The sequence below is a fragment of the Companilactobacillus sp. HBUAS56275 genome (assembly GCF_036913655.1).
In the GTDB taxonomy this organism is placed as follows: domain Bacteria; phylum Bacillota; class Bacilli; order Lactobacillales; family Lactobacillaceae; genus Companilactobacillus; species Companilactobacillus pullicola.
On sequence record NZ_JAYKKK010000001.1, the window covers coordinates 115,343 to 346,028 of the forward strand.

Annotated in this window: 202 protein-coding genes, 1 other RNA gene, 1 pseudogene and 1 riboswitch (2 of these 205 cut by a window edge); of the genes and pseudogenes, 90 read left to right on the forward strand and 114 right to left on the reverse strand. The window is 35.4% G+C overall.

All coding sequences use genetic code 11. From position 1 onward, the window contains the following. The 6 genes from U8526_RS00550 to U8526_RS00575 all read left to right on the forward strand — a co-directional run. On the forward strand, nucleotides 1–360 hold the 3' portion of the coding sequence (locus U8526_RS00550) for an acyltransferase family protein (protein ID WP_334340013.1). It extends 1,566 nt beyond the left edge of the window; the window shows 360 of its 1,926 coding nt (coding positions 1,567–1,926); its start codon lies beyond the left edge, outside the window; it ends in the stop codon at nucleotides 358–360. 23 nt (nucleotides 361–383) lie between these two features. Continuing rightward, nucleotides 384–1,310: a ribonuclease Z gene (gene rnz / locus U8526_RS00555; RefSeq protein WP_334340014.1), complete on the forward strand. Its 927-nt coding sequence runs from the start codon at nucleotides 384–386 to the stop codon at nucleotides 1,308–1,310. 14 nt (nucleotides 1,311–1,324) lie between these two features. Beyond that, nucleotides 1,325–2,122 carry an SDR family NAD(P)-dependent oxidoreductase gene (locus U8526_RS00560; protein WP_334340015.1) on the forward strand — a complete coding sequence of 266 codons (798 nt, stop codon included), beginning with the start codon at nucleotides 1,325–1,327 and terminating at the stop codon, nucleotides 2,120–2,122. Nucleotides 2,123–2,133: 11 nt separating this feature from the next. Beyond that, the gene (locus U8526_RS00565) at nucleotides 2,134–2,457 is read left to right on the forward strand and encodes a lipopolysaccharide assembly protein LapA domain-containing protein (protein WP_334340016.1); all 324 of its coding nucleotides are present in this window, start codon (nucleotides 2,134–2,136) and stop codon (nucleotides 2,455–2,457) included. 87 nt (nucleotides 2,458–2,544) lie between these two features. After that, a complete protein-coding gene (gene rpmF / locus U8526_RS00570; RefSeq protein ID WP_025085314.1) occupies nucleotides 2,545–2,727 on the forward strand; it encodes a 50S ribosomal protein L32 in 183 nt (60 codons plus the stop codon). Between the two features lie 64 nt (nucleotides 2,728–2,791). Then, nucleotides 2,792–3,526: a hypothetical protein gene (locus tag U8526_RS00575; RefSeq protein ID WP_334340018.1), complete on the forward strand. Its 735-nt coding sequence runs from the start codon at nucleotides 2,792–2,794 to the stop codon at nucleotides 3,524–3,526. A gap of 90 nt (nucleotides 3,527–3,616) precedes the next feature. Here U8526_RS00575 and U8526_RS00580 read toward each other — a convergent pair whose 3' ends face one another. Beyond that, nucleotides 3,617–3,814, reverse strand: a complete 198-nt coding sequence (locus U8526_RS00580) for a YjzD family protein (RefSeq protein ID WP_334340019.1) — start codon at nucleotides 3,812–3,814, stop codon at nucleotides 3,617–3,619. A gap of 102 nt (nucleotides 3,815–3,916) precedes the next feature. Here U8526_RS00580 and dnaE point away from each other — a divergent pair, with 102 nt between their 5' ends. From dnaE to U8526_RS00600, 4 genes are all read left to right on the forward strand, one after another. Then, nucleotides 3,917–7,240, forward strand: a complete 3,324-nt coding sequence (dnaE, locus tag U8526_RS00585) for a DNA polymerase III subunit alpha (protein WP_334340020.1) — start codon at nucleotides 3,917–3,919, stop codon at nucleotides 7,238–7,240. Nucleotides 7,241–7,344: 104 nt separating this feature from the next. After that, on the forward strand, nucleotides 7,345–8,304 hold the full coding sequence (gene pfkA / locus U8526_RS00590) for a 6-phosphofructokinase (RefSeq protein ID WP_334340021.1): 960 nt from the start codon (nucleotides 7,345–7,347) through the stop codon (nucleotides 8,302–8,304). 64 nt (nucleotides 8,305–8,368) lie between these two features. Next, nucleotides 8,369–10,138 (forward strand): pyruvate kinase, encoded by a 1,770-nt coding sequence (gene pyk, locus U8526_RS00595; protein ID WP_334340022.1) that lies wholly within the window; start codon nucleotides 8,369–8,371, stop codon nucleotides 10,136–10,138. 395 nt (nucleotides 10,139–10,533) lie between these two features. Beyond that, nucleotides 10,534–11,340 carry a DUF4931 domain-containing protein gene (locus tag U8526_RS00600; protein ID WP_334340023.1) on the forward strand — a complete coding sequence of 269 codons (807 nt, stop codon included), beginning with the start codon at nucleotides 10,534–10,536 and terminating at the stop codon, nucleotides 11,338–11,340. Nucleotides 11,341–11,436: 96 nt separating this feature from the next. On the opposite strand, the gene U8526_RS00605 is transcribed toward U8526_RS00600, so the two are convergent. From U8526_RS00605 to U8526_RS00625, 5 genes are all read right to left on the reverse strand, one after another. Beyond that, a complete protein-coding gene (locus tag U8526_RS00605; protein WP_334340024.1) occupies nucleotides 11,437–12,045 on the reverse strand; it encodes a response regulator transcription factor in 609 nt (202 codons plus the stop codon). A 1-nt stretch (nucleotide 12,046) separates the two neighbouring features. Beyond that, on the reverse strand, nucleotides 12,047–13,165 hold the full coding sequence (locus tag U8526_RS00610) for a sensor histidine kinase (RefSeq protein WP_334340025.1): 1,119 nt from the start codon (nucleotides 13,163–13,165) through the stop codon (nucleotides 12,047–12,049). Continuing rightward, nucleotides 13,162–13,923: an ABC transporter permease gene (locus U8526_RS00615; protein WP_334340026.1), complete on the reverse strand. Its 762-nt coding sequence runs from the start codon at nucleotides 13,921–13,923 to the stop codon at nucleotides 13,162–13,164. The genes U8526_RS00610 and U8526_RS00615 overlap by 4 nt, the downstream gene beginning before the upstream one ends. Further along, entirely contained in the window at nucleotides 13,916–14,794 is an 879-nt protein-coding gene (locus tag U8526_RS00620) for an ABC transporter ATP-binding protein (protein ID WP_334340027.1), read from the reverse strand. The genes U8526_RS00615 and U8526_RS00620 overlap by 8 nt, the downstream gene beginning before the upstream one ends. A gap of 181 nt (nucleotides 14,795–14,975) precedes the next feature. Continuing rightward, nucleotides 14,976–16,097, reverse strand: a complete 1,122-nt coding sequence (locus U8526_RS00625) for an NAD(P)-dependent alcohol dehydrogenase (RefSeq protein ID WP_334340028.1) — start codon at nucleotides 16,095–16,097, stop codon at nucleotides 14,976–14,978. Between the two features lie 288 nt (nucleotides 16,098–16,385). Here U8526_RS00625 and U8526_RS00630 point away from each other — a divergent pair, with 288 nt between their 5' ends. The 18 genes from U8526_RS00630 (at nucleotide 16,386) to U8526_RS00715 (ending at nucleotide 32,659) form a co-directional block, all read left to right on the forward strand. After that, nucleotides 16,386–17,246, forward strand: coding sequence for a CvfB family protein (locus tag U8526_RS00630; RefSeq protein ID WP_334340029.1), 861 nt, complete (start codon nucleotides 16,386–16,388; stop codon nucleotides 17,244–17,246). A gap of 10 nt (nucleotides 17,247–17,256) precedes the next feature. After that, on the forward strand, nucleotides 17,257–18,177 hold the full coding sequence (gene xerD / locus U8526_RS00635; RefSeq protein ID WP_334340030.1) for a site-specific tyrosine recombinase XerD: 921 nt from the start codon (nucleotides 17,257–17,259) through the stop codon (nucleotides 18,175–18,177). A gap of 14 nt (nucleotides 18,178–18,191) precedes the next feature. Continuing rightward, nucleotides 18,192–18,584 carry a RibT protein gene (locus tag U8526_RS00640; RefSeq protein ID WP_334340031.1) on the forward strand — a complete coding sequence of 131 codons (393 nt, stop codon included), beginning with the start codon at nucleotides 18,192–18,194 and terminating at the stop codon, nucleotides 18,582–18,584. Continuing rightward, nucleotides 18,584–19,306 carry a segregation and condensation protein A gene (locus tag U8526_RS00645; RefSeq protein ID WP_334340032.1) on the forward strand — a complete coding sequence of 241 codons (723 nt, stop codon included), beginning with the start codon at nucleotides 18,584–18,586 and terminating at the stop codon, nucleotides 19,304–19,306. Before U8526_RS00640 ends, U8526_RS00645 begins: the two co-directional genes overlap by 1 nt. 19 nt (nucleotides 19,307–19,325) lie before the next feature. Next, nucleotides 19,326–19,853: an SMC-Scp complex subunit ScpB gene (scpB, locus tag U8526_RS00650; protein ID WP_442886186.1), complete on the forward strand. Its 528-nt coding sequence runs from the start codon at nucleotides 19,326–19,328 to the stop codon at nucleotides 19,851–19,853. Continuing rightward, on the forward strand, nucleotides 19,840–20,565 hold the full coding sequence (locus U8526_RS00655) for a pseudouridine synthase (protein WP_334340034.1): 726 nt from the start codon (nucleotides 19,840–19,842) through the stop codon (nucleotides 20,563–20,565). The genes scpB and U8526_RS00655 overlap by 14 nt, the downstream gene beginning before the upstream one ends. An 87-nt stretch (nucleotides 20,566–20,652) precedes the next feature. Next, nucleotides 20,653–20,772: riboswitch (FMN riboswitch) on the forward strand. Between the two features lie 78 nt (nucleotides 20,773–20,850). Continuing rightward, on the forward strand, nucleotides 20,851–21,402 hold the full coding sequence (locus U8526_RS00660; protein ID WP_334340035.1) for an ECF transporter S component: 552 nt from the start codon (nucleotides 20,851–20,853) through the stop codon (nucleotides 21,400–21,402). 90 nt (nucleotides 21,403–21,492) lie between these two features. Beyond that, complete coding sequence (locus U8526_RS00665; protein ID WP_334340036.1) at nucleotides 21,493–22,605, forward strand: LysM peptidoglycan-binding domain-containing protein; 1,113 nt, start codon at nucleotides 21,493–21,495, stop codon at nucleotides 22,603–22,605. A gap of 61 nt (nucleotides 22,606–22,666) precedes the next feature. Continuing rightward, the gene (gene cmk, locus U8526_RS00670; RefSeq protein ID WP_334340037.1) at nucleotides 22,667–23,326 is read left to right on the forward strand and encodes a (d)CMP kinase; all 660 of its coding nucleotides are present in this window, start codon (nucleotides 22,667–22,669) and stop codon (nucleotides 23,324–23,326) included. An 11-nt stretch (nucleotides 23,327–23,337) separates the two neighbouring features. Beyond that, entirely contained in the window at nucleotides 23,338–24,651 is a 1,314-nt protein-coding gene (der, locus tag U8526_RS00675) for a ribosome biogenesis GTPase Der (protein WP_334340038.1), read from the forward strand. A gap of 188 nt (nucleotides 24,652–24,839) precedes the next feature. Further along, the gene (locus U8526_RS00680; RefSeq protein ID WP_010019909.1) at nucleotides 24,840–25,115 is read left to right on the forward strand and encodes an HU family DNA-binding protein; all 276 of its coding nucleotides are present in this window, start codon (nucleotides 24,840–24,842) and stop codon (nucleotides 25,113–25,115) included. A gap of 65 nt (nucleotides 25,116–25,180) precedes the next feature. Then, nucleotides 25,181–26,425, forward strand: coding sequence for a tetratricopeptide repeat protein (locus U8526_RS00685; protein WP_334340039.1), 1,245 nt, complete (start codon nucleotides 25,181–25,183; stop codon nucleotides 26,423–26,425). A 198-nt stretch (nucleotides 26,426–26,623) separates the two neighbouring features. Further along, nucleotides 26,624–27,823 (forward strand): CCA tRNA nucleotidyltransferase, encoded by a 1,200-nt coding sequence (locus U8526_RS00690; RefSeq protein WP_334340040.1) that lies wholly within the window; start codon nucleotides 26,624–26,626, stop codon nucleotides 27,821–27,823. Nucleotides 27,824–27,875: 52 nt separating this feature from the next. Beyond that, entirely contained in the window at nucleotides 27,876–28,340 is a 465-nt protein-coding gene (locus tag U8526_RS00695) for a hypothetical protein (RefSeq protein WP_334340041.1), read from the forward strand. 67 nt (nucleotides 28,341–28,407) lie between these two features. Next, entirely contained in the window at nucleotides 28,408–28,578 is a 171-nt protein-coding gene (locus U8526_RS00700; protein WP_334340042.1) for a hypothetical protein, read from the forward strand. Between the two features lie 721 nt (nucleotides 28,579–29,299). Then, entirely contained in the window at nucleotides 29,300–31,198 is a 1,899-nt protein-coding gene (locus tag U8526_RS00705; RefSeq protein ID WP_334340043.1) for an ABC-F family ATP-binding cassette domain-containing protein, read from the forward strand. Between the two features lie 9 nt (nucleotides 31,199–31,207). Next, nucleotides 31,208–32,158 (forward strand): thymidylate synthase, encoded by a 951-nt coding sequence (locus U8526_RS00710; RefSeq protein ID WP_334340044.1) that lies wholly within the window; start codon nucleotides 31,208–31,210, stop codon nucleotides 32,156–32,158. Between the two features lie 12 nt (nucleotides 32,159–32,170). Beyond that, complete coding sequence (locus U8526_RS00715) at nucleotides 32,171–32,659, forward strand: dihydrofolate reductase (RefSeq protein ID WP_334340045.1); 489 nt, start codon at nucleotides 32,171–32,173, stop codon at nucleotides 32,657–32,659. Here U8526_RS00715 and trhA read toward each other — a convergent pair. After that, nucleotides 32,656–33,306: a PAQR family membrane homeostasis protein TrhA gene (gene trhA / locus U8526_RS00720; protein ID WP_334340046.1), complete on the reverse strand. Its 651-nt coding sequence runs from the start codon at nucleotides 33,304–33,306 to the stop codon at nucleotides 32,656–32,658. The two genes, U8526_RS00715 and trhA, sit on opposite strands and share 4 nt — an antisense overlap. Before the next feature lie 207 nt (nucleotides 33,307–33,513). On the opposite strand from trhA, the gene U8526_RS00725 reads away from it, so the two are divergent. The 12 genes from U8526_RS00725 to U8526_RS00780 all read left to right on the forward strand — a co-directional run bounded on the left by U8526_RS00725 (nucleotide 33,514) and on the right by U8526_RS00780 (nucleotide 44,567). Next, nucleotides 33,514–34,356: a DegV family protein gene (locus tag U8526_RS00725; RefSeq protein WP_334340047.1), complete on the forward strand. Its 843-nt coding sequence runs from the start codon at nucleotides 33,514–33,516 to the stop codon at nucleotides 34,354–34,356. Between the two features lie 49 nt (nucleotides 34,357–34,405). Then, on the forward strand, nucleotides 34,406–35,266 hold the full coding sequence (locus tag U8526_RS00730; protein WP_334340048.1) for a GDSL-type esterase/lipase family protein: 861 nt from the start codon (nucleotides 34,406–34,408) through the stop codon (nucleotides 35,264–35,266). Nucleotides 35,267–35,268: 2 nt separating this feature from the next. Next, nucleotides 35,269–35,862 carry a YpmS family protein gene (locus tag U8526_RS00735; RefSeq protein ID WP_334340049.1) on the forward strand — a complete coding sequence of 198 codons (594 nt, stop codon included), beginning with the start codon at nucleotides 35,269–35,271 and terminating at the stop codon, nucleotides 35,860–35,862. Between the two features lie 12 nt (nucleotides 35,863–35,874). Continuing rightward, nucleotides 35,875–36,099, forward strand: coding sequence for a YozE family protein (locus tag U8526_RS00740; RefSeq protein ID WP_334340050.1), 225 nt, complete (start codon nucleotides 35,875–35,877; stop codon nucleotides 36,097–36,099). A 9-nt stretch (nucleotides 36,100–36,108) separates the two neighbouring features. Next, on the forward strand, nucleotides 36,109–36,963 hold the full coding sequence (gene ylqF, locus U8526_RS00745; protein ID WP_334340051.1) for a ribosome biogenesis GTPase YlqF: 855 nt from the start codon (nucleotides 36,109–36,111) through the stop codon (nucleotides 36,961–36,963). Continuing rightward, nucleotides 36,953–37,726, forward strand: coding sequence for a ribonuclease HII (locus tag U8526_RS00750; RefSeq protein ID WP_334340052.1), 774 nt, complete (start codon nucleotides 36,953–36,955; stop codon nucleotides 37,724–37,726). The genes ylqF and U8526_RS00750 overlap by 11 nt, the downstream gene beginning before the upstream one ends. A gap of 50 nt (nucleotides 37,727–37,776) precedes the next feature. After that, nucleotides 37,777–38,595, forward strand: a complete 819-nt coding sequence (gene dprA / locus U8526_RS00755) for a DNA-processing protein DprA (protein WP_334340053.1) — start codon at nucleotides 37,777–37,779, stop codon at nucleotides 38,593–38,595. Nucleotides 38,596–38,699: 104 nt separating this feature from the next. Then, the gene (topA, locus tag U8526_RS00760) at nucleotides 38,700–40,784 is read left to right on the forward strand and encodes a type I DNA topoisomerase (protein ID WP_334340054.1); all 2,085 of its coding nucleotides are present in this window, start codon (nucleotides 38,700–38,702) and stop codon (nucleotides 40,782–40,784) included. Then, complete coding sequence (gene xerC, locus U8526_RS00765; protein WP_334340055.1) at nucleotides 40,785–41,684, forward strand: tyrosine recombinase XerC; 900 nt, start codon at nucleotides 40,785–40,787, stop codon at nucleotides 41,682–41,684. It begins immediately after the preceding gene. Between the two features lie 11 nt (nucleotides 41,685–41,695). Next, a complete protein-coding gene (gene hslV / locus U8526_RS00770) occupies nucleotides 41,696–42,220 on the forward strand; it encodes an HslVU peptidase proteolytic subunit (RefSeq protein ID WP_334340056.1) in 525 nt (174 codons plus the stop codon). A gap of 19 nt (nucleotides 42,221–42,239) precedes the next feature. Then, complete coding sequence (gene hslU / locus U8526_RS00775) at nucleotides 42,240–43,676, forward strand: ATP-dependent protease ATPase subunit HslU (RefSeq protein ID WP_334340057.1); 1,437 nt, start codon at nucleotides 42,240–42,242, stop codon at nucleotides 43,674–43,676. Nucleotides 43,677–43,685: 9 nt separating this feature from the next. Beyond that, nucleotides 43,686–44,567: an aldose 1-epimerase family protein gene (locus U8526_RS00780; RefSeq protein WP_334340058.1), complete on the forward strand. Its 882-nt coding sequence runs from the start codon at nucleotides 43,686–43,688 to the stop codon at nucleotides 44,565–44,567. Nucleotides 44,568–44,622: 55 nt separating this feature from the next. On the opposite strand, the gene U8526_RS00785 is transcribed toward U8526_RS00780, so the two are convergent. The 3 genes from U8526_RS00785 to plsY all read right to left on the reverse strand — a co-directional run bounded on the left by U8526_RS00785 (nucleotide 44,623) and on the right by plsY (nucleotide 46,633). Next, on the reverse strand, nucleotides 44,623–45,087 hold the full coding sequence (locus U8526_RS00785; RefSeq protein ID WP_334340059.1) for a hypothetical protein: 465 nt from the start codon (nucleotides 45,085–45,087) through the stop codon (nucleotides 44,623–44,625). Nucleotides 45,088–45,173: 86 nt separating this feature from the next. Beyond that, a complete protein-coding gene (locus U8526_RS00790) occupies nucleotides 45,174–45,881 on the reverse strand; it encodes a DUF3862 domain-containing protein (protein WP_334340060.1) in 708 nt (235 codons plus the stop codon). 131 nt (nucleotides 45,882–46,012) lie between these two features. Continuing rightward, nucleotides 46,013–46,633 carry a glycerol-3-phosphate 1-O-acyltransferase PlsY gene (gene plsY / locus U8526_RS00795; RefSeq protein WP_334340061.1) on the reverse strand — a complete coding sequence of 207 codons (621 nt, stop codon included), beginning with the start codon at nucleotides 46,631–46,633 and terminating at the stop codon, nucleotides 46,013–46,015. A gap of 210 nt (nucleotides 46,634–46,843) precedes the next feature. Between plsY and parE the strand changes: the two genes are divergently transcribed. The 11 genes from parE to rbsK all read left to right on the forward strand — a co-directional run bounded on the left by parE (nucleotide 46,844) and on the right by rbsK (nucleotide 60,522). Beyond that, on the forward strand, nucleotides 46,844–48,847 hold the full coding sequence (gene parE, locus U8526_RS00800) for a DNA topoisomerase IV subunit B (protein WP_334340062.1): 2,004 nt from the start codon (nucleotides 46,844–46,846) through the stop codon (nucleotides 48,845–48,847). 10 nt (nucleotides 48,848–48,857) lie between these two features. Beyond that, entirely contained in the window at nucleotides 48,858–51,302 is a 2,445-nt protein-coding gene (gene parC / locus U8526_RS00805; RefSeq protein WP_334340063.1) for a DNA topoisomerase IV subunit A, read from the forward strand. 88 nt (nucleotides 51,303–51,390) lie between these two features. Next, the gene (locus U8526_RS00810) at nucleotides 51,391–52,350 is read left to right on the forward strand and encodes a LysR family transcriptional regulator (RefSeq protein WP_334340064.1); all 960 of its coding nucleotides are present in this window, start codon (nucleotides 51,391–51,393) and stop codon (nucleotides 52,348–52,350) included. Between the two features lie 23 nt (nucleotides 52,351–52,373). After that, nucleotides 52,374–53,309 (forward strand): manganese-dependent inorganic pyrophosphatase, encoded by a 936-nt coding sequence (locus U8526_RS00815; RefSeq protein ID WP_334340065.1) that lies wholly within the window; start codon nucleotides 52,374–52,376, stop codon nucleotides 53,307–53,309. Between the two features lie 330 nt (nucleotides 53,310–53,639). Then, a complete protein-coding gene (gene rbsU / locus U8526_RS00820) occupies nucleotides 53,640–54,515 on the forward strand; it encodes a ribose/proton symporter RbsU (protein WP_334340066.1) in 876 nt (291 codons plus the stop codon). A 148-nt stretch (nucleotides 54,516–54,663) separates the two neighbouring features. Continuing rightward, nucleotides 54,664–55,695 carry a LacI family DNA-binding transcriptional regulator gene (locus U8526_RS00825; RefSeq protein ID WP_334340067.1) on the forward strand — a complete coding sequence of 344 codons (1,032 nt, stop codon included), beginning with the start codon at nucleotides 54,664–54,666 and terminating at the stop codon, nucleotides 55,693–55,695. After that, nucleotides 55,692–56,084 carry a D-ribose pyranase gene (gene rbsD, locus U8526_RS00830; RefSeq protein ID WP_334340068.1) on the forward strand — a complete coding sequence of 131 codons (393 nt, stop codon included), beginning with the start codon at nucleotides 55,692–55,694 and terminating at the stop codon, nucleotides 56,082–56,084. Before U8526_RS00825 ends, rbsD begins: the two co-directional genes overlap by 4 nt. 16 nt (nucleotides 56,085–56,100) lie before the next feature. Next, complete coding sequence (locus U8526_RS00835) at nucleotides 56,101–57,600, forward strand: sugar ABC transporter ATP-binding protein (protein WP_334340069.1); 1,500 nt, start codon at nucleotides 56,101–56,103, stop codon at nucleotides 57,598–57,600. Continuing rightward, a complete protein-coding gene (locus U8526_RS00840) occupies nucleotides 57,584–58,561 on the forward strand; it encodes an ABC transporter permease subunit (protein ID WP_334340071.1) in 978 nt (325 codons plus the stop codon). Before U8526_RS00835 ends, U8526_RS00840 begins: the two co-directional genes overlap by 17 nt. 24 nt (nucleotides 58,562–58,585) lie before the next feature. After that, nucleotides 58,586–59,545 (forward strand): D-ribose ABC transporter substrate-binding protein, encoded by a 960-nt coding sequence (locus U8526_RS00845; protein WP_334340072.1) that lies wholly within the window; start codon nucleotides 58,586–58,588, stop codon nucleotides 59,543–59,545. Between the two features lie 65 nt (nucleotides 59,546–59,610). Next, nucleotides 59,611–60,522: a ribokinase gene (gene rbsK / locus U8526_RS00850; protein WP_334340073.1), complete on the forward strand. Its 912-nt coding sequence runs from the start codon at nucleotides 59,611–59,613 to the stop codon at nucleotides 60,520–60,522. Nucleotides 60,523–60,762: 240 nt separating this feature from the next. Here rbsK and U8526_RS00855 read toward each other — a convergent pair whose 3' ends face one another. The 3 genes from U8526_RS00855 to U8526_RS00865 form a co-directional block, all read right to left on the reverse strand. After that, complete coding sequence (locus tag U8526_RS00855) at nucleotides 60,763–61,332, reverse strand: TIGR00730 family Rossman fold protein (RefSeq protein WP_334340074.1); 570 nt, start codon at nucleotides 61,330–61,332, stop codon at nucleotides 60,763–60,765. Nucleotides 61,333–61,343: 11 nt separating this feature from the next. Continuing rightward, a complete protein-coding gene (locus U8526_RS00860) occupies nucleotides 61,344–62,171 on the reverse strand; it encodes a site-specific integrase (protein ID WP_334340075.1) in 828 nt (275 codons plus the stop codon). A gap of 129 nt (nucleotides 62,172–62,300) precedes the next feature. Next, on the reverse strand, nucleotides 62,301–62,780 hold the full coding sequence (locus tag U8526_RS00865; protein WP_334340076.1) for a PTS sugar transporter subunit IIA: 480 nt from the start codon (nucleotides 62,778–62,780) through the stop codon (nucleotides 62,301–62,303). A 238-nt stretch (nucleotides 62,781–63,018) separates the two neighbouring features. Here U8526_RS00865 and U8526_RS00870 point away from each other — a divergent pair, with 238 nt between their 5' ends. The 6 genes from U8526_RS00870 (at nucleotide 63,019) to U8526_RS00895 (ending at nucleotide 69,139) form a co-directional block, all read left to right on the forward strand. Beyond that, complete coding sequence (locus U8526_RS00870) at nucleotides 63,019–63,516, forward strand: methylated-DNA--[protein]-cysteine S-methyltransferase (RefSeq protein ID WP_334340077.1); 498 nt, start codon at nucleotides 63,019–63,021, stop codon at nucleotides 63,514–63,516. Nucleotides 63,517–63,615: 99 nt separating this feature from the next. Next, nucleotides 63,616–64,335, forward strand: coding sequence for an ABC transporter ATP-binding protein (locus U8526_RS00875; RefSeq protein WP_334340608.1), 720 nt, complete (start codon nucleotides 63,616–63,618; stop codon nucleotides 64,333–64,335). Next, nucleotides 64,332–65,423 (forward strand): ABC transporter permease, encoded by a 1,092-nt coding sequence (locus U8526_RS00880; protein ID WP_334340078.1) that lies wholly within the window; start codon nucleotides 64,332–64,334, stop codon nucleotides 65,421–65,423. The genes U8526_RS00875 and U8526_RS00880 overlap by 4 nt, the downstream gene beginning before the upstream one ends. A 4-nt stretch (nucleotides 65,424–65,427) precedes the next feature. Continuing rightward, a complete protein-coding gene (locus tag U8526_RS00885; protein ID WP_334340079.1) occupies nucleotides 65,428–66,072 on the forward strand; it encodes a TetR/AcrR family transcriptional regulator in 645 nt (214 codons plus the stop codon). 65 nt (nucleotides 66,073–66,137) lie between these two features. Continuing rightward, entirely contained in the window at nucleotides 66,138–67,934 is a 1,797-nt protein-coding gene (gene recQ, locus U8526_RS00890) for a DNA helicase RecQ (RefSeq protein ID WP_334340080.1), read from the forward strand. 371 nt (nucleotides 67,935–68,305) lie between these two features. Then, nucleotides 68,306–69,139, forward strand: coding sequence for a metallophosphoesterase family protein (locus U8526_RS00895; protein ID WP_334340609.1), 834 nt, complete (start codon nucleotides 68,306–68,308; stop codon nucleotides 69,137–69,139). A gap of 750 nt (nucleotides 69,140–69,889) precedes the next feature. Here U8526_RS00895 and U8526_RS00900 read toward each other — a convergent pair. Both U8526_RS00900 and U8526_RS00905 read right to left on the reverse strand, forming a co-directional pair. Further along, nucleotides 69,890–70,471, reverse strand: coding sequence for a GNAT family N-acetyltransferase (locus tag U8526_RS00900; RefSeq protein WP_334340081.1), 582 nt, complete (start codon nucleotides 70,469–70,471; stop codon nucleotides 69,890–69,892). A gap of 20 nt (nucleotides 70,472–70,491) precedes the next feature. Next, nucleotides 70,492–70,662, reverse strand: a complete 171-nt coding sequence (locus tag U8526_RS00905) for a hypothetical protein (protein ID WP_334340082.1) — start codon at nucleotides 70,660–70,662, stop codon at nucleotides 70,492–70,494. A gap of 1,461 nt (nucleotides 70,663–72,123) precedes the next feature. Between U8526_RS00905 and U8526_RS00910 the strand changes: the two genes are divergently transcribed. Then, nucleotides 72,124–72,675, forward strand: a complete 552-nt coding sequence (locus U8526_RS00910; protein ID WP_334340083.1) for a hypothetical protein — start codon at nucleotides 72,124–72,126, stop codon at nucleotides 72,673–72,675. A gap of 665 nt (nucleotides 72,676–73,340) precedes the next feature. Here the strand turns inward: U8526_RS00910 and U8526_RS00915 are convergent. Continuing rightward, the gene (locus U8526_RS00915) at nucleotides 73,341–73,484 is read right to left on the reverse strand and encodes a hypothetical protein (RefSeq protein WP_334340084.1); all 144 of its coding nucleotides are present in this window, start codon (nucleotides 73,482–73,484) and stop codon (nucleotides 73,341–73,343) included. A 133-nt stretch (nucleotides 73,485–73,617) separates the two neighbouring features. Then, nucleotides 73,618–76,344, reverse strand: a complete 2,727-nt coding sequence (locus tag U8526_RS00920; protein ID WP_334340085.1) for an HAD-IC family P-type ATPase — start codon at nucleotides 76,342–76,344, stop codon at nucleotides 73,618–73,620. A 334-nt stretch (nucleotides 76,345–76,678) separates the two neighbouring features. On the opposite strand from U8526_RS00920, the gene U8526_RS00925 reads away from it, so the two are divergent. Then, entirely contained in the window at nucleotides 76,679–77,512 is an 834-nt protein-coding gene (locus U8526_RS00925) for an N-acyl homoserine lactonase family protein (RefSeq protein ID WP_334340086.1), read from the forward strand. On the opposite strand, the gene U8526_RS00930 is transcribed toward U8526_RS00925, so the two are convergent. From U8526_RS00930 to U8526_RS00945, 4 genes are all read right to left on the reverse strand, one after another. Then, nucleotides 77,501–78,034, reverse strand: a complete 534-nt coding sequence (locus U8526_RS00930) for a TetR/AcrR family transcriptional regulator (protein ID WP_334340087.1) — start codon at nucleotides 78,032–78,034, stop codon at nucleotides 77,501–77,503. The two genes, U8526_RS00925 and U8526_RS00930, sit on opposite strands and share 12 nt — an antisense overlap. Nucleotides 78,035–78,199: 165 nt before the next feature. After that, nucleotides 78,200–79,207 carry an alpha/beta hydrolase gene (locus U8526_RS00935; protein ID WP_334340088.1) on the reverse strand — a complete coding sequence of 336 codons (1,008 nt, stop codon included), beginning with the start codon at nucleotides 79,205–79,207 and terminating at the stop codon, nucleotides 78,200–78,202. Nucleotides 79,208–79,231: 24 nt separating this feature from the next. Continuing rightward, nucleotides 79,232–79,966: an SDR family oxidoreductase gene (locus U8526_RS00940; protein WP_334340089.1), complete on the reverse strand. Its 735-nt coding sequence runs from the start codon at nucleotides 79,964–79,966 to the stop codon at nucleotides 79,232–79,234. Next, nucleotides 79,963–80,469: a DapH/DapD/GlmU-related protein gene (locus U8526_RS00945; RefSeq protein ID WP_334340090.1), complete on the reverse strand. Its 507-nt coding sequence runs from the start codon at nucleotides 80,467–80,469 to the stop codon at nucleotides 79,963–79,965. The genes U8526_RS00940 and U8526_RS00945 overlap by 4 nt, the downstream gene beginning before the upstream one ends. Before the next feature lie 111 nt (nucleotides 80,470–80,580). Between U8526_RS00945 and U8526_RS00950 the strand changes: the two genes are divergently transcribed. Next, entirely contained in the window at nucleotides 80,581–81,462 is an 882-nt protein-coding gene (locus U8526_RS00950; RefSeq protein ID WP_334340091.1) for a LysR family transcriptional regulator, read from the forward strand. A gap of 1,206 nt (nucleotides 81,463–82,668) precedes the next feature. Beyond that, complete coding sequence (locus U8526_RS00955) at nucleotides 82,669–83,256, forward strand: site-specific integrase (protein ID WP_025085773.1); 588 nt, start codon at nucleotides 82,669–82,671, stop codon at nucleotides 83,254–83,256. A 126-nt stretch (nucleotides 83,257–83,382) separates the two neighbouring features. Here U8526_RS00955 and U8526_RS00960 read toward each other — a convergent pair whose 3' ends face one another. The 11 genes from U8526_RS00960 to U8526_RS01010 all read right to left on the reverse strand — a co-directional run bounded on the left by U8526_RS00960 (nucleotide 83,383) and on the right by U8526_RS01010 (nucleotide 91,941). Next, nucleotides 83,383–83,943: a TMEM175 family protein gene (locus U8526_RS00960; protein WP_334340092.1), complete on the reverse strand. Its 561-nt coding sequence runs from the start codon at nucleotides 83,941–83,943 to the stop codon at nucleotides 83,383–83,385. A 141-nt stretch (nucleotides 83,944–84,084) separates the two neighbouring features. After that, nucleotides 84,085–84,732: a flavodoxin family protein gene (locus tag U8526_RS00965; protein WP_334340093.1), complete on the reverse strand. Its 648-nt coding sequence runs from the start codon at nucleotides 84,730–84,732 to the stop codon at nucleotides 84,085–84,087. A 24-nt stretch (nucleotides 84,733–84,756) separates the two neighbouring features. Beyond that, complete coding sequence (locus tag U8526_RS00970; RefSeq protein ID WP_334340094.1) at nucleotides 84,757–85,542, reverse strand: glucose-1-dehydrogenase; 786 nt, start codon at nucleotides 85,540–85,542, stop codon at nucleotides 84,757–84,759. A 26-nt stretch (nucleotides 85,543–85,568) separates the two neighbouring features. Further along, nucleotides 85,569–86,420: a GRP family sugar transporter gene (locus tag U8526_RS00975; RefSeq protein ID WP_334340095.1), complete on the reverse strand. Its 852-nt coding sequence runs from the start codon at nucleotides 86,418–86,420 to the stop codon at nucleotides 85,569–85,571. 177 nt (nucleotides 86,421–86,597) lie between these two features. Next, the gene (locus U8526_RS00980) at nucleotides 86,598–87,341 is read right to left on the reverse strand and encodes an SDR family oxidoreductase (protein ID WP_334340096.1); all 744 of its coding nucleotides are present in this window, start codon (nucleotides 87,339–87,341) and stop codon (nucleotides 86,598–86,600) included. A gap of 23 nt (nucleotides 87,342–87,364) precedes the next feature. Further along, nucleotides 87,365–88,012 carry an NAD(P)H-binding protein gene (locus U8526_RS00985; RefSeq protein ID WP_334340098.1) on the reverse strand — a complete coding sequence of 216 codons (648 nt, stop codon included), beginning with the start codon at nucleotides 88,010–88,012 and terminating at the stop codon, nucleotides 87,365–87,367. Between the two features lie 30 nt (nucleotides 88,013–88,042). Beyond that, nucleotides 88,043–88,636 (reverse strand): aldo/keto reductase, encoded by a 594-nt coding sequence (locus U8526_RS00990; RefSeq protein ID WP_334340099.1) that lies wholly within the window; start codon nucleotides 88,634–88,636, stop codon nucleotides 88,043–88,045. A 4-nt stretch (nucleotides 88,637–88,640) separates the two neighbouring features. Then, nucleotides 88,641–88,898, reverse strand: a complete 258-nt coding sequence (locus tag U8526_RS00995) for an aldo/keto reductase (RefSeq protein ID WP_334340100.1) — start codon at nucleotides 88,896–88,898, stop codon at nucleotides 88,641–88,643. A 21-nt stretch (nucleotides 88,899–88,919) separates the two neighbouring features. Beyond that, nucleotides 88,920–89,777, reverse strand: a complete 858-nt coding sequence (locus tag U8526_RS01000) for an aldo/keto reductase (protein ID WP_334340101.1) — start codon at nucleotides 89,775–89,777, stop codon at nucleotides 88,920–88,922. A gap of 111 nt (nucleotides 89,778–89,888) precedes the next feature. Further along, nucleotides 89,889–91,223, reverse strand: coding sequence for an MFS transporter (locus U8526_RS01005; RefSeq protein ID WP_334340102.1), 1,335 nt, complete (start codon nucleotides 91,221–91,223; stop codon nucleotides 89,889–89,891). 97 nt (nucleotides 91,224–91,320) lie between these two features. Continuing rightward, nucleotides 91,321–91,941, reverse strand: coding sequence for an NAD(P)H-binding protein (locus U8526_RS01010; protein WP_334340103.1), 621 nt, complete (start codon nucleotides 91,939–91,941; stop codon nucleotides 91,321–91,323). 178 nt (nucleotides 91,942–92,119) lie between these two features. Here U8526_RS01010 and U8526_RS01015 point away from each other — a divergent pair, with 178 nt between their 5' ends. Continuing rightward, on the forward strand, nucleotides 92,120–93,007 hold the full coding sequence (locus U8526_RS01015) for a LysR family transcriptional regulator (RefSeq protein WP_334340104.1): 888 nt from the start codon (nucleotides 92,120–92,122) through the stop codon (nucleotides 93,005–93,007). A 390-nt stretch (nucleotides 93,008–93,397) separates the two neighbouring features. Here U8526_RS01015 and U8526_RS01020 read toward each other — a convergent pair whose 3' ends face one another. The 10 genes from U8526_RS01020 to U8526_RS01065 all read right to left on the reverse strand — a co-directional run bounded on the left by U8526_RS01020 (nucleotide 93,398) and on the right by U8526_RS01065 (nucleotide 100,656). Further along, the gene (locus tag U8526_RS01020; protein ID WP_334340105.1) at nucleotides 93,398–94,582 is read right to left on the reverse strand and encodes an MFS transporter; all 1,185 of its coding nucleotides are present in this window, start codon (nucleotides 94,580–94,582) and stop codon (nucleotides 93,398–93,400) included. A 101-nt stretch (nucleotides 94,583–94,683) separates the two neighbouring features. Further along, nucleotides 94,684–95,343: an NAD(P)H-binding protein gene (locus tag U8526_RS01025; RefSeq protein ID WP_334340106.1), complete on the reverse strand. Its 660-nt coding sequence runs from the start codon at nucleotides 95,341–95,343 to the stop codon at nucleotides 94,684–94,686. A gap of 15 nt (nucleotides 95,344–95,358) precedes the next feature. Further along, nucleotides 95,359–96,114, reverse strand: a complete 756-nt coding sequence (locus U8526_RS01030) for an SDR family NAD(P)-dependent oxidoreductase (protein ID WP_334340107.1) — start codon at nucleotides 96,112–96,114, stop codon at nucleotides 95,359–95,361. An 18-nt stretch (nucleotides 96,115–96,132) separates the two neighbouring features. Continuing rightward, nucleotides 96,133–96,477 (reverse strand): cyclophilin-like fold protein, encoded by a 345-nt coding sequence (locus tag U8526_RS01035; protein ID WP_334340108.1) that lies wholly within the window; start codon nucleotides 96,475–96,477, stop codon nucleotides 96,133–96,135. Further along, complete coding sequence (locus U8526_RS01040; RefSeq protein WP_334340109.1) at nucleotides 96,470–96,898, reverse strand: cupin domain-containing protein; 429 nt, start codon at nucleotides 96,896–96,898, stop codon at nucleotides 96,470–96,472. Before U8526_RS01040 ends, U8526_RS01035 begins: the two co-directional genes overlap by 8 nt. Nucleotides 96,899–96,910: 12 nt before the next feature. After that, nucleotides 96,911–97,405 carry a YbhB/YbcL family Raf kinase inhibitor-like protein gene (locus tag U8526_RS01045; RefSeq protein ID WP_334340110.1) on the reverse strand — a complete coding sequence of 165 codons (495 nt, stop codon included), beginning with the start codon at nucleotides 97,403–97,405 and terminating at the stop codon, nucleotides 96,911–96,913. A 13-nt stretch (nucleotides 97,406–97,418) separates the two neighbouring features. Beyond that, a complete protein-coding gene (locus U8526_RS01050) occupies nucleotides 97,419–98,057 on the reverse strand; it encodes an SDR family oxidoreductase (protein ID WP_334340111.1) in 639 nt (212 codons plus the stop codon). A 9-nt stretch (nucleotides 98,058–98,066) separates the two neighbouring features. Next, nucleotides 98,067–98,810, reverse strand: a complete 744-nt coding sequence (locus tag U8526_RS01055; RefSeq protein WP_334340112.1) for an SDR family oxidoreductase — start codon at nucleotides 98,808–98,810, stop codon at nucleotides 98,067–98,069. A 24-nt stretch (nucleotides 98,811–98,834) separates the two neighbouring features. Further along, complete coding sequence (locus tag U8526_RS01060) at nucleotides 98,835–100,241, reverse strand: hypothetical protein (RefSeq protein ID WP_334340113.1); 1,407 nt, start codon at nucleotides 100,239–100,241, stop codon at nucleotides 98,835–98,837. A 28-nt stretch (nucleotides 100,242–100,269) separates the two neighbouring features. Then, the gene (locus U8526_RS01065; protein ID WP_334340114.1) at nucleotides 100,270–100,656 is read right to left on the reverse strand and encodes a hypothetical protein; all 387 of its coding nucleotides are present in this window, start codon (nucleotides 100,654–100,656) and stop codon (nucleotides 100,270–100,272) included. Between the two features lie 140 nt (nucleotides 100,657–100,796). Between U8526_RS01065 and U8526_RS01070 the strand changes: the two genes are divergently transcribed. Beyond that, nucleotides 100,797–101,693: a LysR family transcriptional regulator gene (locus U8526_RS01070; RefSeq protein ID WP_334340115.1), complete on the forward strand. Its 897-nt coding sequence runs from the start codon at nucleotides 100,797–100,799 to the stop codon at nucleotides 101,691–101,693. A gap of 114 nt (nucleotides 101,694–101,807) precedes the next feature. Here U8526_RS01070 and U8526_RS01075 read toward each other — a convergent pair whose 3' ends face one another. Both U8526_RS01075 and U8526_RS01080 read right to left on the reverse strand, forming a co-directional pair. Next, nucleotides 101,808–102,659, reverse strand: a complete 852-nt coding sequence (locus U8526_RS01075) for a MurR/RpiR family transcriptional regulator (protein ID WP_334340116.1) — start codon at nucleotides 102,657–102,659, stop codon at nucleotides 101,808–101,810. A 27-nt stretch (nucleotides 102,660–102,686) separates the two neighbouring features. Then, nucleotides 102,687–104,171, reverse strand: a complete 1,485-nt coding sequence (locus U8526_RS01080; RefSeq protein ID WP_334340117.1) for a glycoside hydrolase family 1 protein — start codon at nucleotides 104,169–104,171, stop codon at nucleotides 102,687–102,689. Between the two features lie 202 nt (nucleotides 104,172–104,373). Between U8526_RS01080 and U8526_RS01085 the strand changes: the two genes are divergently transcribed. Then, entirely contained in the window at nucleotides 104,374–106,257 is a 1,884-nt protein-coding gene (locus U8526_RS01085; protein ID WP_334340118.1) for a beta-glucoside-specific PTS transporter subunit IIABC, read from the forward strand. 222 nt (nucleotides 106,258–106,479) lie between these two features. Here the strand turns inward: U8526_RS01085 and U8526_RS01090 are convergent, their stop codons facing one another. The 6 genes from U8526_RS01090 to U8526_RS01115 form a co-directional block, all read right to left on the reverse strand. Continuing rightward, entirely contained in the window at nucleotides 106,480–107,472 is a 993-nt protein-coding gene (locus U8526_RS01090) for a zinc-binding dehydrogenase (RefSeq protein ID WP_334340119.1), read from the reverse strand. A gap of 47 nt (nucleotides 107,473–107,519) precedes the next feature. Continuing rightward, on the reverse strand, nucleotides 107,520–108,326 hold the full coding sequence (locus U8526_RS01095; protein ID WP_334340120.1) for a hypothetical protein: 807 nt from the start codon (nucleotides 108,324–108,326) through the stop codon (nucleotides 107,520–107,522). Between the two features lie 76 nt (nucleotides 108,327–108,402). Continuing rightward, nucleotides 108,403–108,963, reverse strand: a complete 561-nt coding sequence (locus U8526_RS01100; protein ID WP_334340610.1) for a hypothetical protein — start codon at nucleotides 108,961–108,963, stop codon at nucleotides 108,403–108,405. 148 nt (nucleotides 108,964–109,111) lie between these two features. Then, the gene (locus tag U8526_RS01105) at nucleotides 109,112–109,831 is read right to left on the reverse strand and encodes an SDR family NAD(P)-dependent oxidoreductase (protein ID WP_334340121.1); all 720 of its coding nucleotides are present in this window, start codon (nucleotides 109,829–109,831) and stop codon (nucleotides 109,112–109,114) included. A gap of 11 nt (nucleotides 109,832–109,842) precedes the next feature. Beyond that, the gene (locus U8526_RS01110) at nucleotides 109,843–110,472 is read right to left on the reverse strand and encodes an NAD(P)-dependent oxidoreductase (RefSeq protein ID WP_334340122.1); all 630 of its coding nucleotides are present in this window, start codon (nucleotides 110,470–110,472) and stop codon (nucleotides 109,843–109,845) included. A 34-nt stretch (nucleotides 110,473–110,506) separates the two neighbouring features. Next, on the reverse strand, nucleotides 110,507–111,448 hold the full coding sequence (locus U8526_RS01115) for a DMT family transporter (protein ID WP_334340123.1): 942 nt from the start codon (nucleotides 111,446–111,448) through the stop codon (nucleotides 110,507–110,509). Nucleotides 111,449–111,575: 127 nt separating this feature from the next. Here U8526_RS01115 and U8526_RS01120 point away from each other — a divergent pair, with 127 nt between their 5' ends. Further along, nucleotides 111,576–112,460, forward strand: coding sequence for a LysR family transcriptional regulator (locus U8526_RS01120; protein WP_334340124.1), 885 nt, complete (start codon nucleotides 111,576–111,578; stop codon nucleotides 112,458–112,460). Nucleotides 112,461–112,546: 86 nt separating this feature from the next. On the opposite strand, the gene U8526_RS01125 is transcribed toward U8526_RS01120, so the two are convergent. From U8526_RS01125 to U8526_RS01160, 8 genes are all read right to left on the reverse strand, one after another. Next, nucleotides 112,547–113,401 (reverse strand): aldo/keto reductase, encoded by an 855-nt coding sequence (locus U8526_RS01125; RefSeq protein ID WP_334340125.1) that lies wholly within the window; start codon nucleotides 113,399–113,401, stop codon nucleotides 112,547–112,549. Nucleotides 113,402–113,410: 9 nt separating this feature from the next. Further along, nucleotides 113,411–114,010: an NAD(P)H-binding protein gene (locus U8526_RS01130; RefSeq protein ID WP_334340126.1), complete on the reverse strand. Its 600-nt coding sequence runs from the start codon at nucleotides 114,008–114,010 to the stop codon at nucleotides 113,411–113,413. 19 nt (nucleotides 114,011–114,029) lie between these two features. Continuing rightward, a complete protein-coding gene (locus U8526_RS01135) occupies nucleotides 114,030–114,470 on the reverse strand; it encodes a nuclear transport factor 2 family protein (protein WP_334340127.1) in 441 nt (146 codons plus the stop codon). Between the two features lie 138 nt (nucleotides 114,471–114,608). After that, nucleotides 114,609–116,063 carry an MFS transporter gene (locus tag U8526_RS01140; RefSeq protein ID WP_334340128.1) on the reverse strand — a complete coding sequence of 485 codons (1,455 nt, stop codon included), beginning with the start codon at nucleotides 116,061–116,063 and terminating at the stop codon, nucleotides 114,609–114,611. A gap of 14 nt (nucleotides 116,064–116,077) precedes the next feature. Beyond that, entirely contained in the window at nucleotides 116,078–116,458 is a 381-nt protein-coding gene (locus U8526_RS01145) for a nuclear transport factor 2 family protein (protein WP_334340129.1), read from the reverse strand. Between the two features lie 173 nt (nucleotides 116,459–116,631). Further along, entirely contained in the window at nucleotides 116,632–117,216 is a 585-nt protein-coding gene (locus tag U8526_RS01150) for a TetR/AcrR family transcriptional regulator (protein WP_334340130.1), read from the reverse strand. A gap of 118 nt (nucleotides 117,217–117,334) precedes the next feature. Continuing rightward, nucleotides 117,335–118,633: a CAP domain-containing protein gene (locus tag U8526_RS01155; RefSeq protein WP_334340131.1), complete on the reverse strand. Its 1,299-nt coding sequence runs from the start codon at nucleotides 118,631–118,633 to the stop codon at nucleotides 117,335–117,337. Nucleotides 118,634–118,763: 130 nt separating this feature from the next. After that, nucleotides 118,764–119,630 carry a DegV family protein gene (locus U8526_RS01160; protein ID WP_334340132.1) on the reverse strand — a complete coding sequence of 289 codons (867 nt, stop codon included), beginning with the start codon at nucleotides 119,628–119,630 and terminating at the stop codon, nucleotides 118,764–118,766. A 135-nt stretch (nucleotides 119,631–119,765) separates the two neighbouring features. Here U8526_RS01160 and U8526_RS01165 point away from each other — a divergent pair, with 135 nt between their 5' ends. Next, nucleotides 119,766–121,430 (forward strand): Rqc2 family fibronectin-binding protein, encoded by a 1,665-nt coding sequence (locus U8526_RS01165; protein WP_334340133.1) that lies wholly within the window; start codon nucleotides 119,766–119,768, stop codon nucleotides 121,428–121,430. A 49-nt stretch (nucleotides 121,431–121,479) separates the two neighbouring features. On the opposite strand, the gene U8526_RS01170 is transcribed toward U8526_RS01165, so the two are convergent. The 7 genes from U8526_RS01170 to U8526_RS01200 form a co-directional block, all read right to left on the reverse strand. Beyond that, on the reverse strand, nucleotides 121,480–123,870 hold the full coding sequence (locus U8526_RS01170) for an ATP-binding protein (RefSeq protein WP_334340134.1): 2,391 nt from the start codon (nucleotides 123,868–123,870) through the stop codon (nucleotides 121,480–121,482). Continuing rightward, entirely contained in the window at nucleotides 123,861–124,949 is a 1,089-nt protein-coding gene (locus tag U8526_RS01175) for a carbamoyl phosphate synthase small subunit (protein WP_334340135.1), read from the reverse strand. The genes U8526_RS01170 and U8526_RS01175 overlap by 10 nt, the downstream gene beginning before the upstream one ends. 26 nt (nucleotides 124,950–124,975) lie before the next feature. After that, complete coding sequence (pyrR, locus tag U8526_RS01180) at nucleotides 124,976–125,503, reverse strand: bifunctional pyr operon transcriptional regulator/uracil phosphoribosyltransferase PyrR (RefSeq protein ID WP_334340137.1); 528 nt, start codon at nucleotides 125,501–125,503, stop codon at nucleotides 124,976–124,978. Between the two features lie 93 nt (nucleotides 125,504–125,596). Then, the gene (locus U8526_RS01185) at nucleotides 125,597–126,505 is read right to left on the reverse strand and encodes an RluA family pseudouridine synthase (protein WP_334340611.1); all 909 of its coding nucleotides are present in this window, start codon (nucleotides 126,503–126,505) and stop codon (nucleotides 125,597–125,599) included. Further along, a complete protein-coding gene (gene lspA / locus U8526_RS01190; protein ID WP_334340138.1) occupies nucleotides 126,498–126,962 on the reverse strand; it encodes a signal peptidase II in 465 nt (154 codons plus the stop codon). The genes U8526_RS01185 and lspA overlap by 8 nt, the downstream gene beginning before the upstream one ends. Further along, nucleotides 126,962–128,644 carry a formate--tetrahydrofolate ligase gene (locus U8526_RS01195; protein WP_334340139.1) on the reverse strand — a complete coding sequence of 561 codons (1,683 nt, stop codon included), beginning with the start codon at nucleotides 128,642–128,644 and terminating at the stop codon, nucleotides 126,962–126,964. The genes lspA and U8526_RS01195 overlap by 1 nt, the downstream gene beginning before the upstream one ends. Next, complete coding sequence (locus tag U8526_RS01200; RefSeq protein ID WP_334340141.1) at nucleotides 128,628–129,026, reverse strand: EbsA family protein; 399 nt, start codon at nucleotides 129,024–129,026, stop codon at nucleotides 128,628–128,630. The genes U8526_RS01195 and U8526_RS01200 overlap by 17 nt, the downstream gene beginning before the upstream one ends. Nucleotides 129,027–129,053: 27 nt before the next feature. Here U8526_RS01200 and U8526_RS01205 point away from each other — a divergent pair, with 27 nt between their 5' ends. The 3 genes from U8526_RS01205 (at nucleotide 129,054) to U8526_RS01215 (ending at nucleotide 131,576) form a co-directional block, all read left to right on the forward strand. Beyond that, nucleotides 129,054–129,455: a reverse transcriptase-like protein gene (locus U8526_RS01205; protein WP_334340142.1), complete on the forward strand. Its 402-nt coding sequence runs from the start codon at nucleotides 129,054–129,056 to the stop codon at nucleotides 129,453–129,455. Between the two features lie 69 nt (nucleotides 129,456–129,524). After that, a complete protein-coding gene (locus U8526_RS01210) occupies nucleotides 129,525–130,538 on the forward strand; it encodes a lipoate--protein ligase (protein WP_334340143.1) in 1,014 nt (337 codons plus the stop codon). Between the two features lie 93 nt (nucleotides 130,539–130,631). Beyond that, nucleotides 130,632–131,576, forward strand: a complete 945-nt coding sequence (locus U8526_RS01215; RefSeq protein WP_334340144.1) for a magnesium transporter CorA family protein — start codon at nucleotides 130,632–130,634, stop codon at nucleotides 131,574–131,576. On the opposite strand, the gene U8526_RS01220 is transcribed toward U8526_RS01215, so the two are convergent. The 4 genes and pseudogenes from U8526_RS01220 to U8526_RS01235 form a co-directional block, all read right to left on the reverse strand. Then, entirely contained in the window at nucleotides 131,573–132,691 is a 1,119-nt protein-coding gene (locus tag U8526_RS01220) for a THUMP domain-containing class I SAM-dependent RNA methyltransferase (RefSeq protein ID WP_334340145.1), read from the reverse strand. The genes U8526_RS01215 and U8526_RS01220 overlap by 4 nt on opposite strands. 77 nt (nucleotides 132,692–132,768) lie before the next feature. Next, nucleotides 132,769–133,127, reverse strand: an RNA gene (rnpB, locus tag U8526_RS01225) — RNase P RNA component class B. A gap of 225 nt (nucleotides 133,128–133,352) precedes the next feature. Then, nucleotides 133,353–133,775: pseudogene (gene gpsB, locus U8526_RS01230) on the reverse strand (cell division regulator GpsB); the annotation flags it as partial. A 64-nt stretch (nucleotides 133,776–133,839) separates the two neighbouring features. Then, nucleotides 133,840–134,391, reverse strand: a complete 552-nt coding sequence (locus tag U8526_RS01235; RefSeq protein ID WP_334340148.1) for an SLOG family protein — start codon at nucleotides 134,389–134,391, stop codon at nucleotides 133,840–133,842. A 66-nt stretch (nucleotides 134,392–134,457) separates the two neighbouring features. Between U8526_RS01235 and recU the strand changes: the two genes are divergently transcribed. After that, the gene (recU, locus tag U8526_RS01240; protein WP_334340149.1) at nucleotides 134,458–135,087 is read left to right on the forward strand and encodes a Holliday junction resolvase RecU; all 630 of its coding nucleotides are present in this window, start codon (nucleotides 134,458–134,460) and stop codon (nucleotides 135,085–135,087) included. Next, nucleotides 135,084–137,555, forward strand: a complete 2,472-nt coding sequence (locus U8526_RS01245; protein WP_334340150.1) for a transglycosylase domain-containing protein — start codon at nucleotides 135,084–135,086, stop codon at nucleotides 137,553–137,555. Before recU ends, U8526_RS01245 begins: the two co-directional genes overlap by 4 nt. Before the next feature lie 46 nt (nucleotides 137,556–137,601). Here U8526_RS01245 and U8526_RS01250 read toward each other — a convergent pair whose 3' ends face one another. The 5 genes from U8526_RS01250 to U8526_RS01270 form a co-directional block, all read right to left on the reverse strand. Beyond that, nucleotides 137,602–138,501 (reverse strand): ROK family protein, encoded by a 900-nt coding sequence (locus U8526_RS01250; protein WP_334340151.1) that lies wholly within the window; start codon nucleotides 138,499–138,501, stop codon nucleotides 137,602–137,604. Then, complete coding sequence (locus U8526_RS01255; RefSeq protein ID WP_334340152.1) at nucleotides 138,498–141,293, reverse strand: family 78 glycoside hydrolase catalytic domain; 2,796 nt, start codon at nucleotides 141,291–141,293, stop codon at nucleotides 138,498–138,500. The genes U8526_RS01250 and U8526_RS01255 overlap by 4 nt, the downstream gene beginning before the upstream one ends. Nucleotides 141,294–141,442: 149 nt before the next feature. After that, on the reverse strand, nucleotides 141,443–142,297 hold the full coding sequence (locus U8526_RS01260; protein WP_334340153.1) for an MBL fold metallo-hydrolase: 855 nt from the start codon (nucleotides 142,295–142,297) through the stop codon (nucleotides 141,443–141,445). A gap of 16 nt (nucleotides 142,298–142,313) precedes the next feature. Next, complete coding sequence (locus U8526_RS01265) at nucleotides 142,314–143,594, reverse strand: apiosidase-like domain-containing protein (RefSeq protein WP_334340154.1); 1,281 nt, start codon at nucleotides 143,592–143,594, stop codon at nucleotides 142,314–142,316. A 67-nt stretch (nucleotides 143,595–143,661) separates the two neighbouring features. After that, a complete protein-coding gene (locus U8526_RS01270; RefSeq protein WP_334340155.1) occupies nucleotides 143,662–144,879 on the reverse strand; it encodes an MFS transporter in 1,218 nt (405 codons plus the stop codon). A gap of 180 nt (nucleotides 144,880–145,059) precedes the next feature. On the opposite strand from U8526_RS01270, the gene U8526_RS01275 reads away from it, so the two are divergent. Next, nucleotides 145,060–146,151, forward strand: a complete 1,092-nt coding sequence (locus U8526_RS01275) for a helix-turn-helix domain-containing protein (RefSeq protein WP_334340156.1) — start codon at nucleotides 145,060–145,062, stop codon at nucleotides 146,149–146,151. Nucleotides 146,152–146,226: 75 nt separating this feature from the next. Here the strand turns inward: U8526_RS01275 and U8526_RS01280 are convergent, their stop codons facing one another. Together U8526_RS01280 and U8526_RS01285 are read right to left on the reverse strand one after the other, a co-directional pair. Further along, entirely contained in the window at nucleotides 146,227–148,500 is a 2,274-nt protein-coding gene (locus U8526_RS01280; RefSeq protein WP_334340157.1) for a family 78 glycoside hydrolase catalytic domain, read from the reverse strand. After that, nucleotides 148,493–149,788 carry a PTS sugar transporter subunit IIC gene (locus U8526_RS01285; protein WP_334340158.1) on the reverse strand — a complete coding sequence of 432 codons (1,296 nt, stop codon included), beginning with the start codon at nucleotides 149,786–149,788 and terminating at the stop codon, nucleotides 148,493–148,495. Before U8526_RS01285 ends, U8526_RS01280 begins: the two co-directional genes overlap by 8 nt. A 123-nt stretch (nucleotides 149,789–149,911) precedes the next feature. Here U8526_RS01285 and U8526_RS01290 point away from each other — a divergent pair, with 123 nt between their 5' ends. Continuing rightward, the gene (locus tag U8526_RS01290) at nucleotides 149,912–150,898 is read left to right on the forward strand and encodes an AraC family transcriptional regulator (RefSeq protein WP_334340159.1); all 987 of its coding nucleotides are present in this window, start codon (nucleotides 149,912–149,914) and stop codon (nucleotides 150,896–150,898) included. Between the two features lie 38 nt (nucleotides 150,899–150,936). Here the strand turns inward: U8526_RS01290 and U8526_RS01295 are convergent, their stop codons facing one another. The 4 genes from U8526_RS01295 to U8526_RS01310 are packed head-to-tail and all read right to left on the reverse strand — an operon-like array spanning nucleotide 150,937 to nucleotide 157,264. After that, nucleotides 150,937–152,508: an alpha-L-rhamnosidase-related protein gene (locus U8526_RS01295; protein WP_334340160.1), complete on the reverse strand. Its 1,572-nt coding sequence runs from the start codon at nucleotides 152,506–152,508 to the stop codon at nucleotides 150,937–150,939. Between the two features lie 2 nt (nucleotides 152,509–152,510). Further along, the gene (locus U8526_RS01300) at nucleotides 152,511–153,707 is read right to left on the reverse strand and encodes an MFS transporter (protein ID WP_334340161.1); all 1,197 of its coding nucleotides are present in this window, start codon (nucleotides 153,705–153,707) and stop codon (nucleotides 152,511–152,513) included. Beyond that, nucleotides 153,694–155,973: a beta-glucosidase gene (locus U8526_RS01305; RefSeq protein ID WP_334340162.1), complete on the reverse strand. Its 2,280-nt coding sequence runs from the start codon at nucleotides 155,971–155,973 to the stop codon at nucleotides 153,694–153,696. Before U8526_RS01305 ends, U8526_RS01300 begins: the two co-directional genes overlap by 14 nt. A 4-nt stretch (nucleotides 155,974–155,977) precedes the next feature. After that, entirely contained in the window at nucleotides 155,978–157,264 is a 1,287-nt protein-coding gene (locus tag U8526_RS01310; protein WP_334340163.1) for a family 43 glycosylhydrolase, read from the reverse strand. 128 nt (nucleotides 157,265–157,392) lie between these two features. Here U8526_RS01310 and U8526_RS01315 point away from each other — a divergent pair, with 128 nt between their 5' ends. Then, the gene (locus tag U8526_RS01315; protein ID WP_334340164.1) at nucleotides 157,393–158,232 is read left to right on the forward strand and encodes an AraC family transcriptional regulator; all 840 of its coding nucleotides are present in this window, start codon (nucleotides 157,393–157,395) and stop codon (nucleotides 158,230–158,232) included. A gap of 56 nt (nucleotides 158,233–158,288) precedes the next feature. Here the strand turns inward: U8526_RS01315 and U8526_RS01320 are convergent, their stop codons facing one another. Then, nucleotides 158,289–159,482, reverse strand: coding sequence for an MFS transporter (locus U8526_RS01320; protein WP_334340165.1), 1,194 nt, complete (start codon nucleotides 159,480–159,482; stop codon nucleotides 158,289–158,291). A 168-nt stretch (nucleotides 159,483–159,650) separates the two neighbouring features. Next, nucleotides 159,651–160,682, reverse strand: coding sequence for an AraC family transcriptional regulator (locus U8526_RS01325; RefSeq protein ID WP_334340166.1), 1,032 nt, complete (start codon nucleotides 160,680–160,682; stop codon nucleotides 159,651–159,653). Nucleotides 160,683–160,825: 143 nt separating this feature from the next. Here U8526_RS01325 and U8526_RS01330 point away from each other — a divergent pair, with 143 nt between their 5' ends. From U8526_RS01330 to U8526_RS01340, 3 genes are read left to right on the forward strand one after another with little or no spacing between them, the layout of a single operon-like run. After that, nucleotides 160,826–162,529, forward strand: a complete 1,704-nt coding sequence (locus tag U8526_RS01330) for a glycoside hydrolase family 3 protein (protein ID WP_334340167.1) — start codon at nucleotides 160,826–160,828, stop codon at nucleotides 162,527–162,529. 10 nt (nucleotides 162,530–162,539) lie between these two features. Then, nucleotides 162,540–165,365 carry an alpha-L-rhamnosidase gene (locus tag U8526_RS01335; protein WP_334340168.1) on the forward strand — a complete coding sequence of 942 codons (2,826 nt, stop codon included), beginning with the start codon at nucleotides 162,540–162,542 and terminating at the stop codon, nucleotides 165,363–165,365. Then, on the forward strand, nucleotides 165,346–166,902 hold the full coding sequence (locus U8526_RS01340; protein ID WP_334340169.1) for a glycoside hydrolase family 43 protein: 1,557 nt from the start codon (nucleotides 165,346–165,348) through the stop codon (nucleotides 166,900–166,902). The genes U8526_RS01335 and U8526_RS01340 overlap by 20 nt, the downstream gene beginning before the upstream one ends. Nucleotides 166,903–166,973: 71 nt before the next feature. Here U8526_RS01340 and U8526_RS01345 read toward each other — a convergent pair whose 3' ends face one another. Together U8526_RS01345 and U8526_RS01350 are read right to left on the reverse strand one after the other, a co-directional pair. Then, nucleotides 166,974–169,559, reverse strand: coding sequence for a glycosyl hydrolase (locus tag U8526_RS01345; RefSeq protein ID WP_334340170.1), 2,586 nt, complete (start codon nucleotides 169,557–169,559; stop codon nucleotides 166,974–166,976). Nucleotides 169,560–169,571: 12 nt separating this feature from the next. Continuing rightward, a complete protein-coding gene (locus U8526_RS01350) occupies nucleotides 169,572–171,452 on the reverse strand; it encodes a beta-glucoside-specific PTS transporter subunit IIABC (protein WP_334340171.1) in 1,881 nt (626 codons plus the stop codon). Nucleotides 171,453–171,566: 114 nt separating this feature from the next. Between U8526_RS01350 and U8526_RS01355 the strand changes: the two genes are divergently transcribed. Further along, complete coding sequence (locus U8526_RS01355) at nucleotides 171,567–172,571, forward strand: AraC family transcriptional regulator (RefSeq protein WP_334340172.1); 1,005 nt, start codon at nucleotides 171,567–171,569, stop codon at nucleotides 172,569–172,571. Between the two features lie 39 nt (nucleotides 172,572–172,610). Here U8526_RS01355 and U8526_RS01360 read toward each other — a convergent pair whose 3' ends face one another. Beyond that, a complete protein-coding gene (locus U8526_RS01360; RefSeq protein ID WP_334340173.1) occupies nucleotides 172,611–175,244 on the reverse strand; it encodes an alpha-L-rhamnosidase in 2,634 nt (877 codons plus the stop codon). Nucleotides 175,245–175,315: 71 nt separating this feature from the next. On the opposite strand from U8526_RS01360, the gene U8526_RS01365 reads away from it, so the two are divergent. Then, a complete protein-coding gene (locus U8526_RS01365) occupies nucleotides 175,316–176,299 on the forward strand; it encodes an AraC family transcriptional regulator (RefSeq protein WP_334340174.1) in 984 nt (327 codons plus the stop codon). On the opposite strand, the gene U8526_RS01370 is transcribed toward U8526_RS01365, so the two are convergent. Together U8526_RS01370 and U8526_RS01375 are read right to left on the reverse strand one after the other, a co-directional pair. Further along, nucleotides 176,292–177,482: an MFS transporter gene (locus U8526_RS01370; RefSeq protein WP_334340175.1), complete on the reverse strand. Its 1,191-nt coding sequence runs from the start codon at nucleotides 177,480–177,482 to the stop codon at nucleotides 176,292–176,294. The two genes, U8526_RS01365 and U8526_RS01370, sit on opposite strands and share 8 nt — an antisense overlap. Nucleotides 177,483–177,647: 165 nt before the next feature. After that, nucleotides 177,648–180,032 carry a sugar-binding domain-containing protein gene (locus U8526_RS01375; RefSeq protein WP_334340176.1) on the reverse strand — a complete coding sequence of 795 codons (2,385 nt, stop codon included), beginning with the start codon at nucleotides 180,030–180,032 and terminating at the stop codon, nucleotides 177,648–177,650. A 117-nt stretch (nucleotides 180,033–180,149) separates the two neighbouring features. Between U8526_RS01375 and U8526_RS01380 the strand changes: the two genes are divergently transcribed. After that, a complete protein-coding gene (locus U8526_RS01380; protein ID WP_334340177.1) occupies nucleotides 180,150–181,118 on the forward strand; it encodes an AraC family transcriptional regulator in 969 nt (322 codons plus the stop codon). Between the two features lie 114 nt (nucleotides 181,119–181,232). Here U8526_RS01380 and rhaD read toward each other — a convergent pair whose 3' ends face one another. The 3 genes from rhaD to rhaB are packed head-to-tail and all read right to left on the reverse strand — an operon-like array spanning nucleotide 181,233 to nucleotide 184,855. Beyond that, entirely contained in the window at nucleotides 181,233–182,066 is an 834-nt protein-coding gene (gene rhaD, locus U8526_RS01385) for a rhamnulose-1-phosphate aldolase (RefSeq protein WP_334340178.1), read from the reverse strand. A 39-nt stretch (nucleotides 182,067–182,105) separates the two neighbouring features. Then, a complete protein-coding gene (locus U8526_RS01390; protein WP_334340179.1) occupies nucleotides 182,106–183,371 on the reverse strand; it encodes an L-rhamnose isomerase in 1,266 nt (421 codons plus the stop codon). Nucleotides 183,372–183,385: 14 nt separating this feature from the next. Further along, nucleotides 183,386–184,855, reverse strand: a complete 1,470-nt coding sequence (gene rhaB, locus U8526_RS01395) for a rhamnulokinase (protein WP_334340180.1) — start codon at nucleotides 184,853–184,855, stop codon at nucleotides 183,386–183,388. 198 nt (nucleotides 184,856–185,053) lie between these two features. Here rhaB and U8526_RS01400 point away from each other — a divergent pair, with 198 nt between their 5' ends. Next, the gene (locus U8526_RS01400; RefSeq protein WP_334340181.1) at nucleotides 185,054–186,016 is read left to right on the forward strand and encodes a helix-turn-helix domain-containing protein; all 963 of its coding nucleotides are present in this window, start codon (nucleotides 185,054–185,056) and stop codon (nucleotides 186,014–186,016) included. A 50-nt stretch (nucleotides 186,017–186,066) separates the two neighbouring features. Here U8526_RS01400 and U8526_RS01405 read toward each other — a convergent pair whose 3' ends face one another. From U8526_RS01405 to U8526_RS01435, 7 genes are all read right to left on the reverse strand, one after another. Next, nucleotides 186,067–186,924: an AraC family transcriptional regulator gene (locus U8526_RS01405; protein WP_334340182.1), complete on the reverse strand. Its 858-nt coding sequence runs from the start codon at nucleotides 186,922–186,924 to the stop codon at nucleotides 186,067–186,069. 16 nt (nucleotides 186,925–186,940) lie between these two features. Then, on the reverse strand, nucleotides 186,941–189,079 hold the full coding sequence (locus tag U8526_RS01410; RefSeq protein WP_334340183.1) for a glycoside hydrolase family 65 protein: 2,139 nt from the start codon (nucleotides 189,077–189,079) through the stop codon (nucleotides 186,941–186,943). 55 nt (nucleotides 189,080–189,134) lie between these two features. Further along, nucleotides 189,135–190,589 carry a PTS transporter subunit EIIC gene (locus U8526_RS01415; RefSeq protein ID WP_334340184.1) on the reverse strand — a complete coding sequence of 485 codons (1,455 nt, stop codon included), beginning with the start codon at nucleotides 190,587–190,589 and terminating at the stop codon, nucleotides 189,135–189,137. After that, nucleotides 190,558–192,018: a family 1 glycosylhydrolase gene (locus U8526_RS01420; protein WP_334340185.1), complete on the reverse strand. Its 1,461-nt coding sequence runs from the start codon at nucleotides 192,016–192,018 to the stop codon at nucleotides 190,558–190,560. The genes U8526_RS01415 and U8526_RS01420 overlap by 32 nt, the downstream gene beginning before the upstream one ends. A 276-nt stretch (nucleotides 192,019–192,294) precedes the next feature. After that, nucleotides 192,295–194,433 carry a glycoside hydrolase family 65 protein gene (locus tag U8526_RS01425; protein ID WP_334340186.1) on the reverse strand — a complete coding sequence of 713 codons (2,139 nt, stop codon included), beginning with the start codon at nucleotides 194,431–194,433 and terminating at the stop codon, nucleotides 192,295–192,297. Nucleotides 194,434–194,595: 162 nt separating this feature from the next. After that, a complete protein-coding gene (locus tag U8526_RS01430) occupies nucleotides 194,596–196,032 on the reverse strand; it encodes a 6-phospho-beta-glucosidase (protein WP_442886177.1) in 1,437 nt (478 codons plus the stop codon). A 19-nt stretch (nucleotides 196,033–196,051) separates the two neighbouring features. Beyond that, nucleotides 196,052–196,357: a PTS sugar transporter subunit IIB gene (locus tag U8526_RS01435; protein WP_442886178.1), complete on the reverse strand. Its 306-nt coding sequence runs from the start codon at nucleotides 196,355–196,357 to the stop codon at nucleotides 196,052–196,054. A gap of 158 nt (nucleotides 196,358–196,515) precedes the next feature. On the opposite strand from U8526_RS01435, the gene U8526_RS01440 reads away from it, so the two are divergent. From U8526_RS01440 to U8526_RS01450, 3 genes are all read left to right on the forward strand, one after another. Beyond that, nucleotides 196,516–197,820 (forward strand): PTS sugar transporter subunit IIC, encoded by a 1,305-nt coding sequence (locus U8526_RS01440; RefSeq protein WP_334340187.1) that lies wholly within the window; start codon nucleotides 196,516–196,518, stop codon nucleotides 197,818–197,820. A gap of 197 nt (nucleotides 197,821–198,017) precedes the next feature. Next, the gene (locus U8526_RS01445) at nucleotides 198,018–198,791 is read left to right on the forward strand and encodes a ParA family protein (protein ID WP_334340188.1); all 774 of its coding nucleotides are present in this window, start codon (nucleotides 198,018–198,020) and stop codon (nucleotides 198,789–198,791) included. 2 nt (nucleotides 198,792–198,793) lie between these two features. Next, nucleotides 198,794–199,006: a hypothetical protein gene (locus U8526_RS01450; RefSeq protein ID WP_334340189.1), complete on the forward strand. Its 213-nt coding sequence runs from the start codon at nucleotides 198,794–198,796 to the stop codon at nucleotides 199,004–199,006. Nucleotides 199,007–199,077: 71 nt separating this feature from the next. On the opposite strand, the gene U8526_RS01455 is transcribed toward U8526_RS01450, so the two are convergent. From U8526_RS01455 to U8526_RS01480, 6 genes are all read right to left on the reverse strand, one after another. Beyond that, nucleotides 199,078–199,728, reverse strand: coding sequence for an endonuclease III domain-containing protein (locus U8526_RS01455; protein WP_334340190.1), 651 nt, complete (start codon nucleotides 199,726–199,728; stop codon nucleotides 199,078–199,080). Then, complete coding sequence (locus U8526_RS01460; RefSeq protein WP_334340191.1) at nucleotides 199,728–200,351, reverse strand: DnaD domain protein; 624 nt, start codon at nucleotides 200,349–200,351, stop codon at nucleotides 199,728–199,730. Before U8526_RS01460 ends, U8526_RS01455 begins: the two co-directional genes overlap by 1 nt. Nucleotides 200,352–200,414: 63 nt before the next feature. Continuing rightward, nucleotides 200,415–200,894: a hypothetical protein gene (locus U8526_RS01465; protein WP_334340192.1), complete on the reverse strand. Its 480-nt coding sequence runs from the start codon at nucleotides 200,892–200,894 to the stop codon at nucleotides 200,415–200,417. Nucleotides 200,895–200,943: 49 nt separating this feature from the next. After that, nucleotides 200,944–203,754 carry a helicase C-terminal domain-containing protein gene (locus U8526_RS01470; RefSeq protein ID WP_334340193.1) on the reverse strand — a complete coding sequence of 937 codons (2,811 nt, stop codon included), beginning with the start codon at nucleotides 203,752–203,754 and terminating at the stop codon, nucleotides 200,944–200,946. Nucleotides 203,755–203,772: 18 nt separating this feature from the next. Then, nucleotides 203,773–207,393 (reverse strand): helicase-exonuclease AddAB subunit AddA, encoded by a 3,621-nt coding sequence (gene addA / locus U8526_RS01475; protein WP_334340194.1) that lies wholly within the window; start codon nucleotides 207,391–207,393, stop codon nucleotides 203,773–203,775. Then, on the reverse strand, nucleotides 207,386–210,925 hold the full coding sequence (locus U8526_RS01480; RefSeq protein WP_334340195.1) for a PD-(D/E)XK nuclease family protein: 3,540 nt from the start codon (nucleotides 210,923–210,925) through the stop codon (nucleotides 207,386–207,388). Before U8526_RS01480 ends, addA begins: the two co-directional genes overlap by 8 nt. Nucleotides 210,926–211,027: 102 nt before the next feature. On the opposite strand from U8526_RS01480, the gene mvk reads away from it, so the two are divergent. The 4 genes from mvk to fni are packed head-to-tail and all read left to right on the forward strand — an operon-like array spanning nucleotide 211,028 to nucleotide 215,082. Further along, entirely contained in the window at nucleotides 211,028–211,978 is a 951-nt protein-coding gene (gene mvk, locus U8526_RS01485) for a mevalonate kinase (RefSeq protein WP_334340196.1), read from the forward strand. Then, entirely contained in the window at nucleotides 211,971–212,936 is a 966-nt protein-coding gene (gene mvaD, locus U8526_RS01490; RefSeq protein ID WP_334340197.1) for a diphosphomevalonate decarboxylase, read from the forward strand. Before mvk ends, mvaD begins: the two co-directional genes overlap by 8 nt. A gap of 15 nt (nucleotides 212,937–212,951) precedes the next feature. Further along, nucleotides 212,952–214,040 (forward strand): phosphomevalonate kinase, encoded by a 1,089-nt coding sequence (locus tag U8526_RS01495; protein ID WP_442886180.1) that lies wholly within the window; start codon nucleotides 212,952–212,954, stop codon nucleotides 214,038–214,040. Further along, nucleotides 214,033–215,082, forward strand: coding sequence for a type 2 isopentenyl-diphosphate Delta-isomerase (gene fni, locus U8526_RS01500; RefSeq protein WP_334340199.1), 1,050 nt, complete (start codon nucleotides 214,033–214,035; stop codon nucleotides 215,080–215,082). Before U8526_RS01495 ends, fni begins: the two co-directional genes overlap by 8 nt. On the opposite strand, the gene U8526_RS01505 is transcribed toward fni, so the two are convergent. The 3 genes from U8526_RS01505 to U8526_RS01515 are packed head-to-tail and all read right to left on the reverse strand — an operon-like array spanning nucleotide 215,071 to nucleotide 218,208. Next, entirely contained in the window at nucleotides 215,071–216,423 is a 1,353-nt protein-coding gene (locus tag U8526_RS01505; protein WP_334340200.1) for an RsmF rRNA methyltransferase first C-terminal domain-containing protein, read from the reverse strand. The two genes, fni and U8526_RS01505, sit on opposite strands and share 12 nt — an antisense overlap. A gap of 4 nt (nucleotides 216,424–216,427) precedes the next feature. Continuing rightward, the gene (locus U8526_RS01510; protein ID WP_334340201.1) at nucleotides 216,428–217,405 is read right to left on the reverse strand and encodes a hypothetical protein; all 978 of its coding nucleotides are present in this window, start codon (nucleotides 217,403–217,405) and stop codon (nucleotides 216,428–216,430) included. A 41-nt stretch (nucleotides 217,406–217,446) separates the two neighbouring features. Further along, nucleotides 217,447–218,208 carry a hypothetical protein gene (locus U8526_RS01515; protein ID WP_334340202.1) on the reverse strand — a complete coding sequence of 254 codons (762 nt, stop codon included), beginning with the start codon at nucleotides 218,206–218,208 and terminating at the stop codon, nucleotides 217,447–217,449. Nucleotides 218,209–219,112: 904 nt separating this feature from the next. Between U8526_RS01515 and lepB the strand changes: the two genes are divergently transcribed. Both lepB and U8526_RS01525 read left to right on the forward strand, forming a co-directional pair. Beyond that, nucleotides 219,113–219,778 (forward strand): signal peptidase I, encoded by a 666-nt coding sequence (gene lepB, locus U8526_RS01520; protein ID WP_334340203.1) that lies wholly within the window; start codon nucleotides 219,113–219,115, stop codon nucleotides 219,776–219,778. Between the two features lie 36 nt (nucleotides 219,779–219,814). Next, nucleotides 219,815–220,000 carry an LBP_cg2779 family protein gene (locus tag U8526_RS01525; protein WP_054642159.1) on the forward strand — a complete coding sequence of 62 codons (186 nt, stop codon included), beginning with the start codon at nucleotides 219,815–219,817 and terminating at the stop codon, nucleotides 219,998–220,000. Between the two features lie 61 nt (nucleotides 220,001–220,061). Here U8526_RS01525 and U8526_RS01530 read toward each other — a convergent pair whose 3' ends face one another. The 8 genes from U8526_RS01530 to U8526_RS01565 form a co-directional block, all read right to left on the reverse strand. Then, nucleotides 220,062–221,249, reverse strand: a complete 1,188-nt coding sequence (locus U8526_RS01530; RefSeq protein WP_334340204.1) for a DUF2075 domain-containing protein — start codon at nucleotides 221,247–221,249, stop codon at nucleotides 220,062–220,064. A gap of 32 nt (nucleotides 221,250–221,281) precedes the next feature. Continuing rightward, entirely contained in the window at nucleotides 221,282–221,470 is a 189-nt protein-coding gene (locus U8526_RS01535; RefSeq protein ID WP_334340205.1) for a 2-hydroxymuconate tautomerase, read from the reverse strand. A gap of 282 nt (nucleotides 221,471–221,752) precedes the next feature. Next, entirely contained in the window at nucleotides 221,753–224,527 is a 2,775-nt protein-coding gene (locus U8526_RS01540) for a MucBP domain-containing protein (RefSeq protein WP_334340206.1), read from the reverse strand. 193 nt (nucleotides 224,528–224,720) lie between these two features. Further along, a complete protein-coding gene (locus tag U8526_RS01545) occupies nucleotides 224,721–225,722 on the reverse strand; it encodes a hypothetical protein (protein WP_334340207.1) in 1,002 nt (333 codons plus the stop codon). Between the two features lie 37 nt (nucleotides 225,723–225,759). Next, a complete protein-coding gene (locus U8526_RS01550; RefSeq protein WP_334340208.1) occupies nucleotides 225,760–226,509 on the reverse strand; it encodes a hypothetical protein in 750 nt (249 codons plus the stop codon). Between the two features lie 97 nt (nucleotides 226,510–226,606). Next, complete coding sequence (locus U8526_RS01555; protein ID WP_334340209.1) at nucleotides 226,607–228,808, reverse strand: MucBP domain-containing protein; 2,202 nt, start codon at nucleotides 228,806–228,808, stop codon at nucleotides 226,607–226,609. A gap of 29 nt (nucleotides 228,809–228,837) precedes the next feature. Next, nucleotides 228,838–230,331 carry a C40 family peptidase gene (locus U8526_RS01560; protein WP_334340210.1) on the reverse strand — a complete coding sequence of 498 codons (1,494 nt, stop codon included), beginning with the start codon at nucleotides 230,329–230,331 and terminating at the stop codon, nucleotides 228,838–228,840. Between the two features lie 33 nt (nucleotides 230,332–230,364). Further along, nucleotides 230,365–230,686, reverse strand: the final stretch of a protein-coding gene (locus U8526_RS01565) for a C39 family peptidase (protein ID WP_334340211.1). 923 nt of this gene lie beyond the right edge of the window; only the last 322 of its 1,245 coding nucleotides appear in the window; its start codon lies beyond the right edge, outside the window; its stop codon occupies nucleotides 230,365–230,367.

The following is a 230,686-nucleotide window of genomic DNA, read 5'->3' on the forward strand; positions in this document are numbered from 1 at the left end:
ATTTTACAAGACTATAAGAGCAAGGGAGTCTTGGCACCTAATATCTTGATTGGTTTAGGGACTAATGGACCATTCAACATGCAACAGCTTGGACAGATCATGTCATTAGCTGGTTCACAACGTCATGTTTATTGGATCAATGTTCACGTACCAACAAGACCATGGGAAAATACTGTTAATGGTGTTCTTAGCCAGGCTCAGAAGAAGTATAAGAATCTAACTGTTATAGATTGGAATGGATACTCAAATGGCCATACTGATTGGTTCTACGATGATAATGTCCATCCAAATCCAGACGGTTCAATGTATTACACGTCCTTTGTGGCTAAAGAGATTTTGAAGTCATTGGACAAAAAGTAGAAAAAGAATAGGAACTCTCTTTTATGGAATTAGAATTTTTAGGAACAGGCGCTGGCGTTCCATCGAAAGGTCGAAATGTTTCAAGTACAGCTCTAAAAATGCTGGATGAGCGAAACGAAGTTTGGCTATTCGATGTCGGCGAGGCTACACAGCATCAAATTTTAAAAACCGCAATTAAACCGAGAAAAATCACAAAAATTTTTATCAGTCATTTGCATGGGGACCATATTTTTGGTTTACCTGGTTTATTATCCAGTCGTTCTAATCAAGGTGGCAATTCGCCATTGGAGATTTACGGACCAGTTGGGATCAAACTCTTTGTTGAAACTTCTTTAAAGGTCACTGGCAGTAGATTAAGTTATCCAATCAAATATATTGAATTGAAAAATGGTGGGGAAATTTTTAACGATAAAACCTTTACTGTTTATGCAGGCGAATTGAAACACCGGATAACTTGTTTTGGATATCGTGTGGTTGAAAAACCAAGAACGGGTGAATTGTTAGTGGACGAGTTACAAAAGTACAATATCCCTAACGGTCCCATCTTCGGACAATTAAAAGCCGGACAAACAGTTACTTTGGAAGACGGTACCGTTATAAACGGTAAAGACTTTATTGGGCCAGATAAGCCAAGCAAGATCGTAACGGTTATTTCTGATACTCGTTATACTCCAGAAATCGATAAGTTATCACAGGATGCAGACGTACTTGTTCATGAATCGACTTTTTCTAATGATGAAAAGAAGCTAGCATACAACTATTACCATTCCACCGCCACTCAAGCAGCGGAAGTAGCTAAAAGATGTAATGTAAAAGGATTGATTTTGACACACATTTCTGCTAGATATACTGGTAGGGGCGCTTTAATTTTACAAAGAGAAGCTCAAAGAGTCTTTAAGCATACTAAAGTGGCCAGTGATTTTGATTTGTTTGAAGTTCCATTCAAATAGAAAAGAGGATGACTATGGTTAATTTATTGAATCAAACTGTTTTGGTTACAGGAGCGTCTTCAGGAATTGGTAAGAACGTAGCTATCAACGCTGCTAAATGTGGAGCCAATTTGATTTTAGTTGCTCGTAATGAAGATAAGTTGCTACAGGTAAAGAATGAATGTATTCGTGTAGGAGCAGAGGGTGCTCAACATGAATATTTAAGTATTGATATGAGTGATTCAGAACAAATCACTGCCGGCGTGGCTAAGGCCTTTGAAATCAATGATGATATTGATGTTTTGGTCAATGCAGCTGGGTTTGGCGATTTTTCTAATTATCTAGAAACAGACTTTGATAAAATTGAAAAAATGTTTCGTGTGAACGTTTTAGGCTTAATGTTGATGACTAGATTAGTTGCCAGCAAGATGATCGATAACGGTCGTGGACATATCTTTAATGTTGGTTCTATGGCTGGTAAGATCACAACACCTAAATCTGCAGCTTATGCAGCTACTAAAGCAGCTGTAATCGCATTTTCAGACGGTCTAAGGCTTGAATTGAAGCCACTAGGTGTATTTGTTACTACTATCAATCCAGGACCTGTAGAGACCAATTTCTTCTCTGTAGCAGATCATAACGGAAATTATCTTGACTCAGTAAAGAGTTTTGTTATTGATCCAAATAGATTGGCCTGGGAAATAGTTAATACGTTTAATAAAAATAAACGTGAAATCAATCGTCCTCGTTTTATGGAATTGGCAGCGGTACTTTATAAAATAGCACCAAGTTTAGGGGATTATTTTGCTTCAACACTTGGAAATCGTAAATAGAGGGTTAAAAAATGAATAGTAATAATGGTAAACAATCAAGATTTGTTATTGGATTAGTCATAGCTTTGATCGTGGTAATCTTTGCTGTTTTGAATGTAGATCCAGTCACTGTTAGTTTTGGTTTTACAAGAGTGAAGTTGCCATTAATTATTTTAATTATCGTTTCTTTACTTCTAGGGGCAGTGATCACATTGCTTTTGGCTAATACAGGTAACAAGAAAGAAAATAAACTTAATCGTCATGCTCAAAAGCAAATTTCTAATGTAAAAGTCTCACATGACAACCAAATTGCGGACGCTTTAAAGGAAAATAATGCAAAAAAGCAAACAAAATAGGATTTTTGCTTGCTCTAATGTTTTTATGATAGTATTATATTAAACGTTAGATTTGATTAAGTAATATAAATAAAGGAGTTTTTAAATATGGCAGTTCCAAAGAGAAAATCATCAAAACAAAGAAAACGTCAAAGACGTGCACATATTAAATTGAACACACCAAACATGCAATTCGACGTTGCTACTGGTGAATATCGTTTAAGTCATCACGTTTCACCATCAGGTATGTACAAGGGTGAAAAAGTTATCAGTGATAACAAAGAAGCTTAATTAAAAGTCAAGTCAATTGGTCTTGGCTTTTTTTTAATATTTTAATTTGGATGGGGAAACAACTATGAAAAAATTGAAGTATTTATTGTTGTTGGTTATTCCGCTATTCTTTTCAATGCTCTCAGGGTGTTCAAAATTAAGTTTATCAACGACTAAGAAGTCATATAGCGCGGATGGTTTAGTTGCTGTGGTCAAAGGTAAGGCTGATAATTATAAGAAGCTAACCTATACGGTTAATGGCGAAACCAAGAAAGTAGCTGTAGACGGTGGACATTTTGCTATCTCTGTACCTGTTTCAGAAAATGATCAGAATGTAAGGATCAAGGCTGTTAACGGTAATAAAACGGAGACTAAGCTAGTTAAAGTAAAAAAAGCTAAGGCACTTGAAGATTACCTGACTTTTGCGCAATCGTATAACTATACGTTGCTTTCATTAGGACAACAAAATGATCAATTACAATTAATTTCTAAAAATGGAATAATGACACATGAGAAGAATGATGGAACAAAGTGGTATTATAACGTTCAAAATAATCGGTTGATGGGAATTGCTACTAAGCTTTCCTACAAGGAGCTTAAATCCAAGACTGGTCAAAAGAACTTTGCCACTGACCTGATGATTATTTCCAAACTATTAGGAGCTGACGGTAAAAAGGTTTTAAAGGATTTTGCTAAGCAGACTAAGAATGCTGATAAAAATTCTACAAAGACCTCAATGGACCAGATTACTTCTAAGGGAGTTAATTATAATATTAATTTGACGACTAAAGATTTTTATATGTACATTACTAAGTATTAAAAAATAAAGAACCCAGTAACTCTTGAAGTTATCGGGTTCTTTATTTTTGTTGATTATTAATTTTTGCAATAAAAAAAGCGCCCAAATTAATTAGGCGTTCTTTTCGGTCTTCGTATCTTTAACAGAACTGTCTAGAATCAATGGAATTACACTGAAGATGACAGCGAATATTATACTAACAATGATAGAATAATTTGTATTGTAAGTTTGTTGGTTTAGGGCACCACCGATAAATCCGGCAACTTGTCCTAACATGATTGACCAGAAAATTATAGCAACATATCTCATTTCTTCCATCTCGCTTTCTCAAGTAGTTTAGCACAAAATGGGTTTTTACCCAATAAACTTCCGCTTGATTTTGATATAATTTTAAACAAAGGGGGCGGTAAATTGCAAGCCCAATTACAAGTGATCAGTAGTTATAGTCTATTACATAGTCCTGCAAAATTGACGGAGTTGGTCGATCAAGCAAAGAAACTAGGCTATAAGTCTATTGCTTTAACGGATATAAATAATTTATATGGTTCAATAGATTTTTATAAATATGCCCATAAAATCGGGATCAAGCCCATTATCGGCGTAACAATTGAAACTAAAGGTTTGATTGATAGTCAAAATGACTATCCGTTAATTTTGTTAGCTAGAAATAATAATGGTTATCAAAATTTAATTAAAATTTCTTCAGCGGTTATGTCATCCAAAGAGTCATTAGATTTAACCAGTTTAAAAGAATACCTGAATAATCTTTTTGTGATCACTCCTGCTAGTAAATCGGAGATCATTACAGTTGATGATAAAAGAGACTACACTCAAAAACTTTTAGCTTTGGTTGATCCCAACAGCCTTTATTTAGGTGTAGGACTTTATTCTGAACAAATTGATAATGTTAGAACAATTAAAGATGTAGCTAAATTAAATAATCTCAAGTTGATTGCTTTGGGCGATGTTCGCTATGTGAATGCTGACGATCATTTAGCCTATCAAGTAGTCAATTATTTAAGAACCGGTCAACACTTCGATAATTTGGAGCAAGTGGTTGAAACCGGTGATCATTATTTAAGATCTGCTAGTGATTTTGCAGCGGACTTTGCGGAAGTAGATATGTCAGATGCCGTTAAAAATACTGAATATATTTCCAATCAATGTAATGTTGAAATTGAATTCAAGGAGACTGAATTGCCTGAATTCCAGACGCCTGATGGTAAATCTGCTATTCAATTTTTAACGGAACTGAGCCAAAAAGGTTTGAATAAGCGTTTGGCTGGTCAAATCCCTCAAGATTATGTCGATCGATTGAATTACGAACTAAGCGTTATCGATAAAATGGGCTTCTCCGACTATTTCTTAATAGTTTGGGATGTTATCAAGCACGCTCACGAAGTGGGCATTAAAACAGGTCCTGGGCGTGGTTCAGCAGCTGGATCTTTAGTTTCGTATTGTTTAGGAATAACACAAGTTGATCCTATCAAATATGACTTGCTGTTCGAACGTTTTTTGAATCCTCAGCGTGTTAATATGCCTGATATTGATTTGGATCTGCCAGATAATCGGCGTGACGAAATGGTAATGTATATGCATGACAAATATGGTTCAAATCATATGGCTCAGATTATTACCTTTGGAACATTGGCAGCTAAAATGGCTTTACGTGATATTTCTAGAACTTTCAGTCAAACGCAATTCCAAATGTCTCAGTGGTCTAATGCGATTCCTAAAAAACTGAATATAACTTTACAAGAGTCTTTTGACGAGTCGAGTAATTTAAGGAATTTAGTTAATAATTCTCGTGAGAATGAATTGATCTATCAGGTCGCTAAGCGAATCGAAGGAATTCCACGTCATTATTCAAAACATGCTGCTGGTATCGTCTTGAGTAGAAAAAAGATGACAGATATTGTGGCTGTTCAATTAGAAGATGACGGTATCAATCTGACTCAACAAACAAAGAACAATGTTGAAAGTGTTGGATTATTAAAGATGGATTTTCTGGGGTTGAAGAATTTAACGATTCTAGATAATGCTATCCAAATCATTTCGCGTGATTACGGTCGTGAATTTATTCCCGAAAAAATTCCTTTAAATGATTCCAAGACCCTCCAACTCTTTCAGAGAGGAGCTACAGACGGAGTTTTCCAATTTGAGTCTGATGGTATTAGAAGCGTGTTAAGACAGCTTGTACCGACTAGTTTTGACGATATTGTGGCAACTAATGCGCTATATCGTCCTGGTCCTATGCAAAATATTGCTACTTTCATTGCCCGAAAACATGGACAAGAGCCTGTAACGTACCCTGACAGCTCGTTAGAGGACTTATTGCGTCCAACTTATGGAATCTTAGTCTATCAAGAGCAAGTTATGCAGGCGTCGTCACAGATGGCTAATTTCTCACTAGCAGATGCTGATATTTTACGTCGGGCTATTAGTAAGAAGAATGAACGCTTGATTGAAGAAAATCGACAGAAATTTGTTAACGGTGCTGTGTCTCAAGGACATAGTCAAGAATCAGCGGAGAAGGTATATCAGTATATAGAAAAGTTTGGTAATTATGGATTCAATAAGTCACATGCGGTTGCTTATTCGATGATTGCTTTTTGGTTAGCGTATATCAAAGTTCATTTTGCGGATGCCTTTTTTGCTTGTTTGCTAAATTCTAATCTAAATAATGAGAATAAAGTGTCGACTTACGTTCAAGATGCTAAAGATCAACAAATTAAGATCCTGAATGTCGACATTAATAAGAGTTCATATGAATTTAGTTCTAGTAACAAATCGATTCGTTTTGGTTTGTTGAGTATTAAAGGGATGCGTCGTGATTTAGCACAGTCAATTGTTGAGCAACGGGAAAAGAATGGGCCATTTACGAGTGCTTTGAACTTTTTGCAACGAATTGATCCCCGTTTTGTTAAAAATGATTACTTGGAACCGTTGATTTTAGCTGGAGCTTTTGATTCATTTAATCGAAATCGAAAAGAATTGTTATACGATTTTCGTGATTTGATCGAAAGTATTCAATTAGCGGGTAGTAATTTATCATTGTTCGATGTTTTAGATCCAAAGAAGCATGAGGTTGATGATTTTACTTTAACGGAGAGACTCAATCAGGAAAAAGAGTATTTAGGAACTTATGTATCGGGACATCCGGTTGAAAGATATCGCAGCAAATTGTTGAATACTTCCACAAAGAAGATCTCTGAATTGAAAATGGTACAGAATATTTCTGTAAAAATTATTGGCTTAGTAAAGAATTTACGAGTTATTCGGACTAAAAAGGGCCAAAGAATGTGCTTTATGACAATTGAAGACGAGTCTGGCAGCATTTCTGTAACTATTTTTCCTAAAGTTTTTCAAAGGATTGAAAATATGGAATTAGATGGTAAAATTTTCTTGTTCGATGGTCACAGTAATATTGGTCAAAGAGGCGACTTGGAATTTATCGCTGATCGATTGTCTGATCCTAAACAATATACAGTTCAATTGCCAAGTGAAAAATTGTATTTACGTGTTACAAAAGCGTTGGATACACCGGATAACATGGAAAGACTGTATCGTTTGATCGAACGTTTTCCTGGAAAAATGCCAGTTATTATTTATCGGGAAAAGAAGAAGCAAGCATTACTATTGAAATCCAATCGTTGGATAGGCTTTAATAGTAATGTGCAGAGTCAATTGAAAGATTTCTTAGGTGAAAAAAGTGTTTTCTTGAAAAAAGACTAACAAATTTGCTTAAAAAACGTTTTCAGCTCTACAAAGTAACCTATAAAAATGTTATATTTGATTAGGTTTTGTTTTAGAAACAAATAATTTTGGAGTGTGAACAAATGAAGCGTATTGGTATTTTAACCAGTGGTGGAGATGCCCCTGGTATGAACGCTGCTATTAGAGCAGTCACACGTAGAGCCATTGATAAAGGGCTTGAAGTGTTTGGTATCAATTATGGATATGCTGGTTTGGTTGCTGGTGATATTTTCCCACTAACAAGCGAAGACGTATCTGACCGTATTCAACGTGGTGGTACATTCTTGTATTCTGCAAGATATCCTGAATTTGCTAACGTAGAAGGTCAACTCAAGGGTATTGAGCAATTGAAGAAATTTGGAATTGATGCATTAGTTGTTATCGGTGGCGATGGTTCTTACCATGGTGCATTGCGTTTAACTGAACATGGTTACAACACAATCGGCCTACCAGGTACAATTGATAATGATATTCCATTTACTGACTTTACAATTGGTTTTGATACAGCCGTATCTACTGCTGTTGATGCCATTGATAAGTTGCATGATACTGCTAGCTCTCATGAAAGAACATTTATTGTTGAAGTAATGGGTAGAGGCGCTGGTGACGTGGCTCTTTGGGCTGGTGTTGCCGGTGGTGCTCAAAAGATCATCGTTCCAGAACGTGATTTTGACATCAAGGAAATTGCCGAAGAAGTCAAAAAAGGCCGTCAAAACGGTAACAAGAATATGATTATTGTTTTGGCCGAAGGTGTTATGCATGCCGATGACTTCAAGAAGGAATTAGATAAATATGGTGACTTTGATTCACGTGCTACTGTCTTAGGACATGTACAACGTGGTGGTTCACCAACAGTTCAAGACCGTGTCTTAGCAAGTAAGATGGGTGCTTATGCTGTTGATCTTCTTCTTGAAGGCAAAGGTGGCCTAGCTGTTGGTATTGAAAACAACAAGTTAACATCACATGATATTCTTGATCTTTTCGATAGCAAGCATAAGCCTGAATTATCACTATATGACTTAAATGAATCTTTAAGCAGATAAAGTTAAGCATATAACGTTCTAATTTGTTACAATAAACGATGAAAACAAGAAAAGGGGATTCTCAATGAAAAGAACTAAAATTGTAAGTACACTTGGACCTGCCAGTAACGATGTTGACACAATCGTTAAGTTGATTGAAGCCGGAGCTAACATCTTCCGTTTCAACTTCTCACATGGTGATCATCCAGAACATAAAGCTCGTATGGAAATGGTACACGAAGCTGAAAAGATTACTGGTAAGACTGTTGGTATCGTTCTAGATACTAAGGGTGCTGAAATTCGTACAACCGTTCAAGAAGGCGGCAAGTTCGAAGCTAAGATCGGCCAAACAATCCGTATTTCAATGGATGACTCATTAACAGGTACACCAGAAAAGATTGCTTCTACATATCCTGGTTTGTACGATGATACACATGTTGGTGGTCACGTATTGATCGATGATGGTCTTGTTGACTTGAAGATTACTGAAAAAGATGACAAGAACCGTGAATTGGTTACTGTTGTTCAAAATGACGGTATGATCGGTTCAAGAAAGAGTATCAATGCTCCTGGTGTTGAAGTTCGTCTACCAGGTATCACTGAAAAAGATTCAGACGATATTCGTTTCGGTCTAGAACAAGGAATCAACTTCATCTCAGCTTCATTCGTTCGTAAAGCTCAAGATGTTTTGGATATCCGTGCAATTCTTGAAGAAAAACACTGTGAATACGTACAAATCTTCCCTAAGATCGAATCACAAGAAGGTATCGACAACATCGATTCTATTCTTAAAGTTTCTGATGGTTTGATGATTGCTCGTGGTGACATGGGTGTTGAAATTCCATTTGAAAACGTACCATTCGTTCAAAAGGCTTTGATCAAGAAGTGTAACGCTCTTGGTAAACCAGTTATCACAGCTACACAAATGCTTGATTCAATGCAAGAAAACCCACGTCCTACACGTGCCGAAGTTACTGATGTTGCTAACTCTGTTCTTGATGGTACAGATGCTACAATGCTTTCAGGTGAAAGTGCTAACGGTGACTACCCTGTTGAAGCTGTTGCTGCTATGTCACGTATCGACCAACGTACAGAACAACAATTAGACAAGAGTAACTCACTTGCTATCCAACGTTTCGAAGACTACACAGGCTCAAACGTTACAGAATCAATCGGTGAATCAGTTGTTAGAACAGCTGAAGAACTAAACATTAACACAATCGTTGCTGCTACTAAGTCAGGTTACACTGCACGTATGATTTCTAAGTACCGTCCAAGTGCTGACATCTTAGCTCTAACATTTGATGAAACTACACAACGTGGTTTGACAGTTAACTGGGGTGTTGATCCAGTTGTTGTTGACAAGCCAGAAAACACTGATGAAATGTTCGACTTAGCTTCTAAGAAGGCTCAAGAACTTGGCTTCGCCAAGGAAGGTGACTTAATTCTTGTTGTTGCCGGTGTTCCTGTCGGTGAAAGTGGTACAACTAACCTAATGAAGGTTCAACTAATTGGATCAACATTGGTTAAAGGCCAAGGTGTTGGTGAAGAATCAGTTGTTGGTAGCGTTGTAGTTGCAAACTCAGCTGAAGAAGCTAACAAGAAGGTTAACGAAGGCGACATTCTTGTTACAAAGATGACTGACAAGGATTACCTACCAGCTCTTGAAAAAGCTAGTGCCGTTGTTGTTGAAAACGGTGGTTTGACATCACATGCAGCCGTTGTTGGTATTGCTATGGGTCTACCAGTTGTTGTTGGTGCTAAGAATGCTACAAATCTTGTTAAAGATGGTGACACTGTTACTGTTGATTCAAGACGTGGTGTTGTATACAAGGGTGCTTCACGTTCACTATAATTTTTAAATAAAATTTAAAAATGCTTTAAAACATAAATTGACTGAAAGAGACTGACGAGTTTCTTTCAGTTTTTTTGTGTTTGCGTTAATATCTTATTATTAAGGTCTTGCTTCCAATTTGGTAACTGATGTGTTATAAGTGTGCCGTTAGTAGTAGAAAGTCTTTGGACCACTAAAATGTGGAAGGATACGTCTAAAAGTTCACGGATTTTCTACTATTGATTATATCTTGGTTCTATTATTATTTTCTGAAATTGCGGCATTTAAATGGTTTTGGTTTAGATAATGAACCATGTTTATTAGACTGTGTTGTGTAGGACTGCAAGCAGAGCAAATCCACACATTAATAACCAAATTTGGATAAGTACCGTTATTAAACATACTGAGGTGAAAAGTTGTCAAATAAAGATGTATTAGTTTTTGAAATTGAACAGGCTAAAGGGAAGCCGCGAGATATCAAAAAGAAGAAAGATTATTGTCCTTTCTGTGATCGAGAAAATTTAACCAATATAATTGATCAAAAGGACGACATGATTTGGTTAGAAAATAAATTTAAGACATTGAAGGATACTAATCAAACGGTTTTAATTGAATCTAGTGACCATTATGGTGATATTTCCAATTATTCAGTTGAAAAGAACCGAAAAGTTTTTGAGTATGTCTATCATTGTTGGAACGAAATGATTCAAAGCAAGAAATACAAGAGTGTCTTGTTGTATAAGAATTTCGGACCTATGTCAGGAGGTTCTTTGCGTCATCCACATTTCCAAATAATTGGTTTGGATAAGGTTGATGGTTACAAACATATCGAAGCTGAGAATTTTACAGGTATGGATGTGTTTAATTCGAAGCATATCAATGTCAACGTTTCAGAGAAGCCAATCATGGGATTTGTTGAATTTAATGTGGTTATTAATAATCCTAAATACATTGCTGATCTAGCTGAATTTACACGGGTGACGGTCAAATATGCTTTGGATGACCTTTATGGTGGTAAATTTGATTCTTACAATTTATTCTTCTATAAAGTTGGTCGGAAAATTATTTGTAAAATTGAGGCCAGATATGTGGTTTCACCTTACTTCGTTGGTTATCGTTTATCACAGCGTGATGGTGACAAACAGGTGAGAGGAATTGCTGACGTTTTATTGCAAAGATTGCAAGAGAATGTTCACAGTTCAGAAATTGAAAATCCGGAATAAATTAAAAGATGGTTTTTATGAACCATCTTTTTTGTTTATTTCAGATTAGCTTCGGAGTAGAAATGTTATGTAACCTTAGACACAAAATAATTGAATCTATTCAATCCAACTATTCTTTTTAGCAATATTTAGAGCTTCGATTCGAGAGTGTGTACCAGTCTTACTCAAAATGGAAGAGATATAATTTCGAACTGTTCCATTGGAAAGAAAAACACTCTCAGCGATTTCTTGGGTTGATTTACCCAAGGCAAATTCGTTCATAATGTTTAATTCTTGGGGTGTAAGGGGATTTTTCACGGTTGTTAAAATGTTAGAAACTAAATTAGCGTCGTAAATTGTCTGACCGTCAAGAACCTTATGAATCGTGTCTACTAGCTTATCAGTGGGACTGTCTTTAAGTAGATAAGCATTAACCTCACTGGCCACTGCTGATTCAAAATACTTTTTACGAGCAAAAGTGGTCAGAATGATGATTTTTATTTTTTGCTGATTAAGACGTAACTCTTGAGCAACGTCTAGACCTGTTAAGTTAGGCATTTCAATATCTAAAATGGCGACATCCGGTTTTAAGGTGGTAATTTCTTGGAAAGCTGTCTGACCGTCAGTAGCATTTCCAGCGATTTCAAAATCATCTTCTAGATCTAAAATAGCGGAAAGGGCTGAATTTAGCATTTCTTGGTCTTCAGCAATGTAAATTGTAGTCATATTAATCCTTCTTTGGTATTGAGATTTGTAAATAAACACCATGATCGGAAGTTACTTTAAGAGTGCCGTTAATGCTTTTTAAACGGTTAGTCATACCACTTAGGCCATAGGAGATATGATCGGTAGCACCTTTAAAACCAATACCATCATCATGAATATCTAAGAAATAATTGGAAGCATCTTCTTCAAAGGTAAATTTCATTAAATTGGCGTGACTGTAACGGATAACATTAGTGGTCGTTTCTTTAATGATGGCAGCCAGAGTGTGTTGAATATCTTTGGGCCAAGTATTAGAAACATCTTCGTTGATGGAAATTTGTTGAATCTGGGCTAGATCAAGGTTTTTTCCCTCGGATACCATTGCACTGGCGATTGATTGAGCATTCAAATCCGCTACTATTTGGCGAACCAGATTGAGATCATCGCGAGAGGTTTGGGCAATGTCCTTTAATTGTTGCTGAGCTTTTTTTGGATCTTTGTCGATCAATTTAGTAGCTAACTCAGATTTTAAAGTAATTAAGGAGAATGACTGTCCTAAACTGTCATGTAGATCTTGAGCAATACGATCACGTTCGTTTTGCTTGATGATGGTCTCCAAACGGCGATTGGTCTGTTTAGTTCGATAGGAGCGACGATAACTGTTACCTAAGGAACGTGCCGCAATTGGTGACCCAATGGTAAAAGTAAGGGCGATAATGATTCCAAAGGGACCATACTCCTTTATTGTAGGAGTAAATAGGATAAAAGTAAGTACGCAACTTAACGATATGACTAAGTATAGAACGAGATAACGCAAGAAATCCCTTAATTTATATGGAAGAGAGCCAATTTCCCAAGCCGTATAGATAAAGAAAGTTCCACCACCATTAGGAAATTTTAAAGTGAAGTAGGCTGCAATGAGCAGTTGTATACCGATATCTAACCACAACCAACGATTGATAGAATAGCCGTCACGATAGAATTTTAAAAAAATTAAAACGAGTAATAAGTAAAACCAGTTGAAAGGATGCTGGGTAATTAAAATTTGTCCAGCCATTAAAAATAATGAAAAAACCCAAAAGTAGGGCATAAAGCCAAATCTTTTGGGAAAAAGGACATATTTATCTAAAAATTTATTCATTCGGAAACGATCCCCTTTTGTTTTTGAACTTTAGATAATATTAAGAATAACAGAGCTATCACCACTAACCAAATTGAAATATTAATAATTGCATACCAATTGATGAATCCTTTATGCAACAAAGTTTGTTCCAGGTTTGATAGTTGATATGTAGGTGTGGTCTTACCAATCTTTTGTAACCAATTAGGCATGACCTGAATGGGCCACCACAGGCCACTGATGATTGCTAGTGGAAAGACCACTAGATTATTGAGCAGGTTAACGGTATTAGGCTTTTTAACTAAAGCAATTAAGGCGCCAATTAAGATTAAAGGAATCGTTCCTAGAATGTTGATGCCAATAAGTGTTACCAGTAGGTGCATAGAAAGATTAACATGATTGACAAAGATACCAACTAGACAGATCAGAATTGAGGAAATTAGATTTAAGAAGATAAACACTAGTGCCATTGATGAATAATATTGAAATTTAGAAATTGGTTTGAGACTAACGAATAATTTAAAGTGGCTAGTTTGATCATCTAAAAGAGTATTAGAAGTCGTGATGACACCACCGAGCATACAACTATAAATCATCATACTGATCAGATAATCCTCATTCCAAGCTGCCAAAGCCTTTGTGGGGATGCCAGTAGTTAGTATTTTGGTGTAAAGCAGGTAAAAGATAATTGGTAAAAGCATATCAAAGAAGAAGAAAGCTTTATTCCTTAAAACAATTCTCTTGAAATTCATTTTGGTCTGGAATAGATAATTAGTCATGATCGTGTCCCTCCTGATAATTCAATAGCATGGTATCTAAGTTAGTTTGTTTGACTTGAAGATTGTTAATTGCGGCTAGATAGGGAGTAATAGAAGTGATTAATTTGTTAGGATCATTAGTCACGATTTGAAAATGTTGTCCTAGTCGATCAATCGAGATAATACTTTGAAAATTTGAAAAAGTATTGATATTTAATTTACTATCGAATTCGACCAGACTATTACCTTGAATGTTTCGTAATGATTGAATTGAACCGTCAAAAGCAATGACACCGTTCTGTAAAATAAGAAAACGGTCAGCAATATTTTCCAATTCTTCTAAGTAGTGACTAGTAACGAAAATAGTTTTACCACTTTCTCGTAATTTAGAAATTTCTTGCCAAAAGTCGTGCCGAGCATTGCTGTCCATGCCAACAGTTGGTTCATCGAGGAAGAGAATATCAGGATTGCCTGATAGTGAAAGAGCAAACGCTAAACGTCGTTTTTGACCACCGGAAAGTTGATTCATGTAATTATTTTCTAAAGTTTCCAATCCTGACAAACTCAATAGTTTTTGGAAGGGGAGAGGATGCTTAAAGTAACTACGTGAAAGGTTAATAATTTCTTTGACTTTGATACGGCCAAGAGACAGATTATCTTGCATCATGACACCTGTGATCTCACGCCAGTCATGATCACTGAAGGCTTTGACTTGTCCTGAATCAGAAGGGAGCAAGTTTAAAATAATGTTCATCAGAGTAGTTTTGCCGGCACCGTTAGCACCAACTAACGCAACTACGGAACCGGGCTGCAAGTTAAAACTGATATCATTTAAGATGATTCTGTGTTTAAACGATTTTTTGATATGAGAAATTTCTAAAATGGGGCTCATGATTATTTCCTCGATTTCGATTTGATAACCATAGTTTAATAATTTGAGAAAAATTGCGGTAGTAAGGAATGTCACATAATCGTATGACAAATGTCATATTCTATTAGTAAAAATATATGTGTTACGAAAACATAAACCACAAAAAAACTCCCAACTAACCAAAGTCGGGAGTTCAAAGATACTAATCTTCAGGTTTATAATCTTTATCAATAATCAAAACAGGCTTGATAGTCTTACCGCTAACTGAATCGGCATCAGCTTCATTGATTTGATCGAAGTCATAGAACTTTTCAGTTAAGTCGAATGGGAAAACACCCATCTTGTAGAATTCAATCAAACGAGGGATGTCGATTTGAGGAATAGAATCACCCATATTGACACCGACGATCTTCTTGTCGTCAACGCAAAGATCATTCCAAGTACTAATGGTGATATTGTGTGGTGTAACAGCAATTGTAGCAGTTGTACCACCTTGTGTTAAAGCAGCAATAGAATCGGTCATAACTTTTTCAACACCAGTTGTATCAACAGCCCAGTCAACACCTAAACCGTTAGTAAGCTTCTTGATAGCTTCGACAGCATCTTCATTCTTACTATTAACGACATCAGTAGCACCCATCTTTTTAGCTAATTCCAAACGAGAGTCAACAATATCAACAGCAATAACTTTGACACAGCCAGAAATCTTACCAGCCATCATGGCAGCTAGTCCAACAGCACCTGTACCAAAGACTGCAATAGTGTCACCGGGTTTTGGTTGAAGGGTATTGAAGACAGTACCACTACCAGTTACGTAGCCACAGCCAAGAGGTCCTAATTTTCTCAAGTCAAGATCATTAGGAACTTTAACGGCATTTCTTTGAGAAATAACTGTGTGAGTAGTGAATGATGATTGATTGAACATGTCGCTGACATGATGACCGTCTTCAGTGAAGTGATCACTACCATCAGGACGTGTTCCAGAAAGGTTAGATTTGGCATAGTTACGACATTGTGTTGGTTTGCCTTTCAAGCAATTGTCGCATTCGCCACATGAATAAAATGACATAATAATGTGATCGCCGGGTTTGAAGTTCTTAACGTTCTTACCGACTTTTTCAACAATACCAGAACCTTCATGTCCTAGAATTACTGGAAAACTAAAGGCAGCATCACCCTTACGCAATGCTTCATCAGAATGACAAATACCAGATGCGACAACTTTGACTTGTAGACCGTCATCCTCAAGATCGGCCAATTCAACGTCGTCTTTAATAACGAATGGATCATTTACTTTATCAACAACAGCAGCTTTAATTTTCATAACAAAGGAACCCTCTTCCAAAATAAAATGTTTTTGTAAACGTTTACTACACAAGAAATTATTTCACAATATTTGAAATAATTCAAACGTATTTTAATAATTATGCTGTTAAACAGCCATATTTTATAAAATTTTATCGTGAAAATGAGTTCAATCACCACATGGTATAGATTAATTTTTCAGGGTAAAAAATTAATTTACGAAAATATCAAATTCTTAAAAGTATTATGTAACGTAAACTGGTAAAATATAATAGCAAAGAAAATTAATATAAAGAGTATGGTGAATATGGATATAACAGAAATGTATGGTCAAGTATTGACGGGTACTGTGACCGATTTAAATAAAGATGAAGCTTTCGTTCAAATTGACGGTAAGACGTTTGCTTTAGATTTGAATGAATTAACAGAAATTCCTGAATTGGGTGATGAGATCAGTGGTTTTCTTTATGAAAATCAAGCTCATAAAAATAAAATGACAACCGTAATGCCTTTTGTTGTGCAAGGTGTTTGGGACTTCGCTGAAGTAACCGAAGTTAGAACTGACCTTGGCGTGTTCGTTAATATCGGTTTGGACGATAAGGATATCGTTGTTTCTTTAGATGACCTTCCTTTTGAACATTCTGAATGGCCTAAAAAGGGCGATAGTTTAATGGTCAAATTGGATATTGATCACAAGGGTAGACTTTGGGGTAAATTGGCCGATATCGAACTCTATACGCAAATTGCTCGTAGTCCCGGGGCTGATGTTAAGAACAAGGATGAAGAAGGAACAATTATTGCCATTAGAGAAAGTGGTGCTTTCGTCATGACTGAAAGTTACTACATTGGTTTCATTCACGTTGAAGAACAATCACAACCACTTCATATTGGACAACATGTTAAGGCTCGTGTCATTGGTACTAGTCACCGTCGTTTGAATTTATCAATGAGACCTCGTGCTTATGAAGAAATCACACCGGATGCTCAAATGATCGTAGCGGTTTTGGAGCATGCTCGTGATAATAAAATACCTTATACGGATAAGAGTGATCCTGATGATATTAAAGAGTACTTTGGTATCAGTAAGGGTAGTTTCAAGCGTGCTTTGGGTAATCTTATGAAGCAACATAAGATTGAGCAAAAAGACGGCTACACTTATCTCAAATAGAGGTAACCATATGAGTGAGAAATTATCGATTAAGAATCAAAAAATGATTGATACAATCGTTGACTATGCTCGTTACCTGCGCTTGGATCGAGGGTTGTCGCAGAATACAATTGTGTCGTATCAACAAGATCTATTAGAATTCAGTAGCTTTTTGGAACAGAAAAAAATTCCATTTTATCCCGAAGATCATTTTGTGGTGACACAATTTTTTGTCAGTCAGGATAAAGAAAATAAGTCTAAAACTTCACAGATGCGGATGTTTTCGTCATTGAGACGTTTTTATCAGTGGATGGAGATTATTGATAAGATCCACGCCAATCCGATGAATGAACTCGATGCACCTAAAAAGGGAACACATTTGCCAGTTGTCTTATCAATGGATGAAGTTAATTCTTTGATTGAATCACCTGATGTCTCTACACCTTTAGGAATCAGAGATCGGACAATTTTTGAAGTGATGTATGCGACGGGGTTGCGTGTCAGTGAGTTAGTTAACTTGAGTATGGATGATTTACATTTGGACTTAGGACTGATTAAAACTCTTGGTAAAGGGAATAAAGAACGACTTTTACCAATTGGCGATACAGCTGTAAAGTGGCTGAAAAAATATTTTGCGGAAACTCGAAAAGACTTAGTTGCCAAATATGGTCAACAAAAAGAAGTCTTTTTGAATTTTCGGGGCAAGAAATTAACACGTCAATCAATTTGGCGCATGATCAAAAAATATATTGCCCAGGTCGGTATCAAAAAAGATGTAACACCGCATACTTTACGACACTCGTTTGCAACTAACTTGCTAGAAAATGGGGCTGATCTTCGAGTTGTCCAAGAATTATTAGGCCACTCGGATATCTCAACGACCCAAATTTATACGCATGTCAACCAGACAAGAATGAAGCAAGTTTACAATAAGGCCTTTCCAAGAGCTTAGATAGGAGGATATGGATGCTTAGTAAGTATAGTGATGAGAATAAGAAAATTGCTATGGGCTTTTTATCTTATATCAACGACCTCAAGGATTTGAATAACCTCGAGCAAGAATTGCAACTATATTCCGAAGATGAAAACCGTCAGTTATATCTTTGGAAAAGCAATATGGAAGATTATTCAGGTATTGTCGCATTATCATTTTCGGACAATACAGTTTTTATTGAATATATTTCATTGAATCCTTCATATCGTTCTCAGAGTAACGTTTATAAGATTTTTGACGACGTGCAACAGAAGTTTCCTGATCTAGTTATTTTAGGTAACTTTAGTTTAAGTAAACAGATCCAACAGTGGCGTCAGAATAAACAAAAACTAGAAAAAGATATGAAAGAAAAAGAAAATAGCTAATGCAAAAATTAAATTTAGTTTTAACTGATTTCGAAGGTCCAATTGATTTATTATTGCATTTGATCAAAGAATCAAAAGTAGATATTTATGACATTCCCATTGCTCAAATTACTCAACAATATATTGATTATTTGAAGAGTATGAAGGTATTGCAATTGGACATTGCCGGTGATTATCTAGTGATGGCATCGACTTTGATGTCAATTAAGAGCAAGATGTTATTGCCTCAAGCTCCAGATGAAATTGAAGACGAAATTCAAGAAGATCCCCGTGATGAATTGGTTTCACAACTTTTGACATATCAAACTTATAAACGTGTAGCGGCTTACTTTGAACAAAAAGAGCAAGTCAGAAAGCAACAGTTTGATAAGGAGGTTAGTTTGCCTAAAGAGCAATTGGATCAATTTTTGAAACCCGGTTCGGTAGTTTTAGATGATTTGGCAGCCACTTATGCTGAATTATTGCGAGCTCAAAAGAATCATCAACCAGAGACTGAAACAATCGAAAATGAAACATTATCAATTGAGGATGCAACCAATAATATTATGGGCGAATTGAGATCAGTTAAGAAAATGACTTTTAAAGCCCTTTTGAAATTAAACAATAATATCGAAGAAATAGTTACCGACTTCATGGCTATTTTGGAATTGGCTAGTAAACAGTTAGTTTCAGTTAGTCAAGATGATTTTCAAAGTGAGCTATTTATTGAATTGAGGAATTAATGTGTATCAAGCAAAAATAATGGCATTATTATTCGTAGCCGGAGATCAAGGTATTAAAGAAAAGGATCTTGCTGGACTTTTGGAAATAGATAGTGCAGCTTTAAGGCAAAATATTGAAGAATTAAAAGTAAAATTAATGACTGATGTCGATTCTGGCGTCGAATTAGTTGAGTTTAATTCGAATTACAAATTAGTTACTAAAAATGAATTCAATGAACTTTTAACAAAGTACTTTAAAACAGGCTTGGCTACCAAATTAAGTCAGGCAGCGCTTGAAGTATTGTCGATCATTGCCTACCGTCAACCAATTACTAGAATTGAAATTGACGAGATTCGTGGTGTCCAGAGTTCTGGTAGTTTAAATACTTTGTTGATGAGAAAACTGATTAAGGAAAATGGGAAAAAAGATGTTCCCGGTCACCCTAATCTTTATGTAGTAACTGATGAATTTTTTGATTATTTTGGGATCAAAGATTTAAAAGAGTTACCAAAAATAGAAAATTTTGAGGATAGTTCCGAAATAGGAGATATAGATGGAGAAAGTTAGATTACAAAAATTCATGGCAGATGCCGGTGTTGCTTCTAGACGTAAATCAGAAGAATTGATTGCCAAGGGTCATGTTAAAGTAAATAACAAAGTAGTTACCGAAATGGGTATTAAAGTAGACCACAGCGATAAAGTTGAAGTCGACGGGATGCCTCTTGAAACAGAAAAAAAACGTTACATTTTGATGTACAAGCCTCGTGGGGTGATTTCTGCAGTTAAAGATGACAAAGGCAGAAAAGTAGTTACTGATTTATTGGAAGAAGACGTAAGAGAACGTGTTTATCCAATTGGTCGTTTAGATTACGATACTTCTGGTTTATTGTTGTTGACAAATGATGGTGAATTCGCCAATCATTTGATGCACCCACGTTATCACGTAGACAAGACTTACGTGGCTAAAATTGAAGGTATTCTAGAAACTGAAGAAATCAAGAAATTAGAATCTGGAATCAAGTTTAAGGATTACACAACATCTCGTGCGAAAGTCAAAGTTATGTCTAAGGATAAGAAAAAGAACTTTTCAATCGTTAGAATAACTATTCATGAAGGACATAATCATCAAGTTAAGAATATGTTCGATGCTGTTGGTCACAAGGTTGAAAAATTGGCTCGTGAGAACTATGGTTTCTTGACATTGAACGGTTTAGTATCCGGAAAGTATCGTGATTTAACTAGACAAGAAGTCGCTCAGTTGAAACAAGATAATCGCTAATTTATAGGTAATTGGTTCAAACATCAAAAAACTCTACAGTTGAACTGTAACAAGCGTTCTGCTATATTATGTGTATAAAATTAAATAATTGGTTTTCAGGGCAGGGTGTGATTCCCGACCGGCGGTATAGTCCGCGACCCAGCATTGCTGGTTGAATTGGTGTAATTCCAGTACCGATAGTTAAAGTCTAGATGAAAGAAAACAGAAGGTTAAGGTCTGTTTTGGTGTGCCCAAAATAGGCCTTTTTTCTTTGGAAATCAATTGGAATTGAAGAGGTTGATTTTAATGGGGAAAAGTTTAGATAAAATGCACGAGTTAATTGGAGTGGCGGTCTTTGCTGCTTTAGGAACAATTTTGATGTTCTTTGAATTTCCAATCTTATTCTGGTTACCTTTCTTAAAGGTTGATTTAAGTGATGTGGTAACTTTGATAGGAACCTTTGCTTTTGGTCCAGTTGGTGGTGTTCTGATAGCGTTATTGAAGTCTATGGTACATGTTATCGTGACTGGGAGTGGTGTAGCCGGTTTGATTGGTAATGGTGCTGCCTTTGTAGGTTCAGTTGCTCTATTATTACCGTTCAATTACTTTTGGAAGAAGAATCAAAAGGTTATGGCTGTAATCTCAGGAACAGTGGTAATGACAGTTATTATGTCACTGTTAAATTACTTTGTCGTGATGCCACTTTACATGGGCGTGATTGGAATGAAACTTAATATGAGTTTGGCCGAATATGTGGCAACAGGTGTGGTACCATTTAATATTGTTAAGGCACTGATTATTTCAGCCGCTACAATGATTGTTTATCCACGTATTAAGGGACATTTCTCAATAAAATGAGAAACTAACGGAATTTTATAAATCTTTAAAGAAAAATTTTAAACTTTTATGATATGCTTTAAGAGATAGAAATTAGGAGGTTGGTTTTTAATGGCCGATAAGGATAAAAACAATATGTCTGGCGATTCTCGCGTTCCTAAATCCACACAAGGACTTGAGGGATCGGTTAGTCTCGAAGATTTGAAGAAATATCATCTAATTAGTGATGGTACAGCGCCTACGAGTGCGGTTTCTGACGATCAAACTTCTAATGATGCACCCGTAGAAGATACTGATAATTCAGCGATGGATGAGAATCAGGATTCTATGGATCATCTTCAATCTGAAGAAAGCCAAGATCATTTAAGCGAAGCAAAACAAGATACTAATCCTGAACCAAACTATGACGATAATAATTATGAACAAGCACCTCAGGATGACCAGTCTGTTCCAGAAGAATCGGAACCTGAAGCTGATCAATCAGAACCAGTAGATGATGAAGAGGCAGATGATTCCAAGGATGCTAAACCTTGGGAAAAGAGTTTCGACACTGATACCGATGATGATGGACATGTCTCTCGTGCTGTAACCAAAGAGAAACAACGTGGCAATCATACTTTGGTTGTTACTTTGGTAATTGCTCTGATTATTATTATGTTCACACCAGTAGTTATTAACGCAGTCAAAGGTAGTGGCGGCGGTGACTTAGATAGTACTCAATCTGCTAAATCAGTTGAGAATAAAGATAAGTCAACTAAGAAGAAGAAAACTACCAAGAAAGCTACACCTAAGAAGAAGGCTACTAAGAAGACAACAACAAAGAAGTCAACAAGCAGCAACAATTCTTCAAGTAACGATACTGACAGTAATAGTAATTCTGGTACAACAGATAATAGTTCAGATTCAAATGCAACAAATAATGATAGTAATACTGCTTCAGATAGCAGCAATACTACAGCAAGTGATAACAGTACTTCTAACGCAACTACGTCAGATTCACAATCACAAGCTAACCAATCAAATAGTACTGATAGTTCCAACAGTTCCAATACTTCAAGCACTACTGATAGTAATGCCAACAGTGGAGCTTCATACTATACAGTAAAAGCCGGTGACAACTGGTTTAGAATTGCTTACAACAACAATTTAACTACTGCTCAATTAAAGAGTATGAATGGTAATGTTGGTACATTGACACCAGGTACAACATTAAGAGTAAAATAGATAAGTAATTAAGGGTCTCTGACATTTTTGTCTGGGCCCTTTTATTAAGGAGAGAAATTAGATGCAAATTGCAATCGATGGACCAGCCTCAGCTGGTAAAAGTACTATTGCTAAATTAATTGCCAAAAATTTAGATTTTGTTTATTGTGATACTGGTGCGATGTACCGTACAGTAACATTACTTGCAAAAAAGAATAATGTAGGGTATGGTGATACTTTCAATATTTTGAAGTTAATGTCTGAACACAAGATCCATTTTCTTAATAAAGAAGATGGTCAACACGTTTACTTAGATGATGAGGACGTTTCAGATGCTATTCGAACAGAAGAGATTACTAATAACGTTTCTCAAGTCTCAGCAATCAAGGAAGTTAGAACGGAATTGGTTCAAATGCAACGTGATATGGCAAACAATAATAATATTGTCATGGATGGTCGTGATATTGGAACGACTGTTTTGCCTAATGCGGAAGTAAAAATTTTCTTAATTGCGAGTGTAGAAGTACGTGCGCAAAGACGTTATAAGGAAAACCTTGAGCGTGGTATCAATACGCCACTGAAAGAATTGCAAGATGAAATTGCTGCCCGCGATTACAAGGATTCACATCGTGAAATTTCGCCATTGAAGAAGGCAGACGATGCTATCGAAGTTGATACTTCAGATATGACCATCGAAGAAGTTGTTAAAAAAGTTACAGAAATAGTTAATGAACATAAGTAGGGAGGTAGATTATGGCTGTTCCAGTAGTTGCGTTAGTAGGACGCCCCAATGTTGGTAAATCTACTATTTTCAATAGAATAATTAATGAAAGATTATCTATTGTTGAAGATACACCGGGTGTAACTAGAGATCGTATTTATTCACGTGCTAGTTGGCTTGGAAAAGAATTCCGTTTGATCGATACCGGTGGTATTGAAATGAGCGGAGAAAAGATGTCAGTCCAAATCAAGAACCAAGCTGAAATTGCGATTGATGAAGCTGACGTTATTGTCTTTATTGTTAATGGACAAAATGGTGTTACTAAAGAGGATGAGGATGTTGCTAAGATTCTCTACCGTACAAAGAAACCTGTTGTCCTAGCAGTTAATAAGGCTGATAACCCAGAACAACGTGAAAATATTTATGATTTCTATTCATTAGGATTTGGCGATCCTAATCCTATTTCCGGTTCACAAGGAACTGGTTTGGGTGATTTATTGGATGAGATCGTAAAAGTATTTCCTAATGAAGATAAGGATGAGGACGACGAGTCAATCAAATTTAGTTTTATTGGCCGTCCCAACGTTGGTAAATCATCATTAGTTAATGCTATTTTAGGCGATGAGCGTGTTATCGTTTCTGACATGCAAGGAACGACTCGTGATGCCGTCGATACTAAATACCATGATGAAAAACTCGACAAGGACTTCACGATGATCGATACTGCGGGTATTAGAAAACGTGGTAAGGTCTATGAAAATACGGAGAAGTACTCTGTATTGCGTGCCTTGAGTGCCATTGATAAGTCTGACGTTGTCTGTGTTGTATTGAATGCTGAAGAGGGTATTCGTGAACAAGACAAACGTGTTGCCGGTTACGCTCATAATGCTGGTAAAGGTGTTATTATCGTCGTCAACAAGTGGGATGCTTTAAAGAAAGATACGCATACCATGCAAGACTTTGAGAATCAAATTAGAGCTGAATTTCAATACTTGTCATACGCTCCAATTCTCTTTACTTCAGCAATTAAGGGTCAACGCTTAGACCAAATTCCAGAACTAGTAACACGTGTCTTCGATAACCGTCACCGTCGAATTCAATCAGCTGTTCTGAATGATCTATTGTTGCGTGCTACTTCAATTGCACCAACACCATTGGTTAACGGTAAGAGATTACGTATCTATTACATGACACAAGTGGCTATTCAACCACCAACATTCGTTGTTTTCGTTAATGATAATGAATTGTTGCACTTCTCTTATGAACGTTTCTTGAAGAATCAATTGCGAGATACTTTTGACTTCGAAGGAACACCAATTAAAATCTTGCCTAGAAAACGTAAATAGAACCTAAAACGGTGGTATTTCACACGCTTTTATGAATATATTTATATTTAAAAGAAATTATCGTAAAAAACGGCCTAAATGCTTGCCACATCGACATTCCTATGGTAGTTTTGTAAATAGAATAATGAACGCATTCAAATAGTTCATGTGTTCTAAATTTTTTACAAATTTCGGAGGTATTTTTACATATGGCAAATAAAGCTGAACTTATCGATAGTGTAGCAAGTAAAACTGGTTTGACAAAGAAGGATGCAACTTCAGCTGTTGATGCAGTCTTTGAAACAATCCAAGAAAACTTATCAGAAGGCAACAAAGTTCAATTGATCGGCTTTGGTAACTTCGAAGTACGTCAACGTGCAGCTCGTAAGGGTCGCAACCCACAAACAGGTGAAGAAATTAAGATTCCTGCAAGCAAGGTTCCTGCATTTAAACCAGGTAAGGCTTTGAAGGATTCAGTTAAATAATTCTTTTTTAATTAGGGGCGGTCATTAGACCGTCTTTTTTTACGCAAAAATACGGAGGTAACAATTTGAGTAAAGCAGATGAAGTTATAGAAACAATTGATGATGGTGACTTTTCAAAAGTTGATCCATTGATTCAAGAATCAATTGCCCAAGACGATGATCAGACACAATTTTCACTAGCAGAAACGTTAATGAGCCGTGGTCTATCTGTCCAAGCTAAGACGATTTACGATCATTTATTGGCCATGTATCCAACTGAAGGACAAATTTTATCTCGTTTGGCTGAAATTGCCGTGTCAGATGGAAATACCGATCAGGCCCTAAATTATATTTCTCAGATTACGCCCGACTCACCAGCCTATGCTGAGAATTTGTTGGTTTCAGCCGATATTTATCAATCCCAAGGTTTGTATGAAGTTAGTGAACAAAAATTATTGAACGGTATCAGAGAATTTCCCGATGAAGAAGTATTCAAGTTTGCTTTAGCTGAAGTATATTTCGATGAGAATAAGTTCAGTAAGGCTTTGACATATTACGATATGTTACTAGATATGGGTATCAAGAATTATTCTGGTATTTCAATTGTTTTACGGAAGGCTAGTTCTTTAGCGGGGGATGGCCAGTATGAAGAGGCAATTGTTGCATATGAAGATTTAAATGCCATCGAATTAAATGAAGATGCTCAATTCCAATTGGGCTTCTTATATAATCAAGTTAAAAATTATAATAAATCAATCAGTATTTTAGAAAAATTGTTGGAGACTAACCGTGATTACCCAACTGCCTATTCTATTTTGGCTGAAGATTATTTAAACATTAAGAAGAATTCCGATGCCTTTAAGTATGCTCAACTAGGTTTGAACTTAAATGAGTTGGATGACAAACTTTACCAAATTGCTTTTGATGCCGGAACTGCTGAAGACCCTACGGGTGCTATCAAGATTATCGAAAAAGGAATCAAGACAGTTGAAAATCCATTGCCACTAGTAATCAAATTGAGTGATTACTATGTAACTAAGGGTCAATTCAAGAGCAATCTTGACTTATTGAATGGTCGTGACATCAGTAATAATCCAAAACTAGTTTGGAATTTGGCTAAGTCAGAGTTTGAAACTGACGACGTTGATAAGGCTCAGGAGAATATTTTGCTAGTTCTCGACGATTTTAAGGATAATCTGGACTACTTATCAGATTTAATTGAAATCCTTCGTAGCACGGGTAATAATGATGTTCTCAAGCCTGTCATTCAGTTGTACTTAAAACAAGATCCAGATAATGAGGAAATGCATGATTTACTAGATCAGATTTAATATATCTTTCTAAAAAAGAATAGTGTCTATTTAGAATTCCATCACGTTTGGCAGAGGAATCCTGAATAGACGCTATTTTATTTTCATGATTTCTGAATAATTCTTTAAAACTAAATACTTAAAGTAGGTCGTTATTCAGTAACATACGCGATTGGTATATAATATATAAAGACTTTTATGATTAAGTGAGGTAAAAATATGCAAATCAAACAACTTCCTGAAGATTTTAAACAGGCGTTACCAGTATTAGAAAAGATTGAACAAGCCGGGTTTGAGGCTTATTTCGTTGGGGGAAGTGTGCGCGACCATATTTTAGGATTACCTATTCACGATGTTGATATTGCCACTAGTGCTTATCCAGAAGAAATTAAAAAGATTTTCAAGAGAACAATTGATACCGGGATTCAACATGGTACCGTCACTGTGCTTTTGAATGATGATTCCTATGAAATTACTACTTTTAGAACTGAATCTGGTTATCAGGACTATCGTCGGCCAGATAAAGTTACTTTTGTAAGATCATTAGCGGACGATTTGAAACGTCGTGATTTTACGATTAATGCTTTAGCAGTTGATTTAAATGGCAATGTGATCGATAAATTCGATGGTTTAAAGGATTTGGATAGAAAAGTTATTCGAGCTGTCGGTCAGGCAGAAGCTAGATTTCACGAAGATGCCCTGAGAATGATGCGGGCAGTTAGATTTCAAGCACAGTTGAATTTCCAAGTTGAGGATGAAACTGCACAAGCGATTGCTGATAATGCGCCATTACTTTCTAAAATTGCAATTGAACGTATTCGTGAAGAATTCGTCAAATTGCTGTTAAGTCAGTCATGGGAAACGGGCTTCGCTGATTTTCTCAAATTGAATTTAAGTGAATATTGTCCCGGTTTTAAAGACCAGCGAATGGAACTGGCAGAATTGTTGAATAGTAAAGGTACCTTTGTCGATGAAGATGCGGCTTGGACAGCTATTGGATATGTTTTAAACATGAACCATCCCGAGTTTAATAAGTTTTTACGTGATTGGAAGGTTTCTAATAAGACCCGCGAAACAAGTGTTAACAGTTTGGACATGTTGCATTTATTTGAAAACCAAGATTACGACCTGTGGAATATCTATAAATTTGGTTTGAATAATTTTGAACGGGTAGTCAAACTTTGCCAAATGCTAAAAATTGAATTCGACTATTCAGCTTTGGAACAAAGAGTGGCTCAAATTTCCATTAAAAGTAGTCACGATTTGGCAATTACGGGTAAGGATATCAGTGAGATCTTAGGTGTAAAACCAGGTCCAATTATTGGAAAGTCAATGTCGCAAATAGAGCGAGCTGTCGTGGAAGGAAACGTTTACAATAATTTTGATGAATTAAGACATTATTTGTTAAGTAATCAATAACCCTGTGTTATTATGAAATCAGTAAGTATTTTATGATTGAAAGGGTGGTAATATGACTAAGCACGTTTTTAAGGAATTGAAATTTTATTTTAGAAATGATGATACATGGACAGTTGACCATAGCGAAATGAGTGATGTTTGGATTTCTCGTGTAACAACAAGTTATGGACGTATTGCAGGAGGACGTATGCAAGAAATTCATCCTTGCAAGCGTTTTAGAATTGAAATTCTACCTGCAGCCGATTACATCAAAGATACTGATGTTTCAACAGCAGCCTTAGCAGATGGTATGTTTAACCGTATCATTAAGTATCAAGACATCGAAAAATGCGACATCGTTTTTGAAGATGATGAGGGTAAGGAACCAATGGAAATTTACTTCCCATTCAAGCAAAAAGATGCCGAAGGTTTGGATAATGCTTATCAAACTTCAGCAATTTCAAGTAAGAACGGCAATTTGTTTATTACAATTGATCAAGAAAATACAGTATATGACTTATACAAACAAGAGCTTTAATTAAAAGTACGGGACATTGGTTGATTTATTTGACTTGTGCCCCGTATTTTATTGGATAGGGGTAATTATGGGAAATTTAAAAATAGGATCTGTCGTGCAGATAGTTGATCAAGCAGATGCGATGAAGAACCAAGTGGGCTCAGTAGTTTATTTTGATAAAGAACGTGAGAAAATTTTGGTTAGATTTGGTGGTGTCCAACAGCTGTATTATGAATTAAATCAATTAAAAGAGTACTAGTATGATGCCGTCGGTAGTAGAAAATCTGTGGGCCGCTGGAACGTGGCGGACACGGCTTGAAGCTAATAATTTTTCACTTCGTGAAAAATCATGGATCTTCAAGTCCGGTCTTCTACTAACCTTGCTACGCAAGCTAAGTAGAATTTCGCCACTGAGGGCCCACAGATTTTCTACTACCGACTAGATTTTTGATTCTATTATTTGTAGTATCTGGATAGATTTTAATTTCATGTAATCGGAAGAAAATTAATATAAGATTATGCATGATATTTTTATCTTTCTGGCATTTAGAATTACCAATAATGATGAACGTTTCTTTTGGTTTAAAAGTAATATTCAAAACAGGGAAAGTATTGGATTAAATAGTTTATCTCAAACTAAATAATCGAAGTGCTCTTTAGTCCGGAGCAAAAATTGGAAATGCGTTCAGCTATGAAATCATTGTTAATGGCTTTGCCATTTACAATGAGGCCGACTTTGGAAATCCATTATTTTGCACGAAGTGTAAAATGATTAGTTCCGAATCGTGCCCATAGCGTTCCAACAGCATTTCCGATTTTTGCGGAGGACGGCAACCTTAAACCATAACCGAATTTGAACGAAATTTAAGTAAGAACCAGTTTTACAATCAGTGGCTGACATGTGATAATAAATACTGATCAGTTCGATACCTCTATCCACATTGGTAGAGGAATTTTTTATTTATAGTGGTGAAAATTAATTGAAAACCTTAAATATAACTAATGCATCAAAATCATTTGGAGAAAGAACACTTTTTAAAGACGTTACTTTCACAGTTAACGAAGGAGATCGAATCGGTCTTTTAGGACTTAACGGTACCGGTAAAACCACCCTTTTGGACGGTATTGTTAATAATAGCGATTTGAATACGATCAATGTCGATAGCCCTAAAGACTATAAGATCTCTTACCTAAAGCAGCAACCAGATTTGGATGAAAATTCATCAGTCATCGATGCTGTTTTTAATGGTAGTGGCGAAAAGTTCCAATTGATTCGTCAATATGAGAATTCTTTGGCTAAATTTAATGCCAATTCAACTGATACTAAAATTCAAAATGAGTTTTTTAAGTTACAGGAACGTATGAATGCTTCTGAAGCTTGGCAAATGGAATCTGATGTTAAATCAATTTTGAATAAGTTGGGTATTACAGAGCTAGATAAGAAGATCTCTGAATTGTCCGGTGGACAACAAAGACGTGTGGCTTTAGCTCAAACTCTAATTTCTGAAGCTGATCTTTTGATCTTGGATGAGCCAACTAATCATTTGGATTATGAAGCGATTGATTGGTTACAAGCCTATTTGAGTAAATATAAGGGTTCAGTTTTATTCGTGACCCATGATCGTTATTTTCTGAATGAAGTAGCGACAAGAATTTTCGAAATTGAAAATCGTAATGTGACTGAATACGATGGTAACTATGAGAAATACTTGCAACAAAAGGCTGATAATGAAGAGATCTATGCTTCAGAGCAGCATCATAAGACACAACTCTACAAGCAAGAATTGAAATGGATGCGTGCAGGTGTTAAGGCCCGTGGAACTAAGCAACAAGCCAGAAAAGATCGCTTTACTAATTTAAAAGAAGACCTACAAGATAAACCAGATGTTCAAAAAGAAATGTCGATCGATATTGCTCAACAACGTTTGGGTAATGATGTTTTCGATATTAAAGATGCCAGTTTGAAATTTGCACAACACATTATTTTAAAGGATTTCAGTTATTTAGTATCACGTGGTGATCGTATTGGGATAACTGGATCTAATGGTTCTGGTAAAACTACTTTTTTGAATGCCATTGCTAAGCAGATTCCACTTGATGCCGGTGAAATTAAGACTGGTCAGACTGTTAAAATCGGCTATTACACACAGCACACTAGAGATATGGATCCCGATAAACGTGTTATCAGATATTTGGAGAGTATTGGCCAAGGTGTTAGAAATTCTGATGGAGAACACATGTCAGCTTCGCAGATGTTAGATACCTTTAAGTTTGATCATCAAATGCAGGGTGCTTTCATTCGTGAGCTATCTGGTGGTGAAAAGCGCCGTTTGTACTTGCTAGCTATCTTGATGGATCAACCCAATGTGTTACTACTCGATGAGCCAACAAATAATCTAGATATTGAAACTTTGACGATCTTGGAAGATTATTTAGGTAGTTTCAAAGGAACTGTTTTGGCGGTTTCTCATGATCGCTATTTCCTAGATAAGATTGCTGATAAATTGTTGATATTTGAAGGCCAGGGTCAAATTGAGGAAAGCTACGATTCTTATTCAGCTTACTTACAACGAGCAACTGAAAAGAAGCAAGCTAAGCACCATGAAGTTAAAGAACAAAAACACGTTGAAGCTAAGCAAAAAGCTGAGCAGAAAACCGAGCCTAAAAAGAAGTTGACTTACGCAGAACAGAAAGAATACGAAAAACTAGAACCTCAGATCGATAAATTGGATTCTGAAATATCGGCTTTGCAAGATGAATTGAACAATCCGGACAATGGCTATGAAAAATTGATGGATTGTCAAAGAGAACTTGATGAGAAGAATCAAGAAGAAGAAAAACTGATGGAACGTTGGGAATATTTAAGTCAATTTGCTTAGGAGAAGAAAATGCACAACGAACAACAATATTTAGATCTTTTACAGTATGTTTTGAATCAAGGTCACAAAAAAAGTGATCGTACAGGAACCGGAACAATAAGTACCTTTGGTTATCAAATGCGTTTTAATTTGCAAGAGTCATTTCCACTTTTGACAACTAAAAAGATTCCTTTTGGTTTAATTAAAAGTGAATTGTTGTGGTTTTTGCATGGCGATACAAATATTAAATACTTATTGGAACATAAGAACCATATTTGGGACGAATGGGCGTTTAAGAACTATATTGAAAGCACAGATTATACCGGACCAGATATGAGTGATTTCGGCCGCCGCAGTTTAGTGGATCAAGATTTTGCCAAGGAATATAAAATTCAAAAAGACAAGTTTGATCAAGCAATCCTAACGGATGATGCCTTTTCACAAAAGTATGGTAATTTAGGCGATGTTTACGGAGCTCAGTGGCGTCATTGGCAAAAACGTGATGGTGGTTTCATTGATCAAATTGCTAATGTTATTGAACAAATCAAAACTACCCCGAATTCACGTCGTTTGATCGTTAGTGCCTGGAATCCAGAGGATGTGCCAACAATGGCTTTACCACCATGTCATACTTTATTCCAATTCTACGTAAATGACGGTAAATTGTCGTGTCAGCTTTATCAACGAAGTGGGGACCTCTTCTTAGGGGTACCATTTAATATTGCTAGTTACGCACTTTTGACGCATTTAATCGCACGTGAGACTGGACTAGAGGTAGGAGAATTCATTCATACCTTGGGTGATGCACATATTTATTTGAATCATCTAGATCAAGTAAAAGAACAACTTAGTCGTAAACCAGTGGCTGGTCCACAACTAGAGATTAAGAGTGATAAAAGCATTTTTGAAATCGAAGCTTCCGATATAATCGTAAAAGACTATAACCCACAGCCTGCTATTAAGGCACCTGTGGCCGTTTAGGAGGAATTAATAATGATAAGTTTTGTTTGGGCTGAAGATAAGAACCACATCATCGGTGAAAAAGGACACTTACCATGGTCACTGCCAAATGATTTGCACCATTTCAAAGAGGTGACGATCAATCATCCTGTTGTTATGGGAAGAAAGACTTTTGAAAGTTTTCCTAATGGTCCTTTGCCAAAGAGATTAAATATAGTTCTTTCTCAAAATCCTGATTACCAAGTACCAGAATCAGTTGTTTTGATTAATGACAAAGCCGACTTGAAGAAATATATTCAACCAGACGATGAAGTTATGGTTATCGGTGGTAGTGGCATCTTTAAGTTGTTTCAAAATGATGTCGACCGTTTGTATTTAACGAGAATTGATCATGAATTCACTGGCGATACGAAGATGTGTCCGATTGATTATAGCAAGTTCAAATTAGTCGAAAAAAAAGAAGGTAAGATAGATGATAAGAATATCTATCCATATACCTTCGAGACGTGGGATAAAATTTAGACCACGTAAAAATATACTGAAAAGTACATTAATGCAGTACCGATCATAACGAAAATGTGCCAAATGACGTGAATATACTTGATGTTTTTCATCAGATATAGACAAGCACCTAAGGTGAAAGCCACGCCACCAGCAACTAATAGCGCTATTCCAGCACCTCCGATAGCGTAATAAAGTGGCTTCATGGCGATAATAATAGCCCAGCCCATGAGAACGTAAAGTAGTGTTTCAAAGTATTTGAAGCGGCCGACATTGAAGATCTTATAAAGAATGCCACCAATTGCCAGAAGCCAGATAAATGCTAAAATGACGATTCCAAATGTGGAATGTAGAGCAATTAGGCAATAAGGCGTATAGGTCCCAGCAATCATTAAGAAGATGGAACTGTGATCAAAAATTTGAAACACACCTTTGGCTTTAGTGAAGTATAAACTATGAAATAAAGTTGAACTTAAATATAGAAAAAATAAGGTAAAAGCATAGATAAAATAGGCAGTGATGTTTAAGGGTTTTCCTTGCTGGAACCCCTTGATCAGTAGGAAAATGGCACCTATAATAGCGAGAATAATGCCAATGCCATGAGTAACAGCACTGAAGACTTGATCTGTAATTAAATAAGCTCTAGAAAACTTATGTTCTTTTGTCATATTAAAACCTCAATTATTTGGATTGATTACTTTATTTATTATAAACGTCTTACAAGGCTTTTCATATGGCTTCGGTATTGTATAATTAATTAAGATTGAGCATATTTATTTTAGAAAAATGCTCAGTTATTTATCATTAGACGCTATTAAGTTTGTTATAATAATTAAAAGTAAATAAGAAGTAAGACCCTATGAAAGAGGGATAAAATGAGCAAAGTAAAGATCCTTACCGATTCATCGGTACAATTAACTCCAGAGGAAATAGAAAAATATAATATTAGTGTTGTTCCTTTGACCATTAGTATTGACGAGAAGACTTATGTTGACGGCGTTGATATTACGAGGGAAAAATTCGTCGAAGAAATGGACTCTTCAAAAGACTTACCAAAAACATCACAACCATCAATTGGGACATTTATGGATATTATTGATAAAGTTCCTGATGATTATACTGATATTTTGGCTTTGATTATGACTCCAGCAATCAGTGGTACGATTAATGCTGCTAGACAAGTTGCTGATATGGTTGACCGCAACATGACTGTTATTGATACACAATTTACTGATCGTGCCCAAGGTTTTCAGGTAATTAGAGCAGCTCAAATGGCTCAAGAAGGTAAATCTGTTGAAGAAATCAAACAGGCTTTAGATGAGCTTCGTGCGCACACTTATCTCTACATGGGTGTTACAAGTATTGAAAACATTCTCCGTGGAGGGCGTTTGAGTAGATTTGCGGGAACTCTTTCAACCTTGTTAAATATCAATTTAGTTTTAACCTTAAAAAATAATAGCTTGGATATTGCCAAACGTGGACGTGGACGTAAGACGATTGAAAAGTATATGAATAATGTAATGGAAGAAATCAAAGGCTTGAAGAATATCAAAGCTGTGGGAATTTCATATGTTGATAAAATGGACTATGTTAATGAGCTAAAGGCTAAATTGGAAGAGATTATTCCTGACGTGCCGCTACTTATAAGAGTAACAAGTCCAGTGATTGCAACACATGCTGGTTCTGGCGCCTTTGCAATTGAATTTTATACAGAGTAAAAGCTGATGAATAATGCATCAGCTTTTTTTTGAAAGATGGATTAGATTAATGAAGAAAAAAAGTATTGGAATCATAGTAGTAATTTTAATAGTAGTGGCAGTTGGTGGTGGAGCTTATTACTTCATGAATCAAAAGTCGAATAATCAAACAACGACACAGGTAGCAAAAACTACAAAGAAAGTAGTTAAGCCGAAGAAAAAAGTTATTCCTAAGAAAAAACAGATCAGTATTGTTGCAGTGGGAGATTCATTGACGCAAGGGGTTGGCGATTCTTCTAAAGCTGGCGGTGGTTACGTAACTCGATTACAATCTAAAGTTCAAGAAAATTATAAAGTGCCAACACAATCGCATAATTATGGTGTTTCTGGTGATACAAGTAGCCAAATTATGGCCCGCATCAAATCCGATAAAAAAATGCATCAGGATCTGCCTAAGGCTGATATTATTACTGTAACAGTAGGTGGCAATGACTTCATGCATCTATTGCAACGTAAAGGAATTGATTTAACTGCTGGTGACATTGCCGATGAACAAGTTAAATTTGACAAGAGATTAAAACAATTATTAACTGATATCAGAAATTATAATGATTCAGCGCCAATTTATTTGATCGGAATTTATAATCCTTTTAGTATCTACTTATCGAATGTAAAAAATGCTAAAATAGCATTCATTAACTGGAATAAGGGTTCTGCCAAGATAGCTGGTGAATTCAATAAAACTTATTTCGTGGATATTAATAACTTGTATCAGAATAAGACTATCGATAAAAAAGTGAAGAAGACAGGTACTAATCCATACCTTTATAAGAAGGATCATTTCCATCCTAATGGGACTGGGTACGATATGATGACACAAAGAGTATTCGATGAAGTGAGTGTTACTAAAAAGGAGTGGCTTTTTAAATAATTATGAAGAATAAGAATTATTGGAAATATGCATTTATTGCTTTAGTAGCAATTTTAGTATTAGGATTTGGCTATTTGGGAACTAAAGTGTTGAGTTCACCGACTGAAAATTATCAGGTCAGTTCTAAAATCAATAGTGATGATAAAGTTTTTACTGTTAATATGAACAAAGCCGAAGCTAACAAGATGGCCCAGTATTACTTAAAGAACACTTTGAATAATGGTAAAACTGAATATCAATTAGTATTGAAAAAAGATGCTGAATTGTCGGGCGCTATTAAATTTTTGGGTGCCAAGATACATTTCACTATCCTAATGCAACCATATGCTAAAACTAACGGGGATGTACTCCTTAAGGCTAAAGAAATGAAGATTGGGGACTTATCATTGCCAATTTCGTTTGTAATGAATTATATTAAGAATAGCTTTAAGACCCCTGACTGGGTAAGTATTAATGGTAAAAATAAGACTATGTTGTTGAAGTTTACTAAATTTACTACCAAAGAAGGATACGGTATTCGTGCAAAGAAGATCGATTTAAAGAACGACAAGTTATCATTTGAGGTAATGAATACAAAGATCACCGACAATCAATAGAAGGGAGTAAAGATGCGTAGAAGCTTTTATGAATTTTTAATGACGTTGAGAAATGCTGATAGTGTCGAGCCTGAGGCAGAGTTTGCCAACAATGCATTCCACGATCAGTCTTTCCCAAAGCATGAGGAAAACTATCAAAAGATATCGGAATATTTAGAATTGAATGCGGGTTATTTACCTAGCATGTCAATTTTTGATGAAGCATATCAAAAGTATCAAGAAATAGATAGAAAATAGGTGAGGACAATGGCATTACAGTGGTATCCGGGACATATGAACAAGGCAAAGAATCAAGTACAAGATCGTCTTAAATTGGTAGACATCGTACTTGAAATCGTTGATGCAAGGTTGCCTTTTTCATCCAGAAATCCGGTTCTAGAACAAATTATTGATCAAAAGAAGCATATTATTATCCTCAATAAGTCAGATTTGGCTGATCCTAAAGTCACAGCTGACTGGAAACTTAATTTTGAACAAGAGGGTACTAAGTCAATTGAACTAGATGCTAAGCACAGTAAAGGCTTAGGACAAATTAAAAGTCTAATTCGTTCAGAATTATCCGATAAGATTGAACGTTATGAACGTAATGGCGTACAAAATTATCGTATTAAGGCAATGTGCATTGGGATTCCTAACGTTGGTAAATCAACTATTTTAAACCGCCTGGTAGGAAAGAACGTTGCCATTACGGGTAATAAACCAGGTGTTACTAAAAATCAAAATTGGTTGAAGACTAGTATTGGAATTGACTTGCTCGATACTCCTGGTATCTTGTGGCCTAAGATCGATGATCCTAAGGTGGGAATGAAACTTGCTTTGTCAGGGGCTATCAAAGATAAAATCTATGCACCTGATGATGTAGCTATTTATGCGCTCAATTTCTTAGAGACCCATTACATGGATCAACTATTAGAAAGTTATAAATTAGATAAGTCTGATATTTTCAATCATACGACACCAGAATTGTTAATGAATTTAACAAAGAAATTCGGTTATAGAGAAGATTATGATCGGGCTTCAAGAAGAATTATCGATGACGTTAGAAAGTTGAAATTGGGACGTCTCACGTTTGATATTCCTGGGGAGTTTTATGAAGAGTAAGTACACGATCACCGAAGCAAAAAAGCTTTTAAAAGAAACTGATTTAAGTGAAGACTTATTAAATGAGTTTTCACAAGACGAACGTAGTGGGATTAAAAAATTATTAGAGCAATATTATAAGAAGCGATTGAAACAAAAAGAATTGATCGAAAAATTTCACAAGAAGGAATTCTTAGAAAAACCCTTTTGGGATCAAAATTTAGCGGTAGCAGGAGTCGATGAAGTAGGTCGAGGTCCTTTGGCGGGTCCAGTTGTCACAGCGGCTGTAATTTTGCCTGCTAATAATACTTTATATGAAGTAGATGATTCTAAAAAATTATCAATTGCTAAACGTAATGAGCTTTATAAGTTGATTTGTGCCCAAGCATTGGATATTAGTGTGGCAGTGGGTAGTCCTCAGTTGATTGATCAAGAGAATATTTATCATGCGACTGAATTGACCATGAGAGATTCAATCAATAATCTCTACTTAAAACCCAGTCATATCTTGGTGGATGCAATGACTATTCCTGTTGATATTCCGCAGACCAAGTTGATCAAAGGCGATGCTAAGTCTTTGAGTATTGGAGCGGCCAGTATTGTGGCTAAGGTAGCCCGTGATAGATTAATGACGATGTACAGCAAAATCTATCCTGAGTTTGGTTTTGAGAACAATGATGGTTATGGAACGAAACAACATTTAGCAGCTTTAGATGAATTTGGTCGAACTAAAATTCATCGTTTGAGCTTTGCGCCAGTTAAAAATATTTCTAAATTGTACTAAAATTTAAACATCACTTTCGTAATTTGAGTTAAGGGAGTGATGTTTTTATTATGAGTGAATTAACTATTTTTTTGATTAAATGTCGTTTAACAGGAATGATTTCTAATCAAATAATGCTAAAAATTATAAAAAAATCTATAAATAGTGCTAATCTAATAACAGAATCGTTTGACTTATTAAGAGACGAATGGGGTTTTAACAAATTTCAAAAATTTCGTTTCCTATTTGATAAGCAAAAGATTGGTTCACAAAAAGCTATAAATTATTTGGATCCTGAGTATCCAGAATTGTTAAGAACAATTTATAATCCACCTGCACTCTTGTTTTTTGAGGGGAATATTGCTTTACTTAACACTGAGTGCGTCGCCATCGTTGGTGCCAGACAGGCGTCAGATTATAGTTTTCGTTGTATCGGTGGTCTTGTCCCCAGACTTGTAAATCGTTATACTATTGTGAGCGGTTTAGCTAAAGGAGTTGATTCCTGGGCTCATCAAGCCGCACTGAAGAACCAGGGACAGACGATTGCTGTAATTGGTAGTGGTTTGGACGTAGCCTATCCTAAGGAGAACTTTCACTTACAAGCGGAAGTTAAACATAAGGGGTTGGTTATTACCGAGTATCCACCGCAAACCAAGATTGAGCCTTGGCATTTTCCTCAACGGAACCGGATAATTGCGGGTCTAAGCAAAAAAGTAATTGTTACTGAAGCTAAGAAACGCAGTGGTTCATTAATTACCGCTGATATGGCACTAGAAAATAATCGGGATGTCTTAGCGATTCCTGGTAGAATTGATGTTAACCTTTCAGCTGGTTGTAATAAGTTGATTGAGGAAGGGGCTATCCCTTTGATCAATTTTAATGATTTATAGATTATATTTGAAAGATAAAATTATCTTTTGAATTGACAAAATAAAATTCTGTGATTAATATATTGAACAGTTTAATTGATTCATTTTGGAAAGGAGCACTTTGCGTGCCATCAACACAAAAGAATTTGGTGATTGTTGAATCACCATCAAAAGCAAAAACAATTGAAAAGTATTTGGGACGTAATTATCACGTAGTTGCTAGTTTAGGTCACGTTCGTGATTTACCTAAGAGTCAAATGGGTGTCGATATTGAACATGACTATGAACCAAAGTATATTTCCATTCGTGGTAAAGGTCCTGTTATTAAAGATTTAAAGAAAGAAGCTAAAAAAGCTAAACGAGTTTATTTAGCAGCCGATCCGGATCGTGAAGGTGAAGCTATTGCTTGGCATGTTTCTCACTTATTAGGATTGGAAGATGACGGCAAGAATCGTGTTGTCTTCAATGAAATTACTAAAGATAAGGTTAAACAAGCTTTTAAAACTCCTAGATCAATCGATATGAACTTAGTTGATGCTCAACAAGCTAGACGTGTTTTGGATCGATTGGTAGGTTATTCAATTTCCCCAATCCTTTGGGCTAAAGTTAAAAAAGGTTTGAGTGCTGGACGTGTTCAGTCAATTGCTTTAAAACTAGTGATTGAAAAAGAAAATGAAATTAAAAGTTTCGTTCCTCAAGAATATTGGACAATTGAGTCTGTCTTCAAACATGGCAAAGATAAGTTTAAGGCTAGTTTTTATGGTCTAGATGGAAAGAAAGCTGAATTAAAGAATAATGATCAAGTTCAAGAGGTTTTAGGTCGTGTCGACAAAAAGAACGATTTTGAAATTGATAAAGTTACTAAAAAGGAACGTAAAAGATTCCCAGCTGCTCCATTCACAACTAGTTCTTTGCAACAGGAAGCTAATAAACGTCTAAACTTCAAGACAAGAAAAACTATGATGATTGCTCAGCAATTATATGAAGGAATCAACTTAGGTCGTAAAGAAGGTACCGTTGGTTTAATTACGTATATGCGTACTGATTCTAAGCGTATTTCTAAAGTTGCTGAAGCAGAAGCTTCGAAGTTCATTCATGAAGAATATGGTGAACCATTTGCAGCTATTAAAGAACGTAAGGATAAGAACCAAGAAGGAGCCCAAGATGCCCATGAGGCAATTCGTCCTTCATCTACTATGAGAACACCTAAGTCACTAAAAGACGTTCTTAGCCGTGATCAATATCGCTTATACGACTTGATTTGGTCGAGATTCGTTGCTAGTCAAATGACACCAGCTGTTTTTGACACAATGACAGTCGATCTTTCTCAAAATGGAGTTATGTTTAGAGCTAATGGTTCTAAAATGAAGTTTGAAGGATATCGTAAGGTTTATCAAAGTACTTCTGAAAATAGTAAGAAAGACAACATCTTGCCAGAAATTGCTGAAGGCGATAGTGCTAAGTTACAATCAAATGATCCAGCTCAACACTTCACACAGCCACCTGCAAGATTTACTGAAGCCTCATTAGTTAAGGCTTTGGAAGAGAATGGTGTAGGTCGTCCTTCAACTTATGCGCCAACAATTGACACCATTCAAAGACGTTATTACGTTAAATTGAATGGTAAGAGCTTTGAACCAACTGAACTTGGTGAGATCGTTGACAATTTAATTCAAAATTACTTCCCTGATATCGTTAATATCGATTTCACTGCCAATTTGGAAGATGAATTGGATAACATCGAAGAGGGTAAGGAAAACTGGGTTAAAGTAGTTGATCGTTACTACAAACCTTTTGCTAAAGAACTTGAATCAGCCGAAGATAAGATTGAAAAAGTTCAAATTAAAGATGAACCTGCTGGAATGGATTGTGATATCTGTGGTGCACCAATGGTTATTAAGATGGGACGCTATGGTAAATTCTATGCTTGTTCAAGATTCCCAGATTGTCGCAACACTAAGCCAATCGTTAAGGAAATCGGTGTTATTTGTCCTAAATGTAAAAAGGGACAAGTTATTGAAAGAAAATCTAAGAAGAATCGTATTTTCTACGGTTGTTCTAGATATCCTGACTGTGACTTTGTTTCATGGGATAAACCAATTGGACGTGATTGTCCAAAAGATGGTCACTACCTAGTTGAAAAGAAAGTTAAGGGTGGTCGTCAAGTACTCTGTCCAAACGGAGATTATGAAGAGGACATTCAAAAATAAATGATAGAACAAGAATTAATCGATAAATTTGTTGATAATTTAATGGTTAATCATCATTACTCAAAAGAAACAAAAAAATCTTATTTGGAAGATATAGATAATTTTGTTTCTTTTTTGTCTAAAAATGGTGGTTTTAATGGTTTTACGAAAATTGGTCGAGTGGATGTTGAAACCTACTTGACATATTTAGATGAAGAAAATTATGCCACTGATACAGTTGCCCGAAGAATTTCAGCCTTACGGTCGTTTTATAACTTTATGGTTAGAAATAAGTTTATTAAGCAAAATCCGTTTGACTTAGTTCAGATAAGACATAAAGGCCGAAAATTGCCACGTTTCTTTTATGAAAAAGAGATGGGTGAACTGTTTGAAGCTGTCAAAGGGGATGATCCTTTGTCGCAAAGAAATTCAGCCCTTTTAGAATTGCTCTATGCCACTGGCATGCGTGTGAGTGAATGTGCTAATCTATTACTAGACCAGCTTGATTTCGATAATAATATCGTTTTGATTCATGGTAAAGGTGACAAGGATCGTTATGTTCCTTTTGGAAGCTATGCCAAAAGCGCGTTAGAGAAATATTTTAATGGCGGTCGAAAAGAGTTAATGCAAAAGAATCATCAAGAGCACCAATACGTTTTTGTAAATAATCGTGGTAAAGGTTTAACTAGTCGAGGAATTGAGTATATTTTGGATCAAGTTATCAAAAAAACAAGCTTAACGGCTGATATTCACCCTCATATGATCCGTCATACCTTTGCCACGCACATGCTGGAACATGGTGCCGATCTTAGAACTGTTCAAGAATTATTAGGACATTCCAGTTTGTCGACGACACAAATATATACACACGTGACGATGGAACATTTACAAAAAGATTATAAAAAATATTTTCCAAGATAGAAGGTAAATTAATGACTACAATAGTTGCTGTAAAACATGATGGACACACTGCAATTGCTGGTGATGGCCAAGTTACATTAGGTGAAAAATATATTATGAAGGGCTCAGCCCACAAAGTAAGACGCATTTTCGATGACCAAGTGGTTATTGGATTTGCCGGTGGGGTAGCAGATGCTATCACTCTTCAAGATTGGTTAGAAAAGAAATTAAAGGCCTATTCAGGCAATTTAAAGCGTGCAGCAGTTGAATTGGCACAAGACTGGCGTAAAGACCCAACTCTACAAAAACTAGAGGCTATGCTTATTGCCATGGATAAAGACAATTTGTTACTTATCTCTGGTAGTGGTGAAGTTATCGAACCAGATGAGGATGTTGTTGCAATTGGTTCAGGTGGTAATTTTGCTCAAGCAGCAGCAATCGCCATGCAACGTCACGCTAAAGATATGAATGCTGAAGAAATGGCCGTCGAAGCTATTAAGATTGCTTCATCTATTGATATTTTTACCAATGAAAATATTATTTCAGACAAATTTTAATTAGAGTGGAGATTAATAAATGACAGATACATTAACACCTAAACAAATTGTTGCTCAATTAGATAATTATATTATTGGTCAAACTGATGCTAAAAAGGCTGTGGCGATTGCTTTGTACAACCGTTACCGTCGTATGCAAGTACCTGAAAAACTTCAACAAGAAATCACACCCAAGAACTTAATGATGATCGGACCTACTGGTGTTGGTAAAACTGAGATTGCTAGAAGATTAGCTAAAATCGTTAATGCTCCTTTCGTTAAGGTCGAAGCTACAAAGTTTACCGAAGTCGGTTACGTTGGTCGTGATGTCGAATCAATGGTTCGTGATTTAGTTAGTGTTGCTGTTTCAATGGTTGAAAAAGAAAAGTTTGATGATATTAGACCAGAAGTCCGCCGTGACGTAGACAAGAAATTGGTTAAGTTACTCGCTCCTGGTGTCAAAAAAGAACAAAAGCAAAATAACAACGATTTTATGAGTATGTTGAATAATATGCAAAATGGTAGTCAACCATTAGGCAATATTTTTAACAATGCTGATACTGTCGATGAAGATCCTGACGCTAATTCTGAGGTTACAGATGATGTTCGTAATCAACGTCTATCAGTTAAGGAACAATTAGACAAAGGGTTGCTTGAAGATGAAGAAGTAACTATCAAGGTTGAAGAGTCTAAAAAAGTTGGTCCTATGGATGATCAAATGGGCCAAATGGGTCTTGATATGAGCGGTATGATGGATTCATTGATGCCTAAGAAGACTATCACTCGAACTTTACCTGTCAAGGAAGCACGTGAATTGTTGATTCAACAAGAATCAGCTAAACGGGTTGATCATGATGAGATTTATCAAAAGGCTATTGAAAGAACTCAAAATAAGGGCATTATCTTTATTGATGAGTTTGATAAGATTGCTGCAGGTGACAAAAAGACTTCTGGTGAAGTTTCTCGTGAAGGTGTACAACGTGATATCTTGCCTATTGTCGAAGGTTCACGAATCAATACTAAATACGGTCCCGTTGACACTGACCATATTCTCTTTATTGCCAGTGGTGCCTTTGCTGAAAGCAAACCAAGTGATTTGATTGCTGAATTGCAAGGACGTTTCCCAATCCGTGTTGAGTTACAAGACTTGACTGAAGATGATTTCATTCAAATCTTAACAAAACCAGATAATGCTTTAACAAAACAATATGTAGCGCTTACAAGAGCTGATGGAATTCATTTAACTTTTACTAAAGAATCCGTTGAAGAGATTGCAAAAATTGCTTTTGAGTTAAATAATAGTAATCAAAACATTGGTGCAAGAAGACTTTCAACAGTATTAGAGAAGATTTTAGCTGATATCCTTTATGAAGGTCCAGATATGCAAATGGGAGATATTACTATTACACGTGAATATGTTCGTGAACAAGTTGGTAAGATTGCCAGCGATCAAGATCTTTCACGTTACATTCTATAGGGGGCAATTATGACAGTCTATCAATTAAAAAATGATTTTTTAACCGTTAAAGTAGAGTCTCTAGGTGCTGAAATAATCAGTGTCAAGAATACCGAAGGGGTAGAATTCATTTGGCAAGCTAATCCTAATGTTTGGGGAAGACATGCACCAGTGCTGTTCCCAATCGTGGGTCGTTTAAAGGATAATCATTATTACATTGATGATAAGGAATATCACATGACACAACATGGATTTGCTAGAGATCAAGAGTTTACACTCGACTCTCAATCAGATTCTAAGTTGGTCTTGAGTTTAACAACAAGTGAAGCCAGTTTGGAGAAATATCCATATCACTTTAAGTTAAGAATCGTTTATCAACTAGTTAAAGGAACAGTTCAAATTTCTTACCTAGTTGACAGTTTAGAGGAATCAGAGGATATGTACTTCTCAATTGGAGCACATCCCGGATTCTCAGTACCTTTTGAAAAGGGCCTAAATTACGAAGATTTTACTGTCAAAGTTGACCCTAAAGAAACTAGAACATTGATTCCAATCAACGGGGAAACTGGAAATGTCGATCTCAATGATGAGAAAAAAGTTGACAATCAAGATTTTCCATTGAGTCACGAAGCCTTTGTCAATGATGCTATCGTTTATCGCTTGAATGAACCTACCCAAGTAACGATTTCTAGTGATAAGAGTGAACGTCAAGTAATCTTAGATACAGGTAACGCTAAGTTCTTCGGTATGTGGTCCTCATATCCCGCAGAAGGCAACTTTATGTGTATCGAACCCTGGTGGGGGATTGCCGATAAAAACGACAGCGACAGCCAATTTAAGACTAAATACGGTATCAACCGTTTAGCTCCTAAAGAACAATTTGAAGCTTACTTCAGTGTCTCGGTTAAATAGTTTAAAGATGAAAAAAGTCTATTATCAGATAATTTACTGATAATAGACTTTTTTGTCATTTACGATGATTTTGTCGATATTGAGCTCTGGTAGGTGTGTCATTGTTTCCGGAATTGTAATAATTATTATTTTGAGGATTGTTATTATTCCTTTGTTGTTTATGATTAGTTTTTTTAGCGACGATATGCCAGATTAGAAATCCAAATCCAATAATAAAACCTAAAATGATCCAAACTAGTAAATCTTGGTATACTTTGTCAGAATTAGCCAGACCTATAATTCCGAATAATCCTAGAACGATAGCGTTGGCTATATCGCCACCAAGACTGGTTAATTTTCTAGTAGCAATATAAACAATGCCCGCGGCAAGAAAACCAATTGCCATTATAACTCCGGCAGAACCACTAGTATTTCCTTTGTTTTCAATAGTATTGACAAATCCTGCTGCCATACTTTCGAAAAATATGAATAGAGATAAAATAATCATCAGTATTCCAACGACTAATTTTGTAACTTTCATAATCTGAACATCCCCCTATTTATCACTTTTTATAAGGATATTGTAAAACATAGTAATGACGATATAAAATGCTTGGAATTGTAGTATTATTTCAATCCAGATTGACTCTTGCCACTAACCTTGCCATTAGTGAAGTTGATCGTACAGTTAGCGCCATCTTCGCCATTTAGCCCCGATGTGTACTTGTAAATGGTTGTGGTAGTGCCATCAAGGTTTGTTTCGGAATAGTAGTTGGGATTGCCAAGTATTTGCATGACCTGATCGGTTGATTGATCATTGTCAACTTTGACGTAATCAGTTAAAGCAATTTTAGAACTTCTAGTTACTTTAAGATCAGAGATAGTTTTTTCAATAGCGTGGTCATTGTAAAATTGCACGACTAATTTAGAATTCTTAGTGCCGTTAGCAATTTTAGTCCATGTTTCCATATTGGTTTGTTTATCATTTACTTTGCTGACAGTACTTGATGCTGACTTGCCGAAATATTTCGTTAAAATATCTAGAGATAGACCATCTTTATCGCTAATATAGATACCATTATAATTCTTTAAAGTAATCTCTGAAGTAGTGATTGATTTTTTCTTCTTTTTTGGTTTGGACTTAGAACTAGCTGTTTTCTTTTCAACTTTTGAAGTATTTGAAGAACTTTGAGAAGAGTACAGGTAATAACCGCCGGCACCCCCACCAACAATCAAAATAACAATTATGATCCAGAACCACCATTTTTGATAAAAGGACTTTTTAAGACCATGTGAACGACGGTACTCAGATCTGCTGGGATATTTTTTATCCATTGCCATATTCCCCCTAAATGATTAAACTGCTTTAAACATATTTTATCAGTAACTAGGGGTTTTGACGTTGAATTTAAGGAAAATAAAAGAATAAAAAAGCGGCCATTTTGTATGGTCGCTTGAAGTAGTAATTATTTTTGATTTTCGCGTTGTTGCTTTTTATATCTCAGTCCAACTGGTACAAGATTTTCTTTGCCCTTAAGAAGTCGCTTAATGTTAGGAATATGGCGTACGTAAATAATGACAGTAATAATAGCAGCGACAGTGGTTAAAATCCAATCATGTAGGAACAATGTGGCAATTGTAAAGAATAAGATCGTAGTCAAACTAGCAACGCTGACCATGCTAGTCGTATAAACGATTATAGCGAGAAAAGCAAAGCAGATAGCAAATAGTAGTGGATTATATGCTAGAAGAATACCAGCACTGGTTGCGACAGCTTTTCCACCACGGAACTTAAGAAAGATTGAAAAACAGTGGCCGATAACAGCAAAAATACCGATAAACAAAATCCAGTGACGGTCAAGGCCGAAGAAGACTGGCATTAATGCACCCAGGGTTCCCTTTAGGATATCGATAACTAAAACAACGGTACCAGCAAATTTGCCAAAGACACGATAAGCATTAGTAGTACCTACATTTCCACTACCGTAATCAAAAATATTTTTATGAAAGAAAACTTTTCCAACGATATAGGCGGTCGGAAATGAGCCGATTAGATAGGCTAATATTGCACAAATGAGAAGTTTCATCAAAAAATCACTCTCTTAGCTTTATTTTTTTGGTATATTGTAACTCTATGGTGCTTTTATTAGAGAATTATAAATACCAACCTAGACATTATCCACTATTTTGCTAGAAATTAAAAGATTTCTTATGTACGAACATATATTCGTGTTAAGGTAATAGTGTTATAATATTGAAATATTGCACTACGTAGTAAATGAAAAGGAATGATATAAATGCCAAAATCATCTTATGATGATTCGTCAATTCAAATCCTTGAAGGATTAGAAGCTGTACGAAAAAGACCAGGTATGTACATTGGTTCCACTGACTCACGTGGATTACATCACTTGGTATATGAAATTGTCGATAATGCAGTCGATGAAGCTCTATCAGGATTTGGTAAAGAAATCAACGTTACTATCAATAAGGATAGCAGTATTACTGTTGTTGACCATGGACGTGGAATGCCTACAGGGATGCATGCTAGTGGTAAACCAACTATTGAAGTAATTTTGACTGTATTGCATGCCGGAGGTAAGTTCTCAGAAAATAGTTATAAGACTTCTGGTGGACTTCACGGTGTTGGTTCTTCAGTTGTGAATGCTTTATCAGAATGGATGACTGTTCGAGTTGTTCGTGACCATAAAGTGTATGAAGAACGATTTGAAAATGGTGGCCATCCAGTTGGAACTTTGAAGAAGACTGGTTCTACCAAGGAAGATAGTGGAACAACAATTAGTTTTAAGCCTGATGCTACTATTTTTCAGACAACTAAATTTAATTATGATACGTTAGCTGAAAGATTACGAGAGTCAGCCTTTTTGCTAAAAGGTGTTAAGTTCACTTTGACCGACAAACGTGGTGAAGAAGAGAAAAAAGATATTTTTCATTACGAAGACGGTATTCAATCATTCGTAAAATATTTGAACGAAGGCAAGGATGCTTTAGGTGGAATCTTCTATGTTGAAGGTACTAATTCAGATATCGAGATTGAATTCTCCGGTCAATACAATGATGGCTATTCAGAGAACATTATTTCATTCGTTAATAATGTTCGTACCGCTGATGGTGGGACTCATGAAGCCGGAATGAAATCAGGTTTAACTAAAGCTTTTAATGATTATGCTCGCAAAGTAGGATTGTTAAAAGAAAATAGTAAAAATCTGGAAGGTAGTGACGTTCGTGAGGGACTCTCAGCCATCATTTCAGTTCGAATTCCCGAAGAGATCCTTCAATTCGAAGGACAGACTAAGGGTAAATTGGGTACACCACAAGCTCGATCAGCTGTCGACCAATTAGTTTATGAACAAATGAGTTTTTATTTGCTAGAGAATGGTGAGCAGGCTCAAATGTTGGTCAAGAAGGCTTTGAAAGCCCGTGAAGCTCGTGATGCCGCTCGTAAAGCTCGTGAGAGTACTCGAAGTGGTAAGAAGAATAAGAAGACTGATGGCTTACTTTCTGGTAAGTTGACGCCAGCTCAATCGAAGAATCCTGATAAGAATGAATTATTCCTTGTCGAGGGTGATTCTGCCGGTGGTTCTGCTAAACAAGGTCGAGATCGTAAGTTCCAGGCTATCTTGCCATTACGTGGTAAAGTTTTAAATACTCAAAAAGCCAAGTTAGAAGATATCTACAAGAATGAAGAGATCAATACGATGATCTACACGATTGGTGCTGGTGTCGGTGCCGATTTCAAGTTAGAAGATCGTAATTACGACAAGATTATCATTATGACCGATGCCGATGATGATGGTTCTCATATTCAAATTCTATTGTTAACATTCTTCTATCGCTATATGCGTCCATTAGTTGAAGCAGGACATGTTTATATTGCTTTGTCACCGCTTTACAAGCTCCAAAAGGGTAAGGGTGCCAAGACAAAAATTGAATATGCTTGGACACCAGATGAGTTGCAAAAATCCATTGATAAAATGGGTAAAGGTTATGAGTTGCAACGATTCAAAGGTTTAGGTGAAATGAATGCTGACCAACTTTGGAAGACAACAATGGACCCAGAGAATCGTATTCTAATCAGAGTTAATATCGACGATGCGGCTTTGGCTGAACGTCGTGTAACAACTTTGATGGGTGATAAAGTTAAGCCTAGACGTGATTGGATCGAAGATAATGTTCGTTTCAATGGTACCGAAGAAGGCGACAATATCTTGGAAAAAGTCGATGACGATACTGATCCAATTGATAGTAAACTCGTTGACGATTTATTGAATAAGGAATAGGTGATACATAGTGACTGAAAATTCTCCTAAAATTCAAGATATCTCGCTCGAAAAAATCATGGGAGATCGATTTGCGAGATATTCAAAATCAATTATTCAAGAAAGAGCGTTACCAGATATTCGTGACGGTTTAAAGCCAGTTCAACGAAGAATCCTCTACTCAATGTTTTTAGATGGTAATACTTACGATAAAGGTTTCCGTAAGTCAGCTAAGGGCGTTGGTAACGTTATGGGTAATTTCCATCCCCATGGTGACTCTTCAATTTATGAGGCGATGGTGCGTTTGTCTCAAGATTGGAAACTACGTAATCCGTTAATTGAAATGCACGGTAATAATGGATCAATGGATGGTGATCCACCTGCTGCCATGCGTTATACTGAAGCACGTTTGAGTAAAATTTCTAGTGAAATGTTACGTGATATCAATAAAGATACCGTCGATGAAGAATGGAATTTCGATGATACTGAAAAAGAACCTAAAGTCTTGCCAGCCCGTTTCCCTAATCTATTAGTTAATGGTGCTACTGGTATTTCAGCAGGTTATGCGACTGAGATTCCACCTCACAATTTAGGTGAAGTCATTGATGCAACGATTAAAATGATTGATAATCCTGATATTACTTTGGACGAACTCATGAAGATCGTTAAGGGACCAGATTTCCCTACCGGCGGTATTTTGCAAGGTAAGCAAGGGATCAAGGAAGCTTATACAAATGGTCGTGGACGTGTCTACATTCGTTCTAAGACATCAATTCAAGAAATTCGTGGTCATAAATCTCAAATCGTCATCACAGAGATTCCTTACGAAGTTAATAAAGCCCAACTAGTTAAGAAGATGGATGAAATTCGTGTTCTTAAAAAAGTTGAAGGAATTGCTGAAGTACGTGATGAGAGTGACCGTCAAGGACTATCGATCGTTGTTGAATTAAAACGGGATGTTGACGCTAACGGTATCCTAAATTATTTATTCAAGAATACTGATTTACAAGTTTCATACAACTTTAACATGGTTGCCATTGCTGACATGCGTCCTCAGCAAGTCGGTTTGATTCAAATCCTGAAGGAATATATTAAACATCAAGAAGACGTCGTCTTACGCCGTAGTAAATATGATTTAAATAAGGCTAAGAAACGTCTGCACATTGTTGAAGGTTTAATTAAGGCTTTATCAATCTTAGACAAAGTTATTAAGACTATTCGTTCAAGTAAGAACAAGTCCGATGCTAAAAATAATTTGGTTAAGAGTTATAAATTTAGTGATGAACAAGCTGAAGCTATCGTTTCCTTGCAGTTATATCGTTTAACTAATACCGATGTCACTGAACTGGAAAAAGAAGACGCCGAGTTGCATCAACAAATTGATAGTCTAAATGAAATTATCAATAATCATAAGACTTTGATGACATTGATCAAAAAAGAATTGACTCAAGTCCGTGATACGTACGCTGACAAACGTCGTACTAAGATTGAGGCTAAAGTGGCTGAAATTGAAGTTGATACTAAAGTTATGGTTGCCAGTGAAGATGTCCGCTTGTTGGTTAGTCATGATGGTTACGTTAAACGTAGTAGTTTGCGTTCTTATCAAGCCTCAGACCCATCTGATAATGGCTTAAAGAATGAGGACTATCCAATCGTTGATGAAAACGTCAATACTTTAGATCATGTCTTTATCTTCACCGATAAAGGAAATCTGATTTACCGTCAAATCTTTGAAATTGAGGATAGTCGTTGGAAAGATACAGGCTCACATCTTTCCCAAGAAGTCGGTTTGGATACCGATGAATCAATTCTGAAAGCATTTGTCTTCAAGGATCTAAAAGAGACGGGTAACTTCTTGATTGGAACGGATGAGAATTACATTAAGCAGGTTGCCTTTAGTGATCTATTGCCAGGAAGAACATATAAATCACGTGCTTCGAAGTACTGTAAGTTAAAAGTCAGTGCCTCTTCGGTAATGGATGTTTATTATGTACCAAATGATTCAAAACAATTAGTTTATGTCTTTACTAAACACTCATATGCTTCAGCTTTCCCAATTGAAGAAGTTCCGGTTGTCAGTGGTAAGGCCATGGGTGTTAAATTTGTCAGTTTGAAAGATGATGATCAATTAGCTGGGTACTTCTTGGCTAGTGATGATAATGATAAGATTGCCGTCTTGACACAACGTGGTTCATATAAGCAAATGAAGTTATCAGAAATACCTGTAACAAGTCGTGCTCGTCGTGGTGTCTTGACATTAAGAGAACTAAAACGTCAACCACATCGTATTTGTTTAGTAACCAATATCAATAATGATATGCAACTATCGATTATTACCGATTCAAATAAAGAAATCGAAATTGACCCATCAATGCATCAAAATGCTGACCGTTACTCAAATGGTTCCTTTATCATGGATCCAGAGACCGATGGTAATCCAATTAGATTTGTGAAAAAAGTGTTAGAAAAAGAATAATATAAATGACAGATTTTTAGTTTATATAGTATTATTATCTTATTAATTACATTAATTTTTACTTCCACAAACTAGGAGGATCTTCTTATTGTTAGATGAGAAATCAAGACGTGTTTTTAGGTCTAAAGCATTAAATTATTTTGATGAATTAACTAAAAATATGAGTTATACAAAGACTGCGCAATTATTAGGTATCACTCAACCTGCATTGACGCAACAGATAAAAAAGATTGAAAGAGTTGTTGGTGCACCACTGTTTTATAGTATTGGTAAGAAGATTTATTTGACTGACGCTGGTACTTTGTTATTGAAGTCGACTCATCAGATGTTTGACTTGATCAATAACGTGACTGATCAAATTCAGCAAGAATCCTCAGAGAGATCTGGTACAATCAGTATTGGTCTCTTATCGACGGCTGAATCAGTGGTGGTAGAGGATTTTATCGTTGAATATAATCGAATCAATCCTAATGTGATCATTGATTTGAATTTATTAACTCGTAAAGAACTCTGGGATAATATTCAGAATAATAAAATTGATCTGGCTATTATGTATTTACCAGACAAAAGTATCAAGAGTTGGAAGATTTATCGTTCAAAGAAAATTATGAGTGATAATATTATGTTGATTCATGATGATGAAAAGATTAATAAGAAAAAGAGTGTTAGTTTTAAGGACGCAACAGCTAAACCTTGGGCTACGTACTTAAAGACTTATTACTTCTCCGAACTGATCAGTGAACGATATCGGGATGCTTTAGTGGACTTCCCAAAGGTCATTGCTCGATTCTCATCACCATATCAATTATTGAAATTTACACAGGAATCATCTGACGTTTATACAGTTTTGCCATTGAGTTTTTGTATAGCACATCAATCAATGTTTAAACTTTATCAAACACCACTTGAACCAGCTATCACAAGTGATTTATCATTTGTATATCGAGAAGATAAAGAAAAGATTCCTAGAATTGAAGATTTCCTCAATGAATGGGATAATTTTCTAGATAAGATGAGTTATGTTGATCGTCTTAAATCTTCAAGATAAATATTAAAAAGGGGCGCACATTCATGCCAAAAGAAAAAGAATTAGTTTTTGGACACAGAAATCCTGATACAGATGCAGTTTCAGCTGCTGTTGCTTATTCATATTTACAAAACCAACTAGGATTCGATACTGAGGCCGTTGCTTTAGGTGAACCTAACTTGGAAACAAAATTTGTTTATAACCATTTTGATGCTAAGTACCCACGTATTATTTCAGCTATCAATGGCGAAGTTAAAAAGGTCATGCTAGTTGATCATAATGAAAAACAACAAAGTGTTCCAGACATCGATGATGTTCAAATTACACACGTTGTTGATCATCACAGAATTGCTAACTTTGAAACAAAATTGCCTCTATACTATCGTGCAGAACCAGTTGGTTGTGTAAGTACAATCATTTGGAAGATGTATAACGAAAATGAAGTTAAAGTTCCAGCTAAGATTGCTGCTTTGATGGCTTCATCAATCATTTCCGATACTTTATTGTTGAAATCACCTACAACAACTGATGAAGATAGAGCTGCTTTGAAGAGCTTAGCTGCAACAGCCGGTATCGACTATGAATCATATGGTCTTGAAATGTTGAAAGCTGGTACAAATCTTGACAGTAAGACAACACAAGAACTTATCGATATGGATGCTAAGAGCTTCGATATGAACGGTAACAGCGTACGTATTGCTCAAGTTAACACTGTTGACATTGACGATACTCTTAAGCGTGAAGCTGATTTCGTTAAGGATATTAAATCCGAAAGTGCTGACAAAGGCTACAATTTGTTTGTCCTATTGATCACAAATATTTTGACAAGCGATACAACTGGTATCATCATCGGTGATGACAGTGCCGTTAAGACCTTTGAAGAAGCACTTAATACTAAGGTTTCCGATAACAAGGCTAGTTTACCTGGCGTTGTATCACGTAAGAAACAAGTTGTTCCTCCATTGGACGCTAAATTTTAATTCAATATTATATATTTCAAAAGATAAGAAATCCTTTTAGGGTTTCTTATTTTTTTTGTGGCTAGGATTTTGAGAAAACGCTATATTAGAGAAAAGCAAACTATCAGAAACTCAAATATACGTTTTCACAATTATTTTTATGAAGAAGCTTGAATCATTGACAATAAATACTATTATCAAAGTCTTACTTTACTTATTGAAATCAAAATAAAGATAATAAAATTAATGAAAATAGATATTTTTCTTGAAAACGCATTCTTAAGTCTGATATAATGACAACATTGCTGAAAATTTACTTTTTTATTTTAGAGTTAAAGGGAGTCTTTTTTAATGAATATTTTAATTGGTCTATTGCCAATGATCGGTTGGGGTGTCTTCCCAATCTTGACTGGAAAGTTCGGAGGGAAACCAGTCAATCAAATTATTGGTGCTACGTATGGTACTTTGCTATCAGCGATTGTTGTTGCCGTTGCCATGCAGACACCACTATTAACGGGAAAGAACTTCCTGTTTACATTTTTATCTGGTGCTTGTTGGTCGATTGCACAGAGTTTAGTGTTTTATGCATTCGCTGAAATGGGTGTTTCTAAAACAATGCCAGTTTCAACTGGTTTTCAGTTGATTGGTACATCACTTTGGGGGGTTATTGTTTTAGGTGAATGGCCCACAGCAACTGCTAAAATGATTGGATTCTTTTCAATTGTTTTAATCATCATTGGAGTTTATTTGACAACATATAGTGAGAAAAAAGTTTCTGAGAGTGAGTCTAGTGTAGTCAAAGGTATTTCATTAGTCTTGGTTGCTACGATCGGATATGTCGGTTATTCAGCATTTCCACAGGCAGTATCTGTTGACAGTTTCCAAGCCTTCTTACCACAAGCATTAGGTATGGCGGTCGCATCAACTGTTTTCGCCTTTATTACGAAGAGCAATCGTGAGGCTAAACCATATAAGTCTAAGAGTACTTATCTAAATATTATCAGTGGTATCTTTTTTGCCTTTGCAGCTTTGACATACTTGATTTCATCTCGTAAAGATGTCAACGGATTAGCTACTGGATTTACACTTTCACAAATGAATGTAATTATCGGAACACTTGGTGGTATTTACATCTTGCATGAAGGCAAGACGCATAAAGAAATGATCATGGTCGTTTCTGGTTTGATCCTAGTCGTTGCAGCAGGAATTATTACAGCTTTTATATAGAATAATTAACAAAAGTCTTAGTCCATAAGGATTGGGACTTTTTTTTACAAAACGTATACAAAATTATCGTTGACAGCGCTTACATAACAAGATATGATGTGACCGTAAGCTTGGTAAAACGGTTTACTTGTTTGAGAGGTGGTTCACTTTGAAAAGAAATTATAAGACGACAATCAGAGATGTCGCCAGTAAGGCTGGTATTTCAGTTACAACAGTTTCTTTAATTTTGAACGGTAAAGGTGGGCGCTTCAGTGAAGAAACAAGAGAGAAAGTCCATAAGGCTCAAGCAGAGTTAGATTATTACCCAGATTATTATGCTAGAGGGTTGGTTGGACAAAGGACCAACTCTATTGGTGTGGTGATTCCAGATATTATGAATCCGTTCTTTGCTAGTCTGGGTTTGAGCATCGAGCAAGCGGCCATACCTAAAGGATATTTCCCTCAAATTTTTAGTGTTAATGGTTTCAAGGAGAATATTGATTATTTTATTGAACAATTTGCCTCGGGAACGCAGAAAGGTTTGATTTTGGCAGCTCCAGGCGCTTCGAAAGAAATTGTCGATAAATTATCGCTGCATAATAACATCCCTATGGTTTTGACTGACCAGGCTGATTTGAACATTGATGACGACCGAGTTTTGATCAATGAAGAAAGATCAGGAGAAGCAATTGCAGAACATATCTTATCTTTGGGCCACAAACATGTTGCGTTTGTAATACCTAAGACGTTAACAATGAATCTAGTAAAACGTTTTACCGGCTACGAAGAAGCTTTTACCAAGCACAATTTAAAGATTGAAAAGGAGTTGATTTTTCAAGCAACCTTTGGACCAGAGGGTGGTGTTGAGGCAGCTAAAAAGATAGTTCAAACCAACGCAACAGCGATTATAGCTATCAATGATGATGTAGCTATGGGAGTTTATAAAGGGTTGAATTTATTAGGCAAAAGAATTCCTGAGGATTACTCAGTGGTTGGATTCGATGATATCAATCTGAATAAGTATCTGACGCCGAGTTTGACCACTATGGCTCAACCGATAAGTGAAATTGGTGAGCAATTGGTTGGATTATTGATCAATCGAATTAAAAATCCCAGTAGTGACAAAAAAACTATCATTTTGAACACCAAGCTAAAAATTGGCGATTCAACAAGAGAATTTAAAAGGGGGACGAACCTATGAAAAAAGGTGTAGTTTTAAATACTCAAATTTCAGCAGTAATAGCTGATATGGGCCATTTCGATACTCTATCAATTGGAGATGCTGGAATGCCAGTACCAAATGGAACTAAGAAGATTGATTTGGCAGTCCAAAAGGGTTTACCAAGTTTTATCGACGTTCTAAAGAATGTTCTATCCGAGTTGCAAATTCAAAAAGTATATTTGGCTGAAGAAATAAAGACTCAGAATCCTGAGCAATTAGCCAATATCAAGAAATTGATTGACGTACCAATCGAATTTATTCCACATGACGAGATGAAAAAGCGACTAAGCAACGATAAAGCCTTTATTCGTACAGGTGAAGCTAGTCCATTTTCAAACATCATATTGGAGAGCGGGGTCACATTTTAACCGGAGGTGATTTTTTATGAAGATTGAAATGAAAAACATTTCTAAGGCCTTTGGTACCAACAAAGTTTTGGAAGGTGTTAATTTCACGGTTCAATCTGGAGAAGTTCATGCTTTGATGGGTGAAAATGGTGCTGGTAAATCAACCCTGATGAATATCTTAACTGGTCTTTACGGAGATGACGGTGGTGAGATTCTCGTTGACGGCAAAGAAACACATTTCACTGGTCCACTGGATGCGGAACAACACGGAATCTCCTTCATTCACCAAGAGATGAACAATTTTCTGGAAATGTCAGTTGTTGACAATATGTTCCTTAATAAGGAAATTAAAAACAAATTTGGCATTATGAATGAAAACAAAATGCGTGAACAAGCTAGATTCTACTTGAATAAGTTGGGCACCAAAATTGATGTCGACAAACCAATTGGATCATTAAGTGTTGGACGTCAACAAATGATTGAAATTGCTAAGTCATTGATGACTGACGCCAAGATCATTATCATGGACGAACCTACGGCTGCTTTGACGGAAAATGAAATTGAACAATTATTCGAAGTAGTTCGTGAATTGAAGAAACAGGGCGTTGGCTTTATCTATATTTCACACCGTATGGAAGAGCTCTTTGAAATTGCGGATAAAGTAACTGTCATGCGTGATGGTATTTCAATTAACGAATACGCAACTAAAGATGTAGATATCAAACAGTTAGTTAAGGATATGGTTGGTCGTGAGATCGACGACTTCTATCCAGATCGTGATCCTCATTTTGGTAAAGTTGCATTAGAAGTTCAACATCTATCAGAAAAAGGTGTCTTCAATGATGTTAACTTCCAAGTTCAAGAGGGCGAGATCTTAGCTTTCTCCGGCTTGATGGGTGCGGGTAGAACTGAAATCATGCGTTCTATCTTCGGAATTGATCCACACAATGAAGGCAAAGTATTAATTAATGGCAAAGAGGTCCATATCCATTCGCCTCAGGAAGCTATTAAAAATCAAATCGGTTTCTTGACTGAGAATCGTAAAGATGAAGGTTTGATTTTGGATGATTCTTTAAGAGACAACATCGCCTTGCCATCTATCAATGGATTTGTTAAACATGGAATTATTGACGACAAATCGGTAAACGATTTCACAAATATGTTAATGAAACGTTTGACCGTTAAGGCTCAAAGTGCTGATGTCAGTGCCGGTAGTCTTAGTGGTGGTAATCAACAAAAAGTTGTTTTGGCTAAGTGGGTTGGTTCAGGTTCAAGGGTATTGATTCTAGATGAGCCTACACGTGGCGTCGATGTTGGTGCTAAACGTGAAATCTACGACTTGATGAATGAGTTAACGGATCGAAACGTAGCTATCATCATGATTTCCAGTGATTTACCAGAAGTTCTAGGAATGAGCGATAAAATCGCAGTCGTTTATGAAGGTAAAATCACTGGTATCGTCGATACGAAGACGGCAACACAAGAGTCAGTTATGACTTTAGCGACAGGGGGATCAAACGATGGAAGAAAAGACTAAAACTGCCGAAAAGAACAGTTTTAATTTCAAAAAGTTTATTAGTAAATTAGGACCGCTAGTGGCTTTAATTATTTTGATTATTTTGGTTACAGCACTAAGTCCGGGGTTCATTCAACCTAGCAACTTGTTAAATCTATTGAGACAAGTATCAATCAATGCCGTAATTGCCTTTGGGATGACCTTTGTTATCTTGACAGGTGGTATCGATTTGTCAGTTGGTTCTATTCTAGCTTTAACCGGTGCTGTTACTGCTTCGATGCTAGCAAGTGGAACTTCAGCTATTGTCGCCTTGTTAGTCGGTTTCTTGATGGGTGGACTTTTAGGTTTTCTAAACGGGGTTTTAATTGCCTATGGTAAAGCTGCACCATTCATCGCTACATTAGCTACAATGACTATTTTCCGTGGTGCAACATATGTCTTTACAAATGGTAATCCTATTACTGGGGCTAAAATGAATAACAGTTTCTTGTTCCAATTCATGGGCCGTGGTTACTTATTAGGGATTCCAGTTCCAATCTTTATTATGGCAATTGTTTATTTAATTTTATATGTCTTGTTACATAAGACAACTTTTGGACGTAAAACATATGCTTTGGGTGGCAATGAACAAGCTGCTTATATCGCTGGTGTTAAGACTAAGGTCGTAACAATGTGGATCTATACTATTTCTGGATTGATGGCATCATTAGCCGGAATTATTTTGACTTCACGTTTGAGTTCCGCTCAACCAGATGCCGGTACATCTTATGAAATGGATGCTATCGCTGCCGTTGTTTTAGGTGGAACATCATTAGCTGGTGGTAAAGGTAGAATCTTTGGAACATTGATTGGTGCCTTGATCATTGGAACTTTGAACAATGGTATGAATTTGTTAGGAATTTCCAGTTTCTATCAACAAATCGTTAAAGGTATTGTAATTTTGATCGCTGTACTACTAGATAGACGTTCATCAAATGATTAATCATATTAAGGGGGATTTTCTATTATGAAGAAATCTTTAAAGCGTGTAATTTTAGCAGTTAGTATCTCAGCCTTAGCTATGTTCACTCTAGCAGGGTGTGGCAAGTCAGGACTTGATTCAGGTGGGTCAGATAATTCGAAAGTAGAAACTAAGAAACCAAAGGATATTAAAGTCGGAGCTTCACTATCAACTTTATCAAATCCATTCTTCGTTTCTGTTAAGAAAGGTATCAATGATTTAGCTAAGAAAAATGGTACTAATGTACAAATTTCTGATGCTCAAAATGATACAGCTAAGCAAAACAATGATATTGAAGATCTAATTACAAAGAAAGTTGACGTTTTGATCATTAACCCAGTAGACTCATCAGCTATTACACCAGCTGTTAAGGATGCTAATGATGCTGGTATCCCAGTTATCACCGTTGACCGTTCTAGTGATGGCGGAAAAGTTTTGACATTGGTTGCATCCAACTCTACTAAGGGTGGACAAATGGCCGCTAAATTCTTGATCGATAAATTAGGAAACAATGCTAAAGTTGCTGAACTACAAGGAATCCCAGGAGCTTCAGCAACACGTGAACGTGGTAAAGGTTTTGATAATTATGCTAAGGGTAAACTAGATATTGTTGCAAAACAAACAGCTGGCTTCGATCGTGCTAAAGGTTTAACTACTACAGAAAATATTCTTCAAGGTAACTCAGATATCGTCGGAATCTTCTCACAAAATGACGAAATGGCTCTAGGTGCTGTTCAAGCTGTTAAGGCAGCTAACAAAGATATCGCTATCGTTGGTTTTGATGGTGAAGAAGATGGTGTTAAGGCTGTTAAGTCAGGTAAGATGGCCGCAACAGTTGCTCAACAACCAGAAGAAATGGGACGTTTAGCATTACAAGCTGCATATGATCACTTTAATGGTAAGAAAGTTAAGAAGAACATTGAATCACCATTGAAGTTAGTTACAACAGATAGTTTAAATAAGTAATAAATAACATGAATTAAAAGGGAATGTGAATTTACTTCATGTTCCCTTTTTTGGAGGAGAGCAAAATGGCAAACAAAGTAGTTGTAATTGGAAGTATTAACGTCGATAACATCATGCATATCGACAATCTGCCTCAACCAGGTGAGACTATCAAAATGAATTCATTCTCCAAAGCCGGTGGTGGTAAAGGTGCTAATCAGGCGGTCGCTGCCGCAAGGTCTCAAGCTGAAACTAGTTTTATCGGTCGTGTTGGGGATGACAGTAATGGCAAAATGATGTTGAAGCTGTTAAAAGAAGACAATATCGACACTAAGCACATTACAGTTGTACCTCAGGCCGATACCGGGCAAGCATATATCCTCTTACAAAAATCAGGACAGAACTCAATTATTTATCAAGCAGGGGCTAATTCTTTAGTAACTTCAGAAGATGTTGATCAAGCTCAAGAAACGATTCAAAAGAGTGATTTTGTCGTTACAGAATTTGAAACACCAATTCCTGCAGCCATCGCGGCTTTTGAAGTGGCTCGTGCAGCTAATAAAGTAACAATTTTAAATCCAGCTCCCGCCGTTAAAAAAATTCCAGAAGAACTATTGAAGTTGACTGACATCATTACTCCAAATGAAACGGAAAGTGAATTGATCTCTGGTATTAAAATTACAGATGAACAATCACTGAAGGAATCCGCTGCTTTCTATCATGGTCTAGGTATCAGTTGTGTCATCATCACTTTAGGTTCAAAAGGTTCATTTGTTTCGCACAATGGTCAATCAGAACAAATTTCAGCCTTTAAAGTTAAAGCAGTTGATACGACAGCGGCCGGAGATACCTTTATTGGTGCGTTGTCGTCTGAATTAGATCCAGATCTATCAAACATTCACGATGCTATTGTTTATGCAAGTCAAGCATCGTCTTTAACAGTTCAAAAACTAGGAGCCTTTCCATCCATTCCTAAGCGTGAAGCTGTTCTAGAATAATAACTAAAAACCCGCCGAAATCGATTCGACGGGTTTTGCTTATATTGGCTTTTACATCAGAGAGTTTATTATAATTTAATACAAATTGGGAGGATATTTATTGTAAGTAGTATTAATGAGAAAATCACATTTGTAATGTATATATCTAAGGAGAATATTTTATTGGTCAGATATCTTTATCTATCTGACGGCTACAATATACTTCCTTTTTTAAAAATAGTGAAATAAAAAGTCTTGGTTTTATCTCTGGTATTTACGCAATTTTGGTGGGATATAGCTTTGAATAAAGTCATTGATTTCTTCCAAAGAATCGCTAAACAATAGGGTTTCACGGGTCTTTGCAGCCATGAATCCTTGGTCGACCATCTCATCGAAGAAACTTTCCAATTTGTCATAATAGTGATTGACGTTATAAAAGATGCAGGGATGTGAACTGACACCAATGATAGTCCATGAGAAGGCCTCAGAAATTTCTTCAAGAGTTCCCGGACCACCAGGTAAAGCAATATTTGCGACAGAATCCTTTAACATAGCTTCTTTACGTTCAGACATGGTATCGACAATATCCAAACTTGATAGATTATCATGAGCTAGGTTGCGGTCGTAGAGTTGTTGCGTAATGATTCCATGAACAAACCCATTCTCTTCTAGTACGCTGTCAGCAACAACGTTCATCAGACCATTGTTACCGCCACCGTAGGTCAAACCGTAATTATTTTGGACGATCCATTTGCCCAATTTTTCAGCACCAGTAGTATAAATTTCTTGGTTACCAACAGAGGCACCACAATAAACAGCAATATTTTTCATTTTTAACCTCATTAAATATCAAAATTAGTTTCTCGCTTGAGTCGACGGTAGTAAAGAACTGAGGCCGTATCCAGAGCATCTAAAGCTCGTAACTGATCATCAGAGAGCTCTTTAGTACTGAGGGCGAGGAGAATAAAAGTAGTATAAAGTTTCTTAGGAGCTAGGTCTAAGCCGGTAGATTCACTGTCTCTTTTCAAATCACGATGCAAAGCAGGTACGGTCAACAGAGGTGTGTTAGCGGCCTTGTTGCGACTTAAAAAGAGATTCTGATCATCCCAAAAAGATCTGAAGGGGGCAATATAAGTTTTATAAGTGTCGAGAAACTGCTGTTCATCTTGATTGAAGTCCAACTGATTGAATTTACGATAGAAATCAGGTGCCAGGGCTTCTTTATAATTAAAGCCTTTAGAAATTATCAAAATCAGTAATCTCGTATAAACACTAAGATCAGCTTTCAAATATTCAGGAAGCTTCAAAAAGACGACAGTCGGGAAATCAGTCTGCTTAGGTACAGTGACACTATTAATATTTAAAGTCGGTATCTCTGGCGTTTTTTTGACACTGAAGAGATATTTGAAGTAGACATTTAAATTGCTGATGACTTTATTGATCGTACTGGGACTAAGTTGGAGCTTTTCTAACATAAAGTCCTTGAAGAGACGGACATCCATTTCGTGGACATCTTTGATATCTTCCGATATTTTATAGTCGTTATTGTGTTGAATCGTATAATTAAAAAAGTCATTCAGAGAATTCATATATTCAGTGTGTGCTTTATTAGAAATATGTCTAGTTTTTAAATGAGCTTCAAAACCAGATAAATAAGGGATTTTTACCATTTGAGACCCTCCTTTGTCAATATTATACCGTTAGTTAAAACGTCTAACAAAATTTAGTGGGGAAATAGGGGAAATAAATAGTGACAGCAATCAATGATCACTGTCACTAAGGGATGATTATTTAATTTGTTAGTTAATCGTTACATCTAAAGCCTGGTCACCAGCTAAGACATCTTTTTCTTCAAAGGTACCCATTTCTTTGACTGCATCAGAATTAGTGATAATAGTCATAATTGAAGAGTCCTTTTTAGCAGCTTTAACTTGATCAAGATCCATAGTTGCTAATTTTTGACCTACCTTAACTGTATCGCCTTCTTTGATAAACATTTCAAATGGTTTACCTTTTAATTCAACAGTATCAATGCCCAAATGCAACATGATCTCTAGTCCATGCTTAGAAGTGATCATTAGAGCATGCTTAGTAGGGAAGACAGTTCCAATAACGCCACCAATAGGCGCTACAATAACATTATCTGTTGGTGCAACAGCAAAGCCATCGCCCATAAGTTTTTGTGAAAAGACTGGATCACTAACTTTATCCAAATGTATTAATTTACCGTTTGCGGGTGCAACAAATTCATCAACTTTTTTTCTAGAGAACAACCCCATAATTAAATCTTCCTCCTTGATGTTTTAACAAGTAACAGCACAATAAAAGATACTTGCTAATGCGCTTAAATTGTCTATGATAAAAGTAACTTGAAGATTATCTGAAAGCGCTTAACCACTCATATATAGTATAACTCCTGAAACATAATTTCAATAAGAAAAGGGTATATACCACAATCCTTAATATAAAAACAATAAATTAAAATTAAATTTTAATAATTTGAAAGAGGTAAAAATAATGATTAGTAAGATTTATTATCATAAATATCAATTAAGTGAGCATACATATTTAATAGGAACCACTGAAAAAGGATTATCGTTCATAGGTTCCCGTGATCAAGGTATTCAAGAAATGGAACAATTTTATTACGGAGTACAGTTAGTGGATGACGAACAGATGACCAATAAATATGCGAACCAGCTTAAGGAATATCTTGAAGCAAAAAGGCAAGATTTTACTATGGAATTAGACATTCCTGGAACAAAATTTCAGGAATCTGTTTGGAATGAACTAAGAAAGATTCCATACGGCGAAACAAGGAGTTATACCGAAATAGCACAGGCTATTGGTAAGTCTAAGTCGGTTCGTGCCGTGGGTTCTGCAGTAGCCAAGAATCCAGTTTTGATCGTGGTTCCTTGTCATCGTGTTATTACGAAATCGCATAAATTGGGTAACTACCGTGGCGGTTTAACTATGAAGAGGGATCTCCTAACTTTAGAGGGTGCTATTGATTAATAATGTTTACTTTCGAGTAATCATGGGGTACACTTACCCTTGAAATTAGGTGAGTGAATACTTACTCACTATACTTTTCTCCAGGGGTGAGTACAGATGATAAAGACGGTTATTTCAATAAATGATGTATCAAAGAGTTTTGATAAACAAAAGGTTCTAAAAGATGTCAATTTACAGATACCAGAGGGCAAGATCATTGGTTTGATAGGGCCTTCTGGAGCTGGTAAATCAACAATTATTAAGATTATTCTAGGGATGGAAGTACCAGATTCGGGAATGACGTTAATTTTTGATAAAAAGATGCCTAATCGTAAGTTATTGGGACAAATCGGTTATATGGCACAGACAGATGCTTTGTATGAACAGTTAACTGGACGCGAGAATTTGAAGTTTTATGCGGATATGAAGGGCTTAAGTAAAGAAGAAGCACTAATACAAGTTAAACACGTGGCTCAAGTAGTTGATTTAGAGAATGATTTAGACAAGCGTGCCAGTGGTTATTCAGGCGGTATGAAGAGACGTTTATCTTTAGCAATTGCATTATTGGGCTTTAATCGTGTGTTGATTCTAGATGAACCGACGGTCGGCGTTGATCCAGCGTTACGTAAGCAGATTTGGTCAGAACTACAAAAACTGAGGGATGAAGGTAAGACGATTTTGGTAACAACACATGTGATGTCTGAAGCAGAATTGACTGATGAGGTGGCACTCTTATTAGGTGGAGAGATCATCGCTGACGATACGCCTAATAACCTTAAACAAGCTTACCAAGTAGATTCGGTTGAAGAGGTCTTTTTGAAAGCGGAGGCACAACAATGAGAACATTAATGATTGCTCAAAGAGTTATTAAGGAACTTTTACGTGATAAGAGGACTTTGGCGTTGATGTTTTTAGCACCGATTCTGATTTTATTTTTAATGAAACTAGTTTTCTCAGTTAATTCGCAAACGGATGTCAATATTGCTACTGTTAATGTGAACACTAGTCTGACTGATAGATTGGATAAGGCTAGTCACGTGTCAGTAATTAAGTATCAGGAAAACAAGGATGCTAAACGTGCATTAACTAATAAGAAGGTCGATGCAGTGGTTAACTATCGTGATAATAATTTTTACGTGACTTATAGTAACGTCGACGCTAGTAAAACTACAGCTACTAAATTAGCTTTAAACAACGCTTTATTAGTTAATTCAAATCAACAGATGAAACAACAATTACAAAAGTTACAGTCAGCTTTAGGGATGCCCAAAAGAGCCGTAACTAAGGCAAAAATTTATAATAATTATGTCTACGGAAATTCAAAAACGAACTTCTTTGATAAAATAGTTCCTATCTTAATGGGATTCTTCGTCTTCTTTTTTGTTTTCTTGATTTCAGGGATGGCTTTATTGAACGAAAGAACCTCAGGAACGTTGAGTCGTCTGTTAGCAACGCCAGTTAAAAGGTCGGAGATAGTCTTTGGTTATATGCTTAGCTACGGAGTGATTGCTATCTTACAAACTTTAGTGATCGTCTTATTTACGGTCTGGGCCTTAAATGTTGAAGTCGTTGGCAACATTTTTTACGTAATTTTAATTAACTTCGTTTTAGCACTGGTAGCGTTGGCCTTTGGCATCCTGATGTCGACCTTTGCTAAATCGGAATTCCAGATGATGCAATTTATTCCTTTAGTCGTTATTCCACAAATCTTTTTCTCAGGAATCATTCCGTTGGATACGATGGCTCAAGGTGTAAGAGTGATCTCTTATATATTACCGTTGAAGTATGCCGGTGATGCATTGACTGGAATCGTCATGTCAGGTGACGGTTTTGCACAGATCTTAACGCCGATAATAGTTTTATTAGGTTTCTTAGTTGTTTTGACAGTGTTAAATATCTTAGGGTTAAAGAAATATAGAAAGGTTTGATTAGATGGAGAAAGCATTTCAGAAGTTAGATGATTGGTTAGCAGTTGAGAAGATGCCAAATGGTAAGAAACGGGTCTTACGGGCTGCTATGACTCTTTTTTCTCAACAAGGGTATGATGGGACCTCAACCGCACAAATTGCGGAGTTATCGCAAATGAGTCAGGCCACGATCTTTAAGTATTTCAAATCAAAGGAAGATCTATTACTGTTCATCATTAAGCCAATGATTGAGCATATTTTACCGGCCTATGGAAAGTCATTTGCACAGCAGTTGCAGGGGAGTGGGGATGATTTAGCCAGTTTAGTTCACTTTATTGTTTTTGATCGTTATCAGTTTTTGGTGCAAAATAAAGATGTAGCGATTATTCTGATTTCGCAATTGCTGATCAATGATGAAATTAAGAATATGTTGTTTGAGGAAATTCAATCAATGAAAGATATCTTCATTGATAACGTTTGGCAACCGCTGGTCAAAACAAGAGAACTGAGGGATGATCTAGATCTATTGCAGTTTCTAAGAACTGTTATTGGCCAAATCTTATTATATTTCTTGCAGAGTCAACGTATTTTGCAAATAGATGATCAACAACAGATTGAATCTGATTTACTGAAGATTGAACGTTCAATAATTTTAGCAGTTAAAAAATAGTTTCATTTGCCAAGTATGATATGCTTGTTTTAATTGATTTTTATCAGTCTGAGGAGTAGTTTACCTTGAATTTAGAAGCCATTTTAAAAGAAGAATTTGGATATGATACATTTAGAATCGGCCAAAAAGAATTAATTGAAAAAGTTTTATCTGGTCAGAAGGCCATGGGGATAATGCCTACCGGTGGTGGGAAATCGATTTGTTATCAGCTACCAGCCACGGTTTTACCCGGTGTGACCTTGGTCGTTTCACCCTTGATCTCTTTGATGAAGGATCAAGTCGATAGTTTGAATGAGGTTGGAATTCCAGCCACTTTTTTGAACAGCACAGTTGAGTGGCATGATCGAGAAGAACGTATGCGCTATATCGAAACTGGGGCAGTCAAATTGTTATTTGTGGCGCCTGAGAAGATTGTTAATGATGAATTTTACAGTTGGTTGTCAAAGCTAGATATTTCGTTGATAGCAATTGACGAGGCTCATGTTTTGTCATCTTGGGGTCATGATTTTCGAAGTAGTTATTTAGAAATGATACCGTCTTTAAAAAAATTACCTGGTAATCCAGCTTGGTTAGCTTTAACTGCCACAGCAACGCAGCAAGTTCAAGATGACTTGGCGGGTATCTTAGATATACCTGAGCAAAACATCGTTAAAACCGGCTTTGAACGGACTAACCTAACTCTAAAAATTGAACGTGGTGTTGATAAACTGAAGTTCGTATCCAATTATGTCCTGAGTCATAAGAATGAATCAGGGATTATTTATGCTGGCCGTCGGGAAGATGTCGATAATTTATATGAATATTTTCAAAAGAAAGATATTAAAGTTGGCCGCTATCATGCTGGTCTAAGCGATAAAGAGCGTCATCAACAACAAGAGGACTTTTTGTATGATCGAACTAATGTTATTGTGGCGACGAATGCCTTTGGTATGGGGATCAATAAGACTAATGTACGTTATGTCCTGCACTATACGATTCCTGGGACCATTGAAAGTTATTATCAAGAGGTCGGTCGTGCAGGACGAGATGGCTTACCAGCTGAAGCAGTTTTATTATTTGCTCCGGCTGATTTGAATCTCCATCGCTTTTTTATCGATAAATCTTTAGGTGATGACGACTACAAGCTGAGTTTGAAAAATAAATTATTTAAGATGAGTCAGTATGCGGGAACAGAATCTTGTCTGATGAAATTCATTTTGGATTATTTTGGCGAGAAAAATACCAGTCCCTGCGGTAAATGTTCTAACTGTTTGGATAATCGCGAGGTGATCGATATTACTTCTGATGCTCAAAAAGCTCTAAGCTGCGTAGTAAGAATGGATCAGAAATACGGTAAAAAGATGATCACACGTGTGTTGGTCGGTAAGGACGACGTTGCTAATGACTGGCACCACTTTGAAAAACTTTCTACCTTTGGCATTTTTAAGGACAATACTTTAAAGCAAACGAGTCGGTTGTTAGATTTTCTAACGGCTAATGGCTTTTTAAAGAGTAGTGGTGGAAGATATCCAATTCTGTTGCTATCAGACAAAGGCTTAGATGTCCTAAAAGGGAAAGTATCAGTCTCCAGGAGAAAAGAGGAGACGGTGGCTACAGAATCTAAGTCGTTAGTGGCTGATGGTAGTTTTGATGTAGATCTATTTGAGAAGTTACGTAAATTACGCTTGAATCTAGCTCGTGAACAGGGAATAGCACCATTTATGATTTTCTCAGATAAGACTTTAAAGAATATGTGCGAGAGCATGCCTTCCAATAGTGATGAGTTCTTGGCTGTCAGTGGGGTAGGAAAAGTTAAATTGGAACAGTATGGTGAGCAGTTTATTGCAGAGATAAGTACATATCGTAGTGAGGTAGAGGCTTAAATAGACTAATAGTGGTATAGTTAAGCTGAAAGTTTTACGAAAACAGCCAAAAACAGAACAAACCACAAAAACACTGCTATAATAGGGTTTATCAAAAATAGGTAAGCATGGCAAAACATATAAATAGCCAATAATAGGGAATAAGAGTCAAAATACAAGCTATATATGAGCTTAAAACTGATTTTTTATGATGAGTTGTTGGCTAAAAAAGATGAACTTGATGTCTGAGAGCGTCTCTCAAACATCAAGATTTTTTGCCTTTATAATTAAATTTAAAAGTTTTACGAAAACATTAATAATAAAAAAACAAAAAAAAACATTAATAATAAAAAAACAAAAAGAGGGTAACAAAAACGAAAAAAATTGCAATAATCTCTGACATACATGGAAATTACACTGCATTTAAGAGGGTAGTTGAAGATGCAGAAAAAGAGGGCGTAGATGAATATTGGTTTTTAGGTGACCTTCTAATGCCCGGCCCAGGTACTAATTCTATTCTTGAACTATTAGATTCTTTAAATGCCCCTATCAAATTAAGGGGAAACTGGGACGACTTTCTTTTTGAAGATATTTTACCTATCAGCAAAGCTTATATTGATGAGCCTCAGACTACCTATATTGTTGAGTTGTATAAGTACATCTACAATCACCTAGACCCTAAGTATATAGAGGAGATGCGCCAATGGCCTATCTCAAGTCAAACTACTATTGGCAATTTCAAAATTGTCTTAGCCCACAATTACCCTAAAAAGAATTTTGGTCACGAACTGTTACCTTACTCCAAACAAGCTGACTTTGACAATTTGCTCTTTACTGATCCATTTGATATTGCAGTTTATGGTCACGTACACCATCAATTATTAAGAACTAGTAGCAAAGATCAATTGATCATCAATCCCGGTTCCATCGGTCAACCATACACGGCTTGGAGCAAATTCAGTGCTGACAGACGCGCTCAGTACGCTATTTTAACTTTTGATAAGACAAGCTATCGTGGAATTGACTTTAGAAAAGTTGCTTATTCAATTGATGACGAATTAGTCCTAGCTAAAGCCAGTGAATTGCCATTTTATGAGCTATATGAGCGCATTTTTACTGAAGGCAAAGCTTTTACCCATAATAATGATGCTTTGAATGAGATAATTGCTAAATATGACTATAAACCCGATGTTTTAGCATATTTGCAACATTTGGAAAATAAGTAGCAAATTTTGTATCTTAAAATCACCGCTATATTTATACTAGTTGTTTGCGGAATCTGTTGTTCAAATAGCTATTGCTAGCATTTTCTTTGCAATAAGCATATTGGATAATAAAAAAGCTAATCACTAGGATTAGCTAACCAAGTAAAATCTATTCAGACTCATGATTGAGATCAAAGATATCCGACATCTTTGATCTCTTTTCGATTACAGATACATTATAAAGGATGAATTCAGATATAGCGATTCAAATTATCTATTAAATTGGTGATATTTAGAATCAATATTTTACTTAAATATATAACTTCTTATAATACATATTATGTAACCTTAGGTATTTAAATTAACAAATACTTTGAATTTCTGCTCTTTTCCACTCTTCTATATTTTTAAATCCAGCAAATTTATATTATTCAAATTAATCCAAAAAAGCAGTTCTGAATACGAATTATTACAGAACTGCTTTTTTAGATTTTAATGATGCTTTTTCCTAGAATTTACTTTTGTGATTACATAATGAGAAGTGTTTTATATAAGTTACCAATGTTTTTGATTTAGTGTTAAGAAATAAGAAACACCACCCAAAATCATTTTATGACATCTTACCCAGATATTTTTCAAGTATGTTCTTGTTCACATATTCTAAATATATAAATAGAATTGTGTTTTAATATGGTTATTGTTTAAGCTTAAGATTTAATTGTAGACACAATAAGAATAATTCTGTTTTCAATTTTTTATTCTCGTATTATATTATTTTAAAATAATACGAAGTTCCTCTATTGTTATCGCCATGAATTGATCTCCTTTGGTGTTCCCAATTCCCTCACTAACATCTATAAATCCAAATTTTGTGAAATATGACTGTGAATCTTTTATTGCACAGACGGCAAATAGACTTACGCCAATAACATTTGATATATTTTCAACAATGAGGAAAATTTGCTCCATTAACTTTTGACCATATCCGTTATGTTGGTATTCCTTATCAATTCCCATCCAAACCATGTCTACGGTTGGTAGTTCAGTATTTCTATTAAGAGTGGGCACATCAAATTTTTGTTTTTTCTTTTTAAGTCTGAATTTTTTAAATATTCTTTGACTTCCGGCATTCAGAGAAAAAAAACCTATTACCCTTTTTTCCTTTTCGGAGATTAAGAGAAAGGTTTGCATAATATTTTTTTCAGAATAGGATAATGCTTTGGTTTTTAAAAAATCATTTATTAACTCATAATCAGAAACACTGTTTTTATATTTTTCAACATTTTTTGGTACACAATCAAAAGATGATAACTTAATATCATCTTTTTCTTTTAATATCGTAATCGGTCTCAATATAAGATTATCATCCATAATTAATTGTTAAATGAAATTCCTTTTCTGGTAATAACAATATTATTATTGGATTTATTTAATCTTTTTGAAATATCTTCTAATTCTTTTTTTCTTTCATCAGTTATTGGTTTAAATACTATTTTTCCCCAATTAGAAAGAAGTTTCTTTTTTGAATTATTGTATTCAATCATAATTATTTACCATCCTTATTTAAAATAGATTGCAATAACCCATTTATAGCTAGTTACAATAAGTTTTTCTAAAACTTATTGTAACTAGCTTATCAAGCTTTGTCAAAATTAATAAAAGTGTTCAAAAAATAAGTTAAATCATTTTTAAATACTGGTACTGTAAGGCTTATCTTTTATGTAGAATTTCTAATTCGATAGTTTCTTTCGATAAACCAAGGGACCGTGATTATAACCAGACTTAAAAGCTTGTGAAAATGATTCGGTACTAGCTATAGCCTAATAAATGAAATCTGTGGAATTACTGGAACGTGGTGGATCTCTAAGCTCAGTCTTCTGGTAACCTTGCTACGCAAGCTAAATAGAATTACACCACTGATGGCCATAGACTTTTTACTACCGACTGGACCTCTAATTTTAATATTATAGAGTGAAATTGCAATGTTTAGAGATTTTTTAGTGCTATATAATCAAATATAACTTTCAACCTTTAGATATTAACAAATTGTATTTTTGAATTGTAATTTAAACCCATACTCCCAAAACCGATCCCCAGTATGAGTAATGCTACAGAAAGCCAGGCAGAATTCGTTGTTCCATTCATTACAATCAAAATGTACGACAACAATATACTAATCATACTGACAAGAACTAATAATCTTGGTCCTAATTTTTAATAACTAGACTACCTAATCCCCCGAATGCGAATACGGTCAAAGAAATTGTGCTAGTAAAGCAACAATTGCAGATGCAGAGAAATCCTTAATTTTATTGAGATAAGACTACCTACCCAATCAATTCTTTCTTTCAACTTTATATCGTCTTGCAGTACGCAATTATATTTGTTATTTTATTTGGCCTGAAAAAGTAAGATAATATAGGTATTAATAAATGATTTAATGACATTTTTAAAATGTATCATTGAAGTTTTTTAAAACTTTAAAACATGGAGGATTCTATATGACTATACTCTTAGGCATAGGATTAATAGTCTTATCAATTTTTGCAATTGTTGGTAATATTAGTAACTCAAAACAATTTGGTAGAAAGATTATGTCAGATAAATTAATTTTTTACATATTAATGTTGGTTGGCGGTATAGTCTTAATTGTGTTCTGAATTAATAATTATTAGCAACGAATTAAAAGAGCATCAGATTGAATTCATTCAATCTGATGCTCTTTTTAGTCATTATTATATTGCTTAATAAATTGATTTAGTCCTTGAATATCTCTAATGGACAATCTAACAATTCTTCTTATTTTGCCAAGATATTTTTTATCGATTCTTGCTAAGCTATCTACGTCAATATATGAAGGCTCATTACATCTTAATTAACAATACAATATTGTCATCATGTTAGATTTAAGATAGTTGTTTAGAAAAGTCAGATTCGGGATATATTAATGTTCGATTGATTGTTATAATTATATCTATGAACATATTTCACTTGGAGCATAAACAATGCATACTAAAGAATTTAATAAGAATGCTGTAATAAATAAAATAGATAGTTTCTCGGGACTCGCTCATATCGGCAACGGTAATAATAAGGATATTGAGGCTTACTATCGTTCATTCATGGACTGGCTGGATCAAAACAACGTTTTAGCAATTATTGATCAATATGCTAATGTACAAATGAATTTAAACAATGTAACTCCTCATGACTTCTTGATATGGTTGCTACACTACGGAGACGTCTACGACAATCTCTTAAGATATTGTTTAAAGGTTAATTCTAATTTTGATTATAAAGACTATGCAATTGAATTCTACAATTTGCGTAAATTACATCCCAAATTTTCTTTTACAGTCGCCCTTTCTTCTCAAATGATGACGAACAGATTCTTGTCAGATAATGATATTACTAGTCTAACCAATCTATTAATTACAATTCCTGACAATAGCAACAAAAGCCAGCAGGTTTATCAAACTTCTAGTATTGGTAATGGATTATTTGATGCCTTACACAGGCTATCAAACTTTGCAACTGAGAGAGTAACTCATAGTTAGTTAATAGAATCGAAAAAATATTGATTTAACAGTCTTTGTAAGGGTATTCAAAGCGTATACCCATTATAGTTTACCCTATTTTTTAATCGTGATACTATAACAATGTGCTTAAGGCATAAGACCTCTTTTAACCATGTGTTTCTTCCCTAGATTCGGGTAGAAAATAATATCTGGTTGCAACCTTGTATAGGCTGCAAGTCCGTTAAAGTTTAAAATGAACATGTGTTGTTCAACTTTAAAGACTGTTTAGAAGCCAAGTGTGGCAGTATGGTTTAAAAATAGACCTCCTACTTGTTGAAGTAGTTGTCTTGACCCTATATGGGATCGTGTTACATGTAAATAATATGCTTAAAGCATAAAATCCTCTTTGCTGATAGGTTTCTTCTTTTCAATGTTAGGTAGAAAATATCTAGTATTTGATGATTAACCTAGGTTATGATTCGGTTTAAAGTTTTGAGCGGAACCTAGTGTTCTAGGGTTCGTAATTCTTTGAAGGAAACAAGATGAGGCATCCCAGTAAGTTGGGTTGGAGGCTATCCTTTAATATTTATTGGATAACCTCTTTTTTTGCACTTTTTTCGAAAAAAGGATACCAGACTGACTTTTATTCAATCTGATATCCTTTTGTTTTGTGTGATACGTGTACCAGCTTACGGTTAAACAAATTATAAGTTTTCCAGTCTCTTCATTAACTCAGAATTGTCATCATAGAGTTCATTAGCTGTCTCTAAAACGATTGGGCGTACTTTTTCTGTCCTTCTAGAAGCTATTTCTTTTCCGTCAGTGGTTAAAAAATCTCGATTAATCATAATCATCCCCTTGCGTGAATATTATAAAGTGATATACATACAGAGTTCAATAAATTTAAACAAATCCTATAATTGCCCGTTAACCAAACAAATACCCCTCAATCCACTATAGATTGAGGGGTATTTTTAACTATTAATGTGTTGCTTTTTTCAAAACTCTAAAGCGGATAAATTTACCTAATTCGGTGATGACCAGAACAATGATACCAGCCACGATAGGAATAAACCAACCGTAATAGAAGTTAATACTTGTTGTTTCAAAGATTGACTGCATAAATGGCAAGTAGATAATTGCTAATTGTAGAACAATTAAAATCCCAACGATCAAGAATGCCATCTTATTTTGGAAGAAGTATTTGGAAACGACCGGATGATCATTTCTTAAATTGAATAGGTAGAAAATCTTACCAAAGATAATGATATTCAACGCCATCGTACTACCGACAATGGTTGGTAGTCCTTTACTTGTTAGTAAGTCAAAGGCCCAAATACCTAATCCAGAGATCAATAAGGAAACATAGATTATTTCAAAGGTATCTAGCTTGTTCAACAACCCAGCTTTTACGTTTCTGGGACCACGAGCCATGATACCAGCTTCTGGTGGTTCAAAGATAAAGGCGAATTGAATTGTTAAAGCAGAAACCATGTTGATCCAAAGTAATTGTGCTGGATAAAGTGGTAACTCTTGTCCCATAAGGATACTGATAACCACAATTAACCCTTCAGCAAAACTGGTTGGTAATAGGAAACGAATTGTCTTACGGATATTATCGAAAACATGACGTCCTTCACGAACGGCCACGACGATATCAGAAAAGTCATCATCGGCTAGAACCATATTAGCTGATTCTTTAGCGACTTCAGTACCCTTGATGCCCATTGCCACACCAATATCGGCTTGTTTCAAGGCAGGCGCATCATTGACACCATCCCCTGTCATAGAAACAACGTGATCATTAGCTTGTTGAGCTCTAACGATACGTAATTTGTTAGCAGGAGTTGTTCTAGCAAAGACGTTATAATCATCAATCTTGTCTTTTAGTTCTTCATCTGACATAGCGTCGATTTCTGAACCCGTGATGGCTTTAACAACTGAATCCAAATCTAACTTTTTAGCGATTGCAGCAGCGGTATCAGGATGGTCACCAGTGATCATTTTAACCTTCACACCAGCCATTCTTAATTGATGAATAGATTTTCTAGCTTCTTCACGTGGAGGATCGATGATACCAACCATACCGGCCATTGTAAGATCATCAATATGATCTTGAGAAATACTGTCGACAGAAGCATCAACCACTTTATAGGCTAAGGCTACGACTCTAAGACCGTCAGATGACAATTCCGTGATTTTACTATTCCAATAATCTTCATCAGTACCCTTTTTAGAGGCATTGATGATCGTTGTTGGAGATCCTTTAACCATTAGAATCCTCTGACCATCAAAATCAACTAAACGCGCGGAATAACGAAAGGCCGAATCAAATGGTAATGAGTCAACTTCGTCAACTTCTGGATCTTTACCAGTTAGTTTACGGAAAAGTGTTGTTAAAGCACCATCAGTCGGTTCACCAGTTAATTCCCAACGATTGTTTTCAAAATGTAACTGAGCATCAGTCGTTTGACCAGCGATATTGACCAGCCACTTCATTCCCTCATCGTTTTGCCAGTCAAATTTTTTAGCATCTAATTCCAATTCGCCATCGAAATCAATACCGCCGTCAGCATCATAGCCAACACCGGTAATGCTAAATGTGTGTTCAGGAGTAACTGCCTCTTTAACGGTCATCTCATTTTTTGTTAGGGTACCAGTCTTATCGGTATTAACGATATCAACAGCTCCCAAGGTTTCAACAGCAGGTAGAGATTTAACAATAACCTTACGTTTGGTCATCTTACGTGTACCCATAGCTAAAACAACTGAGGTACTAGCTGGCAAGCCTTCAGGCATCGAACCAACGACCATAGTGATAACGGCAATTAATAAGGTTGGTAAACTGTATGTATCAAGGAAATAACCGATTATGAATAGTAGTACAGCCGTAACCACAATAGCAATTGATAAGCCAAAGCCTAATGAATTCAAGTTACGCATCAATGGTGTCGGCTTCTCTTTAACTGTTTCAACAGAATCTTGGATTTTACCAATTTCAGTATCCCCAGCTGTGGCAATGACGATTCCTAATCCGGAACCGCTAGTAACGGCAGTAGAGGCAAAGACCATATTTTGACGTTCAGCTAATGGTAAATTATCATCGGCCATCGGCTCTTCGATCTTATCAACGGGATTAGTCTCACCTGTTAAAACGGACTCCTGAATACTTAAGTTGTCAGCGGAAATAAGTCGCATATCGGCAGGAACGGCATCCCCAGCTTCCAAATTGACTAGATCACCGACTACTAAGTCACGAGCATCTAGTTCAAGTTTTTCACCATCTCTAAAGACAAAGTTCTTAGAAATCAACATTTCACGAATTTTTTCCAAGGCATTGCCAGCTTGTTGTTCCTGGATATAACCGATAATGGCATTCGCAATGATTACTAATCCAATAACAATCGAATCAGAATAGCGACGCATCAAGAAAGTCATGATAGCAGCAGCCGCTAAGATGTAAATAATACTGTTATTGAACTGTTTAATGAATTGAACGAATTTTGAAACTTTTTTTGATTTCAATTCATTTCGACCGTGTTCTTTTAGACGTTTTTCAGCTTCAGAACTTGTAAGTCCGTCTTCCAGATCAGTTCCATAAAGTTTCTTTAATTGTGCTTCATTTAATTGCCAAGTCTCTGAATTGTGACTCGGGGGAAGATCCGCTTGGGATTCTTCATCACTTTGGTAAGAATTATCATCTAGCATTTAATATTTTTCTCCTAATTATATCTATCTAATGTATTTTGGCTTCTAATCAAAACTAAAAAGACCAATTTTCTCACATCCCTTACAGTACATTGGAATTAACTAATTACTCTCTATACTATTAATATATAATATTTTATCTTAATAGTGTTAATAAGTAACTAATAAAATTTTAATTATCGAAAAGACAATTTGGAAAAATGACTTAAATTTATACGTTATGAAACATATATTTTTAGAATGTCTCTTATCTACCAGATTAGATTTATTTGATTCTGTTCACAGTACTAACAGGCTTGTATGATGATGACATTAACTAATCGAGGTATTTAAAATGACTAACAATCGATCTATCAAAATTCATATTCTACATACAGGACTAGTAAAAGTAGATAAAGCTCTACCCTTTCACGGACAATTTCGTAATCCATTAGCCTTCACAGGATTATTTCGTTCAGAGAAAAATCAAGTTGTACTGCCCGTTTCGAGTTATCTAATTGAACATCCCAAAGGGTTAATTTTAATCGATACCGGTTGGAATAAATTGGTTAGACAAAGTAACTGGAAAGAATTAGGACCACAGGTACAAATTAATACTGGTTATCTTCCCCAGGGTTGGTCCATTGATGAACGTCTGCAAGAACTTGGATATAAACCTTCTGACATAGATTATTTGTTGTTGAGTCACATGCACTGTGACCATGTTAGTGGATTAAAACAAGTTAAAGATGCTAAAAACATTCTTGTGTCGCAACCAGAATGGAAAATAGCTAATCGGTTACCAATGGTTTACTTACCTCACGAATGGAAAGGTGTCACCGTGCAAACTTATCAATATGATCATTCTAATATTGGCCCTTTTGATGAGAGTTTTGATCTCTTCGGTGATGGTAGTATCGTACAAATTCATACACCAGGACATGCCGCAGGTATGTCTGCCACAATAATCAAGGGTAGTGATGACAAGTATGTTCTTTTAGCAGCCGATACCGGTTATGCCGCTCGTTCCTGGGAGAAGATGATAACACCGGGTATCTGTACTAGTCGAAAAGATGCTATTACCTCTTTGGGTTGGATTCGAGAACAAGCACACAGTAAGGATTGTATAGCAGCAATTGCTAACCATGATCCAGAAGTCGATGCTCAAATAATAGAATTACCCTATTGATTTTTTAACGAGGCCATTCATAAAAGTAGCAATTTTTTCTTGCTGACCATGTTCGAGTGACCAAAGTATTGCTGTTAAGGCACTGTTAGCGTAAAAATCACTTAAAAAATCATTGGGAACATCAATCCTTATTTGTGATGCTACTTTGTCAAAATACTGCTTTAAAATTTTAAAATAAGCTGCCTTTAAATTATCCTTAACATCCGTTATGGTCATTAATGTAGTAATTATCTTTCTATCTGGAACAAGGCCATTATACAGGTCAAGTAACAGTTCATCCTGCTGTAATTGCTGGACTCTGTTGGAAAGAAGAGCTTTGAAATTATTAGCTTGAGTATGGTTCATCTGTTCCAATAAGTCGTATTTATCCTGGTAATGATGATAAAATGTGCTGCGTCCAACTAAACTAGCTGTGCATATATCATTTACCGTAATTTTTTCAAAGGACTTATCTTGTAATACTTGGATAAAACCTTCTTGAATATCTCGGATTGTTTTAATTACTCTTAAATCTGTAGTCATTTGCATTCCTTTCCTACTCTGATCTCTAAAACTACCTTACTGTCTTGGTAAAAACAAATCAATATAAAAAATTCTTGAAGTCGTTCTGGAAAACCATTGTTCTAGTGTAAAAGAATACCCATACCTCGATAGTTTCGAAGTATGGGTATTAATTATTTCTATTGTTTATAGATTTTCTTTAAAGAAGTCAGCAAACTTATCAAATGGGATCAGATTCATTTGGTCATATAAATCAGTATGTGTAGCACCTGGAACAATAACTAATTCTTTAGGGTCCTTCAAACGGTTATATGATTCCTCAGCCATATAACGTGAATGAGCTTTTTCCCCAGTTACAATAAGGACTGGACGTGGAGAAATTGTTTCAATATGTGCCTGCAAATGGAAATTATAGTAACTCAATGGAGTTGTGGCTGTCCAAGCTGAAGCTGAATTGACTGAACGGGGATGGAATGCGCGACCACGGTAATAATTGAAGAATTCCTTTGTCACTGAGTCAGCATTAGCTGGTAGATTTTCTGGGAATAAGGTATCTGATTGGATAGGCTTATCATTTTCGTCAAATGGTAGTTCATGTAAACCAGTGGCGGGTACACCCTTTTCTGCATCTTCCCAACGTTGTTGTGCTAAGGCTTGCTTTTCAATTTCACGTTGTTTTTCAGTTTTAGAATTATTTAATCCCATCCACATAGAATCGGACATATCATACATAACTGATGTGGCAACAGCTTTGATACGTACATCGATCGAAGCAGCTGTTAGTACGTGACTACCTAAACCACAGATACCGATAGCGCCAATTCTTTCGCGGTCGACAAATTTTTGCAAGCCAATGAAATCAACAGCAGCCGAGAAATCTTCAACGAAGATGTCTGGTGAAGCAACGTTTCTAACACTACCAGAACTCTCACCGGTAGTTGATTGATCAAAGGCAACAGTTACAAAGCCCTTTTCGGCCAATGTTTGAGCGTAAAGTCCACTTGATTGTTCCTTAACAGCACCAAATGGTCCTGAAATAACAATGGCTGGGTATTGTTTATTACTATCAAAGTTCAATGGTAGGTATAGATGTCCTGCCAGGATAAAGCCAAAGCGGTTTTTAAAACGAACGTTTTGGACGTCAATTTTGGGATTGATTTTGAAAACTCTTGTGTCATTTGCTAATTTACTCATTTATTATTATCTCTTTTCTTCTTATTATATGTCTTGTTTGATGGGACGAATGATAACTTCATTGACGTCCATGTTGTCTGGGGAATCAATCGCAAAGGCGACGGATTTAGCAATATTTTCTGCGGATAAACCAATTTGGTTCTCTATCTCTATTTCAGCTTTTTGATTATCAGGATTCTTAATTGATTTATACAATTCTGTTGAAACTGATCCTGGTGAAACAATCGTTGTCCGAATGTTATTGTTGTGCTGTTCCTGACGAAGGCCTTCCATAATTGCTCTAACTGCAAATTTTGAACCATTATAAACTGCTAAATTGGGAACGACCACATGTCCAGCTACAGAATCCGTAGCAATAATATGGCCAGATTGTTGCTTAACCATTGTTGGCAATACGGCTGCAATACCATTAAGAACGCCCATAATGTTGACGTTAAGAATTTGCTGCCATTCATCACGGGCACGATTGATCAAAGCGTTAACTGGCATTACACCAGCATTGTTGTACAAGACATCGATATGTCCGAATTCTTTATTAGCTGTGTCTATTAAAGACTGCACCTCTTCAAAATTAGTGACATCAACTTTTTGCGTAATAATTTGTTCGTTTGGAAATTCAGCTTTTAGCTCATCTAGACGGTCTAATCTTCTGGCACCAATGACCAATTTGGCGTGATGCTTGGCTAGTTCTCTAGTTGTAGCAGCTCCAATTCCACTAGATGCTCCGGTAATAATAATAACTTTATTTTCTATACTCATTTATTTCTCTCCTTTTTAACAACATGCGCTGGGTTACCTGACACAGTCGTGTTTTCTGCAACATCGTTTGTTACAACTGTTCCCGCAATAACGGTTGCCCCTGAACCAATCGTGACGCCAGGTAAAATTGTTACGTGACCACCGATATTGACATTTTTTCCAATTACAATTGGTCTTTTTTTCGAGGTAGAGTAATCGGTAGTCAACAAAGTTGTATCAGGGCCAATGACCACGTCATCCCCAATTTTGATAGTGCCAAGATCGACCATCGTGACATTACAATTAATAAAAATATTTTTTCCAAGCTTAATATTGCGACCATAATCAGTATGAAATGGCAATCTAATTTCATTAGTTGGATCTAACTGATAACCAAATATTTCGCTCAGCAACTGATTGGTTTCTTGTGAACAAGTGCGACCGGTATTTAAATGTTGCAATAAGCGTTGGTTTTGATCTACTAGACGAGAATCAAGCTTGAATAAATCTGTTTGACATGTCATCTTATGTGCCCCCTTTCAACTGAATGACTATAGTATAAAAGGATTTGCTATATATGTGAAATACTTCTAAAATATAGATAAACATAATTAAAAGTTATGGGAGAAGAAATAATGGAATTACGTGTGTTACGATACTTTCTAGCTGTTGTCCAAGAGAAAAATATTACTAAGACTGCCGAAAAAATGCTAATTTCTCAACCGGCGCTTTCCAAACAATTGTCGGATTTAGAAAATGAATTAGGTACAAAATTATTTATTCGTGGACATCGACAGATCACTTTGACCTCCGAAGGTGAATACCTTAGTTCCAAGGCTAGTGAAATCATTGATTTAGCAGATAAAACCACAGCTAATATTTTGACAGATCAAGTGATTGGTGGAGATTTGACGATTGGTGCTGGTGAGAGTGTCGGTATGAAACGGATCATTGATGTCATGGGGAATATCAATCAAGACTATCCTGATGTTAAAGTTCATTTAGTTAGTGGTGACGCTAATGAGATGGAAAGTAAATTAAACAGTGGTACTTTGGACTTTGCTGTCTTCATGGGGAAACGAGATTTAAGTGATTTCAATTATTTGCAAATTCCTGAAACTGATCAATGGGGCGTGATTATGAGACGAGATGCCCTACTTGCCTCTAAAGAAGTTATTACGCCAAAAGATTTGACGGGCTTACCTTTACTGATATCATCTCAAGCTCGGTCCAATAACCGCTTTGATAATTGGTGGGGAAATTTAGGACCACAAATGACTATCACTGGTACATTCACGTTAGCGTTTAATGCAGAATTATTGGTTGAAAGCAGTCATTCCTATATGATGACTTTCAATCACCTTTTGAATGAGAACAATAGTGAGAAATTAATTTTTCGACCATTAGAACCAAAATTGACGGAACCAATTACAGTAGTTTGGAAGAAGAATACTGTGCTTTCAAAGGTCAATCAATTGTTCATAAATAGATTACGGGCCTCTCTTGAAATGGACTAAGGCGTTGATAGATAAGGGTTCTAGGGGTATTCAAAGCGTCTACCCTTAAAAATTTACCCAAGGACCTCGAGGTGCTATTATAAAATTGTGCTTAAGGCATAAAGGACCTCTTTTATCAGTATGTTTCTTCCCTGTGTTAGGGGTAGAAAATAATATTTGGTTGTAATTCTTATATAAGATTACAGGTCTTTAAAGTTCAAGATGAACAATATATTTTGTTCAACTTTAAGGGCTAAATTGAAGCCGATGTGGCTGTGTGGTTTAAAATGGACCTCCTACTTATTGAAGTAGTTGTCTAACCCTAAATGGGATCGAGTTACACGTTAAATATGCTTAAAGCATAAGAAAACCTCTTTGTTGATATGTTTCTTCTTTTCAATGTTAGGTAGAAAACATCTAGTGTTTGATGATTAACCTTGGTTATGATTCGGTTTGAAGTTTTGAGCGAGCTTCGTGTTCGCGATTCTTTGAAGGAAACAAGATGAAGCAATCCAAAAGATGAAGGTTTGGAGACCACCCCTACTATTTACGGGATGGCCTCTTTTTTTACAAAAAAACGTGATATTAAGTACAATAATTCAAACAACAATTTGTATTTGTGAAAGAAAGAATATATTATGACAACTATTGTGACCAACGTCTCAGAAGCAATAAAAAATTTAAAAAGATTAACTGACGATGTAGTTGATTCTGGAAATCATGTATCTATTTAGCTCGGAGACAAATCACAAAAATCTGGATGAGCCTTTGAATCAGCTCAAAAAGAATAATATAAAAACTTTGTCTAAAGAGGAATGGTATAAATACTCTCACGAAAACTGACCACAAGTATTTTGCCATATTCAATATCATTACTAATTTTTGAGATTTCATGTCTAATGAGATCTCTTTTTTTGTTCATTTTTTGTGATGCTGAGAGACGCCTTCTGTGAAAGATAAACGTATAGTTGGTCACTTCAGAAGCGAACTGGTCCATAGAATTAAGATTTGTAAAAATAACCTTTTTATAGCAAAAGCAGGGGCTATTTGTAAGAAATAGCCCCTGTAAAACATTGACGTATCAAGCCAAAAAAATTACAATTAATACCTAGGGGTTATTTATTCAATATACTAAATAATAGTCCCCACGATGAAGAAGCCTATTAAACCGGCATTTTAAGTAATTGACCTCTAAAATTACTATCAGTCGTTCTGAATGGAGAAATAATGAAACAATTAGTTTTACCAATCAAAGACAGTAACATTTTAAGTGAAGTTCAAGATACGTTATTACGAAATTTTAAATACGGTCGCAGGAATTATACGATCTTTCAAACTGGGAAGGCTACTCTACTCCGAGTCTCTGATGTTTTGGCTTTGAAATACGACGATGTTTTTGACAAATACGATGAGTTAAAGAAAACAGCCTTTATTCATGATAAGAAAACTGGCAAGCCTAATACGTTATATTTGAAACCTATTACTCGTGATCTATTGATTTATCAAAAATGGTTGTTGGAGAACAAAGTGAATTCTGAATGGTTATTTCCATCAATGCAACGACCTGAGCGACATATAACTGAAAAACAGTTTTATAAAGTAATGGCTAAGACTGGTGATTTGCTGAACATTAATTACCTTGGTACACATACGATGAGAAAAACCGGTGCTTATCGTGTTTACGTTCAATCGAACTATAATATCGGTCTGGTAATGAGATTATTAAATCACAGTAGCCAACAGATGACTTTAGCATATTTAGGACTAGATCAAGAGTCGCGTGAAGCAATGCTAGATCAAATTGATTTTGGCTAATCATGTTTAATCAACATATATCTACCCATTTCAGTCAAACAAAAAAACCGTACTTACTTATACGGTTTTTTTTACAATACCTCGATTCACTGTATCAAACAGACCTGAGTATCTTTAAATTGTTAATTAACCTCGTGTTAGTATTAGTCCTAATCCAAAACTAGCTATAAAGATTGAAAAAATCATAGCGGCTGGATAGATAGTAATTGCTAATATTAATCCTATTACTTTTATAATTAGGTCCCATAGTACAACGCTATTAGGTGCTTTATACAATAGTCCGAAACCAGCTTTAGGATTGAGTCTACCAAGATTTTTAGATAGAGCCACGTTTAGTAAAGAAATGATAATTATAATCAAACCGTAAAAGGCTTGTGCAGTTGAATTATTGAAATTTTCTGATACTAAGCTTGTTGTATATGGGAACAGTGAGGCAAAGAACAGTAGAACCAAAGTTAACATAATCGTTCCCATATCAATTTTTTTAACTAAATGCCAATTATTATGATGTGATACCCACATCATTCCAATCCAGAAAAAAGAGATTGCGTAAGCAAAAAAGCTTATTTTCAAATCCCACAAACCAGCTAAAGAAACTGGATTTGGTTTTTTCAAGTCTAAAACTAAGATGGTCATTATAATTGCCAATATAGCATCTTCAAAAGCAGTTAATCGATCATTATTCATGTTATCCCTCACTATTATTTAATAAATAAAATATTTATTTTACGTTGAACATATTATAGAAGACTAATTTTAAACTTACTTTCAGATTCTAGACAATTAATTGTTTTTAAAGTCCATACGGTCACGTTTAAGAGTAATAAACTAACTCATAAATTTGTTTATTGTAACGGTTTTGACCCACTGATTTAGTGTTTTATCACACTTATCTGCTTTATTCCCGTCAATAATTAAAGGCGGTGTAATTCTATTACCAAATGCTCCTTGCTGTTTCAAAATTTTAGCAATCTTTTGAACACTGTCTCCATGTCCATATCCCCCTTCGGTCATAAAGGGAGCAATTATTTTATTCGATAATTCGCTACCATAGGTTTGGAGAAAGGATGTCATCGGGTGTGATAGAGTCATTGCCCAAATTGGGAATCCTAAATATATCATCTTATATTGTTTCAAATCAGGGACTTCCATATTCAATTCAGGATATATCATATTATCTCGTTCATAATTAGCTCTGTTCAAAGTTTGCCGATAGTTTGCGGCATATGTTTTTTTATTTACTATTTCCAAAATGTCAGACTTTGTTTCTTGTGCTATCTTAGTCGCTACTAATTCAGTGCTACCTGATCGTGAAAAATAAATAACAATACTTTTAGCAGATTCTGTAATTCTATAGGCTGGCTCGTTGTTGCTATTAGTGTCCATGCCATCTGATTGTGTACCATAACCATTTTGCCACTCTGAATTTGTTTTATTTAACTGAGTAGCGTTTATGTTTTGTCCAAAAATATTCATTAATATTCTCCAATCTATTTGAAATTAGCCTTGACCATTCATAAATGCTGGATAAAGTGTCATGCCACCATCAATAAATAGTGTCACACCAGTTACATAGCTTGATTCATCTGAAGCCAACCAAGCAGCACCGGCGGCAACTTCCTCTGGTTTACCGATCCGATCCATCGGAACCATGGATACAGTTTGATCATATTGTTCTTTATCGGCAAATTTCTTAGCATTTATTGGAGTATTAATGGCACCAGGTCCGATGGCATTAACTCGAATACCGTCTTTTGCATATTCCATGGCAATTGTCCTAGTGAACATCTTTACGCCACCTTTAGCAGCAGCGTAACCGGCAAAGGTTGGCCAAGGAATCTGTTCGTGAACAGAAGACATATTGATGATATTACCTTTTTTATTATTCTTCTTGAAATAGGCAAGAGCTGCTTTGGCACCTAGGAAAACACCTGTCTGATCAACAGAAATCATCTTATTCCAATCGTCCAAGGACAACTCATGAGTAGCTGATTTAATTTCCATACCAGCATTATTGACCCATACATCCAAGTCACCGAAGTTATCGAGAGCAGCCTTTAATAATGAAGCATTACCCTCTTCAGTGGCAACATTGGCTTGAACAATCACGGCCTTACCACCATTTTCAACTACTTTGTCAGCAGCTTCTTGAGCACCCTTTTTATCGCTGTTGTAGTTGATAACAACTGACATGTGTTCCTTACCGAAACGTTCGGAGATAGCTGTTCCAATTCCCTTTGAACCACCTGTAATTACCGCTACCTTGTTATTTAGATCTTCATACATAATAAAATTCCTCCAATAATTTGTTTTTAAAAAATAGTTGTTACTATTGCTCCACCGACAATTAGGATCAAACCAATAATTGTTAGTAGTAATTCATGTCTAGTTTTTGATTCATGTAGAAATACCATTCCACCAACGGTCGATAGAACAACCGATAATTGGGAAACAACGAAAGCTGAATTAACACCATTATCATGAACCGATAAAATATAAGTGATGGCTGCAATCGAGAAAATGAATCCCGCTAGCAAACTCTGCCAACTAGCTTTTTCCTTTAGGACTTGAGGTTGACGAGTAAAAATAATATAAAGTAACACTGCAATTACCATGCCGACTGATTCGGGTAAAAAGATTGCCAAACCAGATGAAGTCATTGCTCTAGGAATTGAGTTATAAACTAAGAAACCAATTGTTGTTAAAACCAACATGACCACGGTTCTTGTTTGATTATTACCAGGTGTTTTATTATCTTTTTTGGCTGTAAGTGAAACTCCAACAATCAATAATAAAATTCCGATAATACCAAAGATTTTGGCGTTTGCTGAGGCCCACTCCCCAAAAATCAAAACACCGATAAAGGCTGTTCCAATCAATTGCAATCCAGTTGAAATTGGCATCGTTTGTGAAACACCGATTGAACGATAGGCGTTATATTGACCTAACTGACCAATGATCCAAAAACCACCAGCTAAGGCGGCCAAGATAAAACTAGTAATTGAGATAGTTGGTCTCATGATCAAGAATACGACAATACTGACAATCAAAGTTCCAATGGCGGTACCAAGGATTTGATTGATTGGTTTTCCATTTACTCGAGCAACTGCTAATGGTAATATTCCCCAAGCAATAGCAGGCAATAACATTAATACAATATTCATACTTTTCCACTTCCAAAACTTTTTTATATCTCTCTCAAGTGATGAATAAAGTATAAATCCATCTAGCACATAAAAAAATTGCTAAATAAACATGCTACCATGCACTTAACGTATAGTGAAAATAGACTACATGGGACCAATCAAAAAACATCAACTTCAAGTTGATGTTTTTTGTTATTATCCTAATTGATTAGTTGGACGAATGATAACTTCATTCCAAGCTGCATCTTCTGGCAGATCAATAGCTTCTTTAATTGTTAAAGCAACTCGTTCCACGGGAATACCGAATGATTCATAGAACTTCTCCATACCGGCTTTAACTTCTGGATCAGTTACAGAAGACAGCAAATCCGTATTGATTGCTCCTGGTGAAATTACGGTTACGCGAACATTGTTTTTAGCATCAACCATCTCTTGACGAAGTGATTCACTTATTGCACGTACGGCGTACTTAGTCGCTGAATAAACAGCACTGCCTTGATGAGCAGTATGTCCCGCAACAGATGAGACGTTAATAATGTGACCAGATTTTTGCTTATCCATATAAGGTATAGCAGCACCAATACCATAAAGTGTCCCTTTAATATTGATATCGATCATATTGTTCCAATCATCAATCTTCTTTTCAGAAAGAATTGATTGTGGCATAATACCGGCGTTGTTCACCCAAACATCAATTCGACCAAATCTATCGATAGCTAATTTTGCCAAAGATTCGACTTGATCATCATCTGTAACGTCAGTCGATTGATAAGCTGCTTCTCCACCTAACTTTTCAATTTCTGTAGCAATTTCTTGTAATTTATTCTCACGACGGGCTCCTAAAACTACTTTGGCACCATCTTCTGCCAATAGTCTTGCAGTAGCTTTACCGATTCCACTTGATGCACCTGTAATTACAACAACTTTTGTTTTACTCATAAAATTCTCCTCAAAAATATTTTCTAATATACAGGTCTATTTTCACCCTGAGTGTCAGCATCGGCGATTCCAACAGAATCATTCTTTAAGTATTCTGGATCGGCAATGATTTTGACAATAACGTCGGCCATACTTTGGCGAGATCCTGATACTCCAATGCCTTCTTCATCTTTATGGGTGATCAAATATTTAACTTCATCTCGATCATTTAACCAAGGAAAACGTAATGTTGTATAAGGTAAACCAGATTCTGAAAGAATTTTGTCAGAATTAATTGCGGCAGGTAGCCCACTCTTAACTTGTTCATAGCTCCATTTTCCAAATTCACCAGGAATTTCATTATAAATACCCATTATATTAGTTTCAATAACACGTGAAACGTTATTTTCTTTAGCTGCATTGACAACGTTCTTGGTAATTACATTGTCACTTGTATGGTCGACTGTTGCAATATAAGCAATATCTTGTCCCTTCATGGCATTATTAACATCATCATATTTGGAAATATCGCCATCAATAATGGTTACATTTTTTTCATCTTTTAATGAATCGAGACGTCCACTGTTACGCAAGAATAATGTTAATTCAACGTCTTTTTGTTCATTTAATATTCTTTTCTCAACGATTCTTGCTACTTGACCATTTGCACCTAAAATTAATACTTTTGTCATAGTTGTTTCTCCTCATATTATATAAACTTTTTATTTTTCAGAGCTAAAATCTAAATTCATTGTGGCATATTTTTCTACTTTGACATCATCGGGAATATAGTAACGAATATTCTTTTTAATTTTAGCAATATCAGCCATTTCGGCATCAGTCAAAGTAAAGTCAAAGATATCATGATTATCTTTAATATGCTCTGGGTTAGTCGATCCTGGAATTACAACAAATCCCATTTGAGTGTGCCAACGTAAAATGATTTGAGCACTGGATTTGTCATACTTCTTACCTAATTCAGCAAAAATAGGCTCGTTAATCAAACTCTTATCACCATGACCAAGTGGATACCAGGCCATTAATCTTGTTCCAAAAGGCTTCAAGGTTGCTCTTACTTCATCTTCAGTAAAATATGGATGTGCTTCAGCTTGAATAACTTGAGGCTTGATTTCAGCATTGTCTAATAATTCTTGAAGCTTTTTACCTTGAAAATTAGAGATACCGATTGCCTTAATTTTGCCCTCTTTATAAGCTTTCTCTAATTGACGGTAACCAGCAAGAAAATCACCGGCTGGTTGGTGCAAAAACATCAAATCAACATAATCTGTACCTAAACGTTTAAGAGTATCGTCCACGGCGTTAGTATCTGTATGTATACAAGGTTGGCCAAAGTTTTGTGCTTAGAAAAATATCGGAACGATCTACTCCAGAACGTTTGATTCCGCGACCAACACCAGTTTCATTCATATAAGAATTAGCTGTATCAATTAAACGATAGTTTGCATTCAAAGCATCGACAACAGCTTGTTCTGCATCATCAATTGACATTCTAAATGTCCCAATACCCATTTCTGGAATTTCTACATCATTATTTAATTTAAAAGTTGCTTCTGTCATAATTATTTGCCTTCTTTATTGTTATTTTAGCTCTGCCAAATCTGATCCAAAGATCTGTTCAATGACTTTGGGATCACGGTGATCAAAGAATTGACTTTCACCTTTATCTAAGCCATTCATGATGTTCATTTCGTCATCTGTTAATTCAAAATCGAAAACATCGATATTCTCTGCCATACGATTCTTGTGAACAGACTTAGGAATAACCGTGATACCTCTTTGTAAGAGCCATCTAAGGATAACTTGTCCATTTGATTTACCATATTTATTAGCAATTTCAGCAATTGATTCATTTTTAAAGATTTCATGCTTACCTTCGGCAAATGGTGCCCAAGCTTCTACTTGAATGTCTTCATTTTGAGCAAATTCAACTTCTGAAGTTTGTTGATTCCAAGGATTAACTTCAATTTGATTGATCACAGGTTTAATCTCGTTTGATAATTCTAAGTTCTTCAATTGATCAGGATAGAAATTAGAAACACCGATTGCACGAATCTTACCTGCTTTATAGGCTTCTTCAAGAGCCTTCCAAGCACCACCCACATCACCATATGGTTGATGTAGTAAGTAAAGATCCAAATAATCTAACCCTAAGTTACTTAGTGATTGATCAATACCTTTCTTAGCGCGTTCATAATTGGCATCTGAAACCCAAAGCTTTGATGTCACAAAAAGATCTTTTCTATCAACACCACTGCGTTTAATAGCGCGACCAACGGCCTCTTCATTTTGATAAGCTGCTGCGGTATCAATCAAACGATATCCTGAATCGATTGCATCAACCACTGCTTGTTCACATTGATTTAAGTCTGTAACCTGAAATACTCCAAATCCTAATTGTGGCATTTCAATGCCGTTGTTTAATTTAACTGTATTCATTATTTACATTTCCTCTGTATTTAATTTATGAATTCATTATATGTTCAATTTAGAATAATGAAAATTACTATCTAAACATGCAAGCATGCATAGAACGCATGGTAAAAATTTCTAGTGCTTTTTGGTTTGAATATCAAGCGATGCGACAAAACTAAGAATAAAAATCACAGAAATAATCAACAGCTGATAATGGTAACTGGTTGATGGATTATTAATATGACTTGTCATTGCTACAACAACTGACATACCAACAGATTGTCCAAACTGATGAATTGTATTAACAACACCAGAGGCAGCACCAGCCATATCGGCATCAGTATTTGCAACACCTGCTTCGGTCAAAGGACTCAAACTTAGTCCTTGTCCAATACCAAAAAGAACCATAGGAATACCCACTGCTAACCAATAACCTTGGTTTAGTCCAAGAATGGCGGATAATAGAACGCCAACAATTCCAAAGATAATAGAAACTAAAATTAAACGAGCATTTCCAATCTTGCTTGAGATTCTTGAAACTTGTAAAGCACTAAAAAATTGTGGCAAAGTGGCAGGAAGAAAAGCTATTCCGGCCATCAATGGTGTAAAACCATAAACCTTTTGTAAGGCTTGTGGAGTAACGAAGAAGTATGCAAATGCGGCTCCAATAAAGAAGAAACGAGCAACATAAGCACTACTACGTTCTCTATCAGCAAACAACTTTAAGGGCATAATTGGATTTTTAATGACCTTTTCAGCATAAACAAAAATAATTAAAGCAATAATGGCAATTACTAAAGACAATATCTGGTGAGATGTACCATCGATACTATAAACTAAAGCCGATAGACCAATAACTGATAATAATGTTCCTGTGAAATCCAAATGACGTGATCCTTCAGTTTTACTATCATGTACGAAAAAGATAGTCAGAATAAACATCAAAATACCAACGGGAACGTTTAGGAAAAATCCATATCTCCACGAAAGGACACTGGTAATAACTCCACCTAGAACTAAACCAAAACTAGCTCCCAAACCAGCAGTTGCTCCATAAGCGGCAATTGCTCGAGTCCGCATCGTGCCTTGGTAAGTATCTAACAGCAAAGCTAATGTAGTTGGTGCCAAAATAGCTGACCCAATGCCTTGGAATGCGCGCATTGAAATGATCATAATAGCATTTGTCGATAATCCTACCATCAACGAACCGAATGAAAATAAAATCAAGCCGATCATAAAGACTTTCTTACGACCAAAAACATCACCAATACGACCACCAAATAATTGAAAACCACCAAATGTTAGTGTGTAAGCACTACTTACCCATGCTAACGTTTGAGAATTTAAATTTAGATCTTGAGCAATTTTCACTGTACTGGTGAAAATGATTGAATTGTCCAACAAGATCATGAAATAACTTAATAAAATAATTGGTAATACAATACCAAACTTTTCTTTGTTCTTACTCATTACAAACTCCTAATTTTTGAAATTTATCTTTGCAAAAGATAAACCTGTGAATGTCTTTTAGACACTCACAGGTTTTTATTTATTTAAAACTTGGTTTTTAGAATTGAGTATTAGGTTCACCCAATCCAAGATTTGCACGATGATAATCAGCCTTATTAGTTAAGAGATCAACTACGAACTGTGCGACTGCTTGACGTGTGACCTGGGCCTCTGTTAATGGTTCACCCTTTTCAGAAATGTGAATCTTAGTATTATTTTCTTGGTTGTAAAGCCAAGTAATACGCAAAATGACGTAGTCAAGATCGCTGGCTTCAACTAAATCTGCAGATTTTTTGAGATCAGTTTGCCATGTAAGCCCAGTGTTTTGGCGATACCAAGTTTGAAATGGTCCACTGACTTCTTGATAGAGATCAGGGACATTAGCAGCGATAAAACGCTTAACATCCGCTTTATCTAAGGCATCAATAACGCCGGTAATAATTTCTGGTTTAGCTACAAAACTTAAATATGCAGCATCTACACCTTCTGCAGCGGTGCGAACCTTATCAAATTCCAAAAAATCACCATTAACAAATGTTACCCGTGATGATTTAAAATTCTTTAGACGTTGTGATACATTGTGACCATACAATACTAAGTCATCATCTGTTTGTTCCAATAAATTATTAGTTACCATTTGACCAATTTGTCCTGCTGCTCCTAAAACTAATACTTTCATAAATATAATCCTCCATAACTTTTTAAATCTTTACTTAAACAATCTTAAATAATCAGTTCATATGAATTTCTTTGCCTGACTGATTGAATGACACTATAATAAGCCGAGTTTTATTGTTTGAAAAATGCTGAATAAACATGCTACTATGCATTTAGCGCATAGTGAGGGAGACATTCAAATGATAGATAGTTATTTATGGGAGGAACTAGCCGTATTCTCTCGGACAGGTACTTTGACCAAAACCGCCGAGGAGCTTAACGTTACACAGCCATCTGTAACACGAAGTATGCAAAAATTAGAGGATGATATAGGCGTTAAATTATTTGATCGTAAAGCTAATCGTATTAAATTGACACCAACGGGAGAAATGGCTGCTAAAGAAGCGGAAAAATTAATAGATGCAAGTGAAACATCTGTTAACCGAATAAAAAACTTTGACCGGAGTCAACACTTTACTATTTTAGGATCAACTTCTCCTGGACCCATAATTATGCTAAATGAGTTGAAAAAAAACATTGGTCAGCAAGTTCAAATAACTGGAGATATCATACCTGATAAACTAGTTGAGCCTTTTTTGATTAATAATGAAGCTGATATTATTCTGTCAGATCAGGAGATACTTTCCGATAAAGTTGAATCGCAATATATTGGCGAAGAACGATTACAAGTAAATCTTGATAAATTTACATTTTTGGCTAATCAAAAAACTGTCACGTTTGAGCAATTAAAAGACATGAGTTTCATTGTAATGAATAATATTGGCTTATGGAAAAATATTATTCAGAACTATATTCCCGATGCTCAATTTATGTATCAAGAAGACCGGAATTCTTTTACTGAAATAACTAAACATTCCAGCTTTCCATTTTTCACCACTAACCTATCTCAAACTAATCCTTTCTTTAAGGAAAGTTTGGACGAAAATGATGATCGAATCGCTATTCCTATCAGTGATGAAAGTGCAAGAGTGATAAATTATGCAACTTATTTAACTTCTCAAAAGAGTCGCCTAAGTCCAATGATCGATAAGATTCGTCAACAATGGCCGAATAATATGGCAAAGTAAATTCACCATACTTGATACTTAGAAGTATCAGAAAAATTGTCAAGATTAATAATAGGTATAGAAATATATTGTGAAAATTTAAAATGAGACCATTAATTACCAGTTCCCTTTGAGGTAATTAATGGTCTCATTTTCGATAAAAACCCATCTGCCAGAGTCAGCCAATCTAAATCAAATTTTTACACTATTGAAGTAAAAATAAGTTTATATAAAAAAAGAATGAGAAATTGTTTTCTCAACCCTTTGGTCCTCTAGCTAATAAATGTATCTGAGAGACTTGGTTATATTCTTTATATTTTTAATATCTGAAGAACGAACGTATATTATTGTTCTCACCAACGATATTTTTCACTCTGCATTTTTTGTTAAATATTTTATTAAACAAAAATTTTATATTGTCTTTTTTCTAACATTATTTAAACTTAACACCACTACGATTCCTACCAGAATCACTAATATTACATACCCTAATGTGATTTGATAAAAATTAAAAGTATGGCTGACTTTTCCAGCGATAAAACTAGGCAAACCCGCTCCAGCATAAGAGATCATATAGATAATTGAGAGTAATCCTGTACTTTCAGATTTAATAACTCTTTTCAATAAGGCATTCAAAGAACTACTGTATGCGACTCCTTGCATGGTTCCAGCCAAAATGACAAAAGCTAAATAAAATATCATATTACCTAGTTCGATACCAACATACATCAAACAAATTGCCAGAACAAAGCCAACAATTCCAATAAGTTGGCCTTTTTCTGTTTTAAATCTATTACTTAGATTGCTACCAATAATGTTTGGAGCCATATACGAAACCAAGATAATTGCTGCAATAAGTGGACTGTCTAGATTAAAGACGGACTTACTGATAGTTGCGCTGAATGCTTGAAAATATCCGCCAAAAGACCAAGTAGCTATAAAGCATCCCGCTGCTGGAATGATTATACTAAAGGTATTTTTAGGTAAATTGATTTGTGGCTTTAATGATTTCAATGCACCCTTTTTTAATTCGGTTGTTTCAACTCCAAATAGTATTCCAATTGTAGTTATTACCAAAAATGTTCCTAAGATAAAGTAAGTCAAATTACGACTATCCGGTAATACTTGAGCAACTATTCCAGCCATCAGTCCTCCAATCGCGAGACCGAGTAAAACCGCTGAACCAGTGATTGATGCAACTAAGTTTTCGTTTTTATTCAAGCCACTTTCAATAATTAATACCGAAAGTGTGCTAGATCCTATTCCACAACTAAAGCCTTGGATAGCTCTTGCTATTAATAACATATTCCCATTTCGAGTATTAATAAGCAGTAGTAGGCCGGTTAAAGATAAGAGTAGCGTAAACACAGCTACTTTCTTTCGACCAACAAAATCTGAAATTCGTGAAAAAACTAATAGTGCCAATATACAACCAACAAAATAACTAACTGCAGTCATAGAAATTGTACTAGTTGAGATATTGAATTGCTCTTGCATTCTTACATACGTTGGAATGGGGCTTGCTGATGCAGCGAAAATCAATATCAAACCTAAGGTTGCGAATATGAATGTTATATCTAATTTTCTTTTTGTCATTAAGATCCTCTTTCTTTATTATCAATAGTCTTTTGTAAAGATAATATCTTTTTAAAAATAAGAGAGATTCAATAAGTTATATTGGCTTACTGAATCTCTTTTTAAATATCATGTTCTATTTCTCGAATTTTATTTAACATATCATCTGTTCCAGGTTTACTGATTCCAAAGCTTTCATTAGAGTATTTCTCTGGATCCTTTATAATTTTTATAACAAAATCGGCAATACTTGCTCTAGAAATCATCGTTCCTTTAAATTGATCGCCTTTTTTGGTTAGTTCATAATCAATTTCTCTGTCATTTGTCATATAAGCTGCACGAATAATCGTATAGTTTAAATCACTACTTTCGATAATGCTTGCTGCTCTTCTCGTGTCTTCTTTAGATTCGTGACCAACGTAATTTTCAACCCATGACCCGAATGGATCAGGAACTTCATGATAAAGGCCAGATCCAGTTATCCAGATTAAATCTTTTACATCTGAAGTCTCCATTGATTCGACGATGTTCTTTGCCCACTGCTCCATACTTCCGTTGAGGTTAGCGTAGACAATATCCATTCCCTTCATGAGAGATTTTAGAAGTTTCGTATCACTAACGCTTCCATCTACGATGGTCATATTATTGGCAGATTCCAACTGTTTCAATCTGTTAGAGTTTCTCAATAGTAGAGTTAATTCAAAGTTTTTATTATTTAGTAATCTTTGTTCAACAATTCGAGCAATTTTTCCATTTGCTCCTAATATTAATATTTTTTTCATATCATCATCCTTAACCTAATGTATTGTGTAACCACCATCAACAGGAATTGCTTGTCCCACCATATAACTAGCCGCGTCACTGCACAGAAATAATACAACATTTGCAACCTCTTCAGGCTGTGCAAGACGCCCAATAGGAATTTCTCTTATCAAATCATCCATTTCGGATTTCTCTGCCTTGTCCATTCTTGCAACCATTGGAGTTTCAATAATGCCAGGACAAACAGCATTGATTCTGATACCATCTTTGGCATATTCAAGAGCACTACTCTTTGTTAAACCTAGTACACCGTGCTTTGAAGCATGATAAGCAGTACGACCAGCAATTCCAACAAGTCCACCCATTGAAGAACAATTAACAATTGATCCTTTAGTCTTTTGCTTGCTCATTCGCTTTAATTCATATTTCATTGAGAGAAAGATTCCTTTTAAATTGATATTCAAAACGTTGTCATATTCTTCCAATGAAAGATCTTCTGTTTTAGTAACAGGACTTTGAATACCAGCATTATTGTAGGCAAAATCTAGGTGACCAAACTTTTTGACGGTGAAATCTACCATCGCTTTAACGTCTGCTTCTTGAGATACATCTGCTTCAAAAGATGCAGCCTTATATCCCTGTTGTACTAAATTATCCGCTTCAGCTTTAGGTTCATGTCTTCCAACTAGGACCACAGAAGCACCAGCTTTAGCAAATAATGTTGCAGCACTCAATCCAATTCCTGTTCTAGCTCCTGTTACGATAACTACTTTTCCATTAAAATCGTTCATAGATTTTATCTCCTGTTTTTAATTAAATGTAACCTCCGTATCACCGACGGTGTTTAATAAAGACACATCCGAATTTATGTGACCTACTATCTGTAAATCACCAATTACTTCACCGGTTTGTTTGTAAAAAATCACAAAACTATGGCGAGGTTTCCAATAACCGATATCACCGACTTCATAACCACTAGTCTTAGCCTTCTTGGCTGGCAAGGATTCGGAAAAACGATATGTCATTTCTCGTGAATAGAGATTCATCATAGTTACTTTTAATGGAAATTTTTCAAGTAAAGCTTTTGCGGTATCACTATTGTTAAAATCAGCGTCTAATTTATTTCCATCTATAGAAATTGTTACTTTAGTCATTATCTTGCTCCTTTGAAAGTTGATTGTATTCTGCATCTGATACTGGTTCTTCCCAAATCGGTGTACCTGCAGTTATGGCAATATGGCTGAACCAGCTGTCCTTTGTAGCACCGTGCCAATGTTTAATGCCATCAAGCGTGACAACAACATCACCAGGTTTTAGTAAACGAGCCTTTTTACCTTCTTCTTGGTACCAACCCTCACCGCCGGTTACTAATAAGATTTGATAACCATTGTGGTGAATATGCCAGTTGTTGCGAGAGCCTGGTTCAAAACTAACGTTGCTGACAGTGACGTTAACATTAGGATCTTTTACCAAAGAATTATGAAATGTTTGTCCTGTAAAGTACTTTTGAAATTTAAGGTTTTTGTCGCCAATTGCAAACAAACCTTGTTTAACTGCATCTTCGTTATTACTCATCATATTTGCTCCTTAATTTCTAGCCTTTAAGCCAATCTCTACTTGATCAATAATTTTATTTTTTAAACTGTTACGAAAATCATTGTAAAAAAATCCGTTGTTTAGATGTGTGGCACTATTTAATGCGTAGACCGTGAGTGTATAGATATGTGGCTTGTCTGGTGGAACTGGTCCCGCATAATGATTAATTACGTAGTCATCATGGAAATCATAAAACCTGGAAAACCAAGCATTCTTACCTTGTGGTCCCTTGAAGTTTCGACTAAAATCTTCTGGAATATCATTTGTCACTGGTATATCAGCAGCCAACCAGTGAATGAAAGGGAAACCAGTCCTTGGGACGGCATCATAGTCAATCAAAGAGACAGCCAAGGATTTTGTACCCTTAGGTATTTTCTCTAAATGAATCGGAAATGAAACTATTGGTTGATCGTTTTGTTTTATATCAGAAAACTTACTATATTTATCGGGGATATAACCTTGGTCTAATTTAACGTTTATTTCCATAGAGTCCTCCTCTTTAATAAAATGATGGTTTGTCCCATTCAGTATTTGGCTCAACGACGCCGATACTTTGGGCCTTGTAGAGTTCTGGATCAATCACAATATCAGTGATTAACTTGGCAACCGCTTGTCTAGTAACTTGAGTTCCCTTCATCGGTTGACCTTGAGGGATGACTTCATATTTATAATTGTTATCTTGGTTATAAAGCCAACTCATTCTTAAAAATGTATAATCCAAACCACTGTTATCAATCACAGCTGCAGATCTCTTTATTTCCGTGTAGTCGCCCATCATTCGTGCGTTCCATTGTCCAAACTTTCCGGCTACTTCATCATAAATTCCTAGACCACCAGCGACGATCAAACGTTTTACATTATTATTTTTCATAGCTTGTACGACGTTTTTGTTGGCATCGGTAAAATGTCCTGTAGCCATATAGACAATATCCTGTCCTTTAATGGCTTGGTTCAAATCACTTAAATTGTTCCAATTACCGTCAACAATGGTAATTCTTTGATTCTTGTTAAATTCAGTTAATCGTTGCTGTGCTCTACGAGCAAATAAGGTGATTTCCACGTCAGTCTTTTCTAAGAGCATGGGGATTAAATATTTAGAAATGTTGCTTGTAGCTCCTAATAAAATAATTTTTTTCATAAGTAACTCCTATCCTTGTTTTGTTGGGTAAACAGTAAATTCGTTGACGTTAACATCTTCTGGTTGATCAATCGCAAAGTTAACTACTCTTGCAATTGCATCCGGTGTAATTCCAACTGATTGATAAAGCTTATCCATACCTTGTTTAGCATTTTTATCGGTAATGTGTTGCAATAGTTCGGTGTTAATAGCAGCTGGATAAATTGTGGCTGTTCTAATATTGGTCTTTTCTTGTGCACTTTCCATACGAATTACTTCCATTAAGTTTCTAACCGCAAATTTAGTTGCTCCATAGACACCGGAACCGATGAAACTCTTCAAGCCGGCAACTGATGATGTGGTAATGATTTGACCATGTTTTTGACTAGTGAAGTCGGGCATTACGGCAGCGACACCATTTAGAACCCCTTTCAAATTAACATCGATCATAGCGTTCCATTCGTTAACCTTGAGAGCACTGATTGGTGATGTGGGCATGATTCCGGCATTGTTGTAAATTACATCAATAGCTCCAAACTTTTCTTTTGCTAAAGATACTAATTGTTTTAAATCTTCTGGATCTGTAACATCGGTTACTCGATAGGCAGCTTTACCACCGTTATTGATAATTTCTTGACTGATTTCTTGCAAACGTTCTTCACGTCTAGCTCCTAAGACAACGGCTGCTCCATTACTTGCTAATAACTTAGCAGTTGCTTCTCCGATACCTGATGATGCTCCTGTGATTACTACTACTTTATTTTCTACTGACATATTTAATGTCCTCCTAATTTTTATTTAAAATATGAAACTTAAAACAGATGCAAAAACTAAATCTACTACCATAAATGCGAGACAAAACTTCCAATTCCAACGAATTGATACCTGGGTCGGCTTGACGTTTAAAATCGTTGCTACGATCATTACGATTCCAGCAAACGGAGATAGCATATAGGCTGCCACACTTCCAATATTTAAACTTAAAGCTATTAATAATGGTGATAGTGTGAGATGCATTGCCATAATAACTTTTCCGATAAGTGCAACTGATGCTAATGGATGAATTCCAATCAATGAAACGATAACAACAATGATTGGAATTAGAACAACCAGTAACCAACCAAATCGAGCAAAGACTGGTGACAAAACAGATGTCAATTTAATGATTACTGATGAATGCTGAAATCCATATGTAAATGTTCCAATTCCAACAAAGAATGGTGCAAGTGCAGCTCCGCTACCAATTCCGTGGTGCCAATAAGAAACAGCAGCTTTTTTTAAAGATGATTTAAATCTCAAGTTATTTTGTGAATGCCTCTGACTAAGTAGGATGATCCAAATGATAACCGTCAAGAGCCCTGCCAATGTGACTGAGTCCATTGAACTAGCAACTTTAACTTCCATAAAAATAAAACTGAGTGTTAATAATGCGACAACTGCTAGAACCAGACTAACTAATGATGCATGGTCGACAAGTTTTGTTTGAGACACAATAGTAGATTCACTGGGCTTTTCTTTCATGTATGATTGATTACGTTCCATTACATAAGCTAAAATCAAACCAACAATTCCTAAAAGTAAACAAGGAATAAATAATTTAGACCAACCAACTCCAGTTACTGTACTGATCAAGAAAATTGTTGCTGCACCTGGAGCCCATAAGGTTCCTAATGTAAAGGCACGAGTTACAGAAGTTGCTGAAAAACGTGCTGAATCTTTTACCTGGCGTTTGATACTGTCACCTAGGATTGAAAGGACAATAGCAACTGTACCCATAGAGAGAATACTGGATAATAGATGTGTAACTAACATGACAAATGTGTATGTTGCCTTGGGACCATGAACGTGTTTTTGCATAAATTCTTCAACAGCTGCTTGGTAATTTCCAACGGTCACTGGAATTAGAAATAGTTGCATGATAACAAGTAAAACAACGATATTTACCATTGATTTAATTGCCAAACCTGTACTATGAATAGTTATTCCGGTCGTACTTAATAACAAAATACCGGCAATAAAGAAAATCAGTGTAGCAATTTGAAATGAACGACTGAGATTTTTAATACCTAGGATTAAAACACTGAGTGCAATTATAGAATCCAATAATGTGAAATCGATTGATAAAACTAAACTCAATAATTGAATTACAACTAATCCCATGATCAAACCATGATAAATATTCTCTTTATTAATAAATCGTCTCATTTACAATTGCTTCTTTCTGATTGCCACTTTATTGTTTGTTTAAAATATGATGATAACTAACGACATTCATCTGTCGTTTATTATTTTTATTGATAACAATTTTTTCACCGTAAGGCGCAAGCTTAATAGTTCTTTTACCAACAATTTTCCAAGTTCCAGAATAGATATTCTTAACACCATGTTGATTCTCATGCCAACGGTGATTCTTGGTAAAAGTTATCTTCTGATGGATATCCTTATTATGATGATTGATCCATACTCCAACGATATCTGAAGTTTTTATTTGCTTTGTTTGTACATTTGAACTTCCCTGAACCACATCAGGAGTATCTTTGGGACCATATCGAAAACTGATTATTAATAAAATTCCTACGAACAACAATGTTCGTATCAAATACTTGTATTTTTTATTCATTCACATTTCCTTCCCTTTCGTTGTTACTCGTTCTTGATTACAAATACTAGTATAGGCGGATTCTAGGTAATTTGAAGAATCTAACTATTGATGCAGTATCAACCAATGGTTTATACTAAAAAGGTTAGGAGAATATGACAATGGATATTACACAATTACAAACTTTTATTAAGGTTAGCCAGTATGGCAGTTTTACTAAGGCTGGAGAACAAAGCTTCATCTCCGGAACAGCTGTTATGAAACAAATCAATCGGCTTGAAGATGAATTGAACTTAAAACTTTTCGTTCGAACCGCCACCGGTACAGAGTTGACGACGGAGGGCCAGACCTTTCTACCTTATGTCAAACAAATTTTGGGTTTATTAGATACTGCAATCGATCAAACTAGAAAATCTTCATTTTCAGAACAGAATATTATCACCGTTGGAACGTCTATCCTGCACCCTGCTGAGCCATTTATGGATATTTGGAAAAAAATAACTGCACAAATGTCAGATTTTCAAATCCGAATTGTGCAGTTACAGGAAGATCTACATTCTCAAAACCGTGAATATGCAATGCTAGGGCGAAGTTGTGATTTAATCGTGGGAACTTTTGACAATACGACCTTAAAGCAATCTTTCAAAGCCGTTCAACTTGGCCAGTATGATTTTGGTATTGCCGTGCGTAGTGACAATAAACTGGCAAAATTAAGTGAAATATCTTTTGATGATCTCAAAGGTGGATCGTTATTGAGTGTGCCAATGGGAATCAGTGATACCAATGATCAGTTGAGAAGAATTATAAGTAAAGACTATCCTCAAATTCATATCGTGGAAACTTCGGGACGTTATGATATGAATACTTTTAATCAGGCCGTTGAGGAGAATATTCCATTGATTACTGTTACACCATGGAAGAGTATCCACCCTAATTTGGTTTCTATTCCGTTAAAGACGGATATACATGTGCCCTACGGTATCTTGACTACTAAGATGCCTGGAAGAAACGTGGATGATTTCATACTTAAATTAAGGAAAGTATTGAAGTTGAATTAATAATGAAAGGCGACAGTTTAATATTTCTGATTCAATGTGGTAATTAACTAGATGGAAAATCAGTCTCGCTTTTCCTGAATATCAAATAAGGATGCGTTTCTTCTATATTCAAAGTTATTCAAAGTTCTCCGAATTCTTCACTTTATAATTATAATTATGTATAAAGTTTCTTGAAAATAAGCAGGCGTATATTAAGTTGAAAATATGTAGAATGGATTCCTCAGTAGTAAAGTTACCGATTTTACTGTATAACTTTTCGCGTGAAGAAATGGTTAAACAACAATCAACATTCTCTCTTAAATAATTATTTTCAGCACTAGTAATTGCAATCAAATTAACATGATTTTTTTTAAGAAGTTCTAGAAAACGCATTGGTTCTCGACTTTTATTATTTCCAGAATAGGATACCAATATTGCACAATCGCCTTTATTTAAGCCTGAAGCTAACATCCCGTTTTCATCAGTGTTGGCAATCGTTAAGATAATACCTATGCTATTTAGTTTTCTTCGTAATAATTGTCCCATTAAATTGTTGGGACTGATTCCGAATAAAACTATATTCCTTGATGCATTTAGAATTCTATCAACTGCAAGGTTTAACATTTCATAATCAATCAGATCAGCTGTATTTCTGATACTTTCGATTTGAATTTCAGTTAATTTTTCGACAATAGATTGAGAAGACTCCCCTGCTAAAAATGGTAGGTTTGGATCAATGTTGGAATAGTGTTTATTAATGTAATCTATTTCTTTTAAAAAGGTTTGCATAAATTCTTTCCACCCAGAATAGTTGAGATTCTGGGCGAATCGAAATAATGTAGATTTGGAAGTAAAGGTTTGATCTGCTATTTGTTGCATTGAATATTTGTTGATATGTTCCTTTTCCTTTAAAAGAAATTCAGCAATATATTTCTTAGCATTTATTTCGGTAACTGAAATTTCTTCTAATTCTTGTATTAATGACATGTGAACACCTCACTAAATTGTTATTTATCAATTAAGTATAGAGGAACCGTTAGATTTAATCACATCTTTATACCAGTTGAAGGAATCTTTCTTATAGCGCTTATAAGAACCTGAACCATCATCGTTTAAATCTACATAAATAAAGCCATATCTTTTTGACATCTGAATAGTCGAATTTGATAATAAATCAATTGGTCCCCATGGAGTATATCCCAGTAGTTCTACCCCATCATCATGAATTGCTTCATACATTGCCTTAATATGAGCTTTCAAATAACTAATTCGATAATCGTCATGTACCGAATGATCTTCATTTAAAGTATCTTTGGCCCCAAGACCATTTTCTACAATCATCAATGGCTTTCTATATCTATCATATAAATCAATTAAGGAAATTCTTAATCCCGTAGGATCAATTTGCCAACCCCATTCGCTAGATGGAAGATAAGGATTTTTTACTCCGATAGTAGTATTACCACTAGTTAACTCTAAATTAGACTCATCAGAAGCGACACAAGATGTTTGATAATAACTGAATGAAACAAAATCAACAGTATTGCTTTTCAGAACCTTTAAATCATCTGATGACATCTTAATCTCAATATTCTCGTTTTTAAATTTTGAAAGAAGATATGAAGGATATTCTCCAAAAACTTGAATGTCAGCAAAGGCATATACTTGTCTCATTTTTTCTTTAGTTGCTAAGACATCACTTGGTTTACTTGAATAAGGATAATAGGTTAATTTTGTAGTCATGCAACCAACCTTTGATTTTGGATTTTTCTCATGAATATATTTTGTGGCTAAGGCACTTGCGACTAATTGATGGTGCATTGCTTGGTATAGCACATTAGGAAATTCTTCTTTTGTAAATCGGCTTTCAATTAATCCTCCAGTCATAAAGGGATGTCTGAGAATACTGTCTATTTCATTAAACGTTAACCAATAATGAACTTGATCTCCTAATTCATCAATAACAGCATGTACATAATTCATAAAGAAACCAACTGTTCTTCTATCTAACCAACCATTGTATTTAGTGCATAAATTTAATGGTATTTCGTAATGGGATAAAGTAATAATTGGTTCTATACGATATTTCTGACATTCTCTAACTACATTCTTATAGAACTCCAATCCTTTTTTATTGGGATATAATTCATCCCCATTTGGAAATACTCTACTCCAAGCAATTGAAAAACGATATGCTTTAAATCCCATTTCTGCGAATAAAGCTATATCTTCTTTATAGTGGTGGTAAAAATCAATACCATGTCGTTTTGGATAATCTTTATCATTTTTGCTTTTTAAGGCATCCTGAATCATTTCTTCAGTAGTATCAGTGTTTCCTTTAACATTATTTAATTCGGAAATCGTTTGGGGATTTCTAAATAACTGTACGTCGGCAACGGACACGCCTTTTCCATCTTCTTCCCATGCACCTTCTATTTGATTGGCTGATGTTGATCCTCCCCATAGAAAATTTTTAGGAAAAATATTTTCTTCACTCATCTTCAAAACACCTTTCTGTTCTTTTAGATTAAGTTTAACAACTTTGAGACAGAATAAACTGTCATCCTATTTCATGTTTGGCATCAAAATTGAATAAAGTTCGGAACGTCGTTCCAACATAGTTGAAAGCGCTTGTAAGTTTTTGAAAATGACCTTAATCTAATAAACGTACACCGGTGAAACAAATTTATGAGGTGATTTTATGAGTTCAGATTATCGTCAGTTAGCGAAAATTATTGTTGATAATGTTGGTGGATCAAAAAATATCGATTCATTGCATCATTGTCAGACAAGACTCAGATTCAAATTAAAAGATAATGATTTGGCCAATCAAGATGAGATATCAAAAAATAAAGATGTATTAAAAGTGGTCGTCAGTGGTGGTCAATTTCAAGTAATTATTGGTATGCAAGTAGCAGAAGTTTATGATGCAGTGGAAGATTATCTCAAAACTCAGAGTAACTCCTCTACTGAAAAAATGTTCCAGGAAAAAGACATTACAGAAAAGCCTAAAAACAAGTTTGATTTAGTAGCAGATTTCATTTCTAGTATTTTCTCTCCTATAATACCGGCACTTGCAGGAGCAGGTATGGTAAAGGCCTTATTAGCGGTATTAGTTACTTTCAATCTAATTGCACAAACTAGTCAAAGTTATATTATTTTAAATATGATTGGTGATGGAACATTTGCCTTCCTACCTATACTGCTTGCTTTTACTACTGCACAAAAGTTAAAAACTAATCCGTTTTTAGCAGTCGCGGTAGCGGCAATCATGGTTCATCCAACATGGGCAACGTTGGTAGATTCAGGTAAGGCAATTCACTTATTTGGTATGATTCCGTTATATGCTGTCAAGTATACAGGAACTGTTATTCCTGTTATCTTAGTTATCTTGCTTCAAGCACCCATCGAACGCTTTCTAAACCGAGTTATTCCGAACTCTATAAGAATTGTATTTGCACCTATGATCTTATTCATTATTATGGGTATTTTAGCCCTATCTATTGTCGGCCCATTAGGAGACTTCGTTGGATCAGCCTTAACATCTGTCTTTACATGGTTAAGTAAGAATGCTAGTTGGGCTCCTCCATTTATTTTGGGCGGTGTTTACTCAATTTTAGTTGTCTTTGGACTACATCACAGTTTAGCTCCAATTGGATTTATTCAATTATCTCAAATGGGTTACGATTCAGTCTTTGGACCCGGAGTTTTATTAGCGAATATTGGTCAAGGAACTGCCGCATTAATAGTTGGTTTAATGTCAAAAGATAATAAAACCAAACAAATTGGTACTTCAACTGGTGTCACTGCTTTAATGGGAGTATCTGAACCTGCAATGTATGGGCTAAACTTTCCTAAGAAATATCCTCTAATAGCAGGAGCTATTGGTGGTGCCTGTGGTGGTATTTTTGCAGGTATTACTGCCACTAGAAGATTTGCAACAGGCTCTTCAGGATTGCCAGCTGTCATGATGTACATTGGTGATAATACAATGAATTATTTCTATCAAATAATTATTTCCCTTGCTATTACAATGGTCGTAACATCCTTTGCGACAATAGTATTATTCAAACGTTTCGAAAAAACAGCATCAGATAGTTCATTTAAAAATTCCGAAAACATCTTATCAATAGATGCTACAACTGAAAGTATTTTGACACCTATTGCTGGTAAAGTAATCTCACTATCATCAATAAAAGATGATGTATTTTCTCAAAAGATATTAGGTGATGGTGTGGCAATTGAGCCAACAGATAACCAAATATACGCTCCGTTTGATGGTAAAATAACTGCACTGTTCCCTACTAATCATGCTATTGGATTGAAATCAAATAATGGCACAGAGGTATTGATTCACATCGGTATAGATACAGTTGAGTTAAAGGGAAGGTATTTTTATCCAAAAATAAAATTAGGTGATAAAGTGACTAAAGGTCAATTAATAATGACTGTCGATCTTGATGAAATTAAAAATGCTGGTTATGATACCGTCACTCCTATACTTATTACAGATACAGATAAAAACGTAGAGAAATCTCATATCGATGACAATGTTGTTGATGGGGACTTAATTCTAACCGTTTAATTGTATTGTAAAAAAGAGGCATACTCGATGTTTCAATATAACTTGGTTGTAATATTTCTTATAAATTTTTTAAATAAAACAGGATTCAGTATTGGAAATTTCACAATACTGAATCCTGTTTTGCTATATTTGTAAATGAATATCATCCAAGGTTACATAACATTAATTAAAATAAGTTGTTTAAAATCAAATTGTCTCATTACAAAAAATTCAACGTAAATATTATTTTGAAACCTTAACAACAATCTTTCCAACCGTATCGTGATGATATAGTTTTTCCAGTCCATTAACTAATTGATTGAACGGCAAAATCTCAGTAATACAAGGATTCAATTTTTCTTGTGCGACTAAGTTCAATAATTCAGCGGCCATAACTCCTAAATCTCTTTTTTGAGAGTAACTGTTACTTCTATGTGCCCCACCTAGATTCAAAGCACTAATAGTAATGCCTCGTTGAGCAAGAAAATTCTGATCGATAGATTCTGGGGCCTCATTGATCCAAACTAATTGTCCGTTATAAGCTAATCGTTCTTCAATATCCGCTTTTGCTTCACCACTGACTGTGTTCAAAATCAGATCGACACCCACTCCTTTGGTATACTTCATAACCTCGGCAGTTACATCTTCTTTTTTGTAATCAATTATCTTATCGGGATGAAAAGGCTTAACAAACTCTGTTTTAGATGTTGAAACGGTAGTAATTACGATTAGTCCCATTAGCTTTGCCAACTGAATTGCAATCAAGCCAACGCCACCCGCACCAGCATGAATCAAAACATTTTTCTTACCAGTTAAATTCATTTTCCGGAAAATTGCTTGATATGCAGTCATAGCTCCACACAACATAGCCGCAGCTTGCTCAAAAGAAATCTTATCAGGAATTTTGGCTAAACAATATTCAGGATAGACTGCGTATTCAGCAAAAACGCCATTATTTGCCAAGTTGTTGTGTCCTGAAACACGCTTACCGACGGTAAAGTCTGTAACATCTTTACCAACGGATACCACTGTACCAGCTGCATCTAGACCAAAAATATGCGGATAGTCAAAGTCAGGTGATGGTGATTCAATCAATTTATAATCGACTGGATTCAAACCAATACTATCCACCTTAATTAAAACCTCGTTGGGCTTTGGACTAGGGATTGTCGATTCATGTATTTTTAGATCTTCTAAACCGGCTTGTTTTTGGGAAGTGAAACTGTATACTTGCATTTAAAATCCTCCTGAATTACTTAGTGTCATTAAATATGATAATACAACTAAGAATGATGTTTCATTTCAATATCAGTTAACCAATGACTAAATTCAACCAATAAGTGAATTGCATGTTGGTTAATGAAATAATTTGGCATTGATGCCGGAAATTCAACTTGTAATCTTGCATGAAAAACACCATTGCTAGATGTCATTAAGTGTCTGACACCACCAATTACAAGTCCGGAATCATTTTTTCCAGTTCCCGCAGACTCAAATTGAAAATCAGGATTAGGATTAGTCTTTAGTCCTGATTCATCCCCGTAAACGAGAGTAAATTTATTTGCAATTCGAGTGCCACCAGTCATTTCAATGACCGTTTGACTAGTATCTGAACCACTGCTGTAGAAATGATTAGGATTAGCCTTAAAGTTATAAAATTGGTTCTCCTCACTATTTGCCATCATCATTTGATTAAAGGTATCAATGAAAAATTGTGCATCAATATCGGTATTCAAATAAATGTCAGCAATAGAGACTTTTCGTCGTTGAAAAGCAGTCTTTGTACCTACAACCGTAGCCAAATTTCCCAATTTCAATTGTCCCAAAAGACGTCTAGATAACGTTTCTTGGCCAATAGCCATTTTAAAAGTTATTACGGATTTCTTTAAATCTAAATATGACAAGTTTGGATCTAAATCAGCATTAAACAGCTTATTCAATAATATAGCTGTCTTTTTGTATTCTCTATATTGCCAGTCGGCTAAGTCTTCTTTTGAAAAAATCTTGTTTCCAATAATAAATTTAAAAGGTAATTGATCATACATAGATTCAGCATTTTGAATATTTTCATAAATGTCCTTTTTTATCATTTGTATACTCCAGTCATTTATATGGATATAACACAAAATTAATAATACTCGAAGTCAAGGTTATCTGGAAGAATCATTACCTCTTAAAGTTATGTTTTAAAGTTGGCCAAATCCACTTATCTGCTTTACTAATAATTACACCATTAAAGAAAAGTGAAAAGATGGTTGCTATGTTAACAGAATAGATTTTTTGAGTAACTATACTGGATACAACGATTATGACAATCGGTGGTATAAAGTCAATCAACTGTGCTGCTGTCGAATTACCATTCAAATACATAAATCTTAAAATATTAGTAGTATCATCATTAGGATGCATCAGAATATTAGCTCGTTGGTAAAGTGAAATTGCAATACAAAAAATAATGATTCCAAAGCAAGATAAAATTGTTCGAGTGAAGATAGGAAAATTTGGAACACCCAAGTTATTTAATAGATTAGTAAAAATATTTACGAAATAACTGAAAAACATTACATACAATACTTCTCCAAACATTCTTTTACCGTCTATTCTTCTAATTAAGAATTGATTAGTAACGGCATTAATGAAACCAACAATAAATAGAAATAACCCTGTATTCCAGCCTAACAATTTGCTAAGATTAACTGCTGATGCAGTCCATAGACCACTCCCCATATTTGCAGAAATACTAAGGCCATTACCTAAAGCACTTAGTAACAGTCCTGAAACTAAACCAATAATTCTCGTTTGTAGTGAATTTTCGATAATATTTGTTCCTTTCAAGAGAGAAATTTAATGTTAAGCATACATTGTGCTTTATTAATTAAAATTTAACGTCAGTCAATGTTTCTAGTTTTTGTATTAATTCTCTTTGAAGTGACTGATTGTCTACTCGCTGATCATAACGTGATAGACTTTTGTGATAGTAGTAATTTCCTGTCTTTAATGCCTGGGAATCATTCCCAGTTGCCAACCAAACTTGTGATGAATAACCTTGTTTTAAATCATCATTAGCTGCAGAACCGCCCATTCTAGTTGGAACCCATCCGGGATCGACAGCATTTACTATTGTATTAGTCCAGCGATTAGAAACGTATTTCATCAGCATCAACAAAGCCAGTTTTGAACCGGAGTAGTCAACAGTTGATTCCAAATTTTCGATATCTAAGGATGCACCTCGATGCATACCAGACGAAACATAAATCAATCGTTTGGGACGATTCATGAGACCAGTTAGCATATATGGTGCCATGATATTTACGGTACTAGTTAACATAGAATTGGAACTATTAACTCCGGCATTATGTATAACGACATCGAAAGAGTCTATTTGATTAGCTTGTTGAGCAATTGATCGAATATCAGATAACTTGGACAGGTCACCGATAAGTACACCGGATGCCATTGGATTTCTCTTCAAGGCAGCTTCAGCTCGCTCCTGATTTCGCGCGTGTAAGACAACATCGTTATGTTGGGCCAAAAGATCCATAGCTGCAAGTGCGCCTAAGCCGGTTGAAGATCCTGTAATTAAAATTTTTACCATAATTTTTTCTCCTAGTTGAAAACGATAATTCTTTGACGGATATAGCGTTGTTGCTCTGCTAGATCAATAATGGCCTTTGCCATATCTTTATAGCTAATTTGAGATTTCAATAGATTAGCTAATTCCATATCTTCCTCATTAATTCGATATTGACCAGTATAAATGCCCTCAGGATCATAATTAAATGCAGGTGTTACGTATGTCCATGCAATATCGGAATATGAACGAATACAATTTAGATTATTAATTAATGCATCGGCTAATGGTAAATTGGCCTTGGGATAATCAGACCAGTCACGTAACATTCTTGTATGTTCAGAATCGATATACATCGTGCCGGCCCCACCAATTTTGATATAACGTGTTTTTGTTCCCTTAATTAAATGGGCAATATGAATAGCCGTCTGTGTATGAATAGGAAAAGTCTCTGGTGTCCAGGCACTAATGGCATCAATGATAATATCATATCCTGCTATATCTTCTTTCGTTAAATCGATACTACTTTTAATTAATACGTTTTTAAATTGAATGTCGTCATGTTTTTTATGGGCAACTGCAAGAACCTCGTGACCATTCTTTTCAGCTGCTGAAACTAATTCACGCCCAGATTTACCGTAGGCTCCTATAATAATAAATTTCATGATATTTTCTCCTATCAGAATTCTTAATTTTTTGTTATGCAATGAAACGAATAATAATGATACCGACTAACATCACAACTAAACCAATGACTTTAAATAAGTTCAGGCTTCGTTTGACAGAATAAAACATCCCTAATTGATCGATAATTGCACTGAAAAACAATTGTCCAAATAGTGCGATTACAATAACTGAGCCAGTACCGATAAGTGGGACTAACCAAGCCGCAAAGAAGACATACAAACTACCGCAAATACCTCCAATTAAAATCCACCACTCGCCTTTTTTGATACCGTGATTGATAGCATGAAAACGAGTTCTCATTGGTGTACCTAATAATAAAGTAACAATAGTAAGAACAATTGCACCAATCAAAAAAGCGACAAAAGTAGCTTTAATTGGTGAATGTAAAACTGTTCCAAGTCGGCCGTTAATGGCAGTTTGAAAGCCGATTACTAATCCTGCAAATATTCCAAGTAATTGCCAGAAAATCTGTGTTCCGTTTTGATTAGTACCCGTTTTAGATCCATTTTTGTTTCCTAAAACAACTGCTGCTAGCATCCCAAGTAGTACTAAGATTAAACCTAATAGTTTTAATAGTGTGATTTTAGAAACGGGTGAATAAAACAAACCAAATTGATCGACTAAAACACCAGCTATGATTTGACCGAAGATAGGCAGCACTGCTGTTTGAACACTTCCCAATCTTGGAAAAAGCAAGATATTGACGGTCAATCCAAAAGCCCCAGTAAAACCGACAATCCACAACCACCAAGGATTATTTGTAAAAGTTGTTAAAGGGATAAGAATTGACGTTCTAGTTACCAACATCATTACAAGTAAAAATAAAGAACCAACGGAAAATGAAATTGCCGAAGCCATGAATGGCGTCTGTGTATACTTTCCTAAACGTGAATTAACGGCAGTTTGAGCTGCCACAGTCAGCCCCATGAGTACGGGGATTAAAAATAAAAACATTTTTTGTTTCCTCCTGAATAATTAACTGTACTTTATAGTTTAGTGATGTTTTTATTATTCGGAAGAGTGTAAAGTAGTAGTGTGGCTTTAACCTATAGTTAAAGCTGAATGAAAGGAGTTACCAAACATGCTTTCACAAGTGTATTTAACTTTTTTACAGGTCGTTCAGAGTGGCAGTTTTGCTAAGGCATCTAAGAAATTATTTGTTTCTCCAGTTTCAGTAATGAAACAAATGAATAACTTGGAAGATAGTCTTGATTTAAAACTTTTTATTAGAAATAATCGTGGAATAAAACTGACTAAAGCAGGAAGATTTCTTTATTCTGAAACCATTAAAATAAAGCAAGATGCAAACAGTGCAATTAATGAGGCAAAAGCTATTGGTGAACAGGACAAAGTCATTATTAATTTAGGAGCTTCCTTTATGCGTCCTGCAGATCAATTAATAAATATATGGCGCCAGGCCGGTGACAATCTCAAAAACTATAATTTACGAATCGTATCTTTCAACGATCAAGGTGTAACGGTAAAAAGTCCATCTACGGATATTGGTAATAAAATTGATTGTATTGTCGGACCGTGCGATGCAAACCAATGGTCTAAACATTATAGTATTTACGTCCTTGGATATGAGTGTTTTAAAATTGCTGTTCCCCTAAAAAGTCGTTTAGCACAAAAAAAGAAACTATCACTTAATGACTTGGATGGCGAAACACTTATTATGCCTCCCCTAGAGGCAAGTGTGGTTAGAAAAATGTGTAATGATTTGAACACAACTCATCCGACAATAAATATTATTAATACAGAACAATACTTTTCTCCCAATACATTTAATGAATATGCCGATGATCTTGTTTTAACACGAGAATCCTTTGAGAATTTATCGCCTATGCAGAGAGCTTTGGAGGTAGATTGGAACTATAAATCACCTTATGGAGTTATTTATGCAAAGCATCCATCTGAAAAAATGAAGGATTTTATTGCTATATTAAAACAAACAGTTGTTAGTTAAACCTTCAATTCTGAAAATTGAAATAGCCCCCATGCGCTTATAAAAATAAGTACGTGAGGGCTATTCTCGTAATTAATACTGTGATTCTAATAATCAAATTTAGCACTACCAAGTTGTTTAACAGTTTGTGGATCGTGCATATTACCAAACAAACTGACTCCTTGATCTAAGGATTCCATCTGCTTCATTTCTGAATCATTCAAAGCAAAATCAAAAATATCAGCATTTTCAATAATTCTGGATTCGTGAACAGATTTAGGAATAACGACAATATTACGTTGGTTCAACCATCTCAAAATTACTTGACCATTTGTTTTACCATGATTATCGGCAATTTTCTTGATTGTGGAGTTAGTAAAGATACCTTGTTTTCCTTCAGCAAATGGTCCCCAAGCCTCTGGTACGATGTCGTTATCTAACAACCATTGAACACGTTCTGGTTGGGCAAAGAAGGGATGCAATTCAATTTGGTCAACTGCTGGTTTGATTTCATTGTGCATCATCAAATCTTGTAGTCTGTCATTTTCAAAATTGGCTACACCAATCGATTTTAATTTTCCTGCCTTATAGGCATCTTCCATTGCTCTCCATGAACTATAGACGTCGCCAAGTGGCTGATGAATCAAATATAGATCAATATAATCCAAACCTAATCTTTTTAGTGAAGCATCAATAGCCTTTTGAGTATTTTCATAACCTGCATCTTGTACCCAAAGTTTGGTTGTTATGAAAATCTCTTTTCGATCAATGCCGCTTTCTTTGATTGCGTCACCCACAGCACCTTCATTCAGATAAGCTGCAGCAGTGTCAATCAAACGGTATCCATTTTTAAGTGCTTGTAAAATTGCTTGTTTACAGTCATCGTAATCGGGAATTTGAAATACTCCAAACCCTAAAGTTGGCATTTCAATGCCATTGTTTAATTTAATTTTTTTATCCATAATTTTCTCCTAACCTTCGTTGATTCCTACACTTGACCTATTATCTAAGGTGTCATTTTCGCTTAATTTAACAACATAGTCGGCAATACTATTTCTGGAAACATCGTGTCCGCCGAACGGTTCACCCTTTTGTGTAATTTCATAATTAACAGGACCGTTGGTATACCAACCAGGACGAATGATTGTATAGTTCAAGTCTGATTGTTCAATTAAATCTGCGGCTTCTCTGAATGGCCGTAAAACACCGTTGCTATAAGGTTCTGGAGAATCACCTAACCAAGAAGGGATCTCTTGATAGATACCCATTGTTGTGATGAATACTAGTCTTTGAACATTTTCCTGATCCATTACTTTTACAATATGCTCGGCAAATGTCTTCATATCACCACTTAAAGCCACGAAAACGAAATCCTGATTTTTTACTGCCAGTGCCAATTCAGTATCGTCTGTTACACTTCCTGAAATAGACTTTTCTCTAGAATCATCTAATTTTAATCTATTAGCTCTTCTGGAAAATAACGTTAACTGAGCATCTGTTTCTCTTAAAAATATCTGTCTTACTGCATTGCCGATCGAACCGGTTGCTCCAATAATTAATATATTTTTCATAATAATATCTCCAAGTAAATTATTTAATTTCTTCGGTATGCCAGATAAAGTTTGAATTACGTTCAGCGATCAACCACTTGCCATTGACCTTTTCATACTTGTCTTGGTATCTAACGCCCTCTTTAGTTGTAACCGCCTTATTTTCATCGTTATTTTTGACTAGTACAACATAGTTATAAGCAACGCCATTAGCGTGAGTCGCATCTACAAAATCAACTGTTTGTTGACCACTCATGTGAAATACGGCTGAATATTCGTCCATTGATGAGCTGAAAGCATTAAAGATTTCTTTTCTTCCATTAAGAGTGAAACTGATTTTGCCGTCATTAATAATATTTACAACACCATTTTCGGTAAAGAGTGCTACCTGTTTATCGTTTTCCCTTGTATCTGAGTAATTTGAAAATAAATCTACTAGTTCCTTTAATTCAATGCGATCTGAAATTTCTTGTGTATTCATAATAAAAAATGCTCCTTAATTTTTAATAATTCTTGTTTACAAGACCCATTATGGGGTCTCGACAGATATAAAAAAATGGTCAATATTTTTTAATTAGTTACTTATGCCACTGTTTTTATAAATGTGTGACAATAAATTTTATCTAAGCTGTTTTTCCGGTTCTTTTCTTGTGAGATTGATAATAATAGCAACCACTACCAAAACAAATCCAATCAACATAATAGTATGCAGACCATTAAAGAGAATAGTTCGTAGTTGTGGCAATAAATCTTGAGGTAAAGTTTTAGCAGAAGATGCGTCAGTTAATTTATTGATCATACGACTGGTTATTTTTCCACCCACTTGACTAGCTGTACTAATACTCAAGATGGCTCCGAAAATGGCGGACATAAATGTTTGACCTAGAGTACGGAATAACAATCCAAAAGTTGTAGAAACACTGATCAATTCTTTTCTAACACCGTCTTGTAATGACACTTGCATCGGTGTGAACGACAATCCCATGCCAAAACCTTCAAAAGCACCACTAATTAATAACCACCAGTATGGAGAGTATTGTGTTGCCATGACCATCGCCAATGCGGAAATAAAGATACTAATACTTCCTATCATGACAATTCTCTTGTAAGAGATTTTCGGCATTAATCTAGCTGTAAGACGTGTTCCTAATAGTAATAGAACTGATCCACCGATTTGTGTTAAACCACCATAGGTTGCATTAGTTCCGAGTAGTCCTTGAGACCACATTGGAGCATAAACACTGTATCCAATGAAGAAGCCATTGATTAGAAACATAATGACGTTTTGTGACTGAATTCTCCAATTCTTTAGTAGTTCGGTTGGAACTAATGGATTCTTCTTGGAAGCTTCAATTCGATAGAAAATAACCATCAAAATTAAACCAATAATTAATAAAATCACGGCTCTAGTCAGACTTGAAGCAATGGAGTCACTAGCAAACAACAAAACTATTAAGGTAAGGATTAACATGCCTGAACCCAAATAATCAAAAGATTTATCAATAGTTTCGGTTCTATTTTCTTGATAGGTAAACTGCAACATCAATAGAGAAATAATTCCAATTGGCAAATTAATAAAGAAAACCCAATGCCAAGATAATGTATCGACTAACCAACCACCAATCAGTGGTCCCACTACGGTTGAAAGTGTATATGAAGCAGTTACCCAGCCTAAAGCTTTCGCACGTTGTGAAGGATTGGGATAAATATCTGCGTAAATAATAAACGGAATAGAAACCATTCCACCGGCACCAATTCCCATAAAGGCCCTGGCGATAATCAACATAACCATGTTCGTTGACATACCTCCGACTGCGGAACTGATAACAAATAACATTAATGAAATTTGAAAAGTTAATTTTTTCCCAATTATTTCACCAACTCGTCCCCATAAAACGGTGGTAACGGCAGTCCCTAATAGAAAAATTGAACTGATCCAGCCAATCAGTCTGATTCCATTTAAATCACTCGTAATTGCTGGTAAAGCTGTATTAACAATTGTGGCATCTAAACCACCCATAAAATTAGCGATTAATAATGCAATTGTTGCGATTGCCATTCTTCTTTTTGTCATACTTTTTCCTCTCCCTAATACATCTCGGCCTGTGACTTAATGATTTGCCACTGACCATTATTATTTTTTGTTAATTCAGTTCTTGATTGAAGAGGCCAAGTATTACGAAAACCATAGATTCTAGCGTCTAGTTCATTTCTCGAAATCACTAAAGCATTGTTTCCATCTATTTCAACTTGCATTAACTTTTCTTTACTATTGAAGTAGTGCATTCTACCAATCTTAATTTGTTTCAGCCATTCGTCTTTGCTTTGAACAGCTCCGGTAATATGAATAAACTTTGCATTTGGTGCAATCACTTTATTCAAGATATCTAAATTACCATCAACCATACCTGATACTTGTTGACGAACAACCGTTGCTACCTTTTTTTCTTCACTAATTTTTATTGTCATAATTAATGCCTCGTTTCTTTGCGATGAATTCATTATGCAACGACTGATGATTCCAAAAAATGGGCAATGTTTTCCAATTAGTGACATAAGTAACTCTTTCAACAAAAAGGTGTCATAAAGTTACAAATTTTGGGCAAAAAAAATAGACGTCACTATAAATCAACGTCTGTTTTCTATTTATTCTTTTTCAAAAAATTATCGACTCCACCTTGCATTAAGGCAATTGTGGCATCAATGACATCATCGATTGGTTCTTTTTTACCATTATCGACCCACTGTTTATAAACACTAATTCCAGTTTGCTCTACATATTGTAATAAGATTTGCTTTTTCCAATCATCAAGTAGATTAAACTCCTTGGATTGTCCCCAGGTGGGATTCATTACAGTATCGATCATCTGTTTACGGATACCTACGTATCCCCCTACAGAACTAGAAGTGATTTTATCATAAGCTTCTCCCTGTTTGGCCGAGTATGTGAAGAAAGCACGGACACTTTTAGCAAGGTCTCTAGGATATTGAAAATCTTCAATCTCTTTCAAGTATTCTTTTGCATATTGAGCCTGCATCTCAGCTAATAAATCATCAAGTGTTGGATAGTATCTATAGAATGTTTTTTTATTGATCTGCGCCAGTTCTGCCAATTCTTTGACTGTGATTTTTTGATATTCTTTCTCACAAATCAGTTCTTCAAATGCCTTATATATATTTGAAATTGTCCGTTGAACACGTAGATCTTCATAACCAGTTAATTTCATTTTTAAAGCCCTCACTATTAATTATTTCATATAAATATTTAATATGTAACGTTCCTTTATTAGTATAACTAAAATAAGCCACCAGAACTTAATTGTTCTGATGGCTTATATGCATTTTCTAGTTCAAAGCTAATTCATTTTGTTGAATCCAAGCGTTAGTACCGATACGGTACATTTTAATATTAGTTGTTGGATTAACGGCACGACGATCAACAATCCATGAAGATCTAGGAGCTACAGTATATCCTGCGTAAACACCACTGTCAGTGTAAACCTTGGCAGTAGTTGTTGCTGTTACGGTTGTACCTGATAAGAAGCTTGCCCATGGTAGAGCATCGTCAGCGGAAACGAAACCGTTGGTACTTACATGGTAGAAGAAGTTACCATCAATAATTGCAATAATATCTGAACGCCATGAAGTGTCAGGACCTAAGGCCATATCGACACGTTTGTTACCATTTCGATCATAAATGGTAGTCATCTTGTTCTTAGTTGTAACTCCACCTCTGATGTCAGCTACGGCATAATTGTCGCGGCTAACATAATCGGCATTTGTGCGATTGCTGTCTGCAATGTCATATTTAGAAACGTTTGAATAATCATTTTCATTAGTTAAGTAGTATGCATAAATATCATCAGCATTGTACTTACTATGAGCGGCTTGATCGTTACCCATTTCTTGTGAGAAGTAAACCATACCGTCGGAACCGATACTTACGCCAACACCAACATAATTGATGTAAGGGTTAAGCATGTTCTTTCTGTGACCATAGTTAGGTTCGGGGTCGTACATTTCACTGTAAAATTCGTGTGTAATCTTTTGAGCGATAACAGTTGGATCAGATGTGCCTAACATTGAATATGGCATTTGAGCAATATTTTCTTCGGCATCTAAGTAATATGGATACATATTAGCTGAATTCCAGCCAGCGTGATTATCAACTCCGGTACTTGTGAAGCTTTCAGTTCTTGACTGTGCGTAATTGTTCAATGTAGCTACAGAAGTCAAAGCTGTAAGTCCATTTTGTGCACGGAGACGATTTAATTCAGCCACCATAGCCTTCTTGACAGCAACAACGTCAATATTGTTATAGGTTGCTTGTGTTTTAGCAGTTGTTGTAGAAGCGGTATTGGTGTCACTATTAGTTAAACTTGTTGTATCATTAGATGGTGTCTTAGTTGCTGGATTTACAACTTGATTATTTGTATCACTATTATTATTTGTGGCAGTTGATACACTAGTACCCTTATCAGCAGTATTTGTCGTAGTGTCATTGTTAGTTGCAGTAGTATTTGTTACAGAAGTATTGGCATCAGCTGAAGTTGTATCAGCGTAAACAATATTTCCTCCCAAACTTGTTGCAAGAAGTGCACTTGCGGCTATTAAAATAGCTGCTCTCTTAGTTTTAGAAAACATGATACTCCCCTTTTCCTTGTGAAAATAATGGTTACACTCATTTTAACTCAATGAAAGCATTTATAAAGCATTATTTATAATAAATATTTTATATTATTTCGGTAAAATAAAAAAGCCATAGGGCTTTTAATTATGCTTTATCAAAATCTTTGATCCAAGCAATTGCCAGTGCATCCTTACCTAAATGAGCACCAATTACAGGTCCAAAGTATGAGCGATCCAACGTGATGTCAGGGTATTTTTCATGTAATTCGCTTGCCCACTGGTCGCCGTCTTTCTTATCGTCAGCGTCAATCACCAACAAACGAAGGGGATACGGTGCTTCTTCCATTGCATCAGCTAATTTTTCTTCAGCTTTTAACTTAGCTTTTTTCATGGAACGAACTTTATCGTAAGCAACGATTTTATGACTGTCTTCATCAAATTCTAATAATGGCTTAATATTTAACATGGTACCAATAACGGCAGAAGTGTTTGATAATCTTCCACCTTTAACTAAATTCTTCAAATCATTTACCACAAAAGATTCACCAATTGAACTTCTTAGATCATCCAAACGATCGAGAATTTCGCCAAGCGGTTTATCTTCTTGAGCCATTCTGGCAGCCTCTTGAGCTAAATAGCCCATTAGGCGTACAGTGATATGTGAATCATAAACAACGACATTGATATCTTCAATAGTTTGAGCAGCACTTTTTAGATTATTTACAAACCCAGAAATAGTACTTGCTAAATGAATCGAAATTACGGTATCATAGCCTTCTTTAGCCAGCTTGTCGTATACGTTCATCATTTCACCAATTGAAGGTTGAGCTGTTGAGGGTAATTCTGGCGATTCGTGTAAGAGTTCGTAGAATTGAGATGTAGTAATATCAATATCTTCACGATATGTTTTGGTATTAAATACTACCTCTATCGGCACAACTGTTATATTATATTTATCGACTGTTTCTTGTGGCAAATAAGATGTACTATCTGTTACAATGGCTATTTTCATAAATTTATCAATTCCTTGTTTGGTTACGTATAATGATTGTATAACCCTTAAATTATATCATATTCAATCAGGTTTATATTTGTTACACTGCAAAAGTTTCAGAATTTATCATGTAATATAGAGAGGAAGTCAAATATGTCCTTTGACGGAATGTTTACCCATGTGATGGTAAACGAATTGAATCAGAACCTCCGCGGCGGCAGAATTGCTAAAATTCAACAACCGTTCGCTAATGAATTGATCCTTACAATTAGAAGTAATCGCAAGAATCAACAACTATTATTATCAGCTCATCCCTCATACGCAAGAGTTCAAATTACGGATCAGCCCTTCGCTAACCCTGCAAAACCTTCAACTTTTGTTATGTCATTAAGAAAGTATATCACTAGTGCGATTGTTCAAGATTTCAAGCAATTAAATAATGACCGTATCGTAATGGTCGATTTAAGTGCTAAGAATGAACTAGGCGATATTCACGAATATCGATTGATCATTGAAATCATGAGTCGACACAGCAATATTTTTCTTGTAAATAAGGAAAATGGCAAGATCATTGACCTAATTAAACGTGTTTCTCCAGAGAATAATAGCTTCCGTGGCCTTCTACCTGGGGACGATTATAAGTTACCGCCTGCACAGAATAAAATCAATCCATTTTCAACGAAAGATGAAAATCTTAAAGATTTCTCAGCAGCCGATATTCGTCAAAAGTATGAAGGAATTGGCTTAGACACTTCCGCCGAATTAGAAAAATTTGTCGCAGCTGGCGGATCACTGGATGATTTCATCGATCTATATGAAAATCACTTAGCTCCAAACACAGCCAATTCAAATGATAAACACAAATTAGGTTTTTTCCCTATTGGGTTTAATAATACAACCGAAATAGTTAATACTTATACTAGTTTGAGTGAGCTCTTGGATAATTATTATCTTGATAAGGCTAGAGTTGACCGTATTGAGCAACAAACTAAGAGTATTACCCATCGTTTGGATATTATCTTGAAAAAAGATAAATCCAAGATCAAAAAGCTTAATAAACAGTTGTCACAAACTGATATTATGGCAAAATATAATCTTTACGGTGAATTGTTGACGACTTATATGTCACAAGTTAAACGTGGAGCTAGTTCGATTGTTTTGAATAACTATTACAATAACGAAGATGTCAAAATTAAGTTGAATCCAGAGTACTCCCCTTCTGACAATGCTCAGCACTATTACAAGAAATATCGTAAGTTACAAAACTCGATTCCTCATATCAAAGAGCAGTTAGAGATAACTACTAATGAGGTTAATTACTTAGAGTCTGTGTTGGCATCTCTTGAGTATGTTGACATTGAAGATGTCGATGGTATTGTTGACGAATTAGTTGATTCCGGCTATATCAAGAAAAAACGTCGTAATGGACGTAAGAAACGTAAGAAGCATGTTGGTGAAGAATTCCAATCATCGACTGGTGTAGATATTGTTGTTGGTAAGAATAATATCGAAAATGATCAGCTAACCATGAAGTTGTCACAAAAGAATCACTACTGGTTCCATGTGAAAGATATTCCTGGTTCACACGTTATCTTGAAGTCTAGCGATCCCGATGAACAGTCAATTACTGAAGCCGCAACGATTGCAGCCTATTATTCAAAGGCTCGTGATTCAAGCAAAGTTCCCGTTGATTACGTTAAAATCAAAAATATTCGTAAACCTAATGGTGCTAAACCAGGTTACGTTATCTTTGAGGGTCAAAAGACGATTTTAGTTGATCCAGATCGTCAACTAGTGGCTGATTTAAAAGCTAAATAATCTAAAAAACGAGTAAACCATTCTTTTGGGAATTGGTTTACTCGTTTTTTTAATCTAATTCATCTACAGTCTTTTGCATTTCTTCTTTATTCAATAACTTATAGCGTTTGTCGTCAATCGTTAAAAGATACTGCTCGTCAGCATTATTGAATATTTCATCCAATGATAAGTCAGCGCCTATCTTATTTCCGAGCAACAACTTCACCAGCGTATCAATAACATGAACCGAACTAGCTAATTCGTGTCGAATAATATCGTTAGTCATGCCACGATACTTCTTAGTTACTAACCAGTGATCCTCTTGTTTGATCATTTCAAAATTATAGATAGCGACTTGATCGTCTTTCTCTAATTCTTGAGCAATCAAATGGTTAAATTCATCATAGTTAGACTGTGTCATAAAATTATTGACGGAACTAACTTCATAGAGATGATTATTTTTCTTAGTTCGGTAAATAACTGATGGTACTAGGAAGTTTTCTCCATCGGAAACAACCATTACTCTGGCAGAAGTATTGGCCTTGAGATCCATATTTTTAATCTCTTGCGCACTGAATTGAAAAACACGTTTATCGTCTGTATCAACTAGATTCTTTGATAAATCGATAATATTTAAAATACTCTTACTAGGTATCAAATCCAATGAGCTCATTTCCATATGAGGATCGTCAATTTCAACGATCTTTCGGCGCATTACTAGTGGTGCGTTCCAAGGTTCACGGCCAATTATGATAGGTTCCAAACCATTTTGATCAATCGACTTAGCTAATTGGAACAAAACAAATTGTCTGATAGTTGTATCAGTTTTAGACGTGATGATTGGTGTACGAACAATAATTTTTTTGCGGTCGCTTAATTCCAACTCATTATTGATACCACTCGTAACAAAGTAGTTATGGTTAGGATAATCCTTATTAGCTACAGAAATAGATGTCTTACTCTTTACAACCGACTTAGTAACAATATCAGGACTGTCCAACAATAATTTACTATGGCCAACGCCTTTGACACCCATTTCAACCATGCGTTCGACGTTATTACCATCGATTTCACCTTCACGGATAATCAAGCTATTATCAATGATATTTTGCAAAGCCGTCAAGTATGGCATGTTGATGCCAGTAATTTCTGATAAGACAGGTTTTTCAAAGTTTCGACGCATTGCTTCCATCAAAACATCTAACATCCAGTTAGTAGGATGAATGATTTTTTCAAATAACTCATCATCATCTAACTTACGAAGTTCTTCATAACGTTTAAAATTATTATTTAATTTGTCATTGAGAGCGCCCTTGTTAAGGACTTCTTCAAGACTGAAGCCATTAACGATAATGCTGGAGTTCGAAGTTTTACTAGGACCCAGATATTTTTGACCAGGCGTATTCCACTGTGGGAAACGTGAAGTGATATGATCAACGAAAGGTTCAGTTGCACCGTTGAAAAAGTTACCAGCATCTAGTTGCAACTTGTCCAAATGAAAACCAACACACAATTCAGCAACGGCTGTAGCTACAGGGTAACTTGTCGCATATTCAAGGAACTTAGTTTCCTCACTCAAACGAGGGATAAATTCGGTTATATAGCTTTCGTTAGTAGTGTGATTGTAAGCAAAATGAACGGTACAGACTCCCACGATATTGAAAACTCGTGCTAATTTGATCGAATAATTTCTTAAACGTTGTAATTTAGAATCGTTCAGAGAAATTGCTGGCGATATTAAATTGGAATCCAGATGATGAATACCAATAGGCTCAATATCTTCAATTGTGCCTACTAATGATGAGTTGTCAAAACTATCTCTTAAAATCGTAAAGGAATATTCACTAAAACCACGAATACTTCTTTCGATTTCAATCTTGGTGTCATCCAAATCATCTAAAGCCATAAAATTATCAAGTTCAAATAGATTGTTGATATTAGTCCAACCACTAGAATGACGATTAGAGTAACGTCTTCTGGCAATAATGGGAAAACCAATTGAACGGATAAAACTATAAATTTCTTTTTCATCATCTGAAGAGATGAAGTTAATAACTGGTAATTTAGCTTTGTTCAAACGTTTGATGAACAAATCACGTTTAAAAGTAGCTAAAGAAGATGCGTAATTTGCTCCTAGTATCTTAGTGGTGCCAATTTTACCATTCAGACTGGATACGATTCCCAGAGCATTACGGTCCCCTACTGTTGGCAAAATAGCGTCAGGATGATATTTTTGAACAAATTTTAAAACATTTTCACCGCTGACTTTTTCAACAATAGTTTTATCGAAAAAACTACCTGAAGAAAGCAGTGAAGTTGGATCTTCGACGATAATAGAGAGTTTGTATCCTAATTGGTGCAAGATATCTACTGTATCGTAAAGTGCGGTCGACAAATCAACATTTTTATCACTAATTGTTGGGCCGATAATTAGAATTGTGTGTACTTCGTTTAATTCCATTGATTTCCAGCCCCCTCTTGTTGTTTAACTGAATCGATCAAATCAATAAATTCATCGAAGACATAATAACCATCAGTTGGTCCCGGCGCAGCTTCTGGTTCGAAGAGTACCCCCATAATTGGTAAATATTCATGACGGATACCTTCAATCGTTCCATCAGCCACACAAATGTTGGTAACGATAAAATCGGATGAACCGATATATTTTTGGTCCAAGGTATAAGAATGATTATGGTTTACAAAATCAATCTTGCCACTGGCGACTTCCTTAACTGCCAATGAAGATTCGTGATGTGGATTAGCTAATGGAATTATTTGACAATCATTAGCTAAAGCTATCAACAAGTTACCTAAGCCAATACCCAAAATTGGATGTCTCTTTTGTAAAATTTGAATAGTCTTGATGACATTTGGCAGATCCTTAGGATTACCTGGTCCATTAGAATAGATTATGCCATCGGGATGCAAGTTCTCGATTTCTTTTGCAGTCGAGTTGTAATTGACAATAATAGAATTACAATCTCGGTATGATAATTGACGTAAAATAGAATACTTTAATCCTAAGTCAACAATAACAATCTTCAAGCCAGTATTAGGATTGGGATACGATTGTCGTGTTGAGACTCTTTTAACCAAATCGGGTGGTAAAACTAACGCCTTAATTTGGTCGATAGCATGTTCATCATGGGTATCCATGATACTAGCTTTCATTTCACCATGTTCGGCGATGTGTCTTGATAAAGCTCTGACATCAACGTTCTTAATTCCAGGTATTCTTAAACTGGCGATCCAGTCTTGAAAGGATACGGAATCATCAACAGTCGAAGTGCTTGATGAACCGATAACGACACCCTTACATTGTGAATTGATAGATTCATAAAAATCTCGATTAATTCCTGAGCTACCAACAGAAGGAATTGTGAATGCAATAATTTGACCCTCGGCATTAGGATCGGTTACGGATTGTTCAATTCCAGTACGATTATTTGATATTACCAATTGTCCCGTGGTAATGATAGAAGATCCGAACCCTTCTCCAGGAAACACAGTTCCGTCTTCTAAGATTAAATAACGTTTCATTTTTAGCAACTCCTCAAAAATTGTAGTTATTCGATTTCAATCTTATCTTCTCCATCGATTTCTTTCATCGAAACTTTGATTTTCTCTTTTTGAGAAGTTGGTATATTTTTTCCAACAAAATCAGCGCGGATTGGCAATTCACGATGTCCACGATCAACCAATACAGCCAAAGAAATTTTCTTTGGACGACCTGAACTCATTAAGGCATCCATAGCTGCACGAATCGTACGTCCTGTGTATAAAACATCGTCAGTTAAAATAATGTGTTTGTTATTGATATCGATATCTAAAGGCTGAGTCTTTACTTCGGAAATATCCTTTTCTTCGTGTGTTTTGTCGTCGCGATATGGAGTTATATCCAATTCAGCGACAGGAATAGAGATATTTTCCAACTGTTTTAAACGTGACTCAATACGGTGAGCTACGAAAACTCCGCGTGTTTTAATTCCGACAAGGACTAAATCTTCAATCCCCTTATTTCTTTCAATAATTTCATAAGTTATACGTGTCAAAGCTCTAGTCATTGTTTGACCGTCAATAATTTCTTTAGCCATATTTTTCCCTACTTTCAAAAAAGCACTCACAAAGTGAGTGCTTCAATTTATTTTATAATCGCACACAATTCTATTTGTAGATTATAGCACGACTTAATGTTGAGAACGTAATTGCTTAAGAGTCTCTTGAAAAATTTTTGGAGGCTCGATTGAAAATTGCATCCACTCATGAGTTCTGGGATGCTCAAATCCAAGTGTCTGAGCATGTAAGAATTGTCCCTTACCAGGTAACGTATTCTTAGGGCCATACAAAGGATCTCCTGCAACAGGATGACCAATATATTGCATATGAACTCTGATTTGATGAGTTCGACCAGTTTCCAGTTTCAATTTCAGTAACGAGTAGTCCTCAAATTGTTCTAGAACTTCAAAGTGAGTTACGGCATGACGACCATCTTCGACGACGGCTTGCTTTTTACGATCAAACTTTGATCTGCCTAAAGGAGCGTTGATCTTTCCTTTTTTCTCTTTAAAGTTACCATGAACAATTGCCAGATATTCACGTAAATTACTTTTATCTTTTAACTGTTTCATCAATGATTGTTTAGCTAAATTATTTTTAGCAATCATGAGTAGCCCTGAAGTGTCCTTATCGATACGGTGCACGATTCCTGGACGTACTACATCGTCATCATTGATCTTACTGTGATATAAGATAGCATTTACGAGTGTCTTATCTGGATGACCGGCAGCGGGATGGACAACCATTCCCTGGGGTTTATTGACGACAATCACATCTTGATCTTCATAGACGACGTCGATTGGAATATCTTCAGGAACAGCCTTAATAGGTTCTTCTTCAGGGATATTGACCGTGATCTTGTCGTTAGCTACGATCTTGTAGCCAGTTTTACTAACTGGCTGACCATTGACTAGGATGTGTTGTTCTTTAATTAATTTTTGGATCTGAGATCTGGTTAAATCGTCTAATTCACTATTCAAATAGGCGTCTAAACGATTCTTCTTTGGTTCACTGTATTCTAATTCGAAAGACTTACTTATTATTTTTCTCACCTGCTAATTGGACAAACAAAGATACAATTATTAATATTACACCAATCGTAATATAAGTGTCCGCTAAATTAAATATTGGAAAATTCATAAAATCTAAATTAAACATATCTACCACAAAATGTCTACTAAAACGATCAATTGCGTTACCAATTGTTCCCGCTAAAAGGAAAATCAGAGCAAAACGATACATGTATTCATTTTTAGCAGCTTTGATGAAAAGATAAACTAACACTACGACAGCAATGATAGTTACTAGATAAAAGAACATCATCTTCCCTTCAAGCATACTCCAAGCTGCACCAGTATTAGTGATATGTGTTATAGACAGAATTCCTGGAATAAACTCATGGACACTCATTGGAGCAATATTATTGGTGACATAAAATTTAAGTCCCTGATCACCAACAATTAAGATTGCGCAAAGCAACCAATAAATCAACTGCACTAGAATAATCCTCCAATAGTTCCTTCATTATCAACATCCATATTCAAGGCAGCGGGTTTCTTTGGTAAACCAGGCATTGTCATAATGTTACCAGTTAAGACAACGACGAATCCGGCACCAAGTTTTGGCACGATATCAGTAACGTGAAGTGTAAAGTCTTTAGGACTACCAAGACGTTTAGGATCATCACTAAGTGAATATTGTGTTTTGGCAACACAGATTGGTAGGTCATCCCAAGCATTATCTTTTAATACTTGTAATTGATTTCTAGCCTTTTTACTGTATTCAACGTTGTTAGCACCATAAACTTCAGAAGCAATCGTAGCGATTTTAGCTTCGGTAGTCTCTTCGTCTTCATAAAGACGAGTGTATTGTGATTCCTTTTCAGTTGCTTTAATAACAGCTTTAGCTAGAGCTTGTCCACCCTTGCTACCTTCATGATGGATTTCAGCGAGTTGTACATCAACGCCTACTTCATCACAGAGACTGATCAAAAGTTTGATTTCGTTATCTGTATCAGTTGCAAACTTGTTGATAGCTACGACAACTGGCACATGATAATAACGCATGTTGTGAATATGACGTTTCAAATTCTTGAAACCAAGATTCAAAGCGTTGAGATCTTCATTTTGAATGTCACTAAGAGCCTGACCACCGTTGTACTTCAAAGCACGAATTGTGGCAACAATGACGATAGCATTTGGAGCGTGACTCAATCTAGGAGTTACGATATCCATGAACTTCTCGCCACCAAGATCAGCACCAAATCCAGCTTCTGTGACAGCGTAGTCGCCTAGTTTCATAGCTAGTTTAGTAGCTAAGATACTGTTACATCCATGGGCAATATTAGCGAATGGACCACCATGAATGATAGCTGGTGTGTTTTCAAGTGTTTGTACCAAGTTAGGTTTCAAAGCATCTTTTAATAGAACTGTGATTGCCCCTTCAATGTGTAAGTCACGAACAAAGATAGGTTTCTTGTCAAAAGTATAAGCAATCAAGATACTTGAGATTCTTTCTTTCAAATCATCAATGTCTTGAGCTAAGCAAAGGACAGCCATTAATTCACTGGCAACCGTAATTTCAAAGTGTTCTTCACGTGGCATGGAGTTAAATGGTCCACCCAAACCAATAACGGTATTTCTTAAGGCACGATCATTAATATCTAAAGCACGTTTCCAAACAATACGACGAGGATCAATGTTTAATTGGTTCCCTTGGTGAATATGGTTATCGATCAAAGCTGCTAAAGTGTTAACAGCTGAAGTTAAGGCGTGCATATCGCCTGTAAAATGTAAATTAATATCTTCCATAGGAACTACTTGAGCGTAACCACCACCAGTGGCGCCACCCTTCATACCCATGACAGGTCCTAATGAAGGTTCACGTAATGCTAGAACAGTTTTCTTGCCCAATGATTGAAGTGAATCAGCTAATCCGATAGCGACAGTTGATTTACCCTCTCCGGCTGGAGTTGGATTGATCGATGTAACTAAAATAAGTTTTCCATCGTCTTTTTCCATTGATTTGGCAATACTGCGACCAGAAAACTTAGCTTTATAGTGTCCATATGGTTCAATATCATCTGGTGTCAAACCGATTTTGTTGGCAATTTCGTTAATATTTTTCATATTATCGTGCTCATTTATTTGAGCAATTTCGATATCACTTGGAAATGACATTGCTTTCACCTGCTTCTTTTCTAATTAATTTTAAAATACCCTTTGTGGAAGTAATCTTAAATGGAAAATAATCATGATTACTGAAACTAAATTCCAAAGTCCATTGGTTATTCGCCCTAATATTAACATCTTTACTCTCAAAAATACGCGTTTTGTAGTAAGGTTCCTTGATAACAACTTGACTATTTGTAAACTTCACCCAAGAGTTAGATATAATATAGATTACGTAGACTGCGTCTAGAATCCAAACTAAGAACGGAACAATACTCAAAGACATTATCTCCAGTTGTAAAATAATCCCCAAACATACAAGACTGAGCGCAAGCGACCACATTATGATTCCCCATGGGCCTGCTGGTTGAACAAAATGTTTCTTTGACATAATTTCTCCTGAAAGGTTTTAATAAATATGATTAAATTGTACACCGATGCCGGATTAAATACTAATTTAAATCTAGGCGTCGTTAGCTTTGTAATAAGGCTTGATAATAAAATTTATACTGATGCTCAAGCTCAAAATTCTGATGATAATCACTTTTTAGAATTTATGGCATTAAAAATAGCTTTGGATAAAATTATAAAAAATCATTGGAACGATGAGATAGTTTTAATTCATTCTGACAGTCAAATTGTGGTCGATAGTGTTGAAAAAAGGTATTCAAAACATTATCAAGCAATATTGGATGAAATTTTGCAGAATTTAGAAGAATTTCCAAGTTACTTCATCAAACACATAGCAGATAAGGATAATCGCGAAGCTCACGCTCTAGTTCATCAGAAAATGTTATCGTTACGTAAAAACCGTGGTTAATTTGTTTCTAAAAATTGATAACTGTGCTAGTATAAAAACGTTTCCAATTCAGATGAGGAGGTACTTTTTATGTACTACGTTGTTATGAAAGATCGCGATATTCGTGATAACCTTGCTACCGAACAATATTTAATGAACAATGTTGAATTCGATGAGCCACTAGTCCTTTTCTACATTGAAAAACCTTGTATCATTGTTGGTCGTAATCAAAATACGATCGAAGAAATCAACAGTGATTATATAGCCGATAATCACATTACTGTAACCCGCAGAATTTCTGGTGGTGGTGCAGTTTATCAAGATCTAGGTAACCTTTGTTTTAGTTTTGTGGTTGACTCAGATGATAAGAATTTTGGTGACTTCAAGTCATTCACACAACCAATCATCGACGCCCTTCACCAAATGGGTGCAACTACCGCTGAAGTTTCTGGTCGAAACGACCTATTAGTTGATGGAAAGAAATTCTCTGGCAATGCTATGTATTCTAGAAATGGTAAAACATTCTCACATGGAACTTTGTCACTTGATGTGGATCTAGATGTCCTAACAAAGGCTTTACATGTTCAAAAGGACAAGATTGCCTCTAAGGGTATTAAATCGATCAGAAGTCGTGTAACTAACTTACGTCCTTATCTAGCACCTGAGTATCAAGATCTAACAACTGAACAATTCCGTGATAAATTACTATTGGAATTATTCCACGCCGATAACTTGGATGACATTAAAGATCGTGAATACATTGTTACTCCTGAAGACCAAAAAGAAATTGATAAGATCAAAGAGAAATATTACTACAATTGGGATTGGGTTTATGGCAAGTCCCCTGCTTTCACTGCTAAACAAAGAAAACACTTCGATATGGGAACGGTTGATATTCGTTACAATATTGAAAGTGGTAAAGTTGAAAACGTTGAAATATACGGTGATTTCTTTGGTATGAAAGATGTTAATGATATTAAACAAAAATTATTGAATGTTAAATTTGATCGTGAAGATATTTTAAAAGTATTAGACCAATTTAATTTGGATGACTACTTCAAGGGTATTCCCGAAGTTGAATTATTGAAATTATTCACACCATAACCTACTTATTCATATAAAAAAGTGGATTGAGAAAAATAATTCTCAACCCACTTTTTATTTTTGGTATCATTATCCTTAATAAGGGGATAAAAAATGATTAATGAAAAAGCGTTAGACCAAAATTATACATTAGTGGATGTTCATTCAACCACCAATTTAAGCAATTCAGACCGAACTTCTTTAATTGAAAACTACAGTTTAACCAATGAGATTCTTGATTACGCTGATGATGAAAATGAACGTGCTCGATTTGAATATGATGAATACAGTCAGACTTTTCTGATTGTCTACAATGTACAAAACGAAAATGAACAGAGTAACGACTTATCCCAAAGAGTCTTACCCATTTCTTTTGCCATCAAAGATAAGCAGCTCTTTTTGTTTACAAATGACGCTACTCATTATGTGAGAGATTATCTCCTGTACGCAAAAGAAAACTTTAATGAAGGCCGAGAAGACCTGCTTTGGGAGTTGATTTTTCATACTTTTGATCAGATTTCCAGTGATTACAGCGATCAGATCAGCGAAACCGACTCTACAAGAAATAAGATTCAACGATTGATCAAGAAACATCGTTCCTCAGAAAGCCAAATTTTGGATCTGGCTGAATTACAGGATCTAACTACTTATTTGAGTACCGCCATTAATGGCAATGCAACTGTTTTAAATGAGATAGAGCTCATTTCTAGTGGGAAAGTCCAACAACTTCACCTAACTAAAGCTACGCACGAGCATCTTCATGATTCTGTTATCGAAATTGAACAGATCAAGAATCAAGTCAATCTGAGTTCCGATATTATTGATCGGATTTCTAACACTTACAACAATATTTTGAATAATAGAACAAATACGACCATGAAGGTGCTGACAGTTTACACTATCATTTTAAGCATCCCCACGATCGTATCAGGTTTTTACGGTATGAATATGAAATTGCCCGTGGCTAACCAAGAATGGTCTTGGATCTTTTCATTAATCGTTACCGTCGTTATTATTTTAGTTATTCTTTGGGACTTGCATAGACGCAATAGTCTTTAGTGCTTTGCCCAGTATTGGTACATATCAGTTCTGATAGAACCATTATAAAGTTTACGTTTCTTAGTAGCTAATTCACCATAATATTTTTCAAATTCAACATCACTGGTTAGAATATATTTATTCCAAGTGGGAGCGGTCGAGAAGACTTCTCCCATTTCTTTATATAGTTTTCTAACGCCAGCCATGTCACTCATACGTTGACCATAAGGAGGGTTAGAAATAATTGTTCCGTACTCTCCTTCGATCTTCAAATCCTTTACAGCAATCTGTTTGAATTGGATATCGTGTAAGACACCGGCATCGTGAGCGTTTAATTTAGCCACGTCGATCATTGATCCATCGATATCACTGGCAAAAATATCTAAATCAAGATCTTTTTTGACACCAGCCTTGGCTTCTTCTTTAAGATTAGCGAGAATCTTAGGATCGAACCAGTCAAAATCCTCAAATAGGAAGTGGCGTAAGATACCAGGAGCAATGTTTTTCGCCATACGAGCTGCTTCAATCGCAATTGTACCAGAACCTGTTGTAGGGTCCATGAATGGATCTTCTTCTGGATGCCAAACAGTCAAGAGAATCATTGCTGCCGCAAAATTTTCCTTCAATGGAGCAGCACCATGTTCCACACGGTAACCACGTTTATAAAGTGATTCGCCGGTTGTATCAAGTGTTACTTCAACCATATCTTTATGAATACGAGTTTCAATTTGAAATTTTGCACCAGTCTCTGGTAAACGTCCACGACGCATGAAAACATCAGCCATTTTGTTAACAATAGCTTTTTTAGTAATAGCTTGAATATCACGTTCAGAATGTAATTGTGATTTGACAGTTCTAGCCTTAATAGGGAAAGCTGCATTTAAAGGTAGCCAATTATCCCAGTCGATTGCATAAACTTTATCGAATAATTCTTCGAAAGTTGTAGCTTTGAAAGTACCAATCAAAATTTTGATTCGATCAGCACTGCGAAGCCACAAGTTAGTTTTCGCAATATCTTCATATTCACCGTCAAAATAGACCTTACCGTTCTCGGTCTTTGTATCGTATCCCAAATTCTGTAGTTCTTTTGCGGTTACAGATTCAAAGCCGCTTGACATAGTCGCAATTAATTTCATATTGCTCCCTCTTAGTTTAATTTTTAATTGATTGTATAAAAAAAGGACGAACAAGTCGTCCCTTTGCCTCGATAAATTCCTATAGGCCACGTTCTGTTCATATGTTAGGCTGGCAATCCTAACACAGTTAGTAATCATCTATCTACAATTAAGCCTTCACAGTAGATTCATTTCTCGTTATGAAGCGCCCCTACCAAAGTTTGGGTTGCCCGCTTGCGGGGTTTACCTCGTTCCACCATTGCAATTTCTCACAATAATCCGTCTCTGTGGCACTTTCAAGCTATTAACACATAGTCAAAGGACCTTAGTGCTTTCGCTGCCGTTACCCGAAGGTACCTTGGCTTATTGGGCCAAGCACAAACACTGCAAGCATCTCAGCTCGCGCGGGCGTGGACCTTCCTCAGCCTAGATAACTAGACCGCGATTACTCGTAACTTACCGACTTAAGTAGTATACACTAAAATCTGTTAAAATTGTTATTATTATTAAAATTATTTTGATTTTGTCCAGAATTCCCATTCATTGGGCGATTTCCTTGAAAATTATTTTGGTTGTTGAAGCCATTGTTCATATTAGGATTGATCTCAGTATGACCACTTTCAACACCATCATGACCATTGTTCATATTGTTAGGAACAACAGCTGAAGCAAATTGTTTGGCACCGTCATTACTGTTTTCGGGAACACCATTAGCAAAGTCATGACCGAAGACACGTTTTTCCAAGTTAGAAAGACGTCTCAAAATATCATAGTTAGTTGAAGCTTCAGCAATTGAACTTGAAACTGGCTTTTGTTGAGCTTGAGGTTGTGGTCTTCTATTTTGGACTTGAGGTCTACGTTGTGCTGATGGATTTGCATTCATGTTGCGTGATTGCATGAGACTTTCATTTTCAGCCTTCAATTGACTGATTTCACTTGTAAATGTTTCGTAATCCTTAATTATGCCATCCAAGAATTGATCGACTTCGTTAGGATCGTATCCTCTCATCTTTGTCTTGAATTCTTTTTGTAAGATATCGTTGGGTTGATAATTTAAAGCAAATTCATTGCCGTTATTATTCCCATTACTACCGTTTTGGTTCATTCCATTCATGTTGTTCATTTTTTAAACACCCCAGTGTTAATTATTATTCTAAAAACGACTGAAACTAGCTATCTGATAACATATTAGCAAAATCCTGCATAGAATCAAAATCTATTAATTCTAATTGGTAATCGTTGCCGCCATCCTGATAGGCTTTGATTGCCTCGTAATCATATTTGGGCTTGCCACCACTATCGGGATCGTAAAAAATCAAAGCTCCATTAGTATGTTGCAACATGAAACCTTGCCATACTCTTAATTGTCTACCTGAATGATAACTCATATTGGAAACTTTGTTGACATAGTCAGCGTTTCTTAAAAAATTTTTTAGTAATAGCTGATTGTTCTCATTCCACTTGTTTCCAAATTCAGCGTACGGTAATATCACTGCATGTCTTATATTATAGCCTTTTTTCTTAACTTCTTGTATAGATTTGCCAACAATTTGTTCCGTACCTAATTGTGCACCGGTTATGATCCATTCGGTTCCATTTTCGGCATAATTAATTAGTCTTTCTTGAAAAAAGTCTTGAATTACTTTGGCTTTTGGGTCATTATCTTTAAAAATACCTAGCTCAAAAGACCGATAACCGGTTACCCATAAATTTTTTATCATAAAGAATTCTCCTCTAATTAATATTTTCGGCATCATGGTATAATTTGCACAGTGGGAGTTGATATTTTGAAAATAAACTATCCTGATGGTCGAACTTTTAACAATAAACCATCACAATCTCCTCTTAGTGAAACGAGTGCCAAAAAGAGAATGATTTTTGGTGATCGCGGTATGACACTTGAGGAAGAGATTAATGAAAGTAATAAATATTATCGTAGTCACGATATAGCGGTAATATATAAGAAGCCAACACCGATTCAAATCGTTAAGGTAGATTACCCTAAAAGAAGTAAAGCTGTTATTAGAGAAGCTTACTTCCGCCATGCCTCTACTACTGATTATAATGGTGTGTACAATGGCTATTACGTTGATTTTGAAGCTAAGGAAACTAAGAATAAGAATATTTTTCCGTTAAAGAATTTTCATCAGCATCAAATTGACCATCTTAAAATGTGTCAGAAACAAGGTGGCATTTGCTTTGTCATTATAAAATACGTAGAATTAAAACGCTATTTTGTAACGCCTGCTGATGAAATCTTTGTACACTGGGATGCTCAAAAGAACGATGGTCCCAAATCAATACAGTTGAAAGATATCGTCGACAGTTCCATCGAAATCAAAGCAGATTATAATCCTACTTTACCCTATATTAAGGCTGTTCAACAGTTGATAGAAAGTGGGAAGGAGAAAAAATGAAGAATAAGAATACCAGTATATTAACTTTCAAAAATATTTTAAAATGGATCTTATCCATCGTGGCTGTCTTGGCCGGAATATTCTTGTTTGTCTTTGTATACTACGCTTTCAGTGCTCCAGCGGTTAGTCAAGAGAACCTTCAAAGTGGTGGTTCTTCAACAATCGTAGATTCCACTGGTAAGCAAATTGCGTCTCTAGGCGATAATAAGAGAAATTACGTTACTATCGATAAGGTTCCACAACAAATGGAAGACGCTGTTGTTTCTATTGAGGATAAGAATTTCTACAATGAACCTTTAGGTATTGATCCTGTCAGAATTGCTAAATCAGCTTTTAACAACGTTACTAAAGGTACTCTCCAAGGTGGAAGTACTTTGACCCAACAATTAGTTAAATTGACGGTCTTCTCTACTGAAACGAAAGATCAGACTTTTAAACGTAAGATGCAGGAAGCTTGGTTGGCAATGAGGGTCAGTCAAAAGTTTTCAAAGCAACAGATTCTTGAGTTTTATATGAACAAAGTTTATTTGAATAATGGTATCTATGGTGTTGAAACTGGTGCTAAGTACTATTATGGCAAGAACTTAAAACAATTGAGTTTACCGCAAATGGCAATGCTAGCTGGTTTGCCAAATGCACCAAGTAATTATGATCCTTACACTCATCCAACAGAAGCTAAGCAACGTCGTGATTTAGTTATTCAAGCAATGTACAACAATAACAAGATCACTAAAGCTCAAGCCGATGAAGCTATGAATACACCGATTACTTCAGGATTGCAACCATATAAGAAGGTAAGCAATAGCAACAATTCTAAACGAATTATCGCTGATCCTTATATTAAAGAAGCAATTACCGAAGTTAAGAAAAAGGGCTTTGATCCATACCGTGATAACTTAAAAATCACGGTCAATATGGATTATGATGCCCAAAAACGTCTTTACAATATTGTTAACTCTTCTAACTATGTATCCTTCCCTGATTCGAAGATACAAGTTGGTGCAACCGTTGTTAACCCTAATAATGGTAAAGTCGTAGCCATGATTGGTGGCCGTAACCTTGGAAATGTTCAATTTGGTTTGAACCGTGCCGTTCAGACTGGTCGTAGTAATGGTTCTACTATGAAACCTCTACTTGATTATGCTCCAGCCATTGAAAATCTAAACTGGTCTACATACCATCAATTGGAAGATACTGAGTATACTTATGCCGGTACCAATATTCAATTGAAGGATTGGGATGAGCAATACGAAGGTCAAATGAGCATGCGTAAGGCCTTAGTTAACTCAAGAAATATCCCAGCTGTTAGAACTTTATCAGCCGTTGGACTTTCTAACGCTAAAAGTTTTGTTAAGAAATTAGGAATTACGGTTAAGGAAAATGGTTTGTCAGTTGGTATCGGTGGTAATGTTTCATCACTTCAAGGTGCAGCAGCCTATTCTGCCTTTTCTAATGGTGGGACATACTACAAACCATACTATGTTTCTAAGATCGAAACGGCTGATGGGATCACCCATACTTACGGTAAAAATGGTAAGCAAGCAATGAAAGATTCAACCGCCTACATGATTACCGATATGCTTAAAGGTGTACCTTCAAGTTATGCTACTTATGCTAATATCTCCGGTTTACATCAAGCTGGTAAAACTGGTACAACCAACTATGACTCTAATTCTATTGCCCAAAATCCTGCTTTGAGCGGTACAGCTAAAGATTCATGGTATAACGGTTATACAAAGAATTATTCAATTAGTGTTTGGACCGGTTATGATTCTCCAAATCAGAATGGTATTTCATCCACTTATCAAAGTGTTGCTGGAAAGATTTACAAAGCTGAAATGAGTTATTTGGCTGAAAATACTAACAGCAATCCTAACTGGAAGAAACCAAGTTCTGTCGTTTCAATGAGAATTTCAAACTCTGGTTCTGAGACACCAGTGGTAGCCTCTCCTAGTTCCAGTTCATCTAGTTACACTAAAGAGTTGTTCGTTAAAGGACATGCACCAGCAAATCCATACAAGGATTCCGATTATTCATCAAGCAGTGCATCTAAGTCCAGCAGCAATGAAGTAACAACGAATAACCATTCAAGCAGTTCATCTGAATCAAGCGATTCTGACAACGATACGAGTGCTAGTGATAATACTGAAACTGGTACCGGATCAGATTCCGACAGCAACAGTAGTGATAGTGATAACACAACAACTAATAATTCGAGTGACTCATCTACTACGAATAATAATTCAAATACTGGAAATACTAATTCCAATAACAACACGAATACTGGCAATAATAACAGTAATGGTGGTACCACAAATAATAACAATTCCGGTAGCGATAGTAATAATTCATCAAATTCCGGTGATTCGAATACTGGTGGTACAACAAATAACAATAGTAACAGTGGTAGTTCTACTAATGGTGGCGCTACTACTAATGGATCTTCTACTGACAGTTCTGGTCAGTAAGGAATCAAAAATCCGCATTCAACTTTTATGTTGAATGCGGATTTTTTTAGTTGTTGTTCTTATTGATATGAATTAACAAATTGTTTAATGCACCAAAGATATTTGCATCGTTTTTAAACTTTGCCTCGACAATTTCTGGCCTGGTAAGTGTTTGTTTTAACAATTCGTTTGTGTTTAGCATATCATCATAAGCTTTGTTGATCCCCTGTATTACGCATGGTTGTGCAGATATACCACCACCGATTGCAATACGTTTTAAATCATCCACTGCCTGTATGGTCAAAATCAAATAAGCAATTCTTTTACAAAATTCTTCATAAATTTGTTTTGCTTTTACGTCGCCCTTTATGATAGCTTCAAATGCTGTTTTACCGTCCTTGATGTCTGGATTGTTTATAGCCCTATTAATTTGCTCAATCATTTTTACTGCGGAGCTATATCCTCCGGCCATCCCATTAAGGCTCATATCGTGAACATCCATTTGTATAAAGCTAAGCTCTCCGGCTTGATAGTGAACCCCGTTAAGTAATTTCCCATTTATTATAATTCCGCCGCCAACACCGGTTCCTAGAGTAATCGAAGCACAGTTACTAATATTTTTCAGACTTCCTAACCAATTTTCTGCTAAAACACTTGCTTTACCATCATTAATTGTAGCTATAGGTAGATTTAAATTTTTATATCGTTGAACAAAATTTAGTCCATCAAGAAATGGTAATGATCCACCAAAATGAATCTCATTCTTCTCAATTTTACCTGGTGCACAAATCGCTATTCCCTTTATTTCTCCAGTATTTGAATATATCAGAGTATCAAGTTTATCCAAAAATTTATCCTTGGTATTCTCAGTTTTAATTTTATTTTTTTTAATTAAATTACCATTATGGTCAAGTAAGGCATATTTTACGTTTGTTCCACCAATATCAATACTTAGATATTTATTCATTTTTGATTACCTTCCAGCAAAGATTTTTGAAACAGATCATTAATTTGGTTAATTTGTTTTTGGTTAAATGGTTTGAAACCAATTCCACGCATTTCTTGACTTAGTTGATAAAGAGAATATTTCTTAAAGCGTTCCATATTGCCAGAAATTTCAAGAAAGTCCCAGAAAGGTACTAGTTCTTTAAGATTGGCACAGAGAATTTTATCGCCAATAAATTCTTTTAAAGGGGTGTGAACGTCACTAGTATTAGTGATTGGTTTGGTTGGTACGTAGGAAATCTCGTAGTTACCTGCCGATAAAATAATATTATTATCAGCAATTTTATTATTTATCCAAATTTTGTCAGCCCTTGGTAGTGACACTTTAGTTTTTGAACCAAATGGTATTGATAATGTGATTTCAACTTTATTAGCATTAACAAGCTTCCAAGCAACTTTTAAAATTCCAGTTGGTAAAGCACATTGTCCCTTAATTTCAGATATTTTTGCATTGATTATCGGTTTAAAAACAGCATCATTATGAGTTTGTTTTATACCTAAAAGATACTCATAAGCCCATCCCATTACTGAGCCAGCTGAATAATGATTAAGAGAATTCATTCCATTTTCGGCAATTTCACCATTTGGTTTCACTGAATTCCAGCGTTCCCAAATAGTTGTAGCACCAAGTTTTACTTCATAAAGCCAACTTGGAAAATCATTATTTAAAAAGATTCTTAAGGCTAAATCATTTTGATTGTTTTCAGACAAGGCAGGTAGAAGTAATGGTGTTCCGACAAATCCTGTTGCCAGATGATTATCGTCCTTTTCAATTTCATTTACTAAATTATTAATCAATATATCACGAGATCCTTCAGGATATAGATTGAATTGTAAGCAAATTGCTAGTCCTGTTTGTGTATTTGCAAGTGGTAAACCATCTACAGTGAAGAAATGTTTAATGAAAGCTTCCTTAACTAATTTAGCTAATTGACCATAGTATTGGGCCTCGTGTTTCATTTTTAAGGTCTCAGTAGCCTGACTTACAATTTTAGATGAGTGGTAATAGTAAGCACTGGCAATTAAATCATCAGGTGTTTTTCCTTTAAGTTTCATGATATCTTCCGTGTCTAATGCCAACCAATCACCTAATTGGTCGTCTCCAAGCCATAGGTATTCGTTATTATTTTTTATCGCTCTTTCATGAATCCAATCAACCCAGGACATCATTGCACCAATATTCTGTTGTAAAACAGCTTTATCACCAGTTCTTTGATAAGTATTCCAAGGAATGATTGTCGAAGCATCACCCCATACAGCCTTTCCACCATCTTTTTGATCTGGAGCTGGAACGTACAATGGGACAAATCCGTTATTTTTACTCTGTTCAACTGCAATATCAAAACTAAATTTTCTAAAAAATTCAAAAGTGTTCATGTTGTAAGAAGCAGTTTTAGCAAAAATTGCCGCATCCCCAGTCCAACCTAACCGTTCATCACGTTGAGGACAATCTGTCGGAATATCTATAAAATTAGATTTTTGTCCCCACTTAACATTTTCAAATAATCGATTAACATCTTTATTACTTGTCTCTATAGTTCCTGTTTTAGACATATCTGAATAAAGTGCAATACCAGTAAAATTAGATTCTTCAATATCTTTTGGAAATCCCTTTAATCTGGCATATCGAAAACCGAAATAAGTGAAATGTGGATGAATTGTTTTACCTAATCCATCGCTAATATAAGTGAATTCTGCCCTGGCTGAACGTAAATTATTACGATAGAATTCACCATTTTGCATAATTTCTCCGAATTCAATGGACCCCTTGTCACCTTTTTTTAGGAGATCTTTAAATTCAATCCAGCCAGCAAAATTTTGCCCAAAATCAAGAACAGTATCACCATTGTTAGTATGAATAGTCTTTTTAATATTAAAATGTTCATGTTTCTTAATTGGTAAGCTCAGACGATCAAGCAGATGCTGATTAATCGATTTTTCATTGATCGCGGTACCCAATATTTGAGATTTCTTATTTAGATTGATGTCTTCACCATAATAAATACCAGAATGGGTAATAGGTGAATTCAAAACTTGCCATGATTCATCAGTGGAAATTATATGCTCTGCACCACTTTGATCAATTATTCGCAGATCTGCAAGAGACATTAATCTGTCACCATAATTATCGGAAACACCACCATGTTCTTTTAAGCCAATTTTTCCTTTATACCAGCCATCGGCAAGCATGATTTCCAGTTTATGTTCACCATCAAATAATTCTGTACTAACATCATAAGTATTCAATTGAGTGTAATAATTATAATCAGTAAAACCAGGTGTTAAGAATTCATTTCCAACTTTTTTACCATCGAGATAAGCCTCATATAAACCCAAACCGGTAATATATAAGCGAGCTTTTTCAACATTATAGGTAGTAAAAGTCTTAGAGAGAACAATGCTGTGTACATTCTTATCAGAAAATCCAATCCAATGGCCTTTCATCTTTTGTCCTAAATAGCCAGTTTCAAACCAAGTACTATGCTTAATTAATTTTTGATCCCCTGTTTTAATCAGTAATTCAACCTGATAGTGAGTTCTCGCTTGCATTGTAAATGGAAAGTCAAAAATTAGATTCTGAGCCATTTCCCATTCTGTTTGATAGACAATTTTATTATGTGCCTTAATAATTAGTTTTCTGTATATTTTTTCTGAATAGGCTTCGTTTAAATAACCAGTAATGTGCAAATGATTATCCAAATTAAAACCTAATGGCTTGTCCATATGATTAATTTCAACCCTTGAAATTTCCATAAGTTCTCCTCCATTTTATTTAATGACATCGCTTTCATTAACAATTATTCTATAAATTCAGAGTATGATTTAATCAATTGTGTTCTTTTTTGCTTTTTTCTGCTAAATTTGTGATCAAAAAAAGAGGCAATTATGCCTCTTGAAAAATTTTATAAATTATTTGGATTGTAAAAGATATTACCATCACCACCGTCGATTCGCTTGGGATATCCAGGAATTGAAAAGTCAATTTTCTTCGCAATCAAGGCCTTATTACCCATGAATTCAAATGGGATATTGTCTACTTTACCAGCAAAAATATCAGCACAAAGGTTTATCAAATTCTGTAAAAGCATGGGACTCACTTCATAATTACCATGTGTAATAAAAATATGATCATATAATCCATCAGTTCTTCTTTGTAACTCCTTCAAACTAGACAGGTAGCTATGTAAACTAGGTGCATAATTATCCCAAACAAACGTTGAGCGGTTAGCTCCATCGCCTGTTATTAGTATTCTGTCTTCTTTTAATAACAATGCCATCATTCCAGGTGTGTGGCCAGGGAAACTAAAAGCCTGAATATGAATACCACCAAGATCAAAAATTTCTCCATCTACTAAGTTATGAAATTCATCGTCAGCGTGAACTGCATTAACAGGAGCGATTGGTAAATCATTGTAATCAATGGTTTCTGGGATGGACATTTTAGTATATTCTGTCCTTTGCTTTAGATCCGCCATACCATCATATACTAAACGATCAGCAAGATTCATATAGACTTTATGTTCTGGTAGAAATTCTATTGCGCCCATAGCATGATCAATATGTCCATGAGATAAAATGATATCATAATCTGTTCGAGCCAGCCCATCAATCAAGGGTTTTAAAGGACTCATACCCACACTAGTATCAATTAAAACAGCATGTTTTTCACCTTGGATAAAATACAGGTCTTCACCTGTGACAGTCTGAATCAGTATTAAATGATCATTCAATTTTTTTGTTGTAAAGTACTCTGTCATTTCAAACTCCTCCTTCTTATTTTTTATCAATAACAATCAGCTTGTCCTCTAAAGATGTCCCTAACTGTAAAGTATTATTTATAATGGTACCTTCTTTAATATCATTAGAGTCAAGTTCGACAACCTGACAACAATCAACTGTTAAACCTAAGTCATCAAAATTAAATGTGTTATTAGTTGGAAGATAAATTAATATATGGTTTCTACTTTCAGCGGCAAAGAAGTCCTTACTTTTATTATTAATAGGCATTAATTCATCTTTTGACAAATTCAACATTAATTGTTTTAAGAAGCCAAGGTCTCTTGCTCCCTTTAAGTTCAAACAAACACGCCAGTCAAAGGGTTTTAGATCACGGGTAAAAATATTTCTGGCCAATGTTTCTGGACGGGTAGAATCTGTCCAGGGCCAGATTCCAAAGGTGCCATATCCTAGGCCTGCATCAGCCCCACTTAAAACTGCCTCCCAAGCCGCTTTTCTTACATCATAATCATGATATCGTTCAAGGTTATCTTTACTAATTTCAATCAGTCCTTCATAGCAAAGCTCTGAGTCAATTATTGGTCCCTTGAAACCACGTTTGCGCAACTGTCTGGGAATACTGTAGGCAGAGGACTGGGTACTAATATCGTGTCCTGATTGATATAGGAAAACATTTACTTCTTTTAGAAACTCTTGCGGTAAATATGATGAGCCACCATTAATGTGAAAGGAAAAAATACCTTTTGTATCTACTGTTTTAGCTACATTTAAAACTTCTTGGTAATATTTTTTTGTTTTCTCTGGATCAGGACCTTCTGCTTTTCCAAAACCAACATCACCACTGACAATCCATAATGGGTGATACTTTTTAAATCTTTCGACGACATACTCAATATAGGGTTTTATGTCTTCAAATGGCATTATATTATTTGGGGATATTCCTCTCATCCAAGTTCCTGGCACATAATTTCCCCATAGTAGGACTAAGCTTGGAATCATATTTATCTTCATCATTTCGTCAAGCATTTTCTCAGCATTATCAAAATATGACTCATTGATTTTAGTATAATCATATTTGTATTTACCATCTATTTCCTTACTGATTGGAAATGGATTTCTCCCCTTTAGAGGTTCTCCATTGTCCCATTGACGAAGCAAATTTATTTGAATGGCATTAAATCCTTGTTCTTTTCTAGTGTGTAAATAATATTTCCAGTCATTCATATTGATACTAGAAAAAGCTCCCCAATTCGTATCTGCTAAATAAAATATACGTCGTCCTTTGGAATACAAATATTTGTCTTTAACTGTAAGCATAATTAAATCCTTTCTATATATTAGAAGAGACTTCACTCAAATTAATGAATTAAGTCTCTTCACTTTTTTAATTAACTTTTACGATTTGTGTTTTTTCTTTAAATGCAAAATACATTACTAATAAAATTACAACTGATAGTATTACTGATAAAAACCCGGCATTTTGAACAGCAATCCTAGCCGATCCCTGTCCTAATAACATGCTAAAATATGGAGCTAAAAATGAAGCAATATTTGAACCAATTAAAACTAGTCCATTATTGAATGTATTAGTTTTGCTATTAGATAATTCAGCGATTCTAGTAAACATAAATGGCATTGCTGTACCACCAATTAATCCATTTAGTACCATTAATGCATAAATGGTTGGTTGATTTCTTACAAATGCTAATGCTGCAAAAGTTAATCCGAATACAAATACTCCCAGTGGGAAGACATATTTACCTATATGTTTATATAACCAGCCAAATATAATACCTCCAAGTACCTGAGTCATACTCCAAATACTTAAAGTTGTACTTGCATCAGTAGGGGATCCAATTCCTTGTTGAACGTACATGACAGCTAAATTCAACATAATTGTCATAACAGTACCCATGATGATGAACATTGCTAATGATATTAGGATCACGCGTAATTCTGCATGAGTTGGTAACTGTTTGCTTTCAACCTTTTGGTTTTTATCTTTAGCGGCTTGTTCTGCTCTGGCCTGTAATCCCTCTTTTTCAGGATTCGGAACAAAGAAGATAAGCAAAAGTAATGCTGGAACAAATACTAAATATGCCCAATAAGCATTATGCCAATCACTAACCATTAGAAGTCCAGCTAGCATTGTAATAAAGGATGATCCTAAACTTGCAATTGACGATCTCCACCCCATCAAGTTATCTAATTCATGACCCTCGAAGAATTCACTTAAAAGTGCAACGGCAATAGGATTAGCTAATCCAACTCCGACACCCATTAAGGCTCTGGAGGCTAAAATAACTAAATAACTTTTTGAAATGGCCGGAACAATTGAAAAAATAGCAGCAATAATTAATCCGATAATAGCAATTCTCTTTTGACTGAATTTATTGGCAATCAATCCACTAATGAAAATGAATATTGTTGTGGCAATTGCACCAAAGGTAGTTACCATTTGAATATTTGCCTGTGAGATATTAGGAAAACTTTTAGCCATTAATGGTGTTGTCGAAGCTGTTGCACCTGTTGCTTGTTCGACAATTGAGACAGCCATCAATGAAATAATTAATAACCATTTTTTTGATTTACTTATGTTCATTTGAACTTTCCTCTCTAACTATAGAATTAGTTAACTTTTTGTTAAGCGCTTACATCTATTTAGTATATGAACTTTAATAAAACTCACTTTTGAATTTATGTTATTTTTTACAAAAATATGTTATTTATACAAACGCTTTCATGATACTATAAAAGTAAAAAAGAAGTTAAAGATAATCGAATGAATAAAAGTAATGAAACAATTCTATATAATTATCACGCAGCATGTAATCTCAGTCTTTATGTTCTAAATGAAAATAATGAGATGGTTGCCCGCTATACCCCGCCTCTAGCTCCAAATTTAAAAGAAAATTTGATAAAAAAAGCACCACTTAGTTCTGAACTAGATATATATTTGATTACCAACAAAAGTAGTTTGGGTATTTTTAAATTAGACAACTATAAAATTATTGGTTGGAACCCTGATTTTACGACTAGCGGCAAAGGGGGTTATTTGCGAAAAGCTCCCATGTTGGACTATAAGGAATTTAGTAATCAAATGAGTTGTCTTTATTATATGTTCTTTCAAAAATGGCCCCACATTAATAGTATTCAAGAGAAAATTCTGGTTGGCGAAAGTATCGACGACGAACCGACAAATAATAATAGTACTTACGAAGGTTATTTGTCAGAAAAAGAGTTAATGGATGCTGTGACCCAGGGAAATTTAGCTCGATTTAATAAGTTCTTTTCAATTTTTATTAAAGAAGGAAACTTTGGAACTTTTAGTAAAGATAAAAACCGTGATGCAAAGGATATGGCAATTGCAGCAACAACTTTGTACACTCGTGCAGCGATTGCCGGTGGATTGCCCGCCAGTCAAGCTTACGGTTTGAGTGATCATATTATTAAACAGATTGAAAAAGACTCGACCATTTTAAATTACTATGAATACTCGCGTGCAATTGGAGAAATTTTTATTAATCGTATAATCCGTCATAAAAGAATGAATTTAACGTCAACTGTTTATCAAGCGCAAGAATATATTTACGCTAATTTTCGTAGTATTACGAGCGTAAACGAAATCGCCCAATCAATCGGAGTAAGTACATCTTATTTACAACATCTTTTTAAGAAGGAAACGGGACATTCGTTAATTAATCTAATAAACCGTGAAAAGATTAAACAAGCACAGCATTATTTGATTTTTACTAAAAAATCTATTGAAGAAATTGCTTATGATTCTGGATACAATAATCAAAGTCAATTTTCAACGATATTTAAAAAGGAAGTTGGCATTACACCAACCTCTTTTCGTAAACAAAAGAAGTGAAATATATGTGTTGAAACGAATTCAATTAATAAATAGAAAAATAGTCGATCAAAAGATCGGCTATTTTTGTGGAAATTATTCTTCACTAATGAGACATCTTATCAAAACGTAATTACCCTGTGTAATTGTATTTGATGACTTCGTATGATATTTATCAGAAATATTCAAATGATAAGTTATGTCTTTAGGAATTTGTAATTGTAATTCAATTTGTTGATCAATTCTTTGCCATTTAGATTGAATAGTTCCAGCAACAGTCTTTAATTGACAGTCAACGTGGTTTGTTCCTTTGTCAAAGTAAGGATTGATAATAATATCTGAACAACCAACAGCTGAATTACTAATTTGTATTCCTCCAAGTGCTTCATAATACCATTGAATATAACTTGAGAACATCGCGTGATTGGCCGATGAGTGCTTATTTCTGAAGAGTTCTGATAAAACTTGGTTTCCATTACTTAACATATTATAAAAGCCAACTTCACTCTTTTGTTTAAGCCAATTGTCTACAATATCATCATAACCATTTTCATGAAGCACACGATATAATACGGGCATTCCAAATATTCCTGCGGTAAAGATACCATTATCAGTTTTTATTTGTTTAATCAGAGCTTTCAAAAGTGTTTGCTTGTCACCTAGTTTCAAAAGTATAGCGAAAGCTAAATCACTTTGAGTCCCTTGGCCAAGAGTTCTGTCATCATTAGAGAATTTCGATTTAATAGTCTTAATTAAGGTTTCTTTCTGACTATCTATTTTGTCAGCATCAGTATTTCTATTTAAAATGATGGCTAAGCGTTCCATTAAAATACTGAAACCGAGAATTGTACAATAACCAATTAACAATTTATCCGGAGTTTTATCATAAAAGCTTTTAACAAGGATACTTCCATGATCACCAATGCAATCATTAGCTAATTTATCCACTGGAATTGATTGAAGATAGTCATATTGTTTTTTAGCAGCCTCATAGTATTTACTTACTAGAGTTTTGTCCCCGTAAAATTGATAATGTTTCCAAAGAAGATATGGCAGAACTAATTGCCAAAGAATAGGCCCCTCACCTCGTCCAGTACCATTAGTTTGAATACCCATGTATGGAGCTGTTTCAGGAATACCACCATTCTTTGTTTGCTCAAGTACGAAATCGGAAATAGTTTTTTCATAGAATTTTTTAAGATCAAAACTGTATAAATTTGAATTTGCCAGAGCAACTATATCGCCACCATAACCTAACCTTTCACGTGCGCAGTCTTCGAAAACAGAATGAACATTGTTGAGCTTTGTTCTTATTCCTACAGTAAACAATTGGTTTAAATAGTTATTATCTGTTGCTACTTTTCCAATTTGTTCTAAGCTGGTATGTACATAAACAGCTTTAATTTTGGACAAATCATTTTTATCGACATTAGAAATCAAAACATATCTAAATGAATGATATGTAAATTTGTTTTCAAAAGTCTGAGAACCTTCGCGACAAATTATTTGATCTTCTTGAATGGCTTTTTCAGGAGCGCCTGGACCTCCAGTGATTTCAGAGATTTCACCTATATTACCGGCGTAGGAAGTATTGAACAATAATTTTCCATTTTCCATAGTCTCACTATATTTTAGGGAGATATTTTGATGCGCATACCCATTGATTGCTAGACTTATGAATCCACTGATAGTTTCGCCAAAATCAATCAATACGTCGTTTTCAACTTGAGAAACATGTGATGGCGTGACGATTCCGGTTCTTTTTATTTTAGGGATGAAACTGGCAGACATATTTTTCTGATCTTGTTTATCAACTGGGATTTCTATTGCGGAAACATCTTTAGCTTTAGATTGTGTGAAATCAACGTGTTCACCTAAATATAGATTATTCATCGTAATATTTCCCTGGTGAACCAACCATTCTTTATTGGAAAGTTGAATTAGATCTTCATTATTGAATAAGTTGAGAATAAATTTTGGTTCACCGATTCTTGCTAGGCGTTGACGCAAATTATATTTACCAAATAATCTTAGTGGTACTGGATTGTACATCCCATTTCCTAATTCGACTTCAATCTCGTTTTTACCCTTTTTAATTAAATCTGTAACATCGTATTCGTCATAGTAAATTCTTTTAGAAAAATCGGTCCAGTCATTATTCAATTCAAAATTTCCGACACGATTGTCATTAATACGAACGATATAATATCCTAATGCAGCAATCTTTAATTTAATATTATTTAAATCCGTGATTTCAAATGTCTGTGTGAAAATTGGATTAGGATTTTGTAAATAATAGTTACGATCATCGGGTCCGTAGTCCATTTGAGGAGCTTGTATCCAATTACCAACAAATTCCTTTTTACTCATTTTGTTTCTCCTCTTCCTGCTTTTCTTCAACCATTATTTCTTTGTCAGCAATTTTGACGAATGGTAACCAAACCAAAATGACAGCAACAAAACAAACTAGTTGTAAAATAGCTCCAGAAATACTACCTGTTACTAGATAACCACTGATTACAATTGGAGTTGTCCAAGGTACTTGTACTAAACCGGTTGGTAGCGGTACTAAGTGTAGAGCAAATGCCGTATAAGAAATCACGATGGATACTACATTACTGAATAATAAGGGAATAAAGTAAGTTACATTAAGCATTAGTGGAATACCGAAGAGTGTTGGTTCCCCAATATTGAAAAGATATGGAATCCCAGCAACCTTTTTCATCTCACTATAACGATGACTATGTGCAATTAAGATAATAGCGAAGATTGATCCGATAACACCGATACTGGCAAATCCATCCCAGAAACTCTGAGAAATAATGTTAGGAATAGCGTGATGTGCTAAACTGGCTGTTTTATTCTCATCTTGTAAAACTTGAAAAATCGGTGTCATAACACCGTTAACGATTGAATCACCATGGATACCAAAGAACCATAGAAGTTGACCGAACATTTTAACTAAAATAATACCAATTAGTGAACCACCCATTGCCTTTAATGGTGTTCCTAAGATCATGTTAAATAATTCCAAAGCACTTAATTTAGCAAAGTTGTCTAAAACTAATCTAAATATCCAAAATAGCGTAATAACTACAAACGATGGAATTAGTGATTCAAATGGAGATGAAACTGCTGGAGGAACTGAAGCTGGCATTTTAATCTTGATACCTTTACGGTCAATTGCTCGATAAATCACGGCAACTGCAATAGATACTAAAATAGCTAGAAAAATTGATTGAGCTCCAATAGTTGTAATGTCTAAAAAGCTACCGGCTTTAGTAGTTTTGTAAGGTGTTAAAACCATAAAACTAACTACTGATGTGAGCATTACTTGCATGCCATTGATTTTCATTTCGTCAGCAAGCGTTCTTGATACTGCTAGCAGAACTAGTAAACCACCAATAGCTAAACTGGCATCGTTAACGATGGCCAGCTTAGTTGACCATTGTGTAACAGTTAGATTGAAAAGTGAAGCCATCCAAGCATTGACACTTGGAACCGGAAAATTACCAATGATTAAGAATACGGAAGTAATAACTGTGAACGGCATGTATGCTAACATTCCATTTTTAATAGCATTTATATAGATATTCTTATTAAAGGCCATTGATAATTTACCTAATGAGGATTGAAACTTATCCATAATATTACTCAAAATAGTGCACCCCTTTGAATTATTCTTTCTTTACGATGCTATAATAGCAATTAGTATAGCGCTTTCACAATGCGATAATCTATTTTAAAAAGTATCTTTTTTTGATATCAAAGGAGTGCAAGAATGAATTATCAAGATTTAGAAGAATTTTTGTCAGGTCCTTCGACTTATAATCGTGCTACTAGTGATGAAATACGAGAGCATTTCCAAAATAAGTATGAATCAGTGCCTTACAAGGATGAACAACTCTTTATTTTTAATGATGACCGGCCTTTTAATAGTGGTAATCATCTGATTCAGTTACATCGAAGAAATATGAGTAGAGTCCCCTACCATACCTATCATTTTATTGTCTTGACCTATGTTTATTCAGGAACAATAACAATGTTAGTCGAAGGCCAAAAGATTCTTTTAAAAAAAGGTGACTTAATTATATTGGATAAGTATGTTCCTCATGCAGTTTTGCCCACTTCTAAGAATGATTTAGGAATTAATATAATTTTAGATAATAATTTTTTTGAAAATACCATTATTAAATCTGATAAAAATAACTCTTTGCCCAATTTTATGATTGAATTAATGAGTCATCAATACGCCCACAACCATTTTTTGTTCTTCTCTACAAATAATTTACCAATTATCCGTAATTCAATTCAGAATATATTATGTGAAGATTTGGATAAGAAAAAATTTGCTAGTGCCGTCATTGACAATTATATTATGATAATATTTATGACTTTGATTCGATTAAAACCAGTTGAAACCAACTTTGATAATTCCAATTTACGCATTCAAAAAATTATTTCTGCAGTCAATAAGTATATTCAAGAAAATTATAAAGAAGGCGAACTGAATAAATTTTGCCAACAAATTAATTACAGTCCCTCTCATATTAGCCGAGTTATCCATCAAAATACGGGGAAAACATTTAAGGAATTGATTAATTATCAACGTATGGAACGGGCTAAAATACTTTTACAGGATGAAACATTGAATGTTAATGATGTTGCTGAAAAAGTTGGAATCAATAATATGACTAACTTTTATAGAAGATTTGAGGAATTTGTTGGTATGACACCCAAGAAATATCGGGATGAAATAAAGAAATAGCACATTACTTTATTAAGCAATGTGCTATTCCTTTATCCTTAACGTAAATTATATTTTTCAATAAGGTACACGGGCGTACATGCCCAAGCATGGCAATAACTGTTTACTAGTGGACTTCCATAAGGTGAGAAATTAAGATCATCAGGTTTGAATGCTTCCCAGAAAGTATCTGCGCCCAGAGATATCATCTTTCCCCAATAGTCTTTAATTAAAGCTGTCCCCTCTTTTTTCATACCATTTTGAAGCAATGCTTCAACAATAAAATGGTACATATATGGAGTGGCTACGTTTTGGACAGGAAAAAACTTCTTGTAGGTTTTATTCATCAATTTAATATTCTCATCTTTTGGGAGAACGTTTGCCAATGCCATCCAAATTTGACTGTAAATATTTAATTCACCATTTGAAATGAACATCTTTGTTTTTTCATCGAAAAGATTCTGAATAGAATAACTGACCATAGAATCCAATAGCACGAAATAATCATCATCCGTCTTGAATCCTAATTGGTTATTCAGATTTATAAAATCTCTTAAAACTTTTATAAGGACGGCCTGTGCAGCAGTACTTTTATCTAAATCGTCTCCCCAATCAATAAATGCAGGCCAATCCTGAGGCAAATTCAATTTACCATTATGAGAAACATACTTTCTAGCCAGGTCAATTTGATTTTTAGCAACGCTATATAAATCCATAACAGTTTTTTTATCATCAGAATTTTCCAAATAATCCTTAAGACAACTGACAAAGAATAAACTGTAATCAAATAAAAAGGTATCATCAGCATTTACTTGTTGATTATTCGTAAAAATATCTGCACTTAACTTTCCGTTTGAGGTAGTCATTCCAGCAAATAAATATAAGCACCGTTTGACGAGACTATAGTTTTTGAATGTAGTGTAATTAACCAATGCTTGAAGATGTAAATCCCCCAACCACAATCTTTGATCTCTTTTCGGACCATCTTCAAAAACATCCTGCATACACTCAGCTAGTGTTTTGATACTGATTTCCGTAATTTTTTGTAATTCCGGGTCTTCTGTGTTAATTTGAGGCATATTATTCTCATCGACGGAACTCTCAGAAGTTACCGATGGTGAATCCAGACTGATTTTCCACTTAGGGGAAGTATCAAGGACTGTTATTTTTACATATCTAAAACTATATCTTCTTGGAAGACGTAATTTAGTTGGTAACTGATCTATATGGACTCTTTCTTCCGCAATCCATGAACTTGATAACCAACCGTTATAATTACTAGATTCATGGAGCAACTCATCGGGTACTTCTGCAAATTGAAGTTTTAAGGTTAATGGTGCATCCATTAATGAACCATGTCTTTTTATATTAATAGAAAAGTGGCTTACAAAGTGATCACCAAAATCTAAAATAAGATAGTCGCCTTTGCCCAATATTTTAGAATCTAAATTGGAAATAGACGGTTCCTCATTAATAGTTTGTAACTGATTCTTTTCTTTATTTATCTTGATACATCTTTGTGCTAAATGTTCTTGATGAAATAAATGTGGTTTGTTTTCTTCGGCAATTTTTAAGAATTTTTTATTTCTTGAAAACTCGACATCCTTATTTATTTGAAATTTAAAAGACATATTTAACCTTCCTGTTGAATTGTTTTACTTTGACTCCGATAAAAGAATTTTCCTATGAACATACATAATGCCATGACTATCAAAATGATTGAACAAATTTTTAGCATCATATCTGAGCTTCCATTACCTACTAGTGAACCTATCATACTCATAAAGTAAGGGGCAACAAAAATTCCAATATTAGTAACTATTAATTCTACAGATGAGGCAGCATTGTTTAATTCTTTAGGAGTAATTTCTGAAACTCTTAAAAAGATAGATGTAGAACAACATGTAAATGAAATGGCTGCTAAAACAACACCTAGACCAGCCATTACCAAACTATTGGCGGAACCAGTTACAATAAATGCGACTGCTAGAATTAGCATGGCAATTGGTAATAATAAGTTCTTTAACCATTTATGTAATAATCCAAAGAAGACGCCAACAATCATTCCTATAGGAGCTGTCAAACTTAAAATATATGTTGCTTGTGAAGCGTCACCTAATTTTTTGCCAGTAACTAAGAGACCAAATTTTTGGTTGAACGTCATCCAAACCATGAATAAAAAGAACATAACAACGGCTAAATAATATACTCTATGATCCATCTGTAAGAAATTGGCTTTACTATTATTAGACTTTTCAGTCTTAATATCCATTTCAGGCAAAACAAAGTAAACCAAAACCATAATGGCTAGCAATACGAAGTAAGTTAGAAAGCTATAATGCCAACTATATTGTAATAGGACACCGACTAATCCGGTTAGGATCCATGATGCTAAATTGGAAACAGTACCTATTAGTCCGTACATTTGTGAACGCTCATCGCCATCATAAAAGAACGCTACAATACTGTATGATAAAGGATTCAATAAACCAATTCCAAATCCGAAAATCAATCTAAATCCTAAAATTAAATAAATATTTGGTACAAAGGCTGGAGCTATACCGGCAAGAAATGAGATAAACAGCCCGATTAGGACAGTCTTTTTATAACCGATTTTTGTCGTGACAAATGGACTGATCATGACAGCTAACATAATAGCTAAACTAGGTAATGACGATATTGATTCAACTATGGATTGAGGTGCATTGGGAAACGATTTAACCATCAAAGGAATGGCACCAGAAACAACGCCTGAAACCGTTGAATCAATAGCAATTGATAAAATTGAAGCTTTAAACCAAAAACTATGTTTGTTTTTAATCTTTTGCATGTTTGTTATCTCCTCTATTAAGAATAGTTAATATTGATGCTATGGAATCTTCATCTAAAGTAGGATCAGCTCTTCGAAGAGTATTTAAAGTCATCAGGGAACTCATGGAGAGAGACTTTAATGGATCATCGTCTTTAATCATTTGAAGAAAGCCTAATGATTTAGGATGTTTCTGGAAAACATGTTCTAATTCACTATAGATATCTGGATTCTGTCTTAGAATATCTCCCAAATTGTGATTTGCGGTAATCCTTGTTCTTGAGGCTTTAATGTCAATAGTTGTAGACAAACTATCATCTAGGCAGGATTCTCCAACAAATAATTGATATTTACCGTTTTGTTGAATCCATTGATCTGTAGTTACATCAAATATTTCAAATACTTTTGGATCTAATTTTATTTCTACTTTCTTTGTTTGGTTGGGCAATAATTCAATTTTTTTGAATCCAGCTAATTGTAGAGGTTCAGGACTTCCTACAGTGTCCAAAAATTTTGTATAAACTTGAACGACCTCTTTTCCAGCCCTAGAACCCGTGTTGGTTAATTCAATTGTCGCGGTTTGGATTTCTTTATTAATTTTTGTAACTAAATGATGGAAATTAAATTTTGTATAAGACAAACCATATCCAAATGGAAATGCAACTTTCTTATTAACAGCACAATAATACTTGTAACCAATAAATCTACCTTCGCCGTAAATGACATCGTGCTGATTTCCTGGGAAGTTTAGATATGTGGGATTATCTTGAAGTTTTTCGGGAAAGCTTTCTGCTAAGTGACCTGATGGATTGATTTTGCCAAATAAAATATCTGCCACGGCACTTCCACCTGCTTCACCACCTAAATAACTTTCAAGAATCCCGTCAACTTTATTTCTCCAAGGCATTTCAACTACTGAACCGTTAGCTAATACAACAACAAGTGGTTTGCCCATGCTACTTAATGATTTAATCAAATCATTTTGATTATCTGGTAAAGAAAGGTTATTCCTGTCGTACCCTTCTGATTCCACTAAGTCTGGTAATCCCGCAAATACTACAATAATATCTGTTGATGCTGCTTGCTCCTTAACTTGATTTATTAAGGATTCATCAGTTTTTTCATTTAACTTATATCCTTGACTGTAAGTTATATTAGAATTCAACTTTTTTAGTTCTTGCAGTGGAATTTCTAATTTATAAGGATTTACGTGCGAACTACCTCCACCTTGAAATCTTGGCTTTTGAGCTAGCTCCCCGACTACTAAAATATTTTGTTTTTCATTAAGTGGAAGAACGTTGTTATTGTTCTGAAGTAAAACCATGCTCTCTTCTGCAACTTGACGAGCAAAGTTATGATGGCTATCACGATCATATTTTGATCTTCTAGAATGATTTTGCTGAGCATCTAAATCAAAGATAATATTTCTTTTAACGGCATTATTAAGTTGTTCTTCGGTTAATTGATTACTGGAAATTAATTTCTTGATTTGTTTCACAATTTTTTCTTTTGGTTCACCAGGCATCTGAAGTGTAAGTCCATGAGCAATGCCTTTTCCTAGATCATGAGCTGCAAAACAGTCTGTAACGATTACACCTTCAAAACCCCATTTTCTTCGTAAAATATCTAAAAGTAAGGGATTGCTTGCACAGTATTCACCGTTAATCTGATTGTAAGAAGTCATTACCATTTTGGGCTTCCCCACTCTGACAGGTTTTTCAAAGGCTCTTAAGTACAATTCATGTAAGGTCTGTTTATCAACTCTAACATCTATATTCATTCGTCTAGTTTCTTGATTGTTTAACGCAAAGTGTTTTAGACAGGCTCCGATACCCTGACTCTGAATTCCCTTTATAAATGATGTTGCTAATTCACTTGTTAATTGTGGGTCCTCTGAGTAATATTCGAAATTACGTCCCCCCAATGGGCTTCGTTTCAGGTTAATTGCTGGTGCCAACATTGTATCTACATCTTCTTGTAAAGCCTCTTTACCAATGTGAATACCTAATTCATTGATTAAATCTTTATTCCAAGAACTGGCATATGTGCTAGGAGATGGATAAGAAGTACTAGGCTTAGTGTTATAAATATCATCGTCGAAGTATTCTTTTAATCGACGAATCCCCGCAGGGCCGTCCGCTAATAGAAATTTATTTAATCTTTTATCAAAGTGATCAATGGATGTCGTTTCCCAAATCACCTGAGACAATAATTGTGCTTTCTGAGACATATCTAGTGATTCAATTATCTCGTCAGCTTGTTGCTCTATGCTAGGTGTCTTAAGCATTTCTTTACTCCTCCTTAAAACAGAAATCTTTGAGATCTCCGAGTCGGCCTACTGCATTATCTTTGGAAACAAATCGAATCCAAATTGTGTGAATTCCTGAGGTTGACTCAATTTGACCTGCAAATTTTTTATAAATATTCCACGTTGAACCAGTGGGGTTTACAGTGATTTGACCAATTTTATGGTTATTCTCAATCCAAAATTCAACAGTCATTGGTTTTGGTGAAGCAGCATCTATTTCCACCTTTTGACATTTTTTTCCTAAATCAACGCGATTAAACTGAATCCAATCTTGATTTTTGGTATATGAAAGTACTTCCTCATTATCTCTGGGCATTAAAGACATTGGATGTATCAAACTATTGAACGGCAATTTAAGTCTCATTTTGGATAAGTGACGTACATTTATGGGACTATTTGCTGGAAAATGGTCTTCCACCCCATTTGATGTCATGTGAACTTCAGAGATATTACCATCTGAATCCATGGATAAGGGTTCTATGCATACCCTACGGTTGTAAATGCTGTTTTGACTAGAACGATGATAAAAAACGTAAAGATTGTTTTGAAACATTTCTATTGATCCATGATTATTCCAATCTTCGGAATCGGAACCAGTATTATCAATAATAATTCCACGTTTTTTATATGGACCTAACGGAGACTTAGAAGTGGCATACGCCAAACAACTTGCTCTTCCACGTGAAATATCGGTATATGTGATATAGTAAGTACCATTTATTTTGCGAATAGATGCACCTTCATGAAAGCCTTGTTCATGTTCAGTCAAAATATTGGAATTGATTGTTTCAGGAATAACTGTCTTCATATCTTTGTCTAACTTGCCACCTTGAAGATGAAATTGTCCCCAAAAGTAGTAGCAGGTTCCGTCATCATCCACAAATATTGCGGGATCAATACTCTGACGGTCGGCAGGAGTAATATTTCCTAAGTTTCTAAAGGGGCCTACAGGTGTATCAGAGACAGCGACTCCCATACGATTTCCATACATGCAATAATAAAGATAGTATTTTCCTTCATAATAGATGCAGTCAGGTGCTCCTAAAGTTAGACCATTATTTACCCCATATATTTCATCAGTACTATTAAATATGGTCCCTTCATCTTGCCAATGAATTAAGTCTTGAGAAGAAAAAGTCTGATATTGCGTACTACAAAATTCTGTATCACCGGGATTGTCTCTAGAACCATACAAATAAACTTTTCCGTCTGGCATAGTTCTAGCTTCCACATCAGGAATATAGTTATTTGACTTTAATATTGGATTCAATCTATTCACTCCTTGCAATTAATATCTGTTAACAAGTACAATTGTAAGCGCATACTATGATGTTAGTTAGCTGATATATTAGCTTAAAAATATAGATATTTTGACATTTAGTATTATTGGAGGAACAAATGAAATTAGAAGCACATTCTAAAATAAGAGAAAATATATCCTTTGATGGTAATATTCCTATAAGAATTTTTAGAGGTTATGATCGCGGAAAATCTTTAATAATCCCGCACATGCATGAGGCAATTGAGATAATTTATATTACGCAAGGAGACCTCAAAGTTTTGGATTCCACTAACAGATCTATCTTGCATCCGGGTGAATTTCATATTTTTAATTCTAATTCGGTTCACTCGACTAGTTTTAGAGGATGGGTATTAAAAGGAATCGTTTTACAAATTTCTTTTGATTTGATTAAACAAGTGGTTCCTAGTGCAGATTATTATAAATTCTACTTTTCTAAAGGTTCTCCAAAGTGCAAAAAAGCAGTGATTCATATTTTAGAATCACTGCTTGCACAATCTGAAAGCGGGGAAAATTTTGTGTATTTGAAATCATATGGTGATGTAATGTATCTGTTAAATATACTTTTTAAGCAATTTAGTGAAAAAGTATCTGAGAAAAAAATACATTTGAATCAAAAATACTATGATAGAATTTTCAAAATTAATAATTACATAGAAGACAATTATTCAGAAACTATTACTTTGTCTAGGCTCGCTAAAGAAGTACATTTGAACCCAGAATACTTATCTCGATTTGTCTCGAAGCATTACGGAATGTCATTTTATACTTACTTAACAAATGTCCGATTAAATCATGCTAGTTCCCTAATTTCAACAACAGATCTACCTATTCTAGAAATTGCTGAACAAACTGGATTTGCTAATTATGCTCAGTTTAATAAAGAATTTAAAAAAAGATTTGGCAAATTACCTAGCCAGAATCGTAAAAGACAATAAAAGAGCTGCAGTTTTTGACTGTAGCTCTTTTATCATAGGGTTATAAGATTCTTCAATTAAACAGTAGCGTGCAATGAACCAACTTTTTCAATCTTCTTACCAAATCTACTGATAAATAATAGTAAGAACATTAATGCCGATAAGATAGTTCCGGCAATGAATGATCCATCCCCTGCTGAAATGTTAACCAATGAAATAATGATTGGAGCAAACATACCGGCAACTGAGGAAACGAATGTATTCATAGCAATAGCAACTGTAAATTGCTTTTCATTTGTAAGAATTGATAGTTCATATGGAAGTGTAGCATTTACTAGTACGATACCAACACCAGAGAACATGTTACCTAAAATGTGAAGGGCAAAATTATTTGTGAATAATACTAGAACGAATGACAACATGAAAGCAATGAAGCCCCAAGCAATAGTATTGGTCTTAGTAATTTTACGGATGTATTTGATAAGAACGGCTGTAGCAATACCACCGATATTACCGATGGCTGTAACTAAGGCAACATAAGCTGTACCCTTACCTTTACCGGCAAGAACGATAGATTGGTTTGTCATAAATAACATCATGCAAAGTGACAAAACAAAAGTAATTCCTAAAATTAAATATACATGCTTGTTTAATGAACCGAAAACGGTTTTAAGACTAGCCTTTTGATTCTTTTCTTCAGCAGTCTTAGAAAGTTTGACATCTTGTGGAACTAGGAAAAATACCATTAAAATAATAACAATTGAGAAAGCATAGATCCAAAATAGATTATGCCAATCACTTCCACCAAGAATACCACCTAGAGCTGTAAAGAGCATCATACCAATATTATTGGCACCAACTGACCAACCCATAGCTGTGGCACGATCTTCACCATCGAAATTTGATTGTAGTAAAACAGGACTAACGTTACTAATAATACCAGTACCAAATCCAACAAGAACCATACATGCTAGAATTAGATTTAAACTACTACCATAAAATACAGGAAGTAAACCAGCCACTCCGACAACGGCTACGGCTAAAACACCTAAGTTTTTTCTAGTTAACTTAAATGCTAAATAACTGAATAGCACTGTAGCAATCAATTGTCCTAGTTGAGGAATTGATCCGATCATTTGAACCTTAGAAATAGGTTCCTTTGGGAAAGATTTTGCTATGGCGGCAATAGCAGCTGTAACGGCTGATGTTGACATCAATAGCAAGTTCATACTTAAAATACCAAGAACTAATGGAATCTTCTTTTTATTCATGAAACTGACCTCCAAATTATGATTAATTATGATTGCGCTTTCATTTACAAATTAATCATATTCTGGAAAATAACTTTCAGCTATATCCAAAGACGAGCTAATCTGTGTTCATTTCACAGGTTAGCTTTTTGAATACACATTTTTATTTATCACCGGGATGCTATTCTATCAGGTGTTAGAATGGGCCTTTTGACGATAAAGATCTGGTGAGATACCCAAAACTTTTTTAAAAATTTTATAGAAATATGACGGATTCTCATATCCTACTTTGAAGGAAATTTTATCAATTGGCGCATTAGTGTAGTTCAAATATTCCGCAGCAGCGTTGATTCTTTGTAAATGAACCAATTTGATAAAAGTCATTCCTGTCGATTTTTTTAAGAATGATGATAAGTAATTGGCATTGTATCCAAAATGTTGAGCCATCTCTTCCAATGTTATATCGGCGTAATTACTCTCAATGTAAAGTAATAGCGACAGGATATTAGCTCTTTTTTTATCATTCATCTTCCATTTAACATCAACGGTCTTATATGACTCTCGAATAAGTCGTGAAAATAAGATCATGATTTCTAGTCGAATGATTTTATCCGATTCCTTATCAGGATGGTAATATTCATCAATGATTTCCCAAACATTTCGACTTATTTTGGAATTGTTATTGGTTTTAAAGAAACTATATTGTCCCTTTCCGTAATTTCTATCTGATAACAACGAAAATAACATCCCTGAAATACTAGTTTGACGATTGTCATGTAAAAGTGTGTTCAACTCATTTAAAGAAAACGCCGTGTTCCTTAAAGCAATGTCGATTACGATATCGTCAGTGCCGATGGGTTTGACCGTATGAACTGACTGGTTACCGACAAAAAGTAAGTCACCCTGCTGCATTTCAATTTCCTTATCTTGGACTACAGCCGTACAGTTTCCGACCAAGGGGGCCACAATGTCAACAAAATCATGATAGTGAAACGGGATAATAGACTCTATCGGCTGGACTGATATGGAGATAGGATTAGTGTTCAATTCCAAATCGTCATCATAAGTATTATAGAAACGATAGACTGGTTCCCCATTGGCGGTCTTGATAGGAGTTATATTCTTTTCAGTTTTTTCAACCTTCTCTAGTTTCTTAACAACATTGGAGAATTCTTTAGGAGAATTTTTAGAACGAAGAATTTCAATAATACTCTTACTCATATTAGATTTACCTCACTTGTAAATCATTATAAGCTTTTTTAAAAATATGGGAAATGAACATAGTTATAATATTATTTGACAATAGTTGAAATTTATACAAGGGCTTACAATTTAGTTAAATCAATAAATTGTGGAGGAATTTTATGTTAGATTTAACCAAAACACCATATAACCTTTCAACAGAACAAATAAAATACATTGATAATCAGATTAATAAAATGACATTACCAGAAAAAATTGGTCAATTATTTTTTGTAATTGGTCAAGATGAGGACAATGTTGACTTAAAGCAATTCGTTAATAAGTATCATCCTGGTGGGATTATGTATCGTCCTGACAGTGCTGAGAAATTAAAGCGTGAGATCAAAACTATTCAAAAGGAATCTAAGATTCCTGCTTTTGTCGCCGCTAATCTTGAAGCCGGTGGTAATGGACTTTTGAATGAGGGAACTTGGTTTGGACGTCCAATGTCTGTTGCCGCAACTGATGATCCTAAGCAGGCTTATAATTTAGGTGATATTTCTGGTTATGAAGCTGCCCAAGTTGGCGACAATATGTCCTTCTCGCCTATTGTGGATATTGATAATAATTTCCGTAATCCAATTATGAACGTAAGAACCTTTGGTAGTGATAAATATCGTGTCATGAGGATGGTTGATTCAGAAGTCAAAGGATTAAAACACAATAAAGTTATTCCTGTAGCCAAACATTTCCCTGGCGATGGTGTTGATGAACGTGATCAACATCTTGTTAGTTCAGTTAATTCTTTGGGGACCGACGAATGGATGAATTCATATGGTCAGATCTATCGTCACTTGATCAAACGTGGATTACCCGCTGTTATGATTGCTCATATTATGCAACCGGCTTGGGAACGTAAGTTAGATCCTGGTATTGAAGATAAGGATTTACGACCTGCTTCAACTTCAAAACTTTTGATCGATGGTTTGTTACATCAAGAGTTGAAATTTAACGGGATGACAATTACCGACGCCACACCAATGCTTGGTTACACTTCCATGTTGCCAAGAGAACAGGCTATTCCTGCTACGATCAATGCTGGTATTGATATGATTCTCTTCAATAAGAATATCGACGAAGATTATAAGTTCCTCACGGATGCTGTAAACGATGGCACTGTTTCAATGGAACGTGTCAATGAAGCTATTCGTCGTATTTTGGGAACTAAATTAGCTCAAGGTATCATGAATACAGACAATCAATTGATCCAAGAAATTCCTGAAAAATTAGATTTACAATTAGAGGATCATAAGGCTAGAACCGTTGATTTGGCTAAACATGCGGTTACTTTAGTTAAAGATCGTGATAAAATTTTGCCCGTCAATAGTAAGAAGTATCCTCGTGTCCGTCTAGTCGTTCTTGGCGATAGTGATGATGGTGGTTTTAAAGAAGGTGGACATGTAACTGCTCTCTTCAAGAAAGGACTTGAGGATCAAGGTTTCAAGGTCTCATTGTTTGATCGTAAAAATCTCGACTTCCACGAAGTATTTGAAGAAGGAGTTCAAGATCTAAAGGATAAATTTGATTTGGCTATCTACGTAGCTAATATCGAAACTGCAAGTAATCAGACGACAACCAGAATCGATTGGATACACTTGATGGCCGCCGATGCTCCTTGGTACATGCGTTCTATTCCAACCTTATTTATTTCCATGTGTAATCCATATCATCTCTTTGACATTCCTGATATTTCAACAATGATCAATGCTTATACTGGTAATCCCGAATCAATTGATGCTGTTATTAAGAAAATTACTGGTCAAGAAGAATTTCTTGGTAAGAGCCCGGTAGACCCATTTTGTAATAGATTAGATACTAGACTGTGAGGTAGAAAAAATGAATATTAAAAACATCCAAGTAAACCATATGACTGAGCCACTAGGATTCGATCTTAGTGATCTTAAAATTGAATTTGCGGTAAACTCTGAAAAAAACGTAACTCTAGAGAAAAAGTTAGAAATTTTTGTTGATGATAAGTCTGTTTATCAAACTGATTGGCAAGCTTATACGAATAACTATTTCCAACCTGATTTAAAACTAAAACCAAGAACTAGATACAACTTCACTATAAATGTACGCAATACTACTGAAAATATCTCTGCTTCTGCAACTAGTTTCTTTGAGACTGGCAAGATGGATGAACCATTCTCTGCTAAATGGATCGGTAACAATAATAAAGATATTCAAAATACCCTTCTTAAACGTAACCTAGAGCTTTCCAAAGAAGTAAAATCAGCTCGTATTTACATGTCAGGTTTGGGTGTCTATGAATTAAATATCAATGATAAAAAAGTTGGAGATGAACTTCTAGCACCTGGAACAACTAACTATGATAAGTTGATTCAAGTTCAAACATATGACGTTACTGATTCATTTACTCAAGGCAATAATACAATCGAAATTTCTCTTGGTGATGGTTGGTATAAGGGTAATTTAGGCTTTGATGGTGGCAAGGACAAGATTTACGGTGATCAACAACGTGCCATTCTAGAACTACATTTGCTTTATGCTGATGGCACAGAAGATATTGTTAATACTGATGATCAATGGCTAACAACCGCTGGAAAAATTACCAAGTCTGCCATTTATTATGGTGAAGATCTTGACGATACAATTGTTCCCGATAATTGGGTTGAAGCTAGCGTCTTGGACTACCCTATCGATACTTTAGCTGACAGATTAAGTTTGCCACTCAAAATTCAAGAGTACTTACCCGCTAAAGAACTGATACATACACCTAAAGATGAACAAGTTATCGATTTTGGACAAAATAATGTTGGCGTGATTGAATTTTATAACCGTGAACCAAAGGGAACTAAGGTTACTATCCAAGTCGGAGAAATTCTTCAAAAGGGTAACTTCTATCGTGACAATTTACGTGAAGCTAGAGCAGCCTTCACTTATATCTCGGATGGTACTAATAAGTGGATTCGTCCACACTTTACTTATTATGGCTATAGATATATCAAGGTCTCTGGAAATACTCAACCACTACAATTAAAAGATTTTCGCGCTGCTGTAGTCTATTCTGATATGAAAATGACTGGTGCTATTAAGACTGATAATCCGGAAGTTAATCGCTTATTTGAAAATGTCCAATGGAGTCAAAAAGGCAATTTCTTTGATGTACCAACGGATTGCCCTCAACGTGATGAACGTTTGGGTTGGACTGGAGATGCTGAAATATTCTCCAACACTTCAGCTTTCAATATGAATGTTTATGCATTCTTCAAAAAGTATGCTAAAGATATGAAAGTTGAACAAAATAGCCATAATGGTATGTTGACGATGTATGCTCCTTCCCTTCACGTTGACGAAGGTGGAGCTGCCATTTGGGGCGATGCCGCCACAGTTATTCCTTGGAATATGTATAGTAAATATGGTGATACGGCTATTTTGAAACAAAACTATTCTAGCATGAAAGGCTGGGTCGACTGGATCCATCGTAATGTTGAAAAGAGTGGTACTGGACTTTGGACAGGTTCTTTCCAATTCGGTGACTGGTTATCTCTTGATAGTGAAAATCCAGCTGTACCAAATGGTAAGACTGACGAAGACTTTATTGCTTCTATTTATTACTATTACTCATCAAGTATTGTAGCCAATACAGCTAAGATCCTAGGTAACGAAAAGGATCATAAATTCTATACAGATTTGTGTAAAGATATTAAACAGAACATTTTGAAAGAGTATATTACTGAAACTGGTCGTGTTGCTGTTGATACACAAACAGCCTATGCTCTAGTACTTGAGTTTAATCTTGTTCCTGAGAATTTGAAGTCACGTGTTGTCGCTGATTTAGTTCAACGTTTGAAGAAAGATAACGATCACTTACAGACAGGATTTGTTGGTACCCCATTCTTGTGCCAAGTTCTATCTGAAAATGGACAACACGAATTAGCAACGAAAATCTTCTTAAATGAGGACTATCCAAGTTGGCTCTATGCGGTTAAGTTGGGTGCAACAACTATTTGGGAACGTTGGAACTCTGTTTTGTCAGATGGTTCAATGAATCCTGAAGGTATGAATTCCCTTAACCACTACTCAATTGGAGCCATTATGGAATGGGCTTATAAGTATGTTCTAGGCCTTCACGATCAAGACAATGGGTATCAAACCGTTTACGTTGAACCTAAGTTTGACTACAGATTGAAACATATCAGTGGCCACTATGACAGTTCTTACGGCGATTTGAAGATTAAGTATGATCTTGAAACAGATGACAATCACACGATTGCTTTACAAATTGATGTTCCTTACGGACAAACTGTTAAGTTAACTCTTCCAAGAATTGGTTCCAGTGTTAATGTTGATGGTCAAAAAGTAACTGATCAAGTAATCACGTTAACAAATGGTCATCATGAGATTTCATACATCCCTACTTCCGATTATATTGGCAGATATACCATAGACAGTAAGCTTGCAGCTATTACAGCTGATAAAGAACTTTTTGACAAGATTAAGTCAGTCACAAAAGAATTAGATATGTTCAATGATCCAGAAAATGTTGATCGATTAGGACATATGTCAATTAAAGAGGCTAATATGCTCTTCCCATTTATCAACATCCCTACTTCTGAGATGGAACAGATCAATCAAATTCTTACAAGTACACCTGTTTTAAGTGAAAGGGAGGCTCAAGATGTTAGTGAAACAGTATAATAATCCAATAATTAGAGGGATGCGTCCCGATCCTAGTATCGTCCGTGTCGGCAAGTTTTATTATATGGTCAACAGTACCTTTGAATATTATCCAGGAATAACTTTAGCCAGAAGTACTGATTTGCTTAACTGGGAAACTTTACCTAGCGTAGCAACCAAACACTCTCAAGCCGACCTAACAAAATCCAAGTCTAATGAAGGTGTTTTTGCGGTTTGTATCAGATATCATAACGATAAATTCTATGTGATCACGACTAACTTTGCTGAATTCAAGACTTTTATTATTACCGGAAGTTTAACAGCTGATGGTAACGTTTCTTGGGATGATCAACGTATCAACATTAATGTCAATGGAATTGATCCTGATATCTTCTTTGATGGCAACCACACTTATGTTCAATACACTGGCTATCTTGAATCTGGGAAAAAGGCTTTACAACAGGTTGAAATTGAATTGGATACTGGTCGTATTTTGGATGGTCCTAAGGTGTTAACTGCTGGCACAGGTGGTCGCGATGTCGAAGGTCCACATATTATTAAAAAATCCGACTACTACTACCTCTTGGCCGCCGAAGGTGGAACTGGTTTAGGCCATATGATTACTATTTTCAGAAGTAAAAATATTTGGGGACCTTTCGAAAGTTGTCCGGATAATCCGATATTTACCAATCGAGATCGTGCTGATGAGCCTCTGCAAAATATTGGTCATGGCGATTTGTTCCAGGATGAAAATAAGAATTGGTGGCTAGTTTGTTTAGGTACCCGCCCTATTAATATCAATTTCAAAACTTTTACTAACACTGGTAGAGAAACACTACTTTATCCAGTCGATTGGAATAGCGACTGGCCCGTAATTAACAAAGGTATTCCTACAGAAGTAGTTGATATGACAGAATTTCCAGAACATGCTAAAACTTTGCAGTCGCAAGACTTAAATGAGTTCGTAGATACTTTTGAGAATGCAATTTTAAACCCAGAATGGATTTCATTGAGAAATTCATTAAACGATAGATTAACAATTGAGCCCGACAATCTAACACTAACTGGTTCTGAATCAACTCTTTCAGACATTGATACACCATCATTCTTGGGCTTGAGACAAACTGAGCCTGACGAAACTTTTGAGATCGAATTAAATGCTGACAATTGTCAGTTAACTGATGGTCAGATTGGTGTCGCTGTGACAATTGACAGTACCCACTTTGCTAGTTTGATGATCAGGAAAAATAAGAACGGTCATTTTGATTTGATTAAGACAGTTCACGTTTTTGACCTAGTTGTTGAAGAAAAAATTGCTGGGATCAATGAATTACCAAAGAAGTTCAGTATTATCAATCACCCTTCTAACAAGGAATTCTTAGTACAAACTGTCGACAACGAAAACCTAGGCTTCAAAGTTGCCGCAATGCATTTTTCAAATGAAGCCATCAGTGCTTTGAATACTGGAGATATGTTAGGAATCTATGTTTTAGGTAAAGATGCCAAGATTTCCATTAATAAAGCACGTCGCTTCCCTATTAATAGGGAAGAAAAATAGTTTTACCTCACTTAACCATATACTTATAAAAGAACAGGATTGGGAATAATTTTCCTAATCCTGTTTCTTTTTTAATATTGAATTTCGACGGGTCCTAATAACCCAGATGGTTTAATAAGCATATATTGTGATAGAAAATCCTGTTGTTTAATCCCTAAATTATTTACCACAAGTATTTCTATGTTATTAAGCCCTACATTTAAGTACTTAGATATATCATTAAATTGATATGGATAAGCTATTCTTGTGCCTAAAAGGTGTCCATTTAACTTAACGGTTGCCACCTCATTAACTGTACCAAGATTTAAGGACATTGTCTCAAGTACCTTATCTAAATTGAACTGGAATGAATACTTCATATTACCACTGAATTCTCTTAATCCTTCTAGCGAGTTAACATTTACCAATTCATCAAGGTTTCGTCTTGATTCAAATTTAGGATAAGATTCAGCTGAAGCTACTGATAAATTTATATTCTGTAAATTTAATGATACATTATGGCTCAATTTAGTATCAGAAAGTACATTGTATTTACTCCCCTTTACTAGTATTATTGACTGTCCCGCGGCTAAGTGTAATTGGTATTTACCATCTGTAACATTGATTAGCTGAAGTGTATTCGTCATTGCATCGTATTGATAGACAAAGTTTTCTTTGATAGAAATATTTGTATCAATTGTCTTCGTAGGATCTTCATTTAGAAACATTAATAAATGATCATCTTCATTTTGATAATTGTAAAACCTTAGATAAGGTTCAATAGAGTCTGCTTTAATAAAGACATCTTTGGGGGTTAGATTAACGGGTAGTTCTTTTAAATCTACCTTCTGTCCCAATAATTCAATAAACTCTTTAATATTATCAAGTGATTCATCTTGCTCTGGATAATTATTTATAAAGAGTAATTTTATATCATTCTGGTGAAATTTCTTCAGAGTTTCTACTAATTTATGTGGAATATATTTAGTTCCTGGAATAATCAGAGTGTCAAATTTTTCATGATTAATTTCAAAATATCCTTTTTGAATATTTGCAGATTCTAAATAGTCTAATGGAGTGATTTCACAATCAATCTGATTTTGCATAAGCATCTTGACAGGTTTTTCAAACGGCATAGCGTCCTTATCCAACCATTCTTCTTCGGCATGATATAGAACCGCTACATGAGCAATATGTCTTCCACCACTTAAAATGTGTGATAGACGATTCATATAATTAAATAGTTCTGCATAAGATCTGTTCTCAGGTTCATGACCGTTAGAATAAAAATGTGGTGGACAATCTGGATCTGGAAACTTGTTGGGATTAAAAGCATGTGGCACAAAATGATTAACGCCACGTACGATCATATGATCGGCAATAAACTTCATTAACGTTAGTCCTTCTGCCCAACCATAGGCTCCAAATACCTCACTCATAACGCGACCATGTTTCTTAGGATCTAAGTGACCTAAGGAGGCACCCATTTTTGCTAATCCATAGTGGAAGAATTCACCATTCCAGCCTGCCCCAGTCATTGACTTGAACCAGGTATTATCCATTCCAGGCATAATCTGGTTTAAGACAACATCGATTCCGGCCATATCTTGAGCATCTAAAGCACGAAAATAATGTCCAGCACCATATCCAAGTCTGGTGTGTGAACCGTTGTCTTCAATCAAATGTCCAATATAACTTACTCTGTGTTCATGACACCAATCACCTAAAATTTTTGTAAAATTATGGGCATATAATTTGCTGACAAGGTTCATGTACTTATAACGGATTTTCTTTTCTTGACCGTTGGCTGACACAGTGGTTAATAATGGCAATTGCAGATAATCGCTATCAAAAAACTCTTCTAGCATATTATCACGCCAAGGTAATACCATTTCATCAACGCCGAGACGTGATTCAGCTCCGTGATGATTGCCAAATCTAGGCTCATCACTAAAGAAACCAGCAATGACGTTCCCAAACATTTCCTTATAATGTTCATAATGCGGTTTGTAAACTTCATTCAATAATACTTTTGTTGCATTGGCAACTAATGGATTTAAATATCCCTCTGTTTCCTTTTCACCACCATGAATTGTCTCGATTAAAGTAAATATTCTCCATTCTCCGTCGGGTACATTCCAAGTAAGTAAACCCGCTTTCAAAGAATCAGTGATATCAATTAATGAATTAGCGTCAATTTTATCATTACCAATCTTTTTTGCAGCAATTACTTTTAGAATCTTTTCCGGCTGCTGGGCATTTGGGTCAGTAGGTTGAAATCTTTTGTCAGGACGTAAGTATTTCAAAATAATTGTTGCATCTTGTTGCGGACCACGAAAATCCAACTGTTTGATATAAAGATATTTTTTTAAATATTGTGGTAAATCATTTTTGACCTTGCCGTTAGCAAAACCAGTTGGAAAATGAGAGTCATCTAGAATCCAAACTTTCATTCCTAATCTTTTGGCCTCATTTAAAATGATATCAAGGTCTTGCCACCATCTGTCTCCTAAAAAATCGGGATGTGGACGTGATTCCAAACAAAAGGCTTTGACGCCACTATCATAAATTTTATGAATGTTATCCAATAATATTTGCTTGTCTTCGCCGTGTAACCACAGAAATGGGAAGATATAATTGTCTGTTTTATTATTTAATGCATCTGTTAATCTTGTCATAAAAATCCCGTCCTAATCAATTCTCAATACTGCATCACCAACTGATACTGATTGTTTATTATCCAAGTTATTAATTTGCTTGTATTCCATAGTATTAGTAATTACGACCATGGTTGTTGGATCATATTTTTTGTCCTTGATATCTTGCCAGTCAACTTCAGCTAGTAGCTGTCCTTTTTTGACAGTATCGCCAGTTTTTACTTTAATATCAAAAGGTTTTCCTTTTAATTCAACTGTGTTAATTCCCATATGGATTAACATTTCAACACCCTTGTCAGAAATCAATCCTAAAGCATGCTTAGTCTCAAAAACAGTAACTACTGAGCCGTTAAAGGGAGCATAAATCTTTGAATCATTATTGGGAATGACGGCAAATCCTGTTCCCATAGCACCACTAGAGAATACTTGGTCATTAACATCAGTTAGTGCAATTATTTGACCATCTAATGGGCTATCAATATTTTGATTATTTAGGATAATACCTGTTTGTGCTTTGGATTTGTCTTTATCCGTCTCGTCTTCATTAATAGTATCTTTGTAACCGAACAGATATGTTAAAACTGTTGTTACAACCAATGAAACAGCGTCAGCAATAATAAAGGCCCATAAACTGTTATCTATTCCTTTGGGATTGATATACAAAGGACCAGAGAAGATACCATTGGCACCAAAAGAATACATCTTTGCATTCATTAGTGTCATAATGGCACCACCAATACCACCACCGATAAAGGTCATAGCGAAAACGCGCTTGAATTTCAATGAGATACCGTAGATAGCCGGTTCAGTGACACCAAGAAATGCTGAAACTGCTGCAGCACCTGCAATATTTTTGGTTTTATTTTGTTTTGATTTTAACCAAACGCCAAGTGCACCACCCATTTGAGCAAAAACGGTAACAGTCAGAATTGCATTAATTGGATCATAATGCAAAGTTGTAATATTGTTCATTAATACTGGTATAAATGCATAATGTAATCCAAAAATGACAATTACTTGCCAGAAGGCACCAAGAATCACGCCGGCTACTATTGGCGCAAAATTATAAATTCCTAGAACAATTTTAGAAAGCAATTGACTAATATACGTCAAAATTGGTCCAGCTATAATCAGCGTAGGAATAATACCAACAAGAAAAGCTAAGAATGGTACGACGATTGATTTAATTGAATCTGCTACATGCTTTTTTAAATATCTTTCAGCAATAGCCATTAACCAAACTGCAAAAATTACTGGAAAAAGTGATGAAGTATAGTTAGCTAGGATAACCGGAATCCCAAAGAAACTCATTGATTTTCCAGCTGAGTAAGCTTGAACCAGTGTAGGATAACAAAGTGCTAATCCTAATCCGGCTCCGATATATTGATTGGCCTTAAAATGTTTAGCGGCCGAAAAGCCTACTAAAACAGGTAGAAAATAAAACATAGCATCACTAATAGCATACAAGATCGTATAAGTTGAGGATGTATTTGAAATAACATGAATTGATGTTAATAATGCGGTGAAGCCCTTTAGAATACCAGCAGTAGCAATAACACCAATCATTGGTCCCACAATTTCAATAATCATGTGAACAAAACGATTAAATAAGTTTTGCTTCTTTTGGTCAGTGGACTCTTTTTCTTCGCTGTCTATATCATGGCTATTGATTTGGTATTTATCCATAATAGCGTCATAAATAGTTCCAACCTTATTACCAATCACAACTTGATATTGTCCCCCACTCTTAACTACAGAAATAACTCCGTCTAAATCTTCAATAGTCTTGTCTTGAGCACGAGATTCATCCTTTAGTACAAATCTCAGTCTAGTAACACAATGAATTAAACTTTCAATATTCTCAGTTCCACCAACATTTTTAACGATGGCATCTGCTAATTCTTCATTTTTCATGTGTTCTTGACTCCTTTCCATCTCTTTTAGTTTACTTGTTTAGTTTATAAGAAAGCGGTAACATTAAAAATGTCAGGAGTTAATAAAAACTATAACAAAACTTAAGGTGATACTTTGACTCCTACCGAAAAATGGCTTCAGGGATTATCAGCATCAGAAATCAAACATCGAGATACTCATGATGATCAATTAAAAATTTATAAAGATTATCCGCGACTTCGTTCATATAATGGGCAACCTGTTTATATGTTTACTTTTAATTCAATCCTAAAATTAGCACTACAAAAATCAATTTCATTTTCTAATGAATTATCGGATGAGACGACTTTATTACTCAATCAACATACTCGTTATTCGATTGTGCCACTTCATGTCCACGATTATATTGAAATTAATTACGTTCTTAGTGGACAGGTTACAGAATGGATTGAAGGCGATAAATATACTCTAAGAAGCGGAGATATGGCCTTTATTAACACTAATACAGCTCATACATTATTAAAAACTACGGAAAAAGATATTATAATTAACATTCTTATAAAAAAAGAATACTTCACTAGCAACTTTTTGAATTACATCCCCAAAAATGGAGAACTTTCAAAATTTATTGCTCAATGTTTATCTATTGAGAATAATCAGCCGAGTTTTTTAATTATCAATAGAGCCTTATCTTTAAAATCTTTATTATTGGATATTTTAAAAGAGCAGTTAGAACACCAGCCTGGGTACAGACGTATTATGGAACTCAATTTACAGGTTTTCTTTATTAGAATTACTAGAGAGCATGAGTACGCTTTATACGGTAAAGCTAACTTGGCGGATAGTATTGAAGACTATATCGAACGGAACTTTAGAACTGTCACGTTGAAAAATGCCGCCGAACATTTTTCATTTCATCCTAACTACTTTAGTAAAATTGTTCACCAACAGACAGGTAAAACTTTCAAGCAACTGGTTCAAGATAAACAATTTGAATTCGCTAAAAATTATCTTATAAATACATCATGGTCAATTTCACAGATTATTAATGAAGTCGGTATCTCCAACCATTCATTCTTTTATCAACGATTCAATGCGCTTTATCATATGTCTCCAAAAGAATTTCGACAAAGTAAATAAGCGACACAGTCATTTATGATTGCGTCGCTTATTTTTCACTTAGATATTAAATTCATAATCTCCGCTACCTAGCTCTTTCGTTTGGTGTTTCATTATCAGTTGAGCGGTTGTATTAAAGGGTACATGTACTTGAATTTTTAAATCGTCATCAATATACTTCCAATTAACCTTAATAAGTCCTCTAGTTGAACGATAACTTAGTTTTGAACTAGTAAATTGTGATTTATCTGGAATAGTAATCTTAAACTTACGATATCCTGGTTCAATTGGTGATAGTCCCCCAATATTTTCTATGATCCAATGTTCAACACAACCAAAGGCATAATGATTAAAGGAATACGTTCCTACTGTACCGTCAGGAGCAATGCCACCCCATGATTCCCAAATAGTAGTGGCTCCGTGATCAACTTCGTAAAGCCAAGAGGGCATCTTTTTTTGTAGAAGAATAGTTTCTGCCAAATTTTTGTGGCCATATTGGCACAAGACGTCTAACAGATATGGAACACTTAAAAATCCTGTATCCAAACAATCATTATTTTTGTGAATCATCGTTACTAAATGTTCAACAGCTTGTTCTGTAGTCGTTTTATCTAACAAATTAAAGGCTATCGCTAAGACGTAGCAGCCCTGGAATTCTGCGGTAAGTTTTTGATCCTTCCAAAAATGTTTTTGGAAAGCTGTTGCTACATTTTTTGCGTAGTTTTGATAGTCAAGAGCATTTTTCTCGTCGCCTAAAACTGTAGCAATTTTGGCAAGTAATTGACTGGTATAACTTAAAAATGCTGTTGCCACGATATCCTTAGTGGCCTTGGCTGTTTCCATAGGTCCTAGGGCATCTTTTCCTAACATGTAACTAGGAAACATCCAGTCACCATAGTGAAATTTGGTATCCCAAATATATTGACTAGAATCATCTTTTTTACCTTGGGCTGCACTTTGTACTGCGAATTCATGCCATTTTTGCATAGCCAAATAGTTTTCTTTCAAAACTGATTTATCGCCATCATTCTTGTAAATTGTCCAAGGAAGCATAATTATCGCATCGCCCCACCCGGCCGAAGAATAAGTACCGGTGAATTGAGGACTGGAAGTATAGAATTCCTTTGGAGCTGGAGCGTAATCCTGAATTTGACCATCAACTCTTTGTTCAGCTCGAACACTTTCTAGCCATCGTTTTAACATGGCCGTTACATCCATATTGAATAAAGCCGTTGGTGCAAAGACCTGGGCATCCCCTGTCCAACCAGCACGTTCTCTTTGGGGACAATCAGTTGGAATCGATAGCATATTGCCACGTTGACTCCACTGAATATTTTTGATTAATTGATTAATCTCTTTATTCGAAGTTTCAAGTGAACCTAATTCTTTCATTTCTGTCATTAGAGGTACTGCTACGATTTCATTTAGTGATGGAGTTTGCATTAAACCAGTTATTTTAACATAACGAAAGCCGTGGAAAGTAAAGTCAGGTGTTAGTGTTTCAAAATTCCCTCGGCCAATAAAATAATCTGTTTGGTCCTTATTGCGGCCAGTAATGTTATTAAAGAAATGTCCCTCTTTATTTAGGACTTCGGAATGCTCAATTTTGATAGAAGTTCCTGTACTTAAATAAGTCGATAATTTAATTTTTCCAGCAATAACTTGTCCAAAATCTACTAGAATAGCATCTCCATCACGCCAGATTTTCTTTGCAGAAATGGCTGGTAATTGGTGAACATATTGTGCATCTTGAGGAATAAGATTATCTAAACTATATGAAACTTCATCCACTTTTTGACTGTTATTCCAATCTGGAGTTTGGCGAAGATCCTGTTTTTCTCCAATGAAGATGTCACTATAAATATATTTACCAGTGATTGATCTAAAATCTTGATCAGTTTTAATAATATCTTGGGTCCCATCAGCGTATGTAACAATAATTTCCCCCAAAATACCATTCTTGTTTCCAAATTGACCACCGTTACCAGTAGTACTGATGCGACCAGAATACCAACCATCGGCCAATACTACAGTCCAGTCATTATCCGTTCCTACAAATTTGGTAATATCAAAGTATTGATACTGCAGAATATTTTTATACGAGGTGAAATCAGGCATGAATTGAGCTTGAGTAATTTTTTGACCGTTTATCAGAGGATAATAAATACCATGAGCTGTCATGAATAATTGAACTTTTTTCACAGCCTTCTTCAATTTGAAATTTTTACGAAGATATTGAACAGGACGTAATCTTTGTTCTGGAGGTGTTTGTTTAGGCATCGGTTTACCACCAAACATGGCTGCTAAATCTAAAGGTGCTTCTTCAGAAACATCGGCTTGTTTAGGTTCAATCCATGTTGCATCCCAATGTTTCAACTCCGTTGTGAATGTCATTTTAGGAGACCATGGACTAATCGTCCGATAATTGTCGGTAATCCGAACTTGCCAAGTATAAGTTGTATGAGCTTGTAGTTTTGCTGAATGAAGATGAAACTGATTATTATCTGACTTAATGCGACCTGATGTGTAAATTACTTCACCTGTTTCATCCAAAATAATTATCTCAGATGAAGTCTGTAAACTGTTCTTTTTGTTACTTTCAGCACTCCATTCAAATTTGAGATTATTCAAAGGAACAACAATATCGTCATTTCCAGTTGTTAAGTTATTAAGTTTCATTGAAGTAATTTTCATAGATATCTCCTCTGTTAAAAATAAATATTCATAATATAATTTAATTAATAATGTGATTTTGGGACGGGCAAATGGATAAGAATTTAAAGACAATTATCGACCAAATACCGGTTGTTACTACCTTGGATAAATTTGAGCCAAAATATTTTAATCAATCTCAATATGGGAAGGTTTTTAAGTATTACCGAACGTTATCTGATGGAATAGATCATCAATTAAACGCGGTTGAACAAACTATCGCTATCTCTAGACAACAATTGGGACAAACTCCGTGGCATCTGCATAATTATATTGAATTGACGTTTGTCTTATCTGGACAGGCTGAAATTATGGTCAAAAACAAAACCATCAAATTGTCGACCGGTCAAATTTTATTAATGGGACAAAATACGATTCACTGTTTAAACTTGAACAATCCTAAAACAGTTATCTTCAATTTAGCTATTACAAGCAATTTTCTAACTGAAGAACGATTAATGGTCTTGCGAAAATTGAGTACTGTGGCAAAAATGTTATTTACCATCTTGCAGAATGATAACATCGATCAGGCTGAATACAGTTTTTTCAATGCAACTAATAACTTGGCTATTCAAAATACTCTAGTAGAAATCATTATTGAATATTACAAACCTGATTTCGGTAGTCAAGAAATCATTAATCTGGATGTTTTAAAATTATTAGTTGAGTTAATTCGTTTACGTCAATCTCAACAGCCACGCGTAATCGCCAATGAAACTTCCGATGTGTTTGATATGTTGATCTATATTGAAAACAATTATAAAAATCTCTCATTGACACAAATGTCAGAAGTATTTCATTTTCACCCTAATTACTTGTCAGCTAAATTAAAATCAGCTACGGGAATGTCCTTTTCACAGCTTATTTCTCTACAGAAATTGAATGCCGCCGCTGCTTATCTCATTCATTCTAATGATACCGTATCTCAAATTTCTGAACATATTGGTTATTCTGACACATCCTACTTTTACCAGGAATTTAAAAAGTTTTTCAAAATAACCCCAATTCAGTACCGTAAAAAGAATCAAACTAGTTAGAGGTCTTTATAGATCCTTGATTGGAAACTTTCTTACTGAAGTTAAAGAAAATCATAACAAGAGCAACCACTAGCATAGCAATTCCGATAACCAAAAAGGTTTGTAAACCGGCAGTAACGTTGAACCAGCCTAAAATAATAGGACTGACAATACCTCCCAAGGCATTGGAAAAAATAAATAATGACATGCCTAAAGAATTCTGCTCTTCATTAGTTAAAATGGAAATTTCATAAGGTGCGGTTGCCATAGCAATGCACATTCCCATACCAGATAAGTATGCACCAATGAATAAAAATGGAATTGAATTAGACAAAAACATAACAAAATATGAAGCTGCTAATAACAAAGCACTCATTTCTAACAAATGTTTATGGGCTATTTTTCGGATATAAGCCATCAAAAATCCTGTAATCATTCCACCCAAAGTTCCAAATGAACTAAGAACACCGGCAAGAGATGTACCGCCGACTTGTTTTTGAGAGATCAAAATAGAAAGATTATTCGAGAAGGCCGTATAGAAAAAGATAGTTAAAAAGACTAATCCAGCGATTGCAAAAACATATTTATTCATTTGTTTTAAAACATCGATAGTTGAAACCTTTTTTTGAGATGAACTCACATCAACTTTTTCAACTTTGTCTAGAGGTAACATAAAGAGAACCAAGAAAAAAACCAATACGGCTAATAAAAAGACATAGTAAGAATGGAACCACATTTTACTTCCAAGAATTCCAGCTGCTGACATCATTAAAACTGCACCTAAAGAATTAAAGGCAGTGTTAAAACCCATCATTGAAGCTCTTGACTCACCTTTAAAGAAAATTGAAATTAACATTGGTGTTAAAGTTGATACAAAACCAACTCCAATACCAACAATAAAGGCACATACTAGTAAGACAGCAATCTGACTATGCCAGAAAATAGGGACTATGCCTCCGACAATAACAGCCAATACACCGATCAAAGCTAACCTTTTCTTAGGAATACTCATAGCCAATCTACCAACAATTAAACTAATGATCAGTTGTCCTAGACTGGGCAATGAGCCAATCATCTGAACAGTGGTAGCGGGTACCTTCGGAAAAGCTCGAATAATTTCACTAAAAACTGGGGTAATCACAATTCCACACATTGATAATAAGGCTATACTTAAAATTCCGATTCGAACACGTAACTTACTCATTAAAATCAACTCCTAAACGTTTTTTATTTTTTACAAGTTATATGTTAGCGCTTACTTATAAAATCAAAAATCCATTTTTCAAAGTTGAATAGTGTTGTAATCAAAGATTATTGTGATTGATAGCAAAAATATCCTCCAAACTATTGGAGGATATTTTTTCGTAATTTAATTTAGATGGGTATGTAAATCACTGTTTTTAGAAACAATTACTAAGGCTAGTCCGTTAAACAGACTGACTTTCTCATTATCCATATTTTGATCAATAGGATTACCGTTGCCATTGCCAATTATCTTACCTTCTGAAACGTCTAAATTGACTGTTTCGTTAGCATTTTCAACAAATTTCCCATTCTCATCAATAGCTTTTAAGGCAACTAACGTCGTAGTCTCCCCTTCGTATACTTTCTGAGGTAAAACTTGTTTAGTCTTACTATTGCTAAAACGACTATCTTGAGCCACAATTTCATCTTTTCGATAGCCAACAACTTTTAGTTCACCAGATTCATATGGAATTGTCCAATTGGCAGTACAATCAACTAAATCTTTTTTACCATAACTGTGATCATTAACAAACAACTCTACTTTTTCGGCGTTACTGAATGCTCTAATTTCTACTTGACCTTGTTTGTCCAGATTCAATTGATCTTTATTCCAACTAGGCATGACGTGAATCATTGGCTTCTTAGTCCAATGTGCCTGGTAGTAGTAATAATAATCCTTAGGAAAACCACATAAATCAGCTATACCAAATTGTGAACTGATGGCTGGCCAATTAAATGGTGATGGTTCGCCATAATAATCAAAACCTGTCCATAAGAAGACCCCTCCCATGTAAGGATTGTCTTTCAAGTATGACATGACGGTTTCAGGATGAGCTGTTCCACCTACTCCAGGATCTCCAGGCTTTCTAACACCAGGTAGCACCATGGAGAAATAGGATCCAAAATTATTACATTGTTTCTTTTCCTCATTGTCCTTATAAATGCCTCTTGTAGAAAAGTATGAAGCATTTTCGGTACTCATCATCGGTAATTTTGGATATTTCTTATGAATCAATTTAGCACCAGAACCCATGACGCCGGCCTCAGGATAGTTAACGCCTAAGACATCGAGATTTTTAACGTAATTCTCATCAATAATACCCTCAGGAGTTAATAATTCAGCGCCGATAATTAAATGTTCAAAATCATACTTTTTAATTGTTCGAGTTAATTTTTGTGCAATACGACTACCCAACGGAGTATTTCCGATAAGTTCTTCATTAGAAATGGACCAGAAACCAATAGAGGGATGCATTCTATCTCTTAACACGATCTGTCTTAAATCATTGACACGCCAAGGAGAACTTTCCAATAATCGATTCTCATTGATAAGAATAATACCTAAGCGGTCACATGCATTGAGCAATTCCTCGGAAGCAAAATGATGAGTGCTACGCCAAGCGTTTACTCCCATATCTTTCATAACTTTAACTTTATAATTAACAATATCTTGATTCATGGCCGTACCGACGCCAACGAAATCTTGATGTTCACAAATTCCATGTAATTGATAACTTTGGCCATTTAGGAAGAAACCATCTGTCGTATAGTCAAAGGTATGAATACCGAATTTTTTTTGAATCTTATCAGTTTTAATTTCAAAGTTAGCGTTATAACAATATGGATTTTCAGGAGTCCAGAGTTTGGGATTACTTATTTCAATAGTCTTCTCAAATTTATATTTTTGATAACTAGAAATTTCAATCTCGTTAAATTGAGCAACCTTTTTACCATCTAGTGAGACTGTCGGCGCAATCGTTTGAGATTTATCCGTATCATTTTTTACAGATAATTCGATTCCCAAAATAGCATTACCGTTATCTAAACTCTTCGTATAAATGTAACAATCATCGCTGACGATAGAAACTAGGGGTCTATGTTCAAGCCAAACAGAGCGATAAATCCCAGCACCTTCGTACCACCAGCCCTCAGCACCAGTCGTAGTATCGGCACGAACTAAAATAACATTGTCGCCCTCTTCTCCATAACGAGCCATCTCGGTAATATCAAAGGAAAATGAATTATAACCGCTGTTGTTGTGGCCTAAGTAGACACCATTGAACCAAACATCAGCCATTCTCATTACACCGTCAAAATGTAAAATAGTTTTTGTTTTATTTAATTCACTAGCAGATAATTTGAATGTTTTACGATAATAACCAACAGCATCAGGTTTAGATCCGCTCATTAATTTTTCTGGTTGATTAACGTAAGGAACCTTCCGATTCCAATCGTGAGGCAAATCAATTTTTTCCCAATTGTCAGATAATTTATCTGTTAAATCAGTGCCAGCTAAATTTAACAATCCTTGTTCGGCATTACCTTGAGCGATTAACTTTAAAAAGTGATTGCCACCGGCACTAATTGGTAAACGGGAGCCATTTTCATTTGCTAAGGGTGCTGTAGGTCCACCAAGGGAAACAGCCTTTTTTGTAGTTTTAAGTGGTTGACGTTCTAATTCACCGTAGTGAAATAACCAATTTTTATCTAAAAGTTCTTTTTTAGTCATTATTTATCAATCCCTTCATCTACTTCAATCTTAATGTAAAAAGCCCTATGCTATAATGTTTATATACGATTTTTAGCAAACGCTTACTGTGATTTTCCAACTTGGAGGTTTAGATTGATGACTAAAGAAGATTTTCATAACTTAGATACGCCGTCCTCAATTAACGGTCCTGAAATCTCCACAAATTCGCCTTTATCAATATTTTATAAACGTAAAACTAATCAAAAAGTTCTCTATACAATGATACAGAATGGTAAATTCAACGTTTTTGAAGCCGACGATTATCAAAAGATGCATCGTGATCGTGATTTTGAATTAATGTATATTTTAAAGGGCCAGCTAACTAACTATTTAGAGGATCAAGTCTTCACTTTTAAGACTGGTGAAGGCTGTTTATTAAATCCGCAAATGAGGCATACTGAAAAACTTCAAGATGACTGTTCAGTTGTTTTTATCAACTTGTCGGAGTCTTTGTTGAATCAACTCTTAAATGGAATTGATACTTCCGAAGCCGTTTTTTCTTTCTTACAGCACAATTTAAAAGATGAAAATAGCTGGCAAAGAAATTATCTACAATTCCATATGCAAACTATAAATTCAGATAAAGCCTTTAGAATTATTTTGGATTCCCTACAACAAGAGATTACTACCGTTAAAATTGGCTCGAATTATCTTCAACAAGGGTTAATCTTGAGATTATTGTCTGAACTACAGGATAAGGACCACTTTCAAGTAACTACTAATCTGTTAGATCATTCCAAAAAGGATTACTTGTTAAATCGAATTGTTCAGTTGATTGATGACAATGTGGGCAATATCACTCGTAAAACTTTAGAAGAAGAATTGCATTATAATGCTGAATATCTGAATAGAATTTTAAAAGAGAAAACAAATAAAACCCTAACCTCCTATTCACAAGAAGTTAGAGTTCATAAAGCACAGGAATTATTGACGACAACTGAGTTAACTGTACAAATGATAGCTGAAAAATTAGGATTTTCTAGTGAGACTTATTTCTATCATTATTTTAAGAAACACGTTCAGTTATCACCTAATGTTTATCGCCAACGATTTAGGATTAAATGACATTTTGGAATACCGTGACCTAAAGCTATTCTTCTCATGATGAATTTACAAGTATTTAATCATATTCAAAAATACGTTCAAACTGGTCTAAAAACCAACCTGAACGTATTTTTATTAACTATTTACAGTTTCAGTAGACAAGAACTTAGGATTAGGTGTAACACCAAATGATTTAGCAAGATCTCTCAAATCATCGTCGGTAATGCTTTGAAGAATATTACCACCTTGGCTTTGAATAGCTGTATAGATCATACATGCCTTCTCTACTGTTTCAATCAATCCATATGTTTCATCCATGCTATCACCACAAGCAAAGATACCATGATGTGGCCACATAACAACTCTAAATTCGTTCATTTTATCAGCTGTGGCTTGTCCAATTTCATTAGTACCTGGTGTCATATAAGGAATAATTCCTACTCCTTCTGGGAAGACAACTAGAGATTCAGCTTGCATCTTCCATAATAAACGACTAACGCTGCCTTCATCCAATTCGTGTGTAAATGATAGTGCAACCCAGTCTGTTGGGTGACAGTGCATTACAACTCGTTGATTAGAATCAATTTTTTGACGTGAAATGTGTGTCATTAGATGAGCTGGGAATTCACTTGTTGGTTGTCCACCATCATTGAAGCCCCAAAGTAGGTCAACAGAGTTACCTTCCTCTGTAATTCTTACTAGGCCTGTATCACGGTCAGGATAATTATGAACGTTCTTGAAATAACGTCCCGTTCCTGTAACTAAGAAATATTGTCCTGCCAAAGCACTGGCGTCAAATTTGATAGGAATATTTCTAATAACATCCTTTAAATCGTCAAATTGATCAACTTCTTCTTGGGTTAAACGGAGGCTGACATTGCCACCATTTCTTTCATCCCAGCCATGTTGATATAAACCATTAGTGATTTCACACATCTTTTTTACAAATTTAGAATCAATAAATTTCATAATTGATAACGACCTTTTCCATTAAATTTTTAATTGAGTTTAGTTACGTTTGAATTGGACATCTTTTTCGTATTGATGAATATTTTGAAGCCAGTCAGTACCAACAGGAACATCATTTTGGAGACAGAATTCATCCCAAATAGCACCAAATGGATATGATTTCAATTCTTCGGTCTCGGCTAATCTAGTTGTAAAGTCAAAATTCAATTCGGCTTTCTTCAATTGATCGATAGGTTCAAGCATAGCCTGGAGAATCGCTTTTTGAGTGGCACGTGCACCAATGACCCATGCGGCAACACGATTAATAGTGGCATCGAAGAAATCAAGTCCAATATTTGTCTTGCTTAATTCATTGTCACGGACTAAGGAACGAGCAATACGAACCAAAGCTTCATCAAAAATAACAACATGGTCACTATCCCAGCGTACTGGACGTGAAACATGCAACATCAAACCTTTGCCAAATGGTAAGAAAGCTGAGAATTTATCTGAAACATCTTCTGTTGGATGCCAGTGTCCAGCATCAATTGTCCATAATTTATTTCTACTGATAGCATAATTGTTATAGAACAAGTGTGATCCTACGGTGTATGATTCGATTCCAGTACCGAACAACTTACCTTCAAAGGCTTCTATAGTATTCTTTTCGTCATACTTCTTCTCGATAATTTGATCCAAGGAATCAATTAAACGTAGACGAGGTGTGGCTTTATCAATTGGGTTATCTTTGAAACCATCGGGAATCCAGAAGTTATTGATTGATTGTTGGCCTAATTCTTTACCAAAGTAATTTGAAATTTCACGACTGATCTTACCGTGTTGAATCCAGAAGTCACGAACATTTTTATCGGGACTTGCTAAAGTAAAATTATCCTTGACCATTGGATGTGAGAAGAATGTTCCGTTCATATCCAAGCCAACTTTTTCTTTTTTAGCCCAATCGACCCAGTAACTGAAATCTTCTGGTCCTAAATCATTAAGATCCTTTTTCTTATCTGTAACGGCATAGATGGCATGAAGCTGAACTTTATGATTACCGGGAATCAATGACAAAGCCTCACTAAGGTCACTAGTTAATTCATCAGGAGTTCTGGCAATACCAGGATAATTACCGCTGACACCAATTCCTCCGGTTAATTCTTGATTAGGAAAGAGGAATCCATGGATGTCGTCTCCTTGCCAACAGTGAACTGATAATTTAACTTTTTTAAGTTCTTTAAGAACTTTATCTGTGTCAACACCCACTGCAGCGTAACGTTCTTTTGCTTCTTGATATGACTTTTCAACATTTTCTGAACTAATCATTTTTATCCTTCTCTCTAATTATTTACTTTGATTTTTCCATTTAAGAAATTCTGATAATCTTTTAAAATACCGCCATATTTATTGATCTCAGGTTTGTATTCTGAAATCTGATATGTATTTCGAATAATTTCGCGAGCATCGGCAATATTATTTATTTCGTCTTCAGTAATCATTTGAACTACCAGATTACCAATAGCTGTGGCCTCACTAGGTCCTGCAAATACAGGAATATCGGCCAAAGTACTTGTCAGTTGGTTCAATAATTTAACATTGGAACCACCTCCAACAATATTTAAAGCATCCAATTTATAGCCCAAAATATTATTGAGATTCTCTAACTCATTGGCATAGTACAAAGCTAAGTTAGAATAAATTGCCATGGAGATTTCACCAGGACTTTGAGGTACTGTTTGGTCTGTTCGAACACAATAATCTTGAATAGCCTGAATCATGTTATCCGGATTAATAAATGACTCATCATTAACATCGATAAACTGGGCAAATGGTTTTTCATGGCCAGCCAATTCTGCTAACTGGGCAAAGCTATACTTGTCATCCAAATTATGTTTAACATTTTGAATCATCCAAAGACCCATAATATTCTTCAAGAAACGATAAGTACCATATGCTCCCCACTCATTGGTGTAATTACTTTCAAAGGCTAAATCACCAATTTCTGGAACATTCAATTCAGTTCCTAAAAGTGACCAAGTACCTGAGCTTAGAAAGGCCCAACGGTCATCGATGCCAGGTGTGCCCAACACTGCCGAAGCAGTATCATGAGTAGCAACAGTGATGACCTCTGTTTCGGGGATATCGTACTTGGTATGCCAGACATGTCTGATATTTCCTAGAACCGTTCCTGATTCAACTAATCTTGGAAATTGATTTTGATCGACATGAACCTTTTTCAGTAGATCTTTATCAAATAATCCCTCACGCAGATTTAACATCTGTGTCGTTGAAGCATTAGTAACTTCAGTTACAGCGTTGCCTGTCAAAACATAACCGATATAATCTGGTATCATCATGATTTTGTCGGTGTTCTTCAATTCATCTTTATTCTCGGTATAGAGTTGATAAAGGGTATTAAAATTGAGGAATTGAATTCCTGTTTTTTTATAAATCAGAGATTTAGGTACATCGGTTGTTAATTCTTCTAGAGCATTCTTAGTTCTAGAATCGCGATAGCTAACTGGATTTTGAATTTTTATACCATCCATGCCTACCAGAACGTAATCAACAGCCCACGTATCAATGCCAAGGACAATATCGTCGTATCCTAAAGCTTTAACTTTTTCCAATCCTTTGAAGATTTCATCAATGATTTGTTCAATTTCCCAACAGTCATGACCATTCTCTTTTTCAAAACCATTATTGAATCGGTGAATCTCTTTCAAATTCAATTTTTGATCATTAATTTGGCTTAGCATCAAACGACCACTGGAAGCACCGATATCAACTGCAACATATGTTTTTGACATTATCTACGCCTCCTTTTTTATTTTCTATAATTTCAGTAAAATTAATTAACATAACAAAATGTGATATATTTAAACTAACTTTGATATTTCTTTAAGTACCGGTATCAACATTTCATAAGTTAATATAACCGCTTACAAGGATGTAAACAATGTCATCTGTACATTCGTTTAGTAACATATTTACAGGAGGGTAATAAAATGGATCCTAGAGTCTTAGCACGTTTAAGACAATATGAATTGATTGAAATCGAACAAAAAAAGACAAACCATCACGTGGATGATTTGCCTAACAACGCTGTTAATAAACAGGAACAACAAGGTCAGATTTTAAATGACTATTTCTTTCGCAATCGAGACGTCTATATTAGTAAGCACAGTCGCTTTGCTGATTATCCAAAACACTCTCATCAGTTTTTGGAAATGAATTATATGCTCAGCGGGACTTGCAATCAGATTGTAGATGGACAACCGGTACATTTGAATCAAGGAGATTTATTGTTGATTGATGTAGGCTGCCCACATTCCATTAAACGTCTCGGTGAAAATGACATTTTGATCAATTTACTTTTTAGAGATAAGAATATTAGTATTAATTTTCTAAACGATATGAGTCGAACTAAATCAGTGCTTTATGAGTTTTTGATCAATCGTGCTGCTGGTGAAAATAATTCTATCAAATATTTAGTTTTTGGAAAAAATGTTGATAATGATATTAATAAAACTATGGAGGATATCATTACTGAGTATTACTCCAAAAGAGAATTTTCCAATACAATCATCAAATCCTATTTGTCCATTCTGCTGGCTAAGTTAGTACGCCATTATCACGTTTCCCCTACTTCTAAAGATCCACAACAGCAAATGATTATTAAGATTTTGAAGGATATTTCGGAAGATTTTAAAACATTAAATTTAACAAAGTTGGCTAAAAAGTATGGCTATAACAAGAACTATTTGAGCAACTTTATCAAAAAAGAAACTGGCGATACCTTTAGTTCATTGATTATGAAACAACGTTTGATCAATGCCCATACCTTGATAACTTCGACCACCATGCCGATATCAGATATTATTGACTCAATTGGAATGAAAAATCGAACTGATTTTTATAAGAAATATCGCGACTATTACCATAATAATCCTGGTGCCGAACGACAATAAAAACCATCATGAAACTGAGAGCAGTATTTCAGTCTTATGATGGTTTTTATTTACTCTATTAATGAATATTTTTTACGGTATTGATTAGGTGACATTCCTACCTGAGATCTGAAGTTTCGATAGAATGTTTTGTTACTAGAAAAACCAGATTTTGCTAACACTTCACTGATAGAAGCGTCCGTATTAATTATTTCCCATTTAGACTTATCTATCCGATAATTATTTAAAAACTCAATGAAAGTTTGTCCAACATTTTTCTTGAAAAATCTTGAGAAATAATATGGACTAAATCCAGCCTTCTCAGCAACATCTTGTAAAGATATATGATATTGATAATTTGATTCTACATAAGTAAATACCTTATTCAATGTCTCTAGAATTTCCTTACTCTTTAAATTGACGTCAATATCTTTAACATCTTTTGTAGTCGGTAATTGTCTAACCATTATGGAAATTAGATGATACATCAAACTAATAATAATGAAATCCATGTCTGATTGAGAGTTATCTTCTTCTTCGACAATTTTTAGAAGAATATCATTCATTTCCTTTTCGATAGAATCATCCCACAAAGTGCTAACCTGCGAAACAGCATTTAACTTTGTCAGTAAATCAGAATCTTTAATCATTGACTCATTAAAAAGATTCATATCAAATTGATAAACAAAGCGATTGGAATCAGGTGTGGCAACAATATAGTGAATGTCGCCACTTTTAAAGAAAGCAATACCATTATTTTTTAGTTGGTACTGTTTATCATTTATACCTAAATTCAATTTTCCTTTGGTTAATAAAATTAATTCATATTCGCGATGCCAATGAGGAGTAGTTAAGATATCTCCTCTATTTTTAATGAATTTAAACCCCAATTTAGGATCAATCTTCGGCATTTCCAAATAAATTGCCAAGTAATCTCCTCCTGCCTTACTTCCTCACAGTAGATTTAACACCATTAATCATAACATTGACAGGATCTCCAGAAATGATATTTACTTGAACGTCATTTTGAGAGTAGTCAATGTTAAACAATCGTCCTTTGTATTGAATACGAATACTCATTTTGTTCCACGCATTAGGCAAATTATTTTGAATGCAAAGCATATTATCTTTAATTTGAATACCACCGAAGCCGGCCACGATAGCAATCCAGCTACCGCCTAAATTTGCAATGTGCAAGCCATCATTGGTATTACCTTGAAGATCGATTAAATCTGTTTTAGCAGTATCCAAGAAATACGAGTAAGCTTTATCTTTTAATCCTAATCTAGCTGCTAAAGCGCTAAAGATTGAACGTGAAAGTGATGAATCATGTGTCGTAATACGTTCATAATAATCAAATTCTTTAATTAATTGTTCCTTAGAAATATCATCGAATAGGAAATCTGCAAACAACGTATCTGCTTGTTTATTAACTTGATACCTATATAAAGTTAAAGGATGATAATGTAGCAACAATGGGTAATTTTGCTTAGGAGTATCTTCAAAAGGCCAAACAGGCTTTTGGAAGTAAGAGTCATCTTGTTCATTAATACCTTTCTTTGCATCAAAAGGCAGGTAAATTGTGTCATGAATAGTTGTGAACTTATTTAATTCGTTTTTATCTACACCTAAGCGTTTTGCCTCTTCAGGAAAGTCCATAATGAGTTTAATTGCAAAAGCAAGATTGAATTTTGCCATACGATTTGTGTAGTAATTATTATTAACAATAGCGGAATATTCATCCGGTCCAGTAACATCAAAGAAACAATATTTTTGTTGACCATTAACTTCAGCAAAGCTACCAAAATTAGTCCAAAATCTAGCTGTTTCCAAAACTATTTCTAGTCCATAATCTCTAATTAATTGTTTATCTCCGGTCACATCAAAATAACGATAGATAGAGTATGCAATGTCAGCGTCAATATGGTATTGGGCTGTACTTGCGGGGTAATATGCGCTAGCCTCCTTGCCATTGATAGTTCTCCAACTATATAGAGCACCGTCTTTTACGCCTAAAGTCCGAGCACGATTTTTGGCCTCAGACAAAATGCTATAGCGATACTTTATTAGGTCAGCTGCAATACTTGGGTTAGTATAAGCAAAAAATGGTGCCATATACATTTCCGTGTCCCAGAAGTAATGTCCTTCATAACCAACTCCCGAAAGTCCTTTAGCAGAAATATTGGTTTTTCCATCTCTACCAGCAGATGATTCAAGTTGATAAAGATTGAAATGAATGGCCCGATCTAGATCGTCATCCCCATGTATTTTCACTTCACTTTGATTCCAAAATTTCTCCCAAAAAGAAGTTGATTCGTTTTTTATATCTTCAAAAGATGGAGAATTAGCAAGAGAGATTGCCTCATCAATATCACCAACCACAGCGATTACATCAAATACTATTGGATCACTGCTTAGAGATAATATTTGATTCAAATCTGCATTCGAATACAATCCCATTTCAATAGATAAATCACTATTATCAGTAGTTACCTTCAAAGTTTTTTGCTTTTTCGAATTCAAAATATAATCATATTTTAGTGTTTTAATACCTCTAGATTTTCTTGGATCATCGCTATTTTCTGCGGTCTCATTTAACTCAAAATCCTTTACTAATTTAATTTTTCCCTTGTATTTATCGCTAGAAATTTCATAGCGTAATCCAACAAATTGACCTTTTTCTTGATTAACAACACTAGTTAAAGTCAATTGTATAGATTCATCCTCTGCATTAAATACTTTATAAATTGAATGCAATACTCCTTGCGACATATCTAATGTCATATCCTGTAATTGAGAATGTGTAAATCTATTACCATTTTCATCATAAATAAGTATTTGTCGTAAATCAGGTAATTTAACTATAGTCTGATTTTTTTCGGCATACCCATATGCTTTTTCACCATATGTGATATCAGATTCTTCATAAAAACCATTAACAACTGTTCCAGCACTATCTGAGGGACTAATTGGATCACTCGCCCTTATTCCCATGTGACCATTAGCAATGGAAAAAATAGATTCTAAGTATTCAGGTTGAGTCGATTTCAAATCATTTAATTTAAGTATCTTTGATGATTGCATAATTTACTATTCTCCAAACTAAAGAGAGACCGGCAAAGACCGTTCTCTCCATTTTTTAATTAATTGACGAGACACTGTTTAGATTCATTTCAGTCTTAGATTCATTAATAGTTTTCTTTTCCGCTACGGTTTCTTTAGAACCCTTAGATAAAATTAGACTAGCAATAAACGAAACGGACAGTGATAAAGCCATCATAATTACACCATTAACTACGTTTGACATCCCTTTGGCACCATTTAATCCCAAGATAGCCATGAAACTATTTTGAGGAACGTATAATGTAACACCCATGATTCCACCGTAAAGTCCGGCTACTCCAGCACCGATTACAGCGCCAATCATTGGTCTCTTATATTTAAGATTAATACCATACATTGCGGGTTCAGTAATTCCCATAATGGCGGATATTCCTGAAGAGGTAGCTAATGATTTTTGACTAGGCTTCTTAGCCTTAATTCCAAATGCTAAGGCTGCTGCACCTTGAGCTAAGTTAGAACAAACTTGTGCTACTAAAATTAATGATTCATGACCTGTTGAAGCAAATGTTGACAAGAAGATTGGCGTTAATGCATGATGCATACCTGTCATAACAATGAAAGGCATACCGGCAGCTAACAAAGTAACCATAATAAATCCTAAACGTCCTTGAAGCATATTGATTACCCAAGCCAATCCTGCACCAGCAAATGAACCCAAAGGTCCTACGACAATCAATGCGATTGGAGCACTAATTAAAAGAACTAGAGTCGGATTCAAAATAATTTTCAATGAATTAGGAGTTATACGATCCACGCCCTTTTCAATAAAACTCATGATCCAAACCATAAGTAGTGCAGGTATAACTGTTGCAGCATACGTATCAGGTACAATTGGAATTGATAAAAATGAGATCGGTTTACCTGATGATACCCATGCCGTGAAATTAGGATGTAATAATATACCAGCAACAATAACAGCCAAAGAAGTATTAACTTTGAATCTCTTAGAAGCATTAATTGCTAAAAGAATCGGCATGAAGTAAAAGGCAGAATCGCCCATAATATCAAGGACCTTATATGTTGGAGCATTAGCACTCATCCAATTAAAAGTTGTAGCCAATGAAAGAATAACCTTAATCATACCGGCGGCAGTTAATGCAGGAATCATTGGTGTCATGCAGGCGGTAATGGCGTCAATGATCTGATTGAAGATGCCTTCTTTTTTCTTGGGCTCATTGTTTTGTACGTTCGATGATGAATCCGTATCAGAATCACCATTAGTAACGCCTAACTTAATAATTTCATCAAAAACGTATCCTACTGTATTTCCTATCACAACCTGATATTGACTAGGGGTTTTAACTACTGTGACCACCCCATCTAAATCTTCCAACTGATCTTTATTTGCTTTACTATCATCTTTTAAATCAAATCTCAATCTAGTAGCACAGTGAACCAAAGAATTGATGTTTTGTTTACCGCCGACTCCTGAAATAATATCAACGGCTAATTTTTGATAATCTTTTTTCATTATCGTTCTCCCCCAAACCATTTAATGACAAATAATTCTTGAACCAAAAGAAACTGTCTTTTTTAATACGCTTATTTGTTCCATTTTCAAAATCATCTAAATCCACATAGATAACTCCGTATCTTTTAGACATTTTCCCTTCACTAACACTTACTAAATCAATAATTCCCCACATCAAGTAACCAATCAGTGGGATTCCATCCTCTTCAATTGCCTTCTTCATTTCCATAAAGTGTTGATCAAGATATTTAATTCTATAAGGATCATGAACTTGACCATCAATTACTTCGTCTTTAGTAGTTCCTAATCCATTCTCAACAATAAACACTGGTTTTTCATATCTTTCATACAGTTGATTTAAAGTAATCCTTAAGCCCAATGGATCAACCTGCCATACACCATCTTCATTTGAAAGATAGGGATTCTTAACAGTTTCAAATCCATTAGTTGCCGTATGCTCTAAATCTTCCCCGTGAGCAGCAGAACATGCACTGGAATAATAACTAAATGAAACGAAATCCACAGTATTTTCTTGAAGTATCTGTAAATCGTCACTAGTTATATCTAAATTCAAATTATTTTGCTTACATAAATTATTAAAATAACTAGGATAATTCCCTCTTACTTGAACATCTGAAAATAATAATGCTTTTCTATCACTTAAGTTGGCTGCCCAGACATCTTCAGGATTAGGTGAATATGGGTAAGTTCTGCCTGCCGCTATCATACAACCAAATTTAAATGCCGAATTGATCTTATTACCATGCTTAATTACTAAAGAATTGGCCAATAGTTGGTAATGCGCTGCCTGATATTCTTTTTGCAAAATATTATCTTGTTCAGTGAAAACGAGTCCTCCACCGATAAATGGAATATGCAAAATCATATTTAGCTCATTAAAGGGAATCCAGTATTTTACATATTTGGAGAATGCTTTCATAACAACATCTGCATAGTGTAAAAATAGATCAATTACTTTTCTATTAGACCAGCCATCATATTTAGTTACCAAATTTAATGGGATTTCAAAATGGCTTAAAGTCACAATCGGTTCCATATTGTACTTCTTGAGTTCTTTAAAAATACTTCTATAAAATTCCATCCCATCCTGATTAGGGATTTCTTCTTCACCGGTTGGAAAAAGCCTAGTCCAAGAAATTGAAAATCTGAAAGCGTTAATTCCTAATTCGTGTAATAACTTTATATCTTGAACGTACGTATGATAAAAATCTATTCCTAAATTACTAGGATGATGATCGTCATTATAGGTATTGAAAATGTTATTGTCGTCATCTTTATAAACAAGTTGTAATCTTCGCTCATCCATAGGTAACATGTCAAAATTAGACAATCTGGATTTAACATGGTTTTTATTTCCCTCGGTTTGACCGGCAGAAATAGCACCACCCCATAAAAAATTATTTTGCATTAGAGTACCTCTATCTTATGATTTATCGGAGATGGCCATCTCAATTAACAATTACAGAATACATCATAAACCGCTTACATTCAGTGTGCTATATTGTCCAATTATTCTCATATTTTGCGGTTGAATCATTTCTTCACAAAAATGATAACAATTAGTTCTTCAATCCACGCTATACTTTTAAAATAAAAAAGACTGCCCTTCACCGTCCGAAAGTAAACGGATTTAAGCAGTCTAAATAAAAGTTTCAATACTTTAAGTAAATATTATTTTAAAATTTTAATTTCCAACAGTAGATTTAATCCCATCAATAACAATATTAATAGGATCTCCGGAAAGGACTTTTACCTGTACATTGTCCTGTGAATAATCAATCTCCAACAAACAGTCTCTATATCTAATATGGATGGTCATTCCATTCCAAGCGTCGGGCAAATTGTTTCGAATGTTAAGTGTGTCATTCTTAATCTGAATGCCACCAAATCCTTCAACGATTGCGATCCAACTACCACCTAAATTAGCAATGTGTAAGCCATCGTTGGTATTTCCTTGAAGATCAATTAAGTCTGTTTTAGCGGTATCACGAAAATATGAATAGGCTTTGTCGCTTAAACCTAATCTTGCTGCCAAAGCACTAAAGATTGAGCGTGACAAGGATGAATCATGTGTAGTGATCTTTTCATAATAATCATATTCTTTGATTAATTGTTCTTTTGAAATATCGTCAAACAAGAAATCTGCGAATAATGTATCCGCTTGTTTGTTGACTTGATATCTATAAATAGTCAAGGGATGGTAATGCAACAATAATGGATAATTTTCTTTTGGAGTCTGCTCAAATGGCCAAACAGGCTTCTTGAAATATGAATCATCTTGTTCGTTAATACCTTTCTCTTCGTCAAATGGTAAGTAGATGGCATCACGAATTTTGGCAAATTCATTTAGGGTATGTTTATCGGCACCCAATTGCTTGGCCTCTTCTGGAAACTTTTTAATCAGTTGAATGGCAAAATCGAGGTTAAACTTAGCCATTCGATTAGTATAGTAATTGTTATTTACGATGGCTGAATATTCGTCTGGTCCAGTGACGTCAAAGAAACAGAATCGTTGTTTCCCATCTATCTCGGAAAAACTGCCAAAATTAGTCCAGAATTTAGCTGTTTCTAAAACAATTTCTAAGCCATAGTCTTTAATCAATTGATTATCTTCAGTTATGGTGAAATAACGATAAATAGCAAACGCAATGTCCGCATCAATATGATATTGTGCTGTACTTGCTGGATAGTAAGCACTCGCTTCCTTACCATTGATCGTTCTCCAAGTGAATAATGCCCCGTCACTCACTCCCAAAGTCCGAGCACGTTCTTTAGCTTCAGGAAGAATGCTGTATCGATACTTGATCAAATCGGCCGCAATGTCAGGATTGGTGTAAGCAAAAAATGGTGCCATGTACATCTCTGTGTCCCAGAAATAATGTCCTTCATAACCTACTCCCGACAACCCTTTAGCGGAAATATTAGTTTTACCATCCCTACCGGCTGAGGATTCGAGCTGATAAAGATTAAAGTGGATAGCCTTATTTAAACTGTCATCACCATTTATTTCAACTTCACTTTGATTCCAAAATCGTGTCCAAAATTCTATCGATTCTTCTTTAATTGATTCAAAGGTTGGTAAGTCGGTTGAAGAAATATGTTGACCAATATCGCCAACTATAGCTAGCACATCAAATTTTATGGGACCATCCTTTAAAGTCAGTATCATTTCCATGTCTTCACTTAACGCTAAGCCCATTTCAACAAACAACTTACTATTATCAGTCGTTACTCTTAGACCCTTTAAATCTTGCAAGTTCAATGAATCATATTGCAACGTAGTCACGCCCCGGGATTTACGTGGATCATCACTATCTTGTGCGGTCGTATCCAGGTCAAAATCCTTTTCTACTTTAATGTTTCCCAGATAGTTTTTACCAGTAATTTCGTAACGTAATCCAATGAATTGATTCTCTTTTTGATCGACTACACTGGTCAAACTGAGTTCAATCGATTCATTTTGAGAATTAGAAAGTTCATAAGTTGAATACAATATACCTTGAGCCATATCCAAATGCATATCTTTTAACTGAGATTGATCAAACTTATTTCTATTATCGTCATAAACCGTTATTCGACGTATATCTGGCAGTTTAACAATTGTTTGATTCTTGTCCGCATATCCGTAAGCTTTTTCACCATAATGAATGTCAGATTCTTCGTAAAAGCCGTTAACGACGGTCCCTGCGTCTTCTGAAGGATTAATAGGATCGCTAGCCCTGACGCCGACGTGACCGTTAGCAAGTGAAAATATTGATTCCAAATATGCCGGTTGAGTTGATTTCAAATCATCTAATTCAAGTGTTTTTGATAATTGCGTCATTTTACTCTCCAAACCAAAGGGAGACCGGACAAAACCCGTTCCCCCTTCTCGATATTTTGAAGCAAATAATACAGATATATTCTGCTTGCCGTTATCATACAACCTATTTGATTTTGAAGTTAATATTATGACTGTATTTACTGACAAATTCTGATGTGTACATTACTCTTCTAATTTTATTCCATTATTTTTTATTAAAGCTTGATACCAATAATAAGAGTCCTTCAATAATCTTTTCCCAGTTCCATATCCCTTGTCATTTTGGTCCACATAAATAAGCCCATATCGTTTGGACATTTCCCCAGTGCCAGCGGATATTAAATCAATAATTCCCCACGGTGTATAGCCGACAATATCGATTCCATCGTATATTATTGCCTTTTCCATCTCTAAAATGTGTGCTTTTAAATAATTTATCCTATATTGATCATGAATTTCATTTTTATTTGAAACCGTATCTCTTGCTCCCAATCCATTTTCGACAATGAATAAGGGTTTATGATAACGATCATTTAACCAATTTAACGAAAAACGTAACCCTATTGGATCAATTTGCCATCCCCATTCACTTTCTTTTAAATATTTATTCTTTATCTTATTTTTTTCTTCATAAAATGTATAGTATGGATCTTCATGATTATCAGCCTCTACTGTCATTGACATGTAATAAGATAATCCAATGTAATCTACAGTTCCTTTTTTTAGTATATCCAAATCAGATTGAGTTATATCCAAGTTCCAATTTGATTGTTTTTGATAAATTTTCAACCATTCAGGATAAATACCAAGACATTGAATATCTCCAAACCAATACCTTGCTTGATTAGCCCTTTCAGCTTTGAATATATCTTTAGGATTAGGTGTCGAAGGGTATATAGGAGCCATTGCCAACATACATCCTATTTTGAAATTTGGATTAATTTCATGACCCGTAATAACAGTTCTTGCACTTGCAACTAATTCATAATGTGCAGCCTGATACATTATTTTTTCAGAATCTTTTAAAGAGCATCCCATTATACCTGAATTAGAATATAGTGCTAATTTACTTTGAAAATCCGACTGATTATTAATTTCATTAAAAGTCATCCAGTACTTAACTTTATGTTTATAACGTTTGAATACTGTTTGTGCAAATTTAACAAAAAAATCAATTAATTTTCTATTTTTCCATCCTCCATACTTCTTAACTAAACCGTATGGCATCTCAAAATGAGACAAAGTTACTATCGGTTCTATGCCGTTCTTATTAAGTTCATCAAATAAATTATCATAAAAGTCTAACCCAGACTCATTCGGCACATCATCATCACCATTAGGATATATTCTTGTCCACGCTATAGATGTTCTAAAACACTTTAATCCAAGATCAGCAAATAATTTTATATCATTTTTATATGAGTGGTATAAATTAATTCCAAAATGATTCGGATATACGTTATCTCTTGATATTATGGGCGTAATACATCTTCCCTGATTAACTGAACCAGATGTTAGATGGTCAGCGATACTGTCTCCTTTTCCATCTTCATTCCATGCGCCCTCTACTTGGTGTGCTGCAACTGCTCCACCCCATAAAAAATCACTTTTTAATGCCAAAATAAAATTTCCTCTTTTATTATTTAATTTTAGATAACGCCAAAGAAAGTACTTTATCACCATTCATTGTTCCGTAATCTTTCATGTCAATCACATCTACAGGTACTTCCACCTCATTTTCTACTTTATGTAATTGGAATTTTATTTGTGGGCCTAATAAAATGACTGCAGGATTATTTTTCTCAACTTCTTCAGGAATTGATGCACTTGCTGTAGCAAAAATATTAACATCAATTTCTCTTTTTTTTGCTGCCTCTCTCATTTTCGTTACAAGTAGTGAAGTGGACATTCCACCTGCGCATGCTAACATAATTGTTTTTGTCATAATAAATTTCCTCCTGTATACGTTTTCAAATCATTAATAGTATAATCTCCTTGCAAAAACTCTGCAAGAAAAAATAATTTATAATTTTTATTTGACAAGATTTTATTTTTGATTAGAATAAGCATTGTTGAATGAAGCGCTTACATAGGAGGGATACAATGGATAAAGAAAAAAATTCAACTCTAGATACTTTAGTCAATTGGCTTCAAGATAAATTGAATCCAATTGCAGATAAGCTAAATGAAAATATATGGCTATCGGCTGTACGTGATGGATTCTTTGGTGCCACATCAATTTTAATTATTGGTTCTATCTTTTTACTATTTGCTAATTTACCAATAGCAGGTTATGCAAATTTGATGTCATCAATTTTTGGTAAAAATTGGACTGTATTTTTTACTGTTCCATATAATATGACAATGAATATCATGGTAATTTACGTTGTTATTGGAATGGCAAAGAGTCTTGCCAAAAGTTTAGGTGTTGACGATATTCAAGCAATCATTCTTTCATTTGCTGCATTTTTCACACTAAATCCTACGATTAAGGATAAAACTGGAGCAGAAGGAATTGACCTTGTATCTATTAGTTCTACAGGTATTTTTTTAAGCATAATTGTCACTTTATTAACAGTTAAACTTTTAAGTATATTTTATGAACATGATTGGCGTATTAAAATGCCTTCAAGTGTTCCAGAAATGGTAAGCAATTCGTTTTCAGCATTAATACCTGGGGCCGTCATTCTAATTATCGCTGTAACTATAAGAATCTTATTCAGCATGACTAGCTTTGCAACAATTCAGGGATTCGTAGATAAATTAATTCAAACTCCTTTGTTAAAAGTTGGGGCGTCTTATGGAGCAACTATGCTTGTTGAATTTTTGGAAGCTTTGATTTTTACCTTTGGATTACATGGACCAAGTATTATCAATTCAGTCATGACTCCAATATGGTTAACTTTAACAACACAAAATCAGGCTGCCGTTGCCGCCGGAAAAGCAATTCCACATATTATGAATCTTCAATTTGATGCTAATTATATTAAATTAGGTGGAACTGGCTGTACTATAGGGTTAGCCATATTATGTACTTATTTTGCAAAGTCAAAACAATTAAAGACATTGGGAAAATTATCATTAGCGCCAAGTATTTTTAATATTAACGAGCCATTAATATTTGGATTACCCATTGTTCTTAACCCTATTCTGATGATTCCATTTGCTTTGTCACCTATAGTATTTGGATCTTTGAGCTGGTTTGTTACATCCATAGGTTTAGTTCCTTATGCAAATGGTACTAATATTCCGTTTACAACTCCCCCAATCATTGCTGGATTTTTAATTTCTGGGTGGCAAGGGGCCGTTTGGAATATAATTGAAATTTTTCTTTCTATTGCTTGGTATTATCCATTCTTTAAGATATTTGATCGTTCAACGACTAGTCAGGATTTAAGTAATGAGTAGATAAAAAAGATAGATACTCTAATTATGTAATGATCTGTGGTTCGTACAGATTTACAATAAAGAGTATCTATCTTTTTTTATTAACAGAAATAACAGGTATAAGACTACGGCCTATATAACATTTGCTTTATAATTAGAATATGATATTTTTAAATTAATTCAAGAAGTTAAAGTATATTTGAAACGAGGTTATAAATTTGAGTCCACATGTTTTAATTAATTTTGGTTTTAAAGAACATACCGGCCGCTCGACAATGAATGCTATCTTTGCATTTTTACTGGGAAGAATGAAAGAAAGAACTTTATTAATTGATTTGGATCCTTCCATGACATCAACAAAAATGATATCTAAAACTACAAAAATCAACATTGATCCGGAAAATACAATTTATACTGGCCTAACCCAAATGGATTTCAAGAATAGCGTTATTAAAGTAAACGATGCCCTGTCGATAATCCCAGGAGATTGGAGAATTAACTTATGGTCTCCTTCCCCAGATAAAAAGGAGAAAATTTCTTACATTTCCGAAGCTATATCTAACCTCAAATATAATTTTAAATATATTATTATAGACATGCCGAGTACTGAGTCAAATATTGCAAATGATGCCCTTAGGGCAGGCACAAATATTTTTCTTACTTTAGAAAACCAAAAGTTATCATATACTAACTTTACTAAGGACGTGCAATACTTAACAAAGACAAAGCGTAACTTCAAGACAAATTATGCTGTATCAGGAATATTATTGTATATAACGCGTGGTAATCCTTCATCTAAAGACAATCAATTGTTTATAAACGATGCTAAATCTAAATTTGGTGATGCAATTATGTCAAATCCAATGTGGTTTCAGGAAAGAATAAAAAGTTTTACTGAGGATGGGATTTCATCAAATGGAATTTGGGATAATCGTGTATTAACGATGTATCAAAATATATTGAACGAAGAACTAACTAGGATTGAGGAATAAATATGTCAAAAGATTTTCTAGATCAAATAAACGCTGGATTAGGAGTGCCTACTAAATCTCAAAATGGAATCCTGCAGGATAAGAATGAGAAGACACACCCTGTACAAGTAAGAGAGTCTACTTACAAGGAATTGAAAAAAATAGCATTTGAAAAAAATATTAAAATAGTCGATCTTGTTGATTCATTACTGAAATATTCATTAACAAAAAAATGAATGTTTTTAAAAATCATAACAAATAAAGGAATACTGAAGACATCCAATAGTCTCGGTATTCCTTTATTTGTTTAATTACTCTTTTCATTTTCAGCGTTCAATTCATCACATTTGATGATCAATTGGTTAGTTTCCTTAGCAGGATCAACCTTCATTGAATACTTGCGACCGTATTCGATCATCGTGTGATGTGCTTGATGCAATTCTTGTGCTGGCATTACACTGACGATTTTCTTCTCAACTTGCAAGGGATTAGCCTTTTCGTCAACAAAATGGAGTCGTTTAGAAATGGCTGAAACATGCGTATCGACAGCAAAGGTCGGTTGATCAAAGACATCGCTTAAAACCACATTAGCCGTTTTTCGACCCGCTCCAGGAAGTTCCATAATACCCTTTCTAGTTTCGGGTACAACATCATTCAATTTCGTATGAACGACCCCGGCTGTTTTGATAATATTTTTGGCCTTGTTATGGAATAAACCAACACTTTTAATAATTTGTTCAACGTCCTCAACCTTAGCGTTCATCAGATCCTTGGGTTCTGGATATTTTGCAAATAAAATTGGCGTAACTTTATTGACAGAAACGTCAGTTGCTTGAGCGCTAAGAATTACGGAAATCAAATATTGAAAGGGTGTCCTTGAATCTAATGATGGTCCGACGGGTCCGACATCGTCTTCCATTTGACGAATAGCCCAAACTATCTGTTCATCTTTTAACATTAATATCCCAACTTCTTTCGACGATCTTGTAATTGTTCTGCTGTCTTTATATTACTCTTTTCCCAACTAATTAGGATACGATCCATATATTTTAACGAATAAGCTTGATTCAACACTGCTTCACGTAAAGCAAGATCAATCAATTCAACACTGTAATGGTCGTCATCGATCCATTGATGAATTTGTTCTTGTTCGATTGGCGATATGGGACGGCCAAATTCAACTTCAATTTTCTTGAATAATTCTTCAGTCTCAGACATCAAGCGATTCTGTTGATTCGAAGCCTGTTCTTGTTGCAATAAGTTCTTGATTCGATGATAAATTGGAGTCAACGAATAAATATCACGTTGTTGATGATGATCCATGATGGTCTTCAATTCAATCACGCCTAACTTGATCAAGCCTTGAATAATCGTGTAAATACTGGCTTCATCCATCCCCGTGTTTTTAGCTAAATCCTTTGCCATAGGGAAAGTAACACCTTTTTGGGCATACATGGACAAAGCTAAATAGACGATCAGGTCCTTTTCCGTCATTCCCAAATTATGATAGTTTTGTAAAATTAAATTATTGATACTGGTGCTACCACTATCTACGAATGCATTGAATAATTCATCTTCCATACTTAATTACTCCAATTAACAAAAAAAGCCCGAGAACACAAATCTCGACTTTTTTTATTTGATTTAAATATTATTTATTATTTGAACACTTTTACCAGTACGAAAATCGACCAGATTGTAGCCGATACTACCATTTTTCTTTTGGAAAGCTACTTCCCAAGTTGGTTTATTTTTGTATAGTCCCAAATTGATATGCAAAATCTTTTTGGCACCATAACGTTGGGCTACATCCTCGATAACGCTTTGACGTACAGGCGCTGTATTCTTGTTGACTATTTCTGTTTTACCGCTTTTAGCATTGATAATAATATAACGATATTTTTGACCTTTAGTCAAACCACCAACCGCATAATATTGTTTTTGGCGTGTGTAATTGCCGAAATAATCCGGTTGAACAATTCCCGCTTTTTCCTTAGCAATATCATTAGCTTGTGACTTTGCACTCGAGAACGGTGCAAATGAAAGATTTAAATATGTTAATACCGAAACAATAGCAAGTGCGATCAGAGATATGGTCAATAAAACTTTTGTACTTCTATTCATGAAAGTTCTTCCTTTTCTCAGTTACCAGAATAGTATAGCAATCTTTTGGCTAATTCAAAAACTCATTTATATCTTTTTTAATCGTATCCATATCTTCGTTAACAACTGGCAATCCCTTTGGTAAGGAATCCAGAATTGTCTTGCCATAGCTCTTAGTTAAAATGCGATTATCTAATAGTAAAATGACACCACGATCAGTTGGTGTTCTGACTAAACGTCCCAATCCTTGACGTAACTGCAAAATGGCGTTTGGTAAAGAATCAACCTTGAAGACATTGAGATTTTGTTCCTTCAAAATATCCTGTTTGATTTTGACATCTGGTTGTTCAGGTGACTCAAACGGAATACGCGTAACAATTAAAATCTCCAGCATCTTCTTAGGAAAGTCGACTCCCTCCCAGAAGGAATTGGCACCAAGTAAAACAGAACGTCGACCAATAGCAAAACGCTTCTTGATCTTTTCGTTCGATCCTGTAACTCCTTGAGCTAGAATCTCCCATTTCTCTTTGACATCAGTTTCCATTAAACGATCATACACATTACTCAAAGTATTCAACGAATTAAACAAAATCATAGTTTGATGATCCAAGTTATCTAAGATATCAACGATATATTTAGTCACCATCGCGTAGTACTCTTCACTGTTTAAAGTCTGAATATCAGGCAAATCAGCTGGCAAATAGATCTTGCTATTCTTAGAAATACTATTGGCATCGGGCAAAATCACCATCTGATTGATCTGATTTTGATTCAATTGCGTATCCAAAATAAAGTGTGAAAAGTCCTTTTGAATCGTAATAGCCGCCCCAATAGCGAAAATCTGGCTGAAACGTTCAGTAGTCTCTTCAATTAAACCTTGAATATCGAACTGGCGCCAACTGATCTTGAGTGTATTGACTTCGTAGTAATCACGCATGTCAATTTGGACGCCGAATTTGGTATCCTTCTCCTGAATCGCTTGCAATAAATCATCTAAATTCAAAATAACGTCACGCAATTTATTGTTCTCGATCGTTAAATTCGAAATAACTTTAGACAATTCAACCGAGATAAAGTTCTTTTGGAAATTATATTGATCAAATAATGTCTCAACACGATTTGACACCAGTGACAATTCAACAATCAAATCGGATAACAATTCAACTAATTTGGGATTATTCTGACCAAATTTATGATTACTATCCAACAGTGAAACGAAGTTCTCACGATCTTTAAACTTCACTTTATTTTGAACGTAAGTACCAAAGATGTTGTATTCCAAACGTTGCATCAATTCATCAATGGCCTGAAAGTGCGTTTCCATTCCTTGTAAATCTTGATAATTCCACAATTGTGTCGTCACTTCAGTAAAGGCATAACGTAGTGTTACCCGGTTTTGATAAAGAATGTCACTGATCTTCTTGACGTATTCATTCAACTTCAAGAAATCAATTGTTGGCGAACTAGCACTACGCAAACTACCAGCAAAGTGATTGGCCTCGTCAATTACTAAATAAGAGTTCTTACCCCAGAATTGACTGTCTAAATGTCGAGCTAAGAAGGCCTGATTGGTTACCAAAATTTTCGACTCTAAATAACGATTTTGTTGATACATCCAGAAATCATCATTACCAAAGACGGTATTCTCTTTTGGTTCACCACGATGACGAATAATACTGAACAAAGGACTATTGTAATTAGTTAAATGTAGTTCACTCAAATCTCCAGTTGTCGTCATCGTCAGCCAAACGAGGATTTTCATCTTTAAAATGGCGGTATGGCTGTGTAAACGATAGTTATCTAGTGCTTCATAAAAGCGGTCTAAGTCGATAAAGTTATAACTACTTTTAACTATCTCAGCGTGATATTCATTATTAGTAACTTGATTCAGCAATGGAATCGATTGTTCGACGATCTGTTGCTGCAAGACTTTGGTTGTCGTTGCGATAACGAGTTTTTGGTCAACGTTGATCAAATAAGACAGTGGCAAGAGATAACCTAAAGTTTTTCCGGCGCCAGTTGGTGCTTCAATCAGATTCCACTTCTTAATTTTGTCACGGTGTTGACTAGTGTGATAAATATTATCCATCAACTTCGATTGGTTGACACGATAATCTAAGATACCATCCAGTAATTCTTTTTTAGCTTCACGAGTTTGCGGATATTTAGTCGTGTGATCGATTCTCTCACTGACATGAAAATCCTTTTTTCGTAAAATCAAACCATTCTTTTCGTACAGATATGCTGGTAATACTGAAGAGCGAGAATTCTTCTGACGTTCCTCTAGAATGGTCTTAAAAACTAAATTAGTTTCTCGAATCGTATTCTTACCAAATTTGGCCAGCATCTCTAACGTTGGAATTGGCAATTGCTGAATTCGTTTCAAAAGGATCAAAAACAATTCAGCAGTAACATGGGCATCACTGTTAGCACTATGGGGATTCTTGTGTGTGATGCTTAAATAATGCGTTAAATCTTGTAGTTTGTAACTACTAATGGTTGGAAAAAGTATTTGCGATAATTCAACAGTATCGATTGCTTTGACATTGAGTTGGTTCATTCCGATACGTTTAAGTTCTCGATTTAAAAAGGTCAAATCAAAATTCACATTATGTGCAATAAAAACTCGATTTTTTAAAAGTTTAAAAATATCAGGTGCAACTTCTTCAAATGTTGGTGAATCTTTAACATCGTCGTCACTCAATCCTGTTAGCGCCGTGATTCGATTAGGAATCGGCACCTTGGGATTGATCTTTTGATCATAGATATGTGTTATTTCACCGTTTTCGATAAGGGCACAGCCGAATTGAATTATACGCCCGTTGTCATGCCAATTAGAATTGGTTGTTTCTAGATCAACAACAGCGTAAGAATTTTTCAAATCATTCACCTCTCATCTTCATTTTTCTTGCAAATCAATAGCCTTATTGACTTTCAAGAAGTAAAGATATTTACCCACGACGGGTTTGTTCTTAATCACAGAAATAGCTTCTGCGTATAAATTGACTTGTCCGGAATACTTGGAGACTAATTCTTCAAAGTTCTGATCAGTCACCCGATCAGTTTTATAGTCAAAAATTATTATTCCATGATCTAATTCAATCACTCCATCAATAATACCATGAACTAATATTTTATCGTTAACAGAATAGTCTTTTGACGAGTTTTTAAACAATTTTTGTGCTGGCATTAAAATTGAACAAGGAAATTCTCGACTGACAGTTTGATGATGTTCAACAATCGTTTGTCCTAAGTTGCTTTGGTAAAAGTCAGCCAAACTCTGACAATCAATTTTTTCAGCCAACTCGTCCGTCAACAGTTTTTCATTGACCATCTGTTGGATCAATTCTTGAAAATCGGCAATCGTTGGCGTTTTATCGAGATTGATTTTTTGTAAAACTAAGTGAGTGGCACTACCAACTTCGGCAGCGGTCACTTTCTTTGTTTTCGTCAAAAATTGTGGTTTGGCAAATGACCCTAAATTATAACGGGATTTATCTTCCAACAAATCTTCAGCCATCCCATCTTCATCAGGATCCGCAAACAAACCTTTAATTTCAGAAACAGATTGATAAGCTGTTGTATCAACGGATTCTTGATATCGATAATTAAAATCAAGCAACTGTTTAACTGTCTTCTTGAATAAATCTGATGGTTCTACAGGAGCCTTTTTAGGAATAATGATTTTTGAAGCTACATCATCTTTAACTTCCGGATAAATCAACTTCAAAACCAGATTACAAGTTTTATTCGTATAAAGTTCTTCAGAGACATCTTCACGATCGTTGTCAGACAAAGTACTGATTCCTACTAAGTCTTGGAAGTTATTGGCCTTTAAACGCAAGGCTTCGTTAATAACGCCAGTTTTAGGACTAACTTCATCCCAAGTATTGATGGTATCTTCGACATCTTTCGTGAAGCCAAACATAATCAATTTTTGTTTAGCACGGGTTAAAGCTACGTATAGTAACCGCATTTCCTCAGAAGTTGTCGCTACCTTACGTAAATTACTGATAACACTGTGTTGAAGCGTACGGTATCGCAAGCGAGTCTGATTATTAACGAGCGTGATTCCAATTCCTTGGTCAGTGTCAAAAACAGTTTGACCCTGAAAATCACGTTTGTTGAATTGTTTAGCCATATCCAAATAGATCACGATTGGAAATTCCAAGCCCTTAGAAGCGTGGACAGTCATTACTTTCACGGTATCATCGGTTGCTTCAATACTGTTAGGTTGCGACAGATCCTTATCAAGATCCTGCATACGTTGAATAAAATTAATAAATTGATGCAAGCCTTTATAGTTCATCTCTTCATAAGCACTGGCACGTTGATACAGGGCATGCAGATTAGCAGCACGTTGCTTACCACCAGACATTCCTGAGACGTATTCCAGCAAACCAGTTTCTTGATAAATCTTCCAAATCAAACGAGCGATCGAATTCTTATTGGCGAAGTCACGGTAGTTTTCCAACTGTAATAAGAAAGCTTGAACCTTATTCTTGATCTCATCTTTAGCTATTTCTGAACGTAAATATTCACTTAAAGCAGTAAAGTAGAATTCTTGCTTATCCACGAGACGAATCTCAGCTAGTTCTTCTTCATTCAATCCAACGATTGGCGAACGCAATACCGCTACTAATGGAATATCCTGATAAGGATTATCAATAATGTTCAACATCGACATCATGATTTGCAGCTCGGTCGTTTGGAAATAGTTCTGTGCATCAGTCACCATGATCGGAATATCAGCTTTGGCAAAGTAAGAAATCAAATCAGTGTTATTTTCCTTAGTACGAGAAAGAATCGCAATGTCAGAATACCTAATAGTCCGCATCTGATCCTTTTTACCGTCGTAAATTTGATATTGATCCTTAATTAAGGCTTGGATTCGTTTGGCAGCATTTTCAATCAAGGTCTGACGTTTCTCAACATCTTCGTCATCATTGTTGACCAACAGATTGAATTCATTTTCACTGTCGACACTATCTGGAAAGTTAGTTCCCGGAATCAGCTTAGATTTATCATCATAGTCGATATCACCAATCTTTTTATCGAAAATTCGTTTGAAAATACGGTTAACGAAGTCATCAACTGACTTGGCAGAACGGAAATTCTTTGATAATTGAATTAATTCACTAGTGTTAGCGTCACTTTGGAAGTCTTCATACTTTTGAGCAAAGATATATGGTGCAGCCTGACGGAAGCCATAAATTGACTGCTTAATATCCCCCACCATGAACAAATGGTTATTCTCATTTGAAAGTAATTGAATGATTTTTTCCTGCATCGCGTTGACATCTTGATACTCATCGATCATTAATTCATGAAATTTAGTCTGATAGTAATCAAGAGCCACCATATGGTCGTCTACAGGACTTTGCAAGATTTTAACAGCCATGTGTTCCAAGTCATTGAAATCCAAAACATGACTATTGTTCTTCAAGTGACCATATTCTTTGATAAATCCACGTTCGACCTCAACCAATTTGGCAATAATGCTTTGAGATTGGATCAATGATTCCTGCACGCCACTTTCTGACTGCAAGAAGAAATCATTAAACAACTGATCAACTTGGCGTTTTAACTTATCACGAACTTTTTTAGCTTTCTCCCAAGTAGAGAGATCATTTCCCTCTTTGTCATCCTTTTTCAAACTAGTTGCTTTTTTTAGATTAAAGCCCAATAACTCAGTTCTAATATCAGAATAGCTTTTAGCGCCAACTTCATCTTCCAATTTGCCCAGATCTTCTTGAGCGGTCTTAAATGTCGCAAAGAGTGACTTAGCTGTTAATTCATCCGTATCAGCCAAATCAATTCCCTGATTAGCTACTTCTCGTAACTGTTCTAGACGTTGTTTCAATTGAGGAACGACATCTTTTTTATAAAAATTGGAATCAGAAAAACTGTCGTCGAACTGATAATTTGTAATCAAATCATCTAACCACTGTTGTGTCTCCGCATTAGTGATAGCAAAGTCGTACAACTTAAAAATGACGTCTTTTAGGCCATCATCACTGCGGTCATCAGTAAAATTATCGGTTAATTTGATAAAGTCCGCATCGTCTTTGTCATAATACTTATTACGTAAATTATCGTAGGCCTGTTCTTTCATGATCGACTGTTCCGTTGTATCGCTTAACAAACGAAAATTAGGATCCAAATCAATAACGTAATAGAACTTTTTGATGATGCTTAAACAAAAGGCATGCAAAGTACTGATATTAGCAATCGGTATCCGGAAGATTTGTTTTTGAAGATGTTTGTGCGTTTCCGCGTCCAAAGTTCGATCATTGACTAATTCCTTGATTCGTTTTAGAAGACGCTCTTTCATCTCTAATGCCGCAGCGTCGGTAAAAGTCGCTACTAAGAGATTATCAACATTTTCACCATCTTTTAGCATTTCAACGATTCGTTCAATCAAGATGGTTGTTTTACCAGAACCAGCCGCCGCAGAAACAAGAATATCGTGTCCACGATGATAAATGGCTTTTTCTTGATCTTCAGTCCATTTAGGCATCCTCTTCACCATCCTCTAAAACAGTTTGTATTTCTTTAATAACATTCTCTTTATTGTAATTAATGACATCGTGATAGTCGTTTTCTGGTAACATCGCGTCGAATTCGAAAATCGGACGATAGTCGCTATATTGTAAGCCTGTCATTTGTCCGTATCGATAAGGATTCAAATTCAACTTACCGGAATAAATTTTTTCTCCAGCTTGACGGATCAAATGATCGTTGTAATTCAAGATTCGGAACAAATCTTCTTGTGAGATAACGTTGTTAGTTCCTTTTTTAACAACCGGTGAATTTTTAGAAACCTTCCCCGCTTTCGTCAGTGCTTGAGTATCAATGTTAGCGAGTAATTCCTCATCATTGACTAACAAACCATTCAATTGGAATTCCTTAAAGATCTTGTTTTGGATGTCGCTATTTTGAATATTTTCGGACTCTTCTAAGGACTTAGTATTGATCAACGAGCGATCCAACGTAATTAGTGGATTTTGGATATGTTCATACAAAGCGCCACCGACTTTGGCATTTTCTCGATCAGTCAAAAGATGCAGATTGTTCATAACACTTTGAATATAAGTTGGCATCTGCATGGTGATACCGTCTAAGAATTGTGAAAAATCAAAACTCTTATTTCCTGATTTGTAGTCAATGATTGTCAAATAAGTGATGTCATCGAGAATCATTTCATCAATTCGATCAATTTTTCCACGAACATTCACCAAATGACCGCCAGGAATTTGATAAGAAAGTCCTGGTAAGTCTTGTTTGTTGTTGATACGACCAAAGGTAACCTCAGATTTTTCTGGTTCTGAACTGTTGCGCAAGAATTGCAACTTCATATTCTTAACCAGTTGAATCAAAGTTGTCCTTAACTTGTCAGCGATGTATTGCATTCGTGCCGAAGAATTAAAAATACGATTCTCTGGTAAATCAATTTGTTCTATAAACAGATCACTAACTAGATTTTGAATCTCGCCATCAGACATGTTACGTAAAGAACGGCCCTGTTCTTGATGTAAATACTTCACCAAACTATCCAACACAGCGTGGAAAATCGATCCTGTTTGTGCCGGCGTGATTTCAAAGAGTCGTCTAGGTTTCAATCTCAAACCGTACTTCAAGAAGTATTCGTACTCATTCATGTAGAATGTCTCTAATTGAGAGATCGACACATTGATATTTTTACCGTACAAGGCTTCAACCGTATCTAAATTCAAACTTTGCGGAATATTTTGATAATTCAAAGAACTTAAAGCAAATTCGGAAGTTTCTGGTTCCTCATTCAATAGAAATTGGCGAACATATTTCCAGGCATCTGGAATGTCAGTTTTATTATCCAACGCTGAACGTGATACACGGATCAAATAGTTCAAACTAGAGGCCTTAGAACCTAAGTAACGAATAACTTCATTTTCAGATTGGTCATCGCTTGAAGGATTCAGAAGCACCATTTGTTCATCCAAGCGGAAATGATTTTTGATTCGAACCACGTAACTGGATAGATCTTGTTGCTTGTTATCCTCAGTGAAGTTAGGATATGTGAAGATCAAACGTTGTGAACCAGTGGTAAAGGTAATATCGTGCAAATATGGCTCCGAGTTATTCATAACTTCATCCGGTTCATTCAGATATTTGCCATCAGTTAACCCATCATTTAAGAAAAGACGTTCATCGTCAGTCACGATATCGTTAGAAACAGTTGTCCCTGGCATATTGTTAGTCGTTGAGCCAAGAATAAAGGTGATTTTACGATTATTAGGTTGAATCATCCCAATTTCTGAGATACTGACAGCATCCAAAGTTGAAGGAATCTGGGAGTAAGTCGCATTTTCAAAAGCCGCATCCAAAATATCGATAAAGTCTTTCGAGTTGAATTCACGTTCACCAAAGACGGATACGTACTCGTCTAAAATTTGATTGAAGAGATTAACAATTTGTTCAGGCTGATTAGCCAACGTTAAATTCTTTTGATTGGTGGCCTGTTGTTGCCACAACAATAATGTCTCAAAGACACGGTTCTTCTCTAAAAAGTTATACAAGAAACTGACACTATCAATGGAAGAATGTGATTTTTTAACGAATTTTTCCAATTGACTGTAAATATTTTTGACGAAATCTTTAATTTGGTTGATCAACTGATATTCAGAAATTTTGATTTTATCGACCACTGGGTCTAATTGCACATCTGGTTTGAAGTCAGGTCCCATCCAGCCTCGTTTAGTTGTTCCATTAGTTAAAGCGTAATTTTCAGTTAAATCGACTGCTTGACGAAAGGCCTGGATATTATCTTTAAATTCTTCAGGTATCAACAATTCTGTCCGCAAAAGACTGATGACATCGTCCACTTGTAAACCCCGATTCACGATTGCAAATAATAGATCAATCAGACGTTTGAAGGGATGATTAGCCATTTTCTTTTGTAAATCAATAAAGTATGGCACTTGATTGTTTTCCATGAAGGATTCGATAAACGAGCCATACTCGGACAAGTCTCTAGCCACGATCAAGAAATCTTTATAACGATAATCCTGCGTAGCCACTAATTGACGAATATAAGTACTGATGGCTGAGACCTCCGTCTGTTTATCAGTACATTTCCAGATTTGAACTGAGTTTTGACTGTCTAATCCACTTGGTTTGATGCCACCGATATTAGATTCAATCCAGTAATCTTCTAATTTACTTAGATCCGGACTGATTCTCTTAGTATCGGCAAAATGATTTCTAGTTACGATTCGATTCTGTTTAGCCAGCTCGTGTAGTTGTTGATACGTCGCAGCGGGACGGAAAAAGAAATCTGATTCATCAGTTGTTTCAAACACTGGTTGGTCTAAAACTAAAGAAATGTTTAGACAGCCTCCATTGATTAACATTGACTTAACTAAGTTACATTCAGCCGCTGTAAAGGATGAAAAGCCTTCAATATAAAAGTAATAGTGTGAAGTTCCAATTTTAGTGTTTAAAAAATCTGCCAGTGCGTTTAATTGGAAGTCATTAGTATTGTAATTTTGAATTTGTTCCAAATAAGCTGTATACATAAGGTTCAATTCTTTGATTTTATCGACAAAGATCCCTTGTTGATCTGAATTCAAAGCTAAATCAATATCGTCAGGCTGAACTTGTCCATTCATGAATTCATCGAACTGTGAGATCATTTGGTCAATGAAGCCCGGTTTGTCGATCATTCCGGCAAAGATTTTTAATTCAGACTTGTGTTCTTGAACAATATTCTTCAATAACATCGCTGATTTAGTTTGCGTTAATGTTTCTAAATTATAATCGCTACTGTCACGCAAAAAGTACCAAGCTAGTCGTGAGAACGAAAAAGTTTGGACATTGTTAGTTGCGATTAAAGAATCATTATCTTTTTGAAAATATTTTAAAATATTGACTTCTGATTCGAATTTTATATGATTTGGTACTAAAAAGAAGAATTGTCCGGTCGGATCCTTGGTATAATCCTCTTGGAACAACTCCATCATCTTTTTATGATGATCAAATTGGTTTTTACCCAGTACAAAATTTAATGTCATTATTCATCACCCGAAAAAATTCTATCATAGTTGGTCGTTAGAAAGTGGAAATCACATCAATAGATGTATAAAATAAAGACTTAGAGAAATTGAGGTGAGCATGTGCTTAAAGGAATAGGAAAAAGTCATGGGAAGACGATTATAATGGGAGAACATGCGGTGGTTTATGGCTACCCTGCTTTTGCGATTCCCTTGTTGAGTACTCCAGTGATTGTCAAAATGCAGCAAAGTAAAGAAAATTCTTTGATCTCAAAGTACTATGCGGGAAAAATAGATAAAATCCCTGATTCATTATCAGGCGTAAAATATTTAGTCAACTTGCTCGATTCAGAATTAAACGCTGACAAAGTTAACTACACCATCAACATTGATAGTGGTTTACCGATCGAACGAGGCATGGGTTCCTCAGCTGCTATCGCTGCGGCTATCACAAGAGCCTTCTTCGACTTTTTCAAAAAGGATTTGGATCATCAATTATTGTTAGACTACGTCAACAAGTCTGAGACTGTTACCCACGGAAAAGCTAGCGGCTTAGATGCTTTAACAGTCAGTTCTGATGATCCTATTAAGTTTGGCAAAAATGTGGCTCCTAAGCACTTTAATTTTAATTCCGATGGATTTATTGTGATTGCTGATTCTGGTGTTAAAGGACGCACTAAAGAGACTGTTGCCGACGTCAAAAAGATGTATGACCAGGATCCTAAAAAAATCGGTGCTTACTTACAACAATTAGGCGACTACGCTACTCAGGCGAGTGATTACTTAACTAAAGGCAATTTGAAGAAATTAGGTTTGGTTTTCACTCTAGCAAATGAAGCTTTAACCAAATTAAATTTAGCTATCCCCAAAACTGATAAACTGATTGAAGCTGCCAATCACGCTGGAGCTTTGGGCAGTAAGATCACTGGTGGCGGTCGTGGTGGCTGTATTATTTGTCTGGCTAGAAATTTGAAGAACGCCCAGATGATCCAAAAAGCACTGATCAAGTCAGGCGCCGAACAGACTTGGATTCAACCATTATCAATTTATGCGGAGGATGAGGACATTGGTTAGAACAGCACGGGCTTTTACAAATATTGCTTTGATCAAATATTGGGGTAAAAAGGATCAAGCCTTGAAGTTACCCTACACCAATAGTCTTTCGTTAACGTTGGATCGTTTTTATACGGATACTAAAGTGACAATTTCTGACAGTGATCACGATACGGTTTACTTAAACCACAATTTGCTAGATGAAAATCAAAATAAACGTATTCTTAAATATTTAGACGTCGTTCGGAAATTTTATAGTTTCGACGACCATTTTGTTGTGGATACGGTCAATCATGTCCCTACTTCGGCCGGATTTGCTTCTTCAGCCTCCGGGTTTGCGGCTTTGGCTGCAGCTATTAATGAGACTGAACAATTAAATTTGAACAAAAAAGAACTTTCAATTTTAGCACGTAATGGTTCTGGATCTGCTAGTCGATCGATCTATGGTGGATTTGTCGAATGGATTGCTGGAAGTAACAACGAGACTTCTTTTGCGACGCCTATTGACGAAAATCCCCAAATTGATTTAACGTTATTATCTGTGGTTATAAATAAGGGTAGTAAAAAGATTTCTTCTACCGTAGGGATGGAAAATAGCGTCAAGACCTCCCCTTTTTATCCAAATTGGGTTACACTAGTGGCTTCAGAGATAAAAGAAATTAAGCAAGCAATTGCTAAAAAAGATATCCAAAAAATTGGAGAAATTGCCGAACATAATGCTATGAGCATGCATGCTTTAACGCTTTCAGCTAATCCTTCATTCACATATTTTGAACCAGAGACGATTCAAATTTTTCAAATAATTCAAGAATTACGTCAAAAAGGCATCCTCGCATATGCTACAATTGATGCCGGTCCAAATGTTAAAATTATATGTACGAAGGAATCGATTGCGAAGGTTCAAAAATACATTGAGGAACAATTATCCAATGTATCTTGCGTTGTTGCTAACATCGGTAGTGGCATCCAATACATCTGATATTAATTGAAAGGTATGATATTTTTGTCTACAGGAAAAGCACCTGGAAAATTATATTTGGCTGGAGAATATGCTGTCGTCGAAACAGGATTTCCCGCAGTTCTTACATCCGTAAATAAGTACGTTACCGTTACAGTTAACGAAACTCAAAATGGTGGAACGATCCAGTCAAAAAACTTAAATAAGGAACTCATTCACTGGAACCGTCAAGGAACTGAATTGGTCTTTGATGACTCTGAAAGTCAATTGCAGTACATTCTGGCAGCGATCAAGTTCATTGAAAAGTACGCCCTAGAACGTGGTAAAAAACTAAGTTACTACGATTTGTTAGTAACAAGTGAACTTGATTCCCAAGATGGTAAAAAGTATGGTTTAGGCTCATCGGCAGCCGTAACTGTCGCCGTAGTGAAAACTCTAGGTGATTTTTATCATTTAAATCTGTCAGCGATGGATATTTATAAAATTGCTGCCATCTCACACTTATCCGTTCAAGGAAATGGAAGTTTGGGAGATATTGCTGCTAGTGCCTTTGGTGGTATCGTAGCTTACTATTCTCCCGACCGTAACTGGATCTTCAACATGATCCGTAATCACAGTATTACTGAGATTCTATCTTTAGACTGGCCAGAACTAAAAATTCAAAGCCTCGATTTACCAGAAGATCTCGAATTGACAGTTGGCTGGACTGGTTCCCCTGCTTCAACTTCCATCTTGGTTGATCGGATTGCTTTAACCAAAGCTCAAAAAGTTGAAAAGTATCAACATTTCCTACAAGAAAGTCGTAAAAATGTTGAACAATTGATTGAAGGATTCAAGAACAACGATTCTGCACTGATCAAAAAAATGTTCAGCAAGTATCGTAACCTCCTAGATGACTTAGCTGAATTCAGTGATGTTCACATTGAAACAGACCTTCTAACTAAGCTTTGCGACATTGCTGAAAAACTCGGTGGCTCCGCTAAAACTTCTGGTGCCGGCGGTGGCGATTGTGGAATCGTCTTAAGCGATAAGAAATTAAACGTTGCTGAATTGAAAAAAGAGTGGCAAAAGGTTGGAATTACCCCTCTTACTTTAAAAATCGGAGAAATAATTGCTCATGCCTAAACAAGATGCCCAAATTCAACGTAAAGTTGAACATCTTTTCTTAGCTGAAAAATACTTCACAGACGAGTCATTTGCTGATTTCGATAGCGTTAGATTACTACATAACGCCTTACCTGAATTGAGTTTGAAACAGATTGATCTTTCAACCCATTTCATTAATCAGAAAATGGCTTTACCTATATACTTCAACGCAATTACTGGTGGATCTAAACAATCGACCAGATTTAATACTGAGCTATCACAGTTAGCTCACAAATTGAATATCCCGGTATCCAGTGGTTCGATGGGTGTCTATCTTCGTCTGCCAGAAACTCAGGATTCTTTTTCTGTTTTGAGAGAGAATGATCCTGAAGGTTTCGTGATTGCCAATGTCTCTGCTAAAGTTAATGCTCAACAAGCCCAACAAGCTGTCGACTTGATAAAAGCTAATGCCCTACAGATTCATTTGAATGCTTTACAAGAATTAGCTATGCCTGAAGGCGATCAAGAGTTCATGTGGTTGGATAATATCAAGCAAATCGTCTCTTCTGTCACTGTTCCCGTGATTGTTAAAGAAGTTGGTTTTGGTTTGTCAAAGGACAATCTCTCTGACCTTTATAAAGTTGGCGTGAAGTATGTTGATATTTCAGGTTTTGGCGGAACTGACTTTGCCCAGATTGAAAGTGCCCGTAATCATGAATTGAACTTAACTTATTTAGATCAATTCTCACTTTCAACTGTCGAGTCACTCTTGGAATCTATCCCCTATCAAAATAAGATGACGATTTTTGCTTCTGGTGGTATTCGTACACCAATGGACGTCATCAAAGCTATTCGTATGGGTGCTAGTGCTGTGGGTATGTCTGGTTTAGTCTTGCATCACTTGCAGAAGTACTCTCTAAGTGAAACCGAAATTTTCTTTGAGGAATTCATTAAACAATTGAAATTGATCATGGCCGCTATTGGCGCTAAGTCAATTGCAGACATCAAAAAAGCTCCCATCGTTTTCGATGAGAACTTAGTCAATTACGCTAAACAACGTAACATTATTTTACCGTCTTAATCCTTTAGGATAGACGTTTTTTATTTGGGAATTACTGTAACGTCCCCAACTGAATATTTTACCTTGATAAGATAAACCGATCCATTTGTTGTCAAAGTCAGGACGTTCTTTTAAAATGATCGATTCGCCGTGTAGGTATTTTTCAAATTGATCATCATTTAATTCAAAAACAGTTTTTAACATTTCAGGTTTGAGTGCCAATATCCATGCGATATCGGGCTCAAACCTATTTTTTTTGAATTCTCCCAGTTTTAGACCATTTCTTAGGATGTGTAATCCTTTGAAACGGTTATCTAGACTAGCGGCTTGATACAAGAAGTCACTGATGTGTAACCAGTTATTTTCAGACAAGCTCGTTAAGTTAGTTTTGGCAAATTTTTGAACAAACTTGATATCGTCTTTTTTCAGATTGGTATTGATTTGACGATCTCGGGGTTCTTCTGTTTCGCCATCTTTGACCAACTTACACATGAAATGTCCTTCACCGTTAAATCGATCAGGAAACATTCTTAAAGCTCTGGCTAATTCAGGATTATCATTGCCCCACTCTGGCTTGGCGTCTTCCATACCGGAATATTTTTTGACCTCGACCAGATGCATGTCAGGATACTTCTTCAAGAACCAGTCGACATTTTGTTCATTTTCTTCTGGTGAGAAGGTACAAGTCGAATAGACTAATGCCCCACCCTTATTCAATAGCTTGTAGGCTGAATCGAGAATGTGCTGTTGACGGTTGGCACACTGTTCTACATAGTCCAAAGACCAATATTTAACTGATTCCGGATCCTTACGGAACATTCCTTCACCAGAACATGGTGCATCAACTAAGATCTTATCGAAGAATTGCTCGAATTTCTTTTCAAAATCTTTTGGTGAATTATTGGTAACGACTGTATTAGTAATTCCCATTCTTTCGATGTTAGAAGACAACACCTTAGCACGCTTAGTGTTTATCTCATTACTTACTAAAAGTCCTTTAGAGGCCATTTTTGAGGCAATATAGGTTGTTTTACTACCAGGAGCAGCACAGAGATCCAAGATCTTGTCGTTTTCTTTCGGATCAAGAATCTCAGTTACGTACATAGCACTGGGTTCTTGACTGTAAACATAACCTGATAAGTGATCGATCGAATTACCACTGATTTCCCCAAAGTAACCGATATTGCTGTATTCAATGGGGTGATCCAGCGGATAAGAAACATTTTTAAAATTAGCTTTTAAAGGATTGAGACGAAAAGCTTCTTGACTGTCTTCTTGAATAGCGTCAAAAAGTTTGTCAGCTCTCTCTCCTAATAAATTACGATATTTTTCTTTAAAGTCAGGACTCAAATCGACTTTCATTAAATTACTCACTCCGTTTTTTGGTAAAAATTATTTGTGACATTCCTACTAGAATCGTGATCAAAACGGAAACTAATATGAACATGTTGAAGGTATTATTACTGATGATAGCAATCTTCCAGTTAACCGCCGCAAAACCGGCAACGAAAGGCACTAACGTATAGATTAGATAACGGATCATTAATCCATTTTGGTAGTTATTCTTTAAATCACCAGTTAAGTGTGATCTGGACAGATCGTATTTTAAAGGAACTAAGATATAAAAATCAACGATGACGATCAAGACGAATAATAAGACGATGCCGACTAGATACATCTCACCATTGTTGGTCGTTTCAGCGTTTGTAAAGTCATCTGTCTGTGGCACGTACTTGTGGGATGTGCTGGCGTGCAAAACACTCTTAATCTTAGACAAGCTTTCCTTGTTCGAAAGTGCATTACCATCAAGCACCGTTGTTACTTGATTTAGATGCAACTTCGACTTTGGTTGATTCGGTGACAAGGAGATCAACGTTTGACCATTTAAGATATCTGCCCCGTCAAAACCGATATTACCGATTACTGAAATATAGCGATCACCCATCTGAATGTACGACTGACCTTGAGGTTTGTATGCTTCTAATTGGGATGATTTCCCCTGAACCGCAAATGGTATCTGGGAAATGAAGTCATCCTGTGAGAAATACCGTCCTGAAGTTATCGGTAGTTTATTGATCTTGTTGTGACCGTAGATATATCCTAAGTCGCTGTTACTTTTTTCAAAGAAGATCAGCTGATAGGACGATACCTTCTTTTTTTTGCTTAATTCTTGAACTACTGTGACTAAATTCTTTTTAGATTTGGTATGCAGAACAATCGCTTGTTCACTCATACCTAGTCGATTCATTGTATTGTTGTATTTAATTGAATCGCTTTTTGAGATAGCAACTCCGGTTAACAGAACTATCAGAAAAATAACAATACTTGATATTACCTTTTTCATAAATATCTCACCTATTATTTTATCTTGTATCTTATTCTACCCTATTTGACTAGATAAAGTTGATCATGGACTAAATCATAATGGGAATAGCTCTGATTGATTCGTTCAATTCTTGGGTCATCGACCAATTTAGCACTGTCCCAGAACTCTTTACTGTCAGTCGCACCATACTTTTCACCGATAACCAAGAAGTTTACGTCCAATTGACGAATTTTATTCAAGACCCTAAGATCGATATCTTCACGATCAGGACTCCAAGCTAGAATAACATTATTCACTTTTGAACTATATTTATCCAAAGCCTGTAAAGCATCGAGTGACTCCACATCCGTTAGCAGATCCTTACCAGTTTGATTGTGACTAGCCCAGCTCAAATCGTCCGTACAGTAAGTTTCGACTCCCAAATCACGCAAACCTTTAGACCAGTAACCATTTCCAGCCATTAATTCCAAAAAGTTTTGTTCCGGAAATTCATTAATTAGCTGTTGAACAAAGTCTTGAGTGATCGTTGCCCAATAACCAAATTCATTTTGAAGCTGCGTACGAAGTTCACCCAAATCGTGGTCGAATATCTCTAGGTTTTTCAATAAAGCTTCAAAGTCAGCATCTTGAAGATCCATATTTTGACGCAAACATTCAGTAATTTCATCTTCACTCAATTGAAGCTGGGGAAAATGATATTTAGGTAGTTGATTTTGCGATAAAGTTTCCCAAATCCGCTCAATAAGCCTTATTTTAAGATTAAATTTCATTCCATTAGGCAACGCCGCTACATCCTGTTTTAATTTATCAATATAATTCATTATTACTCCCAACTAAACGATATTTTGATCCTTGCTCTACTGCCGTCCTCCGCAAAAATTTGGAATGCTGTTGGAACGCTATGGGCGCGATTCGGAGCTAATCATTTTACACTTCGTGCAAAATAATGGATCTCCGAAGTCGGCCTTATTGTAATCGGCAAAGCCGATAACAATAATTTCATAGCTGAACGCATTCCAAATTTTTGCTCCGGACTAAACAACATTGTGATTGTTTTATTAGAGATAAATTATTTAGTCCGATATCTTTTCTATTTAAAAAATCATGTCTAATCCAATTTAAAAAAACAACAATTTACTAAGGTAAAGCTCATGAATAAGTTAATTCTCTTGTTGCCCCGAAGTAATACTGTGTTCTGTTTTTAAATGGATTCATATGCCTAACCATAGATACCATTGTTTTCTTAGGTCAAAATTCATAAGATTTATCTGATTATGTAAAGCTACTCAGATACTACAGTTCTAGCAAATAACAGTAGAACCAGAAATACAGTCGGTAGTGGAAAATCTGTGGGCCCTAAGTGGCGAAATTCTACTTAGCTTGCGAAGCAAGGTTAGTAGAAGACCGGACTTGGAGATCCATGATTTTTCGCGAAGTGAAAAATTATTAGCTTCAAGCCGAGTCCGTCACGTTCCAGCGGCCCACAGATTTTCCACTACCGACGGCATCCTTCCACCACATCAGTTGATATTCAATCAAATTCGAACAGAAACCGATATTTAAACATATACCGTTAACATTTTACTAGAATCATAATTCAACATAAAGTTATAATTTGCATGTAAAAATTAAATAATGGTAAAATTCTTGGTTGGAATAATACATTTATTTCCAATAATTCCGAAAAAGTGTAATATCTTAGTTAGTACATATAAGAGGTGAAACATGGCAGAAAATAATAGAAGACGTCAGCCTCAAAAGGAAGAGGAATCAGGTTGGAAGTTCTGGCTACAAACTATTGCTATGACGCTTGCAATCTATGCCGTTTTCTTTTTAGGGTTTAAGTACATTCTTTCTAATGACAAGGTAACGGGGCCATCGATGCAACCGACCTTTGAGAATGGTGACAAAGTAATCGCCGCTAGACATTCAAAAATCTCACGTGGTGATGTTATCGTCTTGAAAGCTCCAGACGAGGCTGGCTCATTTTATATCAAACGAGTGATCGGTTTACCTGGAGATACAGTGGTTTCTAAGAACAACAAAATGTATATTAATGGTAAACTATACAAGGAAGACTTCCTTAAGCCTGGTTCTAAATTAAAGGAACCTGATACTAGTTTATATGCTGGTAAGCCTTATAGTTATACCTATGATTTTACTTTAAGTTATCTAGCTAAGAATTCACCTGAATATAAGACACGTTATAGTAATTCTTATCTAAAAAAAGTTGAATCAACTAATAAGGTTCCTGCTGGAACTTACTTTGTTATGGGAGATCATCGAACTGTTTCAAAAGACAGCCGTATCATTGGTTTCATTGATAAAAAGAGTGTCATTGGTGAAGTCAAGTGGCGTTATTGGCCATTTACTAGATGGGCAATCTTTTAGATTTAAGTTTTAAACAAACTTATTGGAGGTAGTTTCATGGATAAACCAAATATTGCTGAAATGATAATTCAGTATGAAAAAGATAAGGATATGAACGATACACAATTTGCATTCGAAAGTCATCTTTCAGTTGAACGTGTTCACAATTTAAAATCTGGTGACTACGAAGCAACTAAAGACGAAGAAAAAACTATTTTAGAATATATTAAACTACATCAGTAAAGCAATATTTGTAGTTTACCCGAAAAAGCCGACAATCATAATTGTCGGCTTTTTCTATACCCTATTTTTGTAATTGATCAAATATCTTGGAATCATGGAAATAAATAAAACATCCTTTAACTCCACGTTTTAGTAGAACATTCATCGAATTCAAGATGATTCTTTTTTTAACATCACTTAAATTAATAATATCGTTATCATGTCGCTTCTTAAAAGCCTCTTGATCCTCATATTTGTCGATATCAACTTTAATATGACCATTTTTATCATAAGCAATGGATGGTCCAATAATTACAGCCACATAATTCAAATCAAACCCTTGAACCGTGTAGATTGAGCCAATTTCATTGATAGTTTCTGGTTTTTGAGCCCAAGTAGTATTGGAATAATTATATTGATCCCATGGCAAATGAAAATCACCTTCGTTAACGTAATGTTTTTTGCCATCCAAAGTTGACGGATAATCAGCGGTTGCTACAATACGTGACTCCCCTGCCTGCTCGTTTTTCTTTTTCAAAGCTTGATACATTCTTTCAGCATCATGATAAACTCGAAAATCATAATTACTGTTCATTGATAAGTAATCGGAATTTTGATGTTCCAACGTAGTTAGTTTTAAATTGTCGGTTAAATCGTTGATCCACTGAATAACTTTTTGTGGTGCATGCATACGCATTTGAGTCGTCAAGGTAGCACTAGCAAAATTAATTTGGTCAGGAATAATTTGTTCTAAGAATTTATCCGACCAGTAACTTTTTAATTTTAAAACTTGGTGAGCATCAAATACTAAAATCACGACTTTACTTAATTTTATAATTTCCGATAGTTGATTCTTTTGCGTGAAATTATTGTAATTGTCACTCTCACTTAACAATAAATGAGCTTCATCGATAACCACAATATCGGCTTGTTTTTGACTCTTATGCATCCGATTTATAAAAGTTGTCGGCCTGAGAAAACGATTCTTGCGTAACTGATCGAATTCACCAGCATTTTCTTGATAAACCTTTAATAACTCGGGATGATTGACCAAAAAATAATTATCAGTCTTATTCTGTTTTGCCAAAGTTTCAATTTTTAAAAATAGTTGCGTTAAGATAACACTCTTGCCCGTTCCAGCATCCCCATTGAGTTGAAAAACGGACTTCTGAGGACTTTTTAACCCCTCTTTAGTAAACGATAGTATTTGATTGAAAACCTCTTGTTGTTGCTCTGTAAGGTCCTTATTTGGGAAAACTGATTCTAACATTGTACCTCCATTAAAAAAAAGCCTTTCGGCTTTTAGTTTTCGTCACTTTTTAGAACTCCACCAACAGCATAATGTTCTTTAGCCATTTCGTTCAAAACAACATGAACATGTTCTGCAGGAGCACCAGTATTCTTAACAATGGCGTCAGTAACGTCTTTTACCATGCCCTTCAATTGCTCAGGGCTGCGGCCTTCGATAAGGTCGATATGTACAAGTGGCATAATAATTTCTCCTTTATTAATGCATGGATTGGTATGCATTTCTGCTACATTTTTACTTTAACAAACTTTTGTGAAATAACAAGGCTCCACAGTAATTTGCTATTAATATTCCAAATTACAAGCAACTATGTACTGTACATCAATTCGTCAATAAATTTTTATGAAAAATGAATAAAGAAAAAGGGATGAATCACTAGGATTCATTCCCTTTCTTTAAATTGAAAATAATTTATGGTGTTATATCAAGAAGTAAAATTTCATAGACGAAATTATTCCTAGAGTTTACATAAACATGTTAAGTTCCCCACCAAAGTCTTGAATAGCAACATACATACCGTTGTTCAATCTTTGAACACCGACGCCGACAGCAATATATGTACCATCCAACATAGCCTCGTTATGGGCAGGTGAATTTTTCCATTGTTCCATAGCATTTTGTGCCACTTCATCAGCAGTTGAACCGTTTGTTACGGCCAAGTTTTCTGCCTTATCATATGAAGCATACTTATTAATATCTGGTTGTGATTGATTTTTAAACTCGTCGTGATTGGCAGCATAAATATCATTGTTGGCATTTACATGACCTTGTTCAGTGATTGAACGAGCCACGGCGCCATTTGATAAATTAACATCCGTAGTAAGAGCTTTTAGACCCTTCGATTCACGATATTCGTTTAATAGTGAAATAATTTTACTTGCAGCAGCAGATGTATCTACACTTGATTCAGCTGCATTCTTAGTATAAGTGAAAGTTACAGTCTTATCGCCTGAAACAGTGGCTGTTTGAGTAGCATCACCTTTCACAGTATACCCGTCGACATCAACAGCTTTGGCAGTGAAGTCCTTACCAATTTCCGTTTTATCAGATTTAGCATCAGCAAGTTCTTTACCACTTTCATCAACAAACTTAGTTATGACAGTTGCAGTCTTAGGTGCTACAGCATCTTTTTTATAAGTGAAAGTAATTACTGATGAACCATCAGCAGCTACTTTAACAGACTTAGTTGCTTGATCAGCTGTATAGCCATTAACTTTAACAGCATCCTCACTAATAGTTGAATCAACTTTTTGATCTTTCAAAGTTTTGGCGTCAGCTACATCTTTACCTTGATCGTCAACATATTTAACCGTCACATTGGCAGTCTTAGTTTCTGGTGTCGTACTGGAATCTTTTTGGTAAGTGAAGGTTGTGCTGTTACCAACATCTGGATTAACAAGCAAATCTGTTGTTGGTATAGAGATTAATTTGTATCCTGGAATATCAATTGCCTTAGCAGTAACCGTTGAACCTACTTTTTCAGTTGTCACTTTATCTTTAGCAATACGGATTGCATTTTCATCCTTGTACATAACAGTTATGTTAGCAGTGGCATCGGCTGGCAAATTGATTTTTGCGTCTTCACTTGATTTATAAATGAAAGTAATTGTATTACCAGCTTCATTAACTATAATTCTGTCACTCGTATTCGAATATAGAGTATAGCCGGCTACTTTTGGAGCCAAAACAACAAGTTCTTTGCCGACTTCTTGTTTTTCAGTCTTACTGTCAGCGATCTCTTTACCATTTTCGTCAACATACTTAAGAGTTACATTGGCTGTTTTTGCTGATGGATCAATAGGAGTACTGTTCTTTTTGTATGTAAAGTTTATATCTGTGTCACCTTCAGCTTTAGCAACAATAGTCTTACTTGCTTCAACTGGAGTGTATCCATCAAGAGTAGGAGCTGTAAAAGTCTTTTCTTTCCCTAGTGGAGCCATATCCCATCTGCCCACTAATTCCTTACCTTGTTCATCGAGTAAATGAATACTTACAAACTTACTTTGAGCACCTGTTGGATCGGCATCATCCTTAGTGTAAGGAACAGTGAAGATTTCACCATCAAGTAGAACTTTATATGTTCCATGTTCTTCACTTGGCACTACTGTGTAACCATCAAATTTAGGTGCATCAATTGTAATGCTTGAATTTAATTTAACTTTACGTGTTTCAGTCTTTAAGACATATGTATCGTTTGTTGTAGTTGAACGTTTGATGTAATTAATGGTGATAGTGACTTCTTTATCAGAATCAGTTGGATTGGTTGGAGTAGTAGTTGAGCCACCATTGTTTTCACTATCTTTTGTATAAGGAATATTAAATTCTTCGCCATCAAATTGAACTTTATAAGTCCAATGATCTTCACCAGGTACAACTGTATAACCATTGAATACAGGTGCATCGATTGTAATATTTGAATTTAATTTAACTTTGCGTTTTTCAGTTTTTAAAATATATGTATCGTTTGTTGTAGTTGAACGTTTGAAATAGTTGATCGTAATAGTAACTTCTTTATCGGGATCAGCTGGAGTAGTAGTTGAACCACCGTTACTACTATTATTATTGTTAGTATTTCCGTTATCAGTTGTAGTAGATTCTGCATCTGGTGCGTTCTTAGTATAAGTTTTCTCACTTCTTGAAGAAACGCTTGTTAGAGAAACGTTGTTAGCCTTGATCCACTCGTTGGTAGCGACACGGTAATAGGTTTGACCGTCAACAACTACTTTAGTATCGGTCTTCCAAGCTGTATTATCGCCTAGGCCACGGTTAGTGATAAGTTGAGGACCACCGTCAGCTAATGGATTTGTGTAAAGTTTAGATTCAACATTAGTAAGAACGACACCTGTTAAATCTTGTTTTGATGTTTCGTCGGCTAGATCCATTTGGTTAGCATTAGCGTATTCGTTGCCACCAACTAATAGATAAGTTTCACCATCAACACCTTTTACGGCCTTAGCAGTTTTCCAAGCTGTACCATTTCCTAAACCACGATTAGCTTTATGAATGTTGCTAGAAGTAACGTCACTCCAAAGTTGTACGAAAGTGCTATTACTTGAACTTGCTACGGCAACATTATTAACAGCACTAGCATCAACAGTTTTTTGACTCAACATAGTAGCACTGAATAATGTAACAAAAGTTAGGCCAATTGTTAGCCAACCTTTCTTTGAGTGTACAAGTTTTACACGGTATGTTTTGTCTTCTAAAGCTTTGTTTAAACGTTTCTTTTTAAAATCCATCTTTTTTCTCTCCCTTAATTAATTCCCTATTTTTATTTCTTAATTTTTAGCGTAGTCACGAAATGCTTACGTTAATCGTTATCTGTCATTTCAGAGTTATTGGTCTCATAAAGTTTGTCTTTAACCTTTATTCATAAACAGTAATTAACTTATCCCATAACTAAAACAATCTTTAGCAATTGTCTATTGAAGTCTACTCCCTGCCAAAGGTGTACCATAACCAACTTGTTGCATTTCCGTTACGACGGTAAGGAGATGAATCATCAGTATCACTTTTCATATAGACATATCCGTTTTCAGCAACAATAATTTTGTTTGTTATGCTAGTATCATCAGGATCTTGCCAATAAACTTTATAGTGTGCAGTTACATCTTCCGTACTGTCATCATTTAGATCTTCGTCATTTGAATAAACCGTACAATTGAATTCACCTTTTCGATAATGAAATACTGTATCTGAATCTCCATTAAGTAGGTAACTACCCTCTATGAATTTTTGAAAATCTTTTAAATTATGTATATGTGTCTTATCAGAAAAATCAGAGTCATCCCAACTACTTTCGTCTGTATTTTCATCTTTATCTTGATTGTCTTGGCTAACAGTAGATTGATTGTTTTCTTTAGGAGTTACTTTTTGCATTTCATTATCTATATCATCCACTGCATAGTCTTTAGACCATTTTTTATAGTTTGGAGTGCCACTTACCGTGCCATAGTCCAGCATGTCAATAGTTCCAAAATTTGTACTTTTTGTCATTAGATGAAGCTTATTGTTTTTACTAAGTTTAAATCTTAACTTCTTTGGAACAATGTTAGAGTTTGAAGAAAATGTATATTGATTCTTACTAAGTTGTTTTAATGTTCCTTGATAAAAATTGGTATTTTTAATGTTATACATAAGAATATTTTTGCCTTCAACTCTATAATTGCCTGTTAATAAAGCAAAAATACCACTATTTTCTGCATTTGATACAGGATAACCATATTTCCAAATAAATTTATCACCCTTAAATGCAATGCCATTTTCTATAGAATCTGTTGAAGGACTCATGAACCCTCGACCATCTAATGATTCTTTTTTACTAACCTTAGTTACCTTATTGTCATTATTAGAAACTTTTGACTGATTGTTAACACTACATCCCGCTAATAACAATGTACAGAAAATAACTGTTGCAATAACTCCTCTTCGCATTCTCCTTAAATCCCTCCAAAATAATTATGTTTCATTTTTAATGATTTTGTGAGTCGATAAATTGTTGATGAAGTTCTGGACCAACCTTCTCAGGATCTTTTACTTCTAATCCTGGTTGTGGTTTTAAGTCAACTCCATCTTCATTACCTTGAATCACATCACCATCGTTCACAATCATGAAACTATTGACACGAGCACCAGATTGAACTGCACGAGGATAGCGAGAACCTTTTCCAGTAAAGCTGACATCTGTTGGTGTCGTTGACATGATATCGCCAACAGTTGGCCATTTAGCAAAAACAAATGAAGTTTGCGTAGGATATCTGAGATAACCTTCGCTATTTACTTCATACGTACCCTTTTCAAAAGTAATCCCAGGATCCGCCGTAGCATTATTTGCTCTAGTCAAATTGTAAATGTACTCACCATTGCTCTTTAATAGAAGCGTGTATGTGTCACCTTTAAAGGTACAAGTATATGGAACATCAAAATACTTCTTTGGAGTTTGCGACCTTGCATCTGAATCTGATGTTTTATCAGAAGTGTCTGATTCTGAAGCATTACTGTTACTATCATTATTAGTGTCTGAAGATTTCTTCGTATCAACAGCAGGCTTTGTGGCTTTCTTCTTTTTCTTGGGTTTTGCCCTTACAGTTTGTTCAGTTTTGTCTGCGCTAGCCGAACTACTTTCGGAAGGTTTGTTGTGTTCCATCCCCATAACTATTCCAGCAATCAGAACAACTGCTAAAACAGCAATCCCTCCGATAATTTGTAATACTTTTTTCATTATTAAATCCCTTTCAAAATACTAAACATAATAAAAGCCCTAACGTATTGTTAGAGCCTTTATTTTTGGAGTAAAACGACGATACTATATAAACTATTTACATACCGAAATCTTGAACACCATAAACAGTTCCATTTGATGAAATTCCGACTGCAAATCCTCCTGCTACATAGTTTGGATCCAGAGCGTTATCAGCATGTTCCTCATCACCTATCTCTGTATTGAAAATGTGACGAGCCCATTGGGAAATATCTTTGCCATCTGATCCATTCATTCCAATATTTTCACCGACACCACTGTGTTCGTAAACATACTTAGCTAGGTGTGGTTCTTTACGGAAATCTGATCCATCAGGTTGTTCATGTCCAATGAAGTTCTCTTGTTGATCTATTCCGTAAACAATTTGGGCAGCACGAGCTTCAGCACCCGCTTGTAAATCACTATTTAACTCAAGAGGTGGAACATTGTGCTCTGCTCTAAATTCATTTTCTATCTTATATAGTTCAGCATTCAATTGAGAGATTACTTGCTTCATCTTAGTTTCGTTTCTTCTGTACTTAAATGTAACTATTGTATCGGCGTAGATACCACCTTTACCACTGATAGTAACAGTCTGTTGAGTTGGACCAACAATGTCATATCCTAGAACATCCGGTGCATCAACCGTTACTTTTTTACCAATTTCTTCGCGTCTCTCAATTCCGTTTCCAACAACATAGCCTGTATCGGCACTAAGCAATTGAATGGTCAATGGAGCTTTAGCCTTAGTGGCATTCTTCGTATACTTAAATACCAAAGTTTTATCACCGGTTACGGATTTTATTGTTTGAGTATCATCGCCATCTAACGTATAGCCTTCAACATCCTTAGACTTAGAAGTATATGGTTTAGCATTATCAGTTTTTTTAACTAGAGGATCAGCTATATCTGTACCATTGGCATCCACATATCTAGTTGTGATTGTTGATTGTTGGACTGGTTCAATCTCTTTATCATACTCAAAGTTAATAACATTATTGTCCGCATTCACTTTAATAGATTGACTAGCTTCACCGTTCAATCTGTAACCGCCAATAGTAGGTGCACTAAACGTACGTGTTGTATTAACCTCTGCGGTTGTAGTTGTAGCTGATCTAATCACATTACCCTTAGCATCTAAGTAGTTCAATGTAACTGTTGCAGTTTTAGGTGTAACGGCATTCTTCTTATATTTAAATGTAACAGTATTGCCATTCTCACTAACTTTAACAGTTTGACTCTTAGCACCGATTAATGTGTAACCATCAATATCTTTAGCATTAACAGGAACATTAGCTCCGTAGTAGCCTGATTGGTTATCGGAATCAGCAATAGAGTTACCCTTTTCATCTACATAGTTAACTTTAATATTGCCTTCTTTTGTTTGGTGATAAACGAAGGTTACTTCATTAGTACCTTTATGAACCGTAATAGTTTGGGTCATCTTTTCAGGCATCCAACCAGTAGTATCACGTGATTGAGCATCAAATATCGAACCAACTTCTCTGGTGAAAGTTTCGTCATCGCCAAACTTAGTACCATCCGCTTTCACATGATGAACGATAATAGTAGCTTTTTGAGTTGTTGGTGTAGTAGTACCGCCATTGTTATGGTTAGTATTACCAGTAGTTGAACCACTATTATTATTATTTTGGTTTGTCTCAGTTGAACCATTGTTGCTGTTACCAGTTAAATAAGCGTCTTCAGCTTTGACCCATTCATTTGTAGCGACACGATAATAAGTTTCCCCGTTTACAACAACTTTTTTATCGGTCTTCCAATATGTGTCTCTACCTAAAGCACGGTTGGTAATTAATTTGGCACCTTGTGTTGGATCACCATATAGTCTAGTGATCTTCTTGTCTGTTCTTGTATGAACTACCCCTAGTAGTCCTTGTGATGATGTCTCATTTTGAAGAGCCATATCTTTAACATTAGCGTATTCATTACCACCAACTAATAGATAAGTTTCGCCATCAACACCCTTAACAGATGCAGCAGTCTTCCAAGCTGTACCATTGCCTAAAGCACGATTAGTTTTGTGAATACCATTGGAAGTAACGTCACTCCAAAGTTGGACGTAATTTCCTTTTGCTGCTTTAGCAATTGCTACATTATTAGTTGTTGAAGCGTCGACAGTTTTTCCGCCTAATGCTGTGAAACCTAACAAAGTAATAAAAGTTAAGCCAACTGTTAGCCAACCTTTTTTACTGTGAACTAATTTCACACGATATATCTTATCTTCAAGCGCTTTATTTAAACGTTGTTTTTTAAAATTCATTTTCTACAAACCCCTCAGTATAACTTTGATTATGAAAATACTCTCTTAACACCGGCGATATTTCCACGGTTACCGTAAATTGAGTGTACTTGAACGGCATATGGCCATGATTCAATCATTGTGTCGCGGTTTAATAGAATACCTACATGCCAAATAATTCCTGTTGATGGGTCAGTGAAGAAAATCAAGTCTCCTCTTTGACGGTTATTGAAGTTGATATGTGGAATTCTTGCATCTGCCCAGTAATCACGACTGTTCCATTCATGACCTGGTTGTGCATGTTGAATATTTGAAATTGGAGCTGAATCAACACCTGAAGCGTAAAGTGCTTGTGTAACTAGTCCTGAACAGTCAACACCGTAAGCAGGCATACTTGCAGCACCAGAGATCCAAGTCTTACCAAGATACTTGTATGCTTGGTTGATCATAGCTTCAATATGTTGTGAACGTGTACTTGTAATGTTTGTTTGAAGTGGTGCTACATAAGAATCAATGCCGTACCAGTCAGCTTCTGAGTAACCCATAGCTTTCCATGTTGCTAAGTTAACAACACCTGTAACAGGCAATCCTTTTCTAGCTTGAAGTGATCTAACACTTGAGGCTACTGAGCCATCATAAATTGTGTGGGCATTTGAGTAACCAAAGTATCTTCTAACTAACCAAACTTTGACACCTTCAACACCGTTGTATAGGTCATATCCAACAGAACCACCACTAGGCTTGATTTGACTATTTTGAATTTGTAGCCAACCATTTGGATTTTGATAAGCGGGGCCAACAGCTGAATCGTCACTGTTTAGCCAAATATCATTACCAATTTGGTAGTAAGTTCTGCCGTTGGAACTGTCTGTACGATCATATTTCCAAACTGAATTTGCAGCGTAGTTGGCTTGACCATTCTTGTAGAATCCAGCTTCATTACGTGAATAACTAGCAGCTCCCCATGATTTAACACGAACAACACCGTTTGCTTGATGTCCATATGTCAAAACGACATTGTTAGCATTAGCGTATTCGTTTGTAGCAACACGATAATAAGTTTGACCATTATAAACTAATTTTTGATCAGTTAGCCAAGCTGTGTTCCCACCTAAAACTCGGTTAGAGATAACTGAACCATCTTGAGCATATAGTTGTGTATAGCCCTTTGTTGTAACAATTCCCTTTAAAGGTGTGATGTTACTTGCAGTAGCATTAGCTTGTGTAGTTGCTTGAGCTGATGAATCTTGTGCTTCTGGTTGTGCTGCTTGAGTATTGTCTTCAGTTGTTTGTGAAGGTTGAGTAGCTTGTTGATCGTTACTTTGTGCTACTTGAGTTTGATCATCATTAGCTACTGATTCTTGATTTTGATCCTCAGTAGTAGTTGTTTGTGTTGTTGGTGCTTGGGCAACAGCTTGTGATTTAGCCACTTGTTCAGTTGCTTGACCTTCAGTTGTTGTATCAGCTTTAACGCTTTGTTGTGACAAAGTAACAGCAGCTAAAGCTACACCACAAACAAAAGCAAATTGAAACTTTTTATTCATTTTTCTTTCCCCTTAATAACTTATTGCACGTCTTTATTGCGTGTTCCAATTATTGATAAATTGATTGATCCCCATTTGGAGAGTTTGATTAGTCCAGCAATCGTTGTAGTAGACATAATTCTTGTCATAGCCCGTTACAACTAAAGCGTGGTATGGAAAACCATAAAGTGTATTCCATGTCACAACTGGATGACCGATGTTAATTTGATATTTGATAGCGTTGAATCCTTGACCAGTCAAATTTTTGGCTGTGCCGGCATATTTTTCGACTAAATTCATCAAAGCTGGTGGAAAAATCGTAATTCCAGTCCCATCCCAAGGTTGACCAATATAGCCATAATTAGGATTACTGCTA

Bases quoted from the DNA above. Each gene is read 5' to 3' on its own strand.
- rnz (WP_334340014.1), top strand. From the start codon at position 384: ATGGAATTAGAATTTTTAGGAACAGGCGCTGGCGTTCCATCGAAAGGT.
- U8526_RS00560 (WP_334340015.1), top strand. From the start codon at position 1,325: ATGGTTAATTTATTGAATCAAACTGTTTTGGTTACAGGAGCGTCTTCA.
- U8526_RS00565 (WP_334340016.1), top strand. From the start codon at position 2,134: ATGAATAGTAATAATGGTAAACAATCAAGATTTGTTATTGGATTAGTC.
- rpmF (WP_025085314.1), top strand. From the start codon at position 2,545: ATGGCAGTTCCAAAGAGAAAATCATCAAAACAAAGAAAACGTCAAAGA.
- U8526_RS00575 (WP_334340018.1), top strand. From the start codon at position 2,792: ATGAAAAAATTGAAGTATTTATTGTTGTTGGTTATTCCGCTATTCTTT.
- U8526_RS00580 (WP_334340019.1), bottom strand. From the start codon at position 3,814: ATGAGATATGTTGCTATAATTTTCTGGTCAATCATGTTAGGACAAGTT.
- pfkA (WP_334340021.1), top strand. From the start codon at position 7,345: ATGAAGCGTATTGGTATTTTAACCAGTGGTGGAGATGCCCCTGGTATG.
- pyk (WP_334340022.1), top strand. From the start codon at position 8,369: ATGAAAAGAACTAAAATTGTAAGTACACTTGGACCTGCCAGTAACGAT.
- U8526_RS00605 (WP_334340024.1), bottom strand. From the start codon at position 12,045: ATGACTACAATTTACATTGCTGAAGACCAAGAAATGCTAAATTCAGCC.
- U8526_RS00610 (WP_334340025.1), bottom strand. From the start codon at position 13,165: ATGAATAAATTTTTAGATAAATATGTCCTTTTTCCCAAAAGATTTGGC.
- U8526_RS00615 (WP_334340026.1), bottom strand. From the start codon at position 13,923: ATGACTAATTATCTATTCCAGACCAAAATGAATTTCAAGAGAATTGTT.
- U8526_RS00620 (WP_334340027.1), bottom strand. From the start codon at position 14,794: ATGAGCCCCATTTTAGAAATTTCTCATATCAAAAAATCGTTTAAACAC.
- U8526_RS00625 (WP_334340028.1), bottom strand. From the start codon at position 16,097: ATGAAAATTAAAGCTGCTGTTGTTGATAAAGTAAATGATCCATTCGTT.
- U8526_RS00630 (WP_334340029.1), top strand. From the start codon at position 16,386: ATGGATATAACAGAAATGTATGGTCAAGTATTGACGGGTACTGTGACC.
- xerD (WP_334340030.1), top strand. From the start codon at position 17,257: ATGAGTGAGAAATTATCGATTAAGAATCAAAAAATGATTGATACAATC.
- U8526_RS00640 (WP_334340031.1), top strand. From the start codon at position 18,192: ATGCTTAGTAAGTATAGTGATGAGAATAAGAAAATTGCTATGGGCTTT.
- U8526_RS00645 (WP_334340032.1), top strand. From the start codon at position 18,584: ATGCAAAAATTAAATTTAGTTTTAACTGATTTCGAAGGTCCAATTGAT.
- scpB (WP_442886186.1), top strand. From the start codon at position 19,326: ATGGCATTATTATTCGTAGCCGGAGATCAAGGTATTAAAGAAAAGGAT.
- U8526_RS00655 (WP_334340034.1), top strand. From the start codon at position 19,840: ATGGAGAAAGTTAGATTACAAAAATTCATGGCAGATGCCGGTGTTGCT.
- U8526_RS00660 (WP_334340035.1), top strand. From the start codon at position 20,851: ATGGGGAAAAGTTTAGATAAAATGCACGAGTTAATTGGAGTGGCGGTC.
- U8526_RS00665 (WP_334340036.1), top strand. From the start codon at position 21,493: ATGGCCGATAAGGATAAAAACAATATGTCTGGCGATTCTCGCGTTCCT.
- cmk (WP_334340037.1), top strand. From the start codon at position 22,667: ATGCAAATTGCAATCGATGGACCAGCCTCAGCTGGTAAAAGTACTATT.
- der (WP_334340038.1), top strand. From the start codon at position 23,338: ATGGCTGTTCCAGTAGTTGCGTTAGTAGGACGCCCCAATGTTGGTAAA.
- U8526_RS00680 (WP_010019909.1), top strand. From the start codon at position 24,840: ATGGCAAATAAAGCTGAACTTATCGATAGTGTAGCAAGTAAAACTGGT.
- U8526_RS00690 (WP_334340040.1), top strand. From the start codon at position 26,624: ATGCAAATCAAACAACTTCCTGAAGATTTTAAACAGGCGTTACCAGTA.
- U8526_RS00695 (WP_334340041.1), top strand. From the start codon at position 27,876: ATGACTAAGCACGTTTTTAAGGAATTGAAATTTTATTTTAGAAATGAT.
- U8526_RS00700 (WP_334340042.1), top strand. From the start codon at position 28,408: ATGGGAAATTTAAAAATAGGATCTGTCGTGCAGATAGTTGATCAAGCA.
- U8526_RS00710 (WP_334340044.1), top strand. From the start codon at position 31,208: ATGCACAACGAACAACAATATTTAGATCTTTTACAGTATGTTTTGAAT.
- U8526_RS00715 (WP_334340045.1), top strand. From the start codon at position 32,171: ATGATAAGTTTTGTTTGGGCTGAAGATAAGAACCACATCATCGGTGAA.
- trhA (WP_334340046.1), bottom strand. From the start codon at position 33,306: ATGACAAAAGAACATAAGTTTTCTAGAGCTTATTTAATTACAGATCAA.
- U8526_RS00725 (WP_334340047.1), top strand. From the start codon at position 33,514: ATGAGCAAAGTAAAGATCCTTACCGATTCATCGGTACAATTAACTCCA.
- U8526_RS00730 (WP_334340048.1), top strand. From the start codon at position 34,406: ATGAAGAAAAAAAGTATTGGAATCATAGTAGTAATTTTAATAGTAGTG.
- U8526_RS00735 (WP_334340049.1), top strand. From the start codon at position 35,269: ATGAAGAATAAGAATTATTGGAAATATGCATTTATTGCTTTAGTAGCA.
- U8526_RS00740 (WP_334340050.1), top strand. From the start codon at position 35,875: ATGCGTAGAAGCTTTTATGAATTTTTAATGACGTTGAGAAATGCTGAT.
- ylqF (WP_334340051.1), top strand. From the start codon at position 36,109: ATGGCATTACAGTGGTATCCGGGACATATGAACAAGGCAAAGAATCAA.
- U8526_RS00750 (WP_334340052.1), top strand. From the start codon at position 36,953: ATGAAGAGTAAGTACACGATCACCGAAGCAAAAAAGCTTTTAAAAGAA.
- dprA (WP_334340053.1), top strand. From the start codon at position 37,777: ATGAGTGAATTAACTATTTTTTTGATTAAATGTCGTTTAACAGGAATG.
- xerC (WP_334340055.1), top strand. From the start codon at position 40,785: ATGATAGAACAAGAATTAATCGATAAATTTGTTGATAATTTAATGGTT.
- hslV (WP_334340056.1), top strand. From the start codon at position 41,696: ATGACTACAATAGTTGCTGTAAAACATGATGGACACACTGCAATTGCT.
- hslU (WP_334340057.1), top strand. From the start codon at position 42,240: ATGACAGATACATTAACACCTAAACAAATTGTTGCTCAATTAGATAAT.
- U8526_RS00780 (WP_334340058.1), top strand. From the start codon at position 43,686: ATGACAGTCTATCAATTAAAAAATGATTTTTTAACCGTTAAAGTAGAG.
- U8526_RS00785 (WP_334340059.1), bottom strand. From the start codon at position 45,087: ATGAAAGTTACAAAATTAGTCGTTGGAATACTGATGATTATTTTATCT.
- U8526_RS00790 (WP_334340060.1), bottom strand. From the start codon at position 45,881: ATGGATAAAAAATATCCCAGCAGATCTGAGTACCGTCGTTCACATGGT.
- plsY (WP_334340061.1), bottom strand. From the start codon at position 46,633: ATGAAACTTCTCATTTGTGCAATATTAGCCTATCTAATCGGCTCATTT.
- parE (WP_334340062.1), top strand. From the start codon at position 46,844: ATGCCAAAATCATCTTATGATGATTCGTCAATTCAAATCCTTGAAGGA.
- U8526_RS00815 (WP_334340065.1), top strand. From the start codon at position 52,374: ATGCCAAAAGAAAAAGAATTAGTTTTTGGACACAGAAATCCTGATACA.
- rbsU (WP_334340066.1), top strand. From the start codon at position 53,640: ATGAATATTTTAATTGGTCTATTGCCAATGATCGGTTGGGGTGTCTTC.
- rbsD (WP_334340068.1), top strand. From the start codon at position 55,692: ATGAAAAAAGGTGTAGTTTTAAATACTCAAATTTCAGCAGTAATAGCT.
- U8526_RS00835 (WP_334340069.1), top strand. From the start codon at position 56,101: ATGAAGATTGAAATGAAAAACATTTCTAAGGCCTTTGGTACCAACAAA.
- U8526_RS00840 (WP_334340071.1), top strand. From the start codon at position 57,584: ATGGAAGAAAAGACTAAAACTGCCGAAAAGAACAGTTTTAATTTCAAA.
- U8526_RS00845 (WP_334340072.1), top strand. From the start codon at position 58,586: ATGAAGAAATCTTTAAAGCGTGTAATTTTAGCAGTTAGTATCTCAGCC.
- rbsK (WP_334340073.1), top strand. From the start codon at position 59,611: ATGGCAAACAAAGTAGTTGTAATTGGAAGTATTAACGTCGATAACATC.
- U8526_RS00855 (WP_334340074.1), bottom strand. From the start codon at position 61,332: ATGAAAAATATTGCTGTTTATTGTGGTGCCTCTGTTGGTAACCAAGAA.
- U8526_RS00860 (WP_334340075.1), bottom strand. From the start codon at position 62,171: ATGGTAAAAATCCCTTATTTATCTGGTTTTGAAGCTCATTTAAAAACT.
- U8526_RS00865 (WP_334340076.1), bottom strand. From the start codon at position 62,780: ATGGGGTTGTTCTCTAGAAAAAAAGTTGATGAATTTGTTGCACCCGCA.
- U8526_RS00870 (WP_334340077.1), top strand. From the start codon at position 63,019: ATGATTAGTAAGATTTATTATCATAAATATCAATTAAGTGAGCATACA.
- U8526_RS00880 (WP_334340078.1), top strand. From the start codon at position 64,332: ATGAGAACATTAATGATTGCTCAAAGAGTTATTAAGGAACTTTTACGT.
- U8526_RS00885 (WP_334340079.1), top strand. From the start codon at position 65,428: ATGGAGAAAGCATTTCAGAAGTTAGATGATTGGTTAGCAGTTGAGAAG.
- U8526_RS00905 (WP_334340082.1), bottom strand. From the start codon at position 70,662: ATGATTGAATACAATAATTCAAAAAAGAAACTTCTTTCTAATTGGGGA.
- U8526_RS00910 (WP_334340083.1), top strand. From the start codon at position 72,124: ATGCATACTAAAGAATTTAATAAGAATGCTGTAATAAATAAAATAGAT.
- U8526_RS00915 (WP_334340084.1), bottom strand. From the start codon at position 73,484: ATGATTAATCGAGATTTTTTAACCACTGACGGAAAAGAAATAGCTTCT.
- U8526_RS00920 (WP_334340085.1), bottom strand. From the start codon at position 76,344: ATGCTAGATGATAATTCTTACCAAAGTGATGAAGAATCCCAAGCGGAT.
- U8526_RS00925 (WP_334340086.1), top strand. From the start codon at position 76,679: ATGACTAACAATCGATCTATCAAAATTCATATTCTACATACAGGACTA.
- U8526_RS00930 (WP_334340087.1), bottom strand. From the start codon at position 78,034: ATGACTACAGATTTAAGAGTAATTAAAACAATCCGAGATATTCAAGAA.
- U8526_RS00935 (WP_334340088.1), bottom strand. From the start codon at position 79,207: ATGAGTAAATTAGCAAATGACACAAGAGTTTTCAAAATCAATCCCAAA.
- U8526_RS00940 (WP_334340089.1), bottom strand. From the start codon at position 79,966: ATGAGTATAGAAAATAAAGTTATTATTATTACCGGAGCATCTAGTGGA.
- U8526_RS00945 (WP_334340090.1), bottom strand. From the start codon at position 80,469: ATGACATGTCAAACAGATTTATTCAAGCTTGATTCTCGTCTAGTAGAT.
- U8526_RS00950 (WP_334340091.1), top strand. From the start codon at position 80,581: ATGGAATTACGTGTGTTACGATACTTTCTAGCTGTTGTCCAAGAGAAA.
- U8526_RS00955 (WP_025085773.1), top strand. From the start codon at position 82,669: ATGAAACAATTAGTTTTACCAATCAAAGACAGTAACATTTTAAGTGAA.
- U8526_RS00960 (WP_334340092.1), bottom strand. From the start codon at position 83,943: ATGAATAATGATCGATTAACTGCTTTTGAAGATGCTATATTGGCAATT.
- U8526_RS00965 (WP_334340093.1), bottom strand. From the start codon at position 84,732: ATGAATATTTTTGGACAAAACATAAACGCTACTCAGTTAAATAAAACA.
- U8526_RS00970 (WP_334340094.1), bottom strand. From the start codon at position 85,542: ATGTATGAAGATCTAAATAACAAGGTAGCGGTAATTACAGGTGGTTCA.
- U8526_RS00975 (WP_334340095.1), bottom strand. From the start codon at position 86,420: ATGAATATTGTATTAATGTTATTGCCTGCTATTGCTTGGGGAATATTA.
- U8526_RS00980 (WP_334340096.1), bottom strand. From the start codon at position 87,341: ATGAGTAAAACAAAAGTTGTTGTAATTACAGGTGCATCAAGTGGAATC.
- U8526_RS00985 (WP_334340098.1), bottom strand. From the start codon at position 88,012: ATGACAAAAGTATTAATTTTAGGTGCAAATGGTCAAGTAGCAAGAATC.
- U8526_RS00995 (WP_334340100.1), bottom strand. From the start codon at position 88,898: ATGACAGAAGCAACTTTTAAATTAAATAATGATGTAGAAATTCCAGAA.
- U8526_RS01000 (WP_334340101.1), bottom strand. From the start codon at position 89,777: ATGAATACAGTTAAATTAAACAACGGCATTGAAATGCCACAATTAGGA.
- U8526_RS01005 (WP_334340102.1), bottom strand. From the start codon at position 91,223: ATGAGTAAGAACAAAGAAAAGTTTGGTATTGTATTACCAATTATTTTA.
- U8526_RS01010 (WP_334340103.1), bottom strand. From the start codon at position 91,941: ATGAAAGTATTAGTTTTAGGAGCAGCAGGACAAATTGGTCAAATGGTA.
- U8526_RS01015 (WP_334340104.1), top strand. From the start codon at position 92,120: ATGATAGATAGTTATTTATGGGAGGAACTAGCCGTATTCTCTCGGACA.
- U8526_RS01020 (WP_334340105.1), bottom strand. From the start codon at position 94,582: ATGACAAAAAGAAAATTAGATATAACATTCATATTCGCAACCTTAGGT.
- U8526_RS01025 (WP_334340106.1), bottom strand. From the start codon at position 95,343: ATGAAAAAAATATTAATATTAGGAGCAAATGGAAAAATTGCTCGAATT.
- U8526_RS01030 (WP_334340107.1), bottom strand. From the start codon at position 96,114: ATGAACGATTTTAATGGAAAAGTAGTTATCGTAACAGGAGCTAGAACA.
- U8526_RS01035 (WP_334340108.1), bottom strand. From the start codon at position 96,477: ATGACTAAAGTAACAATTTCTATAGATGGAAATAAATTAGACGCTGAT.
- U8526_RS01040 (WP_334340109.1), bottom strand. From the start codon at position 96,898: ATGAGTAATAACGAAGATGCAGTTAAACAAGGTTTGTTTGCAATTGGC.
- U8526_RS01045 (WP_334340110.1), bottom strand. From the start codon at position 97,405: ATGGAAATAAACGTTAAATTAGACCAAGGTTATATCCCCGATAAATAT.
- U8526_RS01050 (WP_334340111.1), bottom strand. From the start codon at position 98,057: ATGAAAAAAATTATTTTATTAGGAGCTACAAGCAACATTTCTAAATAT.
- U8526_RS01055 (WP_334340112.1), bottom strand. From the start codon at position 98,810: ATGTCAGTAGAAAATAAAGTAGTAGTAATCACAGGAGCATCATCAGGT.
- U8526_RS01060 (WP_334340113.1), bottom strand. From the start codon at position 100,241: ATGAGACGATTTATTAATAAAGAGAATATTTATCATGGTTTGATCATG.
- U8526_RS01065 (WP_334340114.1), bottom strand. From the start codon at position 100,656: ATGAATAAAAAATACAAGTATTTGATACGAACATTGTTGTTCGTAGGA.
- U8526_RS01070 (WP_334340115.1), top strand. From the start codon at position 100,797: ATGGATATTACACAATTACAAACTTTTATTAAGGTTAGCCAGTATGGC.
- U8526_RS01075 (WP_334340116.1), bottom strand. From the start codon at position 102,659: ATGTCATTAATACAAGAATTAGAAGAAATTTCAGTTACCGAAATAAAT.
- U8526_RS01080 (WP_334340117.1), bottom strand. From the start codon at position 104,171: ATGAGTGAAGAAAATATTTTTCCTAAAAATTTTCTATGGGGAGGATCA.
- U8526_RS01085 (WP_334340118.1), top strand. From the start codon at position 104,374: ATGAGTTCAGATTATCGTCAGTTAGCGAAAATTATTGTTGATAATGTT.
- U8526_RS01090 (WP_334340119.1), bottom strand. From the start codon at position 107,472: ATGCAAGTATACAGTTTCACTTCCCAAAAACAAGCCGGTTTAGAAGAT.
- U8526_RS01095 (WP_334340120.1), bottom strand. From the start codon at position 108,326: ATGATAAAAAAGGACATTTATGAAAATATTCAAAATGCTGAATCTATG.
- U8526_RS01100 (WP_334340610.1), bottom strand. From the start codon at position 108,963: ATGGGGAGTGGTCTATGGACTGCATCAGCAGTTAATCTTAGCAAATTG.
- U8526_RS01105 (WP_334340121.1), bottom strand. From the start codon at position 109,831: ATGGTAAAAATTTTAATTACAGGATCTTCAACCGGCTTAGGCGCACTT.
- U8526_RS01110 (WP_334340122.1), bottom strand. From the start codon at position 110,472: ATGAAATTTATTATTATAGGAGCCTACGGTAAATCTGGGCGTGAATTA.
- U8526_RS01115 (WP_334340123.1), bottom strand. From the start codon at position 111,448: ATGTTTTTATTTTTAATCCCCGTACTCATGGGGCTGACTGTGGCAGCT.
- U8526_RS01120 (WP_334340124.1), top strand. From the start codon at position 111,576: ATGCTTTCACAAGTGTATTTAACTTTTTTACAGGTCGTTCAGAGTGGC.
- U8526_RS01125 (WP_334340125.1), bottom strand. From the start codon at position 113,401: ATGGATAAAAAAATTAAATTAAACAATGGCATTGAAATGCCAACTTTA.
- U8526_RS01130 (WP_334340126.1), bottom strand. From the start codon at position 114,010: ATGAAAAATATATTAATTATTGGAGCAACCGGTTCGATCGGCAATGCA.
- U8526_RS01135 (WP_334340127.1), bottom strand. From the start codon at position 114,470: ATGAATACACAAGAAATTTCAGATCGCATTGAATTAAAGGAACTAGTA.
- U8526_RS01140 (WP_334340128.1), bottom strand. From the start codon at position 116,063: ATGACAAAAAGAAGAATGGCAATCGCAACAATTGCATTATTAATCGCT.
- U8526_RS01145 (WP_334340129.1), bottom strand. From the start codon at position 116,458: ATGACAATAAAAATTAGTGAAGAAAAAAAGGTAGCAACGGTTGTTCGT.
- U8526_RS01150 (WP_334340130.1), bottom strand. From the start codon at position 117,216: ATGAAATTAACTGGTTATGAAGATCTACGTGTTCAACGGACAATTTCA.
- U8526_RS01155 (WP_334340131.1), bottom strand. From the start codon at position 118,633: ATGTTTTCTAAAACTAAGAGAGCAGCTATTTTAATAGCCGCAAGTGCA.
- U8526_RS01160 (WP_334340132.1), bottom strand. From the start codon at position 119,630: ATGAAAATAGCCATTGTAACAGATAGTACATCTTATTTGCCACAAGAA.
- U8526_RS01165 (WP_334340133.1), top strand. From the start codon at position 119,766: ATGTCCTTTGACGGAATGTTTACCCATGTGATGGTAAACGAATTGAAT.
- U8526_RS01170 (WP_334340134.1), bottom strand. From the start codon at position 123,870: ATGGAATTAAACGAAGTACACACAATTCTAATTATCGGCCCAACAATT.
- U8526_RS01175 (WP_334340135.1), bottom strand. From the start codon at position 124,949: ATGAAACGTTATTTAATCTTAGAAGACGGAACTGTGTTTCCTGGAGAA.
- pyrR (WP_334340137.1), bottom strand. From the start codon at position 125,503: ATGGCTAAAGAAATTATTGACGGTCAAACAATGACTAGAGCTTTGACA.
- U8526_RS01195 (WP_334340139.1), bottom strand. From the start codon at position 128,644: ATGTCATTTCCAAGTGATATCGAAATTGCTCAAATAAATGAGCACGAT.
- U8526_RS01200 (WP_334340141.1), bottom strand. From the start codon at position 129,026: ATGTCAAAGAAACATTTTGTTCAACCAGCAGGCCCATGGGGAATCATA.
- U8526_RS01205 (WP_334340142.1), top strand. From the start codon at position 129,054: ATGATTAAATTGTACACCGATGCCGGATTAAATACTAATTTAAATCTA.
- U8526_RS01210 (WP_334340143.1), top strand. From the start codon at position 129,525: ATGTACTACGTTGTTATGAAAGATCGCGATATTCGTGATAACCTTGCT.
- U8526_RS01215 (WP_334340144.1), top strand. From the start codon at position 130,632: ATGATTAATGAAAAAGCGTTAGACCAAAATTATACATTAGTGGATGTT.
- U8526_RS01220 (WP_334340145.1), bottom strand. From the start codon at position 132,691: ATGAAATTAATTGCGACTATGTCAAGCGGCTTTGAATCTGTAACCGCA.
- U8526_RS01235 (WP_334340148.1), bottom strand. From the start codon at position 134,391: ATGATAAAAAATTTATGGGTAACCGGTTATCGGTCTTTTGAGCTAGGT.
- U8526_RS01245 (WP_334340150.1), top strand. From the start codon at position 135,084: ATGAAGAATAAGAATACCAGTATATTAACTTTCAAAAATATTTTAAAA.
- U8526_RS01250 (WP_334340151.1), bottom strand. From the start codon at position 138,501: ATGAATAAATATCTAAGTATTGATATTGGTGGAACAAACGTAAAATAT.
- U8526_RS01255 (WP_334340152.1), bottom strand. From the start codon at position 141,293: ATGGAAATTTCAAGGGTTGAAATTAATCATATGGACAAGCCATTAGGT.
- U8526_RS01260 (WP_334340153.1), bottom strand. From the start codon at position 142,297: ATGACAGAGTACTTTACAACAAAAAAATTGAATGATCATTTAATACTG.
- U8526_RS01265 (WP_334340154.1), bottom strand. From the start codon at position 143,594: ATGCTTACAGTTAAAGACAAATATTTGTATTCCAAAGGACGACGTATA.
- U8526_RS01270 (WP_334340155.1), bottom strand. From the start codon at position 144,879: ATGAACATAAGTAAATCAAAAAAATGGTTATTAATTATTTCATTGATG.
- U8526_RS01275 (WP_334340156.1), top strand. From the start codon at position 145,060: ATGAATAAAAGTAATGAAACAATTCTATATAATTATCACGCAGCATGT.
- U8526_RS01280 (WP_334340157.1), bottom strand. From the start codon at position 148,500: ATGAGTAAAAAGGAATTTGTTGGTAATTGGATACAAGCTCCTCAAATG.
- U8526_RS01290 (WP_334340159.1), top strand. From the start codon at position 149,912: ATGAATTATCAAGATTTAGAAGAATTTTTGTCAGGTCCTTCGACTTAT.
- U8526_RS01295 (WP_334340160.1), bottom strand. From the start codon at position 152,508: ATGTCTTTTAAATTTCAAATAAATAAGGATGTCGAGTTTTCAAGAAAT.
- U8526_RS01300 (WP_334340161.1), bottom strand. From the start codon at position 153,707: ATGCAAAAGATTAAAAACAAACATAGTTTTTGGTTTAAAGCTTCAATT.
- U8526_RS01305 (WP_334340162.1), bottom strand. From the start codon at position 155,973: ATGCTTAAGACACCTAGCATAGAGCAACAAGCTGACGAGATAATTGAA.
- U8526_RS01315 (WP_334340164.1), top strand. From the start codon at position 157,393: ATGAAATTAGAAGCACATTCTAAAATAAGAGAAAATATATCCTTTGAT.
- U8526_RS01320 (WP_334340165.1), bottom strand. From the start codon at position 159,482: ATGAATAAAAAGAAGATTCCATTAGTTCTTGGTATTTTAAGTATGAAC.
- U8526_RS01325 (WP_334340166.1), bottom strand. From the start codon at position 160,682: ATGAGTAAGAGTATTATTGAAATTCTTCGTTCTAAAAATTCTCCTAAA.
- U8526_RS01330 (WP_334340167.1), top strand. From the start codon at position 160,826: ATGTTAGATTTAACCAAAACACCATATAACCTTTCAACAGAACAAATA.
- U8526_RS01335 (WP_334340168.1), top strand. From the start codon at position 162,540: ATGAATATTAAAAACATCCAAGTAAACCATATGACTGAGCCACTAGGA.
- U8526_RS01340 (WP_334340169.1), top strand. From the start codon at position 165,346: ATGTTAGTGAAACAGTATAATAATCCAATAATTAGAGGGATGCGTCCC.
- U8526_RS01345 (WP_334340170.1), bottom strand. From the start codon at position 169,559: ATGACAAGATTAACAGATGCATTAAATAATAAAACAGACAATTATATC.
- U8526_RS01350 (WP_334340171.1), bottom strand. From the start codon at position 171,452: ATGAAAAATGAAGAATTAGCAGATGCCATCGTTAAAAATGTTGGTGGA.
- U8526_RS01360 (WP_334340173.1), bottom strand. From the start codon at position 175,244: ATGAAAATTACTTCAATGAAACTTAATAACTTAACAACTGGAAATGAC.
- U8526_RS01365 (WP_334340174.1), top strand. From the start codon at position 175,316: ATGGATAAGAATTTAAAGACAATTATCGACCAAATACCGGTTGTTACT.
- U8526_RS01370 (WP_334340175.1), bottom strand. From the start codon at position 177,482: ATGAGTAAGTTACGTGTTCGAATCGGAATTTTAAGTATAGCCTTATTA.
- U8526_RS01375 (WP_334340176.1), bottom strand. From the start codon at position 180,032: ATGACTAAAAAAGAACTTTTAGATAAAAATTGGTTATTTCACTACGGT.
- U8526_RS01380 (WP_334340177.1), top strand. From the start codon at position 180,150: ATGACTAAAGAAGATTTTCATAACTTAGATACGCCGTCCTCAATTAAC.
- rhaD (WP_334340178.1), bottom strand. From the start codon at position 182,066: ATGAAATTTATTGATTCTAAATTTGTAAAAAAGATGTGTGAAATCACT.
- U8526_RS01390 (WP_334340179.1), bottom strand. From the start codon at position 183,371: ATGATTAGTTCAGAAAATGTTGAAAAGTCATATCAAGAAGCAAAAGAA.
- rhaB (WP_334340180.1), bottom strand. From the start codon at position 184,855: ATGTCAAAAACATATGTTGCAGTTGATATCGGTGCTTCCAGTGGTCGT.
- U8526_RS01400 (WP_334340181.1), top strand. From the start codon at position 185,054: ATGGATCCTAGAGTCTTAGCACGTTTAAGACAATATGAATTGATTGAA.
- U8526_RS01410 (WP_334340183.1), bottom strand. From the start codon at position 189,079: ATGCAATCATCAAAGATACTTAAATTAAATGATTTGAAATCGACTCAA.
- U8526_RS01415 (WP_334340184.1), bottom strand. From the start codon at position 190,589: ATGAAAAAAGATTATCAAAAATTAGCCGTTGATATTATTTCAGGAGTC.
- U8526_RS01420 (WP_334340185.1), bottom strand. From the start codon at position 192,018: ATGCAAAATAATTTTTTATGGGGTGGTGCTATTTCTGCCGGTCAAACC.
- U8526_RS01425 (WP_334340186.1), bottom strand. From the start codon at position 194,433: ATGACGCAATTATCAAAAACACTTGAATTAGATGATTTGAAATCAACT.
- U8526_RS01435 (WP_442886178.1), bottom strand. From the start codon at position 196,357: ATGACAAAAACAATTATGTTAGCATGCGCAGGTGGAATGTCCACTTCA.
- U8526_RS01440 (WP_334340187.1), top strand. From the start codon at position 196,516: ATGGATAAAGAAAAAAATTCAACTCTAGATACTTTAGTCAATTGGCTT.
- U8526_RS01450 (WP_334340189.1), top strand. From the start codon at position 198,794: ATGTCAAAAGATTTTCTAGATCAAATAAACGCTGGATTAGGAGTGCCT.
- U8526_RS01455 (WP_334340190.1), bottom strand. From the start codon at position 199,728: ATGTTAAAAGATGAACAGATAGTTTGGGCTATTCGTCAAATGGAAGAC.
- U8526_RS01460 (WP_334340191.1), bottom strand. From the start codon at position 200,351: ATGGAAGATGAATTATTCAATGCATTCGTAGATAGTGGTAGCACCAGT.
- U8526_RS01465 (WP_334340192.1), bottom strand. From the start codon at position 200,894: ATGAATAGAAGTACAAAAGTTTTATTGACCATATCTCTGATCGCACTT.
- addA (WP_334340194.1), bottom strand. From the start codon at position 207,393: ATGCCTAAATGGACTGAAGATCAAGAAAAAGCCATTTATCATCGTGGA.
- U8526_RS01480 (WP_334340195.1), bottom strand. From the start codon at position 210,925: ATGACATTAAATTTTGTACTGGGTAAAAACCAATTTGATCATCATAAA.
- U8526_RS01495 (WP_442886180.1), top strand. From the start codon at position 212,952: ATGATATTTTTGTCTACAGGAAAAGCACCTGGAAAATTATATTTGGCT.
- fni (WP_334340199.1), top strand. From the start codon at position 214,033: ATGCCTAAACAAGATGCCCAAATTCAACGTAAAGTTGAACATCTTTTC.
- U8526_RS01505 (WP_334340200.1), bottom strand. From the start codon at position 216,423: ATGAAAGTCGATTTGAGTCCTGACTTTAAAGAAAAATATCGTAATTTA.
- U8526_RS01510 (WP_334340201.1), bottom strand. From the start codon at position 217,405: ATGAAAAAGGTAATATCAAGTATTGTTATTTTTCTGATAGTTCTGTTA.
- U8526_RS01515 (WP_334340202.1), bottom strand. From the start codon at position 218,208: ATGAATTATATTGATAAATTAAAACAGGATGTAGCGGCGTTGCCTAAT.
- lepB (WP_334340203.1), top strand. From the start codon at position 219,113: ATGGCAGAAAATAATAGAAGACGTCAGCCTCAAAAGGAAGAGGAATCA.
- U8526_RS01525 (WP_054642159.1), top strand. From the start codon at position 219,815: ATGGATAAACCAAATATTGCTGAAATGATAATTCAGTATGAAAAAGAT.
- U8526_RS01530 (WP_334340204.1), bottom strand. From the start codon at position 221,249: ATGTTAGAATCAGTTTTCCCAAATAAGGACCTTACAGAGCAACAACAA.
- U8526_RS01535 (WP_334340205.1), bottom strand. From the start codon at position 221,470: ATGCCACTTGTACATATCGACCTTATCGAAGGCCGCAGCCCTGAGCAA.
- U8526_RS01540 (WP_334340206.1), bottom strand. From the start codon at position 224,527: ATGGATTTTAAAAAGAAACGTTTAAACAAAGCTTTAGAAGACAAAACA.
- U8526_RS01545 (WP_334340207.1), bottom strand. From the start codon at position 225,722: ATGCGAAGAGGAGTTATTGCAACAGTTATTTTCTGTACATTGTTATTA.
- U8526_RS01550 (WP_334340208.1), bottom strand. From the start codon at position 226,509: ATGAAAAAAGTATTACAAATTATCGGAGGGATTGCTGTTTTAGCAGTT.
- U8526_RS01555 (WP_334340209.1), bottom strand. From the start codon at position 228,808: ATGAATTTTAAAAAACAACGTTTAAATAAAGCGCTTGAAGATAAGATA.
- U8526_RS01560 (WP_334340210.1), bottom strand. From the start codon at position 230,331: ATGAATAAAAAGTTTCAATTTGCTTTTGTTTGTGGTGTAGCTTTAGCT.